Here is a 230686-nt window from a genome sequence, read left to right on the forward strand (position 1 = left end):
ACGCAGCTGCGCCGATGGTAGTGTGGGGCTTCCCCATGTGAGAGTAGGTCATTGCCAAGCGCCCAATAAGTGAAGAAGCCACCTGAATAAGGTGGCTTTTTTGCGTTTGGGGTTTTAAAAATTTTTAAGGGTATCTGCAAGTTGGGTGTACGTCATTGTCAGGTGACTTATCCACTTATAAGAAAACTGAAAAGACCGACCCCCGACGTCAGCCCTCCCAAAGGGGGCTCCCGGCTCCATTCGTTCCTCATTCCGCGTAAATCCAACACTGAAAGCTGCGCTTCCAGAGCGTGCTGGATTTACCCCCATGTGTTCCCTTCGGGAATTCAGAGTAGGTCATTGCCAAGCGCCCAATAAACGAAGTTTGATGCGACAGATGAACGCGGAGAGCCTGTCTCGAAACTGGCCATTACCAAGCACCTTCTATATCTACCCCTAAGTGTTTCGTACTTAGTCGCTCCAGTCGCTCTCAGTATTCGCGTCCAACTACTTCCATATATAGAGCTTCGCCCTGCGGTTAATTCCCTTCCTTAAACGATGGCTAGTAGCTTGGTAACGATTGCTTGGAGCTAAACAGAGAGCATGAAAAAGCCCGCGTTATGCGGGCTTTCAAAGCTGATAGTGTTATTCGCTGAGTAGTTTGTCGAGAATGACCTTGTTGGCTTCGGGAAACTCGTACTGTTTGAGGTTGTCCTTTGGGACCCATTCCACCTGTTGGCCTTCAAGCCCTTTGGCTTCGCCCGTGAATGAGGTGACAGTGTGGATATCCAGAAAGACTTGTTTGTCGGGATAATCGAAGCTGAGTTCCATAAATGGGGATGTCGTCTCTACATTAAGAGCCACTTCTTCTTTCAACTCACGGGAGAGTGCCTGTGTAACTGTTTCTCCTGGCTCCACTTTACCGCCGGGAAACTCCCATTTACCGCCTTGGTGTAAATGGCCAGGACGCTTAGCTAATAAAACCCTCTGCTGGTCATCAATGATGACACCAACAGCAACATGTACTCGTTTGGTCACTTGTCATCTTCCTTGAAGAAATCCGGATCGTCGTAGCCAATGTTATCCAGTTCATCCAGATCAAATTCGCCTTTAACGGGAATGGTATAGCTCTCACTGGCCCATTCGCCTAAATCAATCAACTTGCAGCGCTCACTGCAAAAAGGGCGGAATTTGTTGTCACTTTTCCACTCTACCTCAGTCTGGCAGGTTGGACATTTAACCGTTAATGGCATGCTTTCTCCGGATAGCTTAACTCGGAATGATTGTAACTGATTTAAGTCTTGGTATCAGCGGCAAGCAGCCAGCTGAAACTCGATAGCCTTATCTGTATGTTTTTGGGTGTCAAAGTCGACGAAGTGGATTGCATAGCGGTTTCGGTGGCCGCTTATCGTGGGATAGCACCCCTGAGCTGTATCCACTTTAACCCGAATAAGGCTAAGAGGAACATCACTGACCCCTTGGTAGAAGCCGGCATTAGCTGTTACAGAACTAAACTCAGCAGTATCTCTGGTGAGCTTCAGCAGTTGGCTGACGGTATGTAGCAAAGGTTTAAATGATGCTATCCATTGCTCATAGTCATGACATCTTTGCTCAAAAGGCTGACCCAGCCAGAAGTGAAGTTGAGGTAAGTCGAAGTTGCAACAGGCGCCCGGCATATTGAATCTTTGTCTTAACGCCTGTAAAAACCTGTCCTGTTTCAGTTCACTACCGAGCCTGCCGGGTGTTTGCAATGATTCCCTCATTCCCATCATGGATGCAATGAGCTCATCGATTTGTTGGGCATTAGCCTGAGGTGAAGAACGCCACGCATTTAGCAGATGCAGCTGCTTATCGATATCCTTGATGACATCACTGCGGTAGTCACACCTCTCGTTTAGCTCACAGAGGGAAAATAGAGGATAAAAGCATCGGTGTTGATAGTCGTGGGTAAGGTTTTGGATGAGTTGCTCACTTAAATACTCCAGCCGCAAATAGCTACGTATTTTTTCATTAAGCGGCTGTTCGTATATTAAGTCAGTCATTATCGGGGCTCAGTTTTGCTTGTTCTAAGAATTGTTTATGCAACTGCATGACCTGATGCTCTAATTGCACCAAGTCTCCCTGATTATCGATCACATAGTCGGCTCTTGCGAGTTTGTCTTCCCTGCTCATTTGGCTGTTGATGATGCTCTGTACCTGAGCTTCGTCAACATCATCCCGTTGTGATGTCCTTGTTATTTGCAGTGCTGATGGAATATCCACCAAAACGGTCTGGTTAACTAAACTATCTAACCCATTTTCAAATAGCAAGGGGACGACAAGAATCACATAGGGGGAGGTCGCCTGCTGGAGCTGTTTAAGCATTTCCTGCCGAATAAGAGGGTGGAGCAGGGCGTTTAACCACTCCCTTTCATCGGGGTGATTAAAGACGAGACCTCTTAATTTCCTGCGGTCCAGGCTGGCATCCGGTAGCAACATCTCCTGCCCATGACGGGTAACAATAGCCGACAGCCCCGGCGAACCGGGTTCCACGACTTGCCTGGCAATGATGTCTGCATCGACCAGGGTAATGCCCTGCTTTGCAAACAGGTTCGCAACCGTAGTCTTACCGCTGCCAATCCCACCAGTCAGGCCTATTCTGAATCGACTCATGGCAACCTCTACAGCATGTTTCCTAAATACCAATCAATAATTTGTTGACCATAGACCAAGGCAATCCAGCCTGCGGCCGCTATATAAGGCCCAAAGGGAATAGGCTTTTCACGGGATAGGCGTTTGGCCAGAATCATGGCTATGCCCACGATGGCACCGACCAGAGACGACAGCAAAATAATAACAGGCAGAAACTGCCAACCTAACCAGGCTCCGAAGACTGCCATTAGCTTGAAGTCGCCATAGCCCATCCCCTCTTTACCTGTCAGTAGCTTGAATAACCAGAATACAGACCAGAGCGACAGGTAACCCGCCACAGCCCCTATGATAGCGCTTTGCAGATCGGTAAAGGTTCCCGGGAGGTTGACCAATAATCCGAGCCATACCAACGGAAGCGTCAGTTGGTCTGGTAGCAGCATTTCATCCAGATCGATAAATGTCAGCGCAATCAGGATAAAGGTTAACAGAGCGGCGAGGGCAAATTGGATGTTGGGGCCAAAATGCCAGGCTAGTACGGCTACAAGCAACCCCGTGAGAGCCTCGACAACAGGATAGCGCGCCGAAATTGAGGTTTTACAGTTAGCGCATTGGCCTTTAAGCATTATCCAGCCCAGTACCGGGATGTTTTGCCAGGGTTTAATCTTGTTGCCACATTTGGGGCATGCCGAACCTGGGGCGATAAGATTATAACGCTCGGGATAATTGTCTATGGGGGCAGTTAATTTCTTCAGCGCCGACTTATCCAGTGAGGAGGCGTGGTACTCCTCTATATAGGCATTGCACTCCTGTTGCCACTCCCGTTTCATCATCACAGGCATTCTGTGAATGACTACATTGAGAAAACTACCGATTGTGGCTGCGAAAATAAAACTCAAAGTAATAAAGAGCCAGGGATGCTGGCTCATCAATTGAAGAAATTCTGACATTGGAGGACCGTTATTTTTATGATGACAGTGCTGCAACTTAGCAGCCTGTTAGCCTACCACATTACCCATCTGGAAGATTGGCAAATACATGCCAACAATCAGGCCACCCACCAAAGTGCCGATTACGACCATCATAATGGGTTCAATCAGACTGGAGAGGCCGTCAACGGCATCGTCTACCTGCATTTCATAAATATTGGCAACTTTATTAAGCATATTATCGAGAGAGCCGGACTCTTCACCAATCATCACCATTTGGATCAACATATCCGGAAACAGGTTAGGCGACCGCATAGCCACATTCATCTGCATACCGGCCATCACATCCTGCCGGATTTTTAACAGCGCTTTGCGATAGACTGCATTACCAGACGCTCCTGCGGCACTTTCAAGACCTTCGATCAGAGGCACACCGGCGGCGAAAGTTGTTGCGAGGGTGCGGGCAAAGCGTGCCATGGCCCCTTTATGGAGAATATCTCCTATGGCCGGGATTTTCAGAACAAACTCATCGACTCTGTCCCTGACCATTTGTGAATTTCTGTGAGCTCTGACAAACAAGAAACCACCAACGGCCAACCCACCAAATATAATGTACCACCAAGCTTGCAGCCATTTGGAAATCCCAATAATCATCTGAGTAAAGGCAGGTAGTTCTGCGCCGAACCCTTTGAAGATCTCTTCAAATTGAGGCACTACCATTAATAGCAGCAGCGCGGTTACACCAATGGCAACAACCACAACCGCAGCTGGATAGAACATGGCTTTTTTGATTTTGGATTTAAGCGCCTCAGCCTTTTCTTTATAGGTGGCGATTCTGTCGAATACCTGATCCAACGCGCCAGAATGCTCACCAGCTGCAACCAAGTCAACATACAGATCATCAAAATATTGTCTGTGAGGACGCAGAGCATCTGATAGAGGAACACCTGACTGAACTTCAGTAACAATGGTTCCCAGCAACTCTCTCATCTTGGCTTTTTCATGGCCTTTACCCAGCAGTTCAATGGTGGTAACCAAAGGAACACCGGCTGCCAGCATTGTGGCTATTTGACGAGTGACCATGGCGATATCCATGGCACTGATTTTCTTTTCAGATTTAAACAGTGGAGGATTTTTTTTACGCACTGTTTTGGGAATTATGCCCTGCAGCTTTAGCTGACTACGAACTTCCATCACAGATGAACCACGGAATTCACCTGAAGTCTTTTTGCCATCTTTGTTAAAACCTTTCCACTCGAAAGTATGGACAGTTGGCTGCTTATTCTGATTTTTTCTCCGGCTCTTTGATTTTACCGCAGTTGCCATAATGACTTTCCCTGTTTCTCGAATCCGTTAACCAACTCAGACACTGGTGACCCGGTTAACTTCAGTAATGCTGGTGATACCCTGAATGACTTTTTGCAATCCTGACTGGCGAAGATCTTTCATTCCCTGTGACTTTGCCATATCTGCCATTTGCAGCGAGTTACCGCCTTCCATGATAATTCGGGCGATCTCATCGCTCATTTTCATCACTTCATAAATACCCACACGGCCTTTATAGCCTCCGGCACAGTTGTCGCAGCCTACGGGCTTGTATACGGTGAAACCTTCCGCGATTTGCGCATCGGTAAAACCAAGGTTTTTCAGCTCGTGCTCTGGCACCTCTTCCGGCTCTTTACAGTCGGCACAAAGACGTCGTGCCAAACGCTGAGCAATAATCAGGTTTACCGAGCTGGCGATGTTGTAGCCGGGAACTCCCATATTGACCAAGCGGGTCAGAGTTTCGGCTGCAGAATTGGTATGCAGGGTAGAGAGCACCAGATGACCGGTTTGGGCGGCTTTAATGGCTATCTCTGCGGTTTCCAGATCCCGGATCTCACCTACCATCACCACGTCGGGATCCTGACGCAGGAAAGATCTCAAAGCAGAAGCAAAGGTCAGACCTGCCTTAATATTAATATGGACCTGATTTATCCCTTCGAGGTTAATTTCAACCGGGTCTTCCGCTGTGCTGATATTGCGCTCTTCGGTGTTAAGGATATTCAAGCCGGTATAAAGGGAGACTGTCTTACCCGAACCTGTCGGACCAGTAACAAGGATCATGCCCTGGGGTTTGGCTAGCATCTCCAGATAAGCTTGTTTTTGTTCCGGTTCATAGCCCAGTTTCTCGATGCCCAACTGCGCCGATGAGGAGTCGAGAATACGCATTACGATTTTCTCGCCCCAGATGGTGGGCAGGGTACTGACACGAAAATCTATGCTTTTGGTTCGGGACAGCTTCATTTTGATACGGCCATCCTGCGGAACCCGACGCTCAGCAATGTCCAGCTTGGACATCACCTTGAGGCGTGCGGCTAAACGTCCTGCAAGATTCACCGGAGGCTCTGACACTTCGTGCAGGATGCCATCAATACGAAAACGTACACGGTATCGCTTTTCGTAGGGTTCAAAGTGTAAATCTGACGCTCCTTTACGAATCGCATCAGTGAGGATCTTGTTTATGTAAAGGACGATGGGAGCTTCATCCCCCTCTTCTCTGTCATCGTCCTTGCGTTCAGTATCCTGAACCTCCATATCAGCCAGTGCCGACTCATCCAGGCCGGACATATCCAAGGCGCTGAGATCATCTTCAAGAACAGCTTCGAGGGCTTTAGACAGCTTGTCCTCTTCTACCAGAATTGCTTCGGCATGCAGGCCCGCGCTGAACTGGAAATCTTCAAGGGCTGAAATATTGGTGGGATCAGATGTACCGATATAAAGTCGGTTTCCACGTTTGAACAAAGGCAGACAGCGGTGTTTTTCGATCAGCTTTTTGTTAAGAAACTCTTCTGGAATGGCTTTTACATCAAACTCATCCAGATCCAGCAGAGGCGTGCCATACTCCTGATAGCAGAGTTCTGCCACCGCTCTGGCAGAGATCAGGTTTTCCTGAACAATTACTGACACTAGCGCCTGACGGCGCTGGCGTGCTTTTGATACAGCTGCACCAAGCTGCTCTTCGGTGAGCAGGCCTTTGCGGACAAACAGTGTTGAGAGTCCCAAGTGCAATCCTGTTGTTGGCATTAAAATTCCTTCTATGGAAACCTTTGTTGAAGCAGGTTGGCAATCAAGTGAGGTGCCACTCTCTTCGTGTCAAACTTTAATGAGCTTGATCTTTTATATCTGAGCAAAGTTGCTGCTCAACGCGCGAGTCCTGGAAACTACCCGAGAAACGATTGGCGCTTTGACGAAACCAAATAAAGTCATTATGTCACTTGCTGTCTTTACGTAACGGTAAATTCGCGCAGTAAAATTTGATACATTACCCTGCATAATAACTGACATCGCAACCTTATAACATTAGTACAAAGAGTGCCTGATTTGAACCAGAAAGTGGGCTCAGTTGCTGGTAACACCGAAATAACTGAGGGAAATTTTCGACATCGGCTGGATTTTAAGCGACCCATGGATCGGCTTGTGGTGTTGAGTGGTAACCGAAGTCCCAAATGATAAAACCTGTGATAAAGGAACTAACACTTTGAATATGATACAGCTGCCAGAACAAAGGCCCTCGGTAGTTTTTGGTTTGTTTTGGGGAGTTATTTTTCTGACTGCAACTGTGTTATCACCCTATGTATATCCTCTCACAGGCTTCAGCGTTGGCAGTTCGTATGATTTAAAGCGCCTGTTAATGCTGTTGGGAGCGGGGGGGTCTGCGATTACCCTGATAGCGATTCCTTCTTTGAAGTTGATCAGGCTAAGCCCACTATTGCTTGTGTTGTTCATTACTTTTCTTGCGCTGGGTTTAGTTTCTGCGATGCTCAGTGAATCGCCAGAGTGGGGATTGGTCGAACTTTCCAACTATTGTCTTTTGTTGGCAATGTTCTGGGTGTTTTCTTCTTATATCAGTATTGTTGGAAGGCAAACGGCTTTAAGAGGTATTTTTGCTTTCACTCTAACTTTTTCATTGTTCCTGTTTGCGCAGTTTGTGCTGAATTTACTGTTTCATTTGGTAGATGGAGTCACGCCAAATATCCATGATTTGGTATCAGGTTTTGGCAATGTTCGTTTTCTTAACCAGTTACAGGTGATGCTTCTTCCCATATTGTTGCTTCCCCACTTCGACTGTCGCTTAAAGGCATACCGTCGAATATCGACTTTTACTGTTGGTTTCTATTGGGTTTTACTGTTTCAGTCTGAAGCGAGGGGGGCCTTACTTGTTCTCATTGCTGCCAGTTGGCTGATATGGCTGCTGGCACCTACAAAGGTTGGAGACCTACTTAAGAAAGTACTTTTCAGGTCTTTGTTTCTGGGGCTGCTTATATGGCTGGTATTCGTCATTTTCCTTCCATGGATGTTCACAGAGGAATTTGGCTTTGAACTAAGAACCTCCAGCTCCGGTAGGTTAGCCACCTGGTGGTACTTATTGCAGGAGATTCCTAATAGACTTTGGCTGGGGGCTGGGCCTATGGGGTTTGTTTGGGCTGAGGGGAAACCTATTCCTCATGCCCATGCCCATAATTCAGTGATGCAATTGTTGTATGAGCATGGAGTATTGGCTGGAATTGTGGTGCTGGGGTCTACTGGCTACTGGCTGAAAAAAGTCCTGCTTCAACAGGCTCTGCTTGCATCAGATTACCTGATTCGTTTTAGTTTATTATCCGGACTTGGTTATTCACTGCTAAGTGGCGTAATTGTCATGCCGGTATCTCAAATGGTGCTGGTGTTAGTGATTGCGTTAGTGAGTCAATCTAATACAACTGATAAAGCAAATTATCCTGCATGGGTTAAATGGATTTTAGCAACCTGTCTATTAGTTGCGGTCTTGGGTGTGGCTAAAAGTTATAAACCTGCAGAGCTAAAGCTCTTTTCGGCTCCCAGAACTTGGCAGGATCATCAGCGATAAAAAACGCCAGCATTGCTGGCGTTTCAGTTTGTATCTATTCTAGGTTAGGAGCCTAATCCTGCACCCTCTATGCATAGATCTGCATCAGTATTGTTTCCTGCTTTATCTGCAGTATAGGCTACCGAACCATCAATCTTGACTGTACCAACGATCTGGCAGTTGTCCCCTGCGTATGTAATTGTGGATTCTTTATCTTGTTCCATCGTTCCTGTTACACCAGCCGCTGCAGTTATATTTGCATTAACTGTGTCACAAGCAATGCCTGAGCTAACGCAAGCAGATGCGGTTGAGGCTAGACCGCCTACGGCTTTCATGCCTGCACCTGCATCTGCTGTCACTACATAATCTCGGTACGCTGGCAAAGCGACTGCAGCGAGGATGCCGATAATGGCCACTACGATCATCAGCTCTATCAGAGTGAAACCCTGAGCTTTATTATTCATGCCTTTCATTGCTTTCTCCATGTTCTCTTGTGCCTTCTATGACTGCCCTTGTGTTGGCTTTGTCAGGCTGTAATTAAGTTTTAGTTAGTCGCGCTGTTCACCCGATGAACAACTGGCTTGGCAAACTTATTTGGTGCTTGCTCCAGCCCTGGATAATCCCTGAAAGTCACGGCTTAGATACGACAAAAAGCTGTGTGTCCCTGCATCCCTGTTATTGGTATTGTGTTGCCTTTTCCATGGCCGTTGCCGGAGTTCCGGCTGTTGGCGTGCCAAGGGCAGCCTTGCATGCTCAATATGACAACAAACTGAACATGTCACTAACACTAGTACAAACTATGGCAGATTTGAACAGAAAAAGTTGTCCATGCTGCAGAAAATATTGAAGTTTGCGAAAAGATGTGTGTCAAAGTCAGCTTTTGTGACTGGTAATTGGCGAACAATGCCTTAGTGATAACTTTTTGACGCTAATAGTCTCAATAGTAAGCGCTTACATGTTTTTGAGTTTATCTGGCTGATTTCCAGATGAAGATGTTCAAAATACCTCTATTGTTAATGCGTGTGTTGGTTTTGTTGTAATTGCAATGGTGAGTTGAGTCGTGATAGCTCACTGTCTTTTTATGTTGAAATTTAGATTTGCCGAGGAGATAAGTGATTTCTACGGTTACAGGGTAGGGCTTGCCATACTAGCTGTCCTCAATTTACAAAGCTATTAGTTGCGTAGTAAACCAAATCCAACACTGCACTTTCTCGTAAAATTCAGGGGTTCCTGAGGCGCTAGAGCTCTTCCCGGCTCTTAGAATTTGGACGGATAATCACAAACAAAAAACGCCAGCATTGCTGGCGTTTCAGTTTATATCTATTCTAGGTTAGGAACCTAATCCTGCACCTTCTATGCATAGATCTGCATCAGTATTGCTTCCTGCTTTATCTGCAGTATAAGCTACTGAACCATCAATTTTGACTGTACCAACGATCTGGCAGTTGTCCCCAGCGTATGTAATCGTGGATTCTTTGTCTTGTTCCATTGTTCCTGTTACACCTGCCGCTGCAGTTATATTCGCATTAACTGTGTCACAAGCGATGCCTGAGCTAACACAAGCTGATGCTGTTGAGGCTAGTCCACTTACAGCTTTCATACCTGCGCCAGCGTCGGCAGTTACTACATAGTCACGGTAAGCTGGTAAGGCCACAGCAGCCAAAATACCGATAATCGCCACTACTATCATCAGTTCGATCAGGGTAAAGCCCTGGGCGTTTTTCTTCATTGAGTTGATACCTTTCATCGTCTTCTCCATTGTCTGCCGGGAGTCACCAGAGGCGTATTACATTAAAGGCATGAAATAACACCTACCGGGCGATGTGCTCCAAATGGCAAGTTTGACTGCTCATTGAATCTGGTAGCCGCAGCACCATTTCATTTGCAGGCCCGAAAAATAATTGCTTTTTTGTGTATTTATCGTGCTGATTACGAATAAAGCGGGCCGGGAAAGCCACCGAATAATTCACTAATCCGTAATCATGCAAAATACCCAGTTTTGTTATAGGAAGAGTTGAGTGCCACTGGTATGACATCAAACAATCCGGCTAAAACGTTAATACAAAGTAACTCTAAATGGAATGACTTATATTAATAAAGTGCCAAAAAATCGGATTAAAAGCTGCAGGTGGATGATCTTCAGGTGATTGATAGGGTGCGTATTTTTGACGTTTGATGCATTTATTGTCGCTTTTGCTTAAATGTCAGTGAGTTGTTGTATTGGCCTGTTTGTTTAAATATGTGTTATCGGCAGCTATTGATGGTTTTAGATATTTAAAATTAGTCTCATGGTGGTCATAAATTCTTATTGTTGTGCTTTACGTAGAGTTTTGGTGCGCGATGTGGGGCGGGTTTTATAACCGCTATGAGTGTAGACGAATGTTAATAGAAAAATCTATTTTAATAAGAGCCAAGAATTCCTTTTTTGCTGGTTTAATATGTTGGGAATTCTGTTTGTTGTGGTTATTACTGTTGTTTCTGGCTGTTGAACACTGGAATATAAAAAGCCCCGAGCAGGTCGGGGCTGGTACGCACTTTGTTCAGCAGTTGGTTAAGGGCTAGTGTTCAGCTCAGTGCTTTAGTCGCAGTGACAAATCCAGTGCTCTGACATGCTTGGTGAGCGCGCCGACAGAAATATAATCAACGCCGGTTTCGGCATAGCTGCGGATAGTATCCAGAGTCACGTTGCCTGAGACTTCCAGTTTGGCACCGGCGCCATTGGCTTTGTAGTCATTATTGATGCTGACAGCGTCGTGCATCATGGTGACATCAAAGTTATCCAGCATGATGATGTCAGCGCCTGCATCAAGTGCCTGTTTCAGCTCAGCCAGAGACTCAACTTCAACCTCTACCGGCTTGTCGCTGTGCAGTTTGCGGGCGGTGGAGACTGCAGCCTCAATGCTGCCGCAGGCCATAATATGGTTCTCTTTGATAAGGAATGCGTCGAACAGACCGATTCTATGATTTTTTCCGCCGCCGCAGGTCACTGCATACTTTTGTGCGGTACGCAGACCGGGAATGGTCTTGCGGGTGTCCAGCAGATTGGTATGAGTGCCTGCCAGTTTATCCACATAGCGCTTACTCAGCGTGGCAACGCCAGACAGAGTTTGAATAAAGTTCATGGCAGTGCGCTCACCGGTGAGAATCGCGCGGGCAGGGCCGGACAGTTCACACAGTACCTGATTGGGTACGACTAGATCGCCATCATCAACATGCCAGTGCAGGGCAACCTGGCCACCCAATTGATTGAATACCTGCTCGGCCCATGCCTTGCCGCAGAATACCCCTTCTTCGCGGGTAATCAGTGTGGCTTCAGCATATTTATCAACAGGGATCAGTTGGGCTGTAATATCACCACTGATGGCATCCTGTTGACCCAAATCTTCTTCCAGTGCGGCTTTAACGCTCAGGCGGATATCATTTTCTAGCATCTGGCTGTCCTTACAAACGGCTATAAAGGAGGGGAAGCGGCCCAAGATTAGCATAATTTGCGTCTGTGGGCAGTTGGCTGTGTGCTCAGTGGTCGCGGGTTTTCGGCAGGTTTAATGTCAGAGTCGTGCTGCTATTGTCACTGTCATAAAACTGGTAGAGTATTGAATTAATTTATACATTCTAGGCGCAGAGGCGCGCAGTGCCGATGAAAAGGGAAATGCAGGGGTGGTACGCCGATGCCATGCAGCGACCATCTCCCCATAAAAACAGCCGGCCTTTAGACGAAGTCAGCCTGCTGGTGATCCATAATATCAGTCTGCCTGCAGGTCAATTTGGGACACCTTATATAGACGATCTGTTTGCCGGTTGTCTTGACTGCCATGCCCATGAGAGTTTCGTTGATTTACAGGGGCTGGAGGTGTCGGCGCATTTTCTGATCCGCAGAGATGGTGAGCTGGTGCAGTATGTCAGTTGTGACGAGCGGGCCTGGCATGCCGGGGTTTCCAGTTTTGACGGCCGGGAAAACTGTAATGACTTTGCCGTGGGCATTGAGTTGGAAGGTACAGATACCCTGCCTTTTACCGATGAGCAGTACGACAGATTGATACGACTAAGCTTTAGCTTAATGCAGGACTACCCCGGAATCACTCTTGAACGGATCACAGGACACAGTGATATCGCGCCGAGACGCAAGACAGATCCGGGGCCATGTTTTGACTGGGCAAGGTTCAAAGCCGGCGTCAGCGAGCTGTTGTCAGGGGAAGTAACTGAGGAAAAATAACCGATGGCTTTATTTTCATTATTGATGGCGATCTTGGTGGAGCGACTGAAGGTTTTGCCCGCCAGCCTGCAGTTTGATCATTTGCTGGCTATTTACCACAAGCAGTTATTCCGGGATGAGCAGGTCAGCAGCGCCGGTATGATGGCGTTGGCTCTGGTATTGCCAGCATCGGCATTGTATGTGGTCAGCTGGGCGGTGGCAGGTCTGTTCTGGGGTGGCTTGACTTTGGCTCTTTGGGTTGCGGTAGCAGTGCTTTGTTTTACCCACAAAGCCCAGCGGGATGCATTTAAACGATATGTACAGGCCGCTTGCCGGGGTGATGTACAGGCTTGTTTTCACTATGCTCAGGAGCTGGATTGCAGCGAGTGTCTGGACGCGGTGGACCAATGTCAGTTGGCTGCCCGGGTAGGGCAGAGTGTAGCCTGGACCAACTACAGATATTACGGTGCGGTGGCGCTGTACTTTATTCTGGCAGGCCCCATAGGTGCCGTACTCTATTGTACCGTGCGCTTTTACAGTGAGGAGAAGCTGAAACGCAAGCTGGACCTGCCCCTGGTAGACGAATTGCTGTTTTTGCTGGACTGGATCCCGTCCCGCCTGTTTGCCTTTGGTTATGTGCTGTGCGGTGAGTTCAGTAAATCCATTGATGCCTGGCGCAAGCTGGCCCTGAGCCCAACTACTCAGGCCAGGGATATCATAGTGCAAACTGCTGTTGCGGCTGAGCCCCAGGCCTGTGACAGAGAAGAGGGAATAAGTCTGCAGCCGACCATTGCTATGTTGGCACTTAGCAAGCGCAATTTTATCCTGTTGGTTTGTGTACTATCCCTGCTGACCATATTTGGTGTGGTCAGCTAATATAACAGGGCGCCTGCGTAGGCGCCCTGTTGCTGTTTCTTCCCGGATATCCGGGGTATCTGTTTACTGTTGTTGCCCGCCAATTTTTCCTTTCGCTTTTCTGTTGCTCTTCTCTCTTTTTATCTTCGCGACTTTGTTTAAAAAAGCAGCGGTCGAACAAGTCAAAAACAAAACTTTCTGGCTGTAGCATTCGGGATTAAACTGCTTACACTTGAGTAACCTTCTATTTAACTTTTTCGCCGTTTGGAAGTGATTAACAGGAGTTCATATCGGGTTTAGCCGTTATATGGGCGATGTTTAACTGTTTTTGCTTGAAAAGTGCGCAAACATTGATTCAGGTCATGATTTTGTTGAATAGTCTGATCTGTCCAGTTTAATGCTTGCTGTTGTTCACAATCTGCCGCTTGGTTTGACCAGTGTCACGCTATGGACAGAAAAAGTGTGATTTGATAAAGTGCGTCCACTCATATAAATTGGTAAGACCAATTGACAAAGGAGCTGAGGGCCAGATGGCTTATAGCAAAATTAACCAACCAAAGCTTTCAGATGTGATCATGCAGCAGCTTGAGCGGATGATACTTGAAGGCAGCTTACAGCCAGGGCAAAAACTCTTGCCTGAGCGTGAGTTAGCCATTCAGTTTGAGGTCTCCCGTCCGTCTCTGCGTGAAGCTATTCAGAAGCTGGAAGCTAAAGGTTTGTTAACACGTCGCCAGGGTGGTGGTACCTATGTTAAGGAACAGCTCTGGCAAAGTCTTGCCGATCCAGTAGTAGAACTTATGCACAACGACTCAGAAAGTCAGTACGACCTTCTTGAGTTTCGTCACGCCACTGAAGGCATGATGGCCTACTTTGCCGCCCTGCGCGGAACAGACGCTGATATGCAGAATATCAAGCGTATGATCCTTGAAGTGGAAGCGGCCAAGGGCATTGAAGAGCAGGCAGCAGCTATTGTGCGCTTTTACCGCGCCATTGCTGAAGCGTCTCACAATGTGGCCATGTTGCATCTGGTACTGAGTTTATCCACTGTGCTTGAAAAGAACATTGCACAGAACCTGGAGCTTCTGAGCCGTCGCCAGGAAGCCTCCACAATCGCCAACGAACATCGTCGAGGCCTGCTGGCTGCGATTGTTCGCCGTGACCCACATGCCGCGCGCGAAGCGTCAAACGAGCACCTTAGCTACATCGAAGAAGTGATGCTAACTGTCAGGGAAGAAGACAGTCGTTTGCAGCGTAGTTTGCGTCGTATGAAGGGCGGTGTGTAAACCGCCGGGAAGCAGTTCGGCAGCCGTTAATTCCACTTAAAACGTGTAAGTAAGGACAGTCTCATGTCTGAACATTTGCTACAAGACCTAGATCCAACAGAAACCCAGGAGTGGCTGGCCGCTCTTGAATCCGTCGTTCGCGAAGAAGGTGTAGAGCGTGCCCAATATCTGCTTGAGCAGGTAATGGATAAGGCTCGCCTTGATGGTGTGGATATGCCTACCGGTATTACCACCAACTACATCAACACCATTCCGGCGGCGCAGGAGCCAGCTTATCCAGGTGATGTGAATCTGGAGCGTCGTATTCGCTCTATCATTCGCTGGAACGCCATCATGATCGTGTTGCGCGCTTCCAAGAAAGATCTTGAACTGGGTGGCCACATGGCTTCTTACCAGTCTTCTGCAGCTTTCTATGAGACCTGTTTCAACCACTTCTTCCGTGCGCCAAACGAAGTTGATGGTGGCGACCTAGTTTACTATCAGGGCCATATCGCTCCGGGTATCTACTCCCGCGCATTTGTGGAAGGTCGTCTGACCGAAGAGCAGCTGGATAACTTCCGTCAGGAAGTGGACGGCAAAGGTATCTCTTCTTACCCACACCCCAAGTTGATGCCTGAATTCTGGCAATTCCCGACTGTATCCATGGGTCTGGGTCCTATCTCTGCTATTTACCAGGCGCGTTTCCTTAAGTACCTGAACGGCCGTGGCATGAAAGACACCAGCAACCAGCGCGTATATGCGTTCCTGGGTGACGGTGAAATGGATGAGCCGGAAAGCCGTGGCGCTATTTCCTTCGCCGCCCGCGAAAAGCTGGATAACCTGTGCTTCCTTATCAACTGTAACCTGCAGCGTCTGGACGGCCCGGTAATGGGTAACGGTAAGATCATCCAGGAACTGGAAGGTCTGTTCAAAGGTGCCGGCTGGAACGTTATTAAAGTGGTTTGGGGTAGTGGCTGGGACAAGCTGCTGGCTAAAGACAAGACCGGCAAGCTGCTGCAGCTGATGAACGAAACCGTTGACGGTGACTACCAGACCTACAAGTCCAAGAACGGCGCTTATGTGCGTGAACACTTCTTCGGTAAGTACCCTGAGACTGCTGCTCTGGTTGCTGATATGACCGACGAAGAGATCTTTGCTCTGAAGCGCGGTGGTCATGAGCCATCCAAGCTGTTCGCTGCTTTCAAAGCTGCACAGGACAATAAAGGTCGTCCAACTGTTATTCTGGCCAAAACCGTTAAAGGTTATGGCATGGGTGAGGCTGCTGAAGGTAAGAACATTGCACACCAGGTGAAGAAGATGGACATGAGCCATGTTGAACACCTGCGCAACCGTCTGGGCCTGCAGGATCTGGTATCTGATGAAGCTATCAAGTCACTGCCATACCTGAAGCTGGAAGAGGGCAGTGCCGAGTACAACTACCTGCACGCCCGTCGTCAGGCGCTGCACGGTTATACCCCTAAGCGTCTGCCTAAGTTTACTGAAGATCTGGCGATGCCTGAGCTGGATGCATTCCAGCCGCTGCTGGAAGAGCAGAAGCGCGAGATCTCTACCACCATGGCCTTTGTACGTGCACTGAACGTGTTGCTGAAAGACAAAGGCGTGGGCAAGAACATTGTGCCTATCATTGCGGACGAAGCCCGTACCTTTGGTATGGAAGGTCTGTTCCGTCAGATTGGTATCTATAACCCACACGGTCAGCAGTACACCCCACAGGATCGCGATATCGTTTCTTACTATAAAGAGGCGACTTCAGGTCAGGTGTTGCAGGAAGGTATCAACGAGCTGGGTGCTATGTCTTCATGGGTTGCTGCGGCAACGTCATACAGCACCAACGATCTGCCGATGATCCCGTTCTACATCTACTACTCCATGTTCGGCTTCCAGCGTGTTGGCGATATGGCGTGGATGGCTGGTGACCAGCAAGCCCGGGGCTTCCTGCTGGGGGCAACTGCGGGTCGTACCACACTGAACGGTGAAGGTTTGCAGCACGAAGATGGTCACAGCCACATTCTGGCAGGTACTGTACCTAACTGTATCTCTTACGATCCAACTTATGCTTACGAAGTTGCTGTGATTCTGCAGGATGGTATGCGTCGTATGTACGGTGCTGATCAGGAGAACGTGTTCTACTACCTGACGCTGATGAACGAAAACTATGCTCAGCCAGCCATGCCAGCCGGTGCTGAAGAGGGTATCCGTAAGGGTATCTACAAGCTGGAAAGCCTGGGTGGTGACAAGGGCAAGGTTCAGCTGATGGGCTCAGGTACCATTCTGAACGAAGTACGTAAAGCGGCGCAGATTCTGAGCGACGACTACGGCATCAGCTCTGATGTATACAGCGTAACTTCATTCAACGAACTGGCCCGTGATGGTCAGGCGTGTGAGCGTCACAACATGCTGAACCCAATGAGCGAAGAGCAAGTGCCTTACATCGCCAAGGTGATGGGCAACGAGCCAGCCATTGTGGCAACCGATTACATTAAGAACTACGCAGAGCAAGTACGTGCGTTCGTTCCTGCGCAGTCTTTCCGCGTGCTGGGTACCGATGGTTTCGGTCGCAGTGACAGCCGTGAGAACCTGCGCCGCCACTTCGAAGTTAACGCCAGCTACGTGGTAGTTGCAGCGCTGACCGAACTGGCCAAGCGTGGTGATATCGACAAGAGTGTAGTGGCCGAAGCCATCGCCAAGTTTGATATCGACACTCAGAAAATGAACCCACTGTACGCGTAAGAGGCATATTTCATGGCTATCGAAATTTTTGTACCGGATATCGGTGCCGATGAGGTTGAAGTAACTGAAATCCTCGTCAGTGTCGGTGACAAAGTTGAAGAAGAGCAGTCCCTGATCACAGTTGAGGGTGACAAAGCCTCTATGGACGTACCTGCCGCTCAGGCAGGTATCGTCAAAGAGATCAAAATCAATGTGGGCGACAAGGTTGCTACTGGATCTCTGATTATGGTGTTCGAAACCGAAGGTGCTGCAGCTCCGGCTGAAGCACCAGCAGCGGCTGCTTCTGTGGCTGCAGCCGAGACGTCGGACCGTCCAGTCGCTGCCGCCGAATTGAAGGAAGTAAATGTTCCTGATATCGGTGGTGACGAAGTGGAAGTGACTGAAGTGCTGGTTGCCGTTGGTGACAGCATCTCTGAAGAACAGCCTCTGATCACTGTGGAAGGCGATAAGGCTTCCATGGAAGTTCCAGCTCCTTTCTCCGGCGTGCTGAAAGAGATCAAGGTGAACCTGGGTGACAAAGTCTCCACCGGCTCACTGATTATGGTATTTGAAGTGGCAAGCACTGCTGTTGCTGGTTCCGCTCCCGCAGCTGCACCAGTGGCTCCAACTGCAGCACCAGCAGCTTCTCAGGTGCAGGAAGTTCACGTACCTGATATCGGCGGTGACGAAGTTGAAGTCACGGATGTGATGGTTGCCGTTGGCGACAGTATCGAAGCCGAGCAGTCGCTGATCACTGTGGAAGGCGATAAGGCCTCCATGGAAGTGCCTGCGCCATTTGCCGGCACTGTTAAAGAGATCAAAGTGGCTGCTGGTGACAAGGTCTCTACCGGTTCGCTGATCATGGTCTTCGAAACCGCTTCTGCAGCGCCTGCTGCGGCTCCGGTTGCTGCCAGTGCACCCGCTGCGGCGGCTTCTGCTCCTGCCCCTCAGGCAGCAGCGCCTCAGGCCGCAAGCGCTGCCAAGGCTGAAGATGGCTTTGTAGCCAACAATGAGTATGCTCACGCATCACCTGTTATCCGCCGCCTGGCCCGTGAATTCGGTGTTAATCTGGCCAAGGTAAAAGGTTCTGGCCGTAAAGGCCGTGTGGTGAAAGAAGACGTTCAGACCTACATCAAAGAAGCGCTGAAGCGTCTTGAGTCAGGTGCTGCATCAGCTTCTGGCAACGACGGTGCTGGTCTGGGTCTGCTGCCATGGCCAAAAGTAGACTTCAGCAAGTTTGGTGAAACTGAAGTTCAGCCGCTGTCACGCATCAAGAAGATTTCTGGTGCCAACCTGCATCGTAACTGGGTGATGATTCCTCATGTTACTCAGTTTGACGAAGCGGACATCACTGAACTGGAAGCATTCCGTAAGTCTGAAAACGCGGCTGAAGCCAAGAAAGACACCGGCATGAAGATCACCCCTCTGGTGTTCATCATGAAAGCTGTTGCCAAAGGACTGGAAGCCTTCCCTAACTTCAATGCTTCTCTATCTGAAGATGGTGAAAGCCTGGTACTGAAGAAGTATGTGAACATTGGTATTGCAGTTGATACGCCAAATGGTCTGGTGGTTCCTGTGGTACGTGATGTGAACAAGAAGGGTATCCACGAGCTGTCCCTCGAGCTGATGGAGATCTCCAAAAAAGCCCGTGCCGGTAAGCTGACCGCTGCCGATATGCAGGGTGGTTGTTTCACTATCTCCAGCCTGGGTGGACTGGGTGGTACTTCCTTCACGCCAATTGTGAATGCGCCGGAAGTTGCTATCCTTGGTGTATCCAAGTCAGACATGAAGCCAAAGTGGAACGGCAAAGAGTTTGAACCTCGTCTGATGTTGCCTCTGTCTCTGTCCTATGATCACCGGGTGATCGATGGTGCAGAAGGTGCCAAGTTTGTCACCTACTTGAGTGGCGTACTGTCAGACATTCGCAAGCTCATTCTGTAATGAGTAAGGCTGCCTGAGAGGGCAGCCTTTTGTTTACAGTGATTGGTGCCTAAGTATCTGAACAGCGATTGTGATCGGCATCAAACACGGGTTAAAATGCGGGCACCTTACAAGCAGGCAAATCAGGCAGTTGGTTAAGGTTCCCAGCCCAACGGAATGAACAAAGATTAGAGGAAATCATGAGTAACGAAATCAAAACTCAGGTAGTGGTATTAGGTGCCGGTCCTGCTGGCTATTCTGCAGCATTCCGCGCAGCGGATCTCGGTCTGGAGACTGTGATCGTTGAGCGTTACAACACCCTGGGTGGTGTGTGTCTGAATGTGGGTTGTATTCCGTCCAAGGCCCTGCTGCACGTTGCCAAAGTGATTGAAGAAGCCCATGTGATGGCTGATCATGGTGTGACTTTCGGTGAGCCTCAGATCGATCTGGACAAGCTGCGCGCATATAAAGAGAAGGTTATTGGTCAACTGACCGGTGGTCTGGGTGGCATGGCCAAGATGCGTAAAGTGAAAGTCGTTAACGGTCTGGGTAAATTCTCCAGCGCCAACAGCATTGATGTGACTGCTGAAGATGGCACTGTGACCAAGGTTAACTTCGACAACGCCATCATTGCTGCTGGCTCACGTCCGATTCAGCTACCATTTATTCCCCACGAAGACCCACGTATCTGGGACTCCACCGATGCGCTGGAGCTGAAAGAAGTTCCCGGAAAACTGCTGGTTATGGGCGGCGGTATTATCGGTCTGGAAATGGGTACCGTATACCATGCGCTGGGTACACAAATTGACGTGGTTGAAATGCTGGACCAGGTTATCCCGGCCGCTGATAAAGATGTGGTTAAAACCTTCACCAAGAAGATCAGCAAGAAGTTCAATCTGATGCTGGAAACCAAGGTGACTGCGGTTGAAGCCAAAGAAGACGGCATTTACGTGTCTATGGAAGGCAAGAAAGCTCCGGCTGAGCCTGTTCGCTATGACGCAGTGCTGGTGGCCATTGGTCGTACACCAAACGGTAAGCTGATTGACGCCGAGAAAGCCGGTGTAAACGTTGATGAGCGTGGCTTTATCAACGTAGACAAGCAGCTGCGTACCAATGTGGCTCATATCCATGCTATCGGTGATATCGTGGGTCAGCCAATGCTGGCACACAAAGGTGTGCATGAAGGTCACGTCGCTGCTGAAGTGATTGCCGGTAAGAAGCACTACTTTGATCCTAAGGTGATCCCATCTATCGCTTACACAGATCCAGAAGTGGCCTGGGTTGGTCTGACTGAGAAAGAAGCCAAAGAGCAGGGTATTGCCTACGAAACTGCTACCTTCCCATGGGCAGCCAGTGGTCGTGCAATTGCTTCTGACGCGGCAGACGGTATGACCAAGCTGATCTTCGATAAAGACAGCCATCGCATCATTGGTGGTGCCATCGTTGGTACCAATGGTGGTGAGCTGCTGGGTGAGATTGGTCTGGCTATCGAAATGGGTTGTGATGCCGAAGATATCGCGCTGACTATCCACGCTCACCCAACTCTGCATGAGTCTGTGGGCCTGGCTGCAGAAATCTACGAAGGTTCAATTACTGACCTGCCAAACCCAAAGGCTAAAAAGAAGAAGTAATCTTCTGAATTGATTATTTAAAGGCGCTCATACGAGCGCTTTTTTTTCGGAAAAATGCAAATTTATCACCTATTGTTAAGTCTACTCCCCCTTAAAAATTCTGGGGAAGCATACTTGCGAAGGATAAAGGCGAACAGTATGTTGAGTGCATCCCGGACATTGGGATTTAGTCAGGAAGGCGCTGTTTTACACATCATTTCGTCTTCGCTCAGGGAAGGATTAATCGGCGAGAATTATCACACGGCATGCATTTTTTTAAACTGTCCCTCCTGCTGTTGATGCTGACATTGCCTGGCATCAATCAGGCATGGGGCCACACTAATATTCACAGAGTTATCAGTGCCAGAGATGGCCTGATGTTCAATGGTGCGGTTCAGCATATCAACTTTGATGATCAGGGACTTGCCTGGATTGCATCTGAATATGGTTTGTATCGGGTCACTCAGTCCCGGGCCAGACGTGTGGACGTGGGCGGTCAATCTGTGTCTCCTCAAACCTTCAGTGGCAGGCCATTCTGGCGGGTTTTTCCTGTGACTTCATCCATGGTACTTGCGACGACAGAAGAGGGGACTTTGCTGTTCGACGTCAGGGATAACAGGATGAAGGCGCTTGGCTCAGATCTTTTTCCTTCCTTTGGTAATGCGCTGATCACCGATATGAAGCAGGCTGCGGATGGCAGCTACAGAGTAATGACTGAAGAGGGTGAGTTGTGGCGCTTTGATCCTGTAGCGATGACCATGGAGTTTATGTTCAAGGCTCCTGCCGAGGACGAGTTCTGGCTGAATATTCAGGCCTTTCGGGGTGCCTGGATACTGGTGGGAAAGCACAATCTGCTTCTGGTTAACGACGATGGAGAGCTGGAAAGAAAGCTGTGGGAGTCGGACAGCATCAGGCTTAGGAGTTTGTATCAGGCAGATGATGGAACACTTTGGGCTGCGACTTCTGATGGCCTAGCAAGCCTGAAACTGCCAACTCTGGAGCTGAATTTCGAGCCAGGAGTAACAAAAAGCCTGTACTCGCTGACTCAGGATAATGAAGGCACTTTCTGGTTTGCCTCCAGTGATGGCTTGCTGGCCTGGAAACAGGGCGAAGAGCTCAAGACTTATTACGCTGACCTGATATTCAATCAGGCAGATATCAGTACTGTATATACGGTCACCCGGGATCCTTCCGGTTTGATATGGGCCGGAGGTAACGGTAAGGGAGTCGTGCTGTTGGCTCCTGAGCCGGACTATGTGCTGGACAGTATCAGTAGTCATGATGCATACCAGATTCCACTGAATGTCAGCTGGTCAATGATTGCCGATAAAACCCATCTCTGGTTGGCTACAGAGGGCGGGCTGCATTACGTAGACAGGGATAACACCAGCTTTAAATCTGTGTCGCTTGAAGGATTGTCCCGTGACGATCAGGTTTATGACATTGCCTGGTTGGATCAGGGAAATCTGCTGGCTCTGACCACCAATGGCCTGTACCGGGTCGATAAAAACTCACTCGAATCTCAAACCTTAGCCGCCTGGAGCGGTCATATTCCCCCAGAAGAAACCGATTGGGCGACTGTGTTGTACAGCGACCCAGTGAGGCAAGGCTGGGTTTGGTTGGGTGGTTATAAAGGCTTGTATTACTGGCATCCGGGCGAACGCAGGATATTACCTGTGGACTGGGGTAAGTATGGCCCTCCGGGTGACACAGGAAATATCAATTTTGTTAAGCGTGACAGCCAGGGGCGCCTTTGGATTGGCGGTAATCAGGTGTTTGGCTACTTTGACAGAAACCTGACTGGCTTTACTTCGCTGGCATCTCTGATAAAGGTTGAAGACAGTTCCCCGGAGCTGATGAACATACTGGAGCTGAGCCCGGGAAAATTCTGGTTGGGAAGCGCTGAACACGGCGTATTTGAGTTTGATGGTGAGCAAGTGACCTCGCTCAAGTCTCAGGTTCCCTGCACAACAGTGTTCTTTATGGGACAGACTCAGAATTACAATTTTATCGGCTGTACAAACTCTTTGATTACCCAGCGCAAGGGTTCAGATAGTTTTATGATTCACAGTCGGCGCTCCGGCTTGCCTGTGTCTGAATTCAATCAGGGCGCATTTGAGTTGTATCAGAACGACAAACTTTATGTTGGTACAACCGATGGCGTGCTGTTGCTGGATGTCGGGGTGATGCAGGCGCAACAGCGCAGCGACAGGTTGTTCATCGAAGCTATTCAGGTGATGGATACAGATGCCGAGCATCTGGATCTCTTACCCGGTGAGTCGGTGAAATTGGCCGCCGGAACTGAAGTGATCAGTATTCAGTTGTCCGCAGCCAGTTTTTGGCACGTTGAGCCGCCGGATCTACAGTATCGACTGCTGGAAAGGCGGGGACGAAATGAACCCGGTTATTTGCCTTTGAATGGCCAGACTCTGCTGACCCTGAATAACCTGCATCCCGGCGATTATGTCCTTGAAGTACTGCAACGTCAGGATGGTGTGTGGTCTGAATCCCCTGTGCTGTTTCAGTTTGCGATCGACTTTGAGTGGTGGCAAACCACCTGGTTCCGAATGTTGCTGTTCGCCAGTGTGCTGGCCTTGCTTGCCTTTGTATTCTGGATAAGGCAGCAGCAGCTTAACCGTGTCAAAGCCATGAATGCCGAACTCCAGGCGGGTGAGGAAAAGCTGCTGCAGGCGCTTAAAGGCAGCGACTCTGAGTTGTGGGAATGGCATGCGGATATGGACAGGTTATTTCTCAGTAATCGAACAGGATTACTGGGTGAGTCGCAAATGTTGGTATTGCGTCCCCAGTCCGTCAGGCTGTTTCCTGATGATCAGCAGGAGTATGAGCAACTCTGCAATGGGCTGCGCAGCGGGGAGCTACAGAAGTTTGAGACCGAGTTCAGGTATCTGAATCCCAAAGGTGATGTTGCTTGGATGAGGGTCATGGGTAAGAGCCTTTTCGATCAAACGGGCAAGTTGCAGCGGGTATTGGGTATCTTCAGTGATATTACCGCCATCAGAGAGCTTCAGGATAAAGCCAGCTTGTTGGCCAGGGCCTTTGAATATACAGCCGAGGGTGTGCTGATCCTGGATCATGAACAGAATATCTCTGTCGCCAATCGCTCCGCCATCAGCCTGCTGGGTGAATCTCTTGAGGGACGGGCTTTCAAGAGCCTGCTGACAATTCCCAATCTGGATGAGGAGTTGTTTCGGGAGGTCACCGCTCAGAGCGGTTGGAGTGGTGAGCTGGAGTTTGCCCTGCCGGAAATGTCCTGCCCTGTGTGGTTGAATGCGTCAGCTATGTGCGATGGCAACAATAAAGCGATGCACTATGTCATGGTGTTCTCTGATATCCGCGAGCGTAAGCGCAGTGAGGCTGACCTCAGGCGGTTGGCCAACTACGATATGCTTACGGGACTTCCCAACCGAACTCTGTTCGGTGCCAGACTGATGAAAGCCATACTCCAGGCGGGGAAAAACGACGAGAAGCTGGCGCTGCTGTTTATGGATCTGGACAGGTTCAAGCATGTTAATGACTCTTACGGTCATGGCATGGGGGATGCCTTGCTGGTAGAAGCTGCTTCAAGATTGCACGCCTGTATGGAAACTGAGCATACTTTGTGTCGGTTTGGCGGCGATGAATTTGTAGTCCTGGCTCGGGATGCTGACAACCTGGATAACGTAAACCGATTGGCAGAAACCATCCTCAGGCAGATGACCATGCCTTTTGAACTTTATGGCCGGGAGTTCCATCTGTCTGCCAGTATTGGGATCAGTGTCTGGCCCGATGATGCCAGTCAACCGGAAGCGCTGATCAAGAATGCTGATCAGGCGATGTATCATGCCAAGGACGAAGGGCGTTGTAATTTCCAATACTACTCCTCAGAGCGAAACGCCGAAGCCCTTTATCATTTGAAGTTGGAAGCAGAGTTACGCAAAGCGCTGGAAAATGGCGACTTTGAACTCTATTTCCAGCCCCAGATTAATATTCGGGAGCGAACTGAACGCCTGGTGGGTATCGAAGCGCTGCTGAGATGGCATCATGCTACTGAAGGCTATATTCGCCCGGATATATTTGTTGCCATCGCCGAGTCCTGTGGTCTGGTTAAACAGCTGGATCTTTGGGTATTAAGGGAGGCCTGCAGCCAGGGACGCAAGTGGTGCCAGATAGCGCCCGATGATTTCTATGTTGCGGTCAATATCTCAGCAGTGCACTTTCGTTCACCGGATTTCGTCTCGGGCGTGCATCGTATTTTGTTGGAAACGGGCATGAAACCGGAAAATCTTGAGCTTGAGATCACCGAAGGTGTATTGATGAAAGAGGTGAGCGTGGCTCAGGAGCACCTGAGAAAACTGGCAGAGCTGGGGGTTAAGGTGGCTATTGATGATTTTGGTACCGGCTATTCATCATTAGCTTACCTGCGGCATTTCAGCGTAAACAGTCTCAAGATTGACCGGACTTTCTTTATCGACATTGTGGATCATGTTTCCGATCAGGCGATTGTCTCCAGTATTGTGGAGCTGGCCCGTAACCTTAAGCTGGATGTAGTAGCTGAAGGGGTGGAAACCGAAGAGCAACTTGAGCAGGCCTTTATCCGCGGTTGTTACACCATTCAAGGCTATTACTATGCCAAACCTATGCCGGTGCCAGATATGGACGCCTATTTAAGGCAACACAGCTTTCCGCCGGCATCCGACGTTGCCAATTGAGTGACATTTGCGGTTGTTACACAAGCGGTTACAATGCTTAATCATTAATCTCTCCATCAGTACACACCTATGAAGCGAGCTACCTGGTCTCTTGTCCTGCTGTGGGCTATTTCCCTCTGTTTGCCGGTTTATGCAACAGAAGATGACAGACCCAAGATAGGTCTGGTGCTCAGCGGTGGTGGTGCCAAAGGCGCTGCTCATATCGGTGTACTCAAGGTGCTTGAGGCTTACCATATCCCGGTGGATTATGTAGCTGGTACCAGTATCGGTGCCTTTGTGGGAGGCATGTACGCCCTGGGCTACAGCTCCACAGAAATTGAAACCATTATGATGGGGACAGATTGGGCCAAAGGTTATTCAGATACCATTCCCAGACAGGATCTCAGCTACAGAGATAAGCAGTTCCGCGATCAGTACAACATCCCCATCAATGTGGGTTACAGCGATGATCAAGTCAAAGTGCCAAGTGGCCTGCTTCAGGGACAGACCATGTCCATGTTATTGCGTAATGCCACTAATCTGGTGCCTGAATATACCAACTTTGATGATATGGCGATCCCATACAGAGCGGTTGCCACAGATCTGGTGACCAGCAAAGCCTTTGTCCTGTCCAAAGGCAGCGTAGTGGTGGCAATGCAGGCGTCTGCCACTGTGCCTGGGGCGCTGCAGCCGGCCGAGGTGGACGGCACTCTGCTGGTGGATGGTGGTATTGCCAATAATATGCCTGTGGATGTGGTTAAAGCCATGGGAGCTGACATAGTGATTGCTGTGGATATCGGCTCTGCCCTGGTGGGCAAAGATCAGCTCAACAGCACTGTCGCAGTGCTTAACCAGCTGTCTACCATGTTGACCAATGCCAGCACCGAAAGGCAGGTGGGGCTGCTGTCTGACAGGGATATTCTGATCCGTCCGGATGTGGGTGAAATGAGCACCACCGATTTTGCCATCATGCCCAAAGTGCTGCCTTTGGGAATTACAGCGGCGCTGGAATTCCACAATCAGCTGGAGGCCCTAACCGTATCGGATGAAGCTTATCAGGCCTACGAGAATCACAAATCCAGGTTACGTGCTCAGTGGCAAAGCGAACTTAAGTTACCTTTGGCCCGGGTAGTGCTGGAAAACCATTCCAAGGTCAGTGATACATTGATTCTGGACACTCTGGGGCTGAAACAAGGCCTGGTGGTGAACAGAGCCGATCTGGACGCTGCTATTGAAAGAGTGTACGCCCTGAATCAATTTGAGCGGGTTAATGCAGAGTTCCGTGATACCCCAACTGGCCGCGAACTGTTAATGATCACCAGAGCCAAGTCCTGGGGACCGGACTATTTTCAGCTGGGTCTGAACTGGGAAGACGACTTTACCCTGGACTCTACCATCACCCTGGATATGGCCTACACCCTGACCGATGTGACCGAAAATGGCGGCGAGTGGCACAACGAGCTGAGACTGGGTTCCGAGAAGTTGGTCAGTAGCCAGTTTTATCAACCTCTGGATTCCGACCAGTTGTTCTACGTTCAGGGCACAGGCAAATATGAGATAAATGACTGGGATATCTACGATGGAAACAACCGTGTGGCAGAGTTGGATAAGTCCAGTTTCCAGCTGTTTGCGGGCATTGGCTACAACTACACCAATGCTGGCCGGGTAGAGTTGGGTTTAATTGGTGAGTGGGGGGAAATCAGCAATAAGAGTTTGCTGACCGACGACTTCTCTTATGAGTCCTGGGGCGGGTACTTCAAGCTGGGATATGACACCCTGGATTCCATCAGTTTCCCCACCAGTGGTAACCGTTTGAATTTGAATCTCTACTGGCGTAACGATGATTATCCGCCTTTTATCGATCAGGACTCAGGTGAGGGATCATTGCAGATAGAGGCAGATTGGAAAGGTGCCGTCAGCGTCGGCAGTCATGGGCTGGTGGGTAAAGCCGCCTTTGCCACAGTCAATAAAGATGGTCTGTTCTCTGTACACCTTTCTGAATTGGGCGGCTTTTTGAACCTGTCGGGCTTCCACCGTAATGCGTTGGTGGGTTCCCATAAGTTATTCGGTGCCATTATGTATCAATATGATTTGGGGCGTGATGCATTGGGAATGACAGAGTTTCCCCTATACCTTGGAGCCAGCCTGGAAGCGGGTAACATCTGGGAATTGTCGGATCAGATCGCGGTTAACGATCTTATTTACGCATCCAGCCTGTATTTGGGCACTGACACAGATCTGGGCCCTGCTGCACTTGGTATAGGTCTTACCGATACAGGTGACAAAGCCTTTTATCTGTTCCTTGGAAAGAACTTCTAATTAATTCAGTGGGTTTGAATATACAGCTCCGGACGTGATCCGCTTCACGTCCAGGCTTGTTGCATCTGTCGGCAGCCGGGAATCCCGATTAAAACTAGAGCCTGCTAAAACCAATAAAAGCCCTATTTGGAGAGTTTCATGAAGAAAGTCAGTAGTCTGGCGTTGGCTATCGCCCTGGGATTGGGCGTTGCCGGTTGCACCAGCCAATCCTATCAGCCGGAAAACCCTGTATCCGGTATTGAACATCAGCACTTTGATCAGCAAGTTCGTCATCAGGATGACCTCTATTACAGTGTTAATGGCAAGTGGCTGGCCAATACGCCTATCCCGGCTGATCGCTCCAACTATGGCACCTTTACTGAGTTGTATGAGAAAAGTCAGCAGTCGCTGAAACAGATTATCGAAACTGCGGCGGCTAAAGAGAATAAGAAGGCTGGCAGTACAGAGCAGAAGATTGGCGATTTTTATGACAGTTATATGGATACCCAACTGCTCGAGCAGTTAGGGGTCAGTCCACTGAAACCTTTACTGGAAGAGATTGCAGCCGCCAAAACCCATGAGCAGCTCTCTGCTGTTATCGGCAAACTCCTGATTAATGGCAGCAGTGGTCCTTTGGGCTTCTATGTAAACAATGATGCCAAGAACTCGACTCAGTACGCAGTGTATTTCAGCCAGTCAGGGCTGACTCTGCCGGACAGAGACTATTACCTGAAGTCAGATGAGAAGTTTAAAAATGCCAGGTTGGCATTGGGGAAGTATGTCACTGACGTCCTGGCCGCCGCTGACTATGAAGGCGCGCGCCGAGCTGCCCGCAGCGTTGAAGTGATTGAGACTCATATTGCTCAGGCGCAGTGGAGTCGCACTGAAAACCGCGATGCCAACAAGAGTTACAACAAGGTCAGTGTGGCAAAGTTCAGCGAAATGCTGGGTGCCTTCAATTACCCAGCCTTCGCTAAAGCCACAGGGCTGGACGGCAAGGTGACTGAAGTGATTGTGCGTCAGCCATCTTACATGGAAACCATTGGCAAGAAGTTCGGTAACTTCCCGGTGCGTATGTGGCAGGACTACCTGACCTTCCACCTGATTGATGGATACGCCGAGCTGCTGAGCCAGAACTTTGTGGATCTGCACTTTGGCTTCCACAGCAAGACCCTGATGGGCGTAGAAGCTCAGAAGCCTCGATGGAAGAAAGCAGTTGATGCGGCTGATCAGGTGATTGGTGAGCTGGTGGGCGAAGCCTATGTGGAGCAAAACTTCAAACCTGAAGCCAAGGCCCGCATGGAGGAGATGATCCAGAATCTGATCAAAGCCTTTGAGGTGAGCATCAATGAGCTGGAGTGGATGACACCCGAGACCAAACTGGCGGCTCAGGAGAAACTGTCCAAGTTCACTTATAAGATTGGTTACCCTGATGAGTGGCGTGACTACAGTGATCTGGAGATCAAGGCCGATGACCTGGTGGGTAACTATGAGCGTTACGCCCGCTTTGAGTACAGGGATATGATCGCCAAGCTGGGTAAGCCTATCGATAAGAATGAGTGGCATATGACACCACAGACGGTGAATGCCTACTTCAATCCGGTAAACAACGAGATTGTTTTCCCGGCCGCTATTCTGCAGCCGCCATTTTTCAATATGGAAGCCGATGATTCGGTGAACTATGGTGGTATCGGTGCCGTGATTGGCCACGAAATCAGTCATGGTTTCGATGATCAGGGCTCCAAGTATGATGGTGATGGCAACCTGAGAAACTGGTGGTCGGCGCAGGACAAGCGAGAGTTCCAAAAGCGCGCTCAGCAACTGAGCCGTCAATATGGTCAGTATGAAGCGCTGCCGGGACGTTTTGTTAATGGTGATATGACTCTGGGTGAGAACATTGGAGACCTGGGCGGCCTGACGGTGGCTCTGCGTGCCTATGAGATGAGTCTTGATGGCAAGCCAAGCCCTGTGATGGATGGGCTGTCCGGCGAGCAGCGGCTGTTTATCGGTTGGTCACAGATCTGGCGTCGTGCCTACCGTGACGAAGAGCTGGGTCGTCGCCTGTTGACCGACGTGCACTCACCAAGCCACTTCCGCGCTATGGGGACGCCACGTAACATCCCTGAGTTTTATGAAGTGTTTGAAGTCAAAGAGGGCGACGATATGTATTTGCCGCCTGAGCAGCGGGTGAAGATCTGGTAAATCCGGGTTTCATTCATTAGCGCTGAAACAAAAAGCCGGGCAATGCCCGGCTTTTTGTATGTGTCACTCAAAGGCTGGCTAAGCCAGCAACGACTTAAGCTCAGCCAGTGAGCTGAATTGATGATGCGCTGCAGCCCATCTGGCCTGCTCTGCCTGATCTACAGCCGGAATGACAACGGTTTGCATATTAGCGGCGCGGGCCGCAATCAGGCCGTTAAAGGAGTCTTCCACTGCCACACAGTTGGCTGGTGAAACTCCCAGACTGTCGGCGCAGTTGAGATACACCTCGGGATGAGGTTTGCCATACTTGAGCAGTTCAGCGCTTTCTATCCCATCGAAGCAGTCTCTTATCTTCAGGCTATCCAGCACTGCATTGACTATGTTCATTGGGGAAGAGGTTGCCAGGCCAACTTTCACACCGGCAGCCCTGCAGGCTTGTAAGGCTTCCAGTACATGGGGCATTGGCTGACCTTCAGCCAGAATACGGCCAACCACGCTATCGGCGATGGCATTGGCGGTGGCTTGCTTGTCATAGTTCTGCCAAGGTTTTCTGGCATACCAGTACTCGACCAACTGGTCGACCCGCAAACCTGTGGTGAGATGGGTTTCTTCCAGTGTCAGTGGCATACCAAGGGCATGGAAAACATCCAGCTCTGCCAGTTGCCACAGAGGTTCAGAATCTATCAATACACCGTCCATATCGAAGATGACGGCTTTAAGCTGAATGGTCACTATGGGTACCTGTAAGACTTGTTTATCATCATGATGGCATGAAAGCCGACTATCAAAAACAGATTGAGGACATACAAGTTATTGTGTTGTATGATTTTTGTTCCCTCATTCCCACTATGGTCTAATTTTCACCGGTTGGAATAAGGGATATTTTTGCCGCCGCAGTGGGATTTTACCGGCGCAAGGGTGTGATCTGATTCATACTTTTACCGGATTATTGTATACTGCGCCCGCAAGAATGGTCGAACCACTGTCCTGAAGGATGGATCTCGGGGTGGTGAAAGAGCAATCAAAGTGTGAGTTGTGTGACCTGACGGAGCCGGTACTGGCTTGCCTCGACATAGCGTGACGATGTGCAAGGCCAACCATGCTCAGGTAGGACGGGTCTTAAACGCTTTTTACTTAACGAACTTAAGTACCCAGGAGCATTCAATTCTGAGTGCCACGGATGGTGGCAGCTGTTCCCTACAAGCTGCAAGCCGAAAGTGTTTTGGGTTCACAGGAACCCGATCCCCCTGCTGATGGTCCCGGTAAAAACGGATTGGCGCAGCGCGCCAAAACAGAGAGGAATGTTGCCGTGCTAGAAGCATATCGTAAACACGTCGAAGAACGTGCTGCCGAGGGCGTTGTCCCTAAACCACTGGATGCACACCAGGTTGCTGAACTGGTTGAGTTGGTAAAGAACCCACCTGCCGGTGAAGAAGCATTTATTATCGACCTGCTGGAAAACCGTATTCCCCCCGGTGTTGACGAAGCAGCCTATGTAAAAGCCGGCTTCCTGGACGCCGTTGCCAAAGGCGAAGTCAGCTCACCAATCCTGAGCGCTGAGCGCGCAGTCGAACTGCTGGGCACCATGCAGGGTGGCTACAACATTGAGCCGCTGATCGCCCAACTGGATGATGCTGCCAAAGCCCCTCTGGCTGTTAAGGCGCTGTCCCATACCCTGTTGATGTTCGATGCTTTCCACGATGTTGTTGAGAAGATGAACGCTGGCAATGCTTTTGCCAAACAGGTTGTTGAGTCCTGGGCCAATGCCGATTGGTTCCTGCAGAAGCCCAAGCTGGATGACAAGATCACCCTGACCGTATTTAAAGTCACCGGTGAAACCAACACCGATGACCTGTCTCCTGCGCCTGATGCCTGGTCTCGTCCAGATATCCCACTGCATGCTCTGGCCATGTTGAAGAATGCCCGTGATGGTATTGAGCCGGATGAAGCGGGTGTTGTTGGCCCAATCAAGAAGATTGAAGAGCTGAAGACCCAGGGCCATCCACTGGTATATGTGGGTGATGTAGTAGGTACAGGTTCTTCCCGTAAGTCTGCCACCAACTCAGTACTCTGGTTTATGGGTGATGATATCCCACACGTACCAAACAAGCGTGCAGGTGGCTTCTGTCTGGGTGGAAAGATCGCGCCTATCTTCTTCAACACCATGGAAGATGCCGGTGCACTGCCAATCGAGCTGGACGTCAGCGCTATGGAAATGGGTGATGTGATTGATATCTTCCCATACCAGGGTGTCGTTAAGCGTCACGGCAGCGAGGATGTGATTTCCGAGTTTGAACTCAAGACCAAGGTACTGCTGGATGAAGTGCGTGCTGGTGGTCGTATCCCATTGATTATTGGCCGTGGTCTGACTGACCGTGCCCGTGAAACTCTGGGCCTGGAAGCCTCTGATGTGTTTGTACGTCCCGGCGATGTAGCCGATACCGGCAAGGGTTATACCCTGGCGCAGAAGATGGTTGGTAAAGCCTGTGGCGTGAAAGGTGTTCGTCCTGGCCAGTACTGTGAGCCCAAGATGACCTCTGTAGGTTCTCAGGACACCACAGGTCCTATGACCCGTGACGAGCTGAAAGATCTGGCCTGTCTGGGCTTCAGTGCCGACCTGACCATGCAGTCTTTCTGTCACACTGCTGCTTATCCAAAGCCAGTTGATGTGAATACTCACCACACCCTGCCTGACTTCATTATGAACCGTGGTGGTGTATCTTTGCGTCCGGGAGATGGTGTTATCCACTCCTGGCTGAACCGTATGTTGCTGCCTGATACTGTGGGCACAGGTGGTGACTCTCACACCCGTTTCCCAATCGGTATCTCTTTCCCTGCCGGTTCCGGTCTGGTGGCTTTTGCTGCTGCAACCGGTGTCATGCCACTGGATATGCCAGAGTCTGTTCTGGTTCGCTTCAAGGGCGAAATGCAGCCAGGCATCACACTGCGTGATCTGGTGCATGCGATTCCTCACAAAGCGATCGAAATGGGTCTGCTGACTGTGGAGAAGAAGGGCAAGAAGAACATCTTCTCCGGTCGCGTACTGGAAATTGAAGGTCTGGAGCATCTGAAGGTTGAACAGGCGTTCGAACTGTCTGACGCTTCTGCCGAGCGCTCTGCAGCCGGTTGTACCATCAAGCTGGATAAAGACCCAATCATCGAGTACCTGAACTCCAACATTGTAATGTTGAAGTGGATGATTGCTGAAGGTTATGGCGACCGTCGTACCATTGAGCGTCGTATTGCCGGTATGCAAGAGTGGTTGGCCAACCCAGAGCTGATGGAAGCTGATGCTGACGCCGAATACGCCGCTGTGATTGAGATTGATCTGAATGAAGTGAAAGAGCCTATCCTGTGTGCGCCAAACGATCCAGATGATGCCGTATTGCTGTCTAAGGTGGCCCAGACCAATATCGATGAGGTATTCGTAGGTTCCTGTATGACCAATATCGGTCACTTCCGTGCTCTGGGTAAGGTACTGGATAAGTTCTCCAAGCCACTGCCAACCCGTCTGTGGGTTGCGCCTCCAACCAAGATGGACAAGGACCAACTGACTGAAGAAGGATACTACGGTATCTTCGGTCGCGCCGGTGCACGTATCGAGATCCCGGGTTGTTCTCTGTGTATGGGTAACCAGGCCCGTGTAGCTGATGGTGCGACCGTTGTGTCTACCTCTACCCGTAACTTCCCGAACCGTCTGGGTACAGGTGCCAATGTTTATCTGGCATCGGCTGAACTGGCCGCGGTTGCCGCTCTGCTGGGTCGTCTGCCATCACCTGAGGAGTATCAGGAATACGCTAAAGAGATCGATGCAACTGCAGCCGATACATACCGTTACCTGAACTTTGATGAGATTGAGTCTTACACCAAGAAAGCCGGGGAAGTGATCTTCCAAAGCGCGGTGTAATCTCCGATTCCACATCATCTGCAAAGGTGATGTGGAATTCAGCCTTCGGGCAGAATCAAAAAAGGCCAGCGAATCGCTGGCCTTTTCTATTGGGATGGGTAACTGGTTACTGCACTATTAGTCCTTGTCAGTATCTATTGCACCACGGCAGCAGGTTCTGCCACATTGGTATAGACAATCTCAAGTAAGGTATCCTCCTGCTCAAAGCGACTTTCCATCGCTTCCATCAGGGCGCCGAGGTCTTTGTCCAGATCGTACAAAAGCTCTTCGTCTTTCGCTTCGGAATATTTGTCATTGAAATCGAGCGCGGCATCAGTGGTCTTACTGATCCTGGGGATGACCAGGTGTGCCCTGGCTTTGCATTCATCAGAGATGTTTTCACAGGTGCTGACCACCTGATCGTAGATCTCGAAGTGACCTTCGGATACATAATCTACCAGTAGGTCGCAGAAGGTTTTTACTTCCTCTAACTCTGGCAGTGTTCTACCCGGGGATTCATAGGGTGCCAGTCCTGCAATTTTGCAGTATTGCACTAACAACACCCGGCGGTTGTTCAGCCACTGGTCAATCAGCTTGTTGGAGCCACCCCATTTTTGTTGCGTTTGTTCCAATGTGGTCAGCATGGTTAGCCTCTTCAGATTTCCGCATCCCTTAGACCTAATGTAGGCCACGCATGTGCAGTTGATCAACTGTTTTCGCCGCAGTTCAGCGCTTTGTATGATTTCGCGTAATTTGGCTGTTTTCAATGGAAAAGTTGGCAAGATCCGTCTACCGGAATCAGGGAGAGATTTGATCGAAATAAGCGCTTTATGTATTAAAAAAGTATATTAAAAATAGCGGCTTGCTTGGATTGTCATACAGAAGTTTGAGTTAATGCAAAGATTGATGGTGAATCAATACTTATATTCAGTGAATAAAAACTCAAATTTATAGCAGGCAATAAAAAACCCGGTGGCAGTAACTGCAACCGGGCAAATAAAGATTTTCAGGGCTCGATGTGACGAGCTTCTTGATTGTTCTTGCTAGCGCAGAGTTTTTATACCATTGGGGCGGAACCCGTGCAACATTTTTTTGTCACACTCTTTTGGTGCTGTGTAGCTGTTCGCAAAATCCCCATATTTTTTGCAACTTGTGACAACTTTTATAAACCTTGTCAAGATGATAGGGATAAGTTCACAGAAATTGCCTCAGGATCGTTATTTTAGTCGCGCAAATGCTAAACTAGGCGCTCTCCGAAGGACCGAGAATAAGCTCGATTCAGGGGAGGGCGTACCCTGCATTAGCAGGCTTCAGCATTCGCACAGGACTGATGCGCCTTTCCCAGGTGCCAGATATCAACAAGTGTAGGAATAGCCAAATGGCAGAATTGAAGAATGATCGTTATTTACGCGCGTTATTAAAGCAACCTGTAGACGTGACTCCTGTATGGATGATGCGTCAGGCCGGTCGTTATTTGCCTGAGTACCGTGCCACCCGCGCCGAGGCCGGTGACTTTATGTCTCTGTGCCGCAATGCCGATCTGGCTTGTGAAGTGACCCTGCAGCCGCTGCGTCGTTTTGAGCTGGACGCCGCTATCCTGTTCTCCGACATTCTGACTGTTCCCGATGCAATGGGTCTGGGCCTGTATTTCGAAGCCGGCGAAGGCCCACGTTTCGAACGTCCTACCGATACTATCGACGCCATTAAAAAGCTGGCTATCCCGGATCCTGAAGATGAGCTGGGTTATGTAATGAATGCTGTTCGCACCATTCGCCGTGAACTGAAAGGTGAAGTGCCGCTGATCGGCTTCTCCGGTTCTCCATGGACTCTGGCCACTTATATGGTGGAAGGTGGTTCCAGCAAAGCATTCGAAAAGATCAAGCGTATGATGTACGCAGAGCCTGCAGCGCTGCACATGCTGCTGGACAAACTGGCTGACTCAGTCACTCTGTACCTGAACGCTCAAATCGCGGCAGGTGCCCAGTCTGTAATGATCTTTGACTCCTGGGGCGGCGCGCTGTCTCACGCGGCATATCGCGAGTTCTCCCTGCGCTATATGCAGAAGATCGTAGACGGTCTGACCCGTCACAACGAAGGCCGTCAGGTGCCAGTGACTCTGTTCACCAAAGGTGGTGGTCTGTGGCTGGAAGCTATGGCTGAAACCGGTTGTGACGCACTGGGTCTGGACTGGACTGTGGATATTGGTGATGCCCGTCGTCGCGTGGGTGATAAGGTTGCTCTGCAGGGTAATATGGATCCATCTGTACTGTATGCTTCTCCTGAACGTATCCGTGATGAAGTGGCTTCAATCCTGGCCAGCTATGGTGAAGGTACAGGCCATGTATTTAACCTGGGCCACGGCATCCATCAGTTTGCGGATCCTGAGCACGCAGGTGCGTTCGCTAAATCCATTCACGAACTGTCCGCTCAGTACCACAAGTAATCTCAGCCGGTTAGGCCGAAGACAATACAAAGCACCGCTATGCGGTGCTTTGCTGTTTTTGGGCGTCCACCATTTCCAGTGCCAGATATACACTGCAGCCTTTACCCGGCTCGCTCTCAATATGAATAGAGCAATTGAGCATAGTCGCCAGCTTTCGCACTATGGCCAGGCCTACCCCAAGTTGCGGCAGTGGACTGGCTTCCTCAAAACATGGGGCTTTGGGTTGACCTTGGGTCAGAGCTTCCAATTCATGCTGATGCATACCAGAGCCGGTGTCCCTTATCATGAGTTGCCAGCGGTCCTTTATCCATAGGGGTTTAATGACAATTTGCCCACCCGAAGGCGTATATCTCAGGGCGTTATCCAGCAGATTATTGAGGATGCGAGTGAGTAGCTGAGGGTCTGTGTTGAGCTGCAAGTCCCCACCCTCCATCTGCAGATTTACTCCTCTGGAGAGAGCTTTTGATTCAAAGCTCTGGTGGATGTCCAGCAGGAACTCACTGAGCTCAAATCTCGACACCTTGGGTTCAATAGTCTGATTTTCCAGTGCGCACAGCTCCAGCAGCTGAGCTAATAGCTGTTGAAGTTTATGGCCTGAGCTGGCAGCCAGCTCGATTAGCTTGTCGCGGTCACTGTCATCACCGCTCAGGCGCCAGGTCTCAATAAAACCCAGCAGAGAAGTCAGTGGCGTTTTCAGGTCGTGGGAAAGATGCAGCAAAAAGTCCTGTTTTGCCTTTTGTTGGTGTTTCATTTGTTGGTGCTGGCGGGTGACCTGAGCAAGCAGACTATTGATCTCATTGGCCAGATCAGTGACCTCGCGGGCCCCCTCATATTGGCCGGGCAGGGTTGGGGAGTTGCCTTTGTGCTGTTGCTGACGGATCCCGGTAAGATCTTTTGACAGACGCGTCAACGGTGCAGTCATAAACCTCAGCATCAAGGCGAACAGCAGCAGTGCGAACAGCATACTGATCAGTAAGTTCACCAACCAGGTTCGTTGCTGATGTCTGGCCAATACCGCAGATTGCCAGTGGTCAAACTCTTCGCCGCCGATAATGACGTAAAGATAGCCGGTCAGCGCACCGGCGGGATCTCTCAGCTCACTGACGGAGAAAATTTTCTCAACCTCCTTACCTCTGGGGTCTGTACCAAATACAGGTAAGGCCTGCTGGTTGAGAAAGGCCTGTATGCGGGTCAGATCGACCTGGGGAGAGAGAATTTTTTCCTGCGGGGCATCGTAAGCGACAACTCTGCCGCCGGGATCCAGAGTGTAGATCTCAAAGCTGGGGCCAAGCAACATAAAATCATGGAAGGCTTCTTTCAGCGCTGCATCAGAGGTAATCCCCTGGGAGAGCATGGGGTTAATATGCGCCATATGTTCTGCCAATTCTTTGTGCAGCGACTGCTGCACCAGCTCTACACTGGCTTCATGGCTGAAATCCAGCCATTGCCATAACAGGGTTAGCAGCAGGAAAACCAGCAGACAGGATGACAGCATGAGTCGGCTGAACATACTGCCCATCAGGCATGAACCTCTGTCGCTGATGGCGGTGCAAATTTGTAGCCGACTCCCCACACAGTTTTGACTGTTTCGGCCAGTCTGGGACGTCCTGAAAGCTTACTGCGCAGTCGGTTGATATGGCTGTTGACCGTATGCTCGTAGCCTTCGTAATTCAGTCCCCACACAGCTTCCAGCAGTTGCATACGGCTGAATACTTGTTGGGGATGGCTGGCAAGAAAAGTGAGCAGGTCAAACTCTCTGGCGGTCAGTTGCAGTTGAGTGTCATCGGCGATAACTTCCCGTGATTCACAATTGATGGTGATGCCGTTGAACTGCAGGGATTTATCTTCCTCTTTATGCTGAAACCTTAGCCTGGCTTTTACTCTGGCTCTTAACTCCAACACACTGAATGGCTTGGTAATATAGTCGTCTGCACCACTTTCAAGGCCCAACACGACATCGGCTTCACTGTCCTTGGCTGTCAGCAAGACTATGGGGACGGCGAGGCCCTGCTGACGAATTTGCTGGCATAGCATCAAACCATCGCCATCCGGTAACATACGGTCCATCAGTAGTAGGTCTATGTGCTCTGTTGCCAGTAACTGGCTGGCATATTGAAGGGTTGAAGCGTGTAACACCCTGTATCCCATGGCATTAAGGTTCAATTGAACTAATTGGGAAAGGTCTTGTTCATCTTCAACCAGCAGAATGGTGCTTAACTTGCTTTGAAAGTCACGATTAGGCGTATCCATAAATCCCTCCCTCCTGCAGGTCTCAAACATGACCCGCAGGGGGAGAAATATATTTCACCAAAGGTTTTAATTTATTTGGTTCGGGTGATAGTAATCATGGCTACCGGGTTATCAAACCTGTGTGAGGCTGACAGCACTGAGTCCATCAAGCCATCATCCATGCTGATTACACCGGGATGAATATGCACTCTGTCTACATCACCTTCACGGGATTCATTAAAGCCCTCTCCACCGTCAGCGGGTCCCGGCATAGTGCCTTTGGCCTCTGAATTAGCTTCGGTGCCTGCGTCGTAGGCCATAGTGCGGTAGCTCATGCTTTCATCGATTGCCAAATCGGTCAGGTCGATTCCCTGCACACCGGTAAAGGCATCATTGGTATTAACCAGCATGGTGATTACGGCTAAGTTGGCCACTCTGGCTTCCGGAATTTCCATACTAATAGTATCCGTCGCGCCCGGGCCAACCGCGCCACTACCGCTGACTGTTCCTGTAACTCCCTGCAGTTCGGATAGATCTGAGGTATCGCCTCCTTCAGCCAGTTTTTCCAGGGCGACACTTGCCATTTCACCTGCCATCCAGAGTTGCACATCATCATTGTGCTGCAATGTTGCTACAGGCGACAAAGGCTGATTGGCGGTTAGGTTGGTAATGGTTACTTCAAAGTTCTTTGTCACCACAGCAGGAGGCTCAGGCATTTCCGGCGGTGGGGTATTGTCGTTGTCAGAGCAAGCGGCCAGCATCAGAGTTGCCGACGCCAACAGGGTCAGCTTGATGCGGGTTGAGTTAAATCTGGTTGTTATAGTCATGGGCTACCCCCTTACTTCACTGTAACAGTGAGCTTGGCGACAGGGTTGAGCCAACGGTGAACCTGGCTGTTGAGATCACTGACACCACCGGCGCTGTCCATATCACCCACTACGCCGGGGTGGATATGTACCTTATCGTTATCTGAGGTGTCATTCAGCCCTGTACCGTTTTCACCACCTGCCCCCCCCGGTGCTGCAGGAATACCGGGCGTCCCCGGAGCGCCACCGCCATTAACTATCTCGTCGTTGGCCTCTGTACCGGCGTCATAGCCGTTCAAGTAAATGGTGTAGATCCCGCCTTCTGTTGGGATCTTCCAGGAATCCAGACCGACAAAACCATCATTGGTCGGCAGGATCATTGCTGTGACCGACAGATACCCATTATCACCTGTGTCCAACATCATGGACTCAGTGGTCATGCCCGGTGCCATCAGACCGCCAGCCGGGTTTTCCAGAACTACACCGGATGCGCCTGTTACCGCGGCAGAGAGATCATCAATAGCGCCTCCTTCTGCCATTTTTTGCAGTGCAGCACTGGCAGCTTCTCCCGCGTGAAACAGAGCGATATCGTTATTGTGAGCAGCCACCAGCACAGGGGTAAAGTAGTTACCATGAGTCAGGTTGCTGATTTGAATATCCAGTTGTGCGGCCTGGGTTGGCAGGCCCAAAATGGCGCTCATCAGGGCACCGATGGACAGAGCTTTAGTGTTCATAAATAGTCTCCTGGACTGAGTTTTTGGTCTTTGTCGATCGTTACTCTGCCAAAGGGATCTCACCCGCTTATCGCCAAAATCTCACAAATTTGTCACATTTGATTGATTTGAACATTTCCCTGTGCGAGGTTGAGGTCTCACTGAAAGGGGACCTTAAATGCATGAGTTACAAGATAAAGTTGTAGTGATAACAGGGGCTTCCGAGGGAATTGGCCGGGCCCTGGCAAAGGCGATGGCGCCGCTTGGATGTCATCTTGTACTCTGTGCCCGCAACAGTGAGCGGCTGGATTCACTGATGAATGAGATCAAGCACTCCGGAGGTCAGGCCACCGCCTTTGTGATGGATGTGACTGACAGGCTTAGTTGTGCAGATCTGGTCACCTTGTGTGAAGTGGAGTTGGGGAGTCTTGATATTCTCATTCACAACGCCGGTATGACTATGTGGTCCAGATTTGATCAACTGTCAGATCTGGGAGTGATGGAGAAATTGGTACGGGTCAATTACCTGGCCCCCATGCAATTGACCAAATTGGCGCTTCCTGCATTGAAAAGAGTCAAGGGGCAGATTGTCGTCGTGTCGTCATTGGCTGGATTGACCGGAGTGCCGGAGCGCAGCGGTTACTGTGCTTCCAAGCATGCGGTGAGTGGTTTTTTCGATTCGCTCCGTATTGAGTTGGCACAGGATGGGGTGGCTGTGACTCAAATCTATCCGGACTTCGTCAAATCTGAGATCCACAAACGGGCACTGGATGCCAAAGGGGAACCACTTGGTACGTCTCCCATGCAGGTGGATAAGTTGATGACAGCTGAACAGTGTGCAGCCCTTATGGTTCCGGCTATAGTCAGTCGTCAGCGTGAGCTTTTGACTTCAGGCAGAGGAAAGTTGGGTAAGTGGTTAAGAATCTTCTGGCCAGGCATGTTGGACAGGATTGCACTTAAGGCGATTCAACAGCGTAAATAGAGTGATCGCGAATTTTACAAGTTAGTGATCACTGGCGCAGGCAGATGAGTCTGTGGCTGGAAAGTGAAATTAACAATTTCAGTTCGAACACAAGATATAGTGTGTGTGTCGCAAAATTAACACAAAAAATGCTATCAGGTTTGAAAAAAAGCATCTACAATCCCGCTCATTATCTGTGGTTAATTTAGGTGAACTCATAATGATTTCTGCATTCCAAATTACTCAATCACCATCCGAAGAACTGATCAACTCCATCTGGTTGCACGACCAGGAAGAGGGTACTGTGCGCTGCGTAGCGGCCAAGAACCAGGAGATGACCGACAATGTTGCAGCTTATGCTGAGTTGGGCGAGTTTGAATCCCGTCCGGTAAATATTGAGGCTCCTGCTCTGCGTGAAGGTGGTCAGCACCTGAACGTAAACGTACTGAAGCGCGAAACTCTGGAAGACGCTATTGCTCACCCAGAGAACTACCCTCAGCTGACCATCCGTGTATCCGGTTACGCAGTGCGTTTCAACTCTCTGACTCCAGATCAGCAGAGAGACGTGGTTACCCGTACTTTCACCAAGAGCCTGTAATTGCTCAGGACCTCTGTTATGAGGCTGGTGTTTGAATAGAAATAGGCTGCAATTGCAGCCTATTTTTTTGGATTCTCATTAAGGTGTTTTGATAACGCCTGGGCGGCGTCATGATGGCTGGCATCTTCGACATCCATCACCACAGCGGCTTTGTGGCCCGTCATATCTTCTGCGATATGCAGCCAGTCAGGGTGCCAGTAAAAGTGCATACCGGAAATACTTTCCCAATTATGCACGCCGTCTTTCTCACCGTTGTAGATCAGATTATCTATTTCTCTGGACATGGTTCTTACCTCTCCAATAGTTCCAGTTGACTCCCCCGATAGTGAGCTTGCAGGCGAGTGTCGGCAAGTGAAGAAAAGTTAAAAAAACGCCCGGGGGAAACCGGGCGAAATCACATCAAAACTTCTTATTGAGTCAGGCCTGGGGAACCGGACAATTGGACGGGCTGCTACCGTCGCGCCACACAGTGGTGCCGTCAATCACAGATAAAGGCAGGAAGGTGAGTCCCTCGCTCATATTGGCTGGTGGCAGATCGGTTTCCAGAATATACATGCCCATGGGCAATACTCCTTTGCTGCTGTTGGCCTGTGTCTGGGTGGCGGCCAGGCTGGAGTATCTCAGACCCAGCAGGTCAAAGTGACTACGCCAATCCATACCAGTCAGCCTGCTCAGCGATACCAACATAAAGTCATTGCCCGGAATATCCCTAACACTTCGTCCGCCGTAGACAGTGTGTCCCTGATAGGGGAAGAGTCCAAAGCCAAGCTGGTCTTTATTGGCATCCCACTGCTCAGCGTTTTGGGCGTGGTGACCAAAGATCCTCTGGTGCTGATAAAGCAGAGTGAAGATATTGAAGCCGTTCGCCAGTTTGGTGCCATCTGTCATCTCCATACCGTGGGCACGCAGCGCCATCTGAATATAGAAAGCCATTCTGTAGCCGTTATGAATTGCGTAGTTGTTGCTGTACCAGGGCGCTTCATAACGGCTGCTTCCTTGGTCCAACACATTACAATTGGCACCCAGAACTACTCGCTCTCCTGCGCTATTTTTTGTTTCGGTGGCATCGGACATAAACACATAGAAGAGGTCTTTGTGGTTCATATGGCCATCGGTAATCACGTCGGTATTGCCGTCACGCAAGTAATGGGCCTGCCACTTCACGACATAGGGGAAGATGTTGTTTGAGTTTTCACCTGCGCGGCTGCCATATCCAGCCCAGTTGTCGGTATTGGCTTCAGAGGCGTATTGCACGTTCAGCTTGTTGGTTTGCAGGTTGTGCCCCAATTCGTGGTTATCGCCCCATCCGGTCGGGCTGATGTTCCAGCCTGCATCCCAGGGGTTGCCGCTGCAGCCCCAACCACAGTGTGCATTCTGGTCATAGTTGGCGTGCTGAATAATGCTGCGGGTATGCAGGGCTTCATCCAGGCACTCCGGTCCAAGCAGATTGACACAGGCCTGGCTGACATCCGCAGGCAGTGATTGCGCCAGAGTCTTGCCCTGGATCTTGTATCCGGCAAGAGTGTACACCGCATTGATATGGTCTTCAGAGATGCTCGTCAGCAGGGCATTTACATCAGGGATGCTGCCGCCTATGGCATTTTCAAATTTATCCCTGCGCATATGCTGCTCAGCACCAAAGGAGCGCAGGTCTATATGGGGCAGTTCAGTCTGGGCAAGACGGTCATTGAAAGCCTGGAACTGAGCCTGATCGCTGAAGTCCATAATTGCCGGGTGCAGGGCGATACCCGATGCCGAAACATCTGCGGATTGCTCGCCTTCGCCACCGCGGAAGTAGAGATACAGAGGGCCACCATAGGGGCTGGAAAAGCTGATGGATTCACCTGCGGTCAGCGGCAGGCGCTGGGTGGCCAGCTCAAGTGGTCCTCGATAAATCTTCTGCTCAAAGGCACGGTTGGTATTGGGCCTGTGGTAGTTGAGTTTTATCTCCACTGATGAGCTGTGCGTGTCGTGGCGGGTCAGGGTAACGGTTTGCCCCGGCAGTACATACCAGCCTGTGGTGGTCCACTGGTTGGGGTAAGGCACTGAAATGGTCTTGCGTCCTGAGGTGGTTTCAGGGTGCTGATAGTGGGCGTCACTGCCTTTGCTCAGGTTGCCCCGCTCAGTGATATATTCACCCAAATCCGGCTGGGCACTGTTGTTCGGGCGGGCGTAGTTCACCAGCCAGTCGGAAAACATCGCTTGCTGCCATGCCTGGTGTTCTTCCCAGGCGATTGGGTAGTCGATGGTTTCACGGTATTTGTCTGCCAGCAGTAAGCTGGCTTTAAGCGTGTTTGCTGAGTCCAGGGTGAAGGCATTGGTGGCTGCTCTGTCCAGAGTTGCCGCAGCGTTTCTCAGCCAGTCAGCGCCGCCTTTAAAATCCCGGGTAAACTCTGCTTCATTACAATTGATAAAGTTACCCCGGCAGTTATCCAGCAGGCTGGTGGTGAAATTACCGCTTTGCATATTGGCCAGCAGAGTATCCACGCCTCTGAGATTAACATCATCCTGTTTGATGGTGGCGACACTCAGGTCGCTTACCTGAAGTTTCTGCCAATAGTTGCCGTAGGTGGCCAGCCCCATTTGCTGATACAGGGGAGAGAGCATGTCACTGGCATGGCGTCGGTAGTTTGAAAGTAGCAGTGGGATACCTTCAGATTGCGCTTTTTCTACTGCATCCTTAATGCCCTGATGGCCAAGACTTTCTCTGTCGATATCTGACAATACAATCAGATCCGGCTTGAGAGTGTCGATACAGGTACCAAGCGCAGCATAATCGCAGCTGTTGGCATCATTGATGACATGGGCGTCAGGATAGTGTTCTGCCAGCCAACTGCGTATACCTTCGTTATGGGGGAAGTACCAGCTGTCAGCCCGACTGGGCATCTGAGCTGTGACTATGCTCAGACCATCCTTTGTATCATTGCCCTGTGTTAGCCAGCCGATAAGGCCTTTTAACAGGGTATCTGTCTCAGTTGATCTGTTTACCGAAAACAGATTGGAACCCATGGCTGCAGAGCGATTGCCATCCAGCTCGGATACCATGACCAGACCTCTGACTGCCGAATCGCCATTGCCATTAATGTTGGATGGCAGCAGGGTGAATGTGGACTCAGGTAAAAAGCCGGTAAAGGTAATGGAGTCGTGGGTGGGGTGCCAGGTGAGCTGACTGACATCCTGGAAGATCTGGTCTACCAGATCTTTGCGTTTCTCTTCACTGGTATTGATAGCGCCACGGGCATATGCAATCAGCTCTTCGGCGCTGGCCAGTTTGTGGCTTTGCTGGCGTACAGCATTCTCGGCATTGGTGATAAAGCTGGCGCTGATGTCACAGTCAGCCGTCATATTGGACGTGGTGTAAGTGTTACCATCGAGATTACCGCCACAGCCTGATATCTGCTCAAGTACATAGCCAGAGTCAGGTGCTATGGTGAAACTTCCCTGCTTTCCTGACTCTACCTCCAGGCTGATCGGTTGCAACTGGCCACCGGTTCCGGTCTGTGTACTGGCCTGATAAAGAGTCGGAGTTGGTGGGGGAGTAACTCCTCCTGAGTTATCTCCCTCATCGGAAGAGCCGCCTCCACAGCCAGTAAGCGCCAATGTAAGGGCGCCGAAAACCAATGTGTATCTCATGCACAATCCTTGTTGAACATATGTTGCAAGTGGCAATTATTATAGCGGCGAACGCTCAGGGTTAAAGGTAATAATCCTTTAAAAACATAAATTTATGCGTCATTCAAATGGCGGGCGTCAAAAAAACAAAAAGCCCCGGGACTGTGCCGGGGCTTTGACTGCATCAGGATAGAGATCAGCTGTTTTCGCGGGCGATAGCGCGGTAACCGATATCGGTGCGGAAGAACACATCATCCCAGTGCACTTTGTCCACCAGAGCATAAGCAGCTTGTTGGGCTTCAGTCACTGTATTACCCAGGGCAGTTGCACACAGTACGCGGCCGCCATTGGTTGTGACATGGCCGTCCTGCATTTTTGTACCTGCGTGGAACACTTTGGCATCAGTGTTACCCAGATCCAGGCCTTCAATCACATCGCCCTTACGGTAACTTTCCGGGTAACCACCGGCCGCCATGACCACACCCAGAGCGGCGCGCTCGTCATATTCGGCGGTGACTTGATCCAGCTCGCCGCGGCAGGCTGCCAAACACAGTTCAACCAGATCTGACTTAAGACGCATCATGATCGGTTGGGTTTCCGGGTCACCAAAGCGGCAGTTATATTCCAGTACCTTGGATTGGCCCTGGGTATCCACCATCAGGCCTGCATACAGGAAGCCGGTATAGGTGTTACCTTCCGCAGCCATACCGTCTACAGTTGGGCGGATCACATTGGTCATTACCCAGTCGTGTACATCGGCAGTGACTACAGGAGCGGGGGAGTAAGCACCCATACCGCCGGTATTGGGACCGTTATCGGCATTGTCGCGGGCTTTGTGGTCCTGGCTGGTGGCCATTGGCAGAATATTGTTGCCATCCACCATGACGATAAAGCTGGCTTCTTCACCTACCAGGAACTCTTCTACCACCACGCGGCTGCCTGCTTCACCAAACTTGTTGCCCGCCAGCATATCTTCGATAGCGGCATCAGCTTGAGCCTGATTCTGGGCGATGATCACGCCTTTACCTGCTGCCAGGCCGTCGGCTTTAATCACCACAGGGAAGCCGGTTTTGTTGGTCAGTTCAGTGACGAAGGACTTGGCCGGGGCAATTTCGGTAAAGTTCTGATAGGCGGCCGTAGGGATATTGTGGCGGGCCAGAAAATCCTTGGTGAAAGCCTTGGAGCCTTCCAGCTGAGCGGCTGCCTGAGTCGGACCAAAGATGGCCAAATCCGCTGCGCGGAAGGCATCTACTACACCGATAACCAGAGGAGCTTCAGGGCCGACTATGGTCAGGGCGACATCATTGCTTTTGGCAAATTCAACCAAAGCAGCGATATCCGTCACCTCAATGGCGACATTTTCCAGCTTGGGTTCAAGTTCAGTACCGGCGTTACCCGGGGCAACAAATACGGTTTCTACTTCAGGATTCTGAGCGGCTTTCCAACCTAGGGCGTGCTCTCTGCCACCGCCACCAATTACGAGAATCTTCATCGTTTTGTCCTTGTTATCATTTAATGCGCTTTGCCACAGGCTGAATTTCGGTGTCAGGCTTGCTCATTTATGCTTATAAACTCCGCGAGCCTTCCTTGAACTTCAGCCCGTGACCGCAGCTTAACTATCGACTCCATATCATGTGTCTCAATGACATAGGCCGAAGAGCTGCGGCGCAACAGACTTTAGATTAATGACGGAAATGGCGCATGCCGGTAAACACCATGGCCATGCCATGTTCATCGGCCGCTGCGATAATCTCTTCATCTCGGATTGAACCGCCCGGCTGGATAATACAGCTGATACCAGCAGCTGCGGCGGCATCGATACCATCACGGAATGGGAAGAAGGCGTCTGATGCCATCACACTGCCCTCAACCTGCAGTCCTTCATCAGCGGCCTTGATGCCAGCGATTTTGGCACTGTAAACACGGCTCATCTGACCGGCGCCAACACCTATGGTCATGCCTTCTTTGGCATAGACAATGGCATTGGATTTAACGAACTTGGCCACTTTCCAGCAGAACAGCAGGTCTTTCAGCTCTTCGGCAGTAGGCGCACGCTTGGTCACGACCTTGAGGTCATCCAGCCCAACCATGCCCTGATCTCTGTCCTGGATCAGCAGACCACCATTCACGCGCTTGTAGTCCAGTGTTTTGGTCTGGCTATTCCACTGACCACACTCCAGTAGACGTACATTGGCTTTCTTTGCGACCACATCACGGGCAGCCTGGCTGACACTTGGTGCAATAATCACTTCAACAAACTGACGCTCAACAATGGCTGCTGCGGTGTCTGCATCCAGCTCGCCGTTAAAGGCGATGATGCCACCGAAGGCTGAGGTTGGGTCTGTTTTGAATGCGCGGTCATAGGCTTCAAGCAGGTTGTTGCCCAGAGCTACACCGCATGGGTTGGCGTGCTTAACAATAACGCAGGCCGGCGCATCGAACTCTTTGACACATTCCAATGCGGCATCGGTGTCGGCGATATTATTGTAAGACAGTGCCTTGCCCTGCAGCTGTACGGCAGTGGCCACAGAGGCTTCATCGATTTGAGTATCCACGTAAAAAGCGGCTTTCTGGTGGCTGTTTTCGCCGTAACGCAGATCCTGCTTCTTCACCAATTGGGTGTTGTAGGTGCGTGGGAATTTGGAATCAGCTTTACTCTCATCTTCTGAATGGGCCGGAACCCCATGCATAGGAACAAGGGTACCGAAGTAATTGGCAATCATGCCGTCATAAGCCGCAGTGTGCTCAAAGGCAGCAATCGCCAGGTCAAAGCGGGTAGCATGAGTCGTTGAGCCTTCATTGGCAGCCATCTCAGCCAGAACTTTGCCATAGTCTTTGGCGTTGACCACGATAGTCACATCTTTGTGGTTCTTGGCTGCGGCGCGAACCATGGTAGGGCCACCGATATCAATGTTCTCGATAGCGTCTTCCAGGGTGCAACCTTCTTTGGCGACCGTTTGTGCGAAGGGGTAAAGGTTAACCGCAACCAGATCGATGGCGTTGATACTATTGTCGGCCATCACTGCTTCGTCGGTGCCGCGACGAGCCAGAATGCCGCCGTGAACTTTGGGGTGCAGGGTTTTAACGCGACCATCCATGATCTCAGGGTGACCTGTGTAGTCCGACACTTCAGTAACCGGCACACCATTGTCAGCCAGCAATTTGGCAGTGCCGCCGGTGGACAGCAGTTCTACGCCAGCCTGATGCAGTGCCTGGGCAAATTCGAGGATACCGGTTTTATCGGAAACGCTGAGCAGCGCGCGACGGATAGGTCTTGGAGTTGTCATTTGTTCACAGGGTCCAGTTTGTTGTTGGTTGGCGCAGACGCACACCCGCCCACAGGCAGACTGACAGCATCAGCGCTTCACCTTAAGTTCAAGGATCTTTCGGAAAACAGCGTATACACATTGTTGCGCAGTCGCTGCTTTCCAAAAGTCCCTTTAACAAACTGGAGGCAGGCAAATATCTGGCTCCAATACCCGATACCAAGACTTGCTAAATACAGCGGAAGCCTCCGGTTCAGGCGGGCGTATTTTACATTAGAAGCCCTTTGCTCAGGGTTTTTATGTGCAATTTCACAATATTGATATGCGAACACTAGGGTCTGTAGGGATGAAGAGCAAATGCTGAAATTGTGATTTGAGATCGATTCTTATTTCCTTGAACCCTTGACCTTGGATTAAACTCCAAGGTTTATAATCCAGCATAAATCAGTACAGGAGTCGCAGCATGTATCGCATTGGTGAGCTGGCCGGTATGTGTGAGGTGAAAGCCGACACACTCAGGTTTTATGAAAAACATGGGCTATTGGCGCCATCTATGCGCACTGACTCAGGTTACCGCATGTATACCGAGCAGGACGCCAATCGCCTGCGCTTTATATTGAGGGCCAAAGAGGTGGGTTTCACCCTGAGTGAGATCACTGAACTTCTGTCCATAGAGTTAAACAAGTCAGAGTGGGCCTGTGCCGATGTTAAAGGTATGGTGGATGACAAGTTGGCTCAGGTTGAAGAGCGTATTGCTCAACTGAATGTCTTTAAAACCACATTACAAGCTCTGTCCCGCGCCTGCTGCGGAGGGCCTGAAAGTGCCGAGCACTGCTCGATTCTCGAAGCACTGGAGTCTTCACTGACTGAAGTTCGCTGCGAGGAACCTGGCTGTGAGCACGGTAAACAGTGAAATAAACGGACGAAAACCGTCAGAGTCATATAAGCATTATGTTGATAGAGAACTTTTTAAAACTCTTTTTGGAGTCTGCCCCCTGGTTGCTGCTGGGCTTGGTATTGGCTGGTCTGCTGAAGGTGTTTGTTCCCATGAGTTGGATGAACAAGCAACTGGGTGGTCACGGTTTGAAAACCACAGTTAAAGCGGCCTTGTTCGGTGCGCCTCTACCTTTGTGTTCCTGCGGAGTGATCCCTGCAGCTGTGGGCCTGCGCCGCAGCGGTGCGTCCAAAGCGGCGACCACCTCCTTTATGGTATCGACGCCGGAAACCGGTATCGACTCTGTCAGCGTATCTTATGTTCTGCTTGGTCCCTTTATGGCGATAGTCCGGCCTATCGCTGCCGTGGTCAGTGCCGTGGTGGCAGGTTTGCTGGTGGGGCGTGATGATGACGATGGCAAGCCTATTAGCGAGTCATCCTCTGCGAAAGCCAGCATTGAATCGGACTCCTGCTGCTCAACTAAAGCCAAAGATACTGAAAAAGTTGAATCCAGTTGCTGCAGCCCCAAGACTGAGCCTGCTCCAGTGGTAATGAAGCCGGTATCATCCTGTTGTGGCTCCACGCCCTCGATGATGACGGCACCTGCTGATACAGATACGAAACCGGCCCAGTCCTGCTGCTCCACCAAAGCGGAACCTGAAGTGCAGGCCAGCTCTTGTTGCAGTACAGATAAGAATCATAGTGCCGAAGGTGCAGATTCATGCTGTAGCAGCACCGAAGATACCGCAGCTCAGCTGAAAGGCACTTCCATCTCTTTCCGTATCTTTAAAGGCCTACACTATGCGGCCACAGATCTGGTTCGTGACACAGCTATCTGGCTGTTGATTGGTCTGTTCTTCGCAGCGCTGGTACAAACCTATGTGCCAGGTGACTTCCTGGCCAAGTGGGGCGATGGCATTCTGGCGATGCTGGTGATGGTGGTTATCTCTGTACCCATGTACATCTGTGCCACCGCGTCCACGCCGATTGCCGCAGGTTTGTTGCTGGCCGGTGTCTCTCCCGGTGCTGTACTGGTATTCATGATGGCGGGTCCGGCCACCAATATCGCGACCCTGGGCGTAGTTTCCAAAGAGCTGGGTAAGCGTGCGCTGTATGGTTATCTGGGTGGGGTATTGGGTGTCGCGCTGTTATCCGGCGTACTGGTGAACTATCTGGTCGAGACCTTTGGTTTTGAGGTGATGCCTCAGATTGGCGAACACCATGAGCTCTTGCCTGAGTGGATAGTCGCCGCTTCCGGTTTGCTGTTGGCCTTCCTGATGGGACGGGTACTATGGCAAATGCTGCCCTTTAAATCAGAGAAAAAGGGATGCTGTAGTTAACAGCCCTGATTAATCGGAAAGCCCCGCATCGCGGGGTTTTTTTGTATGTTCCGGACTATATATGTTTTCCAGTATTCCAGCCACGTCTGGAGAGGAGTTGCTCGCCTGAATCAATGGCGCCAGCTTCCAGTGTTGTCCCCATGGAGTCATTCCAGCGATTGAGGTAACCAAACAGGGAGATAACTCCAAGCATTTCCACTATCTCATCTTCCTTCCAGTAGCGGTGTAAACGCTCGCTCAACTCATCATCCACATCATTGGGAATGACAGACGCCGCGGCAGCAAAATCCAGAGCGGCTCGCTCAGCCTCGCTGAACGCCGGATGAGTTCTGTACTCCCAAACATTTTCCAGCTGGGCGGCTTCCGCGCCATAGCGTTCAGCGGCCCTGATGGTATGGGCCTGACAATAACGACAGCCGGTGATATTGCTGGAAATGTAGGCGATCAGCCGTTTAAGGGAACTGGTGAGTCTGCCCTGGTTTTCCATCACAGCCATATTCAGCTCGATAAACGCTTTGGCGATGCGGGGGCGGCGCATCATGGTCAATACGCTGTTGGGGCAGAAGCCCAGTGTCTCATTGAAAAATTCGGCCATTTTGGCCACTTCAGCATTAGTGTCAGCGGGCAGCGGGGTTACCAGAGGCATAGTTTCTCCTTTGTTATTTAGCTGAACCCTTGGTGGGTATTGGCAGCAGGTGTTTTTAAGCTAAAAGAAACTTGTACTTGGCAACAGCTGTGGCTAGAGACTAATTTATCAGTACAGTTGTTGAACTAAATGTGCTGTATCTATTAATCCTGAAGGAACTGTACTGTTTTTCTATGAAGAAATATCAAAAGGTCGCGTTCAGTCTGGAGCGGCAAATCAAACAGGGTGGATATCGCTTCAATGAACGACTTCCCTCTGTTCGGGAGTGCTGTGAGCAATATGGCGTCAGCATGTCCACGGCCCAGGCTGCGCTGAGATTGCTGGAAGATAAAGCTTTGGTCGAGGCAAGGCCCGGAGCTGGATACTATGTCTGCTATCAAGATACAGAGGAGTACAAGCTGAGTCATCCGGGGGAGTCTCAGATCCACAACCGTATGTTGCAGGTGCTTTCAATGTGTGCCAGCAGCGGAGTGACAGATTTGGGAACTGCGGTGCTGTCGCCGGGTTTGTTGCCCAAAGTGGCCCTTTCAAAGCAACTGGCGCGTCTGGCTCGTTATGAGATGGGATCACTGTTACAACCTGAGTTCAGCAGCGGATATTTACCGCTGCGACAGGAGATAAGTAAGAGGCTGAGACTGCAGGGAATAGAGGCCGGAGAAGAGCAAGTACTGGTTACCGGAGGGTGTCAGGATGCTATCTCTCTGGCGCTGGCCACCATTGCCAGAGCCGGAGACACAATTGCCGTAGAGAGTCCCTGTTTTCCCGGGCTTTTACAGATTATCGAATCACTGGGTATGAAGGTAATTGAAATCCCGGGATCAGCGGAGTGGGGCTTGAGTCTGGAGGCATTGCAGTTGGCTGTGGAGCGATGGCAGGTCTCCGCCCTGGTTATCTGTCCGGACTTCTCCAACCCCACAGGCAGTCAGATGTCAGAGGATAACAGGCGTGCTCTGCTGGAGTTGGCTGAACGAAAAGACTTTATGGTGATTGAAGACGATCTGTTCTCTGAACTTCAGACCGCAGGAAAGAGTCTGCCATCGTTGAAAGCACTGGATCCGTATGGTCGCGTTATCTATTGCTCATCAGTGGCCAAGTCTTTGGGATCAGGTTTAAGAATTGGCTGGCTTTGTGGTGGGAAGTATCACCAGCAGATTGTGAGACTTAAAGCATTTCGCAATGTATCCGAGCCTTTGATTGTTCAGGCTCTGGTCGCAGAGTTTATGGCGAGTGGGGGATACAGTCGCCATATTCGAACTATGGGAAAGCGTCTGCAACTAAATCTAAAAAGAATGCGGGAGTGGGTACTGAGTAGTTTTCCGGCTAAAACCCGTGTGAGCAAGCCCCTGGGGGGCTTTGTCCTGTGGGTTGAGCTTCCCGGTATAGATTCTGCCGATCTCTTGTCCGTGGCCGTTGCCAATGGTATTGCGTTTTTCCCTGGTGATGTTTTCTCCAGCTCGGGTCAATACTCAAGTTGTTTGAGGTTATGTGGGGCGTTTGATGACGAGGACAAGGTGAAGGTAGCCGTGACCCGGCTCGGGGAGTTGGCGCGGGAGATGCTTTAGCCCTTCCTGCACAAAAGTTGGCTTCAAAATGCAGCTTAACCATGCGATTACTCAAGCTAATCCTGTAGTATTAACAAAAATGCATGAACTAAGGGGTAACCATCCATGAAAGCTTATCTGTCTATCATAGCTTTAACTGTATCCGGGGCTCTTTTGACCGGTTGTGGTGGCAGCAGCGACGACTCTCCAGCGCCTAATATGGGGCGTTTTAGTCTGGGCGTGTCAGATAACCCTGCATCAGTACAGGAAGTGAATATCGCCTTTAAGCAAGTCGTGTTGAAAGGAGCATCTGAGACTCACTCTTTCAATGTGGATAACAATGGCGATGCGGTACAGGTAAACCTGCTTGATTATCAGGGCGATGATGTTCGAACTCTGGTCACAGGTAAAGATTTACCCTTCGGTGAATATCAGTTGTGTATTTACATGGAAAACCGTGAACAGACTGATGTTGCGAGCTCTTATGTAAAAGATGCCGCTGGCAGTGATTTTGGCCTGGTGACCAACAGCAATGGCAGCTGTGGTGGCACGGGCGCTGATGACGCTGATACCGGCCGTTTGTTCTTCAATAAGAAGTTCACTATTGCTGCCGGTGATAACAACTTTGTGGCTGAGTTTGATCTGGCAAAAGTGCTGCAGGCTCCCCATGGCAACAAAAATTACTACACTCTAAAACCAACCGCCGTTCAGTTGGTTAATACAGTTGAAGTTGGTTCTGTAGAGGGTGATGTCAGCACAGCATTTATGGCTGAGTGTGAGGCAGATGCAGGCGGCTCTGAATTCAGCCCGGTTGTTTACCTGTATCCTCAGGACACTCTGCTGGAGAACATGGGTGATTTTAATACTGGCGCTTCAGTTCTGACTGAGGTGGCACCATTAGCTTCGGCTCGTGTAGTGGAAGACAGCGACACACCAAATACTTTTGAATATGAGTTTGGTTTTGTTGCTGCCGGGACTTATACACTGGGTTACACCTGCCTGGCGCAGAATGATGACCCGGATGCAGACAATAATGCTGACGATGTGGATGCTCCATTCAAAATGTTTGCGGCCAGTGGCAATCTGACTGTGACCGCAGGCAGTGATACCGTGCAGAACTTCCCTGTGAACTAAGCTTTCGGGAATGAGAAATCAAAGGCCACATCATGTGGCCTTTGTTGTTTGTGTATCAGTTATGGCCGTGAACCTGCTCAGAGCTGGCATGTTCAAGCACTGGCTGTTCACCATGACATTCGGCACAGACTTTTTCGATATTGGGCCGAAGCAAGTGTGCATCTTCAGTGCCGTGTGGATCGTGGCATTTGGTGCAGTTGCCCTTAAAGCCGGTGTGCTCCTGCTTAAATGGCCCTTGCTTGTCGATGTGGCACTCGAAGCATGGCGCATTTAATGCCGGTGTCTGATAAGCGGGTGCCCATTTACTGCCGTGAGCGGCATGGCAATAGCTGGAACATCCCTGCTGGATATTGCTGCCTTTATCATCCACCAGACCATGGGTGAACTTCATCCGTACCTGCTTTTGTAGTTGCGGATGGCACTCAAGACAGGCCAGGGACTGTTTCTGGGTATCGGGAATGGCGTTATCGGTATGAATACCTGTGTGACAGGCGGCGCATGGTGTGGTTTCCAGCGGGAACTGATCACCGTGGCAACGCAGGCACATCTGGTTTTGCAGTTTGGCACTGGCATTGGCCAGTTCCATGGCACCCAACCGCAACATTGGGTTGGCCTGGGGATCTTCAGCATGCATCCCCAATGGGCCGTGGCAGGCTTCGCACGCTATTCCTGATGCAGGTGTGCCTTCCAAGGTTTTATTACCGTGAATAGAGCTTAAAAAGCCCTGCATGGCATCTTCATGACACTGACTGCAGGTTTGAGCGCCAGCTGGTGCATAGTCTGCTTTGGCAAACTTCTGCTGGAAAAACTCATCATTAAGATCGGCTGAGATTACCGCGTTGCCAAACAGGCAACCGGCAATCAACAGGCTCAGCTGTTTTATCGTCATTAGTTATTGTTCTTGTGAATTACAGAGGGGACTCAAACAGAATGTCTGGGTCGGTGGCGGATTCTGGCATGTAATTGCTTACTGGCAACTTGATTCCCATCAAGACTTTTAATCCTGTCAGAATGAAATTAATTCATTGACCCAGTTAATAATTTTGATATTGATGGCAAATTTCAATCAAATGGGACCAGCTTCAAACACACTTGTACACAACTCAAGGTTGATGCTGATAAATTGACCTGTTATCAAAGGACATTGACCAATAGATCATTTAGGGGAAGCTGGATGAAACAGGTAATAACAACAGGGATTTCTGCATTGGTGTTTGCAGCTCTGCTCGGCGGATGCGCGGGTAGTTCGGGAGGCAGCGATACTCAAAACCAGGCAAATAACGTTAAAACTCAGCATCAAAACTACGATGCCAAAGCGTTTTATGAAACCACCTCATATTTTGGCTCTGGATTCTCCCATGATGGTGAATCCATTCTGATGGGCTCCGATGAATCCGGTGTGTTCAATGTCTACAGCATGGATGTCAAAACCGGCAACAAGACTCAACTTACAGACTCCCCGGACACCAGCTATCCCGTGTCCTGGTTTCCAAAGGATAAACGTGTACTGTTTACCAAAGACAGCGGCGGTAATGAGAGATATCACGTTTACGTACTGGAGCAGGATGGCACTGTTAAAGATTTGACTCCTGGTGATGAGACCAGAGCCAGTTTTCGCGGTTTCACCAAAGATGGCAGCGCCTTCTTTGTGACAAGTAATGAAAGGGACCCCAGGTTCAACGACCTTTATCGTTACGACAGTAAAGACTATTCCAGCAAATTGGTGTTCACCAACAATGCCGGATACGAAGTAGGCGATGTCGGGCCAAAAGGGCATTTTGTTGCGCTGGGGAAAACCCACAGCAATCGTGACAGTGATGTTTATATTCTCGATCTGCGCAAGCGTGGCGAACCTGAGTTAATCAGTGAACACACTGAGCCTGCCAACTATATGGTGGAAGGTTTTTCTGTTGATGGTCGCAGCCTGTATTACGGCACCGATGCCAAAGGCGAGTTCAGCCAGATCTGGCAATACGACATGCCCACAGGTAAACACTCACAGGTATTGGCCGATGACTGGGATGTTACCTTTATTCGCTTCTCTGACTCAGGTCGCTATCAGGTGTCCGGTGTGAATGCTGATGCTTCCAGCAAGGTCTCTATTCTTGATACCAAAACCGGTAAGCCGTTGGCACTGCCGCCTTTACCTGCCGGAGATATTCGCGCGGTACGTTTCTCAGATGACGAAACTCAAATGGCGTTTTATTTGAACTCAGATACCTCTCCATCAAACCTTTATGTCTGGACTCTGGGAGCGCCTGAGGCCAGAAAGCTGACAGAGGCATTGAATCCGGCAATGGATACTGCTCATCTGGTACCCAGTGAGGTGGTCCGTTTCAAGAGCTTTGACGGGCTGGAGATCCCGGGGCTGCTGTATAAACCCAAGCAAGCGTCCGCTGACAATCCTGCCCCTGTGATGATATGGGTACATGGTGGTCCGGGCGGTCAGAGCCGCAGCGGCTACAACCCAACTATTCAGCATCTGGTTAATCAGGGCTATGGTATTTTTGCCATTAATAATCGTGGCAGCTCCGGCTATGGTAAAACCTTCTTCCATTTGGATGACAAGCAACACGGCGAAGGCGACCTGCAGGATATGGTGTGGGGTAAAGCCTATCTGCAAGGCCTGGACTGGGTTGATGATGAGCGTATCGGTATCATGGGCGGCAGCTATGGCGGCTATATGACGGCGGCTGCATTGGCATTTGAGCCGGAAACCTTCAAAGTGGGAATCGATATCTTTGGGGTGACCAACTGGGTTCGCACCCTGAACTCAATTCCACCCTGGTGGGAATCCTTCAGAAAGGCTCTGTACGATGAGATGGGTGACCCTGCTACCGATGGCGAGCGACACCGCGCAATTTCGCCACTGTTCCACGCAACCAATATCACTAAACCTCTGATGGTGATTCAGGGCGCCAACGACCCCAGAGTATTACAGGTTGAAAGTGATGAGTTGGTAGAGAAAGTGCGTGAAAATGGCGTGCCGGTAGAGTACGTGCTGTTTGAGGATGAAGGCCATGGCTTTACCAAAAAAGTGAACCGCATTACTGCTTCAGAGGCTTATTTGAAGTTCCTGCAAACTCATCTCTAGTAAGTATCGTATTGATGGTTTGATAATAATCTGCAGCCTCATTTGAGGCTGCTTTTACAAGGAGAGTTGAATGCTTTATTTGATACTGGGTGTGCTGCTTTGGTCATTGACCCATCTGTTGCCATCGCTGGCCCCCAATTGGCGCGCAGCGCAGTTGGCTAGCAGTGTTGGGCGCTATAAAGGTTTGTTCAGCCTGTCGATTTTAATTTCGCTGGGGCTGATTGTTTATGGCTGGCGACACACCCCAGTGGAATATCTCTATGTGGCAGGCATGGGAATGCGCCACGCCACCATGAGCCTGATGCTGGTGGCCTTTATTCTGTTTGGCGCGTCTATGTATCCCACCCGGATCAAACGTCTTATCCGTCATCCCATGTTGATGTCTGTTGTGGTGTGGGCGGTGGCGCACATGTTGTCTAATGGCGAAAGTCGCTCACTGGTGTTGTTTGGTGGCCTTGGTGCCTGGGCGCTGGTGCAAATGCTGTTAATCAACCGCCGCGATGGCGACTGGGTTAAACCTGATGTTGGTTCCTGGGTAAGGGAAATAAGGGGAGCGGTTATCAGCCTGGTGATTATGGTGGCGGCTGTTTGGCTCCATCCTTACTTTGCCGGCGTGGCACTGCTTCCAGGCTAATGCCTCCAACGCCAGTGAGTTTATGAACGCAAAGCAAACGATAAAAGCAGTACTAATCGCTCCCTGGATAACTCTGGTTTTTGTCGCCATTCTTTTTATTGAGCATTTGTTGGGTGCTGCTCATGGAACGGCGCAAAACTCGATGTCTCAGATTCCTGGCGCTATTTTTATTATCTTCATGTTTGTGTTTGGCTTTGTTGGCACTGCTTATTTGATCGTTATATCGGTAGGTCTACCTGTGCACTGGTTTTTTCTTGCTTGGGGATCAGGCACTGGTCGATTTACTTAGGTTCAGGGGTAAGTATTGGAGTATTTTGGCAGTTTGTTTTGCAACTTAATTCTGGTTTGCCAGTGGGGTTGATAGAAACCGGCTATTGGAGTTATGCCATTAATGGGCTCCTGGTATCTTCGGTTTTCTGGCACATTGCAGTAAATTCAGTACAAAAATAGATCCTGAAGAGAATCAACGATATGAACTGGTGCCTAAAACCCTTTAACGAACTCAGCCTGGATGAACTCTATGACATCCTGAAGGCCCGGGTGGATGTGTTTGTGACTGAGCAGGCCTGTGCCTACAGCGAGTTGGATAACAAAGACCGACACCCTGAGGTGAAGCACTTCTGGTGTCATGATCAAACCGGCAAGCTGATGGCCTATGTGCGTATTTTGCCTCCCGGATTAAGCTATCCTCAGGCGAGTATCGGGCGGGTGCTGGTGGTGGAAGATGCCAGAGGCAAAGGGCTGGCGCAGGAGCTGATGCAAAAGGCGGTTGAGCATGCTCAAACCCTGTGGCCAGAAGCCGGTATTCAGATTGGTGCTCAGCTTTATCTTAATAAGTTCTACTCAGGGCTGGGATTTGAGAACGCTTCAGAGGAATACCTGGAAGATGGTATTCCTCACGTCGATATGATTCTCGGTCAACACCGGGTTAATCACAGTGGGTGAGTGCCCGGTGGCACATGAATTTCCCGCAGCGGACAGGCCATTTCAATATTGGCCTGCTTGAGCTGTCGATGAAGCATCATATTGGTTTCATACTTGTCTCTGTGATAAGTGGCAGTCGGGACCAGATAACGCACGCCTATCTCCATTCCCATGGGGTTGAAATCATTAATGCCTACCTGAATTCCCCTGTCGGTGGCGACCTGAGGAGCGTCGCTGAGCAGGCCATGGATAAGTGATGTCAGTTGGTCGGCATCGGTTTGATAACTGACGGTAAAGCGGGTTTCAACCAGTTTGCACTCGGCGGAGTTATGCAGAATCTCTCCAACGATATGCTTGTTCGGGATAGTAATTTTCTCACCATCTTCATTTGAGAGCTCAGTAAAGCCCAGGTGGATATCTTCCACGACGCCTGTAACGCCTTTAACCTCAATGGTATCGCCGATAACAAAGGGGCGGGTGACGATTATGGTGACTCCAGCGGCATAATTGGAAAGCATGCCCTGAATTGCCAGACCGGCCCCTAAAGAGGCGGCACCTATGGCGGCGACCATGGGCGTAATACTGATCCCCAGCTTACCCAGGGCGATAATACCCGCCATGATGATGATAAGAACACGTACCAGATTGGACACAAAGTTTCCCAGAGTCTGGTCGATCTGGTGGGTTTCAAATTTCCGTTTAATCAGGTTACTTATCTTGGCTGCCACCCAAAGGCCCAGCAGAAAAATAAATGCCGCTCCGATTAACTGGAAACTGTAGTTCACCAGAAACTCAGTCACCATTTGGTAAACCTGCTGAAGTTGCTCCAGCTCTTTGTCCAGACCGGCCTGATCCATTTTGTCATCCTTCTCTTCATTGGGCGCCTGCCGAGACACTCTAACCATTTATTGAGCAGAGTGCATCCATTGTGAGTGGGCCGCAGCTGCTGACATGAACACTCAGTTGGTTTTATTAAATGTGAGCAAGATCAGCTTACTGTATCAGCCTGGTGAGTCGCTCAGAGGTTTTGGATAAGCTTGGCTTCAGCCAACCGCAATACAGTGGTCTGGGACAGAAAAAATAACCTACGCCCGGGAGGCGAAATCATGAAAAAACTAATTCTGGCAATGGGCATGATGTGCGCCATGGCAGCCAATGCTGCGACTCTGACCCAGGGACAGAGCATTCCTGCTTTTGAACTGCAGGATCAAAATGAGCAGCTGCAGCAGGTGACTGCAGAAACCCGGACTCTGTTGTTCAGCCGTGACATGAAAGGTGGTGAAATCATCCAGGAAAGTCTGGAATCCATGGGCGACAAGATCCCGGCTGATCTTGTGTATGTGGCAGATATCAGCGGCATGCCAGGCCTGATCGCCAAGTTTGTGGCTATTCCACAGTTGCAAAAGCTGCCATTTGCCATTGCACTGGACCGCGAAGGTCAGGCAACTGCTGCACTGCCTTCACAGGAAGACAAAGCGGCCGTCATCAAGCTGGATGGTCTGAAAATGGTTGATATCCAATACTATGAGTCAGCAGATTCACTGACCAAGGCACTGCAGCCTTAACTGATACTGATATTCAGAAAGTAGAAAAGTAGAAGGGCACCGAATGGTGCCCTTTGCATATGTCGATTTGATATTTTTATTACTTATCGTGCTTCTGCAGGATTTTGAACAGCTCATCTTTCAATGCCAGCTTTTCCTGCTTCATAGTGTGCAGCTCCTGCGAGAACTCGGCAGGGTGTTGTTCCAGTCGATTGATTTTTTCATCCAGGTTATTGTGCTTATCGAACAACTTTTGGAAGTGGTGATCACTGGTTTTAAGCTCTGAGATCAATCCGCTGTTCTGATTGGATGGTAGTACAGTTTTATTCGGGTATTCAACCCCCCAAAATCCTAGTGCCGGATTGATCCGTGAATATCTAACGGAATAAATAAATTTATCCCTATAAAGAAAAAAGAAACCATAGATTGTGGGCTTCGCCAGCCAATCTGATTTTTTTCTCCTCACTGTTGACAGTCTCACAGAACCGCGCATATCATTCGCCCCGTTGGGACTAAAGACCCCAGCAACAACCAATCAAGTCACCTGACGAATTCAAAGTATGGCGAGACATTCGTCACACTTCCTACAGCTTCCAATTGGGCGCTGTGTAGGCCAGAGTCAAAGAGCACAGCGCTCTTGATTTGGTGTGTTTTGCCGCAGGTGATTTGGGCACCAAATCAATCTTTTGCGGCTCTGGCCGCCCCAATTAGGGGGACTACACAATGCAGCTCAAACACTCTGACAACCTGCTACGTCAAATCGTACTGGACAGCCAACTTAACTGTGCAGAGCGCGTGGTGATGATGATCATCGCCACCCATTCCAGAAAGCAGGAAAACGGCAAGTGGACAGCATTCCCGAGCATGGAGACTATCTGCAAGATCTCCGGCCTCACAGAAGATACAGCCCGAAAGCACCGCAAATCGCTTGAAAGCAAGGGCTACATAATCACTTCAAAAGAACACGTTAACGGTCAAAGCTATTTCAGAAACATCTACACCATCGTGGTAGGTGCTTTGGGGTTTACGATTGACAACCTAAAGGCCGCAACCAGAAAGGTTGGCTCAAAGGTTGCCCGTTCTTCCCTGGTAAACGCTATCAAGCAAGGTGCCAAGGTATTTACTGTTAATGGCAGGCGCATAAAGGAGCCGGTCATCAAATCTGGCACTCCGTATTCAAAAGCCCTCTCTCAGTTGCACCGTGGAAGCGTGGATGATTTTTGCCGAAAAGTCCTCTCAGAAAATTGGAGCAAGCTGTCACCCACAGAGCGGCATCAGGCGCGACTTTTCGGTGTAAAGCTATGAGGATCGTCTGCATATCAGTAGCGATTTTCATCAGTGTCATAAGTGCGTATGTGTCCTTCACCGTGTTCAGTGTGGTCATGCTGGCTTATGGACTCGCAGCTGTTTCATTCGAGTTGGTAAAGCCAGTCCTTTTCCATGCCTCGGTGTCTGCAGCGCGCACTGGTGACAGCTTCAAAGCAATCGCTTTTGGGTTTGTGGCTCTGTGCATTTCCAGTGTGAGTGTGTTTGCCAGCGTGACTGCCATTCAGTCGGGCGTGAACACAGCAAAAACTCAATCTGCGCAGTACCAGCAAGTTAACTCTCAGATTGAAAGACTGGTGTCTCTGTCTGACAAGCAATCCAGGGCAGGGCAGATCACCAGGGCAAGCGAGACTGAAAAGCGCATCACTGAGTTAATGGCGTCACTGCCAGCGGCAGCTCCTGAGTCACCAATGACAAAGCACAGCTTCGAGATATCCATGATTGTCTCCGTTCTGTGTGAGCTGATTGTCGCCTGCTGCGCATCGTTTGCCCCACACGCGAGAGTGAAAGAAGCAAAGGCCGGTCTACACATTGAGAACATGACAAACAACATCCAGGTAAACGCAAATCTGGATCTGGTCAGGGACTCAATTATCAAAGGAGATACCAAGCCGAGCTTTAGAGGGATTGCAGAAAATTTCAAAGGGATTCGCAGAGAGGATGTGCGCGCACTGCTTTCTGAAATGGCGGCTAATGGGCTGCTTGTCGAATATCGCAACGGTTACAGGTTAATAGGGAATCAAAGAGGTATAGCAGTATGAAAATCCAAGCTGAGTTTGTAACGCCAGAAGAATTTGCGAGTGAAATGTCGGTGCTTTTGTCAAAGGGCATCTATCCATTGCACAGAGTCTTTATCGCTGATGGAACGGACGCCATGGGCAAGTATTACGTCCCATGCCTGCAAACCTATGTTGATGGCTCATTCATCAGCAGCGGTGCCCACTTTGGCTATATGGATCGTTCGGCTGCAATGGCATTTGTAGGCCACCTAATGGACAAGGTTTGTTAACCAATCTGTAAATTAGTAATCCTGATTGTAGGTGATTTCTGTCACATAAATCGGGATTGCTAGTGAAATCTGCTACATCGTTCTGTAGGGTTTAGCGCGAAATTTCGCCGTACTGGGTCGGTGATAGTGCTTGATGCGAGTTAAAAGTAAGGCCAGCTAATGGCTGGCCTTTGTTGTTCTGTTAACGGTAAATCATCCGAGTTTTAGACAGGCAGATACAAAATCGGACGGCTCCATTTGGAGTTCCGTCCGAATTCGATTCTTGATGTTTGCGATAGCTGTTCTGCGTTGTTTTATGCCATCCATTGATAGGCCGCGCTTATTAAGCTCACCGTTCAGCATGAGGATCATATCAGCTATTTTGTCAGGCTCTATTCTAGCCATTGCTGCGTTTTGCCTTCTGCCATCAACAGAGGTGACAAATTCAGAGAGTAGTGCCGCCCAGGCTTTTTTATCTGCCTCTTGAGCAAATACTGATGCTTGGGAGTCTCGCAAGTAACTAGGGTCTAGCATTGTTTATGTCCTATGTGAGCTTAGAAAATTGTGCGTAGTTATTGTCCATATTCTGTAAATGCGTTTAAAGCTGAAAAGGTGACACTGGTCACACATGAACAATGGAAGGACAAATGTATCAATTTGATCATGCTTTTTGGTTATATTGCGGTGTGGTATTGATAGCTGAAAAGTATTGAAACTACTGTAATTTTTAGTTCACAGCGAAGGATTTACTTATAAGAGCTGAATTAGCAGATATTTATATCGGTACAGGTTCGGTTCAGGTTGGCGGCTCGGATGCTTCTCAAATTAAAGGTGATAGAAGATGTGCGATTATGATGATGGTCTGGAAACTTACGATGAATCCGAGGTTTTTGGTCAAGATGAGTTTTCAGAAATGAACGATGATGGTGACGACTGATGAGATATTTTATTCCTCTATTGCTGGTCTTGGTGGCATCGTTTACCACTCAGGCGTCAGAGCAGACGATGGACTCATACGCCGGATTTACCTCCTGGGAGATTGATGGTCAGGAGCTGGTTTTACACGGTGGCTGTATGGTGCCCAAAAACAAACTTAGATTAGAGCCTGAGTGTGGCTCTGCGTGGGTGTTTGCAAAAGGGCATAACGGTGATGTGGTGATTAACGGGGAGCTTGTGGGCGAATACTCCATATTGAATAAAGTCGAAAACCTGGACAGCTTCACGGTTGAATATAACGGCGTTAAATTTGATATTACCGACTTTCAAAATACGCTAACCCAAACGATGAGGGATAGCCAAGCACACGCCAAAAGCGAGATTAGATCCCGAATGGTTAAAATGGGGTTTGCTGCCTGCATTGTAATTTTGATACTAGTTTATGCCCTTCGTTTCCTGGTATTTGCTATGACTGACGCCGTTAAGAGCATCAAGAAAAAGTACAAGGAAAAGGCGGAAAAAATCAAAGCAGAAAGAGAGGCTAAAAGAGTAGCCAGGATTGCAGAGGATGAGGCAATCCGCCAGACGGTCGCCAATAAGACTTTGACCGCCAACGGGAAGGAGCTGGAGATACTGAGAACTCAAATCATCGCCGCCCTGGATAAGAACGACACAGAGACTGCAAGAAATCTAATCAGTGTCCTTGCAAAGTTAGAGACTGCCGAACAGAAAAGTTAGTCAGCTCTAAAACAGAGCCCTCTACCAGAGGGCTTTTCTATGCCTGGGAATAGGGTGGGGATGTATGTTGTACCAGCCAAAGAAGATCAGAGAGCATGGATACTATCTCTCTATTGAGTCGAATGGTATTAGGGTTCGCGTACCTGATACCAAACAGCGGCACTTTAAGAAAAACCAGCTGGAAGCTGCAAAGGAACACAGGGACAAACTCTGTGCCCTGGTAGGTCGTGAGCCTTATCAAGATCCGGCCACCCTGCAAAAGTGCTATGTAGAGAATACGGCTAGAAAGTCAGATCCTGAGCTTCCTGTCGGTATCTACCTGCGAGATAGAAAGGGATATCACCCTTCTGTCCGCGCCAGCGTTGGCACAGGTAAAGAGGGGCAGCACATGCAAAAGGAGTGGGCTGTGGGCAAAAAGAGGACGTTTGAGGAGGCTCTGGAACTTGCCAAAGCATGGAGGCGGGAAAAGTGCGATGAATTTGGAATTTACTGGCCGTTTTAAGAGAAAGCCCCATCCTTGGGGCTTTTTGCTATGGGTCAAAGCCTTCGATTGCCATCGTTATGTTTTGCCCTTTCTTTGACAAAATATAATCGTGGACAGTCTTATTTCCAGCAACCCGATATTGTGTGTAACTCCACTTTTTAAGAATAGCTTTGTGCTTTCCATCAATAGTGACTGTTACTTGAGGCGGTGGGTAAGGGATAACCGACTTCACCTGGAACAAGAACGCATAACCATTATTTGATTTAACTGAATGGAAATATGCCCAGTTCAACTTCTTACCCTTGTGGGTAAGGTATGTCGGATTAATAGAGCCATATTTAAGCACGGTGGTATTGGAAAACCCGACATTCTGAGTGCCAAATGTGCCAGTCGTTTCATAAAGACCAACATTGATAACCCATGACGGCATCGAGCTTTTACCATGAAAGTCCGCAAATGAGATTGCGCCGGTAGGCTTACCGGCCAGCGCCCTCTCGGCGGCTCCATTCAAAGAAAAAGGCGCGTTTTCAGCGCGCCCCAGTTCCTTGTTTATCATTGCGGCGGTTATCTTCCCGCTACTTGGTAGAGCCATTTTTCAACACCTCCACTTCGTCACGCAGCTCCTTGATCGCTTCGATTAACAATCCAACCAGGTTGCCATAGGCGACCTGATATTTTCCTTCTGGATCATCTTCCGTTGCGCCGCCTGTCACAGCCTCTGGCAATACTTCCAAAACCTCCTGAGCAATGACGCCAGTTTGCCTCATTGGCTCCTCTGTGTCCGTCCTGTCAAACGTGTAGCCGCTTAACTGGCAGACTTTATCCAGGGCGTCCGGTATCCGCTCGATGTTGGTTTTAATCCTGCGGTCAGAGTAGGCCGAAACGTTGCCCTGGGATGTTACCTGGCCATAAAAATAATGGTGCCCTCTTGAACTCCAATAGTGCGTATACGATGTATTTTGGGAGCCAATATCTACATAGCCACTTGAATTCCCCAATTGGACAGTATTTTTTTGCCCGTTCTTGACGTATCCGTATCCAGTTGTAGACCCAAAATAAATTTTATTGATATATGCGCCCGCAAACGCCCAGCCAGGGGTGCCGACAGAGCTTTTACCATTTCCCTCCGGCAAAAATCCGTGCGCAGATCGGCACCACAAAGAAGTCCTTACATGACCGCCGCTATCATGCCAGTGACGGGCTCCAGAGTTACTTGGCAATGCGCCTGCTTCTGCCGCTGTCGGCCACCTGGTAGCCGTTGCCGGTTGTCCCGTTACCTGTGACCAGGGGTGAGTGTGGCTACTGGGCGGCATAGTTCCAGGTTTGCCTGTTACCTCTCCCCAGCTCGGCCACCTGGTCGCCGTTGATGGCTTTCCATCAATATCTCCCCAGGGATGCTTGTGTGCTTTCGGCGCTGCGCCAACATCTGCCGCCGTTGGCTTTTGCCTGGACGTGTAAACCATTGCCCATGCTGTCCAGCCGGTTGAAGTGTAATAGCTTCGGCAGTACATACGACAGTTTGATCCGCTGGGGTTGTATTCCAGGGCAATCTGAGCGCGGTTTGCGGTGCCTGTTTTTGAGGAGTAAAACGTGGTCGTGATATGCCAGTATTTTCCACCGCCTGGGCTGTGAGCGTGATTGGATAAAATCACATGGTCGGCGGTGGTGTTCGGATCGACACTGGAGGCTCCCACGTTCAAACCCTGCGCATAATAGAGTTGGGTTTGTAGGTCAGTTACATTGGCGATTGAGTGAGTATGCGCTGACGGCGGCATGGTGCCTGGCTTGTCCGCTACCTCTCCCCACTTAGGCCACCTTTTTGCTGATTCTGGTACCTGTGTGACCTCAGTAAACTTAGGCCACCTGGTAGCGGTTTCCGGTGCGCCGGATATCTGGCTCCAGGTGTGGCTGTGGGTCTTAGGAGCTGCACCAACATCTGCGGCGCTTGGCAAAAAACCTTGGTGAAAGATTTTCTTTAGTCCCCAGCGTGGGGCATCGTCCCCAACTCCACCGACATATAGCGTATGACCGTTTTTAGTCTGGATGTATGCGCCATAATCCTTGTTGAATCCAATCCGGCCTTTATCGTCCCAGAATCGAACGTGCTGAACGTCCAGGTATTGAGACTTGATGCGGAGAGGGGACAGGATTTCTTGCACTGCAGTGGCTGTTTTTGACAGGCCGCTTTTGCTTGTCAGTACCTGGTGCTTTTTCCCTGGTGGAGCATTGCCATTCTCGTCCAGCTCCTCCACTGCATAGATGTTGTCTATATTCTGGCAGAGAAAGCCAAGTTGCCTGGTTAATTGCCAGTCACCATAGAGGAGATCATTGTCATGGTCTAACCCTACGGCATACATAGGATTCGGGTCGTCAGCTGTCTTTTTGAAGCGGAGCGCTTTTTCTGGAAGTAGCACAATATCATCAGGGAATGTCGTTTCCCCTGGTTCGCCGCCGCCAACTGGGTCACCAGTCAGTCTGGAAAAGTTGCCGGTCTTTCTGGAATATCTGAGAGTATCCCCAGGCTCCCAAATCGTTCCGGCTAATGCGCCATACTGCGGCAGCTCATGCCTTTCTGTGCAATTCCACAGGGCAGAGTGGCTGGGCTTGGTTGGATAGCCTAAGCTCGGCATCCAGTCGCCCATATCCACAAACGGGTCAACGATAGAGCCAGCTGCTTTTTCTGCCCTGGCTGCGGCATCATCCGCCAGTTTCTTGGCTGTCTCAGCTTGAGATTTTGCTGTCTCCGCTGCAGTCTTTGCGGCGTTGGCGTCCGTCTTGTGCCGCCCTGCAGTTACCTCTGCAGTCTCTGCACCGTCTTCTGCATGCTCTGCGCCTTGTCGGGCAGTTTCGGCACCTTGCCTGGCAGTTTCGGCTTTTGATGCCTCTGTGGTTGCTCGGTCTGCCTCGGCTGCTGCCTTTGGCACTTCTGCTGCAGCGTCACCTGCAGCTTTCTCAGCTTTTGCCACTGCCGCGCCAGCATCATCAGCATGTTTTTTGGCAAGCTCTAGCCAAGGATCACGCGCCTGCAGGTTAGAGGCATAAATCACCAGGGACTTTGCACCAGTCTCTACCAGGGACATGGTTTTGCCACCGTACTGTGTGACCGTGGCTTGCGATAAGATTGTCATGCTGTCGCGCCTCCACAAACGTCCCTCTGAGTGATATCCGCTATCACCTTGAACTCACCGCGCCATAGTGTGTAAACGGTTTGGTCTGTCATGTGGCAGGCCTGCAGGTCATAAATCGCGGCTGCTGGAAGGGCAGCAAATTTGCCTGCAATCTCTTTGGTTTCATCAGCTGACATTTGGAAATATAGATAGCGGCCAGCTTCTGAGATTTTCATGTAATCAGTCAGCGTGAATACCAGCACATCACCCATAAACACATCAGCATCGACCTGGTAATCATTCCAGTTTCGATAGGTGTAAATCCCCTCAGCAATGCCTTTGTCTAATTCTTCTTGTGTGATTCCAGGGGGGATTTCTTCGTTAAAAAAGGTGTATTTGGGTGAGGTGTATGTATCGCCTCGGCGGATAGTGAATGTAATTGAGGGGATATTCTCGATCATAACTACTCCCATAAAAAAAGCCCCCAGGCGGGGGCTTGTCGTTAGCTCCATGCGGAGCCTTGGCGGAATATCTGTCCTATGACTCGCTGGGTACCAGATACGCCAGTCACTTTGGATCTGTCGGCTAGGGTCACGTTTCCTGAGAATCGCCTTACCAGGATTCGGTAGTCATATTTCGCATTGGATGCACTCAGGCTGTCAGTAAAGGCATGGCACCTGATGGTGTCATACCAATCTCGTCTATCGCCTGTTCTACCGATGTGGTTGTAGTAATCCACATTCACGAATGACGAATCAGATTGGCCTGATAGCTTCCTTTGCAGGGTGAATATGACCTGCATTCTCTCCTCCCTATCGGAGCCTGGAGAGGCAGAGCAAACATACTCAGAGAAAGTGATGGATACGGGCTTCCCCATCGCGTTGGTGACCGATACTCGCATCACCTCGATAGTGCCTGACTGGTTATCGAATGCCTTGGTTGTAATCACCTTGGAGGACACGATATCGCCAATAATCTTATTAGCCTTCACCGTGCCATTTACTGTGATGTTTTCCCCAATGGTGCCCGAGCCAGCGATATTGATGTTGCCGTATTTATCAACCGCAAACTTTGCATACCTTGGATCGTCATGACCTGCCCATATCCTATGCGTTCCATGCGATCCAGATAGGTAAGCCACTGCAGGGTGTGAGCCCACTTTGATATGGGATGCTGCATTGATATGCGTACCCGTCAGGGTTCCGGCAACAACGTTGGCACCTGTGATGGTCGAACCGGCAATATTGCCACCTGTGATGGTCTTGCCCTGGATGTGTGTTCCAGTAACAGTGCCATGCACCAGGAGGTTTCCATCCAGCACAGCCTCCTGAGCAATCCATGCGTTACCCATCCACGCCTTAGTGATAGACCACTTTCGTGACTTGGAGTATTGGGTCATGCTGTCCCACTGGACTTTGCCCTTGTAGTTCTTGTCAAACTCGCTGTTTGCTAAGGAGTCAGACCAGCCGCTGGCAGTCTCAGCTTGGATGTTGAGGTGCTTGGTTCCCCGCTCACCGTTCGCCCCGTCCTTGCCATTGTTGCCATCACTGCCGGACAGTTGTCCTGGTTGAGTCCAGACTCCCGAGCCTTTGGAGGTTGTCTCGTTTTCTGCCCAGGTATATGAGGCGAAAACATGCTGACCAGGGGGGACTGACTTGGGGACGGCCAGCAGCCAACCCGATGGCGGAATAGTCGAGCCAATTGGCTTTGCAGGCGCATAGGCTGCGACCTTATAAACGCCGCGAATGGTTTTACCGTCCCGACCATCTTTCCCTGGTGAGCCATCTTTTCCTGGTGTGCCTGGTGTTCCATCATCACCAATTTCGCCCGTCATCTGAGCCGGACTTGTCCAACTGTCATCGACCGGCGTTCCTGTGGCTTTGTCTGCCGTGGTGTAAGAACTCCAGACAAACTCACCTCTGGATATTGCAGGCGGATCTGCAAACCAACCCGATGGAGGGTAAACCGTGCCGGTTGGCTTCAATGGTTTGGTTTTCGACTTGGTATAGGCAACCCGAATGGTTTTACCGTTTTTACCATCTTCACCTGGATCACCTGGTCGGCCAGCTGTGCCTGACAGTACCAGGGAGATTGTTTGCGCGATTCTGGTTCCGCTTTCGTGGATAAACTCGACTGTGGTAAATGTGGTCGCCCCAGGCGGGGAAATCTTCACTGTTACCCCTGTGTCAGCAGATACCAGGCTTGCGGTAAAGTTCTGGTTGGTTGTGTCCAGAGTCACCCTAACAGCCGCTTTTTTAGGAGCGGATTCTGATGGCTTGGTAAACTCTGCAGTCAGGTTGATTGGCTTGGTATTTGGCAACCAGGAGCCGGTCGGACTCCGTACCCAACCCATGCCGTTGTCGGAGCTGACAGCGCCAGTCCAAATATCGGCGGCTGACTTGGTTGTGGCTGATGCCTGGCTGTATCTCTCTGACTCCCCCCATGGTGTAACCGTGGCTGCGTAAACCGTATAGGTTTTTTCCGGCAGTAGGTTATCCACTGGCATCTGATGCCCGATCCCCAACTCCTTTGCACCAGGAGGCGCTGCCAGTGATAGCAGCTCTGACGGCTGATAACCTGGTGAGCTGATCCAGAACTTAAACCTAATGTCCTTGTAACTTGCCGGTGGTTGCTTCGTGAACCTGGGGCGAATCACCAATGTGGTAGAGCCTGTCTCCACTTCCAGTATGTCAGGGGGCTGTGGCAATCCGACATTAAACTCAACTGATGCAGTTGCACCTGGTGAACCATCAGAGGCGTATGGAATGACAGAGGCTCTGTATTTCTTCCCCGCCTCCAATTTGTCGAACCTCACTTCCTCAGCTTTAACGTTGCTGAAAGTCAGCACGGTTTCTGAGTCAGCAGAGCCGCCCTCATTGATAAACTCATGGTCAATTGCCACAAAATACTGTGCAACTCTATCAGCACCGATTGCTGGCTCATCCCAGGTGATAGTGCCCTGGTAAAACTCATCAGTGGCAAGGGTTGCTTTCAGGTTGCGCGGCTCTGATATGGGCTGCATATCAGGGTTAGTCGCTGGCGGCTCGGGGTCTGGGATTTCAGCCAGGTCAGGGGAGTATGTCTCGTCATAGTGGGCAACTGCCTCAATGTCGATAGCGCCCTCATCTGTTTCTGATACCGCATTGATCCAGAGGTGCCGGTTTGTCTGCCCTGCGATTTCGTCCGTGTACCGGATTACATCACCAGGCTCTAAAACCCAACCGATAGGCGATACAGTGAGTTTGATTTCATCCAGAAATCGGGACTTTCTCGCCAACACTGCAGCAATGTATTTGGCGTGATTGGTATTCATTACCTGGTCGGCAGATTCACTGGCCTGTAGGTTGCGTCCGCCGTCCTCTTTCTTCCACCGCTCATGGATAGCCTTTTCTGCCGGAATGGTCAGTGATGGATATGCCACATCAACAGAAACAGAGATCTGTTTCGTGTTGTCCTTCGGGTCAGGCACATACTGGTCAATGGTGACAAACTGCATGTTTACCCTGTCGCCCAACTCGACAGCGGTAATCTCCGGCGTGTCCTCGCAATCCTCCGCGCTGATATCCATTACCGGCGTGGATGGCTTCTCCACTCTGAGCATCAGGTCACCGTAGTAATCGCTGGTGAACATGAAAGCGGAGTCCATAAAGGTTTTTATGTTGTCCTGGAGTGCTTCGCCGGTATCCACAACAAACTTGGTTTCCAGCAGTTTGTTAGGGGCAAACTGTGTTTCCCTGGTCTTATCAAAGTGATTGGCGGCATCCTTGATTGACTGGCCGTTAACCTTGATCCCCATAACGCCAGCGCCATAGAGTTTGTTTTCCAGGTAATCACTCAGCTGGATTGCAGGGTTAGTGGTGTAGCGCTTCGCCTCAATTCTTGGGTCTAAGCACTTAATGCCCTTCACCGGCACAGTGATATTGATGGCATCGTCCTTGTAGCCGTCACGATTGGAGAATTTCAAAAAGACGATTGTCAGCCCATGACCATACATCCCCTTCAACTTCTCGAACTGGTCACCTGGCATATACTGCCGCCATGCTGCCAGCATAGGGTCGGAGGCTAAGTCCTGATTGGTTTGGTCGTAATAGCGGATTGCGCCGGTCAGGCCGGTATGCTTTCCAACCATTCGATTCCATTGGACTCCGCCAATCTCATCGCCAATCTTGATGGACTTGATATCGACTGACTCAATCTCGCCAGCACAGACAACAGCAGCAATGGCTGTGTGGTAGTGCTTGGTTTTGCTGATAAGGCCTTTCTTCGTTCGCCACTTAAACCGGATGAGCGGCAGGAGTTCCACCTCAGCCTTGCCATATACCACTGACACGGCATCTGGCGGCACAGTCTCTTTAGCCGATACGCCGGTATATTCCGCCTGCTTGCCCTGGGCTTTCCGCGCCTGGTCGGCCTCGTTCATGATTTTGTCGCCAGGGTATCGCGCCTGGTGCGACTCTGGAGAGGTTAACCAGGAGTTGGTTTCGTTCAGGTTGCCGTTTGCTGTGTCAGCTGTGAGCGTGACCTCTGGATTTTCCCTGTCACTGCTAATCTCATGAGAGATTGCCCAGGCCGTTCTGATTGGCATCGCCCAGTTGGCAATGATTTTTGAGTTGTCATCCAGCAATACCCGCTCAATCTTCTGAGCCTTAGCCATGTAAGCGCGGGTATTTACTGCATCAACAATCCCTTTTTCAGTAGCGGAGAATTTGAAATCAATCTTATCGCTGCCTGCTTCCATCTTCCTGGCAATGCCATCAACCTGGAGCAGGCCTTTATTATTCTGATAGGTGATGCCGAGGTGCTTAACGCTGTGACCGGCATCGGTCATATACAGCACAAAGTCAGTCCCTGTGCCATAAGCATCCCCAAGATTCAGCGTGTAGAGATTGGCATAAAAAAAGCGCCCAGATTTGAGCGCTTCTAATGCTTCGGCAGGAGCTTTTATCATAATAGATCCTCGATAGCCGATACTGTGTATTCCGTGTAAAAGCCGTCCCCGCCCTCCATTTCCATGGCGATCTCGTCATCCTCCAGCATCAGCAGGAATTTGATATCTTCCGTTCTGATTGGCGTGGTAGCTGTCAGATCTCTTGAAAGGGGAGGAGATATGCCAATATCACCAACTCCACTGGCATCTGTTTTAGATACGCTAATCACCGTGTAAACCCGACTGTCACCAACAAACTGGATTGGGTCGCCAATCTTGTAATAGTCCTCTGACAAGGGGAGTGTGGTGGCGATGTTTATCAGCTTCGCGCCAGCGTCTGCCTTTTTGTTCAGCTTTGCAGTGTTAGATGAGGCTATCCGGCCATTAGGCTTGGAGTACCTTGGATGGATGTAATAGAAGGAATTGAGGGAGCCTTTTAATCCCTGCAGGAACCCAAAAAACTCCCTGGTCTGCTCATCGTTCAGTGGCGGAGTCGTGAACTCTAGTTGCCACCTGTGAGCATTGACTGAGCGCCGGTACCGCTTCAAGTTGCGACCCTCACCAGTGAGGGTGCCAAAGTTTGAAACGACAGTGACGGCTTGCCAGCCATAATCAGGCATCATATCAGGCATAGGCGACCCCCTTGTTTCTCATGCCTCGCTGTGAGGCTCTGGCAACAGCGCTGTCCACTGACTTGTTACGCTTTGACAATGCTCTACCAACTGCCCTGGCAATGGCTTCTGGTGAGGCGTTGCCGCCATTAATGGTGATATTCATGCCGCCGCCACCATTAGCCAGGTAACTGGTCAGGTCAGCGTTTTGGTTTGGTGACAGTACCCGCTCACCACGTTGGAGGAGATAAGTTGATTCCTGCGGCACATAGCCAAGGCCACCGTGCGCGGCACCGCCAAGGGCTGATTTAATGCTGGAGATAATTGGCAAAGAGAATGCCCAGGATGCTGCAGCAGCTGCCGCACCAAGGATCGGACCGACTACTGGAATATCGGCCATTGCATCATAGGATTTCATGGCGATTTCATTGGATCGGGCGATAGAGTCACTGATTCGGGTCTGGCCGTCCTCAGCCTGCACCTGCTTCTTTTTCTCAGATGAAAACAACATCATGATCATCTCTTGAGCCAGGTATTCGCCCAGGGCAGACAGCAGGGAAGACAACATCCCTTTGCCCACGTTTTCCATGGCGTCCGAGAAATCCTCAGCGCCCATAATGGCGTCAGAGAATGCGTCCCCAAATCCCTCGGTAAAGCGCTCGGTCATGTTGACTACCATGTCATCGTATGAGCCCTTCGAGTCTTCCATATCTTCCAGCATTCTCTCGAAACTGGATAAGGACTCGCGCCTGGTCTTTTCGTCAGCCTCCAACTGAGCCTGAGCTGCCTCCTCCTGTTTGGAGTTAAACTCGGCTATTTTCTGCTGTTCGGCTTCGTTCAGCGCGACCATAACCTTGTCGAAATCTTCCCTGGACAAAGTTTTGTTGTTCAGCATTTGCTGATATTTCTGGCGCTGCACTTCAAACTGATTGGAGATCTTCTCAGTCTCTGAGCCGGTCAGCTTCACTATCTCATTCGATACCTGCCTGGCGTTTTTCAGCCTGGCATCAGCCAGCTTTTTCTCCTCGGCGGCTTTCTTTTCCCGCGCCTTCTTCTCTGCGGCTTCCCTGGCTTCCTTTTCCTTCGCGGCTTTTTTCTCAGCCTCTGATAACTTCTGCAGGTTGTTCTGCTGGCCGCTGTCGCCGGTATCTTTGACCTTTACGGGTTCAATCTCGATGCCCGTTGCTTTCCATAGCTCTGACAGGTAATCAGTCACTGCAGTTTTGGCCTTGCCGAATGCAGTATCAGATTTCTCCTGTACGCCGATAACATCCTTGCCCCAAGCCAGAAAGTCAGCCCCAGCGTCAGTAACAGAGTCGAATGTCTCCTGCAGGAAACTAAACTGACCAACAAACTCTGCGATCTTCTCGCCAGTCTCAGTGATAGCCTGCCGGATATCGGCAAACACCTTGATTTGGGCTTTCCATAGTCCCAAAACCCATCGTGCGGCCTCGGCTATCGCGCCCATGCCCTCGATGAGGATTGGGAAAAAGTCCCTTGCCAGTCCCTCACCAGATGCTTTTAGCTGCTTTAGTGATTCCTGATACTCGTTGTTTGCTGCCAGGGTATCGTTAGACACAATGCCTGCCAGCCGGTCGTGTTCGTCACCAAGGGCACTCAATGCTGCGCCGTTCTCTGCCAAGAGCGGAGCCCAACCGCTGAGGTCGTTTGCCAGGGACTCAAACACGAAGGTTTGCTGCGCTGCAGATACCCCTGCGGCGTCCAGCTCCGTTTTGATAACCTTTAGAGCCTCGACTCCTTCCAGCCCGTCCAGCTTCTTCCTCATCTGCTCGGCATTAACACCTGCAGCATTGAATGCGTCATTTAGTGCGCCGGTACCATCAGTGGCAAACTGGCCTAATCGGTCGTTAACGTCTTTGAGGTTGTCGGATAGCTTTTCAGCAGTAACACCATAGGATGAGGTCGCATACTCCAGGCGCTCAAACTCCTGGTAAGAGACACCGGCAATCCGCGCCAGGTTCTCTGTCTCTTTCATGCTATTGGATGCGCTATGGGTGAGATTCCCAAGCGCCCCAGCAGCAGCTGCCGCTCCGCCTGCTACTGCCAGAAGCGGATTCATAGCCATCATTGAGCTTAAAGACTGGAATGCGCCCTGTACCATTCCAATCTGCGGGACAATGCCTCCGGCAGCGTTGCCAATATCATTCAGGTTGCCGGATATCTTCTTAAATGACTGTGCGGTGTTGTCCCTGGCGCTGATAGTTAACTGCGTATCATGCGTAGTCATTTCTTTGCCTCCCTGGTTTCCAGGTGGTACTCCAGAAGCTCCATAGCCGCCAGATAATTGGCTGGCTGCTCCAGAACTCCGCCAGAGAATGGCAGTACCTGTTTTTTGTAAAATGGATAGAGGGAAATCATCTGCCTGGACTCAGGCCTGACCATGTTTAAAGGGCAGGTGAACAAGTCCAATTTGAGGGGCTTGCCATCGAACCTGACGGCAGACTGTATGCTCCACCTTGCGTATGGGGAGGGGTTTGTATCGTCACAGTGACGGCCAAAGACGCAGGCCTCGCAGTTGAATTGCGAACCGGCCAGCTGTACCTCAGCCGTCAGAATTAGTTTTTTTGCTGGTCGTCCGCTAATACGGAGATCGTGATGATTCTCTGGAAGATGAGCCGGAGGTGGACAACCGGAATGGCGTCAAAGATATGCTCACGCTCTGCCTGGAACGGTACGGGGTTGCCCTCGGCATCGTTGATATTTGACCAGCCGGTCAGGCCTTTGGGTACCGTGTTCAGCTCAAGCTCGATAGCGGCATCGCCCTCTTTTTTGCCACTGGCCATAAATCGCATAAAGTCCATTTTCGCAAGCGGCTTGATCTCATAGCTGCGGCGCTCTGCCTCTGGCCTTTCCATTTCGCCTGGTGGTGTGAATGTTTCAAATAGTGCGGTCATTTTTGACTCCAAAAAAAAGCCCCTCATGAGAGGGGCATAAAATTAAGCAAAGGTGATAACCAGGGGGCTGGCATCTTCGCCGGTGCCCTCATGGGCTCCGAATGTCACGGTTTCGGTAATCATGCCGTCACGCTCGGCGGGTGCCACATCACGGATAGCGATTTTCGGCAGGGCAAATGACACTTTGTTGCCAGCCGTTCCACCAATGTCTCCGCTGTTCAGCTTGTAGGTTTTGCCCTTCATCCAGTCATCGGCAAAATCGTTGGTAGCGAGTGCCATCAGCTCAGGGTCAATGCTGCCATTGATATCCCGAGTCTGAATCAATACCTCGCCATATCCCTGGGGGTCTTTGATGTTTGCCGGAGTCACAATGTTGTTGGCGGTATCAACGGTAAATGAGCCGACATTGATCTCCTTGTCGGCGGCTCCGTCATTCAACTTGAATCCAGCCAAGCCGATCACCGCGTTTGGCACCGTAGAGTGATATTGCAGGCCTGACGGGCTTGCATCGCTCGGCGTGTCGATGTGTCCGGTAAAGGTGAAGTCAGCCATCAACAGCTCACCAGTGTTAGCGGTGAAAGACACCGTGCCACGGCAACCTCTGAGGACTCGCAAAACTCCGTCCTGGTAAAGGTAAATTGTGCAAGATGCGTGGTCGGTGCTGACGGCGCTATATTCAACTGAGGTGGTGGCGTTTACCTTCTCGGCATACCCGCAACACTGCAGAGCCTGACCAATTTCTGGTGCGGTGCCTGCAGTGCCCGAACCCTTCACCTCTACAGTGAACTGTACTTGCTGCATGGTGCCGCCAAAGACTTGCTGCAAAGGGTCTAGAGTCGGCTTTACCACTGGGCGCTCAATCATTCGCTGATTGGCGTTTGTCAGGGCGATAGTGTTTACCAGGAGCGCGTCAGTCCCTGGTGTTGGTACTGTCTTATCGTCCCGATATGTATCTTCGATTTTTAACAGGATTGCCTGTCGTGCAACTAACATGGTTTATACCTCCGTCGCCTGGGCTCGGTAGTCCACAACCCAACTGACTGTCACTACAGCGCAAGGGTAATCACCGTCCACAATGGCAGGCGCTGTTACTGAATCAGCGCGGCATTGAATGACAAACGGCAGACCGATCTGAATGTCAGTCATTAGCGCTTTTTGGATTTGATTTCTGATGTTGAGAAAGTCGTTATCAAGAGATTTGAGGTTGCCCATCAGAGCCACCTCGCAGTTAACAATCACCGACCAGTCATAGAAATTGACTGAGCTGGATTTCGGGGTTGCCTCTCCCATGGTGATGCTGATTACTGGCCTGCCAGTAACACCTGGGCGCATAGCGTTGCGCACAACCTCGACAGCCTCTCCGACCTCAGCAGAGATAAGCAGTTTGAACTGCTCCAGAATCTGCTCGCATTTTGTTGTCATCTTGCCCCCTCGCTCTGCAGCTGCAGAGTGACAAGCCCGTCAAGAGGCGGCGACTCGCTGACTATGGTGTAATTTCGATAACGGTATTTTGCAGAATCACCGACCGCCAGCTTGGTCGAGTCGGCCTCTGTAACCAGCAGGCGCATTTCACGCTGCCAGCCTGGTAGCTGCTCCACGTTTTCAATCTCAGGCAAAGCCCGAATTTGAGTCACATCATTTACCGTTAACCAATCACCAAGAGCATCAAAAATAGCGGCGTCAGCCGCCGCTATTTGGTCGATAAAGTCTGTCACTGACCGTTAGGCTTTCTTTTTGGTCTTAACAAACGCTTCGTCATGCTCAAGAGCAAAACCGGCATCCTGGAACATGCGGATGATGTAGGAGTCGTCCTCCTCTTTGTGCTGGAAGATCACATCCAGGTCGCTCCAGAAGCCCCAGACTGCATACTCTGGATTCATCAGTAGCATGTCGTTAACAGGAGTCGCGCCAGTGGCATACTTCATGATGTTGGTGGCAATGGTTTCATAGCCCATGGTGCGGTTGTCATCACCCATCAGGAACAAGGCTGTGTTGCCTGTCTTAACTTTTGATTTCAGGTGGGTTCGCATCTTGTTGTTGATCAACAGGATGTTGTTACCTGATGCAGACTCATCCAGCAGCAGCTCCTCCATTCCCAACAGTTCTTCCCATGTAGGCGTGTTGACGTTGGAAAGCTCTGCCTCTTGAATCGTGCGATTCATGATGCCTTGCGGCTGGTTCTGCTTGTCATCTGCTGCACCGTAGATGGTGGTTTTATCCAACTCGCGACCCATGGACTTAACCATGGAGTTTTGGATGATGGCATCCAGATTCGCGTAGGAGGTCAGACGCAGGCGGCGGGAGACTGGTACCGCACAAACCAGTGTGCCTGGTTTGATGGTTACCAGGTCAGTTGGCACCTTGGAGTTGTCAGCGGTGCCGTGTTCGCCAACCCATTTACAGGCAGCGTCACCAGTCTGGCGCGGCATAGAGATTGAACCGTTACCCGCCAAGCCAGAGTGCATGGTCATGTTGAGGCGTCCCAGCAGAGACTGCTCACGCAACAGGTCAATAAACAGATCTGCGCGGCGAGCATCTGTAATCAGCGGGGCAGAGTCGCTTACCTGGTTGCGGGTGGACATCTGACGGATGAATGCCTCATGCGGGATGATCAGGCCACCGTCCCGCGCTTCTTTACCACGCTGGTCAGCCAGTGCCATAGATACAGCGCGCTCCAGTCCTGCCTTTTTCCAGTTGCCGGTGATAGATGCCGTCATGGCGCGGGAGATAGAGAATTTCTCCAGGTCATTGTCGGTGATGCCAGCCTCCTCAGCATTGGAGCGGGTCGCCTGTGGTGGCTTCACTGCCTCGGCCTTGTCTGCGAACTCTGACAGGGATTCACCAGAGCGTTGAGCCTCTGCAATGCGGTCAGGTGCTACGCCCAGCTTTTGTCCCAGGTTCTGGATAGAAGCACAGCGAGCGCGTTCTGCTTCAATGGCGGTGTTTACGTTTTCATTGGTGTTTTCAGTGGGCATATCAATTACCTCAGTGTCAGTTGTTTGTTTTTGTGGCTGCTGTTCGGCGTTTCTGCCGATTTGAGCCCCGAGATCTGCTGGCGTGTGAACAACGCTGATTTCGTGCGGAGTCCAGCGCGTGGCTGTGTAGGTGGTATGGCCGTTCTTATCCCTGGCCTCGGTTTCCTGCTCGATGAAATAGCCCACTGAAACGTGGGTCAGGATTCCGTCTTGAATGTCCTGAAAGACTTCCTCGGCGAATGCCTTGCGGCTGAATCGAAGGGTTGCCCGAGCAAGTCCTGATTCATGGTCGATATCAATGTCCTGAGTGATACCGATGTGGTTATCCCAGTTGTGATTCCACAGAACGGCTGCGCCTGCCTCTACCCTGGTGGTGTCCATTGCCCCAGGTTCATGGCTGAGGATTTCGGTATAGGAACCGCGATCCACTGGCTCATCCGTGGAAAACACAACCCGAACTGTGCGTTTTTCCTGGTCGATTGCAGCCTCACGGATAAGCATCCGTACTCGCTGCATTTCGGTAGGAATTGAGCGGGTTCTCTCCATCTATTCCTCCAACAAAAAAGCCCCTCTATTGAGGGGCTTCGGTTTCTTCTTCGGTGTCACCATCCGGTGGCGGCTCGGTTACGGCTTCCATTACCTGGGACTGAGTAATCCCGAGTTCTTCCATGATGGCGCGCTCCTCCGCTATCTCCTTAAACACCTCGATAGGGTCACGCTGAGAGGTTTCTCGGATGATGGCGGAGACTGATGTGGTATTTGCGGCCAGTCCTTTCTCGTAGGCTGTCGCCTGTTTTGCAGGGTCAAGTGCTGACCATCTGCGTCCGTACCACTCATGCGGCAGATAGAAAAAAAGCGCCTTTGATAGCGCTTTGTTTTTAATCTTGATGAGCTGTAGCGAATGCTGGTACTCCATCCACTCGTCAAACACTGGTGTGAGGAATTGGTCTATCAGCAATCGCTGAATAGCCATGAACCGTGTCTTTTGAGTATCAGATCCAACCTTGAGTGATGAGTAATTCACGCCTGCCAGGTCATTTGCTGCAATGGAGTAATCCAGACCTACACCGGCAAAGCAGCGGCGCAATATTCGGGAGATAAAGCCGTCATACTGGCTGGCTGGATATTCCCTGGCGCTGGTCTTAATGCTGTAACCCTTCGGCATCACGGTTACATCATTTGGCGCGGCTGCGACCTCTGCCTCTATGACATTACCGTTTGCATCAAACATCATATCTGTGAGGTCTTTGTCTACCTCGGCAAACATCCTGAACTGAGCGCCAAACTTAGCCGCCTGCAGTGCGTAGTCTGTGTATTCGTCCCCCTGCTCTAGTGTGTTGGCACTGGTAAACAGAATTGGAAATCCACGGCGCTGTCCAACCCATTCCCGCTGGAAAACATGGAGCATCTTGTCTGCAGTTACCCGCTCATAGCTGCCTATCGCATAGCCAGAGGTCAGGTCAGAGTCAGAGCCTGCATTCTTTTTGACGTAGTAGGCCACCGGCTGGTCTTTCTGGTTGTACTCGATGCCGAATCGCACATAGTTGCCTTTGGCTGTGCTGGTGATGGCGTCCTTCTTCGATATGTCGATAAATAGGGAGTCGATAAGCTCCAGCCGGAGCCCCACTCTCTTATCGTAGTGAAGTCGGATAAACGCCTCACCGTCATAACAAAGGGCATCGACAATTGACCTGGTAATGTCAGTAAACGATTGGCCTTGTCGCAAATCGCAGTGCTTAGGCCTACACCAGTTTGTGAATGCCGTTTGAATTGCCAGCCGTGCGATATCGTCAGGCTGATACCTGGTATCAGTTGCGCGGGAGCGGAGAGTAAAACCATCTGCTCCACATACGCCATCGGTGATCAGCTGAACTGCCCGTTTTGCAAACTCGTTGGTGTAATACTGGTTTCGGGCATGACCTTTGGCCTTTCTCAGAAGCGCATTCACCAGAGTGTCAGGCGTTTGTGGTGCATGGTCAGGATTAAACCCGTCCTGCATCTGCATGATAGATCTGGTCTGTCGATATGAGGCAGAGCGGCGGATTAGGGATTCACCCATCTGTCGGAAATACATTATCTGCGCCCCTTAATAGTGAGTCGGCCAAATGGCACTTTCCCTGGATTAGCTTCCATGTATGAAAGCCGCCTGATTTCGGCTCGGTAGTGGTCGCGCAACTGCAGGAGCTTCTGCGGGTCATATCGCATCAGTGACCGGCCAGCGACCATCATCTGCATCTGCTCATAGGTCGCGGACTGCTCCAGCACCGCCTCAATTGCGGCCAGTGCCTTTTTGGCGTGGTCTGCTTCACTCGCTGAGGATGAAACGGTCATTGCCTGGAAGTCTGCAATCGTCAGTGCGCCGGTAGCTGCAGTAATCACTGTCATTTCGTCAGCCGTCTTGTTGCGCTCTGAGATAGTCAGCTTCCAGTGCCAGGTGCCTTTTAGTGATTGCGTAGTCCGGTAAGGGATATGGATTCTGCTCTGGCCGTTGCAGCCGAATTTCTGGACTATCGCGCCATTGGTTAGCAACAGCTCATAGCGCCACAGCTCCGAACCGTAGTCGCAGAGGAACGGGTCTAATATGACTGTTATAGAGTCGCCAGCGGTTATCTGGCTTGGAAGGTGATTATCCACAGCCGCCTCCTGCCACGTAGTTAGAGATAAAGTGTTGATTTGCCGCTATGGCATAGAGAGTGATATCCAGCGCCTCGTTACGTTTGCGCTGTGCCACATATACCCGCTGTGGTCGTCCGTCCTTGTAGCGAATCTCGGCGCGCTCACTGGTCAGCTGCTCGAAAAACTCATCATCAAAACAGAGCTTGCGCGGATAATGGATGTAGCCAGCGCCAGGCATGTTGATTTTGAGCTGCTGGAAAAGTTTGTCTTTACCGTCACTCACGCCAAGCTGGTACACAGCGGCTTTCTGTTCGTTTGAAGTAGAAGGGCGATTCGTGAAAAACACCTTGTCTCTGGCAGAGGAGCCACGACAGCCAAATACGCCACGGCTTTCCCTGGGCTTGGTAAACATCCGAACGTGGTCGCCCAGGTAGCCGGTATCAATGAAACAGGTTCTGACTCGCATCAGATGCCCTTTCTCACTTTTCATTGGCTCCAGCAGATACTGATCCAGGGCTTTCCATACCAGGGGCTGACTTGGGTCGCCTCGGATGATCTGAAAGTCGATATTCCAAAGCTCGCCTTTCTGGCCGGAGCCAATCACCAGGATCTCCAATCGGTCGGCCTGAACATCCACGCCAGCGGATAGGGTTACCACTTCGGCTGGTACATCTGCGGAGTAGGTTTCGCGCCTGTTGGCAATCTCGCTGGTTGTCAGTGAGTCGCCCTCGGATTGGAACGATTCGCCCAGGGAAGTATTCACCCAAGTTTTCAGCGTTTCCGGTGAGCCCTTCGCGGCCTTAAAGTCATCAATGACCTGTTGCCACATACGCCACGGACTGACCAGCTCGTTAAGGTGGTAGCCTCTGTGGTTTTTCACCTCTGGCCGTTCTGGTATCCAGATACCTTTTTGCGACTTCCAGGCAAACTCAGTGGACACTGTTCCGCACTCGATGCAGGAATGACCAACCGGCTCGAAAGTGATTTGTCCCCAGGTCAATGGCTGCAGGTGACCGCACTCAGGGCAGGGCAGATGCCATCTGCGCTTGTCGCTGAGTTCATACATCTGCTCTATTCGGGATGAGCCCCGTATCGTTGGCGTTGATACGGCGAAGATCTTTCGATTCCAGAATGTGGTGGTACGTTTTACCGCAAGGTTAAACGGGTCACCTTCGGCACCGGCTGAGAATGGATATCTATCCACCTCGTCCGCCAGGACAATCCGAATAGGTCTGGATGCCAGGGAGCTTGGAGAGTTGGAGCCAACCAGCGTGATATGTCCGCCGGTGAATGTCTTGTGAAGTACCTTATCTTTCTGACCTCCATCAACCAGGCTGGCAAGGTGAGGGCAGTCTCGGATCATTGGTGATAGTCGGTCAGTGGAATAGGCCTTTGCCATATCCACTGTGGGCTGCACCGTCATGATTGGGCTGGGGTCGTGGTGCATGAAAAACCCGCTGACATTCAGCAGAAGCTCAGTTTTGCCAACCTGGGCTGAGGTCATGCAAGTAACCCGCTCCACTTCGGGGTCACAAACTGAGTCGAGCATTTCACGCTGATAAGGGGCGCGGTCAGTGTTCCATCTACCAGGCTCCGCTGATGCCTCAGAAGACAATATGCGGTATTCATCTGCCCAATCGGACACCTTGAGGACTGGCGGCGGTGCCAGCGCTGCGAAAAAGTTTCTCCGGCAATCAGCCAGACTTTGTATCTGGCTCATAGCTTTCTAACTCCGATAGGACTTCGCGGAAAATTTCAGTGAAAAGTGCGTTGGCTGTGCGTAGGTCTGTGATTCCTAAAGCTCTATGAGAATATTTTGCCGGCGCGGCGAGCATCTTTGCCTTTACCGCTACGGCGACCTTTTCCCATTCCTTTGCAACATCGTCAGCGGGTACCAACTTGCCGGACAGCTTCAATTCTTCCAGCTCAGTTTTGTTAGCCTGGTGGTGAGCCAGTCGGGCGCGCTCCATCTCCAGGTCTAATACTTCGCCGTTGTCTTTCATTAGGCTGGCTCTGACTTGACGCTCAACCCATCGACCTAAATCTGCGGCGTTGTACTCGTTTGGATGCCTGCCGCCACCTTTAAAGTGGACAGGGATCGGGTCGTGTTTCCGCTTTTCGTTATCGGTCATCTGCCTGACCGATATCCCCAAGAAAGCGGACGCGACTTTTTTATTCACGATTTCCATAATTCACCCAAAAAAAAAGCCACTTTCCTAAGAAAATGGCTTGACTTTGTTTGCGTTTTCCTCTCGGTAGGAGGGCTTTAGGGGGTCAAAATTTCGCTAAATCCCGCGACTCGTGACCCACAACTCTGCCGACTCCGCCAGAAAGAACCTGTTGTTTATTTTTTGTTTAAGAAAAATAAATTTGTTGGGCATAGGGGGGGAGGGGGGAGTGGGGTATGGGGTGCCCCCTATGCCATGGGGCATACCCTCACCACATGCCCCTGCACATAGGCTTACTTGTATCGCTTCTTGAGCATCTTGTTTGCCTGGTCGTGATAGGCCTCGCGCATGTACTTATTGGCTACCTGCTTAACAGCATTGCCAAACGCAGTATCAACAACCTTAGATCTCAGCAATCGGCCAGCGTTGGTGCCCCATGGAAATTCGAGCTTGCTATCTCGTCCCATGGATATACGCCTGGCGGCTATGTGTGTGTACGCTCCCCCCTCCCGATTGCGGCTCGACATAGGCATAAGGAATGAACCAACTAACAGGCGCTTGCTGCCATACCAGTTGTTCGTATATAGGCCTTTATGTCTGTAGTATTTTGATGCCCGTCTATCCCCGCCCCTTCTGGCCTTACCCCTCTGTGGTGCCTTACCCCTGCGCTTACGGAAAAAGCCTGGGTCACGCGCCTTGGATTTGGTGAGGTGGTCATGGAAGCCCCGACCAGAGCGGCTTGCCCATACCATAGCGACAGCCTTTCTGCCCTTTCTGCCGTCAGCGCGCTTGGCTACAAAGCGCTTTCTCAGAATGGATTTTGTAAGGCCTGTTTTTCTGGCACCGGCTTCTATAGCGGCTTTTCTGGCGTGGGTTAGGATGCGGTTAGTTGAATTGATGTTTGCCCGAAGCATGCCGCGCTCTGATAGCTTGGCAATGTCCTTTGACATTCTGAATGCGGGCTCTGAGTCGATTTTTACGCTAAGGCCAGCCATAAGGTTTTAGCTCCTATCACCAGGGACAGGACTAACATTGAAATCAGGCTGATAAAAACCAGCTTGTCTGCCAGTCCCATCAACACCAGGGGCAGCTTTTGGGCTCGCTCAAGTTCAGCCACAATCCGGCGAATTAGAGCTACCAGAATCGTTTTGATTGCTGCATCCAGCATCATGAGAGCCATGATTGCCGCCATCGCAATCCCGAGGTCGGCTGGAGTCGCCATCCCGAGTGCTGTTAATGCTGCGGTCGATAAACACGCCATCAGCGCGATTGCGTAGGCCAAAAAACCGATTTTTTTTGCGTTTTGGGATAGTTGTTCTCTGCATTTGCTTTGCACCTGCTCTATTGCCATGGGTTTTCCCCTTACATTGATTCGAGCCGCCTTGATTGGGTGCTGCGCGGCGACAGTGTTGGCTGTTTCGCCCTAATAGTCGGGTTACTCCGCCACCCCCCAGGAGACATAAAAAAACCCGCCGAAGCGGGTTAGTAATGGAATCGACACTGGACAATGGTTATCGTGTCATCATTAAATTTGTAGACAATCCGATGCTCTTGGGTAATCCGTCTTGACCAATATCCTGACAAGTTCTCTTTTAGAGGCTCAGGTTTGCCAATTCCCTCCGATGGATGGCGCTTGATATCTTCGAGCAGCTTATTAATCTTCTTTAGTATCTTTTTATCTTGGGTTTGCCAATACACATAATCATCCCAGGCATGATCAGTAAACAGTAAGCTCATAGTCCCTCAATGGTTCGTGGCTTTGCGCTTCCTGATTCAGCTTGAGCAATGGACTCTAGCAGCCTGGTAGCGTTGTTGGGGTTTGACAGCAGATAGATTGTCTCTTTCCAGCTGTTAAATTCAGACTCACCCATGATTACTACGTTTTCGCCGTCACGGCGATGGATGGTTGCAACATCGCAATCATCCACCACGCGATCACATACGGCTTTGAAATTGGCTCTCGCCTCTGAGTAGGTCAATATCGACATAACTAACACCTGTACCGATTTACGTACAATTATTATAACTTGTACGCGATTAAGTGCAAGTTGCCTCGCTGCGGCGGGTTACTGTTCAGTACATACCGGCAATGGCTTTTTCTTCGACCGCCTCACTCCGGCGCTGTTCTCGCTCCATCAGTGCCTGTTTAACCAGGTCATGCTCACCACGCAGGCCGAGCATGGTTGCCGCTGACCTGTACTGAGCATCATTAATGGTGCCTGAGCGTTGACCATGGATGTTGTATGCCACCTTGGAGCAGCTTCTGGCTACCTCAAACAGATATTCAGTTGTATCGGTATGGAATGTGACTGCAGCGCTGGCTGAATGCTCAGAGACATTCAGGATTGCGCACAGCAGGCTTTCCAGTCTCGCCAGCTCTGCATCAGACATTGGTTTAAACCCGATGTTGTCTCGGATGTAGTCAGTGCAGCGTTTTACCTCGTCCATTGCACCCCCTCAGTCAAAAGCTGCGGTGTCAGCCCGAGCGCAAATGCGGCTTCATCAATAATGATATCCGGCACTTTAGAGCCAGGGATGTTTTCATAGCACAAGTAATCCTGCTTGCTGATACCAAGTCTGTGTGCAATCTGGCTGGCTTTTACGCCTTTGTATTTGCGCCACGCCTTGAGCAGTGACTGGCCGATTGAAAGCCGCTCTGATACCTCTGCAGGATAGGATTGGCAGTAAGGCCGGTTTTCGATAAGGGACACATATTCCTCATAAGGCACAACTGCGTGTGTTTTGACTCCAGACTCATCGGTCAGCACGGTAATTTGGTTTTTCATAGTGTTTTGCCCTTCGGTTTTGATTTGGAGCCGCAGAATAACAATGCAAACAAGCCATTGAATAGTGTTAAATTTCGATCAGTGAGGCGGCTCTGGAATCGGGGCTGTATGTGACATTGGTCACATTATCACACGCACAAAAAAAACCCGACACAGGCGCGTCGGGGATCGGGGTCAGCTTCCTTACTGACGGTCAAAGTGCTGGGTGTCTATTGTTGTTTTTACCCCGAGTTTGGTTAGGCACAGTCGGAGCGTTTTTTATCCGTTGATAGCCTTTCCCTGTGAGGCTATAAATTCACCTTCCAAGTCCATCAAGTCATTAATAACCAGATTGGTCAGGTTTCCAATATCTACGGTTATCCTTCTGGCCTTGTTATACAGCGAGAAAACAACATAGTCTGAGCCAACGTCTACTATTCTGTAGTTTCTATACAGTCGTATTTGGCTTGCTCTTATCTCTTTTGCGGATTGCTTAAATTTATGGAGTGAATACCAATAAATAAAACATGCCGCTAAACCAGCCAGCAAAAAGGGGATGGAAAATTTAGTGCTAAACCAGGCGGCTGAAACCCCTATTGCAGTAAACATCATGGCAGCATAAAAAGACGCTTTATATTGCCATTTGGCATGCTCAAAAGTTCCAATCTTATAAAGATGTAACTCACAGGCTAATCTCAGTAAGTCAGGGTTTATTTCATCGCGCCTAAATTCCATTTGTCCCTCTATGGTTAAATAGGTGGGCAGAGCTGGCGAGGAGGTGTCGTGTATCACTACCAGCCTTTTCAGTCCGTGAGGGAACCTAGCCCGAATACATAAACTTGGTATTAGACTCTTATTTCATCTTGATTGAGTCAAATAAAATTAGCCCATATTTCAAACTAGTCTAATTGTGTTTTTTAAAGCATTCGGTAATAAGCCTTGACCGCATATAACACTGTAATAAAAGTGCAAAAAAAATCCCGCCGAAGCGGGAAAAAGAGTGCATAAGTACACTTTACTTATAGACCCTGAGGAAAAGGGGAGGGCAGGGACGGCGAGAGGTTATTAACACCGCCCTTTTCGGTCATGGGAGTACCTAGCCCAATTAGTTATTAACCATCTTTATTCTGAACCGGCGAAACAGGTAGCTAACCCATTTCATCTGGGCTTTGCTTGATACTCCCCGCCTTTTGATATCTTCAAGCGATATCTTTTCTCTGTCGGTGAGTATCTTGTCGGCCTGTTCCAGTATCAGGGCGGCTGCAACTTTCATCGACTTCGGAATATCGTCAGGCGCGTTATCTTCCAATGGTTCGCCCACGATATTCCTTAGTCTCATTTCATTACCCTGTAACTACTTTAATCGCCAGGGCAATAAGTATTACCCCTGATACCTTATCCACGATTCCAGCATTGTTCCGCAGCTTCTCCAGTATCTTTGGCCTGGACACTATGGTGGCGACAAATGAATACCAGGCAGCATCCAGCACTGCAGGAATCAAAGCGACAATAGCAATCTCAGTTGCGGTGTAGCTGTCATTTATAAACTGACTAAACAGTGCCAGGAAAAAGATAATCACCTTCGGATTCAGAATCGCCATTGCAAAGCCTTGCGCTGCAGATTCTTTGTAGGTTGCCTTTTCCCCAGCAGAGATCCGCTCTGCCAGTCCTTTTTTGCTGGTCAGGGCTTGAAATCCAAGCCATGCCAGGAATCCTGCCCCTGTATACATAATGCCGTTAAACAGGAGCGGACTTGCTTTAAGCGTTGCCGCCAGTCCAACCAGGCAGAGCAGGGCATATATCCCAACACCAACAGCATGAGAGCAGGCAGTGACTATGCCGTGGCTCTTGCCGTTCGCTATGGTGTTACGACCAACCATAATGACGCTCTGGCCTGGTGTCATCGCCCCAAGTAGGGAGATAACAACGATAGAAGATAGGGCGCTAATATCCATGGTAGCCCCCTTAGAAGTACGACAGCACAAAGTGCTTAACGCCGTCATGCTCATACTCGCCGCGAATAGTCATGCCCATGTTGGTGTGGGCTTTGATTGACTTGTCGTTGTCGCTACGAATGAACAAGACGCCCTCAGTGCTTGGCACTTGGCTTTTCAGCACTGCAAACAGCTCTTGAGCGATACCCTGTCCACGGTGCGAACTGCTTACGCAGATCGGACCATATATGTAGGCACCCTCAGTTGGCTTGTATGCCTCCAGCATACGCTGTACGGCAGGGACTTCTTTGTATCCATCAAGCTCTGAACTCATCAGGAAGCCAACCAGCTCGCCGCTGTCTACAGCGACAATCATCGGCATGGCGTCCATGACTTCAATAACCTTTGACTCAGGAAACATTGCGGACAGCAAACCGCCATTAGTTAGATAGTTTGCTTCCATTAAGCGTGACACAGCCGCAGCGTCAGCATGAATTGCTGACCTGATTTCAATACTCATAAAAATTTACGTCCAATAATACGTGTAACTGCGCGCCAAATATGAATTTTTGGCGCAACCTGGTCTTTGATTTACGTATTACCAGGGGACGTTGTTTTTAAGTGCATTTACTGCGTTGTGATTCATTGTGACTCTTACAAAATAAGTCGATGAGGGCTGCAGGTTACATTATTGAAATTGGCGGATCAACACCAATTACCCAATTAGCAGGGCGCACGTTGCGACCGGTAGCTGCATTTTCTTTCCATCATCGGTGATTATTGTGTAGGTGTCCCATTGCTTCCTGTAACTTGTAAAATGTTTGTGAATGACGCCTATGGAGGCGCACTCTGCATAACCTTCGCCATTTGGCTGCAAAAATGCGGATGTGCCACAAGTCAAAATAACAAAGGCCGAAATAATGTATCCGCCTGACGCTGCGAGGAAAAAACGCTTTCCAGGGTAATTGTTTTTAAATATCGCTCTTTTCATTGCTTAACGCCCCATAGCTTATACAAGTATTTGACTACTTCCGCAGCGCTTGTAATTCGCCTAAATCGAGGCCCAAGTTTTCTATAAAGCGGTACACCATTATCAAAAGCGCTCAATGCTTCCTTTAATGAGCCATATTTAATCCGTTCCATAACAACCTTGCAGCTATATCTTTAAGTCGGGCAGGGGCAAAATAAATTGCCCTTTTCGGTTGGGGTAAGCCACCTAGCCCTATACGCACAATTAAAGAAGCTCTTTAATCCTTTTTAGGTTGTTATTTATAAATCCCTGCGTCAAGCACATAAAACTGTAATATTTGTTAAATCCAGCTATATCAACGCCTATATAACAAATTGATCTAATTGATCATTTTAGATTCTGAATGAATAAGCTGAATTTAAATATAACGATAGGTAAAAAAAAGCCCCGCAAAAGCGAGGCTAAAACGTCACAAGCAAAAAGTTGTTTCGGGGTTGAACCTGGGCGCTTGAGCATCGACTTAGCATCCAACCATGAAAAACCGCCATAGATATGATGCTACCCAGCGCCCTGGTTCAGCCGGAATGATGCGTTAATCCGGTGTCGAGTGCAATACTGAATGCTGAAATTATTTGAGCGACTTGGCAGTTTCGGCCTGTTCGCGCATGTGTGCCTGCTCGTCAGACAGGTATTTTTCCAGCCAATCAACCAGTGCGCCGGTCGAAGTGGTATCACCTCGTTTAACGTGTGCCCTGGCAATGTCCAGCAATAGCTCAGTAACGGCTTTGGGGCTGAGTAGCTTACCCGCAAGCCAGCCTATCCAGCGTTTGAAGAACGAAAACAGAAAGCTCTTAATCATCAGCGTATTTCCTTGTCACGGACAGAATTTCATCCAGCTTATCGTCCATCGTGTCCAGGCGCTTTCGTATAGCGTCCCGCTCTTTGTCCTGCCAGTTGTTCACCAGGTCAACGCGCTGGTTTAGGACACGAATGTCAGATCTAAGCTCACTTGCCTGGACGGTTGCCCATACGCTGACAGAGATTGCCGAAGTGACAAGAAACGCGACAACGCCAAGAGCAACAGGTGAGTTTGTGTCTAAAGTCATAGCCTGATCACCTCCAGTTCTATTTGGGCATGTCTGCTGCATAGTGCCTCAACGTCAGCAACCGCAGATCTACTGTCAGACACGCCCCATTGGGTCGGGTGCCAGGAGTTTCCCAGGGCAATACAGCCTTGCAGTTCGTGTGGGAAGTTCGCCGGATGGATCATGCAATGCGTTCGCTGTGATGCCCCTGCAGGCGTGACGCCTAAATCAGGGTTGTGCATGTGCAATCGCTTGCCGTACTTTGGAGAGTCTATCCATCGGAGTTCGTACCGTCCCGCTGGAACGCACGACACATTTCGCTTGTTGTCGTTCCAGTCACACTCAACGCTAACCGCTATCTGCTGGCCTTGGTAAAACAACCGGCCAAAGGTACCAACACCTTTGACGGTCTTGGTAGTCAGAGTCAGTAAAAGCATGTTGCTTACCAGTCAATTGTGATGATGCTTAGGGAGCCAACTGGGGTGATTGAGATAACGTAATCCAGTTCACGAAAGTGTGCCTTAATCGCCTCGCAGACCTCTTTGTCCTCGCCTTTGCATTGCAGCTGAACAGGTGCCAGCATGCCAAACAAACCGCTGTCTGTAGCCTCGGCAATACCCTCATTAATCAGGGTAATCATTTCCTCAAGCAGGTTGCTAAACTGGGACTTTTCACGCGCTTCTGATGCTTTCATTTCTTAATCTCCGGGCATAAAAAAAGCCCGGATACGGGCTTTTTGCTGGTGTCGTTTTAAGTTGTTCCAGGGGTTTATTCCTAGTCAATCAAATTTTGGCAAAATCATTACCTCTTGTAAAGCGTTAGCGTGTGCAATTCTGATAACTGAATATTTGCTGATTTCAAAGTTGACGTGCGCGTCAACCTATACATTAGTAATCGCTCAAGTTTACGTGCACGTAAACCTTGGTCAATCTTAACCATGACAGCCTGCTTTGCGTCATGGAGTCGCTTTGCATAAGTTGGCTGCTTAATGCCCAGGAACTTATTTGGCTTCACTCCGTTTAAATCCACAATGCCCAACTCGACTGCGAGGACTTCTCGCTGAATGTCTGTCAGGTCATTGATGTAGATATCGGTCAGTATCGAAAAGTAGGGGCTGCTCAGTAGAAGGTCAGTTCCTGCTTTGCGGTTTGTGCATTCTCCGGCCTGTACCTGTTCGCCCTGGAACCATCTGGCAACATCAGTTACTGGCACCGCGCCCTTGTTGATTACCCAATAAGCCCAGACTTCTAACAGCTGGTCAAATGTCCACTTCATATCCCGAAAACCCCCGTGTGATGGTGCTTTAGCGCATTTCTCATATCTTCGGTAGACCTCACGACAGCAGCCAGTCCGCCGTGCATTGCCACCCTGTTTAGCCAGAGTCGCTGTGCCTCTGACACTTTGCCCTTTGGTGTCTTAATCTCGACAGCAAGGAATTTGCCGCCTTTCATTTGCCCAATAATGTCTGCAGTTCCCTTTCCCAGGCCGAACTCCACAGCCCGACCATTTACCAGTGCTTTTCCTGTATTACATCGGTGAACCCAAGCCACATTTTCATCCCTGATTAAGAGGCTCAAAATGTCCTTTTGAATCTTCGTTTCTAAGCCCAAAATCTGCCTTACCTCGCTGGTTAAAATTTGCTCGAATTTATGGGACACATGGGTCGTTTTCCTTTAATAAAAGACTACCCATGTGTCCCATAGGTTGGTTACTTTCTGCACACTTCGATTATTGTCGAATTAGGGTTATTTTGTGCTGTTCTGAATGCTGAATTGATGGTTGCAAACATGGGTGATTTTCTCCTGTTTTTCAGTGTCAGTTACCATCACTCGATGGCGGTCTTTTCCGCAGTAAGTTCTGGCCGATTTCAGTATCACGCCAAACCCTTTCAAAATTTCAGTAGCCAGTTTGGTTGGATTGGCCGGTTTGGGTTTTGGCACTGTCTTTTTCTTGTAGCGCTTGTCCAGATTCTTGGGTGACATAATCCGAAGGAAGATAAGGCGCTCTTTTCGGCTCCAGGCGTGGTCAATGACCTTTTGGGCAAGTGCCTTGTCCATCACTAGCTCTTTGCCCTCCTCAAAGCCAATCAGCTCCATCAGCTGCCTTGACTCGTCAGCCCTTGCTGATTTGAAGTCATACAGGGCAGCTGACTCTCCATCGCCTTCATTGAAGTAGGGCAGATTGGTTGCCCACATATAGCGCTTGGCATGGGTCAGGTGTCCGGCCTTAACAAATGAAAGCCAGTCCTCTGTCACTGAGTCGATGCCGCAGGCCTCACAGATGCCCCACACAATCAAAGCTGCCCGTTCTTCAATGGTTGGCTCAGGTTTACCCCTTAGCGCCTCTGCTTCTTCGTTTGAGGGCTTGGCAGTCGATATGATTTTGGCGCTCAGTTCTTCACGCTGAGATTTAATGTATTCCTGGAGCGATATGTCACAGTCGATCTGTTCCAGGTCAGCGAACGTGACGTTAAAGCCGTAGTGCCTCAGCATCAGGTACAGGTAGGGTGCGAAGTTGTTCTTTGCTTTGGCCTCTTTAACGTCAACGGTGTTTTTCACCCAGTCAATGTCGTGGCTATCAATATCGAAGCCCCGCGCCCAAAACTCAGATTCGGCCAGCTCCCGCTGCTGCTGTTGGAGCAATTCGGCATCTTCAATATCTTCGCCGTATGTCTCAGCAACCCCGACAACCCAATGGGTGATCATCCTTGCGCGGCGCAGCTGCTGGATGGCATCTTGCGGCAGAATCGTTTTGCCGGTGAACATGGCAAAGCCTGCATCAAAGTGAACATCAGTAATCGACAGGCCAGATCTGATTGAGGGGCTATGGATAATGGCATCGTACTTTGCCGCCTCTACGTTGGCGTTTTCCATAAACCTTGCTGCTGGTGAGCCATAGATTTTGGTCGTTTCAGATGTGACCAGGAGAAACTTTTTCGCCGGATAGGTTTTTTCTAACAGGCTATGGATGTGCTTTGCCGTGTCGCGCCCGTCAGTGGCGACCATGACGCGCTTGTCCTCGCTTATCGCCTTTGTCATGGAGGCATACACAATATCTCGGTAACCTTCGCCCCAGCACCATTCCACCGACAAACCAGACTGTGATGGCGTGGGGTTTGGCACCTCAACGATAGTGAACTTCTCTTGCGGCCTGCAGTATTCCAAAAACTCAACAGTCGATGAGTCGGCATCGGCATCAAGCACCAGTACCTGGTCGGCGTTTCGGATCATTTCGACCAGCTTCTGGAAAACAATGGTGTTGCGCAGTCCATCAATCTTGCTGGCGCACATCCGAATCACCTGGGAGACTTCATCAATAATGACCACGTTGGAGCGGCTTACCAGGTTGGATAGTCCGGTTTTGGCTTCGGCAATGGACGGCAGACACACAGCCAGCCCCCGATATGCGATTTCGTCCCTGGTGAATTGGTGCCTTGCTGCCTTTGCTTCCTGCTTAATCGAATCATAGTGTGCGGCGTTAAACTTGGTCGCCAGGTCAGATACCAGCGTGACCAGGTGCGCGATAACGACCACGAAGTCACCGCGACTGATTGCGCCCTGGTAACACGGAACCCCAATCACTGATGTTTTCCCGCCAGCGTGTGGTGCTTTGATAATGAATACACCATCGCTGTTGGTATATGGCATGGCTTCGCCTACTGACTTAAACCTCAGCGTCTTGTGCCTGGCCTTAATGTCGCTCCTGATAGTTACCTGGTCTTTTGCCCCCTTGAGGATTTCGGCCTCAATGGTAGAGATCCGGCTTTCAAGTGTCCGGCGTGTCTCGATGGCAATGTAGGGATTAACTGACAGAAGATAGTCCACCAGTTTTCGTGCATTGGAGAACCTGGTAAACAGCGAGCTTTTCATTCTGTGGATCAGGGTTGCCATGACCTTGGCAATCGCCTTTGGTTCGTCAGGCGTGAGTGCTGCCAGGGTATCAATGAGTCTCGTCTTGCATCGCTCATCCAGTGGGGGCAGCTTCCACATATCGAACCCTGGAAGCGCGGCGCGCACTTTGCCAGCCTGAATGGTCACCTCGGCCAGCCCTTTATCCAGATACAGGTCGTTCCAGTCATTGTGTGTTGATGGCACAACCCAATCAGTTTCCGACTCCATGCAACACAACTGGCCGGTTTTCGATTTGGTGTCGTTGTCCAGGGCGACAACAACCTTTGCACCTGGCTTGTAGTTTTTAATGAATCTGACCAGCACCGGTGCCTGTCTCTCTGACACGATGGCAAGGACACAAATATCACTTGGCTTGCCCAGGGCATTCCACATGGTCACGCCATCTGCAAAGCCGCCAGTGATTACAAAGCTGTTGATGTTGGCTGCGTCAGTATATGTATGACCGATAGGTGTGAACCTGGGGGATGAGTCGCGAGTCTCTTTGTACTCGTTAAAAAGAATGGTTCGTTTCGGCCATTTTGGATGCTTGGCATCTTCGCAGTGGGTGATGCTGGTATAGATTCGCTCATATCCGCACTGACCAAAAGCCATGGTGAAGATTGGGCGCTCTATGTATTCGCCGCGAATTGGCGCGGTCTTGCTTGATGAGTTATCACCGACTCTTAAATTGACGCCGGTCATGTCCAACTCGGTCAGCTTTTTGGCAGCGATATAGGGGTTTTTTAGTATTGAATCCACGCTGTAAAAGGCTCCCTTAAAACGGCATCTTATGCGCCATTGCCCCAGCAAAAGCCAGGGCAATGGATATTGATATTGTCGGGCACTGCTATGTTGCTAACTGAAACAGGCGGCGGAACTCCTCGATAAAGTTGTTAATCCGAGTGACCATCTCCTCCAGATACTCCTCATCTCGGTATACCCTTGTCACCAGGTATCTGGCCTTGCCCTCAAGTCGAGGGTCATAGGATACGAAGTCGCACCAGCTTCTGCCTGTGACCAGCAAGCCAAATTGAACTTGTGCCTTATATTCAGCAGGCAAGCCAACACTATCAAAAAACCTGACAAGCTGAGTGGTAGTTTTTGGGCACTTAATCTCGATCATCCCGTCATCTTCGACCAGCCCATCAGGTGAGTAGCCGACAAACTCCGACAGCTCAACAAAGCCGACCTGTTTAACGTTAAAGCCCTCGTTAAACTCGTAAATCTCCCGCGCCTCATCTTCGTGATCTGTTCCCCACTGCATATCCTTCGACTGAAAAAAATCAGTAGGGATGCCGGTCAGCTTCTCAGCCATCAGCTGCATCATGTAGCTTTTGGTTTGCGCTGACGGTTTGCCACCTCGGCCATTCGCCATGATGTTGGCAACCATAGAGCCGGTAATCTTGCCCAGCCTGACCTCTAACCATTCTTGTGTGCCTTGCTCTAAGTGTTCGTGAATAATCATGGTTACCCCAGCTGTTTGACGATATATGCGATTAATGAGTCAGTGGTCTTGTGTGAGTCGATGATGTCATTTCCGACAGTCAGCTTTGTTTTCCGCTTTGGCCTCATGGCGACCACAATCAGGCCTGCTGCCCGTTCGTGAACAACCACAGAAGATGCCTTTATGGCTTCGGCAATCTTGTGTTCAGAGTTGCCGACCTCAGTCTTTCTCAGGCCTCGGTAGTACCGCATTTTGTAGTCATTTAACGGCATATTTGTGTCCCGTCTGTTCGTAGTGCTCACGGCACTTAGTTCTAATTCTTTCCCAGCGCCCAGGGTCGCCAGCGAGTACCATCAGGCACATTGCCTGGTGCTTTGTTAGGTACACTGTGTGGTAACGCTCGGGGAGGTATTGAATCTGGTTAAGCGTGGCTTCATCCCTTAGCCATTCCTTCTGCTTGCCTGATAGGTTTGGGTCGCCGTACTGGCTCACAAAGTCATCTGCAGTTGCCAGGGCAGCAATCTTGTTGGGAGTGCAACCAAGTAACTTGGCTCTGCACTTGTGCTTTGCGCCTACGGTGTAATAAACCCCATTGATGTTGTAGAGCAGCACCCATGCCTGCCACCCATGAGTGATAAGGATGTTTTTCCCCACTCGCTCATAGTGGAATCTGGATGCCTTGAAGATTTCCAGCTCGGCCATTTCAAAGTCATTCCGCTGCTTCTCTACTGGCTTGGGGACGCCTTCACTGTCTCTTTCGATGATGTGATGGCAGGTCGGGCAGGCTCTCATCCTGTACTCAATAGCCCCACCACAAGCTGGACACTGCAGTGCCGGATCTGTTTCTGCCTGGTAGTCGTCCTGGTCAAATGAAAGTCGGGCTCCAGCATCCAAATTTCCGTGCTTGCGCAGGGAGATACCGAAGTCCAAAACAACACAGTCGAATTTCACTACATCAGGGAACCTGGAAGGGTCTAACTGGCGCAGGCCGCGCCCGACCATCTGAATCAATGACGACTTACTGGAAGATGCCCGAAGGAGAATCACACAGCTGATTGGTTGGCAGTCGTAGCCCTCAGTCAGCAAGGTGGCATTGGTTACAACGTCATACTTGCCCTTTTCAAAGTCCTTGAGGCGCTTTTTGCGGGTGCGCGCTGGCATTCTGCCGTCTACATAGGTCGCGCTGATACCGGCGCTGTCGAATGCGGCAGCAACGGACTTTGCATGTGCCACAGTCTGACAAAATACAACCGTCCTGCGCCCGTTTGCCTTGTCTTTCCATTCCTCTATCACCCTTTCGTTTGCAATATCGGTGTTAAGGATGCCTTCGATAAGCTCATCATCATTAGCGGCTGCAGCCAGTTCTGCTGATGATGCCAGTTTGATGATGTAGGCCGTTGGCGGTACCAGGTACCCGAGCCTGATTAGGTCATCAATATTTACCTTGTCCGATATAACGTCATAAAAGGCTGACATATTGGCTTTGTCGCCACGCTCAGGTGTAGCGGTGACGCCGAATAGCTTTGTGCCAGGATTGAGCTGTCTTGCCCGTTCAATGATGGCTGCATATTCACTGCAGGGAGTGTGGTGGCATTCATCAATGACAATCAGGTCAACTGGCTGCAAGTCATCAAGCCGGTTGATGAGCGTTTGGCGCATAGCAAAGGTGGCTGTGTGACCATGCTCATTGGAATTTGGGTCAACCAGGCCGAAAGGGCGATCAGGGCAAACCCATGCAAAGGTATTGGAGTTTTGCTCCAGCAGCTCGGTTTGGTGCTGCAGTACCAGGACGCGCTGAAACTCCTTTGCTACGGCAGAAAGCATGACTGTTTTTCCGGCTCCAGTTGCTGCAATCCCAATAACACCGCTGTGTGATTGAAGTGCCGCAATTGACCTGGAAACAAACCTGCTTTGATAGCTTCTAAGTTCCATTTTTCTCCATTTAGACGCCGATTGTGTGTCGGCGTCTGCTGTTCTGATTGCTGAATGTTAATTAAAAATCAGCTGGCATTTCGTCCCAGCCATCGCCGCCTGGAATAGTCGAAGATGTGCCAGAGTTCTGCTGATAGCCGCCTTGCCAGTTGTTATCACCTTGATTACCCCAACCATTAGGTGATGATGCTTGTTGCTGCATTGGCTTTCTGTCGTCACGGTCATCGAGAGTTGCGACCAGGGCATCCACGGCTGCAGGCTGTGATTTAGTGATATATTCTTTGAATGTCTGGCGTGTTCTAGCAGAAAACACCTGCTTGATCTCAAATTTGTAGGTGTCGCTGCCATCGAGCTTGTTATACAGAACCTTCTGAAGTACCAGCCCAAGTGGCTGACCTTTCAGCTCCTGGACAGGTGCGCCGTCAGGCAGCTGCTCGATATTCATTCCCTGCAAGCCCAGGCAACCCATGATCGCCTGAATGATGTTGGTACCAATGCCAATGGCTGAACCATCGCCTTTTTGGTAGTACACCGACAGATAGTTAACGTCATCGCCTTCGCGTGTTGTCAGGCTTAACTCGATGCCTTGCGCCCCAGTCTTTTGGGATACAACCTTCTTGCCGGTGACCGCACCAATATGTGCGCCGGTTGAAATGCCAAACTGTCCAGATTTCTGTGCTTGTTCCTGGTTAAACTGCATCGTTGATTTCCTCGTAGTCGCAGATTGCCGCATCGACCACAGCAAGGCAGTTGTCGATTTCTGGCTGGTCAAATAGCCCTATTGGCGTTTTCACGCAGTCTGAGCCGGTGGTTTTGGTGGAAAAGTAGTGCCGGTCATCGCGCACCATGGCGCGCAGCACGATAGTGAAAAGCCCCTCTAATACAATCTGAGAGTCGATCATCTTCCCTACGGTCTTGGGGCGGACACTGCCCTGGTCATCTGTTTGTGTGTGCGTCATGACGTATACGCGCACATCGTCAGGCAACTTTCGACAGTGATCAAATAGCGCCAAATAGTCCTTAGCCATGGATACAAACTTGTCATATCCTTTGATTTCGGCATTTCGTAGGGATTCGTTCTGCATGTAGTAGTTGGCGTCATCAATGATGATCACCTTCTTGCCAGACTGCACCGCTGCGTTAATGACCGTGTGCACAGTCCCGTAACGGTCTGACACGTACACAGAACCCTGTGGACTGGCCTTTGTGAACTTGGTGCGCCATGGCTTGGATTTGAATGGAAGCGACTTTGCTTCTGGTTGGATCAGTAGAGATTTGAGCGGATCGAGGTTGCGGAGGCTGGTAGACTTCCCAGCGCCACTATCCCCCATGATTAGCGTCACAATCGCCATTATTGTTATCTCCATTGTTGGTAACTGAATTTTTTCCGGCTTTGTCCTGGTTACCTTTGCCGTCCTGCTCCCCAAGCATCACTGTGTCAGACACAATCATGATTGAAACCCCAGGACTGTAGTCAAAAAAACCAACATCCCCAGTACTTGCATCGCTTTTGTCCATGAAAAAGCCCGATATGATGTTGTGAGGGCAACATACATATCGGGCTGTTATTAACGCAAGGCGGTCTTACTTAACTGTGAGCCTGATCATGGACTCGTCAGAATCGTTGAATTTAATCTCAACGTCACCTTTTATTCTATTTACGTGTATGGTATTGCCCATCGCCTCGATATAAATCGAGCCGTCCTGGTTGAATATAAATTTATCAACCATCCTGCTTATTGCGGAGGCAAATCTCACCCTGTAGTTAGGGTCTTTCATACTCTCTGCAGACAACTTAACCTTAGTGAATAATGATGAATCACTCTTTGAGTTAGATATTCTAGAAAGCTCTGCCTTATGCTTATCTATATCAACTCTAATATCTGAGCATTTCTTTTCTAATTCTTTTAACTTTGTTTTAAGTTTCGCGCTCGGAGTATCTGCTAAAACATCAATCAAGTTATCAATCTTTGATTCAGTGTCTTTAAGCTGCGTTAATAGTGAATCAATTGTGCCCTTTAACCATCCAGACCTAGAAATTGACTCACCGGAGTTTGGCATGCTTTCGAGCTTTGCAGCGATAACAGATATAACCGCCTCTAGATAAATATATCTAAAGGTAGGCAAACCACATCCTTTGTAGTTGTGTCTGCGTGAAGTACATTTCAGATACTTGTAGTTCACCATTGCGCCAGCTTTCTCAGAGTAACGACTCTTGCCGTGCATAAACATAGTGTCACCACAAACACCACAGCGACCTATCCCTGTTAGAACGTTTGAATACTCGCCGTTCGATTTTGGAGAGATCTTGTTTTCCTCGTCATTCTTTTTATCGAGGATAGACCGAACCAGGAAAAACTTTTCGTCACTGACTATCTGAGGGAAAAAGTTCTCTGCGCGCAGGCTCCGGCTGTGTAATTCGCCTATCACAGCCTTGTTTATTAGAATCCAGCGCACTGAGGTTTGACCCCAGTCTTTAGCCTTTCCGAGTCTGGGAACGCCGAGTTTATTAAGCTCTCTAGCAACAGCACTCATTGACCTAAATTCGATGTATAAATCAAAAATTAGCTCTATGTACTTTGCCTTATCGTTTAACTCGTATGACTCAGTTTCATTATTGTAATCAAGCCAAGATGGACAACGTAGTTTAGGCTTTTTGCCTTTGTCTACATCTTTCTTTTTAGCTTCCCACGCTGCAAAAGCTCTATTTGATTTTGTCTTTGACTCCTCATTGGCTCTAGCCATAGACACAACCAGCCAAATAATATCACCCATATTATTAGCTGATTCTTCATCAAATACTTTTCCATCTTGCAGAGTAACGATTTTCACGCCGCGCCGTAAAATACTAATGAATCGCTCTTGAGCTTCTGCAATCTGGTCACGACCTAGCCGGTCGATATTCTCAATTAGCAGATAAGAGCCTTTGGGTATGTCGCCGTTTTCAATAGCTGTTATGACTTCTGAAAGCGCACCTCTCTTTGCATGCTTTCCTTTGAAAGCAGATACACCGGCATCTGTAACTACATCAATCAGCTCTGCGCCGTGCTTATCGCACCACTCAGTTGCTAATTTAGATTGGCGGTAGATTGAAGACCCAACGGATTGAGTTGAATCGGAAAACCGTTGGTAAAGGATAGCTTTCATTTCTGTGCTTTAGTAAGGGCGGTTTGTTACTCGTTCGCGGAGAATATCAATTCAGCAGTATTCCTTCAAGGGATAGCCCGTTTTATCACACCTAATCAGAACTGCCCGCGATATTCTGGAAACATTGGTCTTCCCCTTAACAATTGTTACAAACCTTCCTTAACTCTTACCCTACGCGCCTGTGATGAGCATTTAAGTGATCCTGATCAAACAAATGAGTGGAAGTGCGTTTCGCATCCCCATTTATTGCCGGCCGCTTGCTGCTATTTTATCCGCAAAAGCCTGTGAGCTCTGGCTTGAGTCGGTTAGGGTCTGTTAACCTTTAAAGGTGGTTTTGCAGCTTTTTGTCGTTGTTTTATACAAAGCAACGCGATTGTGGTGTAGTTATTCTACATAAATGAGCGTTAATGCAGTAGAAAGCGGCGACAAACGCTGCCCGAAGGGCTCGGCTATACGCGCTTTACTCTTTGTTGCAAGGTATTTGCTTAGGCCCACTAGGCGGCACACCTTGCGTCGCGATTAAAGCGCGTCTATCTCGAGCAAAATTCAACCACTAAAGGTCAACAGACCCTAATCATCCATGATGATTCCACGAAGAACATCTGATTGAAGTGTGATTCACTTAACAATTTACCTGCGGCGAGTCCGATAGAGTCATTTTCGTTGTTACATTTTCCAAGAGGACAGAATCATGTCTGACGTATTTCATCTCGGGTTGACCAAAGCCATGCTGGATGGCGCCACTCTGGCAATTGTTCCCGGTGATCCAAAGCGGGTTGAGCGCATTGCCGGGTTGATGGATAACCCGGTTTTCCTTGCCAGCCACAGAGAGTACACCAGCTATCTGGGATACCTGGATGGTAAGCCTGTGGTGGTGTGCTCGACAGGTATTGGTGGTCCTTCTACCTCTATTGCCGTTGAAGAGTTGGCGCAACTGGGCGTAACCACTTTCCTGCGCGTTGGTACAACGGGAGCTATTCAACCTGATGTGAATGTTGGAGATGTGATTGTCACTCAGGCTTCTGTTCGCCTGGATGGCGCCAGTCTGCACTTTGCTCCTATGGAGTTTCCGGCTGTTGCCAACTTTGAGTGCACAACTGCCATGGTCGCAGCCTGTCGTGACGCCGGAGTTGAGCCCCATGTAGGTGTTACTGCATCCTCCGACACCTTCTATCCGGGTCAGGAAAGATACGACACCGTCAGTGGTCGGGTAACCCGCCGCTTTGTCGGCTCCATGAAGGAGTGGCAGGAGATGGGCGTACTCAACTATGAAATGGAGTCAGCAACCCTGTTTACCATGTGTGCTACCAACGGCTGGCGTGCTGCATGTGTTGCCGGTGTGATTGTAAACCGCACCCAGCAGGAGATCCCGGACGAAGTCACCATGAAGCAAACCGAGACGACGGCCGTATCCATCGTGGTGGATGCAGCACGTAAACTACTGGCTTAGTTTTAAAGTTTAAGTTGAAGGCGCTTTGCTGATAAAGGCAAAGCGCTTTTTTTATATTCCTGTCACTATGTTGAGCGAAACTTAAGCAGAAATTAATAGGCGTGGATAATTTATTGTGACATATTATGTCCAAGGTCATGTAAGGGAGCGACTATGACACTATCCAATCCTATCCTCATCTGGGCTGCAGTAGGCATTGCACTGATGTTTGCCGAACTGATTATTCCCGGCGGTATTGTGATTCTGCTGGGAGTTGCCTGTCTGATCGTCGCGGCGGCGACGGGTCTGGGGCTGGTCGCAGGCCTGGCACAGAGTTTCACCCTGTGGTTTATCTCATCCATCATCCTGTTGTTGGCGTTTCGCAGTCTGACTCAAAAGCTGATTGGTGGTGACGCCCATGTGGACAATACCGACGAAGAGCTGGATCTGTTTCAGCAACCTGCGCTGGTTAAGCAGGCGATAGGCCCGGGTCAGCAGCAGGGCAGAGTAGAGTTTCAGGGCACTGAATGGCCAGCCCTGGGTGATGGCACTGAAATCCCTGTTGGCAGCAAGGTAAAAGTTATCTGCCGTGAGAATATCGCCTTGGTGGTTGAACCGCTGAAGGAAGATTAATCGTCATCCCAAGCCGGGATTGTTGACGAGCATTAACAAGGAAGGAAACTATGTTTGAACTGACACTCGCACTCCTGTTTGTGCTGTTTATTCTGTACAAGTTATTGTTAATTGTACCCATGCGCGAAGTCGCCGTGATTGAGCGACTGGGCAAATTCAGGGCGGTGCTTCAGCCCGGATTCCACTTTCTTATTCCCTTTGTCGACCGTGTCGCTTATCGCCATGATACCCGTGAAGAGGTGCTGGATGTGCCACCTCAAAGCTGTATCTCCAAGGATAATACTCAGCTGGCGGTAGATGGTCTGGTGTATATCAAGGTGATGGATGGTCAGCTGGCCAGTTATGGCATCGAAGATTACCGTATGGCTGCAGTCAATCTGGCACAAACCACCATGCGAAGTGAAATCGGTAAGCTGACATTGAGTGATACCTTCTCCCAGCGTGAAAAATTGAATGAGTCTATTGTACGGGAGATCGACAAAGCCTCAGATCCCTGGGGGATCAAAGTCCTCAGATACGAGATTAAAAACATCACCCCGTCCCATCATGTGATCCACACTCTGGAAAAACAGATGGAAGCTGAACGCAGTAAGCGCGCTGAAATCACCCTGGCCAACGCCGAGAAGGCAGCCATGATTAACCTGTCTGAAGGTGAACGCCAGCAGGCGATCAACATCTCCGAAGGTCAGAAGCAAAAGCGTATTAACGAAGCCAAGGGTACTGCGCAGGAGATTGCCATTGTGGCCCGGGCTCAGGCGCAGGGCATGGCTATGGTGGCCGAGGCACTGGCGACCAAGGGCGGTACAGATGCCATGAACATGCAGCTTAAAGAGCAATTTATTGAGCAGCTGGGTAAGGTGCTGAACACAGCCGATGTCTCTGTGGTACCGACCGAACTGGCCAGGCTGGAGGGATTTTTTGAGGGTATGAATCAGGTTGCAAGCAGCGTTAACTCAGGCAAAGGAGGCCAGTCATGATAGGTGGAGTAGACAAAGATCTGATCGTAATGGCGATCTGGGGACTGATCTTCGCGGTATTCGTTATCAAGCTGCTGCAGTCCATCCGTTTGGTACCCACCAAGTCTGCCTACGTGGTAGAGCGACTTGGCAAATACCACAGCACCCTGGATGCGGGTTTTCATGCGCTGGTGCCTTTTATCGACAAGGTTGCCTATATCCATGACCTGAAAGAGGAAACCATCGACGTACCACCACAGGAGTGTTTCTCCAGTGACGAAGTCAACGTGGAAGTGGATGGGGTTATCTACATCTCGGTTATCGACCCCATTAAAGCCAGTTACGGCATTACTGATTACCGCTATGCCGCAATTCAGCTGGCGCAGACCACCACCCGTTCGGTTATTGGTACCCTTGAGCTGGATCGCACCTTCGAGGAGCGTGACATCATCAGTGCCAAGGTGGTGGAAGTACTGGATCAAGCGGGTGCAACCTGGGGCATTCGGGTACACAGATACGAGATTAAAAACATCACGCCACCTGAAACCGTGAAGAATGCCATGGAGATGCAGGTAAATGCCGAGCGTGAACGCCGTGCCCTGCTGGCTAAGAGTGAAGGTGACAAGCAGAGTAAGATCAATCGCTCAGAGGGTATGAAGGCTGAGATGATCAACCTCTCTGAAGGTGAGATGCAAAAGCGCATCAACGAAGCGGAAGGTCGCGCCGAAGAGATCATGGAACTGGCCAAAGCCACATCAGAATCAATCCAGGCGTTGGCTGAAGTCATCTCCGCCCCCGGCGGCCAGAGCGCCCTGCGGATGCAGCTGGCTGAACAGTACCTCAAGCAGCTTGATGGCCTGTCCAAAGAATCCAGCCGGGTTATCCTGCCCGCCAATATGGTCGACTTCGACTCCTGGATGGACAATATAGGGCTTAAAGATAAGGCTTAATCCTTCATTCTGTTGTGCCTGAAAGCTCCTGCCATGTGCAGGAGCTTTTATGTTTATAGGGCATTGCAAATCTCTATGCAGTCCCCCAACTACACTCCATTACGATATAATGCCCGCGTATTTTTTGCGGAGGCGGGAATGGACGTATCTTCTTTACTTGATGGTCTGAACGATAAACAGCGTGAGGCGGTGGCAGCGCCACAATCCAGCATGCTGGTACTGGCGGGTGCCGGCAGTGGCAAAACCCGGGTGCTGACTCACAGAATTGCCTGGCTGATGCAGGTAGAGAACCAGAGTCCCTATTCCATTCTGGCGGTAACCTTTACCAATAAAGCGGCTGCCGAAATGCGCGAGCGGGTGGAGAAAACCGTCGGCGGTAATGTCGGCCGCATGTGGATAGGTACCTTCCATGGCCTGGCACACAGACTGCTGCGTACTCACTATCAGGACGCCAACCTGCCGCAAAGCTTCCAGATCATCGATTCTGACGATCAGCTGCGTATGCTCAAGCGTATTCTCAAAACCCTGAATCTGGATGAGAAGCAGTTTCCTCCCCGTATGGTTGCCGGTTATATCAATGGCAAGAAAGATCAGGGATTGCGCCCCAATCATATCGACGCCGGTGGTTTCCCGCTGGAGCAGCAGCTGCTGAACCTGTACAAGGTGTATCAGGACTCCTGCGATCGTGCCGGTCTGGTGGACTTTGCCGAGATCCTGCTGCGCGCTCACGAGCTGTGGCTCAACAAGCCCCATATCCTCGCTCACTATCAGGATAGATTCCGCAATATCCTGGTGGACGAATTCCAGGATACCAACGCCATTCAATACGCCTGGATCCGTGTATTGGCAGGTAATAGTGCCAATGTGATGATCGTAGGTGATGACGATCAGTCGATCTACGGCTGGCGTGGTGCTCAGGTCGAGAACCTGCATAAATTCCTGGGTGATTTTCCGGGTGCCGAAACCATCCGTCTGGAGCAGAACTATCGCTCCACCGGTAATATTCTGAATGCTTCCAACGAACTGATCGCCAATAACCCTGACCGTCTGGGTAAGAAGCTGTGGACTGAAGGCAAAGATGGCGAGCCTATCTCTGTCTACTGTGCTTTTAACGAGATGGATGAAGCCCGCTTTGTGGTCGGGCGTATTATGGATTGGCAGGATAAGGGCGGCATGCTCAGTGAGTGCGCCATTCTTTACCGCTCCAACGCTCAGTCGCGGGTGCTGGAAGAAGCCTTGCTGCACAAAGGGATCGCCTACCGTATTTATGGTGGCTTGCGCTTCTTCGAGCGTCAGGAAATTAAAGACGCCATGGGCTACCTGCGCCTGATGGCCAACCGGGATGATGACGCTGCATTTGAACGTGTGGTGAATACTCCTGCCCGGGGTATTGGTGACAGAACCCTTGATATTCTGCGCTCTACCGCTCGTAACCACTCACTAACCTTGTGGCAGGCGTGTCAGCGTTTGCTGGAAGAGAAGGTACTGGCGGGCCGTGCAGCCAATGCGGTACGTGGTTTTATGGATCTGATTATCCAACTGACCACAGATACCGAAGAGATGCCTTTGTATCGCATGGCCGATACGGTGATCCGTGATTCCGGCCTGAAGGCAATGTACGAGGCAGAGAAGGGCGAAAAGGCCCACGCCCGGGTAGAGAACCTTGAAGAATTGGTGACTGCAGCCCGCACCTTTGAGATGCCGGAAGAGCTTGAGGATATGGGCGAGCTCAATGCCTTCCTGTCCCATGCTGCTTTGGAAGCCGGTGAAGGTCAGGCTGATGCCTTTACTGATGCGGTACAGCTGATGACACTGCACGCCGCCAAAGGTCTGGAATTCCCCGTGGTGTTTATGGCTGGTGTTGAAGAGGGCTTGTTCCCCAGCAAGATGGCGCTGGAAGAGGGCGACCGCCTCGAAGAGGAGCGCCGCCTGTGCTACGTGGGGATGACCCGAGCCATGCAGCATCTGTATATCACCTATGCTGAGTCCCGTCGTATTTACGGCCGCGAGGATTACTCCAGACCATCACGTTTTATCAAGGAGATCCCGGCTCAGTATTTGAACGAGATCCGTTTGAAGGCATCGGTGAGTGCACCTATGACCAACAACAGATTCAATCAGCAACAGAAGGTTTTCAATGACTCAGGCTTTGCCATGGGCGACAGAGTCACGCACTTCAAATTCGGTGAAGGCAGGGTGACCAACTATGAGGGCAGTGGCCCTCAGGCGCGGGTACAGGTGAACTTTGATGATGTCGGCAGTAAGTGGCTGGTCGTGGCTTACGCCAAACTGCAAAAGGTTTAATAGAGCGAAAAGCTCAGACCACGAAGCGCACGAGGATAAGCAAATTGAGTTTGTGCAGGAGCGACTTTGGATTGCTTAACTGGCGGTCACAATTGGTTATGTGATCGCCATCAAGTCAGCAAAGGCCTGTACAGTGACTGAATTACTTGCATAATGGATGACAAAGTGGGGCTGAAGTCGTATCAGGAGAGCCTAACGTAATGAATATTAGGGAAAAATTAGATGCTTATGCGAGGCTGGCGCGAATTGACCGGCCCATAGGTACCACCTTGTTACTCTGGCCATGCATGATGGCCCTGGTGCTGGCGGCCAATGGCATGCCGGATCTTAAGGTGCTCGGCATCTTTATCATTGGTGTGTTCGTGATGCGCGCCTGTGGCTGCATCATCAATGACTTTGCTGACCGTAAACTTGATGCCCACGTAGAGCGTACTAAAGGTCGGCCATTGGCAACCGGAGAAGTCACCTCGAAGGAAGCATTAATCCTGTTCGTGGTACTGGCATTGTTCGCCTTTGGTCTGGTGCTGATGCTGAACCCTCTGGTGGTTCAGTTGTCTGTGGTGGGTATTATCCTCACCATCATCTATCCCTTTACCAAGCGCTTTACCAATATGCCGCAGATGTTCCTTGGCATTGTCTGGAGCTGGTCTATCCCTATGGCTTACGCGGCTCAGTTGGGGGAAGTGCCACATGCCGCATGGTGGCTGTTTGCCGCGAACTGGTGCTGGACGGTGGCCTACGACAGCATGTACGCCATGGTAGACAGGGATGATGACCTCAAGATAGGGATTAAATCCACCGCCATCATGTTTGGCAGTTATGACAGACATATCATCGCCCTGTTCCAGCTGGCTGCATTGGCGTGTTTTATTACTGCCGGTTGGGCTGCAGATCGCGGTCTTTTGTACGCGCTGGGAATCATCACCTTTATCGGCTTTGGCCTGTACCAGCAAAAGCTGATTAATGGTCGTGAGCGCGCCCCATGCTTTAAGGCCTTCCTCAATAACAACTGGGCGGGCATGGTGCTGTTTATCTTCCTGGGTGCGGACTTATACTTCTTCGCCTGATGAGTTCAGGCTCAAAGAAACGCCCGGCAATACCGGAATACTGATCAGTTAAGGATCGGTTGACCGATCTTTCTAATCAGTCAAAATCGGAAATCCTTCATCGATTTCCGATTTTTTTATGCCTGTGTCTTCCTGCCTGAGTGACTTTATCGAAGCGTCACCCGTCGATATTTCCCAGCTCACGACATTCTGTGAGCATATCCCTTCAGAGTGGGTCGCCGCTGCAGCTTCTCTGTCGACCCAAGCGACCATTAGGCGTCGAAGGCTCCCCAGTGATATGGTCCTTTGGCTCATCGTAGGCATGGCATTTTTCAGGAATGAGCCAATAGCGGAGGTGGCTCGTCGAATGAACATCTGCGCTGAAGGACTCGCAGACGAAGCGCTTTTGGCTAAAAGTGCACTGACTCAAGCACGTCAACGGTTGGGAGCCGAGGCGCCCAAATGGTTGTTTAAACAGTGCGCTGGAGTATGGGGGAAAGAAAGGTATCCCGACGATGACTGGCATGGTCTTCAGGTTTTTGCGGTAGATGGTGCGTTATTTAGAACGGCAGACACCTCCGAGCTTCGGGAGCACTTTGGCTCCGGAAACACTTCAACTCAGCGACAAACACCATACCCAGTCCTTCGTCATGTCAGCATGATGAATGTGCGCTCCCATCTCATCATCGATGCTGATATCAGCCCCTATCGTCGAGGTGAAATACCACTTGCTCAGCCCTTTATTAATTCTCTTCCCGATAACTCGGTCACGCTGCTGGATAAAGGGTTTTATGGTGCAGATTTGCTACTGAGCTTATCCGCAAGTGGTGTTAACAGGCATTGGCTCATTCCGGCAAAAAAAGGCTTGGTCTACACACTGCTCGATGAAGAAGAGACTCATGATAATCTCGTTGAAATGAAGGTCTCTGTGCAGGCACGAAAAAAGAACCCAGACCTACCAGAGAAATGGCAAGTGAGGTCGATAACATACGAGGTTGAAGGGAAAGAAAAGAGGGTATTTACCTCGCTGCCTAGAGAGAGGTACAGCGCAGAGCAAGTCGCCACGCTCTATCATGAGCGCTGGGAAATAGAGTTGGGCTATAGGGATATCAAAAGCACAATGCCCTGACGCTAAGAAGTAAAACCGTCTCGCTGGTTTATCAGGAGTTATGGGGGCTGCTTCTGGGGTATAACCTGGTAAGACGGGAGGCAAGCCAAGCTGCGGTGGCTCATGGTCGAGCACCGAATGAAATAAGCTTCAAATACGCATGCCAGTATATCTCGAGTCAACTGAGGGTAATGAGTAAGGCCTTGTCACCGGGAAATACGCCTAAAAGACTCCAAGCTCTGCGAGGAGACTTGTCTGTGCTCTTCAAAGAAAAGCGCCCCAGGCCATCAAGACCCAGGGCGGTTAAGATATCTAAAACCCGTTATCCGGTGGATTACAATGCCGCTCCCCTTAAGTGAACTGCATTGCGGCAATACCGGGCGTTTTTGTATCTGCCTAAATATCAGAACTGCTTGAGTTTTTCGAACATTATCATAGTGTCAGCGTTATCCAGGGCTTCACGTAATTCAAAATGATCGAAACCCATTTGTTTGAAGCAAAATTCCAGGATCCAACGAGTGGTCAATGCCGCGTCTTCACTGCAGCTGCGGCCAACTTCGGTGTTGGATATTAATTCTCTACCCCGAATAACTACTGATATCAGGCCACAAAGACGTTGAATTGCATCATCTGTCAGTTGGCATTGCCCGGCAGCTCTTGCCTGTTGTAACAGCTCAATTGGGGTCTGCCAAAAGCCATAGGCGTGTTTATTTAACTCGCTGATATGGGGGTGATTGGAACGACTGCAGATTAATTGATTGCAGGCCAGCGTCGACATGGAAGAGTAGAAAGGACTGTCTGAGCAACAATCTAAATGTAATGTGTAGTAAGCGAGCACCTTGCTAAGGGCATCATAGTCCAGTGTCAGCCACCACTTCTTACTTTTCGAACCATCAAAGCATTTGCTTGCCAATGCGACCAAGAGATCTTCTTTATTGCTGAATGACTTATATAGGGTAGTGGTTGAAATCCCTGCTTCCTTTGCAACAGAGCAAAACTTGAAGCCAATCACACCTTCCCTGTGAATTAATTGCTCTGCCACTCTCAAAATATGGTCTGTAGTGTTGATTCCCATATTTATGTGAGCTCCATCATCTAAAAAAAACTTTTTTTATTTTACACCTTAAAACTCAATCTTCGAATTAAGTTTATTTGCTACTGAAAAATTTTGTGATTGTGTTCAAGTTCTAGTTGATGCTCGGTTTTTATTATTCCTCCAACTTTTAGAGGGAGAGCCATGGTGAAAGTTATTGTAAAAGGGATCTTAATGTCCTCTCTATTTATTCCGACAATATCGAATGCCGCAATGCTTGCTATTGAAACTGGAATAATGGATTGGAATAACAATGCAACAGAACATTTTGGCAAAGCAAAAGATTCAAATCTTTATGCAAAAATGATTGGTGCATATGGTACAGAGTTTGGTGACCTATATGGCCATGTTACACTGGAAAATATAGATAACATGGACCTGTATGGCACAGAAATTAACCTGGTTGGGCAAATAAATTTAGGTGAATCTGACTTCAATTTGTATGGTCAGGTATTCGATAAATCAATGCCTGCCTGGGGCGAAACCAACACTTTGTTGGGCTTTAGCTGGGATAAAAACTTCGACAAAACCTATGTACAGGTGGCGTTGGCAGCTCACTTAGTCAATGCCACCTATAAGGCTTTCGACAATAGTTTTGATGAACAGGGGTTTAACGGTGGCTATGCTTATCTCAATCTAACTCGGGATGTTTCATTACTGGAACAAAATTTTAAAGTCATCTGGTGGCATGAAGTTTACTTTGGCCGCAATGAGCATTATTTGCAGTTAGCAGGAGATATGGATAAGACAGGTTTTAATGGTCAGTTTATTACAAAGTGGCTCATAAATAATAATTGGTCAGTCAATCTTAGTTATCGCTATGCCGAAAATAATATGGGTAAGAAAGGTTATCACGACGCAATATTTTACTCACTCCAATATAAATTCTAATTAGTCTGTTATTGAGGTATCAAATGAAGCTTAATAAAGTTATGCAAGCCGTATTGGCTGCATCAGTTGTAACCTGTTCTGCAATCTCAATGTCTGCCACTGCTGGTGGAGACCTTCCTGGTACGTCATCATCGGCAAAAGCTCAGGGACAGCTGGGATTTGTATATGTTGATCCCTATGACTTCAGCCCATTGGTGGCCGTTATTGACCTTGGTGGTAAGACTATTTCTGATGTCGAAGTTAGCGTGAAAGGTAAAGGTAAAAAAGGCATTGATATTGACTATCCTGTTAGCCTGACACAACTGAACACCCATAATGGTATTCCTGTATTCGGTATGTACCCAGACCACCTGAACGAGATCGAGGTGTCCTATAAGCTGAAGGGCAAGCAGGTTAAAGAAACCTATAAGATCCGTACCAATGATATTCCTCATCAACACATAGATGGTCAGGATAGAAGTCAGTATGAGTATGAGCCTGTCACTGTCGCTAAGGGGTTTACTGATAGATTCTATTTGGTGGACGGTCAGGTCATTACTCCTAATATCCGTGATAAGTGGGATTGGCATCCGACCCAGAATATTATCGATACTAATGGTGACGTTCGTTGGCACTTGAGTGCTGATGTGATTTATGACCGTCCCGGTGGCTCTATGTCCTTTAAGCAAACCCGTGATGGCAAGCTTATTTTTGGCCAGGGTCTGATGTTCGACCAGAATCCGGGCTTTGTTCCTCCCTACTATGCCAAGTATGACTTTATCGGTAAGCCGATTTTCAAGCGTGATCTCCCGAGAGGATATATAGGTTTCTCCCATGAAGTGACAGAAATGCCGAATGGCAATCTGCTGCTGCGTGTGGGCAAGCAGGACTATATCACTGCTGATGGTTTGAAAGTCGACACAATCCGTGATCATGTCATTGAAGTGAATACCAATGGCGACGTAGTGAAGGTATGGGATTTCAATAAGATCCTGGATCCGCTGCGTGATGATGTGCTCTTGTCTTTGGATATGGGCGCAGTATGTCTGAATGTGGACATAGATTCCGCCGGGAAAACCATGTCTGCAGAAGAGTTGGCCAATGAGCCTTATGGGGACGTAGCTGGTGTAGGAACCGGTCGTAACTGGCTGCATATCAACTCAATCGGTTATGACCCGGAAGACGACAGTATCATCATCTCTTCCCGTCATCAGAGCGCGGTTATCAAGATTGGTCGTGACGATGAAGTGAAATGGATTATCGGTACTCCTGCGGGTTGGGAAGGCAAATTTGCTGACAAAGTGCTGACTCCTGTTGATAGCAAAGGGCGCAAGCTGAAGTGCGACGAGAAAGCTTGTGATGGTGGTTTTGATTGGACCTGGACTCAACATACTGCCTGGCCAGTTGCTGAGCGTGGCACAGTAACCGTGTTTGATAATGGTGATGGTCGTGGTCTGGAGCAGCCTGTGCTGCCAAATATGAAGTATTCCCGCGGTGTCGAGTACAAGGTCGATATGGACAAGATGACAGTTCAACAGACCTGGGAATATGGCAAAGAACGTGGCTATGAATGGTATAGCCCAATTACATCTATTACTGAGTACCAGCCGGATCACAAGACTATGTTCATGGCTTCAGCCTCTGCGGGTTTGTTGGAAGGGGATAAGGCCCCTGAACATTGGATTACTGAAGTTGATCCGAAAACTAATGAGGTGAAAGTTGAAATTAAGGTGAAAACCCTGATGAAGCATGAGCCCGGCTATCGTTCAACCGTAGTTCACCCAGAATCAATGTTTAATCAGTAAGTTAAAAGGTGCCAGTGTGCAGCCCTGGGCCACTGGCACCCTCCCCAAATTCCCCATTAAAAAATTAAAGATTTCCATTGGAGCACATCATGAAAAAAACGCTGACCGCAATTGCCGCAACTCTTTTTTTGGCCTTTGGTGCCCAGGCTGCAACTGAGGGAGTGGAGTACCAAACGCTTCCGGAAGGTGCACAATTTAATGCACCGAATCAGGTCGTAAAGATTTACTCCATTAACTGTCCATTTTGCTACAAGTATGAAAAAGCAGGTATCCCCAACGATAGCCTGTTGCCTGACGGTGTCAGCATGGAGCAATACCACATCACCACAAAACCTCCTTTCGGTGTCGAAAAGTCTACCGCTTTAGCCATTGCTAAAGTGCTGAAGGGAGACAAGGTTTTTAAACAGCTGAAAGACAAATATTACGATCAGTACCATGTGAAGAAGGTGAAGTTTAAAGATGCTGACTCCACCATAGCGTTTTCTCTGGATATATTGGGAATGAGCCGTGCTGAGTTCGATAAGAATGCTAAAAACGCTGACGTTATGGCCTTGATGACCAAGTGGGATCAGGGTGTGGAAGTGGCCAAGATCCAAGGCATCCCAGCTATCACTGTCAATGGCAAGTACTTGATCAATACTAAGTCTATCCGATCTATGGATATGCTGAAGGATCTGATCGCCGAGCTGTCTGCCAAGTAAGGGATGAGTATGTCTATACAAACTTTTTTGGAAACTTTTAAGGCTAACCCGGCCACTCAGCTTTCAGCTATGCAGCAAGAACGGCCTATTTGGTGGGTCATGGTTGGGGCGGCTGTATTTCTGATTTTGTCAGCCATCTTCTATTTCCAACTTTTCCTGGCGATGGATCCTTGTGAATTATGTGTTTATATCCGATTCAGCCAGTGCTGTATCGTGATAGCAGGTTTGATCATCTTGATTGATCCTAAGAACAACATTCTTAAGTTTCTGGGATTGCTGTTGGCTTGGTACGCGATCATCCAGGGTTGGGCTTGGTCCTATGAACTGATGCATATTCACAATGCGGCTCATATGGTGGTGGATGAATCTATGGACTTTTTTGCTGCGGCTGGTGATGCTGCCGGAGCGGCTTGTTCTACTGACCCACGTTTCCCGCTGAACCTGCCGCTTGATGAATGGCTGCCATTTGAATTTGCGCCGACAGGTGGTTGTGGTGAAGATGATTGGTCATTACTGGGAATGAATATGGCTCATTACTGCTTGATCGCATACACCTGCTTTATGATTGCTCTTGCACCACTGACATTCGGTTGGTTACGCACTTTCGTTGGTAACAATAAGCAAACTCAGGTAGTAGCTCAGTAATCATCATAGATGAGCTTGTTAGCTGCTTTACTTTCCCAGGGACTACTCCTCCTAAACTTTGGTGGCCTACTCGGCCACCTTTTTTATGGTGAATGAAGGTCATCAAATTATTCGGGATGTGTATATAAACGTGAGGAAGATCGCCCTTGCGGACGGCAGTTCACCGCCCTTATTCTGGCTGACACTTATCTTCTGTTAAGCTGTGACGCTTATTGCAGTCATCCGGCATCAACGCCAATCGGTACAAGAGGCATATCCAGGGCATGAAAATCGTCAAACAAAGTCTGGAAGGGCAGACCACACAATACCTGCGCCAGGCTATCATTGATGGTCATATTGGCTTGGGTGAAAAGCTTGTGGAGAGCAATCTGGCCAAGGAGCTGGACTTGTCCCGCAGTACCATACGCATGGCACTGAACTCTCTGGTTCATGATGGCCTGGTGGTGCAGAAGCCATACTCCGGCTGGCATGTGATCTCTATTGAGCGGGAAGATCTGTGGGAGCTGTACAATCTGCGCCTGGCCCTTGAAGGTCAGGCCGCTGAGATGGCGGCGCTGAAAGCTTCAGAGAATGACAAGCTCAGACTCAAGGCACTGTTTGAAGAATACTGTCAGCTTTGCATTGATGCGCCGACCGATATTCAGGCAGTCAGTGATATGGACTGGCGCTTTCACCAGTTAGTGGTGGAGATCAGCGGCAGTGATCGCATGAAGTCCATGTATGAGCGTATTCTGTACCAGCTGAAAGCCTACATAGGCATGACTCACCAGGATTACGATCTGTCTCAAAGTGGTGAGTGCCACAGAGCCCTGGTTGAAGCCATTTGCAGCGGTGATGGTGACCTTGCCCATAAAGAGGCGAGAGCCAATATTACGTTGTTCAGCGAGTTGCGAAGCGAAGAGCTGACTGCTGAATAATGATGGAAACACAGAAGGTGCCAATGGCACCTTTTTTGTTTCTGTTCGATACAAAAAACGCCCGCGTTCGCGGGCGTTTAACTTTGAAATCAATTACTGAGCCATCAGCAATTATTCAGCAACCGGCTGCTGAGAAACAGCCTTCTTACCAAATTTGATCTTGTCACCCAGGGTGTAGATACACAGGGCGATAACTACGGTCACTACACCGGCCAGCTTCTGCAGTGTGATGGTTTCACCCAGCAGGAAGTAAGCCACGACCATGGCGAACAGTGGCAGCACGTTCAGCGCCATAGTAGTGACAACGGCGTCCTGAGTTTTCAGGGTAGCCAGTTCCCAGATAGCGTAGGCGATACCGGAACACAGCAGGCCCAGCGCCATAATGGCAGCAAAGTTCTTACCGTTTTCAACCAGTACAGCGGCTGAGCTGAAGTCTGCGCCTGTTACTACACCCAGTACCAGCAAGGCGACAGTAGCCGCAGCAAACTGATAGAAGCTGCTTGAGAACAGGTCGTAGCGGGAGTTCAGATCAGAGCCGAACTTACCCAGAATATAGTTGTAGGTTACGAAGCCCAGCACACCCATCAGAGCGAACAGGTGACCCAGGTTCAGGCCCTGAATCTTGTTGGTTGGGTCATAGGCGATCACACCGGCACCGGCCAGAGACAGTACCACTGCGAAAATCTTAGGTGCAGTCGGCTTAATTTTGTCGATAACAAAAACTGCCAGCATGGTCAGGAACGGTGCCATACCGTTGATTACACCGATCTCGCCTGAAGAGGTGAACTCATAGGCCAGAATGGTGAAGTAGAAGAACACTGCCTGGGCAGATACACCGGCAGCAGCCAGCAGAGCAAAGTCTTTCTTGCTTTGGATCTTCTTCAGGGTGTGCTTGCGGGAGAACATAAACAGCAGCACAAAGCCCAGCGTCGCAATAGCGTAACGGGCGATCGCCAGCACAACAGGGTCCAGCTTACCGGCCAGAACACCACCCAGAGGGAAAGATGCGCCCCACAGTGCGGCACACACCAGGGCCAGGGTCAGACCCAGTGATTTATTTGGAGTAACAGTACTCATTTTTCAGATCTCGAATAAAGGCGCTGCGCTCAGCACCTTTGAAAAAGGGGAGGGTATACCAACTTCATTAATAGTCTGATCAATTCAGAGCGTGTCAGGGATTCTGATTCAAGGCGCATTGATTGACTAAGGGTGGCTCCCTTTAAGAGCAATGCAACACAGGAGCAGGATGCCTGACAGGCTCACGCAGTGCGGGTTTCAATGCACTTGATACTGTGTTAAGTCGCCTTGACATAGAACCACTATGGCTTCGCCGACTCGCCTTGTCTCAAGCGCATTGAACTCCCGCTGAAACAGATCAACTATTAAATGAAATTGGTATCATTGCGGGCAGATACCGATAACATGCTCTAAACGCTGGTCTTTCTGGTACAGGGATGCATAGGCATAACCCACACCTTCCAGGTTGGTCTTGTCACCATTGGCAACAGCAAACACACGCTCAACAATCTTGTTGGAGACATTGTCTATGGTGTCGGTCGCATCCATGATGCCGCAGGCATTGATATCCATATCGGCAGTGATCAGCGAGCTGTTACCTGATACGCGGATAACCGGAACGATTGAGTTGTTAAAGCCTGCTGCACCGGCGGTCCAGAGGATCAGCTGAGCGCCCAGAGAGGCAAAGTGCATCGCCGAGCCACCACACAGCATGGTGGTTTCAGTCAGGTAGAAACCTGGTGTGGTTGGCTTCTCACGGTGAATGTGGCTGATACGCAGACAGTCCTGGATCGGGCGGGAACCTGTCTTGTGCATGGCACCCTGAGACTTCTCATCGATGGTGGTCAGGCCGCCAACACTGTTACCGATAGACATGGTTTCAGTGCCTTCAATCACGTGCCAGCGCTTCAGATCTTCAGCGATCAGACGTTCGATCTTGTCGCCCACTTCAGGGGAAACAGAACGTGCCTTCAGAATATCTTCACAACCCAGCAGTTCCAGCAGTTCGCCGGCCATAGTGGTGGCACCCAGGTCGATCAGCTTGTCAGAAGCCGCACCCACAGATGGGTTTGAAGCCAGACCGCTGGAGGTGTCAGAGCCACCACACTTGATACCAATGCGCAGTGCAGATACTGGGGCGTCAACACGCTCGATGCTGTCGGCGTGGGCTTTCAGTTGTTTGGCCAGTTCGATACCGTCTTTGATGGTCTCGATAGTGCCTTTGTTTTTAATTACAGTCAGGGTATGAGCAGGCAGGCCTTCGGCGCGAACCGGACCGGCAACCAGCTCAGGGTCAATAGAGCCACAACCCATGGCAATCACCAGTACACCGGCGATGTTTGGGTTAATGCCAGTGTGGATGATGGTGTCGATCATCTCTTCGTTACCACCGTACATACAGGTGTAGTGGTTGGTAACAACAACTGAGCCTTCGATCTCTTTGCTGATGTTGCGGGCGATACCTTCGCAGCACTCATCAATGGCCACGATCATAACGTGGTTACGAATACCAAAGGTGCCGTTTGGACGTGGGTAGCCTTTAAATGTTGCGGTCATTACTTTTCAATCCCCATCTGCTTGATGATTTCTTCGATAATGGCTTCTGGAATATCCAGGCGTTCACTGCGTACGTTTTGCACGTGAACCAGCTGGCCCAGCGGGATCTCGGTAATGGACTTACCGATAGAATGACCGGCTTTAAGAATCTGTTCGCCGTTGGCGATATCGCACAGGGCGATCTTGTTGCCGAAGGTAATTTTCTGAAGTGCCTTAATCTCAGCGATCACTTCATTGTCAGCAGAAATAATTTCTACTACTTCATGTTTTTCTACGTCACCCAGCAATGTTGCTACGTTGTCGTTAGAAGCAAGTTTGATTGCTTTCATTTATCGTCGTCTCAGCTATCGTTGATTTCCCGGGATTGCTGTCCTGTGCACTGATCAGCAACTGGTTTCCCGGTTACCCATTTGCAGCCAAATGGGCGGATACATGTCGAACCTTATCCATGCGAAATGTTATCCGTCCCTTCTTTCGCTCATGGTCGATTGTCTGACAATCGACATTATACGGATAAGCTAAGGCTAAAATACGATCCTGGTCACAGTCGGCTGGCACATTGTCAAATATGAGATCACGGCCACAGAACGAATCGCATTGTTTTTTCGCTATATGGATATTGAAGTCTTATAAGTTTGGGGTCTTGTTGGAAGTGTGTGCTTACATTTGCTGGCGTCGAACTCTATTACGTTTGTCTGTTATTACTGCAAAAAACCGCATATTTGAGGGGCTTTAGCTGGGACGCGTATTCTGATTGAAGAAAAGATAAGCAGCAAGATGTCAGCATAAATTTTGATTTGAACTGCTGCCAGGAGCGTTTAATGGCAGTGATATTGCTGCTATAGTGCGCCGATTTTTCGTCATCTGTCGCCCAAAAACGACAGCCGACACAGCGCTGAGACACTGCCTTTTATGCCTGGCTAAAAGCACTCAAGCTCAGTCCGAAAATTTTAGTGAGATGTGAAGCCATGAACCGCAGAAAGAAAATCAATCAGACGCTGATTGCCAAAGACAAAAAGAAGAAAGCCAAACTGCATGGCAGTAATAAGCCTAAATATGTCAGCAAAGCTGAACGTGAGAGGTTGGCAGCTGTGGCAGAGCAGGGGGCCTGCGAGGTGGTGGAGTCTGAAACTGTGGCGTCGGAACCTGAGGCTCAGGTTAACCCGCTGGTGGAATAAGCCAAGCTTTGCTTGGCCGAACTGGCGTTCTAATGTTTTGTCCCTGGCGGAACATGCCGCTTTCAGCGGCGAAAGTCGTGGGTCTCCAACCCACACCCGGGGAAAGGGGACCGTTTCGGCTGGCCCCCTTATCCAATCCCCCATCGACTCCCGGCGAAGTGGAAATCTCCTCGGTGATTAGGTTCAAATTACCTATCGCACCAGACGCTCGTCCATGATTCGACTGGCGCTGACTCGGCATCCATGCCTCGCCCACGGCATTTGAGCCCATCCCCTTCGGCCACTTCGAGGGAGACTAGGTGCAACCTTCCACTGAGGTGGAATTCAATAAGTTATCTTTTTTGCTGTTCACTGAGTTGGATTGCTGGGCTAAAGCTACTCGTTACCTGTAATACTACCGTTCTGAATGTAGTGCTTTATTCTTTCGATTCTGGCTTTGTCGCTATGACTATCGATTTGTTTTGAACCGTCACAAATGCCAATGCGGATATCATTTTCGCGTTTAAAGATCAGATATTCCCGGCCTATGGTCATCATAACGCCACAGTCACCGCCACCAGTACCAGTTTGGATCAGGTCAATGTCCGGGGCGTATCCTTTTATTCTATCTTTGACCTGCAGATGCCCCTGAACCTGATGCCAGCCATCGTATGATTCAGGGTAAACAAGTTCTGCAGATTTCAATTCTCCAATATAAATAATATCAGCACCTTCAACTGTGCCTTTCAGACTCAGATCTGCGCACGAGCATGCGTAGCTATAACCTGGAAGCAACAAGAGCATGAGTAAACTGAACTGTTTCATATCAAAGCACCTCCATACCAGCAAATCAGAAATCTCACGGATGGAATCTAAGCTAGCGAATGGAATTGGTGGTGTCTAATGGGAAGGGATGGCGGTCGCAGTTTTAAAGTTGGTTATCCAAGCTTCGCTTGGCAGAACATCGCGGACAAATACGTCCTTGTAAAACAGCCCGATCGGCATCCCTGCCTCTCGCTCGTAAGCTTATCGTTGCGCGATACTCGTCCTGTATCAGCGGTGGCTGCCTCGTCATTTATGACGGGACCCTCCATTGAAGCCATTTCCCTCGACTCTGGCATCCTGTTTTGTTCTACCTTCTGCATCCATGCAGTCGTCTGGCAACTCCGGACAGGAACTAGATGTAACCTTAAATTCTTATGTACTTAAAAAGATATGGGTGTCCTATCCTTTCCTTAAAGACCGCAAATAATTTGGGGTGGCCAAGTTATAAAGTTATATTGAGTTTTTTCGGCCAGATCCGTCTCGCTATAGTGAGTATACTGGTTGCTTTGATGAATATTTCCCGATTTCCTTACTAAACTCGCATATTCGTTTAACTTACCTTTCGCTAGAGGGAATTGGGCCAAAAATTCCTAACTCCAAAAAGAATAGTGAGCGCTTTGACGTATTTTGTATAACAGCAATAGAAAAAGTCATTAGGTAATAAACACATAACAAATAAGGTTCGGCCGCGCGCAGCCGCGTCCTTACCCCGGTTGTTGAACAAGCCCGGGGTTGATAAGATGTTGCTGATATAAGTTGTCAAAGCGTTGTTGTTTGGATGTGTTCATGGTAATACTCCTGGATTGACGACCGAGGTGGTCAATCCAGTTCAGTATTCAGGATGGCAAGAGCGAATGGCTTTTTCTGCCGCGTAGCGGCTTCGTTCAACAAGAACAGTAACGGCGTTCCAATACTCTCCACTTGAGTTTTTTTCGTTAAAATACTCGAACGAAAGCCAAGCTCCAGTATTGGACCAGTGCTTTCTATATATTCAAGGATAAATCGGCTAATGAAAAAAATTATTTTATTGTCGTTATTATTAGTGTCATGCACAGATATTATCAGTGACCAAGTTATTGAGTCAGAATGCTTCCCTAGCTTTAAAGTAACTCCGTTAGATTTATTCCCACCATCACCATATAACCAAGGTGCTTTTGTTTGGCTATTATCTGGAGAAGGGAATGGCCATGACTTTAAGATGGATAATGGAATTGTTGGTTATCTAATGCCTATAAAGAATACCATGTTTATGAAAAGTATAGGCAATAGCCATGAATTTACGGTTACAGGCAGAGTATTGAAAGAATGGCCTAATTGGGCAGAGTCTCATATAGGTGGAAGTAAAAGGAATGTAAACTTAGAGTTATCGGATGGAAAAAACAAATACCTGCTAATGGAGGCTTACATTAATCCAGAGCTTAAAGATAATCTTCCAGAGCGATGTTCTTTTAGCACGTAAGTGTAGTGCTTTATTCTTTCGATTCTGGCTGTGTCTCTATGACCATCGATTTGTTTTGAACCGTCACAAATGCCAATGCGGATATCATTTTTGCGTTTAAAGATTAGGTACTCCCGGCCTATGGTCATCATAACCCCACAATCACCGCCACCAGTGCCAGTTTGGATCAGGTCAATGTCCGGGGCGTATCCTTTTATTCTATCTTTTACCTGTAGATGCCCCTGAACCTGATGCCAACCGTCGTATGATTCAGGGTAAACAAGCTCTGCAGACTTCAATTCTCCAATATAAATAATATCAGCACCTTCAACTGTGCCTTTCAGACTCAGATCTGCGCACGAGCATGCGTAGCCGTAACCCGGAAGCAGCAAGAGCATGAGTAAACTGAACTGTTTCATATCAAAGCACCTCCATACCAGCAAACCGGACATCTCACGGATGGAATCTAAGCTAGCGAATGTAATTGGTAGTGTCTAATGGGAAGGGATGGCGGTCGCAGTTTTAAAGTCGATTATCCAAGTTTCGCTTGGCAGAACATTGCGGAGAAATACGTCCTTGTACAACAGCCAGCTCAACATCCCTGTTTCGCGCTCATAAACTCGCTTACCATAGGCAAGCATTCGCACTTTGCATCTCCCTTGCCGCCCCAACCGAAGTTGTGAATCCATCGTGATCAGCCTGCAATGTACGTGACCAGTGCCGATTCGCCGAAGTACATCCATGTACTTGCTTCCCAGTTCGGCAATCCTTGCCTCTCGCTCGAAAGCTCACCGCTGCGCGACACTCGCCCATGGCTCAGCGGCACTTATGCTGTCATCCATGACAGCATCCACTATTGCGCCCTAATCCCTCCGGCAACTCCGGACGGGGACTAGGTGCAACCTTCCACTCTCGCGCTATGAAAAAGCTATGAGTGTCCTGCCTTTTTATTTGGGGTAATGCTGAGTTGGTTAGGAATGGGGCCGCGTGGGTCTATAGGAAGTACAGCAAGACCTTGCAGCTGTTAGACCTGGAATAAGCTGCCAGACAATCAAGGCGGGGATTGTGGGCCTTGCAAGAGAGCGAGATAGTCCCGCCACTGGGAGTGGCGGAAGTTTTAAAGAAGGGGGGAGGGGGTTACCCTCCCCCTATCTTAACGGGATGGTGCTGCAGGTTTAGGTCAACAGTTGTTTAACGGTTAACGCAATTCGCAGTATTAGAGAGATGATAATCAGTGTCTCAACCATAACGCTGTCCTCCGTATTGGAGGCTGACGTTCCCACAAGCTGTCTTTACATGCCCTCACAAGTGGAACGACCTGGTCTTAAGAGGTACACGTCAGCCTAAGGGTTAAGACATCGCCTCGGCACCACCCAAGGCAAGAGGTAGGTTTTTTAGATACTTCCATGAACAGATCATTTTCGGCATCCGTGACCGTTTTCTGTGGGAATGAAATCCTTGATGTTAATCGCTGGAAACTAAATGAAGGATGTCTCCTATTCAAATGTTCCTGGCAATAGTAAGGATTGGTCTTCCACTTTCAGAATGACCTATTGGCGACGTTTTATTGTACTTTTCTCAAGACCTTACGATGATAATATGACTATTAACATTTTTCTACCGCTATCTAAAAAACATAGCTTTTATTGCAATAGCATATGGCTATGCATATGATGAAATTGTCTTAAGAGGTGCACGTCACCGTTCCCATTCAGTGCTACCAACACATAATGGGAACATGTAAACCAAAGAAAGCCGCCAACCACGCGGCTTTTTTTGTGTCTTTTTGGCGCGTTGGGCAGCTACCTGGCGCGAACCATGATCCGCTTATGCGTCCAATCACCATTATGTTAAGTCAGGGGGGAGTCCCCCCAAAAAATAACATTAGAAAATGTAGGTCAGCATAACCATGCCGGTTTAGTGATGAGCAACTACTCTAAACAGAAAAGGGGCACCCGCGAATTGGAGGGATACACCATCTCCCCATCGGTGCCGCCGAAGAATGTTGATGAAAATCGCGTGGCTTCGACATGGATGTCGAAGCAGGCTCGTCGAATCATGGACGAGCGTCTGAGCCGGTAGCTATTTTCATTATAAATTCGAGGGGGGGTCGGCACCGTCTGGGGCGGTAAGGGAGTTCCAAGAGGGGATTGCTGTAGATCCCCTTTTGGTCGGGTGTGGGGCGAAGCTCCACGACTTCGGCCAAGCGCAGCTTGGCTAATCCCTGCCGAAGGTAAGAGTAACCTCAACACCAGGAGTGAAACTCCCAAACGTTCAGCCAAGCGAAGCTTGGCATCCCAAATGCTACCATCGTTGGCAAGCACGATCCCGCACCGATGGTGACACAATTAAAGCCAGATTAAGACTTGGCGGAAGTCTTATTAGCATATTTGGCAATCAACTTATCCAAATACGGCTGTACGCCTTTGTCATCCCAGTGCAGGAAGCCGCGCATAAAGCCCACCAGGTTACCGGCGCCGTCAAATACGTAGGTGGCAGGTACCACGTTCGCTGGCATGATCTGCTCAACCTTCTTGGTTGGGTCGGTCAGAGATTCAAAATCCTTAAAACCATGCTCTTCCATAAAGGCCGGAATGTTTTCCGGATGCTCGTCGATAGACAGAGACACGATTTCAATCTGATTGCCCTTGTTATTGGCCTTCAGCTTTTGCAAAGCCGGGATCTCCTGCAGACAAGGAGGACACCATGTCGCCCACAGGTTTAGCAGCAACAGCTTGCCGTGGTAGTCGCTCAGCTTGACGGAGTTACCCTCAAGATCGGTAAAGGCGATGTCCTTTACGGTGCGGGCGTGCTGCATTTCGATAAAGCCGGTCATCTGCATGGTTTTCGGAATAGGCTCACCAGTGTGGTAGGCCTTGTTCTGCAGAGTGTGAGTGTTGGCGTTTACGCTGGCGGCGGCCAGGGTCAGGCACAGACCTGCGCCCAGGTTCAGACCCAGGCTCTTGGCTGACAGGAGTTTCTTCATCATGTTGAGCAGACTTCCTTGGAATTAAGTGAATTTCAAATGCCGACTTATGCGGCACGACGTGAGCGACGGACAAACAGCACACAGCCGCCAATCCCGCCAAGCAATAGCAATGCAGGACCAAACCAGAGCAGGGCGGTGCCGCCACTCAGGCCCGGGCTATAACGGATCTTCTCGCCGTATCTTTGCACCAGATAATCGATAATTTCGCCCTTGGTTTTGCCCTCATCCAGCAGACGGAAAATATGGCCTTTCAGCTCATTGGCAATCTGGGCATTGGAGTCAAACAGGCTTTGGTTGACCGACATGGGGCAACGCAGTTCGCGGGCGATTTCAAAGCCGAGATTTTTCTTCTGCTCCGGGGTGTACACCATTGCCGCTTCGCTGGAAGCGATAAACAGACCGGAGACGACGATTGCCGCGAGCAAGGCAATCGTCAGTTTTTTCATTTGGGCAATCATGCAGATTCTCCTGCGAGTAGTGGCTGTTGGGCAGGATGTGATTCAGTCGCGCTAACCCGGCGACGGGATGGCAGAGCACACAGCAGGCCGCCAATCATCATCAGAGCGCCACCCAGCCAGATCCAGCAGGCCATGGGCTTGATGCTGATACGCACCAGATATTCAGTGTCGGACAGCTGCACACCTTTGGAGATATAGAGGTCGCGCAGGAAACCACGGTCGATACCGGCCTGGGACATCTGCATGCCATTGCTCTTAAAGGTCTGACGTTGCGGGAAGATATAGCCCAGCGGGGTTTCATCGGCGTCCAGCACGGCAATGCGGGCTTGCAGTGCGGTAAAAGCGGTGGATTCGACATTCTCTGTGGCTTCATACACAAAGATGTAGTCACCCAGCGGCTTACCCTGACCCGGACCCATGCGCAGCATGGCTTCCTCTTCATAGTTGGAGATAGCAGTGGCACCGATAATGGAGACCACGGCTCCGAAGTGGGCGATATACATGCCCAGCATACGGCGACTGAACTTACGGTTTTGACCTTTACAGGCAAACAGACTCAAGGTCAGGCAACCCAGCAACCAGATGGCGGAGGCACTGCCCAGCCAAAGGAACAGGTTCATCGGCTCTTTGTGCAAGACACATAAAGTGGTGGCGCCCACTAAAGTGATGGCGGCCAATATCAGCAAGGGTTTCAGTTGCAGACTTCTGTCTTTCTGCCACTGCACCATAGGGGTGATGCCCATAAGTACGACAGTGACAAAGGTTAGGGGTACAAAGATGGCATTAAAGTAAGGTGCACCGACCGAGATAGTGCCCAGACCTGCCAGTTCAAACAGCAGGGGATAGAAGGTACCCAAGAGCACCGACATGGCGGCAGCCACCAAAATGGCAACACCCATCAGAATAAAGCTGTCTTTGGAGATGAGTTCAAAATCCAGTGCGCGCTTGAAACGTTCACCTTTGAGGGCAAACAGCAGCAGGGCGCCGGCCACAAAGATAATCAGCAAGCTGAGGATCGACATCCCCCGGGTAGGGTCTGATGCAAAGGCGTGTACCGACTGTACTATGCCGGAGCGCACCAGGAAGGTACCCAACAAGCTCAGGGAGAAAGCCAGCAGACACAGCAATAGTGTGGTCAGCTTGAGGCCGTCGCGCTTCTCGGTAACTATGACTGAGTGCAGCAGTGCAGTGGCGACCAGCCAGGGAATAAAGGAGGAGTTTTCCACCGGGTCCCAGAACCACCAACCGCCCCAACCCAGCTCGTTATAGGCCCACCAGGAGCCCAGTGCATTACCGCCGGTGAGGAATACCCAGGCGATCAATACCCAATGGCGCAGCCAGCCCGCCTGATGCTTTTCCAGCTTACTGCCCAGTAAAGCTGCCATGGCGGCGGCGAAGATAATGGTCAGGCCCACATAACCCAGGAACAGTAAGGGGGGATGGAAGATAAGACCGATATCCTGCAGTACCGGGTTCAGGTCGCGGCCTTCAATGGGAATATTGGGCAGGTTGCGGGCAAAGGGGTTGCTGGTAAACAGCAAAAACAGGTTAAAGCCTGTGATGATCATCCCCAGAATGGCCTGCTGACGGGCAATAAAGTCAGGGTCATCCTGGTAGTGTTGCAGGGCAATAATGGCGCCCCACACGGCAATCAGGGTTACCCACAGCAACATGGAGCCTTCGTGGCTGCCCCAGACGGCGGCGATTTTATAAAACCAGGCCAGCTGGGTGTTGGAGTGGTTGGCCACATAGCTGATAGAGAAATCGTCGCTGATAAAGCCCCACGCCAGACACAATACCGAGGTGACCAGAGCCATCGCGGCACTGGAGCTGAGTACCCGGGTGTAACTGCGCAGATAACCATTATTGGTCATGACACCATATAAAGGTACCAATGCCATAAGTAAGGCTAAGGCTGTGCTGATAATAAGCAGCAGGTGTCCGATTTCTGCAATCATCTTAATCCTTTCTGAATACAGTCAATCTGCCATCCGGCAAATCAATTGTTTCTTCCAGCTATAACAGTGTGCGGTGCACCAGCTTATATATGCCGAAGCAAATGATATTGATTGGCGAATATTAAGTAAGCGGTACAGATTGGATAAGTGGTGTGACGAAAATCGCGCTTTTATATAAGCCTTTGCTGTTTTCAAATTCACATCACGCGCAAAGCGTATCCCAAGCGATCGGCGGTTAATGTGATCTTGCCTAATTAATCTAAACCTCAAGTTTTGAGACTGTGATTTTTTATATTTTTGAATAGGGGTAAAACGCCTTTTAGATATAAAAAGCTAAAAATCAGAACTGAAATAAAATCTTGTGGTTGGTCATAAGTTGCTGTTTTTAATGGTGGTTTTAGGGTTTTACAAGTCGTTATATGTGAGCGAAAAATTAGTGTGCGCCAGTTCAGGTTTTTCATTCCTTGGCTGTGAAGAATAGGCCTTGCTCAAGTGTTTATGTCGTTCGGTGAACTGTCGGGTTCAGTGACAAAAATAATACTAATGTAAGTTAGGAGTGAATGATGAAACAATGGAAACACAAGACAGCGCTCAGCGTGTTGTTTTGTTTTGGCGCGGTAGCCAGCACTTCCGCTCTTGCTGCCAAGCCAGGCGAACCAGGTTATGGCACCAAAGAAATGGGTGTTTCTGCTCAGAAAACTATCGCTAACCCAGATCTGACAGAAGCAGATAAAGGCGTAAAGACCCTGCAGGATTATATCGTGCAGGAGAAAGAGCTGTTTGACTTCCTGTTCCAAAACCACCCTGTATTTAAATACCATGAAGAAGGTCGCCTGTTGGGCACCTATAAGATTTCTGACCGTGGTGAAGAATATCTGGATCAAGGTAACAGCCAGAAGTACTCCAAGTACAAAGGCCGCCCAATGGCGATTCAGTATCGTCTGGGTGAAAAATCTATTCTGGACTATCCAAACAAGTTTGTAGGCCCTGAGAAGTGTGGTGAGTGTCACGCTGCTCAGTACGAAAAGTGGAGCCGTTCTCGTCACGCCAAGACCATTCGTTTCCCTGGTGAACACCCAGAGGTGGACAATGATCTGGAACAGACCATGTACGAAACCAAAGATACCTCTATTTTGCCAGACGGTATCACTCCTGACGCAATCTACGCCACCGTTGGTACTCCACGTACCAAGTACGGTCTGATCGACGCCTGGCTGGTTCGTGGTACTTATCACATTCGTGACGGTCTGCTGAAAGACGGTACCGGTACCATGGTAGCTGGTGGTAACCAGTTCTCCCGTGGCTGGGCTGAATGGCTGACCCCTGAAAAAGCTCAGGAAATCAAGAAAATCATCCCTGAGTTCCCAACCAAGCTGGAAGAGTTCGGCCCTACCAGTTCTCACCAGTGGGGTATGACTTCTTACGGTGCCAAGTACGAGAAAGAGTTCCTGTTCCAGCCTGCGTCTTCTTACTGTGAGGTGTGCCACACCTTTAAGTTCGACTTCAAGAGCAAGGATGAATTCTTCGCCGCTCTGGGTAATCCGGAAGAGCTGCGCAAGCACACTATCTCCAAGGGTATCGCCTGTGAAGAGTGTCACGGCGCCGGTGGTCACCTGGATGGTGGTATCGGTGGTGGCATGCCATCCAACTGTGAACGTTGTCACCAGCGTTTCAACTTCGTTGACGAGCTGGTTGGCGCTGAAGGCAGCGACGACAAGCTGGAATACGCATTTGGCGTGAAGATGAAGTCTTCCTGCCCATCATGCGGTACCGAAGGTTCGCAGATGTTCGCCTCTATGCACTATGACAAGGGTATGCGTTGTGCGACCTGTCACGACCCACACGAAGTGACCGGTAACGATTGGAAGTCTGAGTACACCAAGCCTGCCATGAAGAAAGACTGTCAGGACTGTCACGAAGCGCAGAAAGTGATTGCTGACAACAGCAAGACTCACGCGAATCAAGACTGTGCTTCCTGCCACATGCCTAACACAGGTTCCTGTGAAAACTTCGCCGGTATTCAGTACCCAGACATGGCTGGTTTCGACGCGGTACGTAAGGCTCACGCCTGGAAGATCGACGTTCACCCAGAGCGCAAGATGCTGAATCCACCTGAAGGCAAGCCACGTGATGCCTCTGTGAAGGGTTGGACTATGGCCAAGGACGAAGCTGGTCACTACTACCTCGACCTGATGTGGTCCTGTGCCCGCACCGCGATCTCTGATCACGCAGTGGTAGACAACAAAGGCTGTCACAGCCCATTCCAGTCTGAACTGGAAGTTGGCCTGCACTACGAAGACCAGATGGAAATCTACGGTGAAGTTCAGAAGTGGCAGAAGCCTATCAAGGAAACCTATGCCCAGGTTGTTGCCGCTATCGAGCGCATCGACCAGCTGATGGAAGTGACCAAGCTGACCAACGACCAGAAGTCCGAAGTTTACCTGCTGACTGAGAAAGCTCAGGAAACTGTAGACCTGCTGGAAGCCGACGGTTCATGGGGTGTTCACGGTCCTCGCTACACCAAGAAGCGTATCGATGCTGCTCTGTCTTACGTAACCAAGGCACAGGCAATCATCGACGGCTCTCTGACCGCCAAGAAGATGTAAGTCTCACCTTAGTGTGAGAGGAGCATGAGTCAGGTGCTGTGTCTGACCCCGGGGCGGCTCCCCGGCAGACACAGCCCAACTCACCAGCCCCGGCAGACGCATTGCCAAACCGGGGCTGTTATCCAAACCAATCAATCCCTGACGGAAAAGACAATGACCAAGTTAATCAAACAGCTCTTCGCTTCTCTGGTACTGCTGATGACAGCCAATACCTGTCTGGCCGGTGCCGGTGGTGATCTGACTCCTGCGGTGCAGCACGACCTGAACCCCAGATACATTAGTCTGCTGGAAGGTGAAGCACTGCATAAGCAAGGTGACGTTTATTTTTTCGACGTAAACACGCTGGAGATCTGGGCTGAAGGTTTTATCCCAGGCGCGGTTTTTTTCAACGTAAAGAGTTGGAGAGAGTTACTTCCAAAGAATAAAGACGCCCAGATGGTGTTCTATTGCGCCAACCGCCTGTGCACCGCCAGTGTCGTGGCGGCCCGGGAAGTGATGAAACTGGGCTACACCAATGTATTGCAGATGCCTGACGGCATCTACGGCTGGCGCATGTCCGGTCGTCCCCACGAAGTACCTTGATTATCTGCAAGCGCAAATTAGTTAACGGCCGACGCCATCACCTGCCCCCAGTGGCGTCGGCTACCTCAAATCAAACGGCAACACCCACAGCCGGGTTGCCGGGAATTTACAAGAGCTGCCAGCAGCCAAAGAGAGAGTGTCGATGAAAATGTTCAAGAAAACCCTGATTGCTTCTGTTGCCGCCCTGGTATTGGGTTCAAACGCCATGGCCGCCGACCTGACCAATGATCTGGAGCGCGAGTCTTATGCTCTGGGTGCCTCTGTAGGCAACTATATGTCCAACCAGGTGTATACCCAGACTGAGCTGGGCGCTGAAGTGAATATGGATGTGCTGGTAGCCGGCTTTGTGGATGCCCTGAAAAACCAGTCTGAAATCAGCGAAGAAGAGGTGGTTGATCTGCTGAACAAGCGTCTGGAGTTTCTGAACGCCAAGCGTGAAGCCCAGGTTGCCAAGCTGCAGGCTGAGAACAAGGCTGCGGGTGAAGCCTACCTGATTGAAAACAAACTGAAAGATGGTGTGACTGTGACTGATTCCGGTCTGCAGTACGAAGTGATGACCATGGGTAATGGTGATAAGCCAAAGCCGGAAGATGTGGTGACCTTCAACTTTGTGGGCAAGCTGCTGGATGGCACCGAGTTTGAATCCACCTACACCATGAACAAGCCAGCCCGTATGGCGATGATGACCCTGATTGACGGCTGGCAGGAAGGCCTGCAGCTGATGCCTGAAGGCTCTACTTTCCGCTTTACCCTGCCACCTGCACTGGCCTACGGCAGCGAAGGTGCCGGTGCCATTCCTCCTGAGTCCACTCTGGTATTCGATATCGAGCTGGTGAAGGTGGAAGTACAGAAAGACAAGCCTGCCGGTATGGGCATGGGAATGGGTATGGGCGGAATGGGTTCCGGTCACTAATCCAGGCTTAATAAACCAATTTCAGGGGAAACAGAATGAACAGTTTGGCAGTAGGTTTGGCGGGTGTGTTGATGGTGTTCAGCGGCATGCTGCTGGCGCATCACATGCAGTACACACGCAGAGCCGCTACCCTCGCTCCGACAGGCGAGTCTGAGATTCCGGCCTTGAGCAAGGCCTCCCCCGGATTTCCTGCTGCAATGGCACTGTTTGTGGTGCTGCTCAGTGTGGGGATCTACCAGTCCACAGGCCGCTTCAGCGACTGGGACAAGGGCGTGCTGGACGACAACATTGATTACCTGGTGGCAGCCGAAATCACCAAGGGACGTCAGGCGGTCGACCAAATGCCCGACAATGAGATCGCATTACTGAATCTGGCGCACTCCTACATGGAGGGTGGCATGTACCGGGATGCGGTGGAGACTCTGAATACTTTGCTGACCCTGACCGGGGAAGATGCGGAGTTGATGGGGCTCAAAGCCACAGCCATGTACTACCGGGATGAAAGAGCGATAGCTCCGGAAACCGGCATTGTCATCGCGAGGGTGTTGGCGCTCTTCCCGGAAGAGATGCAAACCCGCATGTTGCTGGCCAATGACGCTTACTTTAAAGGGCAGTACGCCAAGGCCATAGAGCACTGGCAGATCCTGCTCACCAATAAGCGCCAGGCCGTCAATCACAGAGCTATCAATAATGCGATTTCAAAAGCGCAGACCAAAGGCGAGCTATAACGGCCGCCGATAACAAGCACTGAGCACGCCAGTGGCAAGTCTCGCTCAGACTGCCAGGGCACCGGACATAAACACATACGACGCAACGATAAATAATGGTCGGTGCAAGCCGACAGATGGAGGATGTTGTGAGTGAAATTCTAGAGAGACGGAGGTTCCTGAAAGGTGTCGGAGCCTGCTCTTTACTGATGGCGCCATTAGGCTGTACATCGGTTAAAGAGGAGGAAGATGGCATCAACAGACCTCACTACGTCATGGTCTTTGACCAGAATAAATGTGTGGGCTGCGGCGACTGTAAAGGCGCCTGTAACAAAGCCAACGACCTGCCTGAAGGTGTGTCTAAAGTGCTTCTGGAGCAGCAGTCCGGTCGTGTGGAAGGTCAGCCATGCCCACATTGCGGCAAGATGGAGTGTAACTGCGAACGTAAGTTCGTCCGTGTCTCCTGCCAGCAGTGTAAGAGTGCCCCCTGCGTTTCTGTATGTCCTACCGGTGCGGCTCACAAAGATCCGAAAACCGGCGTGGTGACCATGGATGATTCCAAGTGCGCTGGTTGTAAGTACTGTATTACTGCCTGTCCGTACAACGCCCGTTTCATCAACGCCAAGACCGATGTTGCGGACAACTGCGACTTCTGTCTGGAAAGCAAGCTGTCCAAGGGCGAGCTGCCGGCGTGTGTGCAGGCGTGTCGTTACGATGCACTGATATTTGGTGATGCCAACGACCCTAACTCCTATGTCAGCCGTTTGCTGGCGGTGAAAGACTCAGTGCGCATTAAAGCTCACCTGGGTACTGAGCCCAGCCTGCGCTACATCCCAATTGTGAAACTGGGGGTATAACAGATGGACGGAACTATTGAATTCACCATGGGATTGTCTGAAGGGGTCGCCTGGCCCTGGCCAATCGCCGTGTATCTGTTCTTCGCCGGTATTTCCGGCGGTGCCATGACTATTGCTCTGTGTCTGCGCTTCTTCAAGGGCCAGACCGAGAATACACCTTTCCTGAAGGCGGCTTCTATTGTTGCTCTGGGAACTATCCTGCTGGGTATGGTGTGTCTGGTATTCGATTTGACCAATCCGCTGTTCTTCTGGCGAATTCTGGTGTTCTACAACCTGAACTCAGTGATGAGTATCGGTGTGGTCGCCCTGCTGTTCTACATCCCACTGGTGGCTGCTTTGGCACTGCTGGCGCTGGAAGAAGAGATCCGTGACATCAAGGCGCTGAACTTCCTGCTGCCAATCGTCAATGCCCTGAAAGGTATCCGCCGTCCGGCTGAGATGTTGACTCTGGCGTTGGCTCTGGCTGTATGTGCGTACACAGGCTTCCTGATCTCCGCATTGATCCGCTTCCCGCTGATCAACACCTCAGTACTGCCTGCGCTGTTTGTTGCGTCTGGTCTGTCTGCCGGTGCGGCATCTGCCAAGATGATCGCTGTGGGTATGTTCGGTGAAGACCTGCACTCCAGCGAAATGAAACTGCTGCACGGCGCTGAATGGCCAATCATGTTCTTCGAAGCCCTGTTCATCTTTATGATCGCTGTATCTCTGATGACAGGTAACGCGGGTGCTCAGGCTGCATTTGCTGCCTTCACCGAAGGAACCTGGTCCAGCGTATTCTGGGTTGGTGTAGTGGGTATCGGTTTTGCCGGTCCACTGCTGCTGAACTTTGCCACCGGCAAAACCTTCAGCCACTCTTCCCAGGCGTTCTACCTGTCCGGCGTATGTGCTGTGACCGGGATGATGTGTCTGCGTCTGTTCATCCTGTACGCAGGTCAGATGTACGCTATCTAACTGTTAACCTTAGGGCTGCCAGGCCATTACCTGTCAGCCTTACTTTTGCTTGCCAGTCCGGTCTCCTCGGCGCCCTAATCGCCACAAAGACCGGACACCCAATTTCTCCCGATTTGTCGGCTCCCTGAGCCAAGTTGAGTCTGCCATGAAAAAGTTTTTAGCCCTTGCGTTGTTGCCCCTGATGTTTGCCTGTAGTGAAGGCACGGCTGAGGTAAAAAAAGTTGAGCCTGTTGCCATTGGTGATCATGACCGCTGCCATATCTGCGGCATGGTCATTACCAAGTATCCTGGCCCCAAGGGACAACTGACGCTGAAAGACTCAGATACCATCCCTAAATTCTGCTCCAGCCGGGATATGTTCAACTTTGCTTTGCAGACGGAAAATCAGCGTCAAATCGGCCACTTATTCGTACATGATGCGGCTAAAACAGATTGGCAAAACCCGAGCGACACCGCATTTATCGATGCTGAATCAGCGTATTATGTTTACGGAACCAGCAAGAAAGCTGTGATGGGACCCGCAGTGGCCCCCTTCAGCAGCCGGGAAGCCGCTGAGCAATTTGCCAGCGAATACGGTGGCCGGGTACTCAAGTTTGAAGAGATTACTCTGGAGTTGTTGGCCGGCGATAAATAGCCCTGACAAGCCACTGCTTCCCGAATTGAATTTTTCTATACCCAAATTTTCTGGAAAAACGTCAGTCAGTGAGAATTTAACGGATTTTAGGCAAGCCAGAGATTGTACGACATGGTGGTGTCATTTCTTGCAATCAATGGTGCCGCATAAAGTTCGTTAAAACTCATCGTAGAAGACTGCATGAAGACAACTGGGTGAGTTGTCCATCCGCGTTATGTCCAGTTCTCGCAATTCTGCAGTCTCTGGGTGCGAAATTTTCAGATGGTTTGGGTATGCCTATGCGCTGACTCTGACTGAGTGCCGCGCATTTTGTTTGCGCAGATAGGGAGTATGTGGTGGCAATGACAGGGTGTGGGTTGGCTCAATTCGACCTGTTTTATGGCGTAGTAAGACGTGAGATATCCAGGTTTAGGATTGGGTTAAAGGCGTTACTTCTTGCGTTGCTGCTATTGGTCTCTGTCGTATCTGTGCCTGTAATAGCCGCCCAGCTGACAGTGTCTCCTGATGACGATCTGCAGGCGGTGCTGGACAGTGCCAAAGCCGGTGATACTGTTACCCTGCAGCCCGGTCGTTATGCCGGTAACTATAAGGTCAATACCGCGATTCATCTGACGGGCGAGATTGACGCCGAAGGCAATCGCCCCCTGATTAACGCGGGTGGTAAGGGCTCGACGGTTACTGTAACAGTGCCCGGCGTCACCATCTCCAATCTCAAATTCTTCAACTATGGTGCCGACAGCTACTACCTGGACTCGGGTGTGTTGCTGATGGATGGTGCCCATGATGCCCATATTGATAACTGTGAGTTCCACGGCTCCGGCTTTGGCATTCGTGGCGACAACCTCAATAACCCCAGGGTTACCCGCAACCGCATCGCGGGCAATGACAAGATGCACAAGCTGGATCGTGGTGACGGCATCTACTTCAAGCGGGTGAATGACCCTTATATTGCCCACAACCATTTCAAGCAGGTACGGGATGGGGTGTACCTGGAGACGGTACACAGATCCATTGCCCACGATAACTTTTTCACCGACCAGCAGTATGGTCTGCACTATATGTACACCTGGGATGATGAGGCCTGGCATAACCATGCAGAACATCTCGATGGCGCCTGGGCACTGATGAGCTCGGAGCGCATCTATCTGCATCACAATACCAGTGAACACACCCTGGACTTTGGCATTCTGCTGAACCTGACCCATGACTCCCGCATTGAAGCCAATCAGGTGCGTCACGGTCGCAACCCCAATGGGGATATCGCCATTATGACCGAGGGTAAGGGCATCTTTATCTATGGTGCAGGCGGTAACCAAATCTACGGCAACCTGTTTGCCGATACCGATACCGGCATCAATCTGGCTATGGGCGGCGAAGGTAATCGGCTTTGGGACAATAGCCTGATGAACAACACCTCCCAGGTGAAGTATGTGGGCGACAAGCAGGTTGAGTGGAGTCATGAGGGAAGGGGTAACTTCTGGGACGATTATCAGGGCTGGGATTTCAACCGTGATGGCATAGGTGATATCGCCCACAGACCCAATGACAGTCTGGATAAGCTGTTCTGGATTTATCCTGAGGCCAAGCTCCTGATGGACAGCCCTGTGGTTGCTCTGCTGCGCTGGGTGGAGCGGCAATTCGCTCCTGCTAATACAAGTGGCGTCAGTGATTCCTTTCCTTTAATGGTACCGGCTGCCCAGTCTGTGGAGCCTGTACTTGCCACCAACCGGAGTTAAGTTGTGGATACGCCAGTGATCCGGGCCTCTGGCCTGGGAAAAACCTATAGTCACAGGGGCAGTGAAGCCCATACCGCCCTGATGGATGTGAGCTTTGAATTGGGCGCAGGGCGTTTGCTGGCGCTGCTGGGCCACAATGGTGCCGGTAAGTCGACCCTGATCAAGCTGGTATTGGGTTTGATAGAGCCAAGCCAGGGTGAGATCTCTGTGATGGGGCAAAATCCTGTGCACTCAAGAGGGAAGCGGGCACTGCCTATTGGTTATCTGCCGGAGAACGTTAGCTTCTACGACAATATGACCGGCTTTGAGTTGCTGAAATACTTTGCCGCCCTCAAAGGCATTGGTGCCCAGAGTGTAAAACAGTTGCTGGAAGAGTTCGGGCTGGATTACGCCATGGACAGAAAGGTCAGGACTTACTCCAAGGGCATGCGCCAGCGCCTCGGGCTTGCACAGGCCACCCTGGCCGAACCTAAGGTGCTGCTGCTGGATGAGCCAACTGTTGGTCTGGACCCTCTGGCATCAGCGTTCCTGTATCGCAAACTGAATGAGCTGAAGCAAGCCGGTTGTGCCGTTATCGTCTGTACCCACGAGCTGGGGCTGGTGGAGCAGGAGTTGGATAAGGCTTTGATTTTAGGCAAGGGCAGGGTGCTGGCCAAAGGCGATATGTCAGTGTTGCGCCAGGGCTGCGATCTGCAATTGAGGGTGGCCTTTGACGACCTGCCAAAGCGGGTGGCCGGTGATGCCTTCCTGAGTGAATTTGTACGTGAAGACGCTCTGGTGATGAATTTCTCCCGCCGCGAACAAGTGCTGGATTACCTGATCCGGGAAAAGCAGATCTGCGACTTGTCTGTTTCTCTGCCCTCTCTGAGCGATATTTTCCATCACCATGTGTCGCCACTGGTGCACTCGGCAACCTGCAGTGGAGGGATTGAGCTGTGAACCCAGTCCTAACTATTGCCGGTAAAGAGATCCGCGACAGTTTGCGCAATCGCTGGCTGCTGATGATCAGCCTAATTCTGCTGGTACTCTCCCTGTGTGTCAGTTTTGGCGGCAGTGCAATTTCAGGCTCGTTGGATATGCCTTCAGTGGGCAGTTTACTGTCTGGTCTGGTGACCCTGTCGGTATTTTTACTGCCGCTCGCGGCGATTTTGCTGAGTTATGATGCCTTTGTCGGGGAGGAGGAAGCCGGTACTCTGCTGCTGATGCTGACTTACCCTGTGACCAAGCTGGAGATGTTGCTGGGCAAGTTCCTGGGCCATATCAGCCTGCTGGCCATGGCCTGTTTGCTGGGATTTGGCCCCACCATTGCCCTGTTGCTGGTGGCGACCAAGCTGCCAGCCTCTGAGGTGCTGCAGGCTTTCGGTCACTTTATTGCCAGCGGCCTGCTGCTGGCAATGGTGTTTATTCTGCTGGGCTATTTAATCAGTTTGAGTGTGCGTGAAAAAGCCAGAGCCTTGGGCGCCTTGCTGTTTATCTGGTTTTTGGTGGTGCTTATCTATGATTTGGCGCTGTTGGCGACTGTGGTGGCGCTGGCGGATGTGCTCAGTCGCCAGACGCTGAATTTGATGATACTGGCCAATCCTGCAGATATCTTCCGCGCGCTCAATTTGCTGACGGTGGACCTGGGGCCTCAGGCCGGGCAGAGTGCGCTGGCGGCATTGAGTCAAACCGGGCTGGGACTGGGCAGCCTGTATGCCCTGATGCTGTGCTGGGTATTGGCGTTGCTGGCTATTTGCCAGCTGAGGTTTGTGCGCAAGACACTTTAGCTTTAACTTTCGTGAACAGCGGGGCAGTGTCTGTCCCGCTTCTGCTCGCGCCACTTCTCTGATAAATTTTCAGTACTCAGTTCCAGACTTTGAGCTGTATCAGCCTGTGGCGACTGAAGCGCAAAAAGTTCCCCTGAATGTCCCGGCTTTTTATCAGAATTGAGATCTGTATTGATAGGGTATTTTTTTTACTCTTAACTTATCTTCATGTTTAGCAACCAGTTTTTTGGGATTTTCAGATCTTTTTATACCTCTTTAGAGGGTGGTTGATTTGCGGAAGCAGTCACAGACTGACTTTTTAAAACCAGTAATATTTCAATTAGTTATCCCCACTGGATGTGGAAGATACCCTATAGGACAAGTTGCAGGCAGCGAAAAGTGTTGAAAGTTACTCCGTATCTCGAATTGGACGAACAGGCAAAGCATCTGGTTGACCACCTTCACGGCACCAAGATCGCACTGACCTTTTCTGAAGCCGCGGTATTGGCAGCTTTGCTGCAGCACCCGGATGTGGTGTTGACCAAAGAAGAGCTGTTGGAAATTGGCTGGCCGGAACGTGTGGTGGCGCCGACCTCTTTGACTCAGTGCGTCAGTACCCTGCGTAAGAAGCTTGAACCCTACAGCGAAGTTCAGCTAAAAACCCTGGCTCGTCGCGGCTATCAGCTGCATATTTCTGAACAATCCAATGTCAAAATGCTGGCCATCAAGGATGCCGAGTCGATCCGTGAACTTTTGGTCAGTGTTTCTTTACGCACCAAAGCCGGGGGTATTTTTGCCATCCTGCTGCTGATTGCAGCTGGTTGGTATATGAGTGATTACCACGGGGTGATTAAAGCCAGCGCCAACTGGAAAGCGGGCAAAGAGATCCCGTTGAATATCGGTGGTGTGGAAGAGCAGGCTCACCTTATTCACCGTGTGGGCAAGGAGCAGCTGCATCCTTCCTGGTGGCAGAAGCATATCGCCCCGGAAGGTAATCATGTGGTGGGCATGAAGGACTTCAGTGCTTTCGCCATGGCGGATATCAATAACTACTCCATGTCCCTGTGTCCCGGTAAAGATCCTAAGTCTTGTAACGGTGACGGCATTATCAATATTGCCCTTATCGATGATCAGCCTGCAGGCCTGAACATGTCGGAGTTTGTGCCACTCAGCAAAGAGATGGAAAACCGCATTCGCTACAACCGCATTCAGTTGCCTCAGGGGATTGGTGCAAGTGGCGAAATGACAGAGCACAATTATCACGCCGATGTGTATTTCCCGGTGGCAGGTGAACTGCTGATCCGTAATGACATCACCATGTCGCTGATCTACGACGAAGAGGACTCTGGCACCTTTTACTTCTCCTCGTGCGTGACCGATGAAGATTGCCTGACCACGCCGATTAAATACCGTCTGCGGGGTGAGTTTGATCAGTATGCGGGGCGTATCGGCAAGATGGATGTGGATGTGTTCCATGTGAAGGTGGCCCAGAAGACTCTGACCAAACCTGAGGAGATTAGCTCTTCAGCGGTGCACTTCTTCCGCGAAAGCCGCAAACATGAAGTGCTGGACGACGAGCTTTACTTCTACCGGATATTCCAGAATGACAAGACTGCCGTCTGGATTGTGCCTCGTTTGGGTAACTTTATTGCCTGGACCAAGTACCAGAAGCTGGATCTCTGATCTGAGTGATTAGTCGCCAAGGCGTACAGAAATGTACGCCTTTTTTGTATTTGCCAAAGTTAATTACAACATTCTTATTGGGTTTGAGTTTGATCACATATTTATTGGCTATGTTGATAATGGTCATTCAAGTATTTTGTAATTGTCTGAGTTATATTTGATAGCATTATTTTTAGTTCGAAACTTTAATTAATATCGACACAATATATTTAAAGTTGCCTTAAGCTTGAATTAATGTTTTTGTTTAGGTTTGGCTATTCAGTATTCATTCAGTAATTAAGCGTTAATTTCTAACTCAACGAAACTGAGTTAGAGGACAAAACTATGAAACTGAGAAATATTGCTTTGCTTTCCTGTGTTGCTACTGCATTTGCTTTCCCCACTATGGCCGATGATTGGTTCCTTGGGGGCAGCATAGGTGCGCAGAAGAATCGCTTTAACGAAAACCTCTCAAGCCCGCAGCCAACCCCTATGGCAACTGAAGACTTCGACTTCAGGACCAGCGAGACTGACGTATTTTATGATGTGAAGTTCGGTCGATTCTTTGGTGATACTGACCAGCATAGAGTGTACACCACATACAGCTATAACGATGGTCGTGTCGGAGATTTGGGTGATGCCAGATTTAATCAACAGAATATATTGCTTTCTTATGATTATTTGGTGCCCCTGGGACAGACAAACATCAGTTGGTTTATTGGTGCCAGTGCCGGTTACTCCTATTCAAAAGTAAATGCGTCACACCTGGGTTCACAGCATAATTTTGTTTACGGCGGACAGACAGGTTTCGAATATAAACTGAATAATGCTGCCAGTGTTGAGCTTGGTTATAAATATCTGAAGCAGGATTACGAAAAGTCTACTGTTGATGATATGCAGATGAATTTAACGACTGAGTTGAATAAGTCTGAGCAGTTTTATCTCGGATTGAATTACCGCTTCTGATGTAAGTCAGAAATCGCTCCCCAACCTTCCACTCTCCTCGCTTGCCTGTTGCAGCACCCCGGGGTACCCGTCCCCGGGGCTTTTTTGTTAATTTATCCCTGTAGCTACACCAATGGCTTCAGGTCAGCCGGGCGGTAGTTCACATTCTTGAGTACCTTACCGGCGCGAATGGTTTTGCCATCCAATTCCACATCATTAGCGCTTTTGGCAATAATAAAGCCACCTTTATGACTGGCAGTCAGGGCGATGCCTTTTTCCGCATAGAAAGCCTCTGTGGCGGCGTACTCCTGCTCATCTTTGCACACCTTACTCATATTGCTTGAGTGCACCTCGTCCCAGCAGGGAATAAAGTCGATAGCCAGGTTACGTGCGACATTCAGGAACAGGTCTACCAGATAACTGATTGCCAGATTGTCTTCCATGGTTTTAGCGCCCAGATGTACCTGACGTCCCATTAGTACATAAACAGAATCGACAATGGCATCGGCCTGCTCAACCTTATCCGGTGCTTCTGCCAACTCCGTCAGCTCTTCAATAATCAATGAGGTGTGCAGGGTATCCGCCTTGCTGTCGAGGGAAGCAGGATCTTCAACCGGTAGGTCGAAGGTGGCGCGAAACTCATAGATATCCCGATAGATATGTTGATAAATCGCCGGGGTCAGGGCAGTCAGTTGCATAGCAGGCTCCAGAAAAAATTGAGTCTCGAATACTAAGCAATGTCAGCCAAGGTTTCAAAAGGTCATTCTCTTGGTTGAAATTTGCTGAAATCGCCTTGTCAGGCTATTCCTTAATGGGTAGTGTGATTTCATCGTCAGATCCAGGGAGGGAGTACGGTGTTAAAGGATGATGCACTGGCGTTTTTAATCTATATCAGTCGGGAAGCTGAGGGGATGAACTCGGATACCCTGACTCAACTCTTGAGTAAGACCAGGGTCTCCAATAAAGCCAATGAGATTACCGGCATGCTGCTTTACCAGGATGGTTGCTTTATGCAGGTGCTGGAAGGTGCCAAGGCCGCCATTTGTGAGCTGTTTGAGAAGATTGCCAAAGACAGCCGCCATGAAAAGGTCGATCTGCTGATTCTTGAGGCTGCAGAGCGGCGTTATTTTGAAGAGTGGAGCATGGGGTTTTGTAATATGGCCCGTCCCGGTGACAAGGAGCTGGCAAGTTACTCCGCTTTTCTGCGGCAAGGGCTAAGAGCTGCCAATGCTCCCCTGGCTCCCTGTATTCCTGCAGCCTTTCTCAGAGTCTTTACCGATGACGCCAAGTACCGGGAAAGCCTGGCTTAGCCGAGAATAAAAAAGGAAGCCATTGGCTTCCTTTTCTGTATTCGGATATTGGGTATGGCCCTATTTAATAAAGGCGAAAGCATCACCGTACAGGTGCTCTTCTTCGACACCCATTTCACGGAATACTTCCCGCGCGGCGCCAACCATGTCGAAACGACCTGCGATATAGATGTCGTAGCCATTCAGGCTGACAAAATCCTTCTTGATCTGCTCCAGCAGATTACCCTCTTTGCCATCCCAGGCTTCATCAGCCTTTTCAACCACAGGCACAAAGTGCAACCAGGGGTGTGCATCATGCCACTGGCGGGCGATCTGCTCATAGTACATGGAGTCTTTGGTGCGGCAGCCCCAGTACAGCGTCGTTTCAACGGTTTGACCCAGTTGGATCTGCTCTTCAATCAGGCTCTTGATATAGGAGAACCCGGTACCACCTGCGATCATCAGGCGTGGACGTTTGGCATCATGACGTAACCAGGCTTCGCCACCCGGTGCCAGGATTTCAATATGGGATTCATTACGCAGGCGTTCAACCACCTGCATAGGGTAGGACTCGGTGACCGCCGCGCCAATGTGCAGCTCAATGGTATCGCCACCCTGAGGTGATGCGATGGAAAACGCCCGTTTGTCATTTTCGCCCATCACGACCAGCAAATACTGACCGGCTTTGTGCTCTACCGGCTGTTCTGGCTTAAGCACCACCTGATACACCGCATCATTGAATGGGGTGATTTTTTCTATCTGACAACGAATGTTCTTCATCTCGATTCCTTGTTACCTCTTCTCCGAAGGTTTATGCCTGAACCCTTTTACAGGGTCGGCGCTTCATCAATACCCAACTCATCCCAGATTGCATCGACTTTCTGTTTGACGGCTTCATCCATCACAATCGGGGTGCCCCATTCACGGTCGGTTTCGCCTTCCCATTTGTTGGTGGCATCCAGACCCATTTTGGACCCTAAACCCGCGACCGGAGACGCGAAGTCCAGATAGTCGATGGGGGTATTGTCAATCATCACAGTATCCCGTTTGGGATCCATGCGAGTGGTAATGGCCCAGATAACATCCTGCCAGTCACGACAGTTTACATCTTCATCCACCACCACAATAAACTTGGTGTACATAAACTGGCGCAGGAAAGACCAAGCGCCCATCATGACCCGTTTGGCGTGTCCCGGGTACTGTTTACGGATGGAGATCACCGCCATCCGGTAACTGCAGCCTTCGGGCGGCAGATAGAAGTCCACAATCTCCGGATACTGCTTACGCAGGATCGGCACAAACACCTCGTTCAGTGCTACACCCAGCATGGCTGGCTCATCCGGTGGACGACCGGTATAGGTGCTGTGGTAAATAGCATCTTTACGGTGAGTAATATGGGTCACGGTAAACACCGGGAACATATCAGTTTCATTATAGTAGCCGGTGTGGTCGCCGTATGGGCCTTCCTCTGCCAGCTCATCAGGATCGATATAGCCTTCGAGAATGATCTCACTGGTGGCCGGTACTTCCAGATCGCAGCTGAGAGCTTTTACCACTTCAGTGCGTTCGCCACGCAGCAGGCCAGCAAAGGCGTATTCACTCATGGAGTCAGGTACAGGGGTTACCGCTCCCAGAATGGTGACAGGGTCGCTGCCCAGCGCCACCACCACAGGGTATTTCTCACCCGGGTGTTTCTGTTTGAAATCAGCAAAGTCCAGTGCGCCACCACGATGAGATAACCAACGCATAATCAGCTTGTTGGGGCCCAGCAGTTGCTGACGGTAGATACCCAGGTTCTGGCGTTTCTGGCGTGGACCTTTGGTAATAGTCAGGCCCCAGGTCACCAGTGGCGCAACATCGCCCGGCCAGCAATGCTGGATAGGCAGCTTGGTCAAATCGACCTCTTCACCGGTTTTCACCACTTCCTGGCAGGGGGCGTTGCGAACAGTTTTGGGAGGCATGTTCAGGGCTTGCTTGAACATGGGGATCTTGGCGATCACATCCTTGAAGCCTCTTGGGGGCTCAGGTTCTTTCAGGAATGCCAGCAGCTCACCCACGTCGCGCAGGGCGATAGGGTCTTCCTTGCCCAGTGCCATGGCAACACGCTTTGGGGTGCCAAACAGGTTTGCCAGCACGGGCATATCGTGGCCCTTGGGGTGTTCAAACAAGAGTGCCGGTCCACCGGCGCGTAGTACGCGATCGGCGATCTCCGTCATTTCCAGATGCGGGTCAACGGGATAAGTTACCCGCTTGAGTTCACCGCTGGCCTCAAGGTGACTGATAAAACTACGTAAATCCTTAAAACTCATGTGGAAAAAGACCTGTAATCTCCATATGCGGCGCACTATAGCATTAAACCGGGTCTGGGTCACAGAAGGTAAAATCGATTATTCGATCTGAAAATCCGTGCAAAAGGTTTGCCGGGTGAAACGAAATTAATATCCCGGGAGTGGTGGCGGAGTTATAATCCCGGTCACAAGGGGAGTAACTATTGCTGTGGACTTTTTGGCCGGGCAACCTGTCGTCGTCAATCTCGGTACAAGTCTATGATTTTGTACCCGGTGGCAGGGCAACGCACCAGGCGTTGTCAGTGAGACCTTGCCGAAAGGCGAGGCGTCCCATATCCAGAATTTGTGGCCCGTTGCCTTTTGGCAGCGGGCTTTTTTGTATGCCGACATTCGTCCCGTCGGGCGCTGACAGCATGTTGAAAAGCCACACGTCACAATAATTGGGCGGTTATTCAAGGCCGCATACTGGAGATTAAGATGATTGAGCAATGGTGGTTATGGGTAGCCTTCTTTGCCCTGGTGTTGGGGATACTCTGGATTGATATTCGCTTTGTTGGCGGAGGTCACAGTCATAAGGTATCGGTAAAAGAGGCGGGTATCTGGACTCTGGTGTGGGTGGCGGTTGCCATGGCCTTTAATGCCGGTTTGTGGTTCTACTTCAACCATATTGGTGGCGCTGAACTGGCGCACCAGAAAACGGTAGAGTTCTTTACTGGCTACCTGCTGGAGAAAGCGCTGGCGGTGGATAACGTATTTGTGTGGCTGATGATCTTCAGCTTCTTTGCGATTCCGGCGGAGCTGCAGCGCAGGGTGCTGTTGTACGGTGTACTGGGTGCCATTATTTTGCGTTCCATTATGGTATTCGGTGGTGCGTACCTGATTAACCAGTTCCACTGGATCCTCTATGTGTTCGGTGCTTTCCTGGTGTTTACTGGTGTGAAGATGCTGCTGGTGAAAGAGTCTGAGGGTGACCTGAGTACCAACCCGGTATTGGCCTTTATGCGTCGTCGCATGAAGTTGACCGATGAGCTGCACGGCGAGCGTTTCTTTGTGATGAAACAGGGTGTGCGTTTTGCGACGCCACTGTTTTTGGTGCTGGTACTGGTGGAGATCAGTGATGTGATCTTTGCTGTGGACAGTATCCCGGCGATTTTTGCGGTGACCACAGATCCCTTTATCGTGCTGACCTCCAACATCTTCGCGATTATGGGTCTGCGTGCCATGTACTTCCTGCTGGCAGGGGTAGCGGAACGTTTTGCCCTGTTGAAGTATGGTCTGGCGGCAATTCTGGTGTTTATCGGTACCAAAATGCTGATTATGGAGTGGTATAAGATCCCAACCCTGATCGCTCTGGGTGTGGTAGCAAGTATTTTGGTGATCTCCATGGTCGCCAGTTGGATGCTGAGCAAGCCTGAAGAGAAACAAAACCAGGCTTAAGCTTTACCAAATGAAAAAAGGCCAATAGCGCAGGGAAGTTGCCATTGGCCTTTTTGATTAAATCTCTTCTTTATGCTGCACTTGGACTGGCGGCGCCATTAAGCTTTGCACTGGCGACCAGAGCTTTAGGGGCACCGGATTTTTTAGCCTGCTTGCTCTGTTTTTTAGCCCTTTTCACAGCAAACTTTTTTGCCGCATTTTTATGGGCAACCTGCAGCGCCCTGGCCTGTTTCAACTCTTTTTTGGCCTTCTTCATTTTCTTTTTGGCCTGCTCGGCAATCAGCTCAGCTTTGTCTGCTTTATCAATGGCCTTGTTGGCAATGTCTGTGGCTTCTTTGGCTGCCTGCGCAGTTTTCTCAGCATCCAATTGATACTGGGCGAAGCGTTTCTCAAGTACTGCGATATCTTTAACCGACATGTGTAGCTCCTAATTCTTATCAACGTTCGCGTTTGAAGTCTTTGGCTGGGCCGGCGATCAGAGGATCGACACAGTCGACGACATCATGGTCTTTGCCCGGGTAATCCAGTTGACTGAGGAAGTGGCGCATACAGTTGATGCGGCCACGCTTCTTGTCATCTGAGCGGATCACTGTCCAGGGGGCATCTTTGGTATCTGTATGGAACATCATGGCGTCTTTGGCAGCACTATAGTCGTCCCATTTGGCCAGCGAGGCCATATCCACAGGGCTGAGTTTCCACTGTTTCAGCGGGTCATTTTGCCTGGACTTAAAGCGGCGGAACTGCTCGGTACGACTGACCGAGAACCAGTACTTAAACAGCTTGATGCCTGAGTTGGTCAGCATACGTTCGAGATCCGGTGCCTGACGCAGAAACTCCAGATACTCTTCGTCGTTACAGAAGCCCATCACCTTTTCGACACCGGCACGGTTATACCAGGAGCGGTCAAACAGGATGATTTCGCCTTTGCTGGGCAGATGCTCGATATAACGTTGGAAATACCACTGATTACGCTCTCTGGCATTGGGCTTTTCCAGTGCAATCACGTGGGCACCCCTGGGATTGAGGTGCTCCATAAAGCGCTTGATGGTGCCCCCTTTACCGGCGGCATCCCGGCCTTCAAACAGGATAACGATGCGCTGATTGGTTTCCTTTACCCAGCCCTGCATTTTCAGCAGTTCAATCTGCAGTTCATGCTTGTGACGCTCATACTCCAGCACCTGCATTTTCTTGCTGTATGGATAGGTGCCATCAGCATTCCAGGGAATGCTGGGGTTCTTGGCGTTCAGGTCATACAGCACAGTGGACTGTTTGGATGTTTTCTTCTTAGGCATGGCAGTTTTTATGTCTATGGCTTTTGCTTGCTCGGTCATCCCGGTTCCTTCTCATCCTCAGTGTGGTGTCGGCCTATCAAAGAATGCAAATTCTGCCAACACATTTATTATGCAGGGTGCATGTCTGTAACTGAAATGTTATAAATGTATAGCTTCAATAATTTGAGATTATTGCTATGAACCTGACGCAGTTAAAGCTATTCAGTGAGCTGGCCCGGGAGTTGAGTTTTGTGAAGGTGGCCAAGCTTAATCACATCAGCCAGCCTGCTGTGAGTGTGCATATCAAGAAGCTGGAGCACGCATTGGGGCAGCAACTGTTGTCCCGCACTTCCCAGACAACACAGTTGACCCCGGAGGGGTTGCTTATCCTGGAAGATGTGCGGGAGATCCTCAGGTTGTGTGAGCAGATCAAAAGTAAGTCCAACTATCGTCAGGGAATACTTGAGGGGCACATTCGTGTTGCTGCGATTCACAGTGTGGGCATGTATGAGCTGGGGGATTTTCTGGCGGGCTTTATGAAGGCGTTTCCCAAGGTGTGTGTTCACCTTGAGTATCGTCACAGCGAAGAGATCTATGAAGCGATCACCAAAGAGCAGATAGATCTCGGGGTAGTGGCTTACCCCCAGAATCGGCCGCAAATTCAGTCTATCCCTTTTTCTGAAGATGAACTGGTGCTGGTGGTAGGTAACAAGCACAGGCTCAGCCGTAAGAAGTCAGTTTCAATCAAACAACTGCATCAGGAGCACTTTATCGCCTTCGGTGAGGGCATCCCCACCCGGGTGGAGATAGACAGATTGCTGCGCAGCCAGAGTGTCGATGTGGATATCCGCATGACCCACAATAATGTCTTTACCCTGAAAAAAGCGGTGGAGGCGGAAGTGGGGGTATCCATATTGCCGGCGGAAACCATCAAGGAAGAGGTGGCCAAGGGCAGCTTGAATCGCATTCGCCTCAGCGACATAGATTCAAAGCGGCCGCTGGCAATTATTCACCATGGTTCGCGGGCACTGAGTACACCGGCTCAGGTGTTTGTTGAGCGACTGCTGGATGACAGCCGCAAGCGCCAGCAGGGCTAGCTCAGGAATTTACTCTGCGAGGCTTGGTCATGTTACTTGAGTTGGTTATATTGTCACCAATTAGACAATAAGAAACTAATATAGCTAAATGAGACGTTTGAACGGTTTTTCATTGATCGAGCTGGTCGTTGTTATCCTGATACTGGGTATTTTGGCGGTAGTCGCGTTGCCAAGATTCGTTAATCTCTCTACTGAGTCCAGAATTGCGGCATTGGAAGGTTTGCGCGCTGCGGTTACATCAACATCTGAGCATGTTTCCATAGCTTGTAAGCTCACCGCGAGTTGCAACAATACTCTGCGTGGAGATTCCATTTTTCTTCCGGCATATAATCAAAACGTTCGAATAGTTTGGGGCTATGCAGATGCAGGACTGTTATCCCGGGATGATGAAATTGATGATCTCGTGGAAAGCGACGGCTTTGATATTACAGCTCCCAATGGTGCCACTGTTCGCTGGTCTTTTCCTGACACTACCAACTGCTATGTTCAATACGCTCAACCCCCCAGCAACGGTACTCCGACTGTGTCTATGGTTACCAGTGGTTGCTAGATAGCGCCAGCAGGGTTAAGCGCTTCTGTGTCAGATAATACCGGCTTGTTGCAATGCTCTGCGCATAATGGGCAGGCGTTTTTTCATGGTAGGCCAGAACTTATCCCCTTCCAGATTCATGGCGAAGTAAAACACGCCATCACTGTTTTCGACATAACCCACATACCAGCCCAGTGATTTACCTGAATCCAGTTTGCCGCCACCGGTTTTGGCGTAGAGGCGATAGTCGGGTGTTTGCTCTACCAGCATCACCTGCTTGAGTTTAGCCAGGGAGTCTGGGCTAACAGCCAGCTCACCATGGTACAGAGACTTAAGAAACACTATCTGCTCGTCAGCCGAGATCTTCAGGCTGCCATTCAACCAAAAGCTGTCCAGCCCTGAGCTGATATCTTTATTGCCGTAATTAAATTTATCCAGATAGGCCTGCATCTTAGTTGCACCTATATCAGTTGCCAGTTGGCGGTACACGGGCACGGCAGAGTTTTGAAAGGCGGTGCGTAGATCGACAGGCTTTTCGTACCAGATTTTGGGCCAGCCAGGCTGTACCGGGTAATCCGATTTATCAAAGCTCAATGGCTGCTGCAGATTTTTGATAACACCCAGATCCAGCGCGATCAGCGAGTTGGGAATTTTGAAGGTGGAAAAGGGGGACAGAGCGGTGGCCGAACGCTTCGGATTTATCAGGGTTAACACCTGAGTATCGGATGCGATCACCAGGGTGCAGTTGTTGCGACATTCCGGTGCTGTCTCCTGATTATCAGGCTCAGTCGCCGCGGCTGAAAGTGAAAACAGGCTAAGGACAATCGAAAGCAGCGTAAGTCCTGGCAGATACTTATACATAGGAGCGGAGAAACAAGCCATAGGGGATCGCAGTTGAATAAGTTGTGACTGAATTATCCAACTTAATATCAGTGAAATACAACGGCCTTGTTAGAGAGGAAAAAACCGGAGCATGGCTCCGGTTTTTTAGGCTACATAACTGCTGTCGCTTACTTCAGAGATGTGCCCTGATAGCTTTGTTGCAGCTGAGTCATTTCGATGGAAGGAACAGTTACCTTATCTTCCAGCAACAGATCGGCCACGCTCTGGTCAAATGAACGGTAGTGCAGCTTCACATCAACCCTATAGTCAGTCACGCCAGCTGGCAGTTCAAATGGGTAAGACACTGTCTTGCTGCCTTTCGCCGGGATGGTGTTCTGTACGCTGAACTTAGCCACTTTCCATGGCTTGTGCTCCAGCTTGCCGTGGATATCTACAGCAGTGTCCTGGAATACTACCGTGCCGTCCGGCAGGCTGTTGTCTGCAGTCAGTGTACCTGAACGCAGGATCTCTTTACCCTGATTGTCGGTGATTACGACTTCCAGCCATACCTGACGGATAAAGGTCAGACTGGTTGGCAGGTCGTGACCGGCGCGGCGGTTGTGAACTGTCACTTCCAGTACTGGTGCCCTGGCAGAGCCGGAAACTTTGGCATTCAGCTCAGCCACTGTCTGCAGACGTTTTTTGGCTTCGGCAGCGTGCGCTTCACCACCAGGAACACCCAGTAGTGGTGCAACCACAGCGTTACCACCGACGAATGTATGATCGTGGATCAGATCGCGGTGACCGCCACCCATGCCGGCTTTGCCGCCGAGACCATGATCTTTCAGCTGCTTGGCGGGCTTCATCTCATCGGCAACACGGACCGCAGTTTCCACCGGTACCATGTGGCAGTCCTGACACTGGATTTCAGCCTTGGCGTAAGGTGAATCCTTCCACTCCTGGTAAGTGTGCTCCAGTGGGAAGTCATCGTGTACCGGGTTAAATACGTTATGACAGTTGGCGCAGAACTCGGACTTGGTGTGCAGTTCTGAGTAAACCACTTTGTGGCCACGAGCCTTGGCATCAGACAAAGGGCCGCGCTTGGCACCGTCGGTTGCCAGCTCAAGCGAAGCATTACCATGCTCGCCATTGGCTGTCTTATCGATATTGGTGTCCACTACGCTGTGGCAAACCTCGCAGCTGACGCCCTGGGTGGCAGCTGCCTGAGTGGTGAAGCCACCATACTTGCCGGATTCAGATTTGAACTCCACCGTTTGAGTTACAGTACCAATAGCGGTATGACAGCCACCGCACAGGTTACGGGTAGCGCCATCGGTTTCTGTTTCGCCCATGGCCCATTCAGCCTGGAATACAGGATCGATAAAGGCGATAGAGTGCATGGAGCCCTGCCAGCCTTTGAATTGACGAGGGTGACATCCTTTACAGCTCTTGGCATCTTTAAACTGGCTGACTTCTGGCATAACGCCATCTTTAACAGTCAGATTGGACAGAGGGTAAGGCATAGGTTCGGCGGCAAGGGCTGCAAATGGCAGGCCGGCGCTCAGCAATAAAGCGAGTGTGGTCTTTTTCATTGTTAAGGTTTTTATCGAATTCTGTAGTGTATAAACAGCTGCTAAAGCAAGCGTCGTTTTTGTGACTGCAAGCCATTGTTAAATTACATTAAGTTCGATAGGGAAAGTGCTGTTTGCTTCGCATAACGCACAAGGCAAGGTATTTAATTTACTTCTGTGACTAACACTCTGAAATAATACGTTTTGATGCAGTTATTTGGCTTGTTTTAAGCTGGTTTTTTTATTTGAGTATATAAGTAAATCCTTCTCTGACAGGTGTTGGGGTAGGTTTGTTTTTTCTTTACGATGCCAGCTCAGGTTTATGCTTTTAATACCTTTTTTAATTGTTTTTCCAATGTGCCCAGGTTGAAGGGTTTGATAATGAATCCTGCGACTTTGGCGGCCATAGCCAACTGGATATTGTCTTTGTCGGCATCGCAGGTGACCATCATGACAGGAATGTGAGCCAGCTGAGGATCGGCCTTGATCGTCTGCAGTAACTTGAAACCGTCCATTTTCGGCATATTCATGTCAGTGATGACCAAGTCTATTTTTTGCTTGCTAATCAGCTCAAGTGCATGGCAACCATCCACAGCCTCTTCTACATCCTCATATCCCAGTGTACGAAGCATGTGCAGCATAATATGGCGCATTGTTATGGTGTCTTCGACGACAAGAATCTTCATGTTTCCCTTCCCGATCTTTGTTCCGCTATCCCTGCCGGGCAAACCAGCCTTTATTAGTTCTAGTACAGGCTCGGGGAAAATGAGAAAGGAAGTTGATAAGAAACTACTGAAATTAATTAAGATTAAATCTCTGTTTGACCCGTCTAAAGGTACAGGGTTGGAACTATGCAAGCAGCCGGTTTCAGCGAAAATGACATGGTGAAGTGGCATCGTAAGTTTGAAGAGATGGAACCGCAGGAGCATCAGAAGTTCCTGGAGTCTCTGGGGATCGCCGCTGATGAGATCGCACGGATCAGGAAGCTGTAAATCAGCAATGCAAATGCCCGCTTTAATGCGGGCATTTCGCTATGGCAGGCGGTAGCTGCTAATCATCTGTGGCTCGAATCAGTTCGCAGTAGCTATCCAGCCCCTGTTCGAAGTCTCGCACATAGAGAAAACCAGCTTTGTGTATATGAGCTGCCAGTGATCGCTCATTATTAATATGTACATAGGAGTAAACATATTGATAGCGACTGGCCTGAGCATGACGACTGGTAAAGAAGAGTTCTTCAAACAGCCCCTGTCCTCTGTGCATGGGGTCAATACATACAGGCCCCCAGAAATAGCTGTTACTGCGGTTGATGCCCTGATGCAACTGCTCCAGCGCATCCGCTCTGGCGCTGACGCTGGCTGAGCCTGACCAAAACTCCCAGCTGGCGCAGACCGCCATAGCTATAGGTTTACCCAGAGACTCTACAAGGTATATGGCCTGCTCATCTTCAATGGCACGTTGCAGAGCCTGCGCGTCGAGAATCGTATTCAGAAACCCCTGAGGCATCAGCTCTCGCGCCACCTCACTGATGTGGCAACTTTGCTGCAATGACAGTAAAGCTGGAATGTCGTTAAGCCTGGCATGTCTGAGTGTCATATGGGCCTCCCTGGTTCCTGAGTCAGATGACAGCTTACTATGGCTCAGTTGAACATTAGCTGAATCATAGAGATAGATATCTATGTCCAGGAAGTGCAGTTACGAACTTTGCCAACTGCTTCAAATTGCCATGTACGCAAAATAGACAAGTTTGGTTCCACGTTTTAGAGTCAGTTATTCCTCTTGGTTAAGTGGAGCATTTGATGAAACCTCTTCCTGTTATGCTGGTGGCAGCTTTGGCATTAACGGCCTGTGCTACCGGTTCCACCCCGCAAGCGAAAAAAGCCAATGCCCGTAAAGACACGGCTGAAGCCCTGGCTGAGATATACAGTGATCATGCAAGCGCCAGATCTGCTGTTGCAAAAAGTAAGGGGTATCTGGTGTGTACCGGTAACGACAGTTATCTGTTTGCTGCTTCTACCGGCGGCGGTATCTGTACTTTCCACACAGGTGGCAAAGTGGACTACTATCGTTTTGCCTCATTGGGGGCCGGTGTCGGTATTGGTTTTAAGAAAGTCGCCTTTCTCTGCATTTTCCAAACCAATGCGGCGATGAAGCGGTTTGTGGAAGAGGGCTGGGATGCCGGAGCCCGGGCTGAAGCCAGTGGCAAGTATGAAGATGAAGGTGGTCAGGCTGCGGCCAACACCTCCTACGATGTGGATGGCGTGCGTATCTATCAGTCAGCGATTTGGGGCGCAGCCGCTCAGGCGACAGTTCAGGGGTATAAATTCTGGCGCACCGACTTTACTGACGATGTGATACAAAACCCGGAATAGTTAGCGCGAGTAGGGTTTAGCAATCGCGACTAGTGTTTAGCTACCGCGACCGGTTTGCAGGGAATATCAAAATCTACATGGTAGTGCTCATCATGCCTGACCCAGGAAGGTTTGGTGGAGAATTGAATGTGGGCTTTCAGGTAATCTCCATCGCTTGTGTTGAAAAGACCCGGCTGTAATTTGGGGTCGAAGATGACCCGCCAGATCTTCACCCCCTGAGCCCTGGCTTGTTTGTGCAATGCCACGATATGGGCGGCCATAGCGTCATAATCTATGTGTTGGTCGTCATACCTGCCTTTGGCGTCAAACTCAATGTCGTAACCAAAGCGGTTGAAGACATGGGTGAAGAGTAATTCCGACTCTCCTTCATCGTTGACCACGGGGGTCATAAAATCCACAGACAGCCCATTTTGATGGGTTTTATGAGGGCTGAAGCGCCCGCCTCTGGCGTAGCCTGTTTCACCATACATGTAGACCTTGCCCGGTTGGGTGGTTTCCAGCTCTTTGTAGGATGCCACCAAAATATCCCTGACCTTGGCATGCACGTAGGTGCGACCTGCCGCCACAGCAACCAGGCTGTAGTTGTCGAAGTTATCGCCGGACATTGGCAGCATGACGCCACCCTCCAAACTGCCTTTGGCGGTAGTACCAAAGCACTGACTGGTGTCGGCGCAGACGTTTGCTGTAAGCAGCAATAGCGTAAGAGAGATTAATGTCTTCATCCCTCCTACTTTAGCGGAACCTTATGAAAAGAAAATCCCCACCAAAGTGGGGGTTTTTTGTTTGTCACCCTGTTCGACCTGCTTTAGGCGGCTTAGTCGATTAGCTGATAGTGCTGCTTCAGTACATTTATCACCTTAAAGTTAACTTTTTGTGTGGCTATTATTGAGGAGCGGAGGCTAATTGGAGGGCTAAAGCAAATTACTCAGTTTTCATTGGAATATTAAAGCAACTATTGTTGAATATTTTACTATCAGTACACTGTTTAATTGAGTCAGTGTTTTAGGAAGCAAAGTATGTTGACCGAGTTAAAAGTGGAGTTGACTAAATTTGATTGGTCAGGAGTATCTGGAGTCTCAGATGTATTTATGGTCTTTTTGAGCCTGTTACTATTGAGGGGATTGCGGCACGGGGCAAAAAGTCTTAAGGAGTCTTCTCTTTCTCGAGATGCCGACATATTACGTTGGGCAATGGCAGAGATGGATGACCTTAAACCTAAGATCAGAGTTTTGACCGACGCTCACAAAAGGCATAGATATTGTGATTGCTCGGGTAATCATGTTGAGCTATATGTCTGTAATTGGGATGAAAATGAGTTGAGGGCGGCCCAGGATGTTAGTGTCAAGCTACAACGAATTGGGTACATGGCATTACACAATTTGATATCCAGAAATCACTTCATGAATATCTGGGGACCGATGTTCTTATCAACTTGGTATGCATTAGAACCTTGGGTCAAACATAAAAGAATTGAGCTTGAAGAGCCTCAACTTATTTCGCAAGGTGCATACTCAAGGATGTATTTAGAGCAATATGCTAAATATTGCGAGGTTCACCTTCCATTGCAGTTGGTTAATAATGAAAGGAAGCGTTTTGGACTTTTGTTACTGACAGAGAAAGACAGAAGTAAATTTGATGGGATAAAGTTAAAGATAGGACGTATCGAAAGATTGAATATAGGCCGCCAGTTTTTATCTGAGCGATAATATAAAAAGAAAATCCCCACCAAAGTGGGGATTTTTGTTGGTCACACAGTCCGAGCTGCTTGAGGCGATTCAGTCGATTAGCTGATACTGCTGCTTCAGTACCGCGATAATCTCAGCTTTGGGATTGTCGCTCAGGGGCAGGGCTGTGCCGGTTATCTTCTCGGCTATGCCTGTGTAGGTGCGTGACGTTGCCATCATGGCGTCCAGTGGCAGTGCGTTGTCGCTAGCCAGGGCTTCACGCTCAGGCATTCTGTCTTTGTTCAGCAGAATATCCGGATCCGGGAAGTGATTAAGCAAGAACTGGCGGAAGCCCTCCTTGGAGTTTTCCAGAATCTTGCCGTCGCGATAGGCGGCTCCATCCCAAATGCGGGAAGAGTCAGGAGTACCCACTTCATCCATATAGATCAGCTTGGAGTTGCCGCTGCGGTCTGTGACATAGCCAAATTCAAACTTGGTATCCACAAACAGCTGGTCCAGCTTGGCCAGCGCTTCGGAAATCACGCCAAAACCCTCTTTTAAGAGTTTTTCATACAGGTCGATATCTTCAGGCTTCTCAAAACCAAAGGCCTGGTAGTTGGCTTCGATATCACCGCGGCGAATATTGACATCATCCTGCTCTGGGACGCCGGGAATGCCGGTCAGAATACCTTTGGTAGATGGGGTGATCAGCAGCTCAGGCAGCTTTTGATCTTTTTGCAGACCTTCCGGCAGGGTAATACCACAAAACTCTCGCTCTCCCTTCTCATAGGCCCGCCACATTGAACCGGTAATGTACTGGCGAATAATAGCTTCCACCTTTACTGGCCGGGCCTTCTGCACAATCCACACAAATGGGTGGGGGATATCCAGAATATGGCTGTCTGCCAGGCCGTTCTCTTTGAATAACTGGAACCAATGATTGGAGATAGCATTGAGGGCGGCACCTTTGCCTGGGATACCTTGCAGTCCACCTTCACCGTGGAAGATGCAGTCGAATGCTGAGATCCGATCTGAGATCACCATGATCGCCAGTGGCGTATCCAGGGGAACGTCATATCCCTTTTCTTCAATCAGGCGGCGGCTGTCGGCTTGGGTCAGCCAGTAGACGCTGCGAACTTTGCCGCTGTGCACAGGTTTATCAGTACGAATGGGAAGGTCGTTGTTCACGGCAAGAACGGAATCGGCAAGATTCATCTCTCTGTCCTCAGGGCTGCAGGGTACGGATTTTATTGATTTTGAGGCCGCATATTTTACAACCATTTGCCCGGGCTTTGGCGTTCGCGATTGAGGATACACAGTTCTTTTACTATCAACCCAAACAGGAGTGGGCTTGGTGTTGAGGATAAAAATGTTTGAGGAATGGATTGTGTATGTGGAAAAACGTATATATCATTTTTCATATATCTGATTTTTCGTATGTCTCTCGGTTACCACCTTGTGGTTGGTAACCATCATGAAGGTACAAATGATGGAACCTCTGAATTTCTTTAAAGCTCTGGCCGACGATACCCGTTTGAAGTCGCTGCTGCTGATCCAGCATGAAGGCGAGCTTTGTGTGTGTGAGTTGATGGCGGCACTGGATGAAAGCCAGCCCAAAATCTCCCGGCACCTGGCGCTGCTGCGCAAAGAGGGGTTGTTGGAAGATACGCGTCAGGGCCAGTGGGTGTTTTATCGTCTTAACCCTGAGTTACCACAATGGAGCAAGGGCGTGCTGGTTTCCACCCTGGCAGATAACCCAAAGCTGCTGACTCAGCCGCTGGCTTTGCTCGATGCCATGGGTAACCGCCCAGAGCGCCAACAAACCTGTTGCGGTTAAGCACTCTATTGGGGAATGAGTCATGGGACTGTTTGAACGTTATCTCTCTGTCTGGGTGGGTCTGGCTATTGTGCTGGGTGTGGCTCTGGGACAGTTTTTTCCGGCGTTGTTTGAAGCCGTTGCCTCATTGGAGTATGCCAGCGTAAACCTGGCCATTGCGGTACTTATCTGGGTAATGATTTACCCCATGATGGTGCAGATTGACTTCACCGCGGTAAAGAATGTCGGTAAGAAACCCAAGGGGCTGCTGCTCACTCTGGTGGTGAACTGGTTGATTAAACCCTTCACCATGGCGCTGCTGGGTTGGTTGTTTTTCCGGGTGTTGTTTGCCGATTGGGTGGATCCACAAACCGCGACTGAATATATCGCCGGTATGATTCTGCTGGGGGTGGCGCCCTGTACTGCCATGGTGTTTGTCTGGAGTCAGCTGACCCGTGGCGACGCCAATTACACCCTGGTGCAGGTGTCGGTTAACGACCTGATTATGGTATTTGCCTTTGCGCCAATCTGCGCTTTGTTGCTGGGGGTCAGTGATATTCAGGTCCCCTGGAATACCTTGCTGCTCTCTGTCGGTTTATATGTGGTTTTGCCGCTGATTGCCGGGGTGTTAACCCGCCGCGCCTTTAACCAATCTGCTGCCGGAAAGCAAAACCAGGAGCAGGCATTGGCTGCCTTTGTGGGCAAGCTTAAGCCCTGGTCGATTGTGGGGTTGCTGGCTACCGTGGTGCTGCTGTTTGGTCTGCAGGCCAATACTATTGTCAGTCAGCCCGGGGATATTGTGCTGATTGCCATCCCGCTGCTTTTGCAAACTTACGGCATCTTCTTTATCGCTTACTACGCGGCCCGCAAGATGAAGTTAACCCATGGTGTGGCTGCCCCGGCCTGCATGATCGCCACATCCAACTTCTTTGAACTGGCTGTGGCAGTGGCTATTTCCCTGTTCGGTTTGCACTCAGGCGCTGCGCTCGCGACTGTCGTTGGCGTGCTGGTTGAGGTGCCTGTGATGCTGTCGCTGGTGGCCTTTGTTAACCGCCGTCGCCATCAATTTATGAAAGATACTGGAGAGTCTGACTCGCTGCAGACTCCCTCCTCTGAATACTCTACCCGCTAAGGAAGCTGCTTTATGACTATCAAGATAGGTATCAATGGTTTTGGCCGTATGGGGCGTCTGGCGCTGAGAGCTGCCTGGGCCTGGGATGATGTTGAATTTGTACAGATTAATGACCCCGCAGGTGATGCGGCAACTCTGGCACATCTACTGGAGTTTGACTCTGTACACGGTCGCTGGTCTGAGGCGGTCAGCCATGACGGTGATGCCATTGTGATTGGTGATAAGCGTATTGTGTGCAGTCGAAATATGGCTATTGGCGACACTGACTGGTCCGGTTGCGATCTGGTGATAGAAGCATCTGGCGTGATGAAAACCAAGGCCAAACTGCAGGCTTATCTGGAGCAGGGCGTTAAGCGTGTTGTAGTAACCGCGCCTGTGAAGGAAGAGGGCGTACTGAACGTGGTGATGGGGGTTAATCATCAGCTGTATGACCCGGCAGAGCACCCCATTGTGACGGCGGCATCCTGTACCACCAACTGTCTGGCGCCTGTGGTGAAAGTTGTGCACGAGAAAATGGGTATCAGGCATGGCTCAATGACTACCATTCATGACATTACCAACACCCAGACCATTCTGGATGCACCCCATAAAGATCTGCGCCGTGCCCGTGCCTGTGGCCTTAGCCTGATCCCGACAACCACGGGTAGCGCTACAGCGATTACCCATATCTTCCCCGAGCTTAAAGGAAAGTTGAACGGTCACGCGGTACGTGTACCTTTGGCCAACGCCTCTATCACTGACTGTGTGTTTGAGCTTAATCGTGAAGTGACTGAAGCCGAAGTGAACGCCCTGTTGGAAGAGGCAGCCAACGGCGAGCTGAAGGGCATTATGGGTTATGAGACCCGTCCACTGGTGTCTGTAGACTATAAGACAGATCCCCGCAGCGCCATTGTGGATGCCATGTCTACCATGGTAGTGAATGGCACTCAGCTCAAACTTTACGTTTGGTACGACAATGAGTGGGGCTACGCCAACCGGACTGCTGAACTGGCCCGTATGGTCGGTCAGATGGACAAGGCATAAGCTGTTCTGGCGGTGATGACGGACGTTGATGTCTGTCATCCCGGCTTTGGCCTGTTTTCAAACAAGGATCAATGGGATCAATCATGTTGGCGCGTATTAAAGCTTTGCCTGAGCAGGTACGTCAGTATCTGTTGATTACCGGCAACTACTGGGCCTTTACCCTGACCGATGGCGCACTGCGCATGTTGGTGGTGCTGCATTTTCACGATCTTGGCTACAGCCCAATTCAGATTGCCATGCTATTTCTCTTCTACGAGTTCTTTGGTGTGGTGACTAATCTTGTAGGCGGTTGGCTCGGCGCCCGTTTGGGGCTGAACCGAACCATGAATCTGGGGTTGGGGTTGCAGATCCTGGCGCTGGGTATGCTGTTGGTGCCCGCAGGCTGGCTGACCGTACCCTGGGTGATGGCTGCCCAGGCCATGAGTGGTATTGCCAAAGACCTGAATAAGATGAGTGCCAAGAGCGCTATCAAGACTCTGGTGCCGAAAGATGATACCGGCGAAGGACGACTGTATCACTGGATAGCGGTACTGACCGGCTCCAAGAATGCTCTTAAAGGCGTGGGTTTCTTCCTTGGCGCGGCTTTGCTGAGTCTGATGGGCTTCAAAGGCGCGGTGCTGGCGATGGCTGTGATGTTGTCGGCGGTTTGGTTACTCAGTGTTATCAAGCTCAAGTCCGAGCTGGGCAAGGCAAAGAATAAGCCTAAATTCAGTGAGATATTTTCCAAGAGCCGCAGCGTCAATATCCTCTCTGCTGCCCGTTTGTTCCTGTTTGCTTCGCGGGATATCTGGTTTGTGGTGGCTCTACCGGTTTATCTGGCGGCAACTTTCAACTGGAATCACTGGCAGGTGGGGAGCTTTCTGGCCCTTTGGGTCATTGGTTATGGTGGCGTGCAGTCTATTGCTCCCCGTATTACCGGCGGTAATAACAAGGCGATTGCCAGTATGTCAGCTGACAAGAGCCGTCATGCACCGGATGGTAAAACAGCCTTGTTGTGGGTGAGTTTACTGGCGGGGATCCCGGCACTGATCGCCATGGCATTGAATGCCGGTATCGCCCCCGAAGTATTGCTGGTGGGAGGCTTGTTGCTGTTTGGTGGCGTGTTTGCCGTGAACTCATCCCTGCACAGCTATTTGATTGTCAGCTATGCCGGGGAGGATGGTGTCTCTCTGGACGTAGGCTTCTACTACATGGCCAACGCCATAGGCAGATTGGCGGGGACCATACTCTCTGGTTGGGTGTTCCAGCAGTGGGGGCTTAGCGCGTGTTTATGGATAAGTTCCATTATGCTGTCAATCACAGCAGTGATATCTATCTGGCTGCCGAGAGGAGAAAAGGCCTGAGTACACCAGGCCTTAATCCATTGTAACCTTTATATTCCGGTTATGGCCCGCAGCCTGGTTGCCAGCCACTGGTAGTATTTTTCTCCTCCGTGAAACCAATCAGTGTGGCCGTCATCGTAAACAAAGTCGGATTTATAGCTTGCAGGATCGGCTATTTCATTGAGGAACTCTCTAGGAGCATTGAAGTACTCAACCCCCATCTGTTGCCACACATACTCCATCGCATCCATATAAGCTTCAATCAACCCGGCGTAGTCTTTTGATTCAGCGAAAAACCTGGCGAAAGGAGTGTCGGATACAACAATCACTCTGTGGCCCAGCTCCTTCAACCGGAATACGATAGTGAGCTGCTCCTGCATTTGGGCATCAAAGAATTCGACAAAGTCTTCCAGCTCAATATTGGTCAGTTTCTCTGGTCGGTTCTTTCTCATCCATGATACGAATTGATAGCTGGTCTTGTGAGTTTGCAGTCCTATATTGGTCCAAATACACGACTTGGGCTGCAGTCCCTGTGCGGCGATCATATCTAGGTTGGTTGATATCGGTTGCCATAACTTTCTGGCATCTGCACTTTCCATCGGAATCATAATGTCTGTATCGGAAGTGAGCACAAACTTATGTTCGGCAAAACCGGAACCATTCATGACCATGCCGCCACAGAAGGAAACGGAATCTGCTGTCAGTACTTTGGCCACTTTGCCCAGATGACTGTCGCCAATTAAGGTCAACAATGCTGGTTGGTCTCCCGGTTTTTTATCCGCTTTTATTGCGTCGAGCATCTCTTCATCACAGACTGCCTCCAAATGGCTGGATTGAACTGGTTCCAGCTGGTCTGCTGAAAGCGCGCCCGACCAATGCTTCATGACATAGTCCACGCCTGTGTTTGATACGGTGCGGCGATTGCTGCAAAACCTGAAGTCATTGGGAAGTGGCGTCGTAATCAACTCAAACGACGGGAAGTAAGTGACATCGCTTTGTGCTTCGCAGAAAGCGCCAACTACTGCTCTGAGGACAGACTTCGAATAGTTATTTGCCAGTAGTACATGCTTGTTTGTAGCCGTTGCTGTGAGTGGGACCGGCGAAACGGTCAGCAAAATCTGCAGTTCCGGGTTAATGGTTTTCAGTACATCGTAGAGTTGCATCAGATCCTGATAGAGATCGTTGTAGTCGAAGACCTTTAACTGATATCTGCCTGCATCGAACTCTCCAACTGAGATACCGGGACATGAGGGGTAGCAGATATCCTCCTGATCGGTCCAGGCTTCTATCAATCCCAGGGTGAAAATGAAGCAATCACTGTTTTTCAACTGCTGTTTGGCATCAGCGATAACCTCTGCCCTGTGCTCTGCCAGAGCTTCTGGACTGCCATAGCCATCCGGTTGGTTGTGAGGCAGTAAGAGGTCAAAGTACTTTTGCTGTCTGGCATCAAACCAGATGCTGTGGGACGAAAGTTGCTGCTCACTTTTGGTAAACCACTGCAGCAGCGCTCTGGGGCTGTACAGATTCCCGAAAGCAAAACTGGACACCTGTTCATTGGTGATATTGCTGTTCAGGTATTGATAGTTTTGTCCCAGCAGCCAGTGGCCGATATGTTGAGCGAAGCAGGAACCGGCAGATGATATCCTGTGCGTCCGGTCAATAGGCAGTTTGGGGACAAGTTGTTTGAACTCCTGTGTGCCTGTATCAACATTGGCAACACCGGTTCGCCAAAAAATATCATCCCGTGCAGAGTCATAGGGCGTAGACTGTTTCACAGTACTGTCTCCTTACAGTAATTACGTAATCCGTTACGGTTTCAATCGCTTCCGTCAAATTGGTGACATAGATGCGAAGGTTGTTTTTTAAGCAGGAATTGTGCCGCATTGCTCGCTTTTTAAACTGTCTTGATTGATGTTTTGCTTTTTCAGGGTGTTGTGAAAATGTTGCGGAGGCGATAAGGTATGCCCTCGGTACTGATGCGAATCAGTCGGTTCCCCTGTCGAAATGGCGATTTCGGCACAGCAAAGAGATGGATTATGCAAAGCGATATTTCCCTTGCCAGAGTGAAACAGTTTCCGCGTCTGATGTGGATCTTGCTGTTTGGCTCCTTTATCACCCGCGGCAGCTTTTACATGGTGTGGCCATTTCTGGCCGTGATCCTTTATGAACGTTTTGGTTTGTCTGCCACTGAAGTGGGGCTGATCCTGTCTTCAGCAGCCTTGGTGTCAGTGTTGATTAGCTTTATTGGCAGTGCGCTATCAGACCGGGTCGGGCGGCAAAAGATGATGTATGCCACCGGCGTACTCTATATAGCCTCTTTCTCCCTGTTGGCGGAAGCGGATTCCGTGGCCAGTTTTGCCCTGGTTATCACCCTTTGCTCGATTGCGACTTCCCTGTGGCGGCCATTGGTATCCGCCCTGATTGGCGACATTATCCATGAGTCCGAGACCAGAGAGCTGGCGATGCAAAGCCTCTATTTTATTGTTAACGTTGGCTGTGCTGTAGGCCCGATAGTTGGGGTGTGGCTGGGATTGACCGGAGAACAGTCCAGTTTTTATATCACTACGGTTGCCTTTGGGGTCCTGCTGCTGTTGCTGTGGTGGGGCTTTGCCAAACATGACTTCAAGCCGGGTGACGCCTCTTTTAGTGAGGGAGCTGAGAGTGAGTCGGATAATGAGGCTGCTCAAACCCCGGCATCAGGTATGCGTTACACCCTTAGAGTGATGGCCAGAGACAGATTGCTGCAATGCCTGATCCTCGCCAATGTCATCTGTATGTTTATCTTTGGTCAGATGGATGGTTCCCTGGTGCAGTACCTGAGCCGCGAGCAGGTACCTGATCTATTGGAGCTTATCTCGTCGATGATCTTTGCCAATGCCATGATCATTATCAGCTGTCAGTTCTTGCTGCTGAAACTGATGGCCCATTGGTCTTTGGTTAAACGTATCCAGTTAGCTTTGATCCTGTTAATGCTGTCTCAGGTGTGGATGGGGCTAAATCCTGTCGCCTTGTTCTGGGGCTGGATTGGTGCCGTGATTGTGATGAGTCTGGCGGAAGCAGTGCTGTTCCCTACCATGAATGTCCATATCGACCGGATTGCACCGGACCATCTTAGAGGCGCTTATTTTGGTGCTTCCTCCTTCTACGAGTTTGGCTTTGCGCTGGCCCCCCTTGGTGGCGGTATTGTGCTGGATTTGCTCAGTGGTGGCTGGTTATTCCTGGGATGCGCCTTGTTGACTCTGCTGGTGATGCTGCTCTACAGCCAGCTTGAGGGGATGTCCCGCCCGGATTTTGCTGTCGACTCCTGAGAGTCAATCATCTGTATTGGAGGTTGTACCAAAGCAACCTCCACAGGGGGACAGCCGTTCAACGCTTCCAACTGTTTACTGCTCTCCTCCTTCATCCCTGTTCTGGTTCCCTGCTACCTCTGTCCCATGAGTAGCACACCGAATGCTGAATCAAACAATCGACACTGGTTAAGAAAAGACTCAACGACTTGTTGCGAAATAGCTGTTGGCCACGATTAACGCGGAAAAATACGCTTTCATGTTATTTGTCTACACTGAATTGAGAGAGGGGAGTACCTGACCTGTGTGAATATTGGAATTGCGAGTAAAGGAATGACTATTTATGAATCTCAATAATCTGACGATCAAATCCAGATTGCTGATAGGTAACCTTATTTCAGGGATTTTGATTTTAGTACTGTGCGGAGTTGCCTGGAACGGGATATCAGGTATGCAAGACTCTGCTGGAATGGTTACTCATACCTTTAAAGTCATTAAGCACTCGGAGTCTTTGGTTGGGGCAATGGTCGATAAAGAAACCGGCCTGAGAGGGTATGCCATTGGCGGAGAAGAAGAATACCTGGAGCCATATATCGTAGGTCAGAAAGACTTTGCTGAACACCTGAAAGCCGCTATTCAACTCACCAGTGATAACCCTGCTCAACAAGCCAGATATTCAGAAGTTGCGAAAGATACTGAGCAATGGGATGCCTATGCTGAATCTGTTATTGCTCTGCGACGCGATATAAAACGTGGGGAAGATGAAAATGAGCATCTCAAACAGTTGCTGGACTCAGGTATAGGCAAGCAGCAAATGGATGGGATCAGAGCCGAAATTGCCGCTGGAAATTATGGCGCTCAGGGACAGCAACTTCTAGGGGCCATGGTCAATATGGAGACTGGGCTGCGTGGCTTTATGCTGAACAGGAAGGAAGAGTTTCTTGAGCCATACATATCCGGTAAAGAGATCGCGCAATCAATTGCTACCAGGCTTAGCGGAAGTGAATTGGCAGAAAGCGTAGATGGTTGGATCAATGGCTATGCTGAGTTGGCTATCGAGACTGTCAGAGAAGCCAATCGACATGCAAGTCTCTCTGACCTTTATGCCTTGCTGTCTCGTAAGCAGGGTAAACAGTATATGGACCACCTGCGAGAGAAGGTGGCTGAGATCGTCTCGATTGAACAACAACTCATGGTGGAGCGGACGGCGGCAGCCGACAGCGCCTCTTCTATGGCATCGACAATTGTATTGCTGGGCGGTGTTGTCACCATATTGATATCGGCAGTTCTCGGATGGTTCATATCCAATTCAATTACAGGACCTATGGGCAGAATCGTTGAAGCGGCCAGGAAACTGTCTACTGGAGACCTTTGCATTCAATTCTCAAAAGGGGGGGACAATGAGATTGGCAAATTACAGGATGCAATCCTGGGTATTTCGTCCAACTTTAAGGGAATTGTGGAAAACCTCAGCAGTGCCAGTAATAGTTTGGCGGAAGTCAGTTCCTCTTTGGTGACCACCACTTCCAGGACCAGCGAAGGAGCAGCTCAACAATTGAGTGTGACTGAGCGGGTGTCTTCCAGTATGGAGCAGATGTCGGCGTCTGCTGAGGAGGTCTCTGAAAATGCGGGTATTGCATCGTCTTGTGCTCATGAAGCCAGTAAAGAAGCTAACAATGGGTTGACAGTTGTTGGTAGCACTATCAATAGCATAGGTGTACTTGATAAAGAGATTAATCAAACGACTGAGAGGCTGAACGCACTCGCAGAGGAAGCTGACAATATTGGAGGAATTCTCGATGTGATTATGGGAATTGCTGACCAGACCAATCTTCTGGCGTTAAACGCGGCGATTGAGGCTGCCAGAGCGGGTGAACAGGGCAGGGGATTTGCTGTGGTTGCAGATGAAGTCAGAGGCCTTGCCCATAGAACCCAAAATTCTACCAATGAGATCCAGGGGCTTATTGAGAGACTGCAACAGGGAACCAGTGACGTCGTAAGCAGTATGGAGAAAAGTACTCAGATAGCGCAAAAGAGCGTCGTTGAGGCTGGTCAGTCTGGAGAGGCTTTTACTTCTATCTCTCAGGCCATCGATAAAATCCTGCAAATCAGTGATGAGAGTGCTCAACTAAGCTCTCAACAGACAAAAATAACAACCAATATTCGCAGTGACGTAGAGGCTGTGAGCTCAATTTCTAACGAAAGTGCCAGGAATATGGGGGAGATGGTCAAGTCCAGTACAGAGTTGGAAAGCTTGTCTATTTCTCTGAGGGATATTATCAGTCGATTTAAAGTGGCGTGAGTTTTTTGGTAAGGAAAAGGGGGAGCCTGTGGCTCCCCCTTTTGTATGATAATTCCAAGGCTATTTTGAGTTGCGAACCTGGCCAGCAACAAATTCAGTGGTGAACCAGGCGGTGGCGACAAAGAAAGCCGGCACAATAAAACCACTCAAAATCTGGGACTCAATGCTGGTATCCAACCGGGCGTACTGGCTTACCAAAGTCTGAAAAAAACCGACGCCTGAGTCCGTTGGCAGGTAACCCCAAATAATAAAAAATGAGCAGAAAATAACGCATAACATGCGTAAAACGAGTTTGGTATCCATAGTGCTGTGCCCGGTTGCTGAATTCAGCGGCAATATATGCTCAAGCAAATTAAAAATGTTTGAACTTGATCAAAAAAACGATATCGGAGTTTTTGAAATTAAACGGCTTTTTCCGGTTTTTAAAACAACGGGAGCAATAGCACTGAAAAGCTGAACAATCGCGGCTTTTTTCCGCATTGTGCGGCAGTTTTATCCCGGACTAATGGTCGATAAGATCGAAAGGACGTTGACGATCTACCCACACAAAAAGTTGCTGCAGATCGCCCTCCAACCAACGCTGAATATCGCCGTTTGCTTGTCGATCAATTGTCAGTAAGCACCATTGGCGATTAAGCCTGTCGCTATATAGCTCTCGCCATTGGCCGAACTCATGTTTAAGCACAGGATGGGGGATCTTGTTGGAGCGGGCCTGCATACCAATACAGGCGTGCAGCCTCAACCCTAACCAAAGCAGTGATTGCCAGTCACGCATATCTCTGGCGGTGGTATTGGGTTCAAGCTGCATATAGCCTATTTCCTGGCTGAGCTGCCGCAGTGCAGCGTGGGCCTGCCACTGCAGTGGACTATTGTGCTCGCCTCTTTCAATAGCCTCTAGCCACAGGGTCTCCAGCTCCCACCACTTGTCCACATAGCTGTCGAGCCAGCGACGGGTCCAGCTGGGAATAAACAGATGCATAGCCAGAAATGCCAGCAGGGCGCCTGTCATGGTATCCAGCGCCCGATAGAAAGCGATATAGGGGTCGCTGGGCAGCAGCAGGGTGATGGCAAACACCATCATCATGGTTAGCCAGAACACATGGATTTCGTATCTCGCCTTGTAGAAGGTGGCAAATGCCAGAAACACGGTAATGCAGGTGGCATAGTAGAGCCACTGCCCCTGTCCCAGATACCAGATAAGCGACAGTGCCAATATGCTGCCCAGTACAGTGCCGTAAAATCGACTCCAGATACGGGCCTGCAGCTGTCCCAGTGGGGCCACCATCAGCACGATAAATGCGGTTAGGGTAACCCAGTATCCCTGTGGCAAATCCAGCAGTATGACTATGGCTTCGCAGCACATGAGTGTGAACAGGATGCGCAATCCGTGGTGCCATTCTCTGGAGTGGCGACGTATGGCTTTATGCCATTGGGTACGAATACTGTCGGCATCTGAAGGCCAGACCTGACTGATGCGATAGCGCCAGCCCGGAGCCGGTGTCAGGCATAGTTGTGCCTGTCTGAGTCTGTCCTGAGCCTGCTGCAATATAGGGTGGTCAATATCTGTGGGCAGACCGGGTACGGGTTTATCGGCAGCCAGCGCCTCGGCTGCTGAGTGCAGATAATCCGCCAGGGATGCCTGATTGCTGATCTGTAAGCGAATACGGCTGATGACTTCCAGGGTTTCAATCATGGTTAACAGGGTGAAGAGCCTGGCTGCCAGTCGGGTAACCTGAGGTTTGTCCGGCATCTCCAGCAGCCAGTGAGACAATACTGCAATGGCTTCATCCAATTGTTCACGCAGGGCCAGTCGTTGGTTGACCTGATCCTGTCCTGCCTGAGCCAGAATCGCGCACCAGTCTGCCAGCTTCTGATGGCAGCGACTCAATAACTGCTCTCCTTGATGCTGACTGCGCCATGGCCCGGCAATGACGGCACTGAATACAGCGGTAACGGCACCGAATAGGGAGGAGGCAAAAATAAGTTCAGGTTTTACTCCTGAGTCCAGCAGGTGCAGGGCGCAGATAAAACTGAAACCGGCGTTATAGGCGATAAGCTGAATATATTTGCGTTGGTTCGACGTCAGGCCATACAGCAAGCCGATAATAGCCAGGATGCCACTGCCGAGCAGAGGGTGCCAAAGGCTCAGCAGTGCAAGGGTGCTGGAAAGGCAGCAAATAGCTGCTGAACGACTGAGCAGACTGGCACGTTTCGGGTAGGCCAGGTTGCGCCCCTGAACTCCTACAAGCCAGGCTACAATCAGGGCGTTAACCCCGGCGGCCTGTTGACCCAGCAGGGTAAACAGAAGCAGGCCGGCGACCATGGGCAGGCCAATACGCAGTCCATCTGGCAGATCGGCACGATCAGGCAGCCAGCCACGAAGGTGCTTCAGAGTAGGGGAGTTCATTGATAAGTCGGGGGCTGAAAAATCGGGGGGATATTTTACAGAGGTGAGCACAGTGAATTAGTGATCTGTCCTGCGAAATTTGTTCATGATGTGAGGTCGGCAATAAAGTAAAAAAGGACTGCAGAGCAGCCCTTTTCTGATAAAAGGAGTCTCCTTTAACGGGTATTGCTGGTTTTAGAGTAGGAGGTACCTTTGCCGCTTGCCGTACTGTTACCACTGACAGTCAGACCTTTGGCGTAATTGGACAGCACCACAGTGTTGTTGCGCTGACTGGCGGTGATTCCCGATGTGCGCAATCTCTCGTACAGTACTTTCTTAACGGCGCTGGCTGATCCAAATTCCGATTGGAAGTTGTTGTTTGAGACAGTGGCGTTATTGGTATTGTCGATAAAGATTGCGGGCGTTGAGTTAGCCTGCTCACTGATGGTGTTGCCGGTAATTGTCAGGTTTTTGTTGCACTTTAAGGTGCTTGGATCATGTTTGATCGCGTTATAAACCAGAATGGCAGGGCCGTGAAGTTGCTGCACCGCATTGTTTCCCGTAATGGTGACATTCAGGCTGCACTGGGAGTTATGCTCGGCATCTCCACCCATCCAGATCCCACCGTTACCGTTGCGACGGATAGTGTTATTGCGGATATCGCCATAAGACGCATTACTGCGGATCCCACGGCCTTTGTTGTGTTGCAGTGTGTTGTTTTCAATCAGGAAGCGATTGCCAGAGGTGCCTATGGTAGCGTTACGACTACCAATATAGTCACCGACAACCGAGTTATTCACATTCTTGTTGAATGTCAGACGAATATTGCCATTCCCCAGGCTCTGAATCGCATTGACTGTCAGCGACTTATCATTCTTTTTGGAGTTTGCAGCGTCGTACAGGTCAACCACATCGCCTGTGCTGATGAATTGTGCCTTCTTCTCATTTACATCGACGGTGTTGCCGGATACCCGCAGAAGATCTGTACCACGGGCGAACAGTCCCAGGGAGTCATCAGCATTGTGGTCAATAGTGGAGTTCCTGATCTTCAGACCGCCTCGAATCGACTGGAAAATATAACCGCCTGCAGTGCCTGCCATCAGTGGAGCCACTGAGTTACCGATACGTTTGCGCTTGTAGTTCACATTATTCAGCGAGATATTGCTGCCACCATTCTGCCCCCTCACCGCAACAGCAGGTGCATTGGAGATTTCAATGTTCTGGGCACTGACGTTGGAGCTATTGAAGAAATAGAGCGACTCGCCACCGACTTTAGGTGAAAGGGCGACTTTCAGATTGGAATCGACTCTGTGGTAATCATACAGATAGCTACGAGTTGTTTTATCAAGGCCGGACAATTCGTAGCGATTGCCACCAAGGTGTCTGGAGGCGGTGAACTTGAGATCAGACGGAACCTTCTCGTAGGTGACATCTCCCTTGAAGGTCACAATATAGCTTTTATCTGTATTGTCGCGAATGAACTGTTGCGGCGCATCATATCCGGAGTCGAGTGCGATAATAACCGTATCATCAGACTTGGAGCTGATTGAGTTGCGCTCGAACTTACCCTGAGTAAACGGATATTTATCGTAGGTCAGCGACATATTGTTAATGGCGACTTTGTTACTGCTGTAAAGGCTCAATCCATTCAGACCTGACGACGTACCATCATTGAAACCCACGAACTGCAGCGTGGTTGAACCTATGCCCTGTCCACGAATGGTCATCTGTTTATTCGAGGTCTTACCGGCAACGGCGATTCTTGAGTTGGCAAAGGTAAAGTTAGTGTTGGAGTGTTTGCTCTTTACGCTGACAGATACAGGGTCTTTGAACTTATAGGTACCACTGCCAAACACCAGATCGACATTCTTACTGCCTGACTGGTTAATGGCAAAATTAACAGCGTTTTTCATACAGGTGCTGTTATCAGTATTACCTGTTGTAACTCCCCAGTTAGCCAGAGTGATTTTACAGTAGCTCGACGAGCTGCCTGCACTGCAGGCATTGGGCTGAGAGCATGCCATGGCGGTGTTGGCTAAGGGCAAGCTGAGCAGGGCCAGTATTACTGTGGTCTTCTTCATACCATCTTCCTTTGTAGTTAGTGGCTTGTAATTTATTTTTCACATTTATACTACAAATTAACTGTAACATGACTCTGGCATAATTAAATACTAAAAGGGTTTTTGTTGGCTTTTGTCTCTAACTGAATAATTAATATGGAGTTAAATGCTTATTGGTGTGGCTTGTGTGGTTATTTGAGCTTTATTTTGTATGATTTATTTATAACGATTTGTTATATATTTGACCCTATTATAAATAAGGGTATGGTTGGCGGGAGGATTTCGGGGGTTAACGGGGGTAGGCCCCGGACTTATCCGGAGCCCACAGGTGTTATGCGGTCAGGGGGCGTTGGGCGTACTTGGATTGGAAAGTAAAAGGACTCATACGGAAGGTTTTAAAAGCGTCGAACCAACCCAGTGCTACCGGCACCAGTGTCCAGCTGAATGCCAGATATAAAGATCCCTTCAAATGTTGACCCAGATAGAATCTATGAACTCCCAAACCACCTAATAGCAGACCGTACCAGGCGGCCAGTTTTTGGTTTTTGATGCGGATGTTGGGATCCACGCCAGCCAGGGCATCAAGCCCCATAGCGCAGTGACAGTTACTGCAGGTCAGACAGTTTTCAGCTAAAGCTTGACCACATTGAGGGCACGGATTGGCTTTCACAGTGTTACTCCAGAGTCATGCCAATGATATGTGTCATTGGTCGTGTGGTAGGGTTGGAGAAATTATGCGTACAAGTGTTCGCTGAGATCCAGCTTCGCAGATCACACTATGAAAAAATATTGAACGATTTTGGCCTGATGCTTGTAACCCAACGGATGTAGATTCGAGATGTTCTATAAAGAACGGAGGAACACTTGTTCCTCCGTTTTTTTTCCTTAATCCAGCGTCACTCCCGAGTATCGGACACCACTCAGGCGCGCCATATCATGGTTCCAGGTCGCCAGATCGTTGCGATTAAACTGATTGAGATGATCATGACCACAGGCCCGGGCCATCACCTGCATCAGCTCCACCGAGGCGGCAAAGAAGTTGGACAGGCGTTCGGCAGAGGCATCCACATTCAGTCTGGCCCTGAGCTCAGGTTTTTGAGTGGCTATCCCGGCCGGACAGTTGTTTGAGTTACAAATACGTGCGCCCACACAACCTATGGCTTGCATAGCGGAATTGGATACTGCTACCCCATCGGCCCCCAATGCCATGGCTTTGACAAAGTCCATTGGCAATCGCATGCCGCCTGTAGCAATTAAGGTCACTCTGCCGCTGGCACCGACGCTGTCCAGATAACGTCTGGCTCGGGCCAAAGCAGGAATGGTAGGGACACTGATATGATCCCTGAAAATTTCAGGCGCAGCGCCTGTGCCACCACCTCTGCCATCCAGAATGATGTAATCAGCGCTGGCATCCAGAGCAAACTGGATATCCCGCTCAATATGGTTGGCACTGAGCTTAAAGCCTACCGGGATACCGCCGGTGACAGCTCTGACCCTGTCGGCAAAGCGGCGGAAGTCAGCCACAGAATGAAGGTCTTTGAAGGTTGGCGGGGACACCGCATCATGACCCGCATCTATACCCCGAACTTCGGCTATCTTGCCGATATTTTTGGCTCCGGGAAGGTGCCCTCCTGTTCCTGTTTTGGCACCCTGACCACCTTTAAAGTGGAACGCCTGTACCCGGGTCAGCAACTCCTCTTTATAACCAAACATGGCACTGGCCAATTCGTAGAAATAACGGGAGTTGGCAGCTTGCTCCTCGGGTAACATGCCCCCTTCGCCGGAGCAGATGCCGGTACCGGCCAATTCAGCCCCTTTGGACAGTGCAGTTTTGGCTTCTTCTGACAGGGCACCAAAGCTCATATCCGAGACAAACAGCGGGATTTTTAGCACCAGGGGTTTTTTGGCCTCGGGACCTATCACAAGTTCGGTACTGACCGGGATATCTTCCAGCAGAGGTTTGGTGGCCATTTGTGCCACCATAATCTGAATATCATCCCAGCTGGGCAGTTGAGTGCGGGGCACCCCCATGGCTGTCATGCGACCATGGTGTCCCAGCTTGCTCAGTCCCTCTTTGGCCAGTTGATGGATATATTCAACAAAAGGCTCTTCGGCTGTGGCAACCGGCGCAGGAGTCGCATTTTCATCAGAGTGTATTGCCTCAGGTCCCGGGCCTGCCTTGCCCACATCATCGGCTTTGAATCGGGTATGGGTGCCATCGCAAAAAGGGGCATTGCCCGTGTGCTTACAGGCGCAGAGAAAGGCGTCACCTTCCTGTTCAGCGGTAAAGGCTTTGGGGGTGAATTCGGTACCGGCATGACTGCCGTCGCAGTAAGGTTGGGATTTGGATTTACCACAGCGACAGAAGTAATACTCCTTACCTGCTTCCAAACTGACTTTAATTGGCTTGTTATCTGAGACTATGGGTTTGTCTTTCATGGGCGCTCCGGGAATAACTTTTATTTTGTTGTTTTATTGTTATAGCCCGCTTTTGTGAAAAAGGAACATCCATCGAAAGAGGTACCTCCTTAAGGCTTGATGCAAGTGGGAATGGAGTGTGCCACCGGTATATCAGCGAACTCTTGATTGGTGCGCAGGGCTTTTCAAATGTTAACTGTTCGTTGTAGTCTGTTCGCCACAGCTGACAATAACAAGAATAGCCGGGGAGAAAGCAATGGAAGCGATTACTCAGTTTGTGTCTACGATAAACGGCATAGTGTGGGGCACTCCCATGCTGGTGCTGATCCTTGGTGTGGGTCTGTTTCTCTCCATTGGCCTGAAGTTGATGCCTATTCTCAAGCTGGGCAAAGGTTTCAAGCTGCTGTGGACAGGTCGTATTCCCGATAAAGATAAAAATATGAAAGGGGAGATCAGCCCCTTTAATGCCCTGATGACCTCCCTCTCCGCCACCATAGGTACAGGCAATATTGCAGGTGTGGCGACAGCCATTTTTATGGGAGGCCCTGGAGCCCTGTTTTGGATGTGGTGTACCGCTCTGGTGGGGATGGCCACCAAGTTTGCCGAGGCCGTACTGGCAGTAAAATATCGTGAAGTGGACGACCATGGGAACCATGTCGGTGGCCCCATGTATTACATTAAGAATGGCCTCTCCTCCAAGTGGGCCTGGCTGGGCACCGCCTTTGCACTGTTTGGCTCCTTCGCCGGTTTTGGTATCGGTAACACAGTGCAGTCCAATTCAGTGGCAGATGCGTTGAACTCCAACTTTGGTGTGCCCGGTTGGGTGACTGGCCTGGTGCTGATGGTGTTGGTGGGTATGGTATTGATGGGAGGGATCAAGCGTATTGCCGATGTTGCCGGTAAGCTGGTTCCTCTGATGACAGTTTTCTACATCACAGCCGGTTTGGCTGTGTTGGTGGTCTACGCTGCCGAAGTGCCTGCGGCCTTTGCCCTTGTGATTGAAAGTGCCTTCAACCCTGTTGCGGCACAGGGTGGTTTTGCCGGTGCTGCTGTGTGGGCGGCGATTCGTTTTGGTGTGGCCCGTGGTGTGTTTTCCAACGAGGCGGGTTTGGGCAGCGCGCCAATAGCTCATGCTGCTGCTCAAACCAATAACCCGGTTGCTCAGGGATTGGTGGCTATGCTGGGTACCTTTATCGACACCATTATTGTTTGTTCCATTACCGGCCTGGCGATTGTAGTTTCCGGCGCCTGGACCTCAGGTGAGAATGGTGCAGCGCTGACCTCCTACGCCTTCTCCCACGCCCTGCCTATGGGAAATTACATCGTTGCCATTGCGCTGGCTATCTTTGCCTTTACCACCATTCTGGGCTGGAGTTTCTACAGCGAGAAATGTGTGCAGTATCTGTTTGGTGTTAAGGCGATTAAGCCATTCCGTCTGATCTGGACTCTGGTGGTGCCTCTTGGCGCTGTTGCTTCGCTGGACTTTATCTGGCTATTGGCCGATACCCTGAACGCCATGATGGCGATCCCCAACCTGATCGCACTGGCACTGCTTAGCCCTGTGGTATTTGAGCTGACTCGCAAGTACTTTAAGAAGCAGAAAGAGGCTGAGTCGACAGAAGCTTAAGTCCTTCAAAAAACGGCGCCATATCTCTATTTGAGAGGAGCATGCTATGTCCGCCGTAATCAATGAAAACGGCCGCAAAAGCGGCCGTTCTTATTCCAGGGATGGGATCATTCCCAGTCGTCGAATTCTGTGTCTTCAACAAACTCAGCAATGGGGTCCACAGTGGGCAGGTCTCTGAACAGACGCTGGAAGTGACGTTGAACACCTTTAAGATCGATACCGGCAAGGCCAGTGGCAAAGCCAAACCAGGCATAGAGTCCTGAGTAGTCTTCAAACATATAGGGCAGATACTCAGGCGCTTCGACTATGCCCTGTTTGTGGGCCTGATACAGCACGGGAATATCTTCAATAGCCAGCTTGCCTACAAACAGCATGGGGATCAGTTCAGGCATGCCTGCGGTAATGGCTGCCCGGATAAAGTTGATGTTTTCCACATAGCCACGAACATAGGAGATATCTTTGGTAAAACAGGATCCACCGGTCACCATACCACCACGGAACACCCTTTGGGTGACGCGGTAGCTGTCTCTTTCGCTGAGGTTCTGTTCGCGGAAGTGACGGTAAACTTCAATAAAATCAGCCCCATTTTCCGCCATATCCACTGCAGCAACCCTGTCGCTGATACGGCGGGCCCGACCCGGGGTGGAACTCAGAGTTAGCATTTCCAGCAGTACTGCCAGACCTTCCTGGGTCGCGGCAACTCTGGGGGAGCCAGAACCCAGCCAGGTAGCCCAGGGTTGGGCACGACCATTGAGCGTGGTACCCAGATGGACCCAGCCTTCGTGTACCTCGTACACGTTCAGGTCGGCTTCACTGAACATGGCCTGGCTGTTGAGTTTAATGGTATCGCCACCGACGGCGGCGTCAGACACGATACCATCGCTCAGGCGCACAAGAATATCGTCATTATGGAAGTACTTATTGAGGCGGCGGCTGAGCTCATCTACGGCTTCCGGCGCGCTAACGATTTTTGGATGTTGTTTATTGATGCGACGGGCTGCGGGCAGGGAAAACAGGTAGCTCAGGCGGTCGCCCAATTGCCTCAGGGTATGGCGGTCACCATGCAGTTTGTGTCTGGCTGAACCGTACAGCTGCTGACTGATACAGCCGAACTCCTCCGTGCCCCGTGACAGCAGCAGGTCGACGACAAGCTGGGACTGCTCCAGGTTCTTCACCAGAATGCGCCCCAAAGGATCTTTGGCACCCAGCTGTTTACGTATCGTTTTCTTCAGGGCTTTCAGATCTTCGCGGGTCGTGTCGGGATCAAAGTTCAGCGCCTGGCTTTGATAGAAGTTGGCGTTGATATCCGGCATGCGAGTGCCACCGCTGGCGAGAAATTTGGTTTCCTGCTCTCTGGGCCATTTGATGGCATCGAGGATCTGCAATGGCGATTGCAGACGAATAAGTTCGTCGGAGAATGCTTTGAGTTTTTCTTTGTATGCCTGTTCAACCTGTGACATGTAAGCGATTCCATTGCTGATTGACTGTGAGGTTTATATCACAGCTTTCAGGCTTTGGAATACAGGTTTTAAACGGCAGGTCTGAGAAGGTGTTTGGGCCGGATTTACCGGCCCCGGGGGAGCAGCTTGATCAGTCGTCCAGACCCAGCGCCTTGCGCAGTTCACGCTGTTCAAAGTAGTCATCCAGACGGCGCTTTAACTTGCGCTTTTGTTCCATGGATTTTGCAGCCTGAGGGTTAGTCGGCTGGGACATGTCGTCCATTTCGAGATCGTCACCAGCAAGGGTATTAACAATCTGAGGCATGGTAGTTGGCTCCTGAAAACCAAGTAAATAATCTCTTTGCCAAGTCGCAAAAGAGTGGGTGAAGTTTCGGGGCAATTTCTAACGAAAAAGTTTTTTGGAGAAAAGCAAAAAATGACAAAGGTATGAGACTTGATGTTGATTCTTTGAATTCGTTCACAATAGTTTCATTGAGGATTTCACACTCAGGCCAAGAGGTGAAAGAGTAGAAAATCACCCTGAGGTCAGCAGCTGTGCTGCTCACTGCAAAAGCTTGCTGGATTTGGTGAGATTCTGCTTGCCAAATATGGCACGATAGACAAAGATTCGCCCTTTGGCGTACGACACAATTCAAGGCGCCGAAGTGACCCGCTCAGGGTCAATGACAAGCGCTCCTTCGGGCGCTACGGTTTGATAATTCTTATTGAGCTATATTTCATGAAAATTGGCATTTTGTCGCAGCATCCGGAACTCTACTCTACCCGTCGACTGGTGGAGGCTTGTGAATCCCGTGGCCATGAGGCCGTGGTGATCAATCCATTGAATTGCTATATGAACATCAATTCAGTGCAGCCGACAATTCACCTTGAAGGGGAAGATATCGGCCATTTTGACGCCATCATCCCCCGTATTCACGCCAACATCACCTTCTACGGCTGCGCGTTGGTGCGTCAGTTTGAGATGATGGGGGTGTATGCCATCAATGACTCTATTTCCATCTCCCGCTCCCGTGACAAACTGCGCGCGCTGCAGCTTTTGTCCCGCCAGAACGTGGGCATGCCTATTACAGGTTTCGCCAGCAAGCCGGATGATATTCCGGATCTGATCAGCATGGTGGGCGGCGCGCCTTTGGTAATTAAGTTGCTGGAGGGGACCCAGGGTATTGGCGTGGTGCTGGCAGAAACCAAGAAGGCGGCGGAAAGCGTTATTGAAGCCTTCCTGGGTCTGAAGGCCAACATCATGGTGCAGGAATACATCAAGGAGTCCAATGGCAGCGATATTCGCTGTTTTGTCGTGGGCGACAAGGTGGTTGCTGCCATGAAGCGACAGGGCCCGGAGGGGGATTTCCGCTCTAACCTGCATCTTGGTGGTACAGCTGAAAAGATCAAGATCACCCCGGAAGAGCGTAAAACTGCTGTTGCGGCGGTGAAGGCTATGGGCCTGGGCGTTGCCGGTGTGGATATTCTTCGCTCAGCGCGTGGTCCTCTGGTGTTGGAAGTTAACTCTGCACCGGGGATTGAAGGTATCGAGAACGCGACTGGCTTGCCGGTTGCCGAGAAGATTATCGAGCATATTGAGAAATCTGTAGCGGCCCGCAAGAGCAAAAAAACAGTGGCCTGATCGCCCTGATACTAAATATGAAAGCGCCCGGCCTGTCCGGGCGTTTTACTTTGGCGAAACTAACATCAATCAGGGCTCTGCAAGGCACTGACACTGCATTGTGTGCTTGGTGTCATATTTCAGAATTTGGTAATGTAGCGTCAGTCAAAGAGTTGATGGCCAATGGCCAAAGTTGGAGTCTTAAATGAAGTGTCATCGTCTGAATGAATTGATTGAACTGCTGCAACCTGAGTGGCAGAAAGAGCCTGAGCTTAACCTGATGCAGATGATAGGCAAATTAGCCGCAGAAGCGGGTTATCAGGGAAAACTGGAAGAGCTGAGTGATGATGTACTTATCTATCACCTGAAGATGCGTAACATGGGTGACGATGAGATGATCCCGGGTCTGGCCAAGGATTATGAGCCGGATTTCAAAACTGCGATTCTGCGTGCCCGTGGGATTATTGATTAATCGCCGCATACACTAAAAAAGCGAAGCCATTTGGCTTCGCTTTTTTGTTGGCCATTTGATATCCGGTTCAGAACAGACCTGTGATATTGCCGCCGGCATCCACATCGATATTCAAATAGGCTGGCTTGAGTCCCAATCCCGGCATTGTCATGACAGCACCCATCAGCACGGTAATAAATCCCGCGCCGGCGTTCAGCTGTAGCTCTGTCACCGGGATAGTGAAACCACCTGGCACACCCTTGAGCTTAGGGTCATGACTGATGGACATAGGGGTTTTGGCCATACACAAAGGCAGTTTATCCAGATTCAGGGCTTGCAGACTGGCCAATTGCGCTCTGGCTTTGTCTGACAGCTCGACACCGGCAGCGCCATATCCTGCCTGAGCCAGTTGATTCAATTTATCTTCAAGTGGCAGCTCAATGTCGTACAGAAACTTAAACGCCGACTCAGTCTCTGCTGCTGCCACTATGGTCTGTGCCAGAGCTTTGCCACCCTCAGCCCCCTTTGCAAAGGCTTCACTGATTTCACAGCCAAAGGCCTTGCTTTGCTCCACTTTGTCTTTCAGCCATTGCAACTCTTCATCTGTGTCTGTGGGGAATCGGTTGATGGCGACGACCACAGGTACTCCATACTGACTGACATTATTGATATGCCACTCCAGATTGGCGTAGCCGGCATGAAGTCTGGCGGTGTCCGGTGCGCTGATATCCAGTTCTGACTCAAGACCAGAGTTGGCTTTCAAGGCTTTAAGCGTGGTCACCAATACGGCAGCCGCGGGGGCGTCACCGGACTCGCGAACCTTAATATTGCAGAACTTCTCAAACCCCATATCTGAACCAAAACCGGCCTCAGTAACCACATAGTCAGCGCAACGCAGTGCGATCTCATCCGCCAGAATAGAGGAGTTGCCATGGGCGATATTGGCGAAAGGCCCGGCATGAACCAAAGCCGGTGCGCCGGACAGGGTTTGCATCAGAGTCGGTTGTACGGCTTCAGCCATCACGGCGGTCATGGCACCGGCTACTCCCAGCATCTCTGTGGTAACAGGCTGGCCTGAGGTATCCAGTGCCAGCACGATTCTGCCCATACGCTGACGCAGATCTGCCAGAGAGCGGCTGAGTGCCAGAATCGCCATTAACTCTGATGCCGCAGTAATATCAAAGCTGGATTCATGGGCAGGCCCATTGTTATTACCCAGGCCTACAGTGACCTGTCTCAGGGCACGATCGTTATGGTCCATCACCCGATTCCAGAGAATCTGCTGCGGATCGATATTCAATGCCTGCAAGCCGGTTTTATCAAAGAAGGTTTTGGCACCCAAACGGGTTTCATGGTGCAGACGGGAGTCCAGTGCGGCGGCTGCCAAATTGTGAGCTGCAGTGACGGCATGAATATCACCGGTAAGGTGCAGGTTCAGCTCCTCCATGGGCACCACCTGAGCATACCCACCTCCTGCAGCACCACCTTTAACACCAAATACAGGGCCCATACTGGGCTGGCGTATACAGGCCGCGACCCGTTTACCTATGGCCTGCAGAGATTGAGTCAGGCCAATGGTGGTGACCGTTTTACCTTCACCAAAAGGGGTGGGTGTGACCGCGGTGACAATAATGAGTTTGCCCTTCGGGGAGTCAGCCAGTCGATTCAGCGCTGATAATTTGATTTTTGCTTTGGCTGGGCCAAATGCGACCAGTTCGTCTTCCTTTAACCTGAGTTTTTGGCCAATGGCCGTGATAGGTTCCAGTGTGGCTTGCTTTGAAATCTCAATATCGGTCAGCATTCTGTCGTGCTCTCTTGGATGGGCGCTCAAAGGTGGCGTAATCTTAGATTAACTCAAGGTTTCTCACCCTGCCTAAAATGCAAAGTGTGATTAAACACTGTGTTTCGGTGGGACATAAAAACAGAGGGTCGGCAATGCCGACCCTGATTATCTGAAGTATCAGTTGAGATACCTTACCGAGCCCGTCAGATGAGGACGGCGGCCGCGGCCATCCCTGAGTTCAAATCGCTTACCAGCTGATTCTGGCTGGTCAATGGCGCAGAAGGTGACATCTGCCGGCATAAACAGAGGCAATTTGAAGGTCACATCCACCTCAACCGGGCGGTCTCCAATCTCCTCGTTCATGGCTGCAATACAGCGGGCTTTAGACCACATGCCATGCACCAGTACACGATCAAAACCAAAGCGTTTGGATAATACCGGGTGAAGATGGATCAGGTTGTAGTCACCGGACGCTTTGGCATAACGGCGGCCGAGATCTTCACTCAGTTGCCACTGCTGTGGGTTTTCCCAGGCCATATTGTCACCCTTGGGAGGACGGCTGCGCTTTCCTGGCTTCTCGATACGATACAGGTAAGTGGAGACCGACTCCCATACCAGTTCTTCACCAACCCAGACCTTGGAGAAAAGGTCGAATGTCAGTCCGGTTTCTGTCTCTTCACTCCCAGCCAGAGCACATTCGATGCGAAAAATCTCATCGACCTTGAGCTGGCGATAACTGGTAATGCGGTTACGCAGGTGGATCATCCCCAGCAATGGGAAGGTGATGGCCGGGTGGGTAAAAATCAGAGCCTGCAGGCGGAACACCAGCACATGCATATAGGTCATTGGCAGTTGTTCGCCATCAAAGCTATATCCACATACATTGGCATACTGGCTGACACTGGCTGCTGAAATCGCCACTTTATCGCAACTGACCTGAATGCCGGGCAGAGGTTGCCCATCCCAACCGGGTTTGCGGCCAAAGAAAATTTTGCGATAAAGAGAAAACAGCGATGGCATCGCCTTAAGTTCAACCTGATATTGCATGGTACTGCCAGATGTCGGTTCCGAAACAAGGGCGGGATTATAACCCACTTTTTAGCCAGCAGGGTATCCCTCTGATGGGGAAGGAATAATTGGTATAAACAAGGGGCAAAACCCTCTAAATCACCGTGGTTTAGCGTTAAATTGATAAGCTGGCAGTAAATCCGGGATAGAAAATTCACACCAAGGTATTAGTCTCAAATTGACTCTTTAAGCCAAGGAATCACTAATGCCTGAGCCTTGAAGTGTGACAAACTACTGCCCCTGTAAGTGTGAGAGTTCAATTCGTGCAAGACAAAAATTTCGACAGCCTGGCAGGGAAGTTTGCCAGAAACATCTACGGCACCCGTAAAGGGGAGATCCGCGCAGCGGTTTTGTGGCGGGATTTAACGGAAACCCTGCCTGCTATTCATTCGGCCAGATTACGTGTACTGGATGCTGGTGGCGGTTTTGGGCACCTGAGCCAAAAGCTGGCTGCTCTGGGCCATGAGGTGGTTTTGTGTGATATCTCGGCTGAGATGTTGGCGCTGGCAAAACAGCAGATAGATGCCTGTGATACCGAGTTGAATATCAAGCTGGTGCACAGTGCCATTCAGGATCTGAACCCGGCAGAGCTTGGCCAGTTCGATCTGATTCTGTGCCACGCTGTCGTTGAGTGGTTGGTGGATGCCAAGTCCACTATGGCGGGGCTGCTTAAGATGCTCAAGCCCGGTGGTTACTTCTCTTTGATGTTTTTCAATCTTGAAGCCATGCGTTTCCACGCGCTGATTTCCGGCAATTTTGATTATGTAAAAGCAGACTTCAAGATTAAGAAGAAGGTGAGGCTAACGCCGACCCATCCGTTGACGCCAGATACAGTGCTGGATTGGTTTGCTGATTGGCAGCTGGCGCTTGATTGTCGTTCAGGCGTCAGAGTGATTCATGATTATTTGAAAAAACACTTGCCGCCTGATTTTGATAACACCCAGCTGCTGGAGATGGAGCTTTTCTATTCCCGCTATCCTGCATACCGGGATCTGGGACGTTACGTTCATTTCATGGGGCACTCCAGTTAATCTAATCACCGAAGAGCTCAATTTCGTTGTCGCCTCCGGTAACTTTAACGCCATCCAGATACTCTTTTTCCTCGCGTATGGTCAGTTCCACTGGCTCGGAAGACAGGCGCTTAACTTTGGCTTTGCCGGTCATGGGGTGGAACATTACCTTTCTGGGCCAGACTCCACCCACATCTTCAGCAATGATCTCTATACCTTCGGTGGCAAGATACTGACGGACAAACTCAATGTTGGACTCTCCCACATTGATGATGGACATGCCGCCCAGTTTAGCGCCGCCAAAAATCTTGGCCTGCAGGTTACGACGCTGGCCACCGGCAGACAGAATAGAGTTAATCAACTGCTCCATTGCCCAGTTGCCATAGCGGCAGGAGTAACTGGTCAGCTGATGCCAGTCGTCGTGAGCTTTACGTTCAGGAAGCAGGAAGTGATTGAGGCCGCCAACGCGCATGACAGGATCCCAAATGCATGCTGCGATACAGGAACCAAGGCGGGTGAAGATATATTCGTCCTGGCAGCTGATATAGTATTCCCCGGGATCTACCCGCGCAGTCATACACTCATGTTCCCGGTTCCAATACCTTGGTATGGTCTCAAAGCCCGGGTACACCATGTTGGTGAGGTTCGCCGTCATCAAGCCTCCATGCTTGCGTTATCAATCAAGTATAGACAGGGATAGCGAACCTGCGCCGATTACGACTAAAGTAATTTGGTCACTTTGACGCCTTTTTCTGCCAGCAGCTCGGGGATGGTTTGCTGCCCCACCAGGTGACCGGCTCCTATGATGATAAAGAGTGGACCTTTAATCTCTTTGTCTGCCAGCATGGTGGCTGTGGTATCAGCCATGGTTCGGTTGCGTTCCCACAACAGTATTTCCATAAAGGCTTTTTGTTCTGGCTGGCTCAAATCGCCTTCCATGATAGCCGCAAGCGCCTGGTTATCGCCATCTCGCCAGGCTTGGATAAGTTCCATAATATCATCTGGTTGCTGCTTAATTGCCTCTTCCAGCATCAACCACTGAACATCATCACTGAATGACGACAGCATAGCGAACTGCTGCTCAACGCTCTCCAACTCCAGTATCGATTTATCTCCCAGCCTGGCAAGAAAGTGGCTGTCAACGCCATGTTCAGGCTGTAGACCAAGCTCCATAAATTGGGCCAGGGTGAGTTGCATCGCCTGTACCCAGGGCGCCAACCCTGCGATTGACTGACATACCGCTTGCCTGGTTTGGCAGTAATCTGCCATCAGCGCCTTTTGTTCATCATTGAACTCATTGCGCTTGAGTCCATATTTGCGAAGAAGCGGCATCATATCGGCCTTGGTAACGTCTGCCTCAACGACTAACGCTCTGGAGTCATCGAATGCCTGCTCCACCTGCTTGGGCATAGGAAAAAAGTCAGCCTTGCCGATATGGATTGAACCCAGTAGCCAGGCGGTTTGGCCCTGATACTCAAGCTTGAAGAAGGGAGGTTTGTCTGTTTCTGAGGCAACGGAGGAGGCAGCATAAAACAGCAGCAGGGCTGAAGTGAGCAGGTGTTTGAACCGGAAACCTGTGATCATATGTTCCTTCCTATGGTGAAATGATCTGAGCAACTTGGGTATACTGCCGCCCAATATCTAAGTGAATGGAGTTGTTATGCCACACATCAAGGTGCTGGAGCAATTGCAGGAGAACCTGCAGCTGGTATACCGGCAGGCAATCGACGCAGACAATAAACTCAACGCGCTGCAACAGGCTGGTCACGGCAAGTTCCAGGCTGTGTTCAGTAAAGAGCAGGGGTTTAACACCAGCAGTAACCGTTTTCTGCCCTATGTAAAAGAGCTGGCGGAAGAGCTGGAAGAGATGAAGCTGGATACCGAACTGGATCAGGAAGGTCTGCAGTTGATGGTTAAGCGTCTGGCACTGCTGCTGCAAACCCTGCAGGCATTTAAGCGTAAAGCCTGAGCGTCTGTCTCGCGGCTGTAATGTGAACGTCATACAGGCGCAATAAACTCGACGGTAAATTCTTATAACCCGTTGAATAATTGTGGCAAAGGATGCGTTAACCCGAGAGTTGGAACAGCTGATTGCTGACGAGTCAGTGGATATAGTGTTCCAACCTATTTTCAATATTAACAGCCAGGAACTCCTGGGACTGGAAGCATTGAGCCGGGGTCCTTTGCACAGCCCGCTTTATTCTCCTGTGTCCCTGTTTCGGGCGGCTGAGGCCAACGGCAGGCTCAGTGAGCTGGAGACCTTGTGTCGCAGGCGCGCCCTGTCAGCTTTTTGCCGGGATTCCTTGCCCGGCAAGCTTTTCATTAATATCTCCCCGAAAGCTCTGCTCGACCCCAATCATCCAAGGGGGAAAACTCTGCAATTGCTCAGCGTGCTTGGGATCCCGCCTTCTAAAGTGGTTATTGAGCTGTCAGAGCAGTATCCCGCTGACGATATCGATCTGCTTAATGATTGCCTGCAGCACTATCGCAATCAGGGCTTTCTCACCGCCATCGATGATTTGGGAGCGGGTTATTCCGGGTTGAGGTTATGGTCTGAACTGGCACCTGACTTTGTCAAAATTGACCGTCATTTCAGTCACGGCATAGATACCAACTCCGTTAAGCAGGAGTTTGTGCGATCTATTGTGGAACTCTGCCAGAGCCTGACCTGCAAAGTGATAGCCGAGGGTATAGAGAACCATGATGAACTGGCTACTTTGAAGCGTCTTGGGGTGCAGTACTGCCAGGGGTATTTGCTTGGTAAGCCTGCAGCCGAACCGGTACTGACTATGCATGAGAGTTTACCGGTTGGCTTGCCCATCGCCATGCCCAGATATGGGGAAACGGCGCAAAGCCTGTGTTCTCCTGCGGTTGCCCTGTCCGCAAACTGTAAGCTCAAAGAGGCGGGGCTGATGTTTAGCCGACAGCCTGGTCTGCAGGCGTTGGTGGTGATGGAACAAAGTCGGGCAGTGGGCCTTTTGTATCGTAATCATCTGCTGGAGCTGTTCAGTACTCCCTACGGGCGAGCCCTGCATGAGAGTCGACCTTTGCATGAAGTGATGGATGGGGATGCGTTGCAGTTTCACGCTGGCACACCTTTGTCGTCAGTCAGCCAGTTACTTACGGCAGACAGTGAAACCGTCATTGCCCAACAGTTTATTATCCTCCGGGGGGAGGAGCTGCTGGGCGTTGGGAACACCCGGGATCTGCTGCAACGCATTACTGACCAAAGAATAAAACATGCCCGTCACGCCAACCCTTTGACCGGGTTGCCGGGCAATGTGCCGATTCAGGAGGAGCTGCAGCGGCTGCGTCAGATGGAGCTGGATTTTGAGCTGGCTTATTTCGACCTGAATCAGTTCAAACCCTATAACGATGTGTATGGATTCAGTCGCGGTGATGAAATGATTATCGCGCTGTCAGAACTGCTGCGCAGCCATCAATCTCCCGAATGCTTTGTTGGTCATATCGGCGGCGATGATTTTGTGATGATCTCCACTTCGGCCTGTTGTGTGCACATATGCCGCGAGGTATTGCAGGAATTTGAGCGAGTCAAAAGTCGTTTCTTCAGGGAGGCAGACTGGCGTGCTGGCTTTATTGAGTCCGAAGACAGACAGGGCAAGCCCTGCAAATACACATTGACCGGGCTGTCAGTGGGTATTCTCATGGCGGAGACCACCCGGTCATGCAGTGATGAAAGCTTGTCGGAATTGGCTGCTGCGGCAAAGAAGCAGGCCAAGCAATCTGAAGATGGCTTGGCGCTCTGGCCAATCGCGGTTTAGTGTTTTGGCTGAGACAAAAACGGCAGAGCTCAGACTCTGCCGTTAGATTGCTGGTCGCTGCTTACTTGGGAGGAGTGCCTTCCATACGCGGAGTGATGGTTTTATTAAACCAGTGCTTCAGCATCTGGTTTTCATACATAAAGGATTCCTGACGTCTGGGTTGAATTCCGCCCAGATAGTTAAGATCCCTGAGTTCCTCTTCACCTGACATAATTACCTGCTGACCTTTGGTGATCTGGTAACTGAAGGTGATTTTCGGCGGATAGATATCTTTTAACACCCGAATATCGCTGGCACTGGCGCCAAAGGTTGGGCGAACATCTCCAGCCAGATCTACATTGGTGACAGTCATCTGCATCTGTTCACCATGAGTCAGTACCTTCCGAGCCAACTTGGCCAGATTCTCTGTCATGGAGTCAAAAGCCCGCTGCTCGAACCTGGACTGCCTTTCTGCCGTGGACTCAATATCTGAGTACTTGTCCGGGTTTTGCCAGGTAATTTTGACAACACCATCCTGGGTGACAGGATTCTCCACTTTTTCATCCGCTGCCATAACACTGCCGGTAGCCAGTATGCCTGCGAGGATAAATGCTCTTGTTGCCATATAACAATCTCCTGATTGCGAGTCGTTAGCCTAGTGAAAGTTACTGAACTAACGGCATTTTTACTGTAATTCGTTGGGTTGAATTCAATGTACAAAAAGTAACCTGAATCACGGCTTAATACAATCGATATTGCTTATATGGCACAGAGCGAAAAAGGATCAAAACGGGAAGCGGTGAGCCAGTTCCGGGTAGGCTTTTTTCAGCATCTTGGGCCGGTTATCAAACTTCTTACCCGCAGGTGTCGCCTGCCCTGAAGGAACGAAGGGGAGCTCCTTGCCTGTGCGCTCTTCATAGAGCTGACCGGCAATCAGGTCATACTCCTCAAGGAATGGATAGGCATAGTCATCCACAAGTGGGAATTCAGGCACCTGTGCCAGTGAGTCCGGATTGGCAATTATCTTCTCGAACCACTCTTTACCCAGTGAAATAAGGTAGCTGCGGAACTCCGCGAACTCATACTCGCTGTCGATCCCGGTCAATACATAAGCTGCGCCCCAAACGCTCCACAAATAGCTGCGACGCATCTGCTGGGAAAAATGTTTGTCAAAGGCGGCCAGTTGCTCATCACTTAACGCGGACAATCTTTGCTTAAGTTGCTCGCTGAGTGCGCTGTTTGATTGGGTTAACGCGTCACGGCTGACCAGCTGCCAGAATTCGGATTCAGTCATTACAGAAATACCGGTAAATCGGGAAAACGACATTTTAGCTTGGCAGGGGTTGTCGGCCATAGAAAATTTCAGAGTTCCACCTGCTGTTACCGGGCTCAACTGCTATCTTTAGGGCGTAAGCTGCCGTTTAACAGACACACTTCTGTCGGCTCACAAGGGCAATGATGCTGAGGATTGATTTATGGAACACGTCTCGATTGATCAGTTATCGATACTCCTCATAGAACCTTCGAATGCACAGCGAAAAATCATCATGAGCCAACTTCAGGAAGAGGGGGTTCATGAAATAAAGACGGCTGACAGTCTGGAGTCCGGCAAAGAGCTGGCTCAGGAGTGGCGGCCGGATCTTGTGGTCAGTGCCATGCACTTTGCAGATGGCACTGCTCTGGACCTGGTTGCCCATGTCAAAAGCAGCGAAGCCGGTGAAGACACCCAGTTTATGTTGATCTCCAGTGAGTATCGCAAAGAGCAATTGGAGGCTTACCGTCAATCCGGCGTGGTGGCGATTTTACCCAAACCCTTTGAACTCGCTCATCTTCACTCGGCGCTGATGTCTACTGCCGAGTTATTGGGCCATGAGAATCTGGATCTGGAGTACCTGGAACCTCAGGACTTACGGGTGCTGCTGGTGGATGACAGTGCGCTGTCTCGCAAGATTATTCGCCGAACCCTGAATACCCTTGGGATGGAGGAGATCACGGAAGCTGAAGACGGTAAAGAGGCTATTCAACTGCTGCAGGACAACAACTTTGATCTTGTGATCACGGATTACAACATGCCCAAGGTGGATGGTCTGATGCTGGCCAAGTACATACGTCAGTACAGTGCTCAACCTATGGTCCCTATTCTGATGGTGTCGTCCGACGCCAATGAGTCACACCTTTCCAATGTCGCCAAGCACGGGGTTAATGCTTTATGCGATAAACCCTTTGAACCTCAGTTGGTTCGCAGGCTATTGAAACAATTGTTGGAAGAATAGTAATTTTTTGTCGTTAACTTCACATTAACATCTTCACGAACAGTTTACCTTGTGGCATGGTAACACTGACCCAGCAGCATCATGGGTCCTGTTACTTATCGATAACTGTGATGATGTGAGAAAATAACAATGAACAAGACGGAACTAATCGCCAAAATGGCGGAGAATGCTGAGCTGTCAAAAGCTGAAGCAACCCGCGCACTCAAGTCTTTCGAACAGGCTATCACTGAGGCCATGCAGGCTGGTGACAAGATCTCTATTCTGGGCTTTGGGTCATTTGAAGTTGGCAAACGGGCAGCACGTACTGGTCGCAATCCTCAAACTGGTAAAGATATTCAGATCCCTGAGGCAAACGTACCTAAGTTCAAAGCTGGTAAAGCTCTGCGTGACAGCGTGAACTGATATTCCTTTCCCATGTCGCAAAAAAGCCCTCAAACTGTGAGGGCTTTTTTATTGCATCAGTTTTATCCTGCCAACCGTGATTGCACCATGTGAGTGCCTATGCCCCAATAAAAGGCAGTCGCTGTGGCTGTATCTTGTCTGTCGCGCGCATCATCTCTACAGAACACTGGATAGTCATCAATAATTCCCGAACCGGATTGCTGCAAATTTAATCAATGTATAACAGTGGTTTGAGCAATCTTGTTTGGTCAATTCCTGGATGAGCCTTGTGGTTCTTCGTTCAGATAACTTCCCAATTGGCACGTGAATGGCAACTCAATGTGTGACCTGTGGCTGACTGCACTGTAATGGTTCATCAGTACAAACAGGATGGGGATTGACTAAACGAGGGGATAAGAATGAAGAACATAAGCGTTGGATTGGCCGCAGCCCTGGCTGGTGTATTGATGTCACAACCGGTCGCTGCAGAGGTGTCGGGTAATATAGGTTTTACTTCCAACTATTTGTGGCGTGGAGTCAGTCAAACCGCAGATGATGCTGCCATTCAGGGTGGTGTCGATTATGGACATGAGAGTGGATTCTACGCCGGTACCTGGGTGTCCAATGTAGACTTTGGTGATGGCACCAGCTATGAAATGGACTTGTATGCGGGCTTTGAAGGTGAGTTTGGTGACGGTTTCGGTTATGACGTTGGCTATCTCTACTATGGTTATCCGGATTCTCCCGGCAGCATCAGCTTTGGTGAGCTGTATGGCTCGCTCTCATGGAAATGGATCACTTTAGGCTATGCCAAGTTTATCCACGCCGGAAGTGATGTTGCCGCCGATGGGCTGGATGATGAAGACTACAGCTACCTGACTGCAGATGTCAGTGTTCCTGTCACTGAGATGCTGACACTGGATTTTCACTATGGCTATAACGATGGGGATGTTATCAGCTCCTGGTTCGGTACCGACAGCTACTCCGACTACCACGTAGCTCTGAGCGCAGCGACCAAGATGGGGGATGTCAGCTTCGCCGTGGCAGACACAGATCTGGACGATGACGATGTTAAAGTGGTGCTTGGCTACACCTACAATTTCGATTTCTAGCTGATTGCGGGCATCCCGAATCCGCCCGCTCAATCACAAGAGTTAATAAAAAAGCGCCCAGTGGCGCTTTTTTACTTTGCGGCAGAAAATTACTTCTCTGCAGTCTGGTAGATATGTACATCTCTTTGCGGGAAAGGAATGCTGATACCTTCGGCGTCGAAGCGCATCTTAACTTCCCGGGTAATATCCCAGTATACATCCCAGTAATCTTCAGGCTGACACCATGGACGAACCACGAAGTCTACGGAAGACTCACCCAGAGTGTGCAGCTTAACCACAGGCTCAGGATCTTTAAGGACTTTAGGGTGCTTGGTCACGACATCCATCAGTACTTTTTCTGCATGCTCAATATCATCTGAGTAGCCGATACCGAAGACCAGATCCACCCGACGGTTACGCTCAACAGTGATGTTGTTGATGGTGTCGCCCCAGATCTTGTTGTTTGGCACAATCAGACGCTGGTTATCGAAGGTCATAATGGTGGTAGATACCAGGCTCATATGGCTGACTTTACCTGTTACACCACCGGCGTTGATCAGATCACCCACGTCGAATGGACGATAGATGAGGATCATCATGCCTGAAGCGAAGTTGGACAGGGTGTCCTGCAGGGCAAAACCTATGACCACACCGGCGATACCGAAACCGGCCAGCAGTGGGCCAAGCTCAAAGCCAAGTTGTGACAGGGCAACCAGCAGGCCGATGGAGTAAACCACCTTGCTGGACAGCTTGGTGAAGAAGTCCTGCAGCAGCTTGCTGAACTTAAGTTTGGAGGTGCTCACTGCACGGCGAACAATGCTTTCCACAATACGGGCCAGCAGACTGGCAGCAAACAGGATCAGCAGGAAAATAAAGACCTTGAAGGTCAGTGATGGACCATGCTCAATCAGTTGGGCCTTGGCGCTATCCAGCCACTGCTGAAACAGACCTGAGGCCACGTCGATGTTCAGTACGTCCTGAGTAATATCGCCACTGACAGACAGCAGTGTCTTTTTCATGCTGTCAGTGTCCTGGCCGAGTTTGTCCAGCAGGGTGATCACCGACTCCAGGCTGGCATTACTGTTGTCCAGCCAGTCGCGGTACATGGCGACCTTGGCGGTCTGCTCTTGAGAAACATCTTTACCGGCCGCATCGGCTTCAGCCACAGACGACTTCAGCTGTTGTTGCAGGAAGGTCACAAGGCTTTCCAGACGCTCACCACGACGGGTGAGGGTTTTGATCAGTGCCGCTTTATTGGCAGACACATCCATACCTACTTTTTCAGCCCAGTGAATGGTTTCCAGTTGGGCTTCATAGAACTGATCACGTTCAGTCTCACGCTTGGCGATCAGGGCAATGGTCGCGCCGTCGTTTGATGTGCCCAGTTGCTGCTTGAGTTTATCAACACTGTTGGCCAGATAGGTTTCTACCTGAGCAATAAACTGCAGTTGTTCGGTGATCAGTGGCTTAAGGGATGCGCTGTCCGGGCTGGACTTGGCAACCTGAGAGCCGATCAGGCTGCGCAGCTCACCAATTTTCTTGATGATGCGGTATTCGGTCAGGGCGCGAATTTCGCCTTTGGCGGTTTTCAGCTGGGCAATATCGTGGTCGATATCACCTTGCAGCAGCATAATTTGTTGATTGACCTGTTGTGGTGTCAGGGTCGACTCATCGGCCCAAACGCCTGTGCTCAGCACAGATAACAGCATGGCCAGCAGCAGAGTGGAAACTTTTGACATGGGAATAAAAATATCCTTGATGACGTTAAGGCCGTAATGATATTCCCCGGCAAGAGTTGCGGCAACAGAGAAAAAACCTGTCTGGGAAAGATTCAATAACTTAAGTTGGGATTGCCGAAAAGTTTGAATAAGGTCGTGGGAAATATCACTTTGCAGTCACATTTTGCTGACGTTCTGGTATAGACTCTCACCCCCTGAGTACCGGCAGTGAGTTGCCTGGTAACCCTTCTCTTTATTGGAGCATCACCATGATCTGCCCACATTGCAGCAAAGGTTTCAGCATTGCGCGAATAGAAAACCAAAGGGGGAAAGGCCTGAAAGCTGAGTTTCAGTGCCCGCACTGTCACGCCTGGCTGGGGAAAAACGTAACGCTGCAGCGACTCAAGATTACTGGCTTCTATGTCGCTGCAGGTATGGCTGCCTGTTATTGGTGGCTACCTCAGTACAAGGCTATTGCTGCCCCGGTAGGCATAGTCGCTCTTATACTGCTGTTGGCATCACATATTATGGACCACATTAAAGTCCGGGAACTGCCACCAGAGGAGCAGGATAAGGCTTAATCTATGACCACTTCCTGGCCGGCGAGTGAGGCTTCTACCCACCAAATGCCGCCTAATACCGCTGCCAGGAACAGCAGAATAAATACGATCAGTCCCAGATTCGCACGCAAAAAGGCCAGCATTTTTACCTCCCGATTTTCCTCATTGCGGATCAGCCGCAATTTTCTGCTTCCAACCTTAGTTTTTACAGCTTAACTCAGGCTTAATTTACACTTAAGCTAAAAATTTGCACTGCCGCTGGTGCTGACTTGTAATTAATTTGTGGTAAAGTTCGGCGAAAGTAAATTTGGAATTTTACTTAACACAATTAGCAGGAGCAGACTTTTTTGAGACCCGTTGGCAAGTTTTCCAAGCAGATAACTATCTGGCTGTTGTTCAGCTGGATAAGTCTGGTTGTGCTTGCTCCGGCCCACAGTCTGACCCACATCAAGGATGGTGAGCAGTCGCAACTGGCTCACTGCAGCCTGTGTTTTCATCAGCATCATCAAAATACATGTCTGCCCTCAACCGAGCTTATCCTGCCTCAGGTTGAAAACAAATCCATTCCCTATTTCGAGGTTAGCTTCCACTCCTGGCAGGCTCCCTCATTCCATTATTTCACCCGCGGTCCGCCCCTATTTCTCTGATTTACCTAAATTTAAATCAATTACTTAGTCTGCTTGCCTATGTGCTTGCGGGCGTGTGCCAATTCATCTGAAGAATTGGTCTCAGGATTATTTTGGAGAAAAAATGAAAACCACATCTCTGTTTGGCCAGGCTGGCCGTATTTCTGCTGTTGCTGCAGCCCTGACCGCGACTTTCGCTGCTGCTGAGACTCCGACATTGAGCAACCCGCTTATCAGTGCGGTACTGGATGGTTACTATCAATCAGAAGACCGCATTCTGGGACGGGAAAAAGGTTTTGGCCTGGGTGAGACCGAGCTGGCGATCAGTGCCAACATCGATGACATGTTTTACGGCAAGATCACCACTGTTTTGGAAGTGCATGGCAGCGAAACCGAAGTTGAGCTGGAAGAGGCATTTATTCAAACCCTGAACCTGCCGGCAGGTATGGGTATTCGTGGCGGTCGCTTCCTGTCTGATATCGGTTATTTGAATAATCAGCACCCACACACTGATTCCTTTGTCGAGCGTCCAGGTGTGTACCGCGCGTTCCTGGGCAGCCACTACTTTGACGATGGTCTGCGTTTTAACTATCTGGCTCCGACCGATACCTATTGGTTGCTGGGTGTAGAAGGATTCAGCGGTGATTCTCTGCGTGCAGCAGATGAGTCCGGTGAGCGTGAATATGAAACTGTTGGGGTGTATACCGCTTACACCAAAATTGGTGGCGACATAGGTGACTCCAGCTCCTGGCAGTTGGGCCTGAGCTACCTGCGCAATGAAAATGGTCGCATGAGTGCCCATGAGGAGCATGGTCACGAAGAGGAAGGACATGCTGAAGAGGAGCATGGACACGAAGAACACGGCCATAGCCACAGTGCAGCCTATACAGGTGAAAACATGTATGGTGCCGACTTCGTCTTCAAGTGGGCTCCCGACGGCAATTACAAGTATCAGCATCTGACTGTGAGTGGTGAGTTCTTCCGTATCGAAGACTTTATGCCGCTGGAAGAGCACCATGAAGAGGAGGAGCACGAAGAAGAACATGGACACGAGGGCCATGGTAAAGACTATATGCAGGGCTGGTACCTGAGCAGTGTTTACCAGTTCTCTCCACACTGGTCTGCCGGTATTCGTTATGGTCAGGTGGACACTCAGCTGATGCACGAAGATCACTTCGATGCGCAAAAGCTGAAGGAAACTGATGTGATGCTGGCATGGCATAACAGCCACTTCTCTACCGTACGTCTGCAGTATACCCGCCAGGATGGCACCAACTTTGACGGTTTCACCGATGACAACATCATCACTCTGCAATATGTGATGACTCTGGGGGCCCATGGTGCGCATCAATTCTAATTGGCTTAACGCCTCTTTGCTGACGCTGAGCCTGGGCATAGTGCCCATGGCCTCGGCTGAGCTGAATATCTTTGCCTGTGAACCTGAGTATGGCGCTATTGCCAGCGAACTGGCGCCGAATGCCAGTGTTTACTCGGCGACAACGGCATTCCAGGACCCGCATCTGGTACAGGCAAGACCCAGCCTGATCGCCAAGATGCGTCGCGCTGATTTGGCGGTATGCGCCGGGGCTCAACTGGAGGTGGGTTGGTTGCCCATGCTGCAGATGAAAGCCGCTAATCCGGCCATGAACTCTACAGACAAGGGCCTGTTCTTCGCCACTGATCATGTGGAGACGCTGGATAAGCTGGATAAGGTCGATCGCTCTATGGGGGACGTACACGCCGAGGGGAATCCTCATGTGCACTTCTCTCCCGGACGGATGCTGCAGGTGGCCCGTGCCATGGCCAGCAAGATGGAACAACTGGACCCAGCCAATGCCGCCACTTATCAGGCTAACCTGAAGCAGTTTGAGCAGCGTTGGCAGGCAGCGATCCCCAAGTGGGAAGCTGATGCACAGGTGCTGAAAGGCAAGAAGGTGATTGGTTATCACTCCAGCTATCGCTATCTGTTCGATTGGTTGGGTGTGGAGCAGACCGCAGACCTGGAGCCAAAGCCGGGTATTCCACCTTCCAGCAGTCATCTGGCGTCATTGTTGTCCCGCGCCAAGCAGGGGGATATCTCTGCGATTGTGGTCGCGAGCTACCAGGACCGACGTGGCGCTGACTGGCTGGCGGAGCGGACCGGTCTGCCTGTGGTGGTTCTGCCTATGACAGTGGGTGGCGATGATCAAAGCACTGACATGTTTGGTCTGTACTCCAGTGTTATCGGCAAGCTGAAAGGGACTGTGCAGTGAGTGCAGAAATGCTTCAGGTACTGATGCCGGCCTTTGTGGCTGGCATATTGGTCCTTTCAACCCATGTGATTCTGGGGCGTCAGGTACTCAAGCGCGGCATTATCTTTATCGACCTAGCGATTGCTCAGGTTGCCGCGCTGGGAACCGTGCTGGTGCATATGAGCCACGAGATGGAACATATGCCCCTGGCAAACCTGTGGATGCCCTTGTGTTTTGCACTGGCGGCCGCGGGATTGATCGCCTGGCTGGAAAAGCATATGGCTCAGGAGCTGGAAGCGATGATCGGTTGCTTCTACGTGCTGGCCGCCGTGTCTGCCATGTTGATTCTGTCCCACGATCCCCACGGTGGTGAACTGCTGAAGCAGGTATTGTCAGGACAGATCCTCTGGGTCGATTGGTCGACACTGATACTGCCTGCCATAGCTTCAATACTGGTGTTGGCATTAGTGCTTTGGCGTCCGCAGTTATTGTCGGGCCGGGCCTTCTATCTGCTGTTTGCTCTGATGATTACGCTGTCGGTTGAGTTGGTTGGGGTATATCTGGTGTTCAGTTCTCTGATATTGCCGGCACTGGCCATCAACAGGTGCAAATCTAAATGGGCATTGGCATGGGCTTATCTGGTCGGTGCAGTGGGTTATTTACTGGGACTTTGGCTGTCTGCCAGCTATGATCTGCCCGCCGGAGCCGCGATTGTGGTTACCCTGGCGCTGTCAGCTTTGGTGTTCAGACTGACCTATTTGCGGTTAGCACCTTATAAATCAATGGCCTGAAAACCTGATTTGAAGTGAACGTTATTTAAGCGTACAGCTGTTATCAAAAGATTGAGCGACAGTGAGTTGCTGGCTATACTGTCGCCAATTTTTCTGCAGGAGACTGTCGTGCTGTTAATCGTCAGATGTCTGTTGTTGGCTGTTATGCTGGTATTCGCTTTCCTTTTCGGTGGCCTGTACTGCTTGCTACGACCGCTTCACAGAGACAATGTACATATGTTCGCCAAGCTGTTTTCAGCTGTGGCGCCTGTTTTGGGTATTAAGGTTATTGTTCGCAGACCTGCCGGTGAGTCCAAGGGGCCTTGCGTCTATCTGGCCAATCACCAGAACAACTATGACATGTTCACTCACACCGCCGCAGTGCCAAAAGGGACTGTGAGTCTGGGGAAGAAGAGCATTCTGTGGATGCCGCTGTTCGGCCAGATTTACTGGCTGTCAGGTAATATCCTTATCGACCGCAAAAACCGCAGCAAAGCCTTCGATACCATGGCCAAGACGGCTCAGAAGATCAAAGAAAAGTGCCTGTCTGTGTGGATCTTCCCTGAGGGAACCCGCAGCCGTGGCCGTGGTCTGTTGCCTTTCAAGGCAGGTGCTTTCCATACTGCAATTGCTGCCGGTGTGCCCATGGTACCTGTGCTGGCTTCCAACCAGAGCGATATCCGCCTCAACCGCTGGAACAACGGTGTGGTGATTATTGAGGTAATGGACCCGGTAGAGACCAAAGGTCTGGGCAAAGACTCAGTTAAAGAGCTTGCCGGTCGTGTCCATAAAATCATGGAAGAGAAGTTGGCGCAGCTGAACGCAGAAGCTTCTGCCATGATGAATAATACCAATTTCATTTAATAGTTGATCTGTTTCAGCGGGAGTTCAATGTGCTTGAGGCAAGGCGAGTCGGCGAAGTCATAGTGGTTCTATGTCAAGACGACTCAACGCAGTATCAAGTGCATTGAAACCCGCACTGCGTGAGCGTGTCAGGAATCCTGCTTCTGTGTTGCATTGCTCTTAAAGGGAGCCACCCTTATTCAATCAATGCGCCTGGAATCAGAATCCCTGACACGCTCTGAATTGATCAAACTATTAATGAAGTTGGTATAGAACCACTGCTGCCCAAGGGTAGAAGTTTGTTATACTCCGGCCGTTGATTTAGATGGAGACGAGCATGTCTATTGAACGTATGCTGCAAGAGCAGTTGGAAGAGAACCGCGAAATCGTACAGGCATTGATGGATGATGGTTCAGATCCTGATGCCGAGTATGTGATTGAGCATCACTTTTCCAGTACCAACTTTGACCGTTTGGAAAAAGCTGCGGTAGATGCCTTCAAGCTGGGTTTTGAGGTGAATGACGCCGAAGAGATTGAGCTGGAAGATGGCAGCACTCTGTACTGCTTTGACGCCATTGCCAACCATCGCCTGGAAGTGGAACTGCTGGATCAGGCCTGTGAGCAACTGATGAACCTGGCAGTCAAGCAGAAGGTTGAGTATGACGGTTGGGGCACCTACTTTGTGGGTGACGAAATGCCGGAAGATGACGAAGACGAAGAGACCCTGCACTAATCCTGCGCTTCGGTACGAATATTAAAAACCCGCCAACTGGCGGGTTTTTTACTGACTATCCTCATCTTTTGTATACACCTGCACATTGTTACGCCCCGTTTCTTTGGCCCGGTACAGGGCAGCATCGGCCCGGCGGATCCAGTCTGAGTTCTGTGCTATCTCATCATCCAGCATGCAAATACCTGCGCTGACGGTGAACTTAATATTCTGTCCTTCCGCTTTCAGTGGGGAACGCTCCACCTTCTGTCTCAGTCTTTCGGCAAACTGACTGGCGCTGGCAGCATCTGTGTTGGGCAGGACTATGCCAAACTCCTCACCGCCATATCGACCTGCCACATCGGTTTCACGCAGAGAGTCACGGATCAATTTGGCCAGATGCTGAATCGCCCGGTCGCCGACCACATGACCATAGTTATCATTGATGGACTTGAAGAAGTCGATATCCAGCATCACCAGACTGGCATGCTCGTGATAGCGTTGGTAGCGCTCAAACTCCCGGTTCAGCAAATCCTGCCAATGTCTGCGGTTATAGAGCTTGGTCAGGCCATCAATCTGGCTCAGTTCAGCCAGTTCGGCATTGGCTTCTTTAAGCTGTAATTTGTTCACTGCAACGTCTGTGACATCGTAGATGATCATACAGATATGGGTGACATCTCCTGTCAGTGATGACAGGGAAAACAGGGTGACATTCTGGTACATAAACTCCGCCTGCCCGGTAATGGGGCGGAAGTTTTTAAAACGGAAGATATAGGGTCTCTGCTCCCAGCTGATAAAGGCTCTGTTTTGCAGGGTGAATACCACCTCCATTTTCTTCTTTAGCCACTCTTCATGCAGCTCAGGGAAGCATTCAAACAGGTTACGGTCACGCAGGGTGTTGGGGGAGATGCCGCTGTGGTTCTCCATAAAACCGTTCCAAAGCTGCACCCGATAATCTTTATCCAGCATCACCAAGCCCACTTCAATGGTTTGGACCATTTCGATCAGCCGGTGCAGTTCATTCATTTGATTAGGCATAGGGCTTCCTGACGTCTTTAATCCAGCAAATAACTGAGCTTGGTATTCAAGGTGGGAATGGAGTCTTCAGTGAACAACAGCAGCAGATCACAGCGAATGTTGTAGCTCTCTATCTGGTAATTGATCTCCATCGCCAGGGTACGTTGCCATTTGTTGATTCTGGCATTGATAAGCTCAGATACATTGCAGTGTCGTCCCAACACTACGGGGTGAGACTGGCTATAACTCATATGCAGTTGCTCAAACACACCACGCAAAAATGCCCCCACAAGTACATTGCCTGTGTCCATCAACACTTCAATTTCTGTGTCGGGATCCCTGGGATTATCCAGTCCCATTAACTCGGCCATCTCCTCAAAGCTGCCGTCATAAAACATCAGCAGGGCTTCTCCGGCCACGCCAGCAGCGATAAAGCCCTGGCACAGAGCCGAGGCTTTACTTTCATGTTCAACAGATTTGAGCGCCATTGTCAGCTCGCTGGTTTCCAGCACATTGACGTTGGGGATGGGGAGTTTGACGAACACATCCAGTAGTTTGGCCAGCAAGTCTGCTGCCTGGCCCATGGCGACATTGGCGACCTCCTGACAGGCGTCGCGCAGGTCGACTTTTACAAAGGGGGAGTCATCGTCGGCCTTTGCCAGTTGTTCAGTCTGTTCAACAACAGGGGTCTCTTCGGGCATCAGAATGCCGTAGTTGATCAGCAGGGTACGTATCGCATCGAGGTTAACCGGCTTCTGAATGAAATCTATGGCGCCGAGGGCTTTAACTCTTTCGTGGGCTTTGGCTTGAATATCACCTGAGACGACAATAATCATGGCAGGCAGGTCTTGCTGTTGCACCTGGGTCAGCACCTGGTAGCCATCCATGACCGGCATATTCAGATCGAGAAATACGATCTCGCCTTTGCCTTCACGGATGGCAGTAACGCCCTCCTGGCCATTGGCGGCATAGTTTACCTCGACCTCCCATTCCGGCGGCAGACTGCGGGCCATCTGCTTTCTCGCCATCGCTGAGTCGTCGCATATCAATATCTGAGTCGCCATAGCTCCCTTATCCCTGCTTTGCCCGTTATAACAAGCCTAACACCGATTTCGGGACTTGACGGACTTTCGACTATTTTCCGGGCCGGACTCAGTGCAAACGGCGGTAAATTAAGGCCCTTCTAATTTACCCTTGTGGTGCTGCTGAAGCGCGGCAGTTTAACAAAGTCTTTGCATTTTGTATGCAAATCGTTCTACTGTGGCCCATCCAGACCGGTAGGAGAACCCTATGTCTTTGAAGTATGTGACTTTTGAAGTAAAAGACCAGATCGCCTTCGTGACCCTTAACAGGCCTGAGAAATTCAATGCTCTGAACTTCCAGATGTTCCTCGATATCTGTGAGGCGCAGCGGCTGATCCGCCGGGACTCCAGTATTCGAGCCGTTATTCTGACCGGGGCTGGAGGCAACTTCAGTTCCGGGTTGGATGTAAAAAGCGTGATGAAACAACCTATGCAGGCGGTCAGGCTGCTATTTAAGTGGTTGCCGGGTAATGCCAATCTGGCTCAGCGAGTCTCTATTGGCTGGCAGAGATTGCCGGTTCCTGTCATTGCCGTGCTTGAAGGTCACTGCTTTGGCGGAGGCATGCAGATTGCTCTGGGCGCAGATATGCGTTACGCCTCACCGGACAGTGACTTCTCCATTATGGAGGCCAAGTGGGGGCTGGTGCCGGATATGGCCGGACTGGCAATGTTGCGCAGCATACTTCCAAGAGACAAGGCACTTGAGTTGACGCTGACGGCAGAGATATTGTCGGCGCAGCAGGCTGCAGAGTATGGGCTTATCACCCGGGTTTATGAACAGCCCGGCGCAGAGGCCCTGGCTATGGCAGACAGAATCAGGCAAACCTCACCCGATGCGGCTGCGGCAATCAAACACAGTACCCACAGGAGTTGGCTGGCCGGCGTCAGGAGTCTGCTGGCGAGAGAGTCCTGGTATCAAATCCGTTTGCTTGCAGGGCGTAACAGTAAGATAGCGGCCAGACGTCAAACCAAAGACCCGGGCAAGGCCTGGTCTGAACGTCAGAGCTGGTAATCAGCGGATCAGGCTGGTGTAGGCAAACCCTTTAATCGCTTTGGAGGCATGCTGCCAACTGCTGGGCAGATCCAGGTTGAGAGACAGCTTGAGCTGGCGATATTTGGCTGGTCCCTTGGTGCGGGTAAGATTGCTTCTTTGGGCCAGGGTTTCCCGGGAGGCGGGGTGGCCATCGGGAGACTGAATATCCAGCACAGGTATCTCCAGTTCCGCCAGCGCTTTCACCAGTGCCGAATTGGATTTTTTCTCCGGCAAAAAGGGATTGAATACGACCAGCAGATCCGGCGTATTCATCTGCTTGGAATGCAGCAGCTCTATCACCATAGCTGCCGTCTGGTTGCTGACCACCAACACACGTTTTCCGGGATACTCACTGCCTATGGTGTCCAGTTGCGCCAGCGAGGCGGTGACACTCTTTTGCCTCTCTTCAATAAACTCCCTCATCTGCTGCTGGGTGAAACCTGGTGTGGCGCTGACCGAAGCCAACTCAAGCTGGCCTTCTCCGGCTTTGGCAATGGATTCAGCCGTGGTGGAGAAACTGGCTCTGGGCAGGGGAGTCGGGGAGGTCAGGTTAAGGCTGGCCCAGCCATCAGGGTTGAGTGAACGTCGCAGGTGGGCGATCAGACCCGGCGTGTCAGGCACCTGACCGGGGTTGGCCAGCAGTATGACTGCGCCATATTGATGTTTGCCTTCCCATGCTCTGACCAGCACCTGTTGCGCCTGTCCATCCACATCGATGGCATGCAGCTCATCATCGGGCAGATAGCCATAGCCGGGCTGCGCTGTGGCTGGCTGATAGCTGAGGGTCTCGGCGTGGCCACTCGATAACAACAGAGTCGACAACACAAAGGCAAGGGTGGATCTGAGCACGTAAAAATCCTTGTACATGATTTCCAGAAAAGCCCAACAGGCGTTGGCGGGAGTCATTCCCTTCGATTGAGTATATCAAGAATAGTGGCACAAATATGAAAAAGCCCCGCACAGGGCAGGGCTCTCTTAATGCTCAGCAGAAGATCAGGCGTGGCTGACCAGTACCAGACGAATAGCGTCCAGCTGCAGAGCACAATCATCCAGATAGCGTTTCAGCTCAACCATTTGATCACGCAGATAGTCCAGCTCTTCTTCACGGATGTTCGGGTTAACGGCTTTCAGCGCTTCCAGACGTTCCAGCTCAGCGGTCAGCTGAGTGGTCATGGTGTCACGGGCACCGTCCAGCAGAGTATCCAGCTCAACCTTTGCCACTTCATCAGCTTTGGCCAGCAGTGGGTGCATCAGCGTCTGAGAGGCGTTGACCAGCTTACTGCCGATATGACGGTTAACCGCACTCAGCTGGCGGTCAAAGTTGTCATAGTTAACGTTGGCAGACAGGTTGTTACCTGTCTTGTCCAGCAGTACCCGGATAGGCGTCGGTGGCAGGTATCTGTGTACCTGACTGGCTTTCGGCGCAGAGGCTTCAGCCAGATAGACCAGCTCAAGGAACAGGGTACCGGCTGGCAGTGCCTTGTTCTTCAGCACGGCCACACTGGTGCTGCCGGTTTCTGAACCTGTGATCAGATCCAGTGCCGTCTGTACCAGAGGGTGCTCCTGGGTGATCAGCGCAATATCGTCACGGGACAGAGCCGTATCACGGTCGAAGGTCACTGTGATGCCATCCTCCGGCAGACCCGGATAGGTTGGGAACATCATATGCTCGCTTGGACGCAGGATAATGGTGTTCTCGCCACTGTCTTCCTGATCAACACCGATAATGTCCCACAGACGGATAACTGCACCAATCAGGCCTGTGTCATTGTCGCGACTGGACAGACGCTCAACCAGCTCCTGTGCACGGTGACCACCGTGAGAGTTGATCTCCAGCAGCTTGTCGCGGCCCTGCTCCATTGCCTGCTTCAGCTCTTTGTAACGGGTCTGGGTATGGTTCAGCAGATTGGTCATGGCATCTGCATCATCTTCAATCAGAACCTTAACCAGCTCCTCTTCGAATTCGCTGAACAGCACATGGCCACTTGGACAGGTCAGTTCAAAGGCATTCAACCCCTGGTGATACCAGGTCAGCAGACGCTCCTGAGCCGTGCCTGTCAGGTATGGCAGGTGGATCTGCACATCGTTCTTCTGACCGATACGGTCCAGACGACCGATACGCTGCTCCAGCAGGTCCGGGTTCAGTGGCAGGTCAAACAGCACCAAATGGCTGGCAAACTGGAAGTTACGACCTTCAGAGCCAATTTCAGAGCAGATCAGCGCCTGGGCGCCGCCCTCTTCCTGAGCGAAGTAGGCACCGGCCTTGTCGCGCTCAATAATGGACATGCCTTCGTGGAATACTGTGGCCTGAATACCTTCACGGGTGCGCAGGGCCTCTTCCAGCGCCAGAGCAGTCTCTGCCTGGCTGGCGATAATCAGCACCTTCTTGGAACGATTATTCTTGAGGAAATCGATCAGCCAATCCACGCGAGGATCGAACTTCCACCATCCGGCATTGTTCTCATCGAACTCCTGGTACATCTTCTCAGGTGCCAGCGCCATGGAGATCTTTTGCTGCAGGCTGCGATAGCCGCCCATCATGGAGTTAACCCGGGCTGCAGTGACATACTCCTGTGGCATGGCGTGCGGATGAGGGTGGAAAATACGCTGTGGAAAGCCTTTTACCGAAGCGCGGCTGTTACGGTACAGTACGCGGCCGGTACCATGACGGTCCAGCAGCTCCTGCAGCAGTTCGCGGCGGGCAGCCTCTTTCATCTCCACGTCCACTTCATCGGCCTGGATCATACGGATTGCCGGGGCGATATCTTTCTCTCCCAGCAGCTCAGTCAGGCTGTTAATGGCGGTGTCAGACAGCTTCTCATCACCGGCCAGCGCTTCTGCGGCTTCGGCAACTTCTTTATAGCTGTCTTCCTCTTTGATAAAGGCTTCGTAATCGTAGAAACGATCCGGGTCCAGCAGGCGCAAGCGGGCAAAGTGACTTTGATGACCCAGCTGATCCGGGGTCGCCGTCAGCAGCAGTACGCCCGGAACCACTTCTGCCAGTGATTCGACAGTTTGGTAGGCGCGGCTTGGTTCATCTTCAGACCATTCCAGATGGTGGGCTTCATCCACAACCATCAGATCCCAGTCAGCGTCCAACGCCTGCTCAAGGCGGCGTTTTTTGCGCAACAGTTCCAGTGAACAGATCACCAGCTGCTCAGTGTAGAAAGGATTGTCATGCTCGGCGAAAGCCTCAACACAGCGGTCTTCGTCGAACACGGCGAAGCGCAGGTTAAAGCGGCGCAGCATCTCAACCAGCCACTGATGACGCAGGGTATCAGGTACGATAATCAGCACGCGCTCGGCGCGACCTGTCATCAATTGCTGGTGGATAATCAAACCGGCTTCAATGGTCTTACCCAGACCGACTTCATCAGCCAGCAAAACCCGCGGAGCGAAGCGGCGACCCACTTCATGGGCAATCCACAGCTGGTGAGGAATAAGGCCGACACGCGGGCCCTGTAGTCCCAGTACGTCTGAGCTGGCCAATTGGTGACGCAGCAGCTGGCTCTTGTAACGCATGGTAAAGCGGTCCAGACGATCAATCTGGCCGGCAAACAGACGGTCCTGAGGCTTATTGAAGCGAATATTGTGATTCAGCAGAGTTTCACGCAGCTCGATGGTTTCACCGTTGTCACTGCGGGTGCCAAAGTAGAAAACAAGGCCGTCCTTTTCCTCAACGGAGTCGATCTTCAGTGTCCAGCCTTCATGGCTTTCCACGTCGTCACCCGGGTTGTAAATCACACGGGTAAGGGGGGCATCGGTGCGGGCGAACATGCGGTTCTCACCCGTGGCCGGAAACAGGACTGTGACCATGCGGCCTTCAACCTGTACCACGGTCCCCAATCCCAGTTCTGATTCTGTATCGCTGATCCAGCGTTGACCTAAGGCGAACGGCATAACTAACTCTTTTCTCCGGCACATTTCACAAAGGGCGCGTATGGTATACCCAAGCCACTTGGGGATACAAGTCGGCGACCACGGCTAAATCCACTCCAAAACCGGGCTGGCAGCAAAGAACTGCGGTCAAATCGGGCTTTGAGGAATTTGTGGGCTTCATAAAAAAGATGCACTGGCCATGCATTCGACTGATTTTGCCTTCGTCGGGTCAGGGAAACTGAGTTGCCTGCAGCAGGAAATTGCCGACAGGCCACTGCAGATTGCTGACAGATCAAGGACATGGAAATTGGCGGTTGAAACCGCAAAGTGCTGACTGGGAAATACATACCAGATAGCCTCCGCTGGGGAGATATTACGGGCGGAGATCCAGACTAAATCCCCTTGGCAGAGATTACAAATGAAGCTTTGCAAATTACAGCTGAAAGGGGTTTTGTCTGCCTCAGTCTGGCAGTCATCTTGCTGTCATATAGGTGACACTAAACTGAGATGTACCGAGTGAAAAGTCAGTTGAGCTTTGGCCGTATTGATGCCACTATTAACATAAATTAAACATTTGTCCTGGCGACAAAAATGTGGAGAAGGAGGCACAGCAGCTGCGGTAAGAACTCGGTTAATCAACACTGGCAACATGCTGGAATGGAGGCGCCATGGAGCAAGACGGCAGAAAGTTGTTTGTACTGGATACCAACGTACTTTTACATGAACCTTTAGCCATTTACTCTTTTGAAGAACATGATGTCGTCGTACCGATGACAGTTCTGGAGGAACTCGACCAGATAAAAGACAGAAAGCGCGATGTCAGCCGCGACGCCAGAGTCGCCATTCGTGCACTTGAAGACGCCATAGGCGGACTGACCACACCTGAACAAATCGTCAACGGCGTCCCCCTGCCAAGCCGTGAAGGACAAACTGCGGCATCCGGCAAATTAGCTATTTTCCCCGACCACCAAATCGATTTCACCATAGGCACTCTGCCAGGTGATAATAACGACAACCGTATTATCAACACTGCACTCCACCTGCAAAAGCAGTACAGCCCACGTTCCGTGGTACTGGTCACCAAAGATATCAATATGCGCCTCAAGGCCAAAGGTGCCGGTATGGAACGGGTCGAGGACTATCGTACCGATCAGCTGATCGACGATATTCGCTTCCTCACCACGGGCTTCTATCAATATAAGGGCAACTTCTGGGAGCACCTGAATCGCGTATCTACTGCGCGTCAGGGTCGCAATACAGTGCATGAGGTACCGTTGAAGGAGATGGATGAAACGCCACTCTATGTCAACCAGTACCTGATAGACGATGAGTCTGATTTCTGTGGTCGTGTGGTCGACCGGGATGATGAACAGGTACATATTCTGGATCTGGGCCGCAACCGGCTGTTGAATCAGGAGGCCTGGGGCGTTAAGCCCAAGAACATCTATCAGGGTATGGCGATGCAAGCGTTACTGGATCCGGATATCGATCTGGTGGTGCTCACCGGCCCGGCCGGGTGTGGTAAAACCCTGCTGACACTGGCTGCGGCATTGGAGATGGTGGTGGAGCGTAACCAGTACGAAAAGGTCATTGTGACCCGCAGTACCCCGGAGATTGCCGAGTCCATCGGCTTCCTGCCCGGTACTGAAGAGGAGAAGATGATGCCCTGGCTGGCCGCTGTGACAGATACCCTTGAGGTATTGCACAAGCATGATGTGAATCCGTCCGGCAGCATGAATTACATCATGGAAAAGGCCAATATCCAGTTTAAGTCCATCAACTTTATGCGCGGACGTTCCATCCAGAACTCCATTGTACTGCTGGATGAATGTCAGAACCTCACCGCCTCGCAAATCAAGACCATGATTACCCGCATGGGCGAAGGCACTAAACTGATCTGCTGCGGTAACCTGTCGCAGATTGACTCCAACTATCTGACTGCCGTGACATCGGGGTTGACCTACATAGTTGAAAGGTTCAAAAACTTCGAAGGCAGTGCCAACATCTACCTCAACGGCGTAGTACGTTCACGCCTGGCAGAATACGCAGAAGAACATCTGTGATATTCAGGTAGCCTTGACAGTAAAAACCGGACTTTCTTAAGTCCGGTTTTTTTGTGTGCGGAGATTGCCGCAGTGGCAATAACTACTTCCCCTTGGCCAGGTTGATGGCGACATCTTCAATCATATCTTCCTGGCCGCCTACGGTTTTCATTTGTCCCAGAGTCAGCAGTATCTGTTCTGAGGGGACGCCGTACTTTTCGGCGGCACGTTTGGCGTGGAGCAGGAATGACGAGTAAACACCGGCATAGCCCAGTACCAGAGAATCCCGGTCAACCCGTATGGGCTGATCCATTAAGGGAACGACTATCTCCTCTGCCGCTGCCATCAGCTTAAATACGTCTACCCCAGTGGTTGCTCCCATACGGGTGGCGACAGCGTTGAATACTTCAAGGGGGGTATTGCCTGCTCCGGCTCCCAGTCCAGCGGCTGAGCCGTCGATACGGCTGGCTCCCGCCTCGACGGCTGTCAGTGAGTTGGCGACACCCATCGCCAGGTTATGGTGTCCATGAAAGCCGATTTCGGTTTCCGGCTTTAATCCATCCCGCAAGGCTGAAATGCGCGCATACACGTCATCCTGCAGCATATAGCCTGCAGAATCTGTGCAGTAGATACAGTTGGCCCCGTAACTCTCCATCAACTTTGCCTGCTGCAGAAGCTCACCGGGCTCAAGCATATGGGCCATCATCAGAAAACCGACAGTATCCAGCCCCAGATTGCGGGACAAAGCGATATGCTGCTCGGTCACATCGGCTTCAGTACATTGGGCCGCAACCCGAATGGTACTGACGCCCAGGTCATGGGCCATACGCAGATGATCCACAGTCCCAATTCCGGGCAGTAGCAGGGCAGATATCCTGGCTTGCTTCATCAGAGGGGTAACGGCCGACAGATACTCTTCGTCGCTGTGAGCCGCAAAGCCATAGTTGAGTGAGTTGCCGCCAAGGCCATCACCATGGGTGACCTCAATCAAGGGCACTCCGGCATCATCCAGTGCCGTGGCCAGGCTAATCATCTCTGTCAGGCTGATTTGATGACGTTTGGCGTGCATGCCATCGCGCAAACACATGTCGTGGAGGGTGATATGTTTGTTATTGATATTCACTTTGATCCCCTCATCTATTCGATATGAGTCTGTGGCTGGCCGCTCAGTTGTCTCGCCAACATTTCACCTGTGCCAAGTGCAGCCGAAGTCATGATGTCAAGATTGCCTGCATACTCAGGTAAGTAGTCTCCAAGCCCTGCCACTTCCAGGAAGACTGACACCCGATTGCCATCGAATACCGGCCCATTTTTAAGGCGATAACCGGGAACATACTGCTGAACCTGTTTCATCATGGCTAACACTGAGTCTGTAATTGCCTGCTGGTTTGGTGTGGTTTCGGTAAGGCAATGCACTGTGTCCCGCATCATCAAAGGTGGCGTGGCCGGGTTCATGACGATAATGGCCTTGCCCTGTTTTGCGCCACCAAGCTGCTCAATGGCGCTGGCAGTTGTCCGGGTAAATTCATCAATGTTTTTGCGGGTTCCGGGGCCTGCCGATTTGGAGGCGATAGTGGCGACAATTTCGCCATATTCAACGCCCTGAACCTGGCTTATTGCGGCAATAATGGGAATGGTGGCCTGACCGCCGCAGGTCACCATATTGAAGTTATTGATTGGCGATGTTTGATTGTCGGAGGCCATCAGGCGTTCCAGATTGACCGACGGAATGCAGTAAGGGCCGATTGCTGCCGGTGTTAAATCGATTACCTTCACCCCTTTGCTCTGCAGCTTGTCGTTGTGCTCCCTATGGGCGTAGGCAGAGGTAGCGTCAAAGGCGATCTGAATCTTGTCGGCTTCCACATGTCTGAGCAGTTCATCAATACCTGCGTCACTGGTTTTCAGCCCCAGCGACCTGGCCCGTTTCAAGCCATCTGAGTCGGGGTCGATCCCTACCATCCACTCCGGGTTTAACATCGGGCTTCTAAGCGCCTTAATCATCAGGTCTGTTCCGATATTTCCGGAGCCAATGATGGCGATATTGACTTTGTTATTCACCATTTGCTGATTTCTCATTATTGCTGAAGTGCAGGTGTGTCCGGCTAAATAAAGCGGTAGCTGGCGCCGCCAATCCCCTCGATTTCAACTGTCATATCATCGCCGGGCTGGCAGGGGATCATGGCGGCAAGCGAGCCGGATAAGATAATGTCTCCGGCATTCAGGCTGATGCCATAATTGCCCAATGTATTGGCCAACCAGGCGACGCACTTGAGCGGTGAGCCCAATGCCGCGGAGCCCTGACCTCTGGCAACAACCTCGCCGTGGTTTTTAATCACCATCTGGCAGTTTTCAAAATCCACATCCTGAGGAGAGACACGCTCGCGCCCCATCACAAAGATGCCGCAGGAGGCATTGTCGGAGACCGTATCTTCGATTTTGATTTTCCAGTCCTTTACCCGTGAGTCCACGATTTCAAAGCATGCTGCTACGCTGTCTGTTGCATCGAGTACATCCTGTTCTGTGACATTGGGGCCCTGTAAGCTTCGCTTTAAAATAAAGGCGATTTCACCCTCTGACTTGGCCTGAATAAGCGGGCGGGCGAAGGGGATGTCACTGCCGGATTCAAACATCATGGCATCAGTTAAAAAGCCGAAGTCAGGTTGATGTACCCCCAGCATCTGCTGGACCACCTCGCTGGTCAGGCCGATCTTTTTACCTATGACACGTTCGCCATCATTGAGTCTGTGTTGCAGGAAATGCAGAGAGATTTTATAGGCGTCGTCCAGGGTCAACTCTGGCTCTCGCTCCGTTAACGGGGGCAGCATTTTCCGGGCGCGCATTGCCTGATATAGCTCCAGTCCCAATTGCTCCAGCTTTGCAGACTTCATTCGGTTTATTCCTGTGGTAGAGGCACTTACTCCAACTTGATAATCCCAAGCTACTTGATTATGTTTTATAAAAATAATTGAATTAAGTTTTAGGAATAATTCATTTTCTGAATGTGTTTGATAGCAGTCCTGATATTCAGACTTAATATGAATTGAGCGGGTAATTTATGGATATCTCTAAGATTCAGCTTAATATCAATCACCTGAAAATGATTTGTACGATTGCTAAGTCGGAGACAGTGAAAGAAGCGGCAGAGTCGCTGTTTATTACCCAGCCCGCGTTGAGCAATCGAATTCGCGAAGCCGAGCGCCGTCTCGATACAGTGCTGTTTGTCCGCCGGGGCAGGAAGCTAATCATCTCCAATGCCGGTAAGCGTTTACTGCACTCAGCCCAGAAAATTCTCGATGAGCTGGGGCGGGCCGAATATGACATCGCCCGTTTATCCGATGGTATCGAGCAGGTTCTGAGGCTGGGTCTGCCTCAATATGCTTCCTTTAAATGGCTTCCGGCCGTTACCCGTTACTTTGCTTCCGACTTACCCCATATCGAATTGGAGATTACCGCCGCATCGCAGCCGTTAAATGCCCTGTTCAATGGTGACGTGGATATTGCGATGATCTCAAGCGCACAGAAAAGTCTGTCACTGGATGACAATCTCTATGAGTCGAGTTTCCTGCTGCAGGATGAGCTAATGGCCTGTTTGTCACAGGACCATGAAAAGGCGAACAGGCAGTATCTGTTGGCTGAAGATTTCAGTGATGAAACCTATATCACCAACTCCATCATTCCTGAGAAAGACAGGGAGTATGAGCTTTTCTTCCAGCCGGAAAATATTCTGCCGAGGAAGGTGCTTCAAGTGGGGTTTAATGAGGCGATTATTGAATTGGTGAAGGTCAATTACGGCATCACCATAATGTCAAAACACCTGATGTCTCCCTATCTGGAGTCCGGCGCGATAATGGCTGTGCCACTGGGAGAAAAAGGGCTGAATATCTACTGGCATCTGGTGTATCTGAAGCAGAGTAAAATTGCCAGACCTGCCAAGCAGCTCAGTGCTATCCTGCAGCAGTACGCCAGGGGATAGTGGGCAGATCTACTCGGCGTTCATTTGACGCTGCACTTGTTTAAATAACCAGGAATTGACCTGACCCAAATCCAAAATTACGTCGAAGTGATTGCGTTGGGATATCTCACCCAGGGTCAGTTCAAAACCTTCCTGCTCCAGTTGTGTCTTCATCATCAGGCTCTGGCGCTTGAACTCATTGGTTTCGTTATCACCGTAGGCAATAATTACCGGGCACTGGTGTGGAGTGGCATGGTTCAAAGGACTGTTGGCTTCGACCTCCTGGGCCGTTAATTGCAGCGGGTCATTAATTGTTGTGTGCAGCAAAGGCTCAATATCATAGATCCCGCTTACTGCGCAGACTCCCCTGATATCAGGGCTCTTCAGCTGGCATTCTGGTTGGCACAGGGGCATTTCGTTTACCCCGGCGTCATCAAGTTGGGACAGGTACTCCAGCCAGTTGGTTTGCAGCATCATCAGGCAAAGATGTGCCCCGGCGCTGCTGCCTGACAGGTAGATCTCATCCGCATCAAACCCCAGCTTTTCTGCATTGGTGGCAAGCCACACCAGTGCCTTACGATTTTGCTGCACGATTTCAGTGAGACTGGCTTTGGGGGCGAGACTGTAATTGATCACCGCAAAATAGTGTCCGGCCTGTTGAAAGGCTGGGGCTGCGAAGGAAGATTCATCCTTGCTCAGCTCTTGCCAGTAACCGCCATGTATGTAGACCTGGAGTTTTTTGCCGGTCTGAGTCCCGCTTTGGCTGTCGTCATTATTGGCTGTAGCACCTGGCAGGTAGAGGTCGAGAACCTCATCTTCACTGGCGCCATACTGTATCGCCCTGATGACAGTGTTATTGGCGATAGCCTGCTGGGTTACTGCCTGGCTTTGGTCACAGTATTGCTGAATATAAACATTGATATCCTCAATGCAGCTACTGGGGGAGTACTCCCGTTCGAACCAGGCTTTATCACGATGCTCTATCATTCAAAGGTGTGTCCTTAGTTCAAACAGCTCTGGAAAGAAGCTGATATCCAGTGCTTTTTTCAGAAAGCCAACACCAGATGAACCACCGGTTCCCATCTTGTTGCCGATAATTCTCTGTACCGCATACATATGCTTAAAGCGCCACTGCTGGAAGGCATCTTCGATATCAATAAGCTTCTCAGCCAGTTCATACAGCTCAAAATGGGCGTCTGCGTTGCGATAAACACTGAGCCAGGCGTTCAGCACGGAAGTGTTGGCCTCATAGGCTTGCGTCACGTCCCGGTTAAGCACAGAGTCATCGATAGTCAGTCCCTGCTGGTGCAGTATCTTAATGGTCTCGTCATACAGGCTTGGCCGTTCCAGTATTGCTTTCAGCTCACTGTGCACTCTGGGGTTACTCTCATGAACCTTAAGCAAAGAGGTGTTTTTATTCCCCAGTAAAAACTCAAGCTTTCGATAGCCGTATGACTGGAAACCTGATGAGCGTCCCAGTGCATCGCGAAACTTCAGATAATCCACCGGGGTCAGGGTTGAGAGGATGTTCCAGGATTGGGTCAGCTGATTCAGAATATGCCTTACCCGGGATATCACCTTAAAAGCGTGGCTGAAATCCCCCTCCTGAATATTGGTTATCATGGTTTCCAGTTCATTCCCCGCCAGCTTCAGCCAGAGCTCACTGGTTTGGTGAATGATGATAAACAGCATTTCGTCATGGACTTCCGACAGGGGGTGCTGCGCCGACAGGATCTGGTCAAGGCAGAGGTAATCGCCGTAGGACATATCATCCTTGAAGTCAGTGTGTATGCTATCTTCCATCTCCCGGCTGTTGGGGCGAACCGGTTTATTCAGTGGGCATGTCATAGTTATTTCTCCAGTTTCGCCAATGCCAGTTTATGCATTAGTTGGTAAACATGGGGTGATTGCCACTCTTGATGAATATTTTCCAATTGCATGATCTCATCCATGATCTCAGTTTGAATGTCGCCAATGGCCAGTGCTGAGGCGTATGGCAAATGGGGCGAGAAGGTCACCATCGAGTACAGTGGTACCCATAGTTCTGGATACATCTTACTGAATTGCTGCTCAATTTTTTTACGCAGCAGGAAATTACTGTCACCGGAAAGGTCACTCATTTCAACAAAGTTGCGTTTTGCCAACTCAATAATGGCATCGCCATTGGGCTTTCTTTCTCTCTGGTAAGCCGCAAGAATCGACTCCCAATTCCCCTCGTGTTGCGCAACCAGTTCACTGAGTACCCGGCAATCCTCAAACCCACAGTTCATCCCCTGACCGTAAAACGGCACCATGGCATGGGCGGCATCACCTATCAGTCCAACCTTGTTATTGAATACCCAGGGGTAGATATGAACCAGGCAGAGAGGCGAAGCGGCCTTGGACATAAAGGCGTCTACAGGGTTGGAAAGCAGGGGTAGAGCATCGGTAAAGTTCTGCTCGAAAAAGGCTGTGACTTTTTCCTCGCTGTCCAAAGACTCAAATGAGGTGTCACCCTCCTGATCCAAAAACAGGGTACAGGTAAAGGAACCATCGGTATTGGGCAGGGCGATCAGCATAAAGGCTTTTCGGGGCCAGATATGGAGGGCATTTTTCTCCATCTTATGGCTGCCATCTGCGTTGGGCTCTATGGTCAGCTCAATATAGCTTTGCGGCATATACTCAAGACTGTGGCTGATCCGCTGGCGGGGCAGCTCCTGAGCCAATCTACGTACCTTGGAGAAGGTGCCATCGGCCCCAAACAGCAGGTCTGAGTTATGTGTCACAAGCCCGCTATCTTTAGTTGAGAATCTGGCTTCCAGTGAGTCGAAATCCAGCTCGGCAAGACGATGTTCGAAATGGATATTAATTAAGGGCTCCTGCTCTGCCAGGGAGATCAGTTGCTCATTGATGCCCGCTCTGGATACCGACCAAATAGCCTGCTCGTCCTGACCATAGGGCAGTCTGGTCAGCTGTCCCTGGGTATCGTGCATAACCCTGCAATACATGGGGATCGCATGTTCGCGTATGGTGTCACCCACTCCCACGGCCTCCAGTGCCAGCCAGCCCCGGTCCGACAGCGCCAGGTTGATTGACTTGCCCTGGTAAATATTGGCTTTACGGGAGTCGGCTCTGGATTCAAACAGGTCCACTCTGTAGCCCTGTCTCGCCAGCATCACTGCCAGCAGTGCTCCGACAGGTCCGGCACCTGCTATGGTGATATTTTCCATCTGCTTATCCATTTGTTCTCCAGCCGTTTGTCTGCCAGCCTTTTGTTTGCCAGTCCTGGGCCAATGACTTCAGTGTCTGCCCCAGCTGATAAACATCTTCAAAACAGTTATAGAGGGGGGTCGGCGCCAGTCTGATCACGTCAGGCTCTCTAAAGTCGGCAATCACACCGGCTTGTGTCAGTGCCTGGAAGAACTCTTTATTGGTGCCTGCCAGTCTGATTGAAAGTTGGCAGCCCCGGCGGGCAGGATCTGTCGGTGTGATGATTTCCAGATTGATATCGGGAAACTGGCCGATGACATCGTTGAATACAAATTCCAGATAGGCGGTCAGCTTCAGGCTCTTGGCTCTGAGCACATTGATGTCCGCCTGCTGGAAGATATCCAAAGAGGCTTTCAGTATTGCCATGCCCATCACGGGCGCATTACTGAGCTGCCAGCCTTCGGCGCCGGACATGGGCTCAAAGTGATTCTCCATCAAAAAGCGCCGGCTCTTGTTGTGTCCCCACCAGCCACCAAAGCGGTTGATTTCCGTATTGTCGCCGTGGCGGTCGTGAACGAATATACCGCCCACATTGCCTGCACTGGCATTGAGGTATTTGTAGGTACACCAGGCTGCAAAATCCACATCCCAGTCGTGCAGCTGCATGGGCACATTGCCAATGGCGTGGGCAAGGTCGAAACCAGCCAAAGCGCCGACTTTGTGGGCGGCTTCGGTGAGCCTGCGCATATCAAACAGCTGACCGGTAAAGTAATTCACGCCGCCGAAGAACAGCAGGGCCAGCTCATCGGCATTGTCATTCACTGCCGCAATAATGTCCTCTTCACGGATCAGGTATTCGCCCTCGCGGGGGGCAATTTCAATGATGGCTTCGTCAGGATCAAAGCCATGATGGCGAACCTGGGTCTCCAGCAGATAACGGTCAGACGGAAACATCTTGGCTTCACTGATGATTTTGAAGCGCTTGGCGGTTGGCTGATAAAAGGAAACGAACAGCAGATGCAGGTTGGTGGTTAACGAGTTCATGCAGACCACTTCAGACTCGTTGGCACCCACCAGTTGAGCTGAGGCCGGAGTCAGTATTTCGTGGTAGCTCACCCAGGGATTGGTGGCATGGAAGTGGCCTTCCACGCCCCATTTGGCCCAATCATCCAGTTCCTGCTGAATATACTCTTTGGCTTTGACAGGCTGCAGCCCCAGCGAGTTGCCGGTGAAATAGAGCACAGACTTACCGTCAATAATCGGGTGATGGAATTGCTGCCGATAGTGAGCCAGTGCGTCCTGCTGATCCATCTCCCGGGCAAAATCGAGTGTGTTGGCGAATCTTGTCATTATTGTTTCCCTGCCTTGATTAAAGCGGTTGAGCCATGGTGCTGAAGTGGCAGCTTGCCAGTCCCTCGACTTCCACCGAGATTGTTTGCCCCGGTGCCAGTGCCACCGCTGCAGTGGCGGCGCCTGCCAATACAATTTGGCCCGGTTGCAGCGACTCACCATATTCAGCAACGCAGCGGGCGGCTTCGATAAGCGAATTCAGTGGATGATCCAAAATATCCATGCTGCTGCCCCGCTGCGCCTCGACGCCATCTACTTTCAGCACCATGGGCAGGTTATCCAGCTGAGTGTCAGCGTCATGCCATGGCCCCACGACATAGCCTGTGCTGGAGCAGTTATCGGCGATAACATCGCTGAGGGAGAACTTGAAATTCTGGTAGCGGGAGTCGATCACTTCGATGGCGCAGGCAACAGCATCAATGGCTGCCAGCGCCGTTTCTTTGCTGACCTTGCCCGACAGGGGATGCTTGAGACGAAATGCAATTTCAGGTTCGGCTCTGGGGTGAACATAGTCGCTCAGACTTATCTGGCCACCGTCGGCAATCATCATGGTATCTGTCAGTCGACCCCAAATCAGATCATCAACCCCCATCTGCTCCATTTTGGCCCGGCTGGTGAAACCCAGTTTGTAGCCCACTAATTTCTCCCCCCTGAGCAGTCGCAGCCCGATACTGAGCTTCTGCACTTCATAGGCCTCATGCAGAGATAGCTGGGTCGAAGCAGAGAGCTGGGTGATGCTTTGGGCGTTAGCCGCTGCCTGGTCGAGTTTGTCGGCGAGTTGTTTAAGCATATTCATTCTCACAATGTGTTTTCTTTGTTGGAGGAGTGGCATCTGCCGTGGCCGTTATGGCTTTCCACCAAAGGGTTACAGGGTAAAAAACTGTTCGGCGTTATCCGCCAGCAGCTTTTGTTGTGTTTCGGCACACAGGTCATCGGCGCTTTTGATGAGCTGCCCCATTTGTTGTTCTCCCAGAGGGAAGGGGTAATCAGTGCCAAACATCAGTCTGTCCGGCCCCATTTTGCTGACCAGCAGGTTCAGAGCGTCGTGATCAAAGACGGCGGTGTCGAGGAAAAACCGGTTCAGATAGTGGCTGGGAGGATGCTGTGATTTGCCTCTGGCGATATCTCTGTGGTGCCAGGCATTTTCCAGTCGGCCCAACAAAAAAGCGAAGGCGCCGCCGCCATGGGCGAAACAGATTTTGAGTTTGCTGCTGACCCGGTCGAATCCGCCGCCCAGTATCATGGAGACGATAGAGAGTTGAGTTTCTGCGGGCATGCCCACAGTCCAGCCCATCATGTAATCTTTGGTGCGGTTTGCCGCCATCATGTCCCAGGGGTGGACGAACACGGGGATCTGCTCATTGGCGCAATGCTGCAGAAAGGTGAGTATCCCTTCGTCATCCATATTTTTATCGCCAACATGGTTGCCTATCTGCACGCCCACATGGCCGCAGCTTTTGGCCCGGCTGGCTTCCATGCAGGAAGCGTCTATATCCTGCAGTGGGACTTGAGCCATGCTGAACAGGCGGTTGTCACCCCGGGCGCAGATATCGAGGGCCGCATCATTGAAGATCTGAGCACAATAGAGGGCCTGTTCAACGGGGCGTTCATAGGCGAACAAAATCGGCGTGGCTGAGATAATCTGCTTGTCGACGCCATCGCGATCCATCTCTTCAAGGCGTACTTCCGGGTTCCAGCAGGCTTCGTACACAGGGCGAAATGCCTTGTCGCCCTTCATCAGCATGGCTTTTCCAGGCTGTTGGGGCTGGTGCACCAGGGTGGAAGGGTTTTGGTTATGATCCAGCCAGGGCCAGTCATCACCACCAAATTTCTGCTGCAGGTTTTCCCATTTCTCGGGAATGAAGTGGGAGTGGATGTCAACAATTCTCATCACTTATCCGCTCCGTCCAGGGTGACCCACCCCTTGGGGGGCTCTTTGCCCGGATGCACTTCTCCACACCGGGGGCAAGTGCGCGCCTGCTCATCCTGATAGAAGGCCTGATAGATAGGTGGCAGGTCTTTGACTATGGATTTCAGGGTGACTTCAACCCTGTGCACCAGGGCTTCACAGTTAAAGCAGTACCACTCAAAAGCGTCCTTCATGCCTTCCGGACGCTTGGGTTCAATCACCAGTCCAATACTGCCCTCCATGGGGCGTTGGGGAGAGTGGCGAACATGGGCGGGTAAAAAGAAGATGTCGCCCTCCCGGATAAACAGATCCCGGCACTTACCATCCTCGATAACCTTGAGCACCATATCGCCCTTCAACTGATAGAAGAACTCTTCTACAGGGTCGTCATGGAAGTCGGTGCGTTGATTGGGACCGCCCACCACAGTGACCATCATGTCGGTGTTTTCCCATATCTGCACATTGCCCACCGGGGGTTTAAGCAGATGTTTGTGCTCTTCTATCCAGTTTTGAAAATTAAACGCGGCTAACTTGCTCATCTGTCTACTCACTCAGTTGATTCTTTGCGGCCCCTCATAGGAAGCCTGGCTTGTGACTCTTAACTTTCCTGGGGTTTGTACGCGACCGCCTTACACTCAATCAGCAGATGAGGGTGGGGCAGTTGGTGCACGGCCACCGTGGTGCGGGTCGGGCCATCAAAATCAAAGAATTCGGCGTAAACCCGGTTATAGCCGCCAAAGTCATTCATGTTGACGAGGAAGGTGCTGATCTCCACCAGATCCGATAAGTCGGCCCCCACGGACTGCAGCATGTCGCGGATATTGTTGAGCACAGCTCTGGTCTGCACCTCGATATCCAGATTGGTGGTGCCCATTTCATCCACCTCAACCCCGGCAAAGGAGTTATCCGGCAGGCGGCTGCTGGTTCCTGAGATATAGATAAAGTCTCCGGCGCGCTTGAGGTGAGGGAACTTGCCTCTCGGGGTTGCCTTGCCTTCAACTAACTTTGCTGCCGTTTTATCGTTATGTTCCATGGCACTTTTGCTCACTGATTTGGTTGGTAACTGGGGGAGTGCGTGGCTGTATCAACAGCTCAGGGGTCGATCTTGATGCAGATATTGATAGGTTCGCTGTAGAAGGCGAGGGAGTGCTGTCCGCCTTCACGGCCTATGCCAGATAGTTTGACGCCGCCGAAAGGTGCCCGCAGATCACGCAAAAACCAGGTGTTAACCCAGACCAGGCCCACATCCAGTTGCGGGGAAACCCGGTGAGCGCGGGACAGGTTCTCGGTCCACACGGCTGCCGCCAGTCCGTATTGGGTGTTGTTGACTCTGGCAATCACCTCGTCTTCATCTTCGAAGGGGGAGATATGACAAACCGGGCCGAAGATCTCCTCCTGATTGACCCGGGCAGTATCGCTCAGTCCGGTGAGAATCGTGGGCTCAATAAAGGCGCCATTGTCACGCTCATCATTGAATCTGGGGACCCCGCCGCCGGTCACAAAGGTAGCACCTTCATCTTCGGCCAGACGGTAATAAGAGAGCACCTTCTGTTGATGAGTGCTGGATACCAAAGGACCCATAAACACGCCATCGTCATAGGGGTAACCTATCTTGAGCTGGCAGGCCTCTTGTTTCAGCCCCTCAACAAACAGGTCAAAAATGGCACGGTGAACATAGACTTTCTCAGTACAGAGGCACACCTGACCGCAATTGGTAAAACTGGAACGGGCTACACCCTTGATTGCCTTGGTCAGGTCAGCATCGGCAAACACTATGGCTGAGTTCTTGCCGCCCAGCTCAAAGGAGATGGGCTTCACCTGATCGGCCACTGACTTCATAATCCGTTTGCCCGTGGCGGATGCCCCGGTAAAGGTAATGGCATCGACCCCTTCGGCAGAGGTCAGGGCATCTCCCACTGCACTTCCCCGACCCAATATCAGATTGAATGCGCCGGGTGGGATACCCACTTCATCCATCACCTGGGCGAGCAGAAAAGCAGTGGATGAGGTCTCTTCGGAAGGCTTTAAAATCACACTGTTACCACAGGCCATAGCCGGTGCGATTTTCCAGGTTGCCAGTAGTAATGGCAGGTTCCAGGGGGAGATAACCCCCACTACACCCAGCGGCTTGTTGACGCTGTAGTTGAGCGCCTTGCTGCCATCGGGCGTTTCAGTGATAAAGGTTTCACCTGAGTTGAATTGAGCCAGATCGGCAAAAAATCGGAAGTTGGCTGTGCCGCGGGGAATATCTATGGTTTGAACCTGATGCAGCGACTTACCTGTGTCGGCAATCTCCGCATCAATAAACTCCTGCTCCCGCTCGGCCATCCTGTCGGCCACTTTGTGGAGCAGGGCACAACGCTGCTTGACCGGCATCTTGCCCCAGGTGTCCTGCGCCTGTCTGGCACTGGCCACTGCGGTATTAATCATCTCCAGCGAGGCTTCATCGATATGAGCGATAACCTGACCGTTAACCGGATTAACGTTGTCGAAAGAGACCCCGCTGGTAACAAATTTGCCGCCGATATAGCTGGTTAATACCGGAAGTTCAGACATTACGCCGCCCTTAAATAGCTCTTGGTTCTACCATTTAAGTTATCGGCTCTTAATCAATAACGATAATTTTATAAATCTTGGTTTTAGATTCATAAAATGAATGTTTTGTTTGCTGTCTGTGGTGTTCCATTTTTGACAGGCGGGAACATGGCCAAATCAGATTGGGCTGCCTTAATTCAGAGCGCATCCGGGAGCAGTGGGCTTCTGTAACGCCAAAGGGATACTCAAGCCAGCGTCAGCTTGTTATCATCGACGCATGTCCTTGATCCCTATGCCAGGTTATTGATGAAATCCCGTGAGCAGGATTTTCAGTTGAAGTCCCCCATCCTCAAAAATTACAACCGCGCTGTGTTCTACACCTACATAGGTGTGATTGTGTTGGCTCTGTTGACCGCCTGGATCGATTTCGACCGCAGCCGTGATCAGAATGCGGTTCAGCGAAAAGAGGAAGTATCCCGCCACGTCATGCAGATTGACCTGCTGTTGGAGGCAGGTATCCGCGCCGTAAAAAGCTTGCGCAATGTGGCGGTGGACCACCTGCGACTGGGCGAGATGGTGCGCCAAAACAGTCTGCCCAAGTACGAAAAGTTCAATGAAAGTGGTCAGTATTTCACTCTGGAACCCAGCTTTGCTCAGAGTGGCAAGCCCTTCACCAATATGGGGCGGATAACAGGTACAGGCTCACTCGATGGCCGCAGTCAGAAGTTCTATCAGGAACTTGAGATGCTGTTTGAGCTGTCTCTCTCCTTCCCGGTGGCGATGGAGGCCGTGCCCAAGGCGTCGGCTATCTACTACATCTCCAAGCGCCGGATGATGTCCTATTACCCCTGGCCCAAGGATGAACAAAGATTCCGTGAAGAGCTGCTGAACAAGAAGCAGTTCCAGCTGGCGACCCCGGCGATGAACCCCCAGCGCAGCGTGTTCTGGAGCGAAGCCTATGTGGACAGTGCCAAGGGGCTGGTTACCACACTGGGTGTGCCGGTTTATCTGCAGGATGAGTTTATCGGCTCTATCAACCTGGATATGACCCTGGCGTCGCTGACCAAGCAGATCCGCATGTACTTCAAAATGCCGGGTACCGTGATTTTGCTGGATCAGAACAACAATATTCTGTCCCACAGCGACCATGACGACTCCTCGGTCAGCCGGGTTTACCACCTGAGCCAGCGACTGCCAGCTGCCTTGCACTCCCTCAGCGAGCATGAGCTGTTCGAGGCCAGTCAGGGGATTGTACGCAATGGCTACTATATCCATTCGGTGGCACTGCAAAACGCGCCATGGCGCCTGCTCTATATCCAGAGTGAAGATGAGCTGAACAAGAGCTCGTGGGAGAAGCTGGAGAAGAACTTCCTGCTGGTGGTAATTGCCCTGTCGGTGCTGGTGACCATAGTTCACTGGCAGACCCGTCGCTCATTCGTTACCCCGGCATCCAAGTTGCTGGCGCACCTTGAGGGTTGCTCCATTGCGCCCCGTAAGCCGCCGCAAACCATTACCCCGGGATGGGAGCCCTGGTTCCATTTGATCAGTCGGATCTTCGAGGAGAACCAGCAGTACACCATGCACCTGTCGGAGCAAAATAAGCGCCTCGACAAGCTGGTGGCTCGCCGTACCGAGCGTTTGAAAGAGACCACAGAGCGCCGGGAGCGGGAGTATGCCCTGTTGCGCTCCCTGCTGGACTCCATCCCGGAAGCGATCGTGTTTAAAGATAAAGATGGTCGCTACCTGGGTTGTAACAAGTCCGCCGAGCGTATGCTGGGGTATACCGAGAGCGAGATTATTGGTCTGTCTGCCTACGAGCTGGCTGCGCCGGGTCAGGCGGAACGCATCCGGGCTGAGGATGAGCAGGTATTGCGTGAGCGACTGCCACTCAAGTATCAGGAGAAGGTGGAACTGGCCGGTAAGCCTGTGCTGCTGGATGCTATGAAGATGCCGTTCTATAACCGTCGCGGTGAGCTGCTGGGGCTTATCTCGGTATGGCGTGATGTTACCCGTGAGTATGAGTCTGCCGAGCAGCTGAGACTGTCTGAGCAGCGTTACCACCTGGCGATGGACGCGGTGGAAGATGGTCTGTGGGACTGGTATCTGGATTCAGAGCAGATTATCTGTAACCCATCCTACTACTCCATGTTGGGTTATCGCCCCAATGAGTTCCCGGCATTGCTGTCTACCATAGATGGGCTGATGCACCCGGACGACCGTCAGCGGGTCGAGGAGTATCGGGACCAGTACCTTTCCAATCCGGTTGATGGCTATGAGATTGAGTACCGCCTCAAGGGCAAGAATGGCCAGTATCACTGGATCCTGTCCCGGGGCCGGGTGGTGGAGTTCACTGCCGACAATAAACCAAGACGTATGGTGGGTACCCACAAGGATATTACCCGTCAGAAACTCAACGAAGGCGCACTGCTGGAAGCCAAGCAGGATGCCGAACTGGCCAACCTCTACAAGAGTGAGTTCCTGGCCAACATGAGTCATGAAATCCGCACGCCAATGAATGCCATTATCGGCATGCTGCAGCTGGCGGGACGCACCAGTCTGACTGCCCAGCAGAAGGATTATCTGGATAAAGCCAGCTTCTCGGCTCAGTCGCTGCTGCGCATCATTAACGACATTCTGGACTTCTCCAAAATTGAAGCCGGTAAGCTGGAGCTGGAGAAAGTCGAGTTCCCGCTGGACAAGGTGTTGGATCATGCGCTGGATCTGAACGTTATCCGTGCTCAGGAGCAGGGCGTTGAGTTGCTGTTGTACGCACCTGTCACCGCTGGCTTGATGCTCAAAGGTGACCCGCTGCGACTGGGACAGGTACTGATTAACCTGCTGTCCAATGCGGTGAAGTTTACTCAACAGGGTGAAGTAGAGCTGGGCTGTGAAGATCTCGGTGAGCGGGATAACCGCATCACCCTCAAGTTCTGGGTGCGGGACACCGGTATAGGGATCAGCAAGGAGCAGCAGGAGAAGTTGTTCGACGCCTTCTCTCAGGCTGACGGCTCCACTACCCGCAAATATGGTGGTACAGGTCTTGGTCTGTCTATCAGCAGACACCTGGTGACCATGATGGGTGGCCAGATGCAGGTCACCAGTGAGCCGGGTAAAGGTTCAACCTTCAGCTTTACCATCAGCATGGCGCTGGCGGAGGAATCCAAGCCTGCAGAGTTTATCGTGCCTGAGCCTATCTCCCGCCTGCGGACTCTGGTGGTGGACGATAACCCAAGTGCCCTGCAGATATACTCGACTCTGCTGCGTGACTTCCACTTCGATGTGAGCACAGCCGCCAGTGGTAAAGAGGCACTGTACAAGCTGCAGCAGGCACCGGTGGATCTGGTACTGCTGGACTGGATGATGCCGGAAATGGATGGCCTGCAGGTGATCGAAGAGATAGATGGGTTGATTGCCAAAGGCAAGCTGGAGAAGCGCCCGGTTATTATCATGATGACCGCCTACAGTGCCGAACCACTGCAGGAGCAAATTGACAGCAACAAGGTGTTCGCCCTGCTGCAGAAGCCATTCAAGTCATCCACTTTGTATGACGAGATCATGGCGGCCTTTGAGAAAGAAACAGATGACGAGGTGATCGAACTGACCCCTGAATCTGTAGCTATCGAAGAGCCTGAAGACGCGGTGGCAGAAGCGTCTGAGCATAAGGGGCTGGTGTTGCTGGTAGAGGACAACTTTATCAACCAGCAGGTGGCATCAGAGCTGCTTAAGAGCGGCGGCTACGAAGTGGTGCTGGCGGGTAATGGTCAGGAGTCGCTGGATATGGTGGACAGCCAGCCTTTCGATGCTGTGCTGATGGATATTCAGATGCCTGTGATGGATGGTTTGACCGCAGCACAGGAGCTGCGTAAACGATTCACCACTGAGCAGTTACCGATTATCGCCATGACAGCCCACGCCATGTCAGGAGACAGAGACAAGAGTCTGGCGGCGGGGATGAATGCCCATATCACCAAGCCGATCGAGCTGATGGAACTGTTTGACACCCTGGAGCAATGGGTGAGCTACAAGCGTAAACATCAGTCGGCCTGAGTCGCATAGATTTTTGTATACAAAATCATGTATTGTGGCTGGACACTAAGTGTCCAGCCTTTTTTTTGCCCTGAAGGAATAAATTGGCTGGTAAGCAGGGTCTAATACCAAACTCAATTGATAGTCCCTGACACAACCAACAAGAAGGGAGCAAGGAATGAAACTCCACCTGATGGCACTGGCGGTTGGCCTGGGCCTGTCTTCAATATCGGCTGTGGCGATGGCCGACAACGCAAAAATTCTCAAGCAGAGCAGAGCCGTTGATGGCTTTCTCGATCTTAACTATCACAACGAATCCGGTGAAGTGTATCTGGAGGTCACAGAGGATCTGCTGAACAAGCCCATGATCCTGATGACCAGCCTGCCACACGGTGTAGGCTCCAACGATATCGGCCTGGATCGGGGCCAGCTGGGCCGTACCCGACTGGTACAGTTCGAGCAACAGGGACCTTTCCTGATCCTTAAGCAGCTCAATACCGACTACCGCGCCAATACAGACAATGCCGCCGAGCAAAGAGCGGTGAAAGAGGCGTTTGCCGAGTCAGTGCTGTGGCGGGGCAAGGTGCTTCCCGGCAAGACCAAACTCGTTCCCCTCAATCAATTGGTGATTAACGACCTGCACGGAGTGACAGATACTCTGGCCCGCACCAAACAGGGGAGTTACCGACTCCAGCCAGACCTGTCACTGGTATTGCCTGAAGGGGTAAAGTCCTTTGACAACAACGCCGACGTTGATGTGCTGCTGAGCTTCAGTGCCGACAAGGCAGGTCCACAGGTGGCGCAGGTGACGCCGGACGGCAAAACCATCTCTATCCGTATGCGCTACTCATTTGTGGCGCTGCCGAAGCCGGGTTATGAGCCCAGAGCCTACCACCCCAACTCAGGCTATCTATCCGACAGCTATCTGGATTACGCCACCGTTGTGGACCAGCCGGTGCGTCAGCACCACCTGTTGCGCCACCGCCTGCAGAAGGTGAATCCGGGCCCGGCTCCCAGCGAAGTGGTAGAGCCCATTGTCTATTATCTGGACCCGGGTGTACCTGAGCCGGTTCGCAGCGCACTGCTGGAAGGCGGTCGCTGGTGGGAAGATGCCTTTAACGAAACGGGCTTTATTAACGGCTTTAAAGTTGAGTTGCTGCCGGAAGATGCCGACCCTCAGGACGTTCGCTACAACGTGATTCAGTGGGTTCACAGGGCAACCCGTGGCTGGTCCTATGGCGCTGCGGTAACCGATCCCCGTACCGGCGAAATCATTAAAGGCCATGTCACTCTGGGCAGTCTGCGGGTTCGTCAGGATCACCTGATTGCCCGCGGTCTGACTGCAGGCTGGGAAGACAGAGATGCGGCAGCACAGGCTGCCATGTCGCTGTCGCTTGATCGTATTCGTCAGTTGTCGGCCCACGAGATTGGCCACACTCTGGGGCTGGACCACAACTTTGCCGCCTCCACCAATAACGATGCGTCCGTAATGGACTATCCCCATCCCAAAGCGACCCTCAAAGGTGAGCAGATAGATATCAGCGAGCCTTATGGCACGGGTGTCGGGGCCTGGGACAAGTTCACCATCGCCTATGGTTATGGTGAGTTCGAAAAGCCGGAAGATATGGCTGCGCTGGTGGAAGAGGTACAGAATCAGGGCCTCAGATATATCGGCGAAAGCGACTCCCGTGCGGCGTCGGCAGCCCATGCCTATGCCAGCCTGTGGGACAACGGCAGTGACCCTGTGGCAGAACTGAGCCGGCTGGCCGAAGTGCGTCGGGTGGCAATTGATAACTTCTCCGACAAGGCGTTGCTGGATGCTGATCCCAGTGGTGAGCTGGCGGATCTGTTTGTGCCCATCTACCTGCTGACCCGTTTCCAGATAACCGCGGCGGCCAAGTTACTGGGCGGCGTCGACTACAGCTTCCAGCAAACATCACCTGGCAGCTGGCATTATGTGGCGCCGGAAGCGCAGCAAGCGGCACTGGACGCCCTGCTGACTCAGCTTAAACCTGCCGCTCTGACCATTCCGGCTCAGGTGCAGGAGCAACTGGTGCCCAAGTCAGGCAACTACTGGCGCACCCGCGAAAGCTTCCCATCCGGTTTGGGAGCGGTCGTGGACTCCCAGGCGATGGCTGAAGTGCTGTCCCGTCATATTGTTTCCACCCTGCTTCAGAGCGAGCGTCTGAACCGCGTCAGTCAGGCAGCTTTGCTGGACAGGGAACAGATGACAGTCAAACAGTTGCTGGACAAGCTGGTGGGACAAACTCTGTATGAGGAGCCGGGCAACGGTGTACAGCAGGCGGTATGGAAACGGACCAATGCCGTGATTGTCGATGCCATGCTGACGGCCCTGTATCAGGATGCCACAGCCCCGGAAGTGAAGGCGGATCTTAAAGCCAAACTGAAGGATATGCTGCGCCAGTTGCAGCGTAAGGCCAAACGCTCCAGCGATACCCTGGCGGCTCATTATCAGTATCTGGCTGATGGTATCAGCGAAGGCCTGGATGACAGCAGTAAGCGGCTGATCACCAAGCCACTGCCTATGCCACCGGGCTCGCCGATTTAACCGCGCCTGCTTAAGCGAGAATCGCCACCAGGCGTTCCGCTTTACAAAAAGACGAAAGAAGGGCTTGAGGGTTAAGCCCTTCTTTTGTTTTCATCTCTGTGGTGATTGCTTTTAACAGGAAGCCCTATGACATTTGAGTTCACCACAAGCAGGCTGAATGTTGTCGACTGGCGTCAGGCGCAGCTCAACCTTGGTGAAGCCTTCTATGGCCAGTTGCTGGCTATACTGACGCCTGAGGTGACCAAAGCCCTGCCCGAGGGTTGGCAAAACCTGAGTGCTGAGTCTATTGAAGACTGGTTCAAGGCGCGGTCTGCAGAAGGGGAGATACTGACCCTGTTGCTGGATGATAATCAGGAGTTGGCAGATATCCATGAACTGGCCGGTTTGTTGATGCTGTATGCCGACGAGGGAAGGGATGAATCAAGCCCCGGCACCACGCTGCATATTGGCTACCTGCTGGGCGCGTCGTTTCAGGGGAAGGGGCTTGCCAAGGAGTTACTGCAGGGACTGATCACACACTGTCAGTCCTTGCATGACATCAAGGCCCTGGTGGGCGGCGTTCATGTCTCCAATCAGGCTTCAAGGCACCTGCTGGTGCGCTGCGGTTTCAGCATTCAATCTCAAACCTCCGAACACATCTTCTACCAGCTTGAGCTGTGACGGTTCTAAAAGTTTTAGCCACCAAGTGCTCGATACTCTCGCTTCACTGAGGAGACGAAGGAAAAGACCAAAGCCTCTAACGCTGTTTGCTTGTTCTGACGCTCTTCTTCGTGGCCTTTGTGTTCTTCGTGGCTAAACAAGCAGTCAGATGGCTTCGCCGTGTTCACCATGGTGACTGCCGGAGCGTTTTTGCGGCTCTGTCAGCTTGCGGGCCAGCATGTAGCAAAGTGCGCCCATCAGGGTGTTGGTCACCGGCAGCGCCAGCAACAATCCGCCCACTCCGGCCAGCACTGAGCCCAGCAGGGCCAGCGGCAACATAATCAAAAACAGACGACACAGGTTAAGCGCCAGCGATGACATGGGTCTGTGGTAGGCGTTCAGCGCGGTGGCCAGCAGAATCACCATACCCAGCGGGCCATAGGCGACAGGCAGCGCCAGAATATAGAACTCCAGATACTGCAATACCTGAGGATCGGTACTGAACAGCCCGGCGATCTGTTGATGGAAAATGGCGACAGGAATATAGATGAGCGTCTGGAACACCAGCACAAACTTCAGCGACATCATCAGCGCATTGTGGGCACGCTCCCTCTGTCCTGCCCCTAAGTTCTGGGCGATAAAAGGCACCAGAGATGATGACAGGGCCATCACGGCAATCAGTAATATCGACTCAAGTCGGGTACCGGCTCCGAAGGCTGCCACCGCCTCATAATCAATACGCGCCAGCATAGCCATCAATACCGCGTTGGCCACAGGATTAATCAGGTTCATCAGCGCCGCAGGCTGGGCAATGTGAGCCAGCTTCTTCCAGTTCTTTTTAAAGCGTGAAATAGACAGGGGCGCCAGCGTCAGCATATGGCGTTTAATAATCAGCAGGTAGGCCGACAGCGACATAGCCACTACCCAGGCCAGCACAGACGCAATGGCTGCGCCTTGAATGCCCAGCGCGGGGACAGGCCCAAAGCCAAAGATGAGTATCGGGTCCAGCACCAGGTTAATCAGCGAGGCCAGCGCCATAATCTTGGCCGGTGAGCGGGTGTCGCCTGTGGCCCTCAGCCCCTGATTACCCACCATCATAAGTACCAGCAGTGGCGAGCCCAGATACCAGATCATCATGTATTCATGGATCAGTGGCAGGGTGTCGGGCTCAGCGCCCAGCAGGGTAAACAGGGGATCAATACAGAAGGAGCCCAGCACTGCCAGTGTCCACAGCACCAGGAAGGTGAGCATCAGCGCATCGTGCAAAAACAGCTTGGCTTCCGGCGCATGTCCGGCGCCGATTAAACGACCGAGATTGGTGGACACCCCGGCACCTATGCCGATGGCAATACTGGAGATAATCAGGGTAACCGGAAAGGTGAAACTGATGGCAGACAGGGCATCGGTACCCAGCTGACTGATAAAGTAGGTATCGACCAGGTTGAATCCGAGTACAGTAAGAATTCCCACCAGATTTGGCAGGCTCATATTCAGCAATACACGACCGATTGGCGCACTGAGCAGCCCGTGTTTGTCTCTCATTCCATCTCACTGGCGATGTTACAAGTGGCGGATTTTATCAGGATATCCCGGACATTAGAAAGGCATGAATCACAGACTGAAACCCCAGTGGGGGCGATATCAGACCTGCCAGTTATAACGAATGACAGCCGGGCAGTGAGAATCCTCCCTGTCAGCCCCTGATTTGCGACCCGGGAGTGAAAAAAATGAAATTTTTTTGCCTCTGGCACTTGGATCTCAAATCCCCGTCCCCATATTCAATTCATCCGGCGAATTTCGAGCACCGCTCTTCGCCAACACCATGAAAAACCGCCACGTTTGTTGGGCAAAAAGGAATCATTAGGAGAATCCATCAATGAATATTCGTCCACTACATGACCGCGTTATTGTTAAGCGTCTGGAAGTTGAATCAACGTCTGCAGGCGGCATCGTGCTGACCGGCAGCGCCGCTGAAAAATCAACTCGCGGTGAAGTACTGGCAGTCGGCAATGGCCGCATCCTGGAAAATGGTACCGTTCGTCCGCTGGACGTGAAGGTAGGCGAAGTAGTGATCTTCAACGAAGGCTACGGCGTTAAGAAAGAAAAAATCGACGGTGAAGAAGTTCTGATCCTGTCTGAAGCCGATGTAATGGCTGTAGTGGAATAATCCACAGTCTATTCCACCCAAGTTTAAGAAATTAAAGGAAAAGAGAAATGGCAGCTAAAGAAGTCAAATTCGGAAATGACGCCCGCGTTAAAATGCTGGCTGGTGTGAACGTTCTGGCCAACGCAGTTAAAGTTACCCTGGGCCCTAAAGGCCGTAACGTAGTACTGGACAAGAGCTTCGGTGCTCCACTGATCACCAAAGACGGTGTATCAGTAGCCAAAGAAATTGAACTGGAAGACAAGTTCGAAAACATGGGCGCGCAAATGGTTAAGGAAGTTGCTTCCAAGGCCAACGACGCTGCTGGTGACGGTACCACCACTGCTACCGTACTGGCTCAGGCTATCGTAAACGAAGGTCTGAAGGCCGTCGCCGCCGGTATGAACCCAATGGACCTGAAGCGCGGTATCGACAAAGCTGTTGTTGCTGCTGTTGAAGAGCTGAAAGCTCTGTCTCAGGACTGTGCTGACTCTAAAGCTATCGCTCAGGTAGGTACCATCTCTGCCAACTCCGATGCTTCTATCGGTGAAATCATCGCTACTGCGATGGAAAAAGTAGGCAAAGAAGGCGTAATTACCGTTGAAGAAGGTCAGGCGCTGGAAAACGAACTGGACGTAGTTGAAGGTATGCAGTTCGACCGCGGTTACCTGTCTCCATACTTCATCAACAAGCCAGAAACCGGCACTGTTGAGCTGGACAGCCCATTCGTACTGCTGGTTGACAAGAAAGTCTCCAACATTCGCGAACTGCTGCCTATCCTGGAAGGTCTGGCCAAGACCGGCAAGCCGCTGCTGATCGTTGCAGAAGACGTTGAAGGCGAAGCGCTGGCGACTCTGGTAGTAAACAACATGCGCGGTATCGTGAAGGTAGCAGCTGTTAAAGCTCCTGGCTTCGGTGACCGTCGTAAAGCAATGCTGCAGGATATCGCTATCCTGACCGGCGGTACTGTTATCGCTGAAGAGATCGGTCTGGAGCTGGAAAAAGCCACTCTGGAAGATCTGGGTACTGCCAAGCGCGTTGTAATCTCTAAAGACAACACCACCATCATCGATGGTAACGGTGACGAGTCTCAGATCCAGGGCCGTGTTGCTCAGATCAAGCAGCAGGTTGAAGAATCTACCTCTGACTACGACAAAGAGAAGCTGCAAGAACGTATGGCTAAGCTGGCCGGCGGTGTTGCAGTAATCAAAGTGGGTGCTGCCACTGAAGTTGAAATGAAAGAGAAGAAAGCCCGTGTTGACGATGCTCTGCACGCAACCCGCGCTGCCGTTGAAGAAGGTGTGGTTGCTGGTGGTGGTGTTGCCCTGGTTCGCGCAGCTTCCAAGATTGGTGAAATCGCAGTAGACAACGAAGACCAGAAGCACGGTGTGACTATCGCACTGCGCGCGATGGAAGCGCCTCTGCGTCAAATCGCCACCAACGCCGGTGAAGAAGCCTCTGTTGTTGCCAACAACGTGAAGAACGGTAACGGCAACTATGGTTACAACGCGGGTAACGATACCTACGGCGACATGCTGGAAATGGGTATTCTGGACCCAACCAAGGTAACCCGCTCTGCACTGCAATTTGCCTCTTCTGTTGCTGGTCTGATGATCACTACCGAAGCCATGGTTGCTGAACTGCCTAAGGAAGAAGCGCCAGATATGGGCGGCATGGGTGGTGGTATGGGCGGTATGGGTGGCATGGGCGGTATGATGTAACCTGCCTCGCCGCAGCTTAACCAAGGCGTTTTGGCGCTAAGGTTAACGCCTAAGCTCTAAGGAAACCCCGGCTGTTATGGTCGGGGTTTCTGCTTTCTGGCGTAAAGGAAAAGGCCCACGCATCGAACGTGGGCCTTTTCCATTTGGTGTGGGCTGAATTGTTTGGTGTTGGGAAGTGGGATGGGAATGGCTTCCGGCTCTATGAGTAATCAATTGCTTGTCGCAGACTTTCGCATATGCACCTCAGTGACACGCTGTGAATACGTCCATGTAAGCTCGGCGCCAACATCCATGTTGGCGACGGTCACTGATGCGCATATGCCGGGTTATTTGGTGCAACCTGTAAGTGGGGAGTTAGTCATTGCTCATTATTGGTGTTGAAGCAAAGGCTATGCACTCGACTTCTCGGCTCGTCGCCTTCTTGTTAACAGACAGGCCCCTGTAGACTCCGCTTTGACAAAATTCATCCCTGAACAACAGCCAGCAACACATCCTTGTATTGCGCTCATGAGCGCATTCATCAACGATGAATATTCGCCATGCCAGAGAGGGTCTCGAATCCGAGTACACTTGGGTCATCGGATGCGATCTGTGAGTGACGTGTTATAGCTGTCCTCACTTTTTTATGTAAACTTTAAGCTCTTACTATCTTTAGTAAATGTAGAACCGACGATATAGTTATTATTGTTTAACGTGCCTTCAATACTCTTGGTTGCAAAAATGATTTGAAATTCAACTTGAGAATCAGATAGAAGATCATGGATAGCTTTTTGAAAATTTTTAGATCTGCTATCTTCCATACCACCATTTTCGATACCATCAAGGATCAAAAACCTTGGTATACGCAGATATCTCTTTTCCAAGGATGTCATCAATAGCGCTAACCTAAATGAGTTATACAAATAGACCATGCCGCTTTCTGAAAAAGATGATTTCCC

209 protein-coding genes and 1 pseudogene (1 of these 210 cut by a window edge) are annotated in these 230686 nt (G+C 50.6%); 90 read left to right on the forward strand and 120 right to left on the reverse strand.

The features are described from left to right. Positions 1–624 precede the first annotated feature (624 nt). From mutT to pilB, 7 genes are read right to left on the reverse strand one after another with little or no spacing between them, the layout of a single operon-like run. The gene (mutT, locus tag ACFOE0_RS00005; protein WP_248936382.1) at positions 625–1017 is read right to left on the reverse strand and encodes an 8-oxo-dGTP diphosphatase MutT; all 393 of its coding nucleotides are present in this window, start codon (positions 1015–1017) and stop codon (positions 625–627) included. Next, entirely contained in the window at positions 1014–1232 is a 219-nt protein-coding gene (gene yacG / locus ACFOE0_RS00010; RefSeq protein ID WP_248936383.1) for a DNA gyrase inhibitor YacG, read from the reverse strand. Before yacG ends, mutT begins: the two co-directional genes overlap by 4 nt. 54 nt (positions 1233–1286) lie before the next feature. After that, positions 1287–2021, reverse strand: coding sequence for a cell division protein ZapD (zapD, locus tag ACFOE0_RS00015; RefSeq protein ID WP_248936384.1), 735 nt, complete (start codon positions 2019–2021; stop codon positions 1287–1289). Then, a complete protein-coding gene (coaE, locus tag ACFOE0_RS00020; protein WP_248936385.1) occupies positions 2014–2631 on the reverse strand; it encodes a dephospho-CoA kinase in 618 nt (205 codons plus the stop codon). Before coaE ends, zapD begins: the two co-directional genes overlap by 8 nt. Positions 2632–2639: 8 nt before the next feature. After that, positions 2640–3557 (reverse strand): prepilin peptidase, encoded by a 918-nt coding sequence (locus ACFOE0_RS00025; RefSeq protein WP_248936386.1) that lies wholly within the window; start codon positions 3555–3557, stop codon positions 2640–2642. A gap of 48 nt (positions 3558–3605) precedes the next feature. Further along, on the reverse strand, positions 3606–4862 hold the full coding sequence (locus tag ACFOE0_RS00030; RefSeq protein WP_248936387.1) for a type II secretion system F family protein: 1257 nt from the start codon (positions 4860–4862) through the stop codon (positions 3606–3608). A 36-nt stretch (positions 4863–4898) separates the two neighbouring features. Continuing rightward, positions 4899–6602, reverse strand: a complete 1704-nt coding sequence (gene pilB / locus ACFOE0_RS00035) for a type IV-A pilus assembly ATPase PilB (RefSeq protein WP_248936388.1) — start codon at positions 6600–6602, stop codon at positions 4899–4901. 460 nt (positions 6603–7062) lie between these two features. Between pilB and ACFOE0_RS00040 the strand changes: the two genes are divergently transcribed. Next, positions 7063–8424: an O-antigen ligase family protein gene (locus tag ACFOE0_RS00040; RefSeq protein WP_248936705.1), complete on the forward strand. Its 1362-nt coding sequence runs from the start codon at positions 7063–7065 to the stop codon at positions 8422–8424. 44 nt (positions 8425–8468) lie between these two features. Here ACFOE0_RS00040 and ACFOE0_RS00045 read toward each other — a convergent pair whose 3' ends face one another. From ACFOE0_RS00045 to nadC, 3 genes are all read right to left on the reverse strand, one after another. Then, positions 8469–8876 carry a pilin gene (locus tag ACFOE0_RS00045; RefSeq protein WP_283106471.1) on the reverse strand — a complete coding sequence of 136 codons (408 nt, stop codon included), beginning with the start codon at positions 8874–8876 and terminating at the stop codon, positions 8469–8471. An 857-nt stretch (positions 8877–9733) separates the two neighbouring features. Continuing rightward, entirely contained in the window at positions 9734–10150 is a 417-nt protein-coding gene (locus tag ACFOE0_RS00050; RefSeq protein ID WP_346347862.1) for a pilin, read from the reverse strand. Positions 10151–10973: 823 nt separating this feature from the next. Further along, a complete protein-coding gene (gene nadC, locus ACFOE0_RS00055) occupies positions 10974–11834 on the reverse strand; it encodes a carboxylating nicotinate-nucleotide diphosphorylase (RefSeq protein ID WP_248936389.1) in 861 nt (286 codons plus the stop codon). A 206-nt stretch (positions 11835–12040) separates the two neighbouring features. Between nadC and ampD the strand changes: the two genes are divergently transcribed. The 9 genes from ampD to ACFOE0_RS00100 all read left to right on the forward strand — a co-directional run bounded on the left by ampD (position 12041) and on the right by ACFOE0_RS00100 (position 30160). Further along, complete coding sequence (gene ampD, locus ACFOE0_RS00060; protein ID WP_248936390.1) at positions 12041–12616, forward strand: 1,6-anhydro-N-acetylmuramyl-L-alanine amidase AmpD; 576 nt, start codon at positions 12041–12043, stop codon at positions 12614–12616. 3 nt (positions 12617–12619) lie between these two features. Next, a complete protein-coding gene (ampE, locus tag ACFOE0_RS00065; protein ID WP_248936391.1) occupies positions 12620–13471 on the forward strand; it encodes a beta-lactamase regulator AmpE in 852 nt (283 codons plus the stop codon). 509 nt (positions 13472–13980) lie between these two features. Then, positions 13981–14733, forward strand: a complete 753-nt coding sequence (gene pdhR, locus ACFOE0_RS00070; RefSeq protein WP_248936392.1) for a pyruvate dehydrogenase complex transcriptional repressor PdhR — start codon at positions 13981–13983, stop codon at positions 14731–14733. 63 nt (positions 14734–14796) lie between these two features. Then, a complete protein-coding gene (aceE, locus tag ACFOE0_RS00075) occupies positions 14797–17463 on the forward strand; it encodes a pyruvate dehydrogenase (acetyl-transferring), homodimeric type (protein WP_248936393.1) in 2667 nt (888 codons plus the stop codon). 12 nt (positions 17464–17475) lie between these two features. Further along, a complete protein-coding gene (gene aceF / locus ACFOE0_RS00080) occupies positions 17476–19383 on the forward strand; it encodes a pyruvate dehydrogenase complex dihydrolipoyllysine-residue acetyltransferase (protein ID WP_248936394.1) in 1908 nt (635 codons plus the stop codon). Positions 19384–19562: 179 nt separating this feature from the next. Continuing rightward, entirely contained in the window at positions 19563–20993 is a 1431-nt protein-coding gene (gene lpdA / locus ACFOE0_RS00085) for a dihydrolipoyl dehydrogenase (RefSeq protein WP_248936395.1), read from the forward strand. A 245-nt stretch (positions 20994–21238) separates the two neighbouring features. Further along, positions 21239–25681 (forward strand): EAL domain-containing protein, encoded by a 4443-nt coding sequence (locus ACFOE0_RS00090; protein WP_248936396.1) that lies wholly within the window; start codon positions 21239–21241, stop codon positions 25679–25681. 69 nt (positions 25682–25750) lie between these two features. Continuing rightward, a complete protein-coding gene (locus ACFOE0_RS00095; RefSeq protein ID WP_248936397.1) occupies positions 25751–27979 on the forward strand; it encodes a patatin-like phospholipase family protein in 2229 nt (742 codons plus the stop codon). 138 nt (positions 27980–28117) lie between these two features. Beyond that, the gene (locus ACFOE0_RS00100; protein ID WP_248936398.1) at positions 28118–30160 is read left to right on the forward strand and encodes a M13 family metallopeptidase; all 2043 of its coding nucleotides are present in this window, start codon (positions 28118–28120) and stop codon (positions 30158–30160) included. 78 nt (positions 30161–30238) lie between these two features. Here the strand turns inward: ACFOE0_RS00100 and hxpB are convergent, their stop codons facing one another. Continuing rightward, entirely contained in the window at positions 30239–30895 is a 657-nt protein-coding gene (gene hxpB, locus ACFOE0_RS00105; RefSeq protein WP_248936706.1) for a hexitol phosphatase HxpB, read from the reverse strand. A 574-nt stretch (positions 30896–31469) separates the two neighbouring features. On the opposite strand from hxpB, the gene acnB reads away from it, so the two are divergent. After that, positions 31470–34067 (forward strand): bifunctional aconitate hydratase 2/2-methylisocitrate dehydratase, encoded by a 2598-nt coding sequence (gene acnB, locus ACFOE0_RS00110; protein ID WP_248936399.1) that lies wholly within the window; start codon positions 31470–31472, stop codon positions 34065–34067. Positions 34068–34201: 134 nt separating this feature from the next. Here the strand turns inward: acnB and rsd are convergent, their stop codons facing one another. Then, positions 34202–34690 (reverse strand): sigma D regulator, encoded by a 489-nt coding sequence (gene rsd, locus ACFOE0_RS00115; protein WP_115138959.1) that lies wholly within the window; start codon positions 34688–34690, stop codon positions 34202–34204. Between the two features lie 734 nt (positions 34691–35424). On the opposite strand from rsd, the gene hemE reads away from it, so the two are divergent. Then, positions 35425–36489, forward strand: a complete 1065-nt coding sequence (gene hemE, locus ACFOE0_RS00120; RefSeq protein ID WP_248936400.1) for a uroporphyrinogen decarboxylase — start codon at positions 35425–35427, stop codon at positions 36487–36489. A gap of 37 nt (positions 36490–36526) precedes the next feature. On the opposite strand, the gene ACFOE0_RS00125 is transcribed toward hemE, so the two are convergent. The 4 genes from ACFOE0_RS00125 to ACFOE0_RS00140 all read right to left on the reverse strand — a co-directional run bounded on the left by ACFOE0_RS00125 (position 36527) and on the right by ACFOE0_RS00140 (position 40258). Next, positions 36527–38008 (reverse strand): sensor histidine kinase, encoded by a 1482-nt coding sequence (locus ACFOE0_RS00125; RefSeq protein WP_380711162.1) that lies wholly within the window; start codon positions 38006–38008, stop codon positions 36527–36529. Further along, complete coding sequence (locus tag ACFOE0_RS00130) at positions 38008–38739, reverse strand: response regulator transcription factor (RefSeq protein WP_248936402.1); 732 nt, start codon at positions 38737–38739, stop codon at positions 38008–38010. Before ACFOE0_RS00130 ends, ACFOE0_RS00125 begins: the two co-directional genes overlap by 1 nt. Positions 38740–38810: 71 nt before the next feature. Further along, a complete protein-coding gene (locus ACFOE0_RS00135; protein WP_248936403.1) occupies positions 38811–39545 on the reverse strand; it encodes a spondin domain-containing protein in 735 nt (244 codons plus the stop codon). An 11-nt stretch (positions 39546–39556) separates the two neighbouring features. After that, complete coding sequence (locus ACFOE0_RS00140) at positions 39557–40258, reverse strand: spondin domain-containing protein (protein WP_248936404.1); 702 nt, start codon at positions 40256–40258, stop codon at positions 39557–39559. A 157-nt stretch (positions 40259–40415) separates the two neighbouring features. On the opposite strand from ACFOE0_RS00140, the gene ACFOE0_RS00145 reads away from it, so the two are divergent. Continuing rightward, a complete protein-coding gene (locus ACFOE0_RS00145) occupies positions 40416–41219 on the forward strand; it encodes an SDR family oxidoreductase (protein ID WP_248936405.1) in 804 nt (267 codons plus the stop codon). A gap of 199 nt (positions 41220–41418) precedes the next feature. Continuing rightward, positions 41419–41796 carry an autonomous glycyl radical cofactor GrcA gene (gene grcA, locus ACFOE0_RS00150; protein WP_248936406.1) on the forward strand — a complete coding sequence of 126 codons (378 nt, stop codon included), beginning with the start codon at positions 41419–41421 and terminating at the stop codon, positions 41794–41796. Positions 41797–41855: 59 nt separating this feature from the next. On the opposite strand, the gene ACFOE0_RS00155 is transcribed toward grcA, so the two are convergent. From ACFOE0_RS00155 to purH, 4 genes are all read right to left on the reverse strand, one after another. Next, positions 41856–42080, reverse strand: a complete 225-nt coding sequence (locus ACFOE0_RS00155; protein ID WP_248936407.1) for a hypothetical protein — start codon at positions 42078–42080, stop codon at positions 41856–41858. Between the two features lie 133 nt (positions 42081–42213). Continuing rightward, positions 42214–45429, reverse strand: coding sequence for an ImpA family metalloprotease (locus tag ACFOE0_RS00160; RefSeq protein WP_248936408.1), 3216 nt, complete (start codon positions 45427–45429; stop codon positions 42214–42216). Positions 45430–45604: 175 nt separating this feature from the next. Beyond that, positions 45605–46900: a phosphoribosylamine--glycine ligase gene (purD, locus tag ACFOE0_RS00165; RefSeq protein WP_248936409.1), complete on the reverse strand. Its 1296-nt coding sequence runs from the start codon at positions 46898–46900 to the stop codon at positions 45605–45607. Positions 46901–47090: 190 nt separating this feature from the next. Next, entirely contained in the window at positions 47091–48695 is a 1605-nt protein-coding gene (purH, locus tag ACFOE0_RS00170) for a bifunctional phosphoribosylaminoimidazolecarboxamide formyltransferase/IMP cyclohydrolase (RefSeq protein WP_248936410.1), read from the reverse strand. A 442-nt stretch (positions 48696–49137) separates the two neighbouring features. Here purH and zntR point away from each other — a divergent pair, with 442 nt between their 5' ends. After that, positions 49138–49587, forward strand: coding sequence for a Zn(2+)-responsive transcriptional regulator (gene zntR, locus ACFOE0_RS00175; protein ID WP_115138947.1), 450 nt, complete (start codon positions 49138–49140; stop codon positions 49585–49587). Between the two features lie 38 nt (positions 49588–49625). Beyond that, entirely contained in the window at positions 49626–50948 is a 1323-nt protein-coding gene (locus ACFOE0_RS00180) for an SO_0444 family Cu/Zn efflux transporter (RefSeq protein ID WP_248936411.1), read from the forward strand. A 55-nt stretch (positions 50949–51003) separates the two neighbouring features. Here the strand turns inward: ACFOE0_RS00180 and ACFOE0_RS00185 are convergent, their stop codons facing one another. After that, positions 51004–51594, reverse strand: coding sequence for a carboxymuconolactone decarboxylase family protein (locus ACFOE0_RS00185; RefSeq protein WP_248936412.1), 591 nt, complete (start codon positions 51592–51594; stop codon positions 51004–51006). A 173-nt stretch (positions 51595–51767) separates the two neighbouring features. Between ACFOE0_RS00185 and ACFOE0_RS00190 the strand changes: the two genes are divergently transcribed. Next, a complete protein-coding gene (locus ACFOE0_RS00190) occupies positions 51768–53156 on the forward strand; it encodes an aminotransferase-like domain-containing protein (protein ID WP_248936413.1) in 1389 nt (462 codons plus the stop codon). A gap of 105 nt (positions 53157–53261) precedes the next feature. Next, positions 53262–54269 (forward strand): DUF4382 domain-containing protein, encoded by a 1008-nt coding sequence (locus tag ACFOE0_RS00195; protein ID WP_248936414.1) that lies wholly within the window; start codon positions 53262–53264, stop codon positions 54267–54269. 55 nt (positions 54270–54324) lie between these two features. On the opposite strand, the gene ACFOE0_RS00200 is transcribed toward ACFOE0_RS00195, so the two are convergent. Beyond that, on the reverse strand, positions 54325–55158 hold the full coding sequence (locus ACFOE0_RS00200) for a cytochrome c3 family protein (protein WP_248936415.1): 834 nt from the start codon (positions 55156–55158) through the stop codon (positions 54325–54327). Positions 55159–55443: 285 nt separating this feature from the next. Between ACFOE0_RS00200 and ACFOE0_RS00205 the strand changes: the two genes are divergently transcribed. The 4 genes from ACFOE0_RS00205 to ACFOE0_RS00220 all read left to right on the forward strand — a co-directional run bounded on the left by ACFOE0_RS00205 (position 55444) and on the right by ACFOE0_RS00220 (position 58942). Beyond that, complete coding sequence (locus ACFOE0_RS00205) at positions 55444–57363, forward strand: S9 family peptidase (RefSeq protein ID WP_248936416.1); 1920 nt, start codon at positions 55444–55446, stop codon at positions 57361–57363. 70 nt (positions 57364–57433) lie between these two features. Continuing rightward, a complete protein-coding gene (locus ACFOE0_RS00210; protein ID WP_248936417.1) occupies positions 57434–57997 on the forward strand; it encodes an NnrU family protein in 564 nt (187 codons plus the stop codon). Between the two features lie 22 nt (positions 57998–58019). Further along, entirely contained in the window at positions 58020–58286 is a 267-nt protein-coding gene (locus ACFOE0_RS00215) for a hypothetical protein (protein WP_248936418.1), read from the forward strand. Positions 58287–58468: 182 nt separating this feature from the next. Beyond that, positions 58469–58942 carry a GNAT family N-acetyltransferase gene (locus ACFOE0_RS00220; RefSeq protein ID WP_248936419.1) on the forward strand — a complete coding sequence of 158 codons (474 nt, stop codon included), beginning with the start codon at positions 58469–58471 and terminating at the stop codon, positions 58940–58942. Here the strand turns inward: ACFOE0_RS00220 and ACFOE0_RS00225 are convergent. After that, positions 58930–59778: a mechanosensitive ion channel family protein gene (locus ACFOE0_RS00225; protein ID WP_248936420.1), complete on the reverse strand. Its 849-nt coding sequence runs from the start codon at positions 59776–59778 to the stop codon at positions 58930–58932. The two genes, ACFOE0_RS00220 and ACFOE0_RS00225, sit on opposite strands and share 13 nt — an antisense overlap. A 249-nt stretch (positions 59779–60027) precedes the next feature. Here ACFOE0_RS00225 and ACFOE0_RS00230 point away from each other — a divergent pair, with 249 nt between their 5' ends. Beyond that, on the forward strand, positions 60028–60486 hold the full coding sequence (locus ACFOE0_RS00230) for a hypothetical protein (protein WP_248936421.1): 459 nt from the start codon (positions 60028–60030) through the stop codon (positions 60484–60486). 79 nt (positions 60487–60565) lie between these two features. Here ACFOE0_RS00230 and ACFOE0_RS00235 read toward each other — a convergent pair whose 3' ends face one another. After that, positions 60566–60757 carry a YdcH family protein gene (locus ACFOE0_RS00235; protein WP_248936422.1) on the reverse strand — a complete coding sequence of 64 codons (192 nt, stop codon included), beginning with the start codon at positions 60755–60757 and terminating at the stop codon, positions 60566–60568. A 431-nt stretch (positions 60758–61188) separates the two neighbouring features. Between ACFOE0_RS00235 and ACFOE0_RS00240 the strand changes: the two genes are divergently transcribed. The 3 genes from ACFOE0_RS00240 to ACFOE0_RS00250 are packed head-to-tail and all read left to right on the forward strand — an operon-like array spanning position 61189 to position 62800. Then, positions 61189–61770 (forward strand): helix-turn-helix domain-containing protein, encoded by a 582-nt coding sequence (locus tag ACFOE0_RS00240; RefSeq protein ID WP_248936423.1) that lies wholly within the window; start codon positions 61189–61191, stop codon positions 61768–61770. Between the two features lie 50 nt (positions 61771–61820). Beyond that, the gene (locus tag ACFOE0_RS00245; RefSeq protein WP_248936424.1) at positions 61821–62552 is read left to right on the forward strand and encodes a hypothetical protein; all 732 of its coding nucleotides are present in this window, start codon (positions 61821–61823) and stop codon (positions 62550–62552) included. Then, positions 62549–62800, forward strand: coding sequence for a hypothetical protein (locus ACFOE0_RS00250; RefSeq protein WP_248936425.1), 252 nt, complete (start codon positions 62549–62551; stop codon positions 62798–62800). The genes ACFOE0_RS00245 and ACFOE0_RS00250 overlap by 4 nt, the downstream gene beginning before the upstream one ends. A 192-nt stretch (positions 62801–62992) precedes the next feature. Here ACFOE0_RS00250 and ACFOE0_RS00255 read toward each other — a convergent pair whose 3' ends face one another. Beyond that, the gene (locus tag ACFOE0_RS00255; RefSeq protein ID WP_248936426.1) at positions 62993–63313 is read right to left on the reverse strand and encodes a hypothetical protein; all 321 of its coding nucleotides are present in this window, start codon (positions 63311–63313) and stop codon (positions 62993–62995) included. Positions 63314–63715: 402 nt separating this feature from the next. Here ACFOE0_RS00255 and ACFOE0_RS00260 point away from each other — a divergent pair, with 402 nt between their 5' ends. Next, positions 63716–64453, forward strand: coding sequence for a hypothetical protein (locus ACFOE0_RS00260; protein ID WP_248936427.1), 738 nt, complete (start codon positions 63716–63718; stop codon positions 64451–64453). A 64-nt stretch (positions 64454–64517) separates the two neighbouring features. Further along, a complete protein-coding gene (locus ACFOE0_RS00265; RefSeq protein ID WP_248936428.1) occupies positions 64518–64955 on the forward strand; it encodes a hypothetical protein in 438 nt (145 codons plus the stop codon). Positions 64956–64983: 28 nt separating this feature from the next. Here ACFOE0_RS00265 and ACFOE0_RS00270 read toward each other — a convergent pair whose 3' ends face one another. The 41 genes from ACFOE0_RS00270 to ACFOE0_RS00470 all read right to left on the reverse strand — a co-directional run bounded on the left by ACFOE0_RS00270 (position 64984) and on the right by ACFOE0_RS00470 (position 101423). Beyond that, positions 64984–65529, reverse strand: coding sequence for a hypothetical protein (locus ACFOE0_RS00270; protein ID WP_248936429.1), 546 nt, complete (start codon positions 65527–65529; stop codon positions 64984–64986). Beyond that, the gene (locus tag ACFOE0_RS00275) at positions 65513–68065 is read right to left on the reverse strand and encodes a pyocin knob domain-containing S74 family peptidase (RefSeq protein WP_248936430.1); all 2553 of its coding nucleotides are present in this window, start codon (positions 68063–68065) and stop codon (positions 65513–65515) included. Before ACFOE0_RS00275 ends, ACFOE0_RS00270 begins: the two co-directional genes overlap by 17 nt. After that, positions 68062–68505, reverse strand: a complete 444-nt coding sequence (locus ACFOE0_RS00280; protein WP_248936431.1) for a hypothetical protein — start codon at positions 68503–68505, stop codon at positions 68062–68064. The genes ACFOE0_RS00275 and ACFOE0_RS00280 overlap by 4 nt, the downstream gene beginning before the upstream one ends. A gap of 41 nt (positions 68506–68546) precedes the next feature. Beyond that, positions 68547–72992, reverse strand: a complete 4446-nt coding sequence (locus ACFOE0_RS00285) for a DUF3672 domain-containing protein (protein ID WP_248936432.1) — start codon at positions 72990–72992, stop codon at positions 68547–68549. Continuing rightward, entirely contained in the window at positions 72989–73603 is a 615-nt protein-coding gene (locus tag ACFOE0_RS00290) for a hypothetical protein (RefSeq protein WP_248936433.1), read from the reverse strand. Before ACFOE0_RS00290 ends, ACFOE0_RS00285 begins: the two co-directional genes overlap by 4 nt. Then, complete coding sequence (locus ACFOE0_RS00295) at positions 73596–75830, reverse strand: hypothetical protein (protein WP_248936434.1); 2235 nt, start codon at positions 75828–75830, stop codon at positions 73596–73598. Before ACFOE0_RS00295 ends, ACFOE0_RS00290 begins: the two co-directional genes overlap by 8 nt. Next, positions 75827–75961, reverse strand: coding sequence for a hypothetical protein (locus ACFOE0_RS00300; RefSeq protein WP_283106472.1), 135 nt, complete (start codon positions 75959–75961; stop codon positions 75827–75829). Before ACFOE0_RS00300 ends, ACFOE0_RS00295 begins: the two co-directional genes overlap by 4 nt. 197 nt (positions 75962–76158) lie before the next feature. Beyond that, positions 76159–76497 carry a hypothetical protein gene (locus ACFOE0_RS00305; RefSeq protein ID WP_248936435.1) on the reverse strand — a complete coding sequence of 113 codons (339 nt, stop codon included), beginning with the start codon at positions 76495–76497 and terminating at the stop codon, positions 76159–76161. A gap of 42 nt (positions 76498–76539) precedes the next feature. Next, complete coding sequence (locus ACFOE0_RS00310) at positions 76540–77490, reverse strand: phage tail tube protein (RefSeq protein ID WP_248936436.1); 951 nt, start codon at positions 77488–77490, stop codon at positions 76540–76542. A gap of 3 nt (positions 77491–77493) precedes the next feature. Next, the gene (locus ACFOE0_RS00315) at positions 77494–77919 is read right to left on the reverse strand and encodes a hypothetical protein (RefSeq protein WP_248936437.1); all 426 of its coding nucleotides are present in this window, start codon (positions 77917–77919) and stop codon (positions 77494–77496) included. Next, positions 77916–78212 (reverse strand): hypothetical protein, encoded by a 297-nt coding sequence (locus tag ACFOE0_RS00320; RefSeq protein WP_248936438.1) that lies wholly within the window; start codon positions 78210–78212, stop codon positions 77916–77918. The genes ACFOE0_RS00315 and ACFOE0_RS00320 overlap by 4 nt, the downstream gene beginning before the upstream one ends. Before the next feature lie 6 nt (positions 78213–78218). Continuing rightward, entirely contained in the window at positions 78219–80018 is a 1800-nt protein-coding gene (locus ACFOE0_RS00325) for a phage major capsid protein (protein ID WP_248936439.1), read from the reverse strand. Between the two features lie 25 nt (positions 80019–80043). Further along, positions 80044–81546: a phage portal protein gene (locus ACFOE0_RS00330; RefSeq protein ID WP_248936440.1), complete on the reverse strand. Its 1503-nt coding sequence runs from the start codon at positions 81544–81546 to the stop codon at positions 80044–80046. Next, entirely contained in the window at positions 81546–82106 is a 561-nt protein-coding gene (locus ACFOE0_RS00335) for a hypothetical protein (protein ID WP_248936441.1), read from the reverse strand. Before ACFOE0_RS00335 ends, ACFOE0_RS00330 begins: the two co-directional genes overlap by 1 nt. Continuing rightward, positions 82099–83808, reverse strand: coding sequence for a phage terminase large subunit family protein (locus tag ACFOE0_RS00340; RefSeq protein ID WP_248936442.1), 1710 nt, complete (start codon positions 83806–83808; stop codon positions 82099–82101). The genes ACFOE0_RS00335 and ACFOE0_RS00340 overlap by 8 nt, the downstream gene beginning before the upstream one ends. Then, a complete protein-coding gene (locus ACFOE0_RS00345; protein ID WP_248936443.1) occupies positions 83783–84277 on the reverse strand; it encodes a hypothetical protein in 495 nt (164 codons plus the stop codon). Before ACFOE0_RS00345 ends, ACFOE0_RS00340 begins: the two co-directional genes overlap by 26 nt. Positions 84278–84549: 272 nt before the next feature. Further along, complete coding sequence (locus ACFOE0_RS00350; RefSeq protein WP_248936444.1) at positions 84550–85251, reverse strand: hypothetical protein; 702 nt, start codon at positions 85249–85251, stop codon at positions 84550–84552. Then, positions 85233–85607, reverse strand: coding sequence for a hypothetical protein (locus tag ACFOE0_RS00355; RefSeq protein ID WP_248936445.1), 375 nt, complete (start codon positions 85605–85607; stop codon positions 85233–85235). The genes ACFOE0_RS00350 and ACFOE0_RS00355 overlap by 19 nt, the downstream gene beginning before the upstream one ends. 131 nt (positions 85608–85738) lie before the next feature. Further along, on the reverse strand, positions 85739–85993 hold the full coding sequence (locus tag ACFOE0_RS00360; RefSeq protein ID WP_248936446.1) for a Txe/YoeB family addiction module toxin: 255 nt from the start codon (positions 85991–85993) through the stop codon (positions 85739–85741). Further along, entirely contained in the window at positions 85990–86244 is a 255-nt protein-coding gene (locus ACFOE0_RS00365; RefSeq protein WP_248936447.1) for a type II toxin-antitoxin system Phd/YefM family antitoxin, read from the reverse strand. Before ACFOE0_RS00365 ends, ACFOE0_RS00360 begins: the two co-directional genes overlap by 4 nt. A gap of 85 nt (positions 86245–86329) precedes the next feature. Then, positions 86330–86704: a hypothetical protein gene (locus ACFOE0_RS00370; RefSeq protein WP_248936448.1), complete on the reverse strand. Its 375-nt coding sequence runs from the start codon at positions 86702–86704 to the stop codon at positions 86330–86332. After that, entirely contained in the window at positions 86692–87042 is a 351-nt protein-coding gene (locus ACFOE0_RS00375; protein ID WP_248936449.1) for a helix-turn-helix domain-containing protein, read from the reverse strand. Before ACFOE0_RS00375 ends, ACFOE0_RS00370 begins: the two co-directional genes overlap by 13 nt. 258 nt (positions 87043–87300) lie before the next feature. After that, entirely contained in the window at positions 87301–87756 is a 456-nt protein-coding gene (locus tag ACFOE0_RS00380) for a hypothetical protein (RefSeq protein WP_248936450.1), read from the reverse strand. Between the two features lie 370 nt (positions 87757–88126). Next, positions 88127–88360, reverse strand: a complete 234-nt coding sequence (locus tag ACFOE0_RS00385; protein WP_248936451.1) for a hypothetical protein — start codon at positions 88358–88360, stop codon at positions 88127–88129. A 4-nt stretch (positions 88361–88364) separates the two neighbouring features. Beyond that, on the reverse strand, positions 88365–88976 hold the full coding sequence (locus ACFOE0_RS00390) for a LysE family translocator (RefSeq protein ID WP_248936452.1): 612 nt from the start codon (positions 88974–88976) through the stop codon (positions 88365–88367). 10 nt (positions 88977–88986) lie between these two features. Then, entirely contained in the window at positions 88987–89475 is a 489-nt protein-coding gene (locus ACFOE0_RS00395; protein WP_248936453.1) for a GNAT family N-acetyltransferase, read from the reverse strand. Positions 89476–89670: 195 nt separating this feature from the next. Further along, positions 89671–89946, reverse strand: coding sequence for a hypothetical protein (locus tag ACFOE0_RS00400; RefSeq protein ID WP_248936454.1), 276 nt, complete (start codon positions 89944–89946; stop codon positions 89671–89673). A 607-nt stretch (positions 89947–90553) separates the two neighbouring features. Beyond that, complete coding sequence (locus ACFOE0_RS00405) at positions 90554–90784, reverse strand: hypothetical protein (RefSeq protein ID WP_248936455.1); 231 nt, start codon at positions 90782–90784, stop codon at positions 90554–90556. Beyond that, positions 90777–91031 carry a hypothetical protein gene (locus ACFOE0_RS00410; protein WP_248936456.1) on the reverse strand — a complete coding sequence of 85 codons (255 nt, stop codon included), beginning with the start codon at positions 91029–91031 and terminating at the stop codon, positions 90777–90779. Before ACFOE0_RS00410 ends, ACFOE0_RS00405 begins: the two co-directional genes overlap by 8 nt. Further along, positions 91028–91447 carry a DUF5675 family protein gene (locus ACFOE0_RS00415; RefSeq protein WP_248936457.1) on the reverse strand — a complete coding sequence of 140 codons (420 nt, stop codon included), beginning with the start codon at positions 91445–91447 and terminating at the stop codon, positions 91028–91030. The genes ACFOE0_RS00410 and ACFOE0_RS00415 overlap by 4 nt, the downstream gene beginning before the upstream one ends. Before the next feature lie 5 nt (positions 91448–91452). After that, positions 91453–91704, reverse strand: a complete 252-nt coding sequence (locus ACFOE0_RS00420; RefSeq protein ID WP_248936458.1) for a hypothetical protein — start codon at positions 91702–91704, stop codon at positions 91453–91455. A gap of 107 nt (positions 91705–91811) precedes the next feature. Beyond that, positions 91812–92285, reverse strand: coding sequence for a hypothetical protein (locus tag ACFOE0_RS00425; protein WP_248936459.1), 474 nt, complete (start codon positions 92283–92285; stop codon positions 91812–91814). Beyond that, positions 92282–92668: a VRR-NUC domain-containing protein gene (locus ACFOE0_RS00430; RefSeq protein WP_248936460.1), complete on the reverse strand. Its 387-nt coding sequence runs from the start codon at positions 92666–92668 to the stop codon at positions 92282–92284. The genes ACFOE0_RS00425 and ACFOE0_RS00430 overlap by 4 nt, the downstream gene beginning before the upstream one ends. A gap of 87 nt (positions 92669–92755) precedes the next feature. Next, positions 92756–95659 (reverse strand): plasmid replication protein, CyRepA1 family, encoded by a 2904-nt coding sequence (locus ACFOE0_RS00435; RefSeq protein ID WP_248936461.1) that lies wholly within the window; start codon positions 95657–95659, stop codon positions 92756–92758. 88 nt (positions 95660–95747) lie between these two features. After that, positions 95748–96365, reverse strand: coding sequence for a lambda exonuclease family protein (locus tag ACFOE0_RS00440; RefSeq protein WP_248936462.1), 618 nt, complete (start codon positions 96363–96365; stop codon positions 95748–95750). Positions 96366–96367: 2 nt separating this feature from the next. Beyond that, on the reverse strand, positions 96368–96595 hold the full coding sequence (locus ACFOE0_RS00445) for a hypothetical protein (RefSeq protein WP_248936463.1): 228 nt from the start codon (positions 96593–96595) through the stop codon (positions 96368–96370). Between the two features lie 7 nt (positions 96596–96602). Continuing rightward, positions 96603–98276: a DEAD/DEAH box helicase gene (locus ACFOE0_RS00450; RefSeq protein WP_248936464.1), complete on the reverse strand. Its 1674-nt coding sequence runs from the start codon at positions 98274–98276 to the stop codon at positions 96603–96605. A 61-nt stretch (positions 98277–98337) separates the two neighbouring features. Continuing rightward, positions 98338–98976, reverse strand: a complete 639-nt coding sequence (locus ACFOE0_RS00455) for a hypothetical protein (protein ID WP_248936465.1) — start codon at positions 98974–98976, stop codon at positions 98338–98340. Beyond that, positions 98966–99628 carry an ATP-binding protein gene (locus ACFOE0_RS00460; protein ID WP_248936466.1) on the reverse strand — a complete coding sequence of 221 codons (663 nt, stop codon included), beginning with the start codon at positions 99626–99628 and terminating at the stop codon, positions 98966–98968. Before ACFOE0_RS00460 ends, ACFOE0_RS00455 begins: the two co-directional genes overlap by 11 nt. After that, positions 99597–99794, reverse strand: a complete 198-nt coding sequence (locus ACFOE0_RS00465) for a hypothetical protein (RefSeq protein ID WP_248936467.1) — start codon at positions 99792–99794, stop codon at positions 99597–99599. The genes ACFOE0_RS00460 and ACFOE0_RS00465 overlap by 32 nt, the downstream gene beginning before the upstream one ends. 66 nt (positions 99795–99860) lie before the next feature. After that, positions 99861–101423, reverse strand: coding sequence for a recombinase family protein (locus ACFOE0_RS00470; protein WP_248936468.1), 1563 nt, complete (start codon positions 101421–101423; stop codon positions 99861–99863). A 691-nt stretch (positions 101424–102114) separates the two neighbouring features. Here ACFOE0_RS00470 and udp point away from each other — a divergent pair. From udp to ACFOE0_RS00505, 7 genes and pseudogenes are all read left to right on the forward strand, one after another. Continuing rightward, entirely contained in the window at positions 102115–102873 is a 759-nt protein-coding gene (gene udp, locus ACFOE0_RS00475; protein ID WP_115137468.1) for a uridine phosphorylase, read from the forward strand. Positions 102874–103026: 153 nt separating this feature from the next. Continuing rightward, positions 103027–103485: an NfeD family protein gene (locus tag ACFOE0_RS00480; RefSeq protein WP_115137469.1), complete on the forward strand. Its 459-nt coding sequence runs from the start codon at positions 103027–103029 to the stop codon at positions 103483–103485. Between the two features lie 50 nt (positions 103486–103535). After that, positions 103536–104462, forward strand: a complete 927-nt coding sequence (locus ACFOE0_RS00485; RefSeq protein ID WP_115137470.1) for an SPFH domain-containing protein — start codon at positions 103536–103538, stop codon at positions 104460–104462. Continuing rightward, complete coding sequence (locus ACFOE0_RS00490) at positions 104459–105391, forward strand: SPFH domain-containing protein (RefSeq protein ID WP_248936469.1); 933 nt, start codon at positions 104459–104461, stop codon at positions 105389–105391. Before ACFOE0_RS00485 ends, ACFOE0_RS00490 begins: the two co-directional genes overlap by 4 nt. 138 nt (positions 105392–105529) lie before the next feature. Further along, positions 105530–107695, forward strand: a complete 2166-nt coding sequence (gene uvrD / locus ACFOE0_RS00495) for a DNA helicase II (RefSeq protein WP_248936470.1) — start codon at positions 105530–105532, stop codon at positions 107693–107695. 200 nt (positions 107696–107895) lie between these two features. Next, a complete protein-coding gene (gene ubiA / locus ACFOE0_RS00500; protein ID WP_248936471.1) occupies positions 107896–108762 on the forward strand; it encodes a 4-hydroxybenzoate octaprenyltransferase in 867 nt (288 codons plus the stop codon). 118 nt (positions 108763–108880) lie between these two features. Continuing rightward, positions 108881–110208, forward strand: a pseudogene (locus tag ACFOE0_RS00505) (IS4 family transposase). 44 nt (positions 110209–110252) lie between these two features. Here ACFOE0_RS00505 and ACFOE0_RS00510 read toward each other — a convergent pair. Then, positions 110253–110924 (reverse strand): TetR/AcrR family transcriptional regulator, encoded by a 672-nt coding sequence (locus ACFOE0_RS00510; protein ID WP_248936472.1) that lies wholly within the window; start codon positions 110922–110924, stop codon positions 110253–110255. Between the two features lie 162 nt (positions 110925–111086). Here ACFOE0_RS00510 and ACFOE0_RS00515 point away from each other — a divergent pair, with 162 nt between their 5' ends. The 5 genes from ACFOE0_RS00515 (at position 111087) to ACFOE0_RS00535 (ending at position 115880) form a co-directional block, all read left to right on the forward strand. Then, positions 111087–111833 carry a hypothetical protein gene (locus ACFOE0_RS00515; protein WP_248936473.1) on the forward strand — a complete coding sequence of 249 codons (747 nt, stop codon included), beginning with the start codon at positions 111087–111089 and terminating at the stop codon, positions 111831–111833. 23 nt (positions 111834–111856) lie between these two features. Next, positions 111857–113617: an aryl-sulfate sulfotransferase gene (locus ACFOE0_RS00520; RefSeq protein ID WP_248936474.1), complete on the forward strand. Its 1761-nt coding sequence runs from the start codon at positions 111857–111859 to the stop codon at positions 113615–113617. A gap of 89 nt (positions 113618–113706) precedes the next feature. Next, on the forward strand, positions 113707–114318 hold the full coding sequence (locus tag ACFOE0_RS00525; protein WP_248936475.1) for a thiol:disulfide interchange protein DsbA/DsbL: 612 nt from the start codon (positions 113707–113709) through the stop codon (positions 114316–114318). Positions 114319–114327: 9 nt separating this feature from the next. Beyond that, complete coding sequence (locus ACFOE0_RS00530; protein WP_248936476.1) at positions 114328–114963, forward strand: disulfide bond formation protein B; 636 nt, start codon at positions 114328–114330, stop codon at positions 114961–114963. A 263-nt stretch (positions 114964–115226) separates the two neighbouring features. Continuing rightward, complete coding sequence (locus ACFOE0_RS00535; RefSeq protein WP_248936477.1) at positions 115227–115880, forward strand: GntR family transcriptional regulator; 654 nt, start codon at positions 115227–115229, stop codon at positions 115878–115880. Positions 115881–115991: 111 nt separating this feature from the next. On the opposite strand, the gene ACFOE0_RS00540 is transcribed toward ACFOE0_RS00535, so the two are convergent. From ACFOE0_RS00540 to ACFOE0_RS00550, 3 genes are all read right to left on the reverse strand, one after another. Beyond that, positions 115992–116957 carry a DMT family transporter gene (locus ACFOE0_RS00540; RefSeq protein WP_115137496.1) on the reverse strand — a complete coding sequence of 322 codons (966 nt, stop codon included), beginning with the start codon at positions 116955–116957 and terminating at the stop codon, positions 115992–115994. Positions 116958–117278: 321 nt separating this feature from the next. Then, entirely contained in the window at positions 117279–118454 is a 1176-nt protein-coding gene (locus ACFOE0_RS00545) for a UxaA family hydrolase (RefSeq protein WP_115137497.1), read from the reverse strand. Then, positions 118454–118783 carry a UxaA family hydrolase gene (locus ACFOE0_RS00550; RefSeq protein WP_248936478.1) on the reverse strand — a complete coding sequence of 110 codons (330 nt, stop codon included), beginning with the start codon at positions 118781–118783 and terminating at the stop codon, positions 118454–118456. Before ACFOE0_RS00550 ends, ACFOE0_RS00545 begins: the two co-directional genes overlap by 1 nt. Before the next feature lie 639 nt (positions 118784–119422). Between ACFOE0_RS00550 and ACFOE0_RS00555 the strand changes: the two genes are divergently transcribed. Further along, positions 119423–119632 carry a DUF2986 domain-containing protein gene (locus tag ACFOE0_RS00555; RefSeq protein WP_248936479.1) on the forward strand — a complete coding sequence of 70 codons (210 nt, stop codon included), beginning with the start codon at positions 119423–119425 and terminating at the stop codon, positions 119630–119632. 375 nt (positions 119633–120007) lie between these two features. Here the strand turns inward: ACFOE0_RS00555 and ACFOE0_RS00560 are convergent, their stop codons facing one another. Then, a complete protein-coding gene (locus ACFOE0_RS00560) occupies positions 120008–120436 on the reverse strand; it encodes a hypothetical protein (protein WP_248936480.1) in 429 nt (142 codons plus the stop codon). Positions 120437–121445: 1009 nt separating this feature from the next. Here ACFOE0_RS00560 and ACFOE0_RS00565 point away from each other — a divergent pair. Next, on the forward strand, positions 121446–121895 hold the full coding sequence (locus ACFOE0_RS00565; protein WP_248936481.1) for a hypothetical protein: 450 nt from the start codon (positions 121446–121448) through the stop codon (positions 121893–121895). On the opposite strand, the gene ACFOE0_RS00570 is transcribed toward ACFOE0_RS00565, so the two are convergent. The 4 genes from ACFOE0_RS00570 to ACFOE0_RS00585 all read right to left on the reverse strand — a co-directional run bounded on the left by ACFOE0_RS00570 (position 121838) and on the right by ACFOE0_RS00585 (position 127279). Next, positions 121838–122293, reverse strand: a complete 456-nt coding sequence (locus ACFOE0_RS00570) for a hypothetical protein (protein ID WP_248936482.1) — start codon at positions 122291–122293, stop codon at positions 121838–121840. The genes ACFOE0_RS00565 and ACFOE0_RS00570 overlap by 58 nt on opposite strands. Positions 122294–124233: 1940 nt before the next feature. Further along, positions 124234–124863, reverse strand: a complete 630-nt coding sequence (locus ACFOE0_RS00575) for a TlpA family protein disulfide reductase (protein ID WP_248936483.1) — start codon at positions 124861–124863, stop codon at positions 124234–124236. Positions 124864–124907: 44 nt separating this feature from the next. Then, the gene (locus ACFOE0_RS00580) at positions 124908–125321 is read right to left on the reverse strand and encodes a cytochrome c-type biogenesis protein (RefSeq protein ID WP_248936484.1); all 414 of its coding nucleotides are present in this window, start codon (positions 125319–125321) and stop codon (positions 124908–124910) included. Further along, positions 125318–127279: a heme lyase CcmF/NrfE family subunit gene (locus ACFOE0_RS00585; protein ID WP_248936485.1), complete on the reverse strand. Its 1962-nt coding sequence runs from the start codon at positions 127277–127279 to the stop codon at positions 125318–125320. Before ACFOE0_RS00585 ends, ACFOE0_RS00580 begins: the two co-directional genes overlap by 4 nt. Before the next feature lie 563 nt (positions 127280–127842). On the opposite strand from ACFOE0_RS00585, the gene ACFOE0_RS00590 reads away from it, so the two are divergent. The 12 genes from ACFOE0_RS00590 to ACFOE0_RS00645 all read left to right on the forward strand — a co-directional run bounded on the left by ACFOE0_RS00590 (position 127843) and on the right by ACFOE0_RS00645 (position 140638). After that, complete coding sequence (locus ACFOE0_RS00590) at positions 127843–129885, forward strand: multiheme c-type cytochrome (protein ID WP_248936486.1); 2043 nt, start codon at positions 127843–127845, stop codon at positions 129883–129885. Positions 129886–130038: 153 nt separating this feature from the next. Beyond that, positions 130039–130467, forward strand: coding sequence for a rhodanese-like domain-containing protein (locus tag ACFOE0_RS00595; RefSeq protein ID WP_248936487.1), 429 nt, complete (start codon positions 130039–130041; stop codon positions 130465–130467). A 142-nt stretch (positions 130468–130609) separates the two neighbouring features. Next, positions 130610–131380, forward strand: a complete 771-nt coding sequence (locus ACFOE0_RS00600; RefSeq protein WP_248936488.1) for an FKBP-type peptidyl-prolyl cis-trans isomerase — start codon at positions 130610–130612, stop codon at positions 131378–131380. A gap of 35 nt (positions 131381–131415) precedes the next feature. After that, positions 131416–132108 carry a tetratricopeptide repeat protein gene (locus tag ACFOE0_RS00605; RefSeq protein WP_248936489.1) on the forward strand — a complete coding sequence of 231 codons (693 nt, stop codon included), beginning with the start codon at positions 131416–131418 and terminating at the stop codon, positions 132106–132108. Between the two features lie 128 nt (positions 132109–132236). After that, a complete protein-coding gene (locus tag ACFOE0_RS00610) occupies positions 132237–132944 on the forward strand; it encodes a 4Fe-4S dicluster domain-containing protein (RefSeq protein ID WP_115137627.1) in 708 nt (235 codons plus the stop codon). 3 nt (positions 132945–132947) lie between these two features. Continuing rightward, positions 132948–133895, forward strand: coding sequence for an NrfD/PsrC family molybdoenzyme membrane anchor subunit (gene nrfD / locus ACFOE0_RS00615; protein WP_248936490.1), 948 nt, complete (start codon positions 132948–132950; stop codon positions 133893–133895). A gap of 145 nt (positions 133896–134040) precedes the next feature. Next, entirely contained in the window at positions 134041–134529 is a 489-nt protein-coding gene (locus tag ACFOE0_RS00620) for a nitrous oxide reductase accessory protein NosL (RefSeq protein WP_248936491.1), read from the forward strand. 341 nt (positions 134530–134870) lie between these two features. Continuing rightward, complete coding sequence (gene nosD / locus ACFOE0_RS00625) at positions 134871–136265, forward strand: nitrous oxide reductase family maturation protein NosD (protein WP_248936707.1); 1395 nt, start codon at positions 134871–134873, stop codon at positions 136263–136265. Between the two features lie 3 nt (positions 136266–136268). Then, positions 136269–137204 (forward strand): ABC transporter ATP-binding protein, encoded by a 936-nt coding sequence (locus ACFOE0_RS00630; RefSeq protein ID WP_248936492.1) that lies wholly within the window; start codon positions 136269–136271, stop codon positions 137202–137204. After that, a complete protein-coding gene (locus ACFOE0_RS00635; protein ID WP_248936493.1) occupies positions 137201–138031 on the forward strand; it encodes an ABC transporter permease in 831 nt (276 codons plus the stop codon). The genes ACFOE0_RS00630 and ACFOE0_RS00635 overlap by 4 nt, the downstream gene beginning before the upstream one ends. Positions 138032–138409: 378 nt before the next feature. Next, positions 138410–139693 (forward strand): winged helix-turn-helix domain-containing protein, encoded by a 1284-nt coding sequence (locus tag ACFOE0_RS00640; RefSeq protein WP_115137510.1) that lies wholly within the window; start codon positions 138410–138412, stop codon positions 139691–139693. A gap of 324 nt (positions 139694–140017) precedes the next feature. Further along, a complete protein-coding gene (locus ACFOE0_RS00645) occupies positions 140018–140638 on the forward strand; it encodes an outer membrane beta-barrel protein (RefSeq protein ID WP_248936494.1) in 621 nt (206 codons plus the stop codon). A 104-nt stretch (positions 140639–140742) separates the two neighbouring features. Here the strand turns inward: ACFOE0_RS00645 and ACFOE0_RS00650 are convergent, their stop codons facing one another. Beyond that, positions 140743–141315: a nucleoside triphosphate pyrophosphohydrolase family protein gene (locus ACFOE0_RS00650; RefSeq protein WP_248936495.1), complete on the reverse strand. Its 573-nt coding sequence runs from the start codon at positions 141313–141315 to the stop codon at positions 140743–140745. 156 nt (positions 141316–141471) lie between these two features. On the opposite strand from ACFOE0_RS00650, the gene ACFOE0_RS00655 reads away from it, so the two are divergent. Next, complete coding sequence (locus tag ACFOE0_RS00655) at positions 141472–141927, forward strand: BLUF domain-containing protein (protein ID WP_248936496.1); 456 nt, start codon at positions 141472–141474, stop codon at positions 141925–141927. Between the two features lie 60 nt (positions 141928–141987). On the opposite strand, the gene fre is transcribed toward ACFOE0_RS00655, so the two are convergent. Continuing rightward, entirely contained in the window at positions 141988–142686 is a 699-nt protein-coding gene (gene fre, locus ACFOE0_RS00660; RefSeq protein ID WP_248936497.1) for an NAD(P)H-flavin reductase, read from the reverse strand. A 47-nt stretch (positions 142687–142733) separates the two neighbouring features. Next, the gene (gene ubiD, locus ACFOE0_RS00665) at positions 142734–144215 is read right to left on the reverse strand and encodes a 4-hydroxy-3-polyprenylbenzoate decarboxylase (RefSeq protein WP_248936498.1); all 1482 of its coding nucleotides are present in this window, start codon (positions 144213–144215) and stop codon (positions 142734–142736) included. Between the two features lie 456 nt (positions 144216–144671). Between ubiD and ACFOE0_RS00670 the strand changes: the two genes are divergently transcribed. Next, positions 144672–145631 (forward strand): TerC family protein, encoded by a 960-nt coding sequence (locus ACFOE0_RS00670; protein ID WP_162807206.1) that lies wholly within the window; start codon positions 144672–144674, stop codon positions 145629–145631. Between the two features lie 70 nt (positions 145632–145701). On the opposite strand, the gene ACFOE0_RS00675 is transcribed toward ACFOE0_RS00670, so the two are convergent. Together ACFOE0_RS00675 and ppk2 are read right to left on the reverse strand one after the other, a co-directional pair. Then, complete coding sequence (locus tag ACFOE0_RS00675) at positions 145702–146049, reverse strand: hypothetical protein (protein ID WP_248936499.1); 348 nt, start codon at positions 146047–146049, stop codon at positions 145702–145704. 19 nt (positions 146050–146068) lie between these two features. Beyond that, entirely contained in the window at positions 146069–146962 is an 894-nt protein-coding gene (gene ppk2 / locus ACFOE0_RS00680; protein WP_248936500.1) for a polyphosphate kinase 2, read from the reverse strand. 137 nt (positions 146963–147099) lie between these two features. Between ppk2 and ACFOE0_RS00685 the strand changes: the two genes are divergently transcribed. Beyond that, complete coding sequence (locus ACFOE0_RS00685) at positions 147100–147999, forward strand: LysR family transcriptional regulator (protein WP_248936501.1); 900 nt, start codon at positions 147100–147102, stop codon at positions 147997–147999. A gap of 88 nt (positions 148000–148087) precedes the next feature. Beyond that, positions 148088–148549: a prepilin-type N-terminal cleavage/methylation domain-containing protein gene (locus ACFOE0_RS00690; protein ID WP_283106474.1), complete on the forward strand. Its 462-nt coding sequence runs from the start codon at positions 148088–148090 to the stop codon at positions 148547–148549. Between the two features lie 30 nt (positions 148550–148579). Here the strand turns inward: ACFOE0_RS00690 and ACFOE0_RS00695 are convergent, their stop codons facing one another. From ACFOE0_RS00695 to ACFOE0_RS00705, 3 genes are all read right to left on the reverse strand, one after another. Next, positions 148580–149410 (reverse strand): penicillin-binding transpeptidase domain-containing protein, encoded by an 831-nt coding sequence (locus ACFOE0_RS00695; RefSeq protein ID WP_248936502.1) that lies wholly within the window; start codon positions 149408–149410, stop codon positions 148580–148582. A 128-nt stretch (positions 149411–149538) separates the two neighbouring features. Continuing rightward, the gene (locus ACFOE0_RS00700) at positions 149539–150942 is read right to left on the reverse strand and encodes a multiheme c-type cytochrome (RefSeq protein ID WP_248936503.1); all 1404 of its coding nucleotides are present in this window, start codon (positions 150940–150942) and stop codon (positions 149539–149541) included. A 299-nt stretch (positions 150943–151241) separates the two neighbouring features. Further along, on the reverse strand, positions 151242–151607 hold the full coding sequence (locus ACFOE0_RS00705) for a response regulator (protein ID WP_248936504.1): 366 nt from the start codon (positions 151605–151607) through the stop codon (positions 151242–151244). A 165-nt stretch (positions 151608–151772) separates the two neighbouring features. Here ACFOE0_RS00705 and ACFOE0_RS00710 point away from each other — a divergent pair, with 165 nt between their 5' ends. Continuing rightward, positions 151773–151913 (forward strand): hypothetical protein, encoded by a 141-nt coding sequence (locus ACFOE0_RS00710; RefSeq protein ID WP_248936505.1) that lies wholly within the window; start codon positions 151773–151775, stop codon positions 151911–151913. A gap of 58 nt (positions 151914–151971) precedes the next feature. Here ACFOE0_RS00710 and ACFOE0_RS00715 read toward each other — a convergent pair whose 3' ends face one another. Next, positions 151972–152514, reverse strand: coding sequence for a GNAT family N-acetyltransferase (locus ACFOE0_RS00715; protein WP_248936506.1), 543 nt, complete (start codon positions 152512–152514; stop codon positions 151972–151974). A 203-nt stretch (positions 152515–152717) separates the two neighbouring features. On the opposite strand from ACFOE0_RS00715, the gene ACFOE0_RS00720 reads away from it, so the two are divergent. Beyond that, the gene (locus ACFOE0_RS00720) at positions 152718–153290 is read left to right on the forward strand and encodes a lipid-binding SYLF domain-containing protein (protein WP_248936507.1); all 573 of its coding nucleotides are present in this window, start codon (positions 152718–152720) and stop codon (positions 153288–153290) included. Positions 153291–153319: 29 nt separating this feature from the next. On the opposite strand, the gene ACFOE0_RS00725 is transcribed toward ACFOE0_RS00720, so the two are convergent. Continuing rightward, positions 153320–154012: a penicillin-insensitive murein endopeptidase gene (locus tag ACFOE0_RS00725; protein WP_248936508.1), complete on the reverse strand. Its 693-nt coding sequence runs from the start codon at positions 154010–154012 to the stop codon at positions 153320–153322. Between the two features lie 294 nt (positions 154013–154306). Here ACFOE0_RS00725 and ACFOE0_RS00730 point away from each other — a divergent pair, with 294 nt between their 5' ends. Next, positions 154307–154996 (forward strand): hypothetical protein, encoded by a 690-nt coding sequence (locus ACFOE0_RS00730; RefSeq protein WP_248936509.1) that lies wholly within the window; start codon positions 154307–154309, stop codon positions 154994–154996. A 69-nt stretch (positions 154997–155065) separates the two neighbouring features. Here ACFOE0_RS00730 and ACFOE0_RS00735 read toward each other — a convergent pair whose 3' ends face one another. Next, entirely contained in the window at positions 155066–156169 is a 1104-nt protein-coding gene (locus ACFOE0_RS00735) for a phosphoribosylaminoimidazolesuccinocarboxamide synthase (RefSeq protein ID WP_248936510.1), read from the reverse strand. A 274-nt stretch (positions 156170–156443) separates the two neighbouring features. Here ACFOE0_RS00735 and ACFOE0_RS00740 point away from each other — a divergent pair, with 274 nt between their 5' ends. The 4 genes from ACFOE0_RS00740 (at position 156444) to arsJ (ending at position 160268) form a co-directional block, all read left to right on the forward strand. After that, the gene (locus tag ACFOE0_RS00740) at positions 156444–156791 is read left to right on the forward strand and encodes a metalloregulator ArsR/SmtB family transcription factor (RefSeq protein ID WP_248936708.1); all 348 of its coding nucleotides are present in this window, start codon (positions 156444–156446) and stop codon (positions 156789–156791) included. Positions 156792–156813: 22 nt separating this feature from the next. Further along, positions 156814–157902: an ACR3 family arsenite efflux transporter gene (gene arsB / locus ACFOE0_RS00745; RefSeq protein ID WP_248936511.1), complete on the forward strand. Its 1089-nt coding sequence runs from the start codon at positions 156814–156816 to the stop codon at positions 157900–157902. A gap of 12 nt (positions 157903–157914) precedes the next feature. Beyond that, the gene (locus ACFOE0_RS00750; protein ID WP_248936512.1) at positions 157915–158925 is read left to right on the forward strand and encodes an ArsJ-associated glyceraldehyde-3-phosphate dehydrogenase; all 1011 of its coding nucleotides are present in this window, start codon (positions 157915–157917) and stop codon (positions 158923–158925) included. Positions 158926–159008: 83 nt separating this feature from the next. After that, positions 159009–160268, forward strand: coding sequence for an organoarsenical effux MFS transporter ArsJ (gene arsJ / locus ACFOE0_RS00755; protein ID WP_248936513.1), 1260 nt, complete (start codon positions 159009–159011; stop codon positions 160266–160268). A gap of 29 nt (positions 160269–160297) precedes the next feature. Here the strand turns inward: arsJ and ACFOE0_RS00760 are convergent, their stop codons facing one another. Beyond that, positions 160298–162022 (reverse strand): GSCFA domain-containing protein, encoded by a 1725-nt coding sequence (locus tag ACFOE0_RS00760; protein WP_248936514.1) that lies wholly within the window; start codon positions 162020–162022, stop codon positions 160298–160300. Between the two features lie 261 nt (positions 162023–162283). Here ACFOE0_RS00760 and ACFOE0_RS00765 point away from each other — a divergent pair, with 261 nt between their 5' ends. Next, positions 162284–163555, forward strand: coding sequence for an MFS transporter (locus tag ACFOE0_RS00765; RefSeq protein ID WP_248936515.1), 1272 nt, complete (start codon positions 162284–162286; stop codon positions 163553–163555). Positions 163556–163985: 430 nt separating this feature from the next. Then, positions 163986–165836 carry a CHASE3 domain-containing protein gene (locus ACFOE0_RS00770; RefSeq protein ID WP_248936516.1) on the forward strand — a complete coding sequence of 617 codons (1851 nt, stop codon included), beginning with the start codon at positions 163986–163988 and terminating at the stop codon, positions 165834–165836. Between the two features lie 502 nt (positions 165837–166338). Here ACFOE0_RS00770 and ACFOE0_RS00775 read toward each other — a convergent pair. The 4 genes from ACFOE0_RS00775 to ACFOE0_RS00790 form a co-directional block, all read right to left on the reverse strand. Beyond that, positions 166339–168243, reverse strand: coding sequence for an FUSC family protein (locus ACFOE0_RS00775; RefSeq protein WP_248936517.1), 1905 nt, complete (start codon positions 168241–168243; stop codon positions 166339–166341). Positions 168244–168398: 155 nt separating this feature from the next. After that, on the reverse strand, positions 168399–170303 hold the full coding sequence (locus ACFOE0_RS00780) for a right-handed parallel beta-helix repeat-containing protein (RefSeq protein WP_248936518.1): 1905 nt from the start codon (positions 170301–170303) through the stop codon (positions 168399–168401). A gap of 310 nt (positions 170304–170613) precedes the next feature. Then, the gene (locus ACFOE0_RS00785; protein ID WP_240317092.1) at positions 170614–170952 is read right to left on the reverse strand and encodes a TM2 domain-containing protein; all 339 of its coding nucleotides are present in this window, start codon (positions 170950–170952) and stop codon (positions 170614–170616) included. Positions 170953–171167: 215 nt separating this feature from the next. Next, positions 171168–172721 carry a glutamate synthase-related protein gene (locus ACFOE0_RS00790; RefSeq protein ID WP_248936519.1) on the reverse strand — a complete coding sequence of 518 codons (1554 nt, stop codon included), beginning with the start codon at positions 172719–172721 and terminating at the stop codon, positions 171168–171170. A gap of 235 nt (positions 172722–172956) precedes the next feature. On the opposite strand from ACFOE0_RS00790, the gene ACFOE0_RS00795 reads away from it, so the two are divergent. Next, positions 172957–174327 (forward strand): alanine/glycine:cation symporter family protein, encoded by a 1371-nt coding sequence (locus ACFOE0_RS00795; protein ID WP_248936520.1) that lies wholly within the window; start codon positions 172957–172959, stop codon positions 174325–174327. A gap of 107 nt (positions 174328–174434) precedes the next feature. Here ACFOE0_RS00795 and ACFOE0_RS00800 read toward each other — a convergent pair whose 3' ends face one another. Next, positions 174435–175787 (reverse strand): flavohemoglobin expression-modulating QEGLA motif protein, encoded by a 1353-nt coding sequence (locus ACFOE0_RS00800; RefSeq protein WP_248936521.1) that lies wholly within the window; start codon positions 175785–175787, stop codon positions 174435–174437. 130 nt (positions 175788–175917) lie between these two features. Further along, positions 175918–176091: a PA3496 family putative envelope integrity protein gene (locus ACFOE0_RS00805; protein ID WP_248936522.1), complete on the reverse strand. Its 174-nt coding sequence runs from the start codon at positions 176089–176091 to the stop codon at positions 175918–175920. A 414-nt stretch (positions 176092–176505) separates the two neighbouring features. Between ACFOE0_RS00805 and rimK the strand changes: the two genes are divergently transcribed. Together rimK and ACFOE0_RS00815 are read left to right on the forward strand one after the other, a co-directional pair. Next, complete coding sequence (gene rimK / locus ACFOE0_RS00810) at positions 176506–177408, forward strand: 30S ribosomal protein S6--L-glutamate ligase (protein WP_248936523.1); 903 nt, start codon at positions 176506–176508, stop codon at positions 177406–177408. 184 nt (positions 177409–177592) lie between these two features. Continuing rightward, entirely contained in the window at positions 177593–177859 is a 267-nt protein-coding gene (locus ACFOE0_RS00815) for a YihD family protein (protein ID WP_115137545.1), read from the forward strand. Between the two features lie 67 nt (positions 177860–177926). Here the strand turns inward: ACFOE0_RS00815 and ACFOE0_RS00820 are convergent, their stop codons facing one another. Together ACFOE0_RS00820 and ACFOE0_RS00825 are read right to left on the reverse strand one after the other, a co-directional pair. Beyond that, entirely contained in the window at positions 177927–179639 is a 1713-nt protein-coding gene (locus ACFOE0_RS00820; RefSeq protein WP_248936524.1) for a formate--tetrahydrofolate ligase, read from the reverse strand. Positions 179640–179798: 159 nt separating this feature from the next. Further along, the gene (locus tag ACFOE0_RS00825; protein ID WP_248936709.1) at positions 179799–180641 is read right to left on the reverse strand and encodes a MaoC family dehydratase; all 843 of its coding nucleotides are present in this window, start codon (positions 180639–180641) and stop codon (positions 179799–179801) included. Between the two features lie 311 nt (positions 180642–180952). On the opposite strand from ACFOE0_RS00825, the gene ACFOE0_RS00830 reads away from it, so the two are divergent. Continuing rightward, positions 180953–181720 (forward strand): methyltransferase domain-containing protein, encoded by a 768-nt coding sequence (locus ACFOE0_RS00830; protein ID WP_248936525.1) that lies wholly within the window; start codon positions 180953–180955, stop codon positions 181718–181720. Position 181721: 1 nt separating this feature from the next. Here ACFOE0_RS00830 and cheD read toward each other — a convergent pair whose 3' ends face one another. Beyond that, the gene (gene cheD, locus ACFOE0_RS00835) at positions 181722–182354 is read right to left on the reverse strand and encodes a chemoreceptor glutamine deamidase CheD (protein WP_248936526.1); all 633 of its coding nucleotides are present in this window, start codon (positions 182352–182354) and stop codon (positions 181722–181724) included. Positions 182355–182419: 65 nt separating this feature from the next. Next, positions 182420–183283, reverse strand: a complete 864-nt coding sequence (locus tag ACFOE0_RS00840) for a TraB/GumN family protein (RefSeq protein WP_248936527.1) — start codon at positions 183281–183283, stop codon at positions 182420–182422. 76 nt (positions 183284–183359) lie between these two features. On the opposite strand from ACFOE0_RS00840, the gene ACFOE0_RS00845 reads away from it, so the two are divergent. Then, the gene (locus ACFOE0_RS00845) at positions 183360–183668 is read left to right on the forward strand and encodes a prephenate dehydrogenase (protein ID WP_248936528.1); all 309 of its coding nucleotides are present in this window, start codon (positions 183360–183362) and stop codon (positions 183666–183668) included. Positions 183669–183750: 82 nt separating this feature from the next. After that, complete coding sequence (locus ACFOE0_RS00850) at positions 183751–185481, forward strand: EAL domain-containing protein (RefSeq protein ID WP_248936529.1); 1731 nt, start codon at positions 183751–183753, stop codon at positions 185479–185481. 61 nt (positions 185482–185542) lie between these two features. Here ACFOE0_RS00850 and ACFOE0_RS00855 read toward each other — a convergent pair whose 3' ends face one another. Next, positions 185543–186085 carry a DUF3016 domain-containing protein gene (locus ACFOE0_RS00855; protein ID WP_248936530.1) on the reverse strand — a complete coding sequence of 181 codons (543 nt, stop codon included), beginning with the start codon at positions 186083–186085 and terminating at the stop codon, positions 185543–185545. 159 nt (positions 186086–186244) lie between these two features. Next, the gene (locus tag ACFOE0_RS00860) at positions 186245–186754 is read right to left on the reverse strand and encodes a DUF4240 domain-containing protein (protein WP_115137553.1); all 510 of its coding nucleotides are present in this window, start codon (positions 186752–186754) and stop codon (positions 186245–186247) included. 181 nt (positions 186755–186935) lie between these two features. Between ACFOE0_RS00860 and ACFOE0_RS00865 the strand changes: the two genes are divergently transcribed. The 3 genes from ACFOE0_RS00865 (at position 186936) to ACFOE0_RS00875 (ending at position 189226) form a co-directional block, all read left to right on the forward strand. Beyond that, a complete protein-coding gene (locus tag ACFOE0_RS00865) occupies positions 186936–187733 on the forward strand; it encodes a response regulator (protein ID WP_248936531.1) in 798 nt (265 codons plus the stop codon). Positions 187734–187862: 129 nt separating this feature from the next. After that, positions 187863–188135 carry an HU family DNA-binding protein gene (locus ACFOE0_RS00870; protein ID WP_115137555.1) on the forward strand — a complete coding sequence of 91 codons (273 nt, stop codon included), beginning with the start codon at positions 187863–187865 and terminating at the stop codon, positions 188133–188135. Between the two features lie 398 nt (positions 188136–188533). Further along, positions 188534–189226: a TorF family putative porin gene (locus ACFOE0_RS00875; protein WP_248936532.1), complete on the forward strand. Its 693-nt coding sequence runs from the start codon at positions 188534–188536 to the stop codon at positions 189224–189226. A gap of 89 nt (positions 189227–189315) precedes the next feature. Here the strand turns inward: ACFOE0_RS00875 and ACFOE0_RS00880 are convergent, their stop codons facing one another. Continuing rightward, a complete protein-coding gene (locus ACFOE0_RS00880) occupies positions 189316–190944 on the reverse strand; it encodes a mechanosensitive ion channel family protein (protein WP_248936533.1) in 1629 nt (542 codons plus the stop codon). 248 nt (positions 190945–191192) lie between these two features. Here ACFOE0_RS00880 and ACFOE0_RS00885 point away from each other — a divergent pair, with 248 nt between their 5' ends. Beyond that, positions 191193–191504 carry a hypothetical protein gene (locus tag ACFOE0_RS00885; protein ID WP_248936534.1) on the forward strand — a complete coding sequence of 104 codons (312 nt, stop codon included), beginning with the start codon at positions 191193–191195 and terminating at the stop codon, positions 191502–191504. On the opposite strand, the gene ACFOE0_RS00890 is transcribed toward ACFOE0_RS00885, so the two are convergent. Both ACFOE0_RS00890 and ACFOE0_RS00895 read right to left on the reverse strand, forming a co-directional pair. Further along, positions 191501–191626, reverse strand: a complete 126-nt coding sequence (locus tag ACFOE0_RS00890) for a hypothetical protein (RefSeq protein ID WP_283106475.1) — start codon at positions 191624–191626, stop codon at positions 191501–191503. The two genes, ACFOE0_RS00885 and ACFOE0_RS00890, sit on opposite strands and share 4 nt — an antisense overlap. A gap of 132 nt (positions 191627–191758) precedes the next feature. Then, positions 191759–191989: a hypothetical protein gene (locus tag ACFOE0_RS00895; RefSeq protein ID WP_248936535.1), complete on the reverse strand. Its 231-nt coding sequence runs from the start codon at positions 191987–191989 to the stop codon at positions 191759–191761. A gap of 244 nt (positions 191990–192233) precedes the next feature. Between ACFOE0_RS00895 and ACFOE0_RS00900 the strand changes: the two genes are divergently transcribed. The 5 genes from ACFOE0_RS00900 (at position 192234) to rraB (ending at position 196686) form a co-directional block, all read left to right on the forward strand. Then, positions 192234–193466 (forward strand): hypothetical protein, encoded by a 1233-nt coding sequence (locus ACFOE0_RS00900; protein ID WP_248936536.1) that lies wholly within the window; start codon positions 192234–192236, stop codon positions 193464–193466. Then, entirely contained in the window at positions 193450–194361 is a 912-nt protein-coding gene (locus ACFOE0_RS00905) for a metal ABC transporter solute-binding protein, Zn/Mn family (RefSeq protein ID WP_248936710.1), read from the forward strand. Before ACFOE0_RS00900 ends, ACFOE0_RS00905 begins: the two co-directional genes overlap by 17 nt. An 8-nt stretch (positions 194362–194369) precedes the next feature. Next, positions 194370–195131 carry a metal ABC transporter permease gene (locus ACFOE0_RS00910; protein ID WP_248936711.1) on the forward strand — a complete coding sequence of 254 codons (762 nt, stop codon included), beginning with the start codon at positions 194370–194372 and terminating at the stop codon, positions 195129–195131. Between the two features lie 108 nt (positions 195132–195239). Then, entirely contained in the window at positions 195240–195974 is a 735-nt protein-coding gene (locus tag ACFOE0_RS00915) for a 1-acylglycerol-3-phosphate O-acyltransferase (RefSeq protein WP_248936537.1), read from the forward strand. Positions 195975–196290: 316 nt separating this feature from the next. Continuing rightward, on the forward strand, positions 196291–196686 hold the full coding sequence (gene rraB / locus ACFOE0_RS00920) for a ribonuclease E inhibitor RraB (protein ID WP_248936538.1): 396 nt from the start codon (positions 196291–196293) through the stop codon (positions 196684–196686). A gap of 48 nt (positions 196687–196734) precedes the next feature. On the opposite strand, the gene ACFOE0_RS00925 is transcribed toward rraB, so the two are convergent. Then, on the reverse strand, positions 196735–197700 hold the full coding sequence (locus ACFOE0_RS00925) for a GGDEF domain-containing protein (protein WP_248936539.1): 966 nt from the start codon (positions 197698–197700) through the stop codon (positions 196735–196737). A gap of 17 nt (positions 197701–197717) precedes the next feature. Beyond that, the gene (locus ACFOE0_RS00930) at positions 197718–198743 is read right to left on the reverse strand and encodes a response regulator (RefSeq protein ID WP_248936540.1); all 1026 of its coding nucleotides are present in this window, start codon (positions 198741–198743) and stop codon (positions 197718–197720) included. Between the two features lie 226 nt (positions 198744–198969). Between ACFOE0_RS00930 and ACFOE0_RS00935 the strand changes: the two genes are divergently transcribed. Next, a complete protein-coding gene (locus ACFOE0_RS00935; RefSeq protein ID WP_248936541.1) occupies positions 198970–199773 on the forward strand; it encodes a crotonase/enoyl-CoA hydratase family protein in 804 nt (267 codons plus the stop codon). Here the strand turns inward: ACFOE0_RS00935 and ACFOE0_RS00940 are convergent, their stop codons facing one another. Continuing rightward, a complete protein-coding gene (locus tag ACFOE0_RS00940; protein ID WP_283106477.1) occupies positions 199774–200661 on the reverse strand; it encodes a DUF3530 family protein in 888 nt (295 codons plus the stop codon). It lies immediately after the preceding gene. A gap of 126 nt (positions 200662–200787) precedes the next feature. Continuing rightward, complete coding sequence (gene rapA / locus ACFOE0_RS00945; protein WP_248936543.1) at positions 200788–203694, reverse strand: RNA polymerase-associated protein RapA; 2907 nt, start codon at positions 203692–203694, stop codon at positions 200788–200790. 647 nt (positions 203695–204341) lie between these two features. Here rapA and ACFOE0_RS00950 point away from each other — a divergent pair. Beyond that, positions 204342–205736, forward strand: a complete 1395-nt coding sequence (locus ACFOE0_RS00950) for a PhoH family protein (protein WP_115137568.1) — start codon at positions 204342–204344, stop codon at positions 205734–205736. 82 nt (positions 205737–205818) lie between these two features. Here ACFOE0_RS00950 and dmpG read toward each other — a convergent pair whose 3' ends face one another. The 3 genes from dmpG to ACFOE0_RS00965 are packed head-to-tail and all read right to left on the reverse strand — an operon-like array spanning position 205819 to position 208603. Continuing rightward, positions 205819–206838: a 4-hydroxy-2-oxovalerate aldolase gene (gene dmpG, locus ACFOE0_RS00955; RefSeq protein ID WP_248936544.1), complete on the reverse strand. Its 1020-nt coding sequence runs from the start codon at positions 206836–206838 to the stop codon at positions 205819–205821. Between the two features lie 14 nt (positions 206839–206852). After that, positions 206853–207773: an acetaldehyde dehydrogenase (acetylating) gene (locus tag ACFOE0_RS00960; protein ID WP_248936712.1), complete on the reverse strand. Its 921-nt coding sequence runs from the start codon at positions 207771–207773 to the stop codon at positions 206853–206855. A 44-nt stretch (positions 207774–207817) separates the two neighbouring features. Continuing rightward, on the reverse strand, positions 207818–208603 hold the full coding sequence (locus ACFOE0_RS00965) for a fumarylacetoacetate hydrolase family protein (protein WP_248936545.1): 786 nt from the start codon (positions 208601–208603) through the stop codon (positions 207818–207820). A 167-nt stretch (positions 208604–208770) separates the two neighbouring features. Here ACFOE0_RS00965 and ACFOE0_RS00970 point away from each other — a divergent pair, with 167 nt between their 5' ends. Beyond that, on the forward strand, positions 208771–209688 hold the full coding sequence (locus tag ACFOE0_RS00970; RefSeq protein WP_248936546.1) for a LysR family transcriptional regulator: 918 nt from the start codon (positions 208771–208773) through the stop codon (positions 209686–209688). A gap of 9 nt (positions 209689–209697) precedes the next feature. Here ACFOE0_RS00970 and ACFOE0_RS00975 read toward each other — a convergent pair whose 3' ends face one another. The 9 genes from ACFOE0_RS00975 to ACFOE0_RS01015 all read right to left on the reverse strand — a co-directional run bounded on the left by ACFOE0_RS00975 (position 209698) and on the right by ACFOE0_RS01015 (position 218671). Further along, complete coding sequence (locus ACFOE0_RS00975) at positions 209698–210654, reverse strand: alpha/beta hydrolase (protein WP_248936547.1); 957 nt, start codon at positions 210652–210654, stop codon at positions 209698–209700. Beyond that, a complete protein-coding gene (kynA, locus tag ACFOE0_RS00980) occupies positions 210655–211515 on the reverse strand; it encodes a tryptophan 2,3-dioxygenase (RefSeq protein ID WP_248936548.1) in 861 nt (286 codons plus the stop codon). Between the two features lie 2 nt (positions 211516–211517). Then, positions 211518–212888 carry an FAD-dependent oxidoreductase gene (locus tag ACFOE0_RS00985; protein WP_248936549.1) on the reverse strand — a complete coding sequence of 457 codons (1371 nt, stop codon included), beginning with the start codon at positions 212886–212888 and terminating at the stop codon, positions 211518–211520. Continuing rightward, positions 212881–214206 carry a kynureninase gene (kynU, locus tag ACFOE0_RS00990; RefSeq protein ID WP_248936550.1) on the reverse strand — a complete coding sequence of 442 codons (1326 nt, stop codon included), beginning with the start codon at positions 214204–214206 and terminating at the stop codon, positions 212881–212883. Before kynU ends, ACFOE0_RS00985 begins: the two co-directional genes overlap by 8 nt. 19 nt (positions 214207–214225) lie before the next feature. Beyond that, positions 214226–214996 carry a 2-keto-4-pentenoate hydratase gene (locus ACFOE0_RS00995; RefSeq protein ID WP_248936551.1) on the reverse strand — a complete coding sequence of 257 codons (771 nt, stop codon included), beginning with the start codon at positions 214994–214996 and terminating at the stop codon, positions 214226–214228. A gap of 75 nt (positions 214997–215071) precedes the next feature. Next, a complete protein-coding gene (locus ACFOE0_RS01000) occupies positions 215072–216097 on the reverse strand; it encodes an amidohydrolase family protein (protein ID WP_248936552.1) in 1026 nt (341 codons plus the stop codon). Further along, complete coding sequence (locus tag ACFOE0_RS01005) at positions 216097–216654, reverse strand: 3-hydroxyanthranilate 3,4-dioxygenase (protein ID WP_248936553.1); 558 nt, start codon at positions 216652–216654, stop codon at positions 216097–216099. The genes ACFOE0_RS01000 and ACFOE0_RS01005 overlap by 1 nt, the downstream gene beginning before the upstream one ends. A 59-nt stretch (positions 216655–216713) precedes the next feature. Beyond that, entirely contained in the window at positions 216714–217148 is a 435-nt protein-coding gene (locus ACFOE0_RS01010; RefSeq protein WP_248936554.1) for a RidA family protein, read from the reverse strand. 59 nt (positions 217149–217207) lie between these two features. Continuing rightward, the gene (locus ACFOE0_RS01015) at positions 217208–218671 is read right to left on the reverse strand and encodes a 2-hydroxymuconic semialdehyde dehydrogenase (protein ID WP_248936555.1); all 1464 of its coding nucleotides are present in this window, start codon (positions 218669–218671) and stop codon (positions 217208–217210) included. Between the two features lie 285 nt (positions 218672–218956). Here ACFOE0_RS01015 and ACFOE0_RS01020 point away from each other — a divergent pair, with 285 nt between their 5' ends. The 3 genes from ACFOE0_RS01020 (at position 218957) to ACFOE0_RS01030 (ending at position 225905) form a co-directional block, all read left to right on the forward strand. Next, a complete protein-coding gene (locus ACFOE0_RS01020) occupies positions 218957–222697 on the forward strand; it encodes a response regulator (RefSeq protein ID WP_248936556.1) in 3741 nt (1246 codons plus the stop codon). 157 nt (positions 222698–222854) lie between these two features. Beyond that, complete coding sequence (locus ACFOE0_RS01025; RefSeq protein ID WP_248936557.1) at positions 222855–225245, forward strand: zinc-dependent metalloprotease; 2391 nt, start codon at positions 222855–222857, stop codon at positions 225243–225245. 126 nt (positions 225246–225371) lie between these two features. Further along, positions 225372–225905, forward strand: a complete 534-nt coding sequence (locus ACFOE0_RS01030) for a GNAT family N-acetyltransferase (RefSeq protein ID WP_248936558.1) — start codon at positions 225372–225374, stop codon at positions 225903–225905. Between the two features lie 144 nt (positions 225906–226049). On the opposite strand, the gene ACFOE0_RS01035 is transcribed toward ACFOE0_RS01030, so the two are convergent. Next, positions 226050–227426 carry an MATE family efflux transporter gene (locus ACFOE0_RS01035; RefSeq protein WP_115137585.1) on the reverse strand — a complete coding sequence of 459 codons (1377 nt, stop codon included), beginning with the start codon at positions 227424–227426 and terminating at the stop codon, positions 226050–226052. Between the two features lie 334 nt (positions 227427–227760). Between ACFOE0_RS01035 and ACFOE0_RS01040 the strand changes: the two genes are divergently transcribed. Together ACFOE0_RS01040 and groL are read left to right on the forward strand one after the other, a co-directional pair. Then, positions 227761–228051 (forward strand): co-chaperone GroES, encoded by a 291-nt coding sequence (locus tag ACFOE0_RS01040; protein WP_248936559.1) that lies wholly within the window; start codon positions 227761–227763, stop codon positions 228049–228051. Positions 228052–228098: 47 nt separating this feature from the next. After that, entirely contained in the window at positions 228099–229748 is a 1650-nt protein-coding gene (groL, locus tag ACFOE0_RS01045) for a chaperonin GroEL (protein WP_248936560.1), read from the forward strand. Between the two features lie 623 nt (positions 229749–230371). Here the strand turns inward: groL and ACFOE0_RS01050 are convergent. Then, positions 230372–230686, reverse strand: partial view of a hypothetical protein gene (locus ACFOE0_RS01050; protein WP_248936561.1) — the 3' end only. Its footprint extends 1590 nt past the window's final position; only the last 315 of its 1905 coding nucleotides appear in the window; its start codon lies beyond the right edge, outside the window — the gene reads right to left on this strand; it ends in the stop codon at positions 230372–230374.

It is taken from the genome of Shewanella submarina (assembly GCF_042646185.1).
Classification (GTDB): Bacteria; Pseudomonadota; Gammaproteobacteria; order Enterobacterales; family Shewanellaceae; genus Shewanella; species Shewanella corallii.

Coding starts and splice junctions, on each gene's coding strand:
- ACFOE0_RS00910 (WP_248936711.1), top strand. CDS start 194,370: ATGCTTCAGGTACTGATGCCGGCCTTTGTGGCTGGCATATTGGTCCTT.
- ACFOE0_RS00580 (WP_248936484.1), bottom strand. CDS start 125,321: ATGATTGCCCAAATGAAAAAACTGACGATTGCCTTGCTCGCGGCAATC.
- rimK (WP_248936523.1), top strand. CDS start 176,506: ATGAAAATTGGCATTTTGTCGCAGCATCCGGAACTCTACTCTACCCGT.
- ACFOE0_RS00160 (WP_248936408.1), bottom strand. CDS start 45,429: ATGAGATACACATTGGTTTTCGGCGCCCTTACATTGGCGCTTACTGGC.
- ACFOE0_RS00700 (WP_248936503.1), bottom strand. CDS start 150,942: ATGAAAAAGACCACACTCGCTTTATTGCTGAGCGCCGGCCTGCCATTT.
- ACFOE0_RS00220 (WP_248936419.1), top strand. CDS start 58,469: ATGAACTGGTGCCTAAAACCCTTTAACGAACTCAGCCTGGATGAACTC.
- ACFOE0_RS00305 (WP_248936435.1), bottom strand. CDS start 76,497: ATGACCGCACTATTTGAAACATTCACACCACCAGGCGAAATGGAAAGG.
- ACFOE0_RS00300 (WP_283106472.1), bottom strand. CDS start 75,961: ATGATTTCCCTCTATCCATTTTACAAAAAACAGGTACTGCCATTCTCT.
- ACFOE0_RS00670 (WP_162807206.1), top strand. CDS start 144,672: ATGATTGAGCAATGGTGGTTATGGGTAGCCTTCTTTGCCCTGGTGTTG.
- ACFOE0_RS01040 (WP_248936559.1), top strand. CDS start 227,761: ATGAATATTCGTCCACTACATGACCGCGTTATTGTTAAGCGTCTGGAA.
- groL (WP_248936560.1), top strand. CDS start 228,099: ATGGCAGCTAAAGAAGTCAAATTCGGAAATGACGCCCGCGTTAAAATG.
- pilB (WP_248936388.1), bottom strand. CDS start 6,602: ATGCCAACAACAGGATTGCACTTGGGACTCTCAACACTGTTTGTCCGC.
- ACFOE0_RS00375 (WP_248936449.1), bottom strand. CDS start 87,042: ATGAAAAACCAAATTACCGTGCTGACCGATGAGTCTGGAGTCAAAACA.
- ACFOE0_RS00210 (WP_248936417.1), top strand. CDS start 57,434: ATGCTTTATTTGATACTGGGTGTGCTGCTTTGGTCATTGACCCATCTG.
- purH (WP_248936410.1), bottom strand. CDS start 48,695: ATGACAACTCCAAGACCTATCCGTCGCGCGCTGCTCAGCGTTTCCGAT.
- ACFOE0_RS00900 (WP_248936536.1), top strand. CDS start 192,234: ATGAAAACCACATCTCTGTTTGGCCAGGCTGGCCGTATTTCTGCTGTT.
- ACFOE0_RS00290 (WP_248936433.1), bottom strand. CDS start 73,603: ATGCCTGATATGATGCCTGATTATGGCTGGCAAGCCGTCACTGTCGTT.
- ACFOE0_RS00280 (WP_248936431.1), bottom strand. CDS start 68,505: ATGATCGAGAATATCCCCTCAATTACATTCACTATCCGCCGAGGCGAT.
- ACFOE0_RS00845 (WP_248936528.1), top strand. CDS start 183,360: ATGCCACACATCAAGGTGCTGGAGCAATTGCAGGAGAACCTGCAGCTG.
- ACFOE0_RS00100 (WP_248936398.1), top strand. CDS start 28,118: ATGAAGAAAGTCAGTAGTCTGGCGTTGGCTATCGCCCTGGGATTGGGC.
- ACFOE0_RS00130 (WP_248936402.1), bottom strand. CDS start 38,739: ATGGATACGCCTAATCGTGACTTTCAAAGCAAGTTAAGCACCATTCTG.
- ACFOE0_RS00265 (WP_248936428.1), top strand. CDS start 64,518: ATGTTGTACCAGCCAAAGAAGATCAGAGAGCATGGATACTATCTCTCT.
- ACFOE0_RS00465 (WP_248936467.1), bottom strand. CDS start 99,794: ATGGACAAAAGCGATGCAAGTACTGGGGATGTTGGTTTTTTTGACTAC.
- ACFOE0_RS00205 (WP_248936416.1), top strand. CDS start 55,444: ATGAAACAGGTAATAACAACAGGGATTTCTGCATTGGTGTTTGCAGCT.
- coaE (WP_248936385.1), bottom strand. CDS start 2,631: ATGAGTCGATTCAGAATAGGCCTGACTGGTGGGATTGGCAGCGGTAAG.
- grcA (WP_248936406.1), top strand. CDS start 41,419: ATGATTTCTGCATTCCAAATTACTCAATCACCATCCGAAGAACTGATC.
- purD (WP_248936409.1), bottom strand. CDS start 46,900: ATGAAGATTCTCGTAATTGGTGGCGGTGGCAGAGAGCACGCCCTAGGT.
- ACFOE0_RS00885 (WP_248936534.1), top strand. CDS start 191,193: ATGATCTGCCCACATTGCAGCAAAGGTTTCAGCATTGCGCGAATAGAA.
- ACFOE0_RS00535 (WP_248936477.1), top strand. CDS start 115,227: ATGAAAATCGTCAAACAAAGTCTGGAAGGGCAGACCACACAATACCTG.
- ACFOE0_RS00565 (WP_248936481.1), top strand. CDS start 121,446: ATGAAAAAAATTATTTTATTGTCGTTATTATTAGTGTCATGCACAGAT.
- ACFOE0_RS00400 (WP_248936454.1), bottom strand. CDS start 89,946: ATGAAAAGAGCGATATTTAAAAACAATTACCCTGGAAAGCGTTTTTTC.
- ACFOE0_RS00860 (WP_115137553.1), bottom strand. CDS start 186,754: ATGACTGAATCCGAATTCTGGCAGCTGGTCAGCCGTGACGCGTTAACC.
- ubiA (WP_248936471.1), top strand. CDS start 107,896: ATGAATATTAGGGAAAAATTAGATGCTTATGCGAGGCTGGCGCGAATT.
- nrfD (WP_248936490.1), top strand. CDS start 132,948: ATGGACGGAACTATTGAATTCACCATGGGATTGTCTGAAGGGGTCGCC.
- ACFOE0_RS00340 (WP_248936442.1), bottom strand. CDS start 83,808: ATGAGCCAGATACAAAGTCTGGCTGATTGCCGGAGAAACTTTTTCGCA.
- ACFOE0_RS00935 (WP_248936541.1), top strand. CDS start 198,970: ATGTCTTTGAAGTATGTGACTTTTGAAGTAAAAGACCAGATCGCCTTC.
- zntR (WP_115138947.1), top strand. CDS start 49,138: ATGTATCGCATTGGTGAGCTGGCCGGTATGTGTGAGGTGAAAGCCGAC.
- ACFOE0_RS00230 (WP_248936421.1), top strand. CDS start 60,028: ATGAAAAAACTAATTCTGGCAATGGGCATGATGTGCGCCATGGCAGCC.
- ACFOE0_RS00650 (WP_248936495.1), bottom strand. CDS start 141,315: ATGCAACTGACTGCCCTGACCCCGGCGATTTATCAACATATCTATCGG.
- ACFOE0_RS00325 (WP_248936439.1), bottom strand. CDS start 80,018: ATGGAGAGAACCCGCTCAATTCCTACCGAAATGCAGCGAGTACGGATG.
- ACFOE0_RS00895 (WP_248936535.1), bottom strand. CDS start 191,989: ATGATGCTGATGAAAACACAGGCTGCAGTGAGCCAGTTGCGACTGCTC.
- ACFOE0_RS01005 (WP_248936553.1), bottom strand. CDS start 216,654: ATGAGCAAGTTAGCCGCGTTTAATTTTCAAAACTGGATAGAAGAGCAC.
- ACFOE0_RS00805 (WP_248936522.1), bottom strand. CDS start 176,091: ATGCCTCAGATTGTTAATACCCTTGCTGGTGACGATCTCGAAATGGAC.
- nadC (WP_248936389.1), bottom strand. CDS start 11,834: ATGCTAGAAAATGATATCCGCCTGAGCGTTAAAGCCGCACTGGAAGAA.
- ACFOE0_RS00540 (WP_115137496.1), bottom strand. CDS start 116,957: ATGAGTACTGTTACTCCAAATAAATCACTGGGTCTGACCCTGGCCCTG.
- arsB (WP_248936511.1), top strand. CDS start 156,814: ATGGGACTGTTTGAACGTTATCTCTCTGTCTGGGTGGGTCTGGCTATT.
- ACFOE0_RS01030 (WP_248936558.1), top strand. CDS start 225,372: ATGACATTTGAGTTCACCACAAGCAGGCTGAATGTTGTCGACTGGCGT.
- ACFOE0_RS00385 (WP_248936451.1), bottom strand. CDS start 88,360: ATGAGACTAAGGAATATCGTGGGCGAACCATTGGAAGATAACGCGCCT.
- ACFOE0_RS00250 (WP_248936425.1), top strand. CDS start 62,549: ATGAAAATCCAAGCTGAGTTTGTAACGCCAGAAGAATTTGCGAGTGAA.
- ACFOE0_RS00310 (WP_248936436.1), bottom strand. CDS start 77,490: ATGTTAGTTGCACGACAGGCAATCCTGTTAAAAATCGAAGATACATAT.
- rapA (WP_248936543.1), bottom strand. CDS start 203,694: ATGCCGTTCGCCTTAGGTCAACGCTGGATCAGCGATACAGAATCAGAA.
- ACFOE0_RS00095 (WP_248936397.1), top strand. CDS start 25,751: ATGAAGCGAGCTACCTGGTCTCTTGTCCTGCTGTGGGCTATTTCCCTC.
- ACFOE0_RS00485 (WP_115137470.1), top strand. CDS start 103,536: ATGTTTGAACTGACACTCGCACTCCTGTTTGTGCTGTTTATTCTGTAC.
- ACFOE0_RS00600 (WP_248936488.1), top strand. CDS start 130,610: ATGAAAATGTTCAAGAAAACCCTGATTGCTTCTGTTGCCGCCCTGGTA.
- ACFOE0_RS00355 (WP_248936445.1), bottom strand. CDS start 85,607: ATGGCAATAGAGCAGGTGCAAAGCAAATGCAGAGAACAACTATCCCAA.
- ACFOE0_RS00195 (WP_248936414.1), top strand. CDS start 53,262: ATGAAAGCTTATCTGTCTATCATAGCTTTAACTGTATCCGGGGCTCTT.
- ACFOE0_RS00285 (WP_248936432.1), bottom strand. CDS start 72,992: ATGATAAAAGCTCCTGCCGAAGCATTAGAAGCGCTCAAATCTGGGCGC.
- ACFOE0_RS00800 (WP_248936521.1), bottom strand. CDS start 175,787: ATGTCACAGGTTGAACAGGCATACAAAGAAAAACTCAAAGCATTCTCC.
- uvrD (WP_248936470.1), top strand. CDS start 105,530: ATGGACGTATCTTCTTTACTTGATGGTCTGAACGATAAACAGCGTGAG.
- ACFOE0_RS00200 (WP_248936415.1), bottom strand. CDS start 55,158: ATGACGATAAAACAGCTGAGCCTGTTGATTGCCGGTTGCCTGTTTGGC.
- ACFOE0_RS00595 (WP_248936487.1), top strand. CDS start 130,039: ATGACCAAGTTAATCAAACAGCTCTTCGCTTCTCTGGTACTGCTGATG.
- ACFOE0_RS00025 (WP_248936386.1), bottom strand. CDS start 3,557: ATGTCAGAATTTCTTCAATTGATGAGCCAGCATCCCTGGCTCTTTATT.
- pdhR (WP_248936392.1), top strand. CDS start 13,981: ATGGCTTATAGCAAAATTAACCAACCAAAGCTTTCAGATGTGATCATG.
- ACFOE0_RS00405 (WP_248936455.1), bottom strand. CDS start 90,784: ATGATTAAGAGCTTTCTGTTTTCGTTCTTCAAACGCTGGATAGGCTGG.
- ACFOE0_RS00820 (WP_248936524.1), bottom strand. CDS start 179,639: ATGCTGACCGATATTGAGATTTCAAAGCAAGCCACACTGGAACCTATC.
- ACFOE0_RS00395 (WP_248936453.1), bottom strand. CDS start 89,475: ATGAGTATTGAAATCAGGTCAGCAATTCATGCTGACGCTGCGGCTGTG.
- ACFOE0_RS00865 (WP_248936531.1), top strand. CDS start 186,936: ATGGAACACGTCTCGATTGATCAGTTATCGATACTCCTCATAGAACCT.
- ACFOE0_RS00620 (WP_248936491.1), top strand. CDS start 134,041: ATGAAAAAGTTTTTAGCCCTTGCGTTGTTGCCCCTGATGTTTGCCTGT.
- ACFOE0_RS00295 (WP_248936434.1), bottom strand. CDS start 75,830: ATGACTACGCATGATACGCAGTTAACTATCAGCGCCAGGGACAACACC.
- ACFOE0_RS00995 (WP_248936551.1), bottom strand. CDS start 214,996: ATGCTTAAACAACTCGCCGACAAACTCGACCAGGCAGCGGCTAACGCC.
- ACFOE0_RS01010 (WP_248936554.1), bottom strand. CDS start 217,148: ATGGAACATAACGATAAAACGGCAGCAAAGTTAGTTGAAGGCAAGGCA.
- ACFOE0_RS00240 (WP_248936423.1), top strand. CDS start 61,189: ATGCAGCTCAAACACTCTGACAACCTGCTACGTCAAATCGTACTGGAC.
- ACFOE0_RS00890 (WP_283106475.1), bottom strand. CDS start 191,626: ATGCTGGCCTTTTTGCGTGCGAATCTGGGACTGATCGTATTTATTCTG.
- ACFOE0_RS00715 (WP_248936506.1), bottom strand. CDS start 152,514: ATGACACTCAGACATGCCAGGCTTAACGACATTCCAGCTTTACTGTCA.
- ACFOE0_RS00255 (WP_248936426.1), bottom strand. CDS start 63,313: ATGCTAGACCCTAGTTACTTGCGAGACTCCCAAGCATCAGTATTTGCT.
- ACFOE0_RS00750 (WP_248936512.1), top strand. CDS start 157,915: ATGACTATCAAGATAGGTATCAATGGTTTTGGCCGTATGGGGCGTCTG.
- ACFOE0_RS00185 (WP_248936412.1), bottom strand. CDS start 51,594: ATGCCTCTGGTAACCCCGCTGCCCGCTGACACTAATGCTGAAGTGGCC.
- ACFOE0_RS00050 (WP_346347862.1), bottom strand. CDS start 10,150: ATGAAAGGTATCAACTCAATGAAGAAAAACGCCCAGGGCTTTACCCTG.
- ACFOE0_RS00710 (WP_248936505.1), top strand. CDS start 151,773: ATGCAAGCAGCCGGTTTCAGCGAAAATGACATGGTGAAGTGGCATCGT.
- ACFOE0_RS00350 (WP_248936444.1), bottom strand. CDS start 85,251: ATGGCTGGCCTTAGCGTAAAAATCGACTCAGAGCCCGCATTCAGAATG.
- ACFOE0_RS00380 (WP_248936450.1), bottom strand. CDS start 87,756: ATGGAATTTAGGCGCGATGAAATAAACCCTGACTTACTGAGATTAGCC.
- ACFOE0_RS00720 (WP_248936507.1), top strand. CDS start 152,718: ATGAAACCTCTTCCTGTTATGCTGGTGGCAGCTTTGGCATTAACGGCC.
- ACFOE0_RS00190 (WP_248936413.1), top strand. CDS start 51,768: ATGAAGAAATATCAAAAGGTCGCGTTCAGTCTGGAGCGGCAAATCAAA.
- ACFOE0_RS00460 (WP_248936466.1), bottom strand. CDS start 99,628: ATGGCGATTGTGACGCTAATCATGGGGGATAGTGGCGCTGGGAAGTCT.
- udp (WP_115137468.1), top strand. CDS start 102,115: ATGTCTGACGTATTTCATCTCGGGTTGACCAAAGCCATGCTGGATGGC.
- ACFOE0_RS00515 (WP_248936473.1), top strand. CDS start 111,087: ATGGTGAAAGTTATTGTAAAAGGGATCTTAATGTCCTCTCTATTTATT.
- ACFOE0_RS00880 (WP_248936533.1), bottom strand. CDS start 190,944: ATGTCAAAAGTTTCCACTCTGCTGCTGGCCATGCTGTTATCTGTGCTG.
- ACFOE0_RS00730 (WP_248936509.1), top strand. CDS start 154,307: ATGTTGACCGAGTTAAAAGTGGAGTTGACTAAATTTGATTGGTCAGGA.
- ACFOE0_RS00225 (WP_248936420.1), bottom strand. CDS start 59,778: ATGGATCAGGCCGGTCTGGACAAAGAGCTGGAGCAACTTCAGCAGGTT.
- ACFOE0_RS00425 (WP_248936459.1), bottom strand. CDS start 92,285: ATGAAGTGGACATTTGACCAGCTGTTAGAAGTCTGGGCTTATTGGGTA.
- ACFOE0_RS00590 (WP_248936486.1), top strand. CDS start 127,843: ATGAAACAATGGAAACACAAGACAGCGCTCAGCGTGTTGTTTTGTTTT.
- ACFOE0_RS00330 (WP_248936440.1), bottom strand. CDS start 81,546: ATGTATTTCCGACAGATGGGTGAATCCCTAATCCGCCGCTCTGCCTCA.
- ppk2 (WP_248936500.1), bottom strand. CDS start 146,962: ATGACCGAGCAAGCAAAAGCCATAGACATAAAAACTGCCATGCCTAAG.
- ubiD (WP_248936498.1), bottom strand. CDS start 144,215: ATGAGTTTTAAGGATTTACGTAGTTTTATCAGTCACCTTGAGGCCAGC.
- ACFOE0_RS00825 (WP_248936709.1), bottom strand. CDS start 180,641: ATGCCATCGCTGTTTTCTCTTTATCGCAAAATTTTCTTTGGCCGCAAA.
- ACFOE0_RS00925 (WP_248936539.1), bottom strand. CDS start 197,700: ATGCCTAATCAAATGAATGAACTGCACCGGCTGATCGAAATGGTCCAA.
- ACFOE0_RS00585 (WP_248936485.1), bottom strand. CDS start 127,279: ATGATTGCAGAAATCGGACACCTGCTGCTTATTATCAGCACAGCCTTA.
- ACFOE0_RS00040 (WP_248936705.1), top strand. CDS start 7,063: ATGATACAGCTGCCAGAACAAAGGCCCTCGGTAGTTTTTGGTTTGTTT.
- ACFOE0_RS00490 (WP_248936469.1), top strand. CDS start 104,459: ATGATAGGTGGAGTAGACAAAGATCTGATCGTAATGGCGATCTGGGGA.
- ACFOE0_RS00390 (WP_248936452.1), bottom strand. CDS start 88,976: ATGGATATTAGCGCCCTATCTTCTATCGTTGTTATCTCCCTACTTGGG.
- ACFOE0_RS00725 (WP_248936508.1), bottom strand. CDS start 154,012: ATGAAGACATTAATCTCTCTTACGCTATTGCTGCTTACAGCAAACGTC.
- hemE (WP_248936400.1), top strand. CDS start 35,425: ATGGCAGAATTGAAGAATGATCGTTATTTACGCGCGTTATTAAAGCAA.
- rraB (WP_248936538.1), top strand. CDS start 196,291: ATGTCTATTGAACGTATGCTGCAAGAGCAGTTGGAAGAGAACCGCGAA.
- ampD (WP_248936390.1), top strand. CDS start 12,041: ATGAAAAGGGAAATGCAGGGGTGGTACGCCGATGCCATGCAGCGACCA.
- cheD (WP_248936526.1), bottom strand. CDS start 182,354: ATGACGGCGAACCTCACCAACATGGTGTACCCGGGCTTTGAGACCATA.
- ACFOE0_RS00520 (WP_248936474.1), top strand. CDS start 111,857: ATGAAGCTTAATAAAGTTATGCAAGCCGTATTGGCTGCATCAGTTGTA.
- ACFOE0_RS00045 (WP_283106471.1), bottom strand. CDS start 8,876: ATGAAAGGCATGAATAATAAAGCTCAGGGTTTCACTCTGATAGAGCTG.
- ACFOE0_RS00815 (WP_115137545.1), top strand. CDS start 177,593: ATGAAGTGTCATCGTCTGAATGAATTGATTGAACTGCTGCAACCTGAG.
- rsd (WP_115138959.1), bottom strand. CDS start 34,690: ATGCTGACCACATTGGAACAAACGCAACAAAAATGGGGTGGCTCCAAC.
- ACFOE0_RS01025 (WP_248936557.1), top strand. CDS start 222,855: ATGAAACTCCACCTGATGGCACTGGCGGTTGGCCTGGGCCTGTCTTCA.
- ACFOE0_RS00270 (WP_248936429.1), bottom strand. CDS start 65,529: ATGGCTCTACCAAGTAGCGGGAAGATAACCGCCGCAATGATAAACAAG.
- ACFOE0_RS00930 (WP_248936540.1), bottom strand. CDS start 198,743: ATGGCGACTCAGATATTGATATGCGACGACTCAGCGATGGCGAGAAAG.
- ACFOE0_RS00675 (WP_248936499.1), bottom strand. CDS start 146,049: ATGTCGGTTAAAGATATCGCAGTACTTGAGAAACGCTTCGCCCAGTAT.
- ACFOE0_RS00985 (WP_248936549.1), bottom strand. CDS start 212,888: ATGGATAAGCAGATGGAAAATATCACCATAGCAGGTGCCGGACCTGTC.
- ACFOE0_RS00470 (WP_248936468.1), bottom strand. CDS start 101,423: ATGAAAGCTATCCTTTACCAACGGTTTTCCGATTCAACTCAATCCGTT.
- yacG (WP_248936383.1), bottom strand. CDS start 1,232: ATGCCATTAACGGTTAAATGTCCAACCTGCCAGACTGAGGTAGAGTGG.
- ACFOE0_RS00445 (WP_248936463.1), bottom strand. CDS start 96,595: ATGCGGTACTACCGAGGCCTGAGAAAGACTGAGGTCGGCAACTCTGAA.
- ACFOE0_RS00125 (WP_380711162.1), bottom strand. CDS start 38,008: ATGGGCAGTATGTTCAGCCGACTCATGCTGTCATCCTGTCTGCTGGTT.
- ACFOE0_RS00455 (WP_248936465.1), bottom strand. CDS start 98,976: ATGCAGTTTAACCAGGAACAAGCACAGAAATCTGGACAGTTTGGCATT.
- ACFOE0_RS00555 (WP_248936479.1), top strand. CDS start 119,423: ATGAACCGCAGAAAGAAAATCAATCAGACGCTGATTGCCAAAGACAAA.
- ACFOE0_RS00275 (WP_248936430.1), bottom strand. CDS start 68,065: ATGACAATCTTATCGCAAGCCACGGTCACACAGTACGGTGGCAAAACC.
- nosD (WP_248936707.1), top strand. CDS start 134,871: ATGACAGGGTGTGGGTTGGCTCAATTCGACCTGTTTTATGGCGTAGTA.
- ACFOE0_RS00090 (WP_248936396.1), top strand. CDS start 21,239: ATGCATTTTTTTAAACTGTCCCTCCTGCTGTTGATGCTGACATTGCCT.
- ACFOE0_RS00840 (WP_248936527.1), bottom strand. CDS start 183,283: ATGATCACAGGTTTCCGGTTCAAACACCTGCTCACTTCAGCCCTGCTG.
- ACFOE0_RS00690 (WP_283106474.1), top strand. CDS start 148,088: ATGAGACGTTTGAACGGTTTTTCATTGATCGAGCTGGTCGTTGTTATC.
- ACFOE0_RS00965 (WP_248936545.1), bottom strand. CDS start 208,603: ATGAAGTCTGCAAAGCTGGAGCAATTGGGACTGGAGCTATATCAGGCA.
- ACFOE0_RS00575 (WP_248936483.1), bottom strand. CDS start 124,863: ATGATGAAGAAACTCCTGTCAGCCAAGAGCCTGGGTCTGAACCTGGGC.
- ACFOE0_RS00765 (WP_248936515.1), top strand. CDS start 162,284: ATGCAAAGCGATATTTCCCTTGCCAGAGTGAAACAGTTTCCGCGTCTG.
- ACFOE0_RS00970 (WP_248936546.1), top strand. CDS start 208,771: ATGGATATCTCTAAGATTCAGCTTAATATCAATCACCTGAAAATGATT.
- ACFOE0_RS01020 (WP_248936556.1), top strand. CDS start 218,957: ATGAAATCCCGTGAGCAGGATTTTCAGTTGAAGTCCCCCATCCTCAAA.
- ACFOE0_RS00780 (WP_248936518.1), bottom strand. CDS start 170,303: ATGAAGAAGACCACAGTAATACTGGCCCTGCTCAGCTTGCCCTTAGCC.
- ACFOE0_RS00940 (WP_283106477.1), bottom strand. CDS start 200,661: ATGTACAAGGATTTTTACGTGCTCAGATCCACCCTTGCCTTTGTGTTG.
- ACFOE0_RS00770 (WP_248936516.1), top strand. CDS start 163,986: ATGCAAGACTCTGCTGGAATGGTTACTCATACCTTTAAAGTCATTAAG.
- ACFOE0_RS01000 (WP_248936552.1), bottom strand. CDS start 216,097: ATGAGAATTGTTGACATCCACTCCCACTTCATTCCCGAGAAATGGGAA.
- ACFOE0_RS00775 (WP_248936517.1), bottom strand. CDS start 168,243: ATGAACTCCCCTACTCTGAAGCACCTTCGTGGCTGGCTGCCTGATCGT.
- ACFOE0_RS00950 (WP_115137568.1), top strand. CDS start 204,342: ATGGAGCAAGACGGCAGAAAGTTGTTTGTACTGGATACCAACGTACTT.
- ACFOE0_RS00525 (WP_248936475.1), top strand. CDS start 113,707: ATGAAAAAAACGCTGACCGCAATTGCCGCAACTCTTTTTTTGGCCTTT.
- arsJ (WP_248936513.1), top strand. CDS start 159,009: ATGTTGGCGCGTATTAAAGCTTTGCCTGAGCAGGTACGTCAGTATCTG.
- ACFOE0_RS00155 (WP_248936407.1), bottom strand. CDS start 42,080: ATGTCCAGAGAAATAGATAATCTGATCTACAACGGTGAGAAAGACGGC.
- ACFOE0_RS00510 (WP_248936472.1), bottom strand. CDS start 110,924: ATGGGAATCAACACTACAGACCATATTTTGAGAGTGGCAGAGCAATTA.
- zapD (WP_248936384.1), bottom strand. CDS start 2,021: ATGACTGACTTAATATACGAACAGCCGCTTAATGAAAAAATACGTAGC.
- ACFOE0_RS00420 (WP_248936458.1), bottom strand. CDS start 91,704: ATGAAAGCATCAGAAGCGCGTGAAAAGTCCCAGTTTAGCAACCTGCTT.
- ACFOE0_RS00260 (WP_248936427.1), top strand. CDS start 63,716: ATGAGATATTTTATTCCTCTATTGCTGGTCTTGGTGGCATCGTTTACC.
- ACFOE0_RS00360 (WP_248936446.1), bottom strand. CDS start 85,993: ATGAGCTTACTGTTTACTGATCATGCCTGGGATGATTATGTGTATTGG.
- ACFOE0_RS00440 (WP_248936462.1), bottom strand. CDS start 96,365: ATGATTATTCACGAACACTTAGAGCAAGGCACACAAGAATGGTTAGAG.
- ACFOE0_RS00180 (WP_248936411.1), top strand. CDS start 49,626: ATGTTGATAGAGAACTTTTTAAAACTCTTTTTGGAGTCTGCCCCCTGG.
- ACFOE0_RS00975 (WP_248936547.1), bottom strand. CDS start 210,654: ATGATAGAGCATCGTGATAAAGCCTGGTTCGAACGGGAGTACTCCCCC.
- lpdA (WP_248936395.1), top strand. CDS start 19,563: ATGAGTAACGAAATCAAAACTCAGGTAGTGGTATTAGGTGCCGGTCCT.
- ACFOE0_RS00215 (WP_248936418.1), top strand. CDS start 58,020: ATGAACGCAAAGCAAACGATAAAAGCAGTACTAATCGCTCCCTGGATA.
- ACFOE0_RS00370 (WP_248936448.1), bottom strand. CDS start 86,704: ATGGACGAGGTAAAACGCTGCACTGACTACATCCGAGACAACATCGGG.
- kynA (WP_248936548.1), bottom strand. CDS start 211,515: ATGACATGCCCACTGAATAAACCGGTTCGCCCCAACAGCCGGGAGATG.
- ACFOE0_RS00530 (WP_248936476.1), top strand. CDS start 114,328: ATGTCTATACAAACTTTTTTGGAAACTTTTAAGGCTAACCCGGCCACT.
- ACFOE0_RS00570 (WP_248936482.1), bottom strand. CDS start 122,293: ATGAAACAGTTCAGTTTACTCATGCTCTTGCTGCTTCCGGGTTACGGC.
- aceE (WP_248936393.1), top strand. CDS start 14,797: ATGTCTGAACATTTGCTACAAGACCTAGATCCAACAGAAACCCAGGAG.
- ACFOE0_RS01035 (WP_115137585.1), bottom strand. CDS start 227,426: ATGAGAGACAAACACGGGCTGCTCAGTGCGCCAATCGGTCGTGTATTG.
- ACFOE0_RS00480 (WP_115137469.1), top strand. CDS start 103,027: ATGACACTATCCAATCCTATCCTCATCTGGGCTGCAGTAGGCATTGCA.
- ACFOE0_RS00645 (WP_248936494.1), top strand. CDS start 140,018: ATGAAACTGAGAAATATTGCTTTGCTTTCCTGTGTTGCTACTGCATTT.
- ampE (WP_248936391.1), top strand. CDS start 12,620: ATGGCTTTATTTTCATTATTGATGGCGATCTTGGTGGAGCGACTGAAG.
- ACFOE0_RS00740 (WP_248936708.1), top strand. CDS start 156,444: ATGGAACCTCTGAATTTCTTTAAAGCTCTGGCCGACGATACCCGTTTG.
- ACFOE0_RS00875 (WP_248936532.1), top strand. CDS start 188,534: ATGAAGAACATAAGCGTTGGATTGGCCGCAGCCCTGGCTGGTGTATTG.
- ACFOE0_RS00135 (WP_248936403.1), bottom strand. CDS start 39,545: ATGACTATAACAACCAGATTTAACTCAACCCGCATCAAGCTGACCCTG.
- aceF (WP_248936394.1), top strand. CDS start 17,476: ATGGCTATCGAAATTTTTGTACCGGATATCGGTGCCGATGAGGTTGAA.
- ACFOE0_RS00315 (WP_248936437.1), bottom strand. CDS start 77,919: ATGACAACAAAATGCGAGCAGATTCTGGAGCAGTTCAAACTGCTTATC.
- ACFOE0_RS01015 (WP_248936555.1), bottom strand. CDS start 218,671: ATGTCTGAACTTCCGGTATTAACCAGCTATATCGGCGGCAAATTTGTT.
- ACFOE0_RS00870 (WP_115137555.1), top strand. CDS start 187,863: ATGAACAAGACGGAACTAATCGCCAAAATGGCGGAGAATGCTGAGCTG.
- ACFOE0_RS00140 (WP_248936404.1), bottom strand. CDS start 40,258: ATGAACACTAAAGCTCTGTCCATCGGTGCCCTGATGAGCGCCATTTTG.
- ACFOE0_RS00365 (WP_248936447.1), bottom strand. CDS start 86,244: ATGTCGATATTGACCTACTCAGAGGCGAGAGCCAATTTCAAAGCCGTA.
- ACFOE0_RS00545 (WP_115137497.1), bottom strand. CDS start 118,454: ATGACCGCAACATTTAAAGGCTACCCACGTCCAAACGGCACCTTTGGT.
- ACFOE0_RS00605 (WP_248936489.1), top strand. CDS start 131,416: ATGAACAGTTTGGCAGTAGGTTTGGCGGGTGTGTTGATGGTGTTCAGC.
- ACFOE0_RS00410 (WP_248936456.1), bottom strand. CDS start 91,031: ATGACTTTAGACACAAACTCACCTGTTGCTCTTGGCGTTGTCGCGTTT.
- ACFOE0_RS00030 (WP_248936387.1), bottom strand. CDS start 4,862: ATGGCAACTGCGGTAAAATCAAAGAGCCGGAGAAAAAATCAGAATAAG.
- ACFOE0_RS00415 (WP_248936457.1), bottom strand. CDS start 91,447: ATGCTTTTACTGACTCTGACTACCAAGACCGTCAAAGGTGTTGGTACC.
- ACFOE0_RS00685 (WP_248936501.1), top strand. CDS start 147,100: ATGAACCTGACGCAGTTAAAGCTATTCAGTGAGCTGGCCCGGGAGTTG.
- ACFOE0_RS00550 (WP_248936478.1), bottom strand. CDS start 118,783: ATGAAAGCAATCAAACTTGCTTCTAACGACAACGTAGCAACATTGCTG.
- ACFOE0_RS00705 (WP_248936504.1), bottom strand. CDS start 151,607: ATGAAGATTCTTGTCGTCGAAGACACCATAACAATGCGCCATATTATG.
- ACFOE0_RS00450 (WP_248936464.1), bottom strand. CDS start 98,276: ATGGAACTTAGAAGCTATCAAAGCAGGTTTGTTTCCAGGTCAATTGCG.
- kynU (WP_248936550.1), bottom strand. CDS start 214,206: ATGACAAGATTCGCCAACACACTCGATTTTGCCCGGGAGATGGATCAG.
- ACFOE0_RS00855 (WP_248936530.1), bottom strand. CDS start 186,085: ATGGCAACAAGAGCATTTATCCTCGCAGGCATACTGGCTACCGGCAGT.
- ACFOE0_RS00145 (WP_248936405.1), top strand. CDS start 40,416: ATGCATGAGTTACAAGATAAAGTTGTAGTGATAACAGGGGCTTCCGAG.
- ACFOE0_RS00560 (WP_248936480.1), bottom strand. CDS start 120,436: ATGAAACAGTTCAGTTTACTCATGCTCTTGTTGCTTCCAGGTTATAGC.
- fre (WP_248936497.1), bottom strand. CDS start 142,686: ATGAAGAACATTCGTTGTCAGATAGAAAAAATCACCCCATTCAATGAT.
- ACFOE0_RS00345 (WP_248936443.1), bottom strand. CDS start 84,277: ATGGAAATCGTGAATAAAAAAGTCGCGTCCGCTTTCTTGGGGATATCG.
- ACFOE0_RS00795 (WP_248936520.1), top strand. CDS start 172,957: ATGGAAGCGATTACTCAGTTTGTGTCTACGATAAACGGCATAGTGTGG.
- ACFOE0_RS00790 (WP_248936519.1), bottom strand. CDS start 172,721: ATGAAAGACAAACCCATAGTCTCAGATAACAAGCCAATTAAAGTCAGT.
- ACFOE0_RS00735 (WP_248936510.1), bottom strand. CDS start 156,169: ATGAATCTTGCCGATTCCGTTCTTGCCGTGAACAACGACCTTCCCATT.
- ACFOE0_RS00695 (WP_248936502.1), bottom strand. CDS start 149,410: ATGGCTTGTTTCTCCGCTCCTATGTATAAGTATCTGCCAGGACTTACG.